195 protein-coding genes and 2 pseudogenes (2 of these 197 running past the window's edge) are annotated in these 230,686 nt (G+C 57.1%); 125 read left to right on the top strand and 72 right to left on the bottom strand.

Annotation, left to right across the window (positions count from 1 at the left end; translation table 11 throughout):
* The 3 genes from ACQE3E_RS06895 to ACQE3E_RS06905 form a co-directional block, all read left to right on the top strand.
* On the top strand, nt 1-569 hold the 3' end of the coding sequence (locus tag ACQE3E_RS06895) for a putative porin (RefSeq protein ID WP_168033661.1). The gene continues 1,141 nt to the left of window position 1, outside the view; only the last 569 of its 1,710 coding nucleotides appear in the window; its start codon lies off the left edge, out of view; its stop codon occupies nt 567-569.
* Between the two features lie 9 nt (nt 570-578).
* The gene (locus tag ACQE3E_RS06900) at nt 579-1,211 is read left to right on the top strand and encodes a hypothetical protein (RefSeq protein WP_313728615.1); all 633 of its coding nucleotides are present in this window, start codon (nt 579-581) and stop codon (nt 1,209-1,211) included.
* Between the two features lie 355 nt (nt 1,212-1,566).
* Nucleotides 1,567-3,954 carry a tetratricopeptide repeat protein gene (locus tag ACQE3E_RS06905; protein ID WP_313728614.1) on the top strand — a complete coding sequence of 796 codons (2,388 nt, stop codon included), beginning with the start codon at nt 1,567-1,569 and terminating at the stop codon, nt 3,952-3,954.
* Between the two features lie 174 nt (nt 3,955-4,128).
* Here ACQE3E_RS06905 and ACQE3E_RS06910 read toward each other — a convergent pair whose 3' ends face one another.
* Genes ACQE3E_RS06910 through ACQE3E_RS06925 form a run of 4 tightly spaced genes read right to left on the bottom strand, consistent with a single transcriptional unit; the run spans nt 4,129 to nt 8,605 of the window.
* Entirely contained in the window at nt 4,129-4,905 is a 777-nt protein-coding gene (locus ACQE3E_RS06910; protein WP_168033655.1) for a CpsD/CapB family tyrosine-protein kinase, read from the bottom strand.
* 18 nt (nt 4,906-4,923) lie between these two features.
* On the bottom strand, nt 4,924-6,669 hold the full coding sequence (locus ACQE3E_RS06915; protein WP_313728613.1) for a lipopolysaccharide biosynthesis protein: 1,746 nt from the start codon (nt 6,667-6,669) through the stop codon (nt 4,924-4,926).
* Between the two features lies 1 nt (nt 6,670).
* Nucleotides 6,671-7,939 carry a hypothetical protein gene (locus ACQE3E_RS06920; protein WP_168033653.1) on the bottom strand — a complete coding sequence of 423 codons (1,269 nt, stop codon included), beginning with the start codon at nt 7,937-7,939 and terminating at the stop codon, nt 6,671-6,673.
* 24 nt (nt 7,940-7,963) lie between these two features.
* Nucleotides 7,964-8,605 carry a polysaccharide biosynthesis/export family protein gene (locus ACQE3E_RS06925; RefSeq protein ID WP_313728612.1) on the bottom strand — a complete coding sequence of 214 codons (642 nt, stop codon included), beginning with the start codon at nt 8,603-8,605 and terminating at the stop codon, nt 7,964-7,966.
* A gap of 219 nt (nt 8,606-8,824) precedes the next feature.
* Here ACQE3E_RS06925 and ACQE3E_RS06930 point away from each other — a divergent pair, with 219 nt between their 5' ends.
* From ACQE3E_RS06930 to ACQE3E_RS06950, 5 genes are read left to right on the top strand one after another with little or no spacing between them, the layout of a single operon-like run.
* Nucleotides 8,825-9,187, top strand: coding sequence for a HopJ type III effector protein (locus ACQE3E_RS06930; RefSeq protein WP_313728611.1), 363 nt, complete (start codon nt 8,825-8,827; stop codon nt 9,185-9,187).
* The gene (locus ACQE3E_RS06935) at nt 9,188-10,243 is read left to right on the top strand and encodes an NAD(P)/FAD-dependent oxidoreductase (RefSeq protein WP_313728610.1); all 1,056 of its coding nucleotides are present in this window, start codon (nt 9,188-9,190) and stop codon (nt 10,241-10,243) included. It abuts the gene before it with no gap.
* The gene (locus ACQE3E_RS06940) at nt 10,221-10,805 is read left to right on the top strand and encodes a class I SAM-dependent methyltransferase (protein ID WP_313728609.1); all 585 of its coding nucleotides are present in this window, start codon (nt 10,221-10,223) and stop codon (nt 10,803-10,805) included. Before ACQE3E_RS06935 ends, ACQE3E_RS06940 begins: the two co-directional genes overlap by 23 nt.
* A 32-nt stretch (nt 10,806-10,837) precedes the next feature.
* Entirely contained in the window at nt 10,838-11,152 is a 315-nt protein-coding gene (locus ACQE3E_RS06945; RefSeq protein ID WP_168033646.1) for a pyrimidine/purine nucleoside phosphorylase, read from the top strand.
* A 5-nt stretch (nt 11,153-11,157) separates the two neighbouring features.
* Nucleotides 11,158-11,652 carry an NYN domain-containing protein gene (locus ACQE3E_RS06950; RefSeq protein WP_064026749.1) on the top strand — a complete coding sequence of 165 codons (495 nt, stop codon included), beginning with the start codon at nt 11,158-11,160 and terminating at the stop codon, nt 11,650-11,652.
* A gap of 10 nt (nt 11,653-11,662) precedes the next feature.
* Here the strand turns inward: ACQE3E_RS06950 and ACQE3E_RS06955 are convergent, their stop codons facing one another.
* A complete protein-coding gene (locus ACQE3E_RS06955; protein WP_313728608.1) occupies nt 11,663-12,208 on the bottom strand; it encodes an outer membrane protein assembly factor BamE in 546 nt (181 codons plus the stop codon).
* A 116-nt stretch (nt 12,209-12,324) separates the two neighbouring features.
* Here ACQE3E_RS06955 and fur point away from each other — a divergent pair, with 116 nt between their 5' ends.
* The 3 genes from fur to lolD are packed head-to-tail and all read left to right on the top strand — an operon-like array spanning nt 12,325 to nt 14,699.
* A complete protein-coding gene (gene fur / locus ACQE3E_RS06960) occupies nt 12,325-12,744 on the top strand; it encodes a ferric iron uptake transcriptional regulator (protein WP_064026744.1) in 420 nt (139 codons plus the stop codon).
* A 10-nt stretch (nt 12,745-12,754) separates the two neighbouring features.
* On the top strand, nt 12,755-14,002 hold the full coding sequence (locus ACQE3E_RS06965; RefSeq protein WP_313728607.1) for a lipoprotein-releasing ABC transporter permease subunit: 1,248 nt from the start codon (nt 12,755-12,757) through the stop codon (nt 14,000-14,002).
* Nucleotides 13,995-14,699, top strand: coding sequence for a lipoprotein-releasing ABC transporter ATP-binding protein LolD (gene lolD, locus ACQE3E_RS06970; protein WP_313728606.1), 705 nt, complete (start codon nt 13,995-13,997; stop codon nt 14,697-14,699). Before ACQE3E_RS06965 ends, lolD begins: the two co-directional genes overlap by 8 nt.
* A 162-nt stretch (nt 14,700-14,861) precedes the next feature.
* Here the strand turns inward: lolD and ACQE3E_RS06975 are convergent, their stop codons facing one another.
* A complete protein-coding gene (locus ACQE3E_RS06975) occupies nt 14,862-15,482 on the bottom strand; it encodes a cohesin domain-containing protein (RefSeq protein ID WP_064026812.1) in 621 nt (206 codons plus the stop codon).
* A 66-nt stretch (nt 15,483-15,548) separates the two neighbouring features.
* On the bottom strand, nt 15,549-17,105 hold the full coding sequence (locus tag ACQE3E_RS06980; RefSeq protein WP_064026814.1) for a putative Ig domain-containing protein: 1,557 nt from the start codon (nt 17,103-17,105) through the stop codon (nt 15,549-15,551).
* Nucleotides 17,106-17,491: 386 nt separating this feature from the next.
* Here ACQE3E_RS06980 and ACQE3E_RS06985 point away from each other — a divergent pair, with 386 nt between their 5' ends.
* Entirely contained in the window at nt 17,492-19,390 is a 1,899-nt protein-coding gene (locus ACQE3E_RS06985) for a GspE/PulE family protein (protein WP_427501408.1), read from the top strand.
* Between the two features lie 18 nt (nt 19,391-19,408).
* Nucleotides 19,409-20,245, top strand: a complete 837-nt coding sequence (locus ACQE3E_RS06990; protein ID WP_427501409.1) for an HDOD domain-containing protein — start codon at nt 19,409-19,411, stop codon at nt 20,243-20,245.
* 150 nt (nt 20,246-20,395) lie between these two features.
* Here the strand turns inward: ACQE3E_RS06990 and gpmI are convergent, their stop codons facing one another.
* A complete protein-coding gene (gene gpmI / locus ACQE3E_RS06995; RefSeq protein ID WP_427501410.1) occupies nt 20,396-22,036 on the bottom strand; it encodes a 2,3-bisphosphoglycerate-independent phosphoglycerate mutase in 1,641 nt (546 codons plus the stop codon).
* Nucleotides 22,037-22,324: 288 nt separating this feature from the next.
* Here gpmI and fba point away from each other — a divergent pair, with 288 nt between their 5' ends.
* Together fba and ACQE3E_RS07005 are read left to right on the top strand one after the other, a co-directional pair.
* Nucleotides 22,325-23,347, top strand: coding sequence for a class II fructose-bisphosphate aldolase (gene fba / locus ACQE3E_RS07000; RefSeq protein WP_427501411.1), 1,023 nt, complete (start codon nt 22,325-22,327; stop codon nt 23,345-23,347).
* A 98-nt stretch (nt 23,348-23,445) separates the two neighbouring features.
* Nucleotides 23,446-24,291 carry a phytanoyl-CoA dioxygenase family protein gene (locus ACQE3E_RS07005; RefSeq protein ID WP_427501412.1) on the top strand — a complete coding sequence of 282 codons (846 nt, stop codon included), beginning with the start codon at nt 23,446-23,448 and terminating at the stop codon, nt 24,289-24,291.
* A gap of 205 nt (nt 24,292-24,496) precedes the next feature.
* Here ACQE3E_RS07005 and ACQE3E_RS07010 read toward each other — a convergent pair whose 3' ends face one another.
* The gene (locus ACQE3E_RS07010) at nt 24,497-24,847 is read right to left on the bottom strand and encodes a hypothetical protein (RefSeq protein WP_064026826.1); all 351 of its coding nucleotides are present in this window, start codon (nt 24,845-24,847) and stop codon (nt 24,497-24,499) included.
* Nucleotides 24,848-25,297: 450 nt separating this feature from the next.
* Between ACQE3E_RS07010 and ACQE3E_RS07015 the strand changes: the two genes are divergently transcribed.
* A complete protein-coding gene (locus ACQE3E_RS07015) occupies nt 25,298-25,891 on the top strand; it encodes a glutathione S-transferase family protein (protein WP_083385560.1) in 594 nt (197 codons plus the stop codon).
* Between the two features lie 220 nt (nt 25,892-26,111).
* Here the strand turns inward: ACQE3E_RS07015 and ACQE3E_RS07020 are convergent, their stop codons facing one another.
* Both ACQE3E_RS07020 and ACQE3E_RS07025 read right to left on the bottom strand, forming a co-directional pair.
* Nucleotides 26,112-26,495, bottom strand: a complete 384-nt coding sequence (locus ACQE3E_RS07020; protein WP_064026830.1) for a hypothetical protein — start codon at nt 26,493-26,495, stop codon at nt 26,112-26,114.
* A 221-nt stretch (nt 26,496-26,716) separates the two neighbouring features.
* A complete protein-coding gene (locus ACQE3E_RS07025) occupies nt 26,717-29,083 on the bottom strand; it encodes a TonB-dependent siderophore receptor (RefSeq protein WP_313728601.1) in 2,367 nt (788 codons plus the stop codon).
* Between the two features lie 470 nt (nt 29,084-29,553).
* On the opposite strand from ACQE3E_RS07025, the gene ACQE3E_RS07030 reads away from it, so the two are divergent.
* The 12 genes and pseudogenes from ACQE3E_RS07030 to ACQE3E_RS07085 all read left to right on the top strand — a co-directional run bounded on the left by ACQE3E_RS07030 (nt 29,554) and on the right by ACQE3E_RS07085 (nt 40,241).
* Complete coding sequence (locus tag ACQE3E_RS07030) at nt 29,554-33,855, top strand: RHS repeat-associated core domain-containing protein (protein ID WP_313728600.1); 4,302 nt, start codon at nt 29,554-29,556, stop codon at nt 33,853-33,855.
* A gap of 264 nt (nt 33,856-34,119) precedes the next feature.
* On the top strand, nt 34,120-34,533 hold the full coding sequence (locus tag ACQE3E_RS07035) for a hypothetical protein (RefSeq protein WP_157197877.1): 414 nt from the start codon (nt 34,120-34,122) through the stop codon (nt 34,531-34,533).
* A 215-nt stretch (nt 34,534-34,748) separates the two neighbouring features.
* On the top strand, nt 34,749-35,360 hold the full coding sequence (locus ACQE3E_RS07040) for an RHS repeat-associated core domain-containing protein (RefSeq protein WP_313728599.1): 612 nt from the start codon (nt 34,749-34,751) through the stop codon (nt 35,358-35,360).
* A 303-nt stretch (nt 35,361-35,663) separates the two neighbouring features.
* Complete coding sequence (locus tag ACQE3E_RS07045; RefSeq protein ID WP_313728598.1) at nt 35,664-36,113, top strand: hypothetical protein; 450 nt, start codon at nt 35,664-35,666, stop codon at nt 36,111-36,113.
* A gap of 145 nt (nt 36,114-36,258) precedes the next feature.
* Nucleotides 36,259-36,336: pseudogene (locus ACQE3E_RS07050) on the top strand (hypothetical protein); the annotation flags it as partial.
* An 85-nt stretch (nt 36,337-36,421) separates the two neighbouring features.
* Nucleotides 36,422-36,925 carry a hypothetical protein gene (locus tag ACQE3E_RS07055; protein ID WP_313728597.1) on the top strand — a complete coding sequence of 168 codons (504 nt, stop codon included), beginning with the start codon at nt 36,422-36,424 and terminating at the stop codon, nt 36,923-36,925.
* Nucleotides 36,895-37,305 (top strand): hypothetical protein, encoded by a 411-nt coding sequence (locus ACQE3E_RS07060; protein ID WP_313728596.1) that lies wholly within the window; start codon nt 36,895-36,897, stop codon nt 37,303-37,305. The genes ACQE3E_RS07055 and ACQE3E_RS07060 overlap by 31 nt, the downstream gene beginning before the upstream one ends.
* A gap of 184 nt (nt 37,306-37,489) precedes the next feature.
* Complete coding sequence (locus ACQE3E_RS07065) at nt 37,490-38,275, top strand: RHS repeat-associated core domain-containing protein (protein ID WP_427501413.1); 786 nt, start codon at nt 37,490-37,492, stop codon at nt 38,273-38,275.
* Nucleotide 38,276: 1 nt separating this feature from the next.
* Nucleotides 38,277-38,513 (top strand): hypothetical protein, encoded by a 237-nt coding sequence (locus tag ACQE3E_RS07070; protein WP_313728594.1) that lies wholly within the window; start codon nt 38,277-38,279, stop codon nt 38,511-38,513.
* 56 nt (nt 38,514-38,569) lie between these two features.
* Complete coding sequence (locus ACQE3E_RS07075) at nt 38,570-39,517, top strand: RHS repeat-associated core domain-containing protein (protein WP_313728593.1); 948 nt, start codon at nt 38,570-38,572, stop codon at nt 39,515-39,517.
* Nucleotides 39,518-39,787 (top strand): hypothetical protein, encoded by a 270-nt coding sequence (locus ACQE3E_RS07080; protein WP_071155113.1) that lies wholly within the window; start codon nt 39,518-39,520, stop codon nt 39,785-39,787.
* Between the two features lie 247 nt (nt 39,788-40,034).
* Complete coding sequence (locus ACQE3E_RS07085) at nt 40,035-40,241, top strand: hypothetical protein (RefSeq protein ID WP_427501414.1); 207 nt, start codon at nt 40,035-40,037, stop codon at nt 40,239-40,241.
* An 88-nt stretch (nt 40,242-40,329) separates the two neighbouring features.
* Here the strand turns inward: ACQE3E_RS07085 and ACQE3E_RS07090 are convergent, their stop codons facing one another.
* On the bottom strand, nt 40,330-41,418 hold the full coding sequence (locus ACQE3E_RS07090; RefSeq protein ID WP_427501641.1) for an IS5 family transposase: 1,089 nt from the start codon (nt 41,416-41,418) through the stop codon (nt 40,330-40,332).
* A gap of 168 nt (nt 41,419-41,586) precedes the next feature.
* Between ACQE3E_RS07090 and ACQE3E_RS07095 the strand changes: the two genes are divergently transcribed.
* The 7 genes from ACQE3E_RS07095 (at nt 41,587) to ACQE3E_RS07125 (ending at nt 45,903) form a co-directional block, all read left to right on the top strand.
* Entirely contained in the window at nt 41,587-41,766 is a 180-nt protein-coding gene (locus tag ACQE3E_RS07095) for a hypothetical protein (protein WP_427501415.1), read from the top strand.
* Nucleotides 41,767-41,822: 56 nt separating this feature from the next.
* Nucleotides 41,823-42,260 (top strand): helix-turn-helix domain-containing protein, encoded by a 438-nt coding sequence (locus ACQE3E_RS07100; protein WP_427501416.1) that lies wholly within the window; start codon nt 41,823-41,825, stop codon nt 42,258-42,260.
* A 43-nt stretch (nt 42,261-42,303) separates the two neighbouring features.
* Complete coding sequence (locus ACQE3E_RS07105; RefSeq protein WP_427501642.1) at nt 42,304-42,819, top strand: IS630 family transposase; 516 nt, start codon at nt 42,304-42,306, stop codon at nt 42,817-42,819.
* A 242-nt stretch (nt 42,820-43,061) separates the two neighbouring features.
* Nucleotides 43,062-43,469: a transposase gene (locus ACQE3E_RS07110; protein WP_231883784.1), complete on the top strand. Its 408-nt coding sequence runs from the start codon at nt 43,062-43,064 to the stop codon at nt 43,467-43,469.
* A complete protein-coding gene (gene tnpB, locus ACQE3E_RS07115; RefSeq protein WP_313727828.1) occupies nt 43,445-43,795 on the top strand; it encodes an IS66 family insertion sequence element accessory protein TnpB in 351 nt (116 codons plus the stop codon). Before ACQE3E_RS07110 ends, tnpB begins: the two co-directional genes overlap by 25 nt.
* Nucleotides 43,796-43,826: 31 nt before the next feature.
* Entirely contained in the window at nt 43,827-45,386 is a 1,560-nt protein-coding gene (gene tnpC, locus ACQE3E_RS07120) for an IS66 family transposase (RefSeq protein ID WP_313728730.1), read from the top strand.
* Between the two features lie 148 nt (nt 45,387-45,534).
* Nucleotides 45,535-45,903, top strand: a complete 369-nt coding sequence (locus ACQE3E_RS07125; RefSeq protein WP_064031642.1) for a hypothetical protein — start codon at nt 45,535-45,537, stop codon at nt 45,901-45,903.
* A 310-nt stretch (nt 45,904-46,213) separates the two neighbouring features.
* Here the strand turns inward: ACQE3E_RS07125 and ACQE3E_RS07130 are convergent, their stop codons facing one another.
* From ACQE3E_RS07130 to ACQE3E_RS07145, 4 genes are all read right to left on the bottom strand, one after another.
* Nucleotides 46,214-47,167, bottom strand: coding sequence for a FecR family protein (locus tag ACQE3E_RS07130; RefSeq protein WP_313728591.1), 954 nt, complete (start codon nt 47,165-47,167; stop codon nt 46,214-46,216).
* A gap of 370 nt (nt 47,168-47,537) precedes the next feature.
* Nucleotides 47,538-48,065: an RNA polymerase sigma factor gene (locus tag ACQE3E_RS07135; protein WP_313728590.1), complete on the bottom strand. Its 528-nt coding sequence runs from the start codon at nt 48,063-48,065 to the stop codon at nt 47,538-47,540.
* Nucleotides 48,066-48,367: 302 nt separating this feature from the next.
* Nucleotides 48,368-49,348: a FecR family protein gene (locus ACQE3E_RS07140; protein ID WP_313728589.1), complete on the bottom strand. Its 981-nt coding sequence runs from the start codon at nt 49,346-49,348 to the stop codon at nt 48,368-48,370.
* A gap of 68 nt (nt 49,349-49,416) precedes the next feature.
* Complete coding sequence (locus tag ACQE3E_RS07145; RefSeq protein WP_313728588.1) at nt 49,417-49,938, bottom strand: RNA polymerase sigma factor; 522 nt, start codon at nt 49,936-49,938, stop codon at nt 49,417-49,419.
* 750 nt (nt 49,939-50,688) lie between these two features.
* On the opposite strand from ACQE3E_RS07145, the gene ACQE3E_RS07150 reads away from it, so the two are divergent.
* From ACQE3E_RS07150 to ACQE3E_RS07160, 3 genes are all read left to right on the top strand, one after another.
* Nucleotides 50,689-51,315 carry a hypothetical protein gene (locus ACQE3E_RS07150; RefSeq protein ID WP_064028153.1) on the top strand — a complete coding sequence of 209 codons (627 nt, stop codon included), beginning with the start codon at nt 50,689-50,691 and terminating at the stop codon, nt 51,313-51,315.
* Entirely contained in the window at nt 51,269-52,531 is a 1,263-nt protein-coding gene (locus ACQE3E_RS07155; protein ID WP_313728587.1) for a hypothetical protein, read from the top strand. Before ACQE3E_RS07150 ends, ACQE3E_RS07155 begins: the two co-directional genes overlap by 47 nt.
* A gap of 123 nt (nt 52,532-52,654) precedes the next feature.
* Entirely contained in the window at nt 52,655-53,686 is a 1,032-nt protein-coding gene (locus tag ACQE3E_RS07160) for a hypothetical protein (RefSeq protein WP_313728586.1), read from the top strand.
* A gap of 52 nt (nt 53,687-53,738) precedes the next feature.
* On the opposite strand, the gene ACQE3E_RS07165 is transcribed toward ACQE3E_RS07160, so the two are convergent.
* The gene (locus ACQE3E_RS07165) at nt 53,739-54,728 is read right to left on the bottom strand and encodes an exo-beta-1,3-glucanase (protein WP_313728585.1); all 990 of its coding nucleotides are present in this window, start codon (nt 54,726-54,728) and stop codon (nt 53,739-53,741) included.
* A gap of 693 nt (nt 54,729-55,421) precedes the next feature.
* A complete protein-coding gene (locus ACQE3E_RS07170) occupies nt 55,422-56,297 on the bottom strand; it encodes a LysR family transcriptional regulator (RefSeq protein WP_313728583.1) in 876 nt (291 codons plus the stop codon).
* A 120-nt stretch (nt 56,298-56,417) separates the two neighbouring features.
* Between ACQE3E_RS07170 and ACQE3E_RS07175 the strand changes: the two genes are divergently transcribed.
* Together ACQE3E_RS07175 and ACQE3E_RS07180 are read left to right on the top strand one after the other, a co-directional pair.
* Nucleotides 56,418-56,744, top strand: a complete 327-nt coding sequence (locus ACQE3E_RS07175) for an EthD family reductase (RefSeq protein WP_064028162.1) — start codon at nt 56,418-56,420, stop codon at nt 56,742-56,744.
* Between the two features lie 105 nt (nt 56,745-56,849).
* Complete coding sequence (locus tag ACQE3E_RS07180; protein ID WP_071155129.1) at nt 56,850-57,152, top strand: hypothetical protein; 303 nt, start codon at nt 56,850-56,852, stop codon at nt 57,150-57,152.
* Between the two features lie 226 nt (nt 57,153-57,378).
* Here ACQE3E_RS07180 and ACQE3E_RS07185 read toward each other — a convergent pair whose 3' ends face one another.
* Nucleotides 57,379-60,270, bottom strand: coding sequence for a sensor domain-containing protein (locus tag ACQE3E_RS07185; protein WP_313728582.1), 2,892 nt, complete (start codon nt 60,268-60,270; stop codon nt 57,379-57,381).
* Between ACQE3E_RS07185 and ACQE3E_RS07190 the strand changes: the two genes are divergently transcribed.
* From ACQE3E_RS07190 to ACQE3E_RS07210, 5 genes are all read left to right on the top strand, one after another.
* The gene (locus ACQE3E_RS07190) at nt 60,269-61,063 is read left to right on the top strand and encodes a hypothetical protein (RefSeq protein ID WP_313728581.1); all 795 of its coding nucleotides are present in this window, start codon (nt 60,269-60,271) and stop codon (nt 61,061-61,063) included. The two genes, ACQE3E_RS07185 and ACQE3E_RS07190, sit on opposite strands and share 2 nt — an antisense overlap.
* 411 nt (nt 61,064-61,474) lie before the next feature.
* Nucleotides 61,475-61,936 (top strand): hypothetical protein, encoded by a 462-nt coding sequence (locus ACQE3E_RS07195; RefSeq protein ID WP_168028030.1) that lies wholly within the window; start codon nt 61,475-61,477, stop codon nt 61,934-61,936.
* Between the two features lie 105 nt (nt 61,937-62,041).
* Nucleotides 62,042-62,491: a hypothetical protein gene (locus ACQE3E_RS07200; RefSeq protein WP_168028029.1), complete on the top strand. Its 450-nt coding sequence runs from the start codon at nt 62,042-62,044 to the stop codon at nt 62,489-62,491.
* A 90-nt stretch (nt 62,492-62,581) separates the two neighbouring features.
* Nucleotides 62,582-62,917 (top strand): hypothetical protein, encoded by a 336-nt coding sequence (locus ACQE3E_RS07205; protein WP_168027946.1) that lies wholly within the window; start codon nt 62,582-62,584, stop codon nt 62,915-62,917.
* A 426-nt stretch (nt 62,918-63,343) separates the two neighbouring features.
* On the top strand, nt 63,344-63,895 hold the full coding sequence (locus ACQE3E_RS07210) for a hypothetical protein (protein ID WP_313728579.1): 552 nt from the start codon (nt 63,344-63,346) through the stop codon (nt 63,893-63,895).
* A gap of 314 nt (nt 63,896-64,209) precedes the next feature.
* Here ACQE3E_RS07210 and ACQE3E_RS07215 read toward each other — a convergent pair whose 3' ends face one another.
* Entirely contained in the window at nt 64,210-64,557 is a 348-nt protein-coding gene (locus ACQE3E_RS07215) for a hypothetical protein (protein WP_168027944.1), read from the bottom strand.
* Between the two features lie 1,671 nt (nt 64,558-66,228).
* On the opposite strand from ACQE3E_RS07215, the gene ACQE3E_RS07220 reads away from it, so the two are divergent.
* The 3 genes from ACQE3E_RS07220 (at nt 66,229) to ACQE3E_RS07230 (ending at nt 68,643) form a co-directional block, all read left to right on the top strand.
* On the top strand, nt 66,229-66,969 hold the full coding sequence (locus ACQE3E_RS07220) for a PEP-CTERM sorting domain-containing protein (protein ID WP_071158657.1): 741 nt from the start codon (nt 66,229-66,231) through the stop codon (nt 66,967-66,969).
* 43 nt (nt 66,970-67,012) lie between these two features.
* A complete protein-coding gene (locus tag ACQE3E_RS07225; RefSeq protein WP_064028187.1) occupies nt 67,013-67,813 on the top strand; it encodes a hypothetical protein in 801 nt (266 codons plus the stop codon).
* Between the two features lie 71 nt (nt 67,814-67,884).
* Nucleotides 67,885-68,643 (top strand): DUF1566 domain-containing protein, encoded by a 759-nt coding sequence (locus ACQE3E_RS07230; RefSeq protein WP_427501417.1) that lies wholly within the window; start codon nt 67,885-67,887, stop codon nt 68,641-68,643.
* Nucleotides 68,644-69,150: 507 nt separating this feature from the next.
* Here the strand turns inward: ACQE3E_RS07230 and ACQE3E_RS07235 are convergent.
* Nucleotides 69,151-69,411 (bottom strand): glycoside hydrolase family 30 beta sandwich domain-containing protein, encoded by a 261-nt coding sequence (locus ACQE3E_RS07235; RefSeq protein ID WP_427501643.1) that lies wholly within the window; start codon nt 69,409-69,411, stop codon nt 69,151-69,153.
* 370 nt (nt 69,412-69,781) lie between these two features.
* On the opposite strand from ACQE3E_RS07235, the gene ACQE3E_RS07240 reads away from it, so the two are divergent.
* The 4 genes from ACQE3E_RS07240 to ACQE3E_RS07255 all read left to right on the top strand — a co-directional run bounded on the left by ACQE3E_RS07240 (nt 69,782) and on the right by ACQE3E_RS07255 (nt 77,667).
* Nucleotides 69,782-71,758, top strand: a complete 1,977-nt coding sequence (locus ACQE3E_RS07240; RefSeq protein ID WP_427501418.1) for a metallophosphoesterase family protein — start codon at nt 69,782-69,784, stop codon at nt 71,756-71,758.
* Nucleotides 71,758-72,759 carry an AAA family ATPase gene (locus tag ACQE3E_RS07245; RefSeq protein ID WP_427501419.1) on the top strand — a complete coding sequence of 334 codons (1,002 nt, stop codon included), beginning with the start codon at nt 71,758-71,760 and terminating at the stop codon, nt 72,757-72,759. The genes ACQE3E_RS07240 and ACQE3E_RS07245 overlap by 1 nt, the downstream gene beginning before the upstream one ends.
* On the top strand, nt 72,756-76,418 hold the full coding sequence (locus ACQE3E_RS07250; RefSeq protein ID WP_427501420.1) for an SUMF1/EgtB/PvdO family nonheme iron enzyme: 3,663 nt from the start codon (nt 72,756-72,758) through the stop codon (nt 76,416-76,418). Before ACQE3E_RS07245 ends, ACQE3E_RS07250 begins: the two co-directional genes overlap by 4 nt.
* A 331-nt stretch (nt 76,419-76,749) precedes the next feature.
* Entirely contained in the window at nt 76,750-77,667 is a 918-nt protein-coding gene (locus tag ACQE3E_RS07255) for a formylglycine-generating enzyme family protein (RefSeq protein WP_427501421.1), read from the top strand.
* 135 nt (nt 77,668-77,802) lie between these two features.
* On the opposite strand, the gene ACQE3E_RS07260 is transcribed toward ACQE3E_RS07255, so the two are convergent.
* The gene (locus ACQE3E_RS07260) at nt 77,803-79,173 is read right to left on the bottom strand and encodes a glycoside hydrolase family 30 protein (RefSeq protein ID WP_427501422.1); all 1,371 of its coding nucleotides are present in this window, start codon (nt 79,171-79,173) and stop codon (nt 77,803-77,805) included.
* 267 nt (nt 79,174-79,440) lie between these two features.
* Nucleotides 79,441-80,556, bottom strand: coding sequence for an alanine dehydrogenase (gene ald / locus ACQE3E_RS07265; RefSeq protein ID WP_427501423.1), 1,116 nt, complete (start codon nt 80,554-80,556; stop codon nt 79,441-79,443).
* A 748-nt stretch (nt 80,557-81,304) separates the two neighbouring features.
* Between ald and ACQE3E_RS07270 the strand changes: the two genes are divergently transcribed.
* Nucleotides 81,305-82,966: an ATP-binding protein gene (locus ACQE3E_RS07270; protein WP_426994377.1), complete on the top strand. Its 1,662-nt coding sequence runs from the start codon at nt 81,305-81,307 to the stop codon at nt 82,964-82,966.
* A 12-nt stretch (nt 82,967-82,978) separates the two neighbouring features.
* Here ACQE3E_RS07270 and ACQE3E_RS07275 read toward each other — a convergent pair whose 3' ends face one another.
* From ACQE3E_RS07275 to ACQE3E_RS07285, 3 genes are all read right to left on the bottom strand, one after another.
* Nucleotides 82,979-83,473, bottom strand: a complete 495-nt coding sequence (locus ACQE3E_RS07275; RefSeq protein WP_064028199.1) for a GNAT family N-acetyltransferase — start codon at nt 83,471-83,473, stop codon at nt 82,979-82,981.
* A 66-nt stretch (nt 83,474-83,539) separates the two neighbouring features.
* Nucleotides 83,540-83,887: a DUF6916 family protein gene (locus tag ACQE3E_RS07280; protein ID WP_064028201.1), complete on the bottom strand. Its 348-nt coding sequence runs from the start codon at nt 83,885-83,887 to the stop codon at nt 83,540-83,542.
* Nucleotides 83,884-84,555, bottom strand: coding sequence for a phage tail protein (locus tag ACQE3E_RS07285; RefSeq protein ID WP_064028203.1), 672 nt, complete (start codon nt 84,553-84,555; stop codon nt 83,884-83,886). The genes ACQE3E_RS07280 and ACQE3E_RS07285 overlap by 4 nt, the downstream gene beginning before the upstream one ends.
* 316 nt (nt 84,556-84,871) lie before the next feature.
* On the opposite strand from ACQE3E_RS07285, the gene ACQE3E_RS07290 reads away from it, so the two are divergent.
* The 7 genes from ACQE3E_RS07290 (at nt 84,872) to ACQE3E_RS07320 (ending at nt 104,377) form a co-directional block, all read left to right on the top strand.
* Complete coding sequence (locus ACQE3E_RS07290) at nt 84,872-85,726, top strand: sulfotransferase family protein (RefSeq protein ID WP_313728573.1); 855 nt, start codon at nt 84,872-84,874, stop codon at nt 85,724-85,726.
* Between the two features lie 28 nt (nt 85,727-85,754).
* Nucleotides 85,755-97,481, top strand: a complete 11,727-nt coding sequence (locus ACQE3E_RS07295) for an autotransporter-associated beta strand repeat-containing protein (protein WP_427501424.1) — start codon at nt 85,755-85,757, stop codon at nt 97,479-97,481.
* Between the two features lie 23 nt (nt 97,482-97,504).
* Nucleotides 97,505-99,088 carry a TolC family protein gene (locus ACQE3E_RS07300; protein WP_313728570.1) on the top strand — a complete coding sequence of 528 codons (1,584 nt, stop codon included), beginning with the start codon at nt 97,505-97,507 and terminating at the stop codon, nt 99,086-99,088.
* Nucleotides 99,088-99,822, top strand: coding sequence for an efflux RND transporter periplasmic adaptor subunit (locus ACQE3E_RS07305; protein ID WP_313728568.1), 735 nt, complete (start codon nt 99,088-99,090; stop codon nt 99,820-99,822). Before ACQE3E_RS07300 ends, ACQE3E_RS07305 begins: the two co-directional genes overlap by 1 nt.
* 3 nt (nt 99,823-99,825) lie before the next feature.
* Nucleotides 99,826-101,166 carry an efflux RND transporter periplasmic adaptor subunit gene (locus ACQE3E_RS07310; RefSeq protein WP_427501425.1) on the top strand — a complete coding sequence of 447 codons (1,341 nt, stop codon included), beginning with the start codon at nt 99,826-99,828 and terminating at the stop codon, nt 101,164-101,166.
* Nucleotides 101,151-103,280 carry an HlyD family efflux transporter periplasmic adaptor subunit gene (locus ACQE3E_RS07315; RefSeq protein WP_427501426.1) on the top strand — a complete coding sequence of 710 codons (2,130 nt, stop codon included), beginning with the start codon at nt 101,151-101,153 and terminating at the stop codon, nt 103,278-103,280. The genes ACQE3E_RS07310 and ACQE3E_RS07315 overlap by 16 nt, the downstream gene beginning before the upstream one ends.
* Nucleotides 103,281-103,870: 590 nt before the next feature.
* Nucleotides 103,871-104,377, top strand: coding sequence for a phage tail protein (locus ACQE3E_RS07320; protein WP_168027907.1), 507 nt, complete (start codon nt 103,871-103,873; stop codon nt 104,375-104,377).
* 208 nt (nt 104,378-104,585) lie between these two features.
* Here ACQE3E_RS07320 and ACQE3E_RS07325 read toward each other — a convergent pair whose 3' ends face one another.
* Both ACQE3E_RS07325 and aqpZ read right to left on the bottom strand, forming a co-directional pair.
* The gene (locus ACQE3E_RS07325; protein ID WP_427501427.1) at nt 104,586-106,184 is read right to left on the bottom strand and encodes an FAD-dependent oxidoreductase; all 1,599 of its coding nucleotides are present in this window, start codon (nt 106,182-106,184) and stop codon (nt 104,586-104,588) included.
* A 474-nt stretch (nt 106,185-106,658) separates the two neighbouring features.
* Entirely contained in the window at nt 106,659-107,348 is a 690-nt protein-coding gene (gene aqpZ, locus ACQE3E_RS07330; protein WP_071159378.1) for an aquaporin Z, read from the bottom strand.
* Between the two features lie 285 nt (nt 107,349-107,633).
* On the opposite strand from aqpZ, the gene ACQE3E_RS07335 reads away from it, so the two are divergent.
* Complete coding sequence (locus ACQE3E_RS07335; RefSeq protein ID WP_427501428.1) at nt 107,634-108,443, top strand: NAD(+)--dinitrogen-reductase ADP-D-ribosyltransferase; 810 nt, start codon at nt 107,634-107,636, stop codon at nt 108,441-108,443.
* The gene (draG, locus tag ACQE3E_RS07340) at nt 108,443-109,318 is read left to right on the top strand and encodes an ADP-ribosyl-[dinitrogen reductase] hydrolase (RefSeq protein WP_427501429.1); all 876 of its coding nucleotides are present in this window, start codon (nt 108,443-108,445) and stop codon (nt 109,316-109,318) included. Before ACQE3E_RS07335 ends, draG begins: the two co-directional genes overlap by 1 nt.
* Nucleotides 109,319-109,340: 22 nt before the next feature.
* Here draG and ACQE3E_RS07345 read toward each other — a convergent pair whose 3' ends face one another.
* The 8 genes from ACQE3E_RS07345 to ACQE3E_RS07380 form a co-directional block, all read right to left on the bottom strand.
* Nucleotides 109,341-109,502, bottom strand: coding sequence for a hypothetical protein (locus tag ACQE3E_RS07345; RefSeq protein WP_427501430.1), 162 nt, complete (start codon nt 109,500-109,502; stop codon nt 109,341-109,343).
* 78 nt (nt 109,503-109,580) lie between these two features.
* Nucleotides 109,581-111,443, bottom strand: coding sequence for a 1-deoxy-D-xylulose-5-phosphate synthase (gene dxs, locus ACQE3E_RS07350; RefSeq protein WP_313728563.1), 1,863 nt, complete (start codon nt 111,441-111,443; stop codon nt 109,581-109,583).
* Between the two features lies 1 nt (nt 111,444).
* Complete coding sequence (locus ACQE3E_RS07355; protein WP_313728562.1) at nt 111,445-113,076, bottom strand: copper resistance D family protein; 1,632 nt, start codon at nt 113,074-113,076, stop codon at nt 111,445-111,447.
* A gap of 6 nt (nt 113,077-113,082) precedes the next feature.
* Nucleotides 113,083-113,442 (bottom strand): copper resistance CopC family protein, encoded by a 360-nt coding sequence (locus ACQE3E_RS07360; RefSeq protein ID WP_313728561.1) that lies wholly within the window; start codon nt 113,440-113,442, stop codon nt 113,083-113,085.
* Between the two features lie 10 nt (nt 113,443-113,452).
* Nucleotides 113,453-114,838: an aspartate aminotransferase family protein gene (locus ACQE3E_RS07365; protein ID WP_313728560.1), complete on the bottom strand. Its 1,386-nt coding sequence runs from the start codon at nt 114,836-114,838 to the stop codon at nt 113,453-113,455.
* A 54-nt stretch (nt 114,839-114,892) separates the two neighbouring features.
* Nucleotides 114,893-115,594 carry a phosphorylase gene (locus ACQE3E_RS07370; RefSeq protein ID WP_064026246.1) on the bottom strand — a complete coding sequence of 234 codons (702 nt, stop codon included), beginning with the start codon at nt 115,592-115,594 and terminating at the stop codon, nt 114,893-114,895.
* Between the two features lies 1 nt (nt 115,595).
* On the bottom strand, nt 115,596-117,551 hold the full coding sequence (shc, locus tag ACQE3E_RS07375; protein WP_313728559.1) for a squalene--hopene cyclase: 1,956 nt from the start codon (nt 117,549-117,551) through the stop codon (nt 115,596-115,598).
* Nucleotides 117,552-117,560: 9 nt separating this feature from the next.
* Nucleotides 117,561-118,652 (bottom strand): phytoene/squalene synthase family protein, encoded by a 1,092-nt coding sequence (locus tag ACQE3E_RS07380; RefSeq protein ID WP_427501431.1) that lies wholly within the window; start codon nt 118,650-118,652, stop codon nt 117,561-117,563.
* A gap of 438 nt (nt 118,653-119,090) precedes the next feature.
* On the opposite strand from ACQE3E_RS07380, the gene hpnH reads away from it, so the two are divergent.
* From hpnH to ACQE3E_RS07395, 3 genes are all read left to right on the top strand, one after another.
* Nucleotides 119,091-120,191 carry an adenosyl-hopene transferase HpnH gene (hpnH, locus tag ACQE3E_RS07385; RefSeq protein WP_064026252.1) on the top strand — a complete coding sequence of 367 codons (1,101 nt, stop codon included), beginning with the start codon at nt 119,091-119,093 and terminating at the stop codon, nt 120,189-120,191.
* A gap of 67 nt (nt 120,192-120,258) precedes the next feature.
* The gene (locus ACQE3E_RS07390; protein ID WP_427501644.1) at nt 120,259-120,864 is read left to right on the top strand and encodes an ABC transporter substrate-binding protein; all 606 of its coding nucleotides are present in this window, start codon (nt 120,259-120,261) and stop codon (nt 120,862-120,864) included.
* Nucleotides 120,865-120,886: 22 nt separating this feature from the next.
* Complete coding sequence (locus tag ACQE3E_RS07395; RefSeq protein WP_281022712.1) at nt 120,887-121,882, top strand: MlaA family lipoprotein; 996 nt, start codon at nt 120,887-120,889, stop codon at nt 121,880-121,882.
* Nucleotides 121,883-121,957: 75 nt separating this feature from the next.
* Here the strand turns inward: ACQE3E_RS07395 and ACQE3E_RS07400 are convergent, their stop codons facing one another.
* From ACQE3E_RS07400 to ACQE3E_RS07415, 4 genes are read right to left on the bottom strand one after another with little or no spacing between them, the layout of a single operon-like run.
* Nucleotides 121,958-122,473, bottom strand: coding sequence for an adenine phosphoribosyltransferase (locus ACQE3E_RS07400; protein WP_064026256.1), 516 nt, complete (start codon nt 122,471-122,473; stop codon nt 121,958-121,960).
* 14 nt (nt 122,474-122,487) lie between these two features.
* The gene (gene dxs, locus ACQE3E_RS07405; protein WP_313728555.1) at nt 122,488-124,350 is read right to left on the bottom strand and encodes a 1-deoxy-D-xylulose-5-phosphate synthase; all 1,863 of its coding nucleotides are present in this window, start codon (nt 124,348-124,350) and stop codon (nt 122,488-122,490) included.
* A 51-nt stretch (nt 124,351-124,401) separates the two neighbouring features.
* Complete coding sequence (ispA, locus tag ACQE3E_RS07410; RefSeq protein ID WP_313728554.1) at nt 124,402-125,295, bottom strand: (2E,6E)-farnesyl diphosphate synthase; 894 nt, start codon at nt 125,293-125,295, stop codon at nt 124,402-124,404.
* Nucleotides 125,288-125,521 carry an exodeoxyribonuclease VII small subunit gene (locus ACQE3E_RS07415; protein WP_064031835.1) on the bottom strand — a complete coding sequence of 78 codons (234 nt, stop codon included), beginning with the start codon at nt 125,519-125,521 and terminating at the stop codon, nt 125,288-125,290. Before ACQE3E_RS07415 ends, ispA begins: the two co-directional genes overlap by 8 nt.
* 72 nt (nt 125,522-125,593) lie before the next feature.
* Here ACQE3E_RS07415 and parE point away from each other — a divergent pair, with 72 nt between their 5' ends.
* Together parE and ACQE3E_RS07425 are read left to right on the top strand one after the other, a co-directional pair.
* Complete coding sequence (parE, locus tag ACQE3E_RS07420; protein WP_071157085.1) at nt 125,594-127,483, top strand: DNA topoisomerase IV subunit B; 1,890 nt, start codon at nt 125,594-125,596, stop codon at nt 127,481-127,483.
* A gap of 23 nt (nt 127,484-127,506) precedes the next feature.
* Nucleotides 127,507-128,337, top strand: a complete 831-nt coding sequence (locus tag ACQE3E_RS07425) for a CvfB family protein (protein ID WP_064031833.1) — start codon at nt 127,507-127,509, stop codon at nt 128,335-128,337.
* A 96-nt stretch (nt 128,338-128,433) separates the two neighbouring features.
* Here the strand turns inward: ACQE3E_RS07425 and ACQE3E_RS07430 are convergent, their stop codons facing one another.
* The gene (locus tag ACQE3E_RS07430) at nt 128,434-130,023 is read right to left on the bottom strand and encodes a lytic transglycosylase (protein ID WP_064031832.1); all 1,590 of its coding nucleotides are present in this window, start codon (nt 130,021-130,023) and stop codon (nt 128,434-128,436) included.
* Nucleotides 130,024-130,111: 88 nt separating this feature from the next.
* Between ACQE3E_RS07430 and ACQE3E_RS07435 the strand changes: the two genes are divergently transcribed.
* From ACQE3E_RS07435 to ACQE3E_RS07445, 3 genes are read left to right on the top strand one after another with little or no spacing between them, the layout of a single operon-like run.
* Nucleotides 130,112-130,822: a class I SAM-dependent methyltransferase gene (locus tag ACQE3E_RS07435; protein ID WP_071157091.1), complete on the top strand. Its 711-nt coding sequence runs from the start codon at nt 130,112-130,114 to the stop codon at nt 130,820-130,822.
* A gap of 13 nt (nt 130,823-130,835) precedes the next feature.
* On the top strand, nt 130,836-131,279 hold the full coding sequence (gene rnhA / locus ACQE3E_RS07440; protein ID WP_064031830.1) for a ribonuclease HI: 444 nt from the start codon (nt 130,836-130,838) through the stop codon (nt 131,277-131,279).
* The gene (locus tag ACQE3E_RS07445; RefSeq protein WP_313728551.1) at nt 131,276-131,620 is read left to right on the top strand and encodes a GIY-YIG nuclease family protein; all 345 of its coding nucleotides are present in this window, start codon (nt 131,276-131,278) and stop codon (nt 131,618-131,620) included. The genes rnhA and ACQE3E_RS07445 overlap by 4 nt, the downstream gene beginning before the upstream one ends.
* 48 nt (nt 131,621-131,668) lie before the next feature.
* Here ACQE3E_RS07445 and ACQE3E_RS07450 read toward each other — a convergent pair whose 3' ends face one another.
* Both ACQE3E_RS07450 and ACQE3E_RS07455 read right to left on the bottom strand, forming a co-directional pair.
* Entirely contained in the window at nt 131,669-132,865 is a 1,197-nt protein-coding gene (locus ACQE3E_RS07450) for a cytochrome-c peroxidase (RefSeq protein WP_313728550.1), read from the bottom strand.
* Nucleotides 132,866-132,957: 92 nt separating this feature from the next.
* Entirely contained in the window at nt 132,958-134,460 is a 1,503-nt protein-coding gene (locus ACQE3E_RS07455; RefSeq protein ID WP_313728549.1) for a hypothetical protein, read from the bottom strand.
* 263 nt (nt 134,461-134,723) lie between these two features.
* Between ACQE3E_RS07455 and ACQE3E_RS07460 the strand changes: the two genes are divergently transcribed.
* From ACQE3E_RS07460 to ACQE3E_RS07495, 8 genes are all read left to right on the top strand, one after another.
* Nucleotides 134,724-135,275, top strand: a complete 552-nt coding sequence (locus tag ACQE3E_RS07460) for an FMN-binding protein (protein ID WP_313728548.1) — start codon at nt 134,724-134,726, stop codon at nt 135,273-135,275.
* Nucleotides 135,275-135,763, top strand: a complete 489-nt coding sequence (locus ACQE3E_RS07465) for a hypothetical protein (protein ID WP_064031827.1) — start codon at nt 135,275-135,277, stop codon at nt 135,761-135,763. The genes ACQE3E_RS07460 and ACQE3E_RS07465 overlap by 1 nt, the downstream gene beginning before the upstream one ends.
* A 63-nt stretch (nt 135,764-135,826) precedes the next feature.
* A complete protein-coding gene (locus tag ACQE3E_RS07470) occupies nt 135,827-136,321 on the top strand; it encodes a nucleoside triphosphate pyrophosphohydrolase family protein (RefSeq protein ID WP_313728547.1) in 495 nt (164 codons plus the stop codon).
* A 17-nt stretch (nt 136,322-136,338) separates the two neighbouring features.
* Nucleotides 136,339-137,208 (top strand): NAD(P)-dependent oxidoreductase, encoded by an 870-nt coding sequence (locus ACQE3E_RS07475; protein ID WP_427501432.1) that lies wholly within the window; start codon nt 136,339-136,341, stop codon nt 137,206-137,208.
* Between the two features lie 6 nt (nt 137,209-137,214).
* A complete protein-coding gene (locus ACQE3E_RS07480; RefSeq protein WP_168032972.1) occupies nt 137,215-137,994 on the top strand; it encodes a TIM barrel protein in 780 nt (259 codons plus the stop codon).
* Between the two features lie 30 nt (nt 137,995-138,024).
* Nucleotides 138,025-138,399 (top strand): VOC family protein, encoded by a 375-nt coding sequence (locus ACQE3E_RS07485; RefSeq protein WP_168032974.1) that lies wholly within the window; start codon nt 138,025-138,027, stop codon nt 138,397-138,399.
* Between the two features lie 2 nt (nt 138,400-138,401).
* Nucleotides 138,402-138,923 (top strand): hypothetical protein, encoded by a 522-nt coding sequence (locus ACQE3E_RS07490; RefSeq protein ID WP_071157107.1) that lies wholly within the window; start codon nt 138,402-138,404, stop codon nt 138,921-138,923.
* Nucleotides 138,923-139,483 (top strand): hypothetical protein, encoded by a 561-nt coding sequence (locus ACQE3E_RS07495; RefSeq protein ID WP_064031821.1) that lies wholly within the window; start codon nt 138,923-138,925, stop codon nt 139,481-139,483. Before ACQE3E_RS07490 ends, ACQE3E_RS07495 begins: the two co-directional genes overlap by 1 nt.
* Before the next feature lie 27 nt (nt 139,484-139,510).
* Here ACQE3E_RS07495 and trkA read toward each other — a convergent pair whose 3' ends face one another.
* A complete protein-coding gene (gene trkA, locus ACQE3E_RS07500; protein WP_064031820.1) occupies nt 139,511-140,872 on the bottom strand; it encodes a Trk system potassium transporter TrkA in 1,362 nt (453 codons plus the stop codon).
* Nucleotides 140,873-141,059: 187 nt separating this feature from the next.
* Here trkA and secA point away from each other — a divergent pair, with 187 nt between their 5' ends.
* From secA to trmL, 3 genes are all read left to right on the top strand, one after another.
* Nucleotides 141,060-143,792 carry a preprotein translocase subunit SecA gene (secA, locus tag ACQE3E_RS07505; protein WP_313728541.1) on the top strand — a complete coding sequence of 911 codons (2,733 nt, stop codon included), beginning with the start codon at nt 141,060-141,062 and terminating at the stop codon, nt 143,790-143,792.
* 149 nt (nt 143,793-143,941) lie between these two features.
* Nucleotides 143,942-146,443, top strand: coding sequence for a glycogen/starch/alpha-glucan phosphorylase (locus ACQE3E_RS07510; RefSeq protein WP_281022729.1), 2,502 nt, complete (start codon nt 143,942-143,944; stop codon nt 146,441-146,443).
* A gap of 11 nt (nt 146,444-146,454) precedes the next feature.
* Nucleotides 146,455-146,931 carry a tRNA (uridine(34)/cytosine(34)/5-carboxymethylaminomethyluridine(34)-2'-O)-methyltransferase TrmL gene (trmL, locus tag ACQE3E_RS07515; protein WP_281022730.1) on the top strand — a complete coding sequence of 159 codons (477 nt, stop codon included), beginning with the start codon at nt 146,455-146,457 and terminating at the stop codon, nt 146,929-146,931.
* Nucleotides 146,932-146,943: 12 nt separating this feature from the next.
* On the opposite strand, the gene ACQE3E_RS07520 is transcribed toward trmL, so the two are convergent.
* Both ACQE3E_RS07520 and ACQE3E_RS07525 read right to left on the bottom strand, forming a co-directional pair.
* A complete protein-coding gene (locus tag ACQE3E_RS07520; protein ID WP_313728540.1) occupies nt 146,944-147,789 on the bottom strand; it encodes a sulfurtransferase in 846 nt (281 codons plus the stop codon).
* Between the two features lie 2 nt (nt 147,790-147,791).
* Nucleotides 147,792-148,766 (bottom strand): NAD(P)H-quinone oxidoreductase, encoded by a 975-nt coding sequence (locus ACQE3E_RS07525; protein ID WP_313728539.1) that lies wholly within the window; start codon nt 148,764-148,766, stop codon nt 147,792-147,794.
* A 77-nt stretch (nt 148,767-148,843) separates the two neighbouring features.
* Here ACQE3E_RS07525 and argC point away from each other — a divergent pair, with 77 nt between their 5' ends.
* The gene (argC, locus tag ACQE3E_RS07530) at nt 148,844-149,872 is read left to right on the top strand and encodes an N-acetyl-gamma-glutamyl-phosphate reductase (protein WP_313728538.1); all 1,029 of its coding nucleotides are present in this window, start codon (nt 148,844-148,846) and stop codon (nt 149,870-149,872) included.
* An 88-nt stretch (nt 149,873-149,960) separates the two neighbouring features.
* Here argC and xdp1 read toward each other — a convergent pair whose 3' ends face one another.
* Nucleotides 149,961-150,818, bottom strand: coding sequence for an exosortase-dependent surface protein XDP1 (xdp1, locus tag ACQE3E_RS07535; protein WP_168032983.1), 858 nt, complete (start codon nt 150,816-150,818; stop codon nt 149,961-149,963).
* A gap of 227 nt (nt 150,819-151,045) precedes the next feature.
* Nucleotides 151,046-153,874 (bottom strand): XrtA/PEP-CTERM system TPR-repeat protein PrsT, encoded by a 2,829-nt coding sequence (gene prsT, locus ACQE3E_RS07540; protein ID WP_313728537.1) that lies wholly within the window; start codon nt 153,872-153,874, stop codon nt 151,046-151,048.
* 226 nt (nt 153,875-154,100) lie between these two features.
* Here prsT and ACQE3E_RS07545 point away from each other — a divergent pair, with 226 nt between their 5' ends.
* From ACQE3E_RS07545 to ACQE3E_RS07585, 9 genes are read left to right on the top strand one after another with little or no spacing between them, the layout of a single operon-like run.
* On the top strand, nt 154,101-155,303 hold the full coding sequence (locus ACQE3E_RS07545) for a sensor histidine kinase (RefSeq protein ID WP_427501433.1): 1,203 nt from the start codon (nt 154,101-154,103) through the stop codon (nt 155,301-155,303).
* Nucleotides 155,290-156,672, top strand: coding sequence for a sigma-54-dependent transcriptional regulator (locus ACQE3E_RS07550; protein ID WP_313728535.1), 1,383 nt, complete (start codon nt 155,290-155,292; stop codon nt 156,670-156,672). Before ACQE3E_RS07545 ends, ACQE3E_RS07550 begins: the two co-directional genes overlap by 14 nt.
* A gap of 53 nt (nt 156,673-156,725) precedes the next feature.
* A complete protein-coding gene (gene fliE / locus ACQE3E_RS07555; protein WP_064030358.1) occupies nt 156,726-157,037 on the top strand; it encodes a flagellar hook-basal body complex protein FliE in 312 nt (103 codons plus the stop codon).
* 18 nt (nt 157,038-157,055) lie between these two features.
* A complete protein-coding gene (fliF, locus tag ACQE3E_RS07560; RefSeq protein WP_139306178.1) occupies nt 157,056-158,804 on the top strand; it encodes a flagellar basal-body MS-ring/collar protein FliF in 1,749 nt (582 codons plus the stop codon).
* Nucleotides 158,797-159,807, top strand: a complete 1,011-nt coding sequence (gene fliG / locus ACQE3E_RS07565; protein ID WP_064030356.1) for a flagellar motor switch protein FliG — start codon at nt 158,797-158,799, stop codon at nt 159,805-159,807. The genes fliF and fliG overlap by 8 nt, the downstream gene beginning before the upstream one ends.
* The gene (locus ACQE3E_RS07570; protein ID WP_168032993.1) at nt 159,794-160,498 is read left to right on the top strand and encodes a flagellar assembly protein FliH; all 705 of its coding nucleotides are present in this window, start codon (nt 159,794-159,796) and stop codon (nt 160,496-160,498) included. The genes fliG and ACQE3E_RS07570 overlap by 14 nt, the downstream gene beginning before the upstream one ends.
* On the top strand, nt 160,495-161,844 hold the full coding sequence (fliI, locus tag ACQE3E_RS07575; RefSeq protein ID WP_427501434.1) for a flagellar protein export ATPase FliI: 1,350 nt from the start codon (nt 160,495-160,497) through the stop codon (nt 161,842-161,844). Before ACQE3E_RS07570 ends, fliI begins: the two co-directional genes overlap by 4 nt.
* The gene (gene fliJ, locus ACQE3E_RS07580) at nt 161,841-162,293 is read left to right on the top strand and encodes a flagellar export protein FliJ (RefSeq protein ID WP_071157127.1); all 453 of its coding nucleotides are present in this window, start codon (nt 161,841-161,843) and stop codon (nt 162,291-162,293) included. The genes fliI and fliJ overlap by 4 nt, the downstream gene beginning before the upstream one ends.
* A 29-nt stretch (nt 162,294-162,322) precedes the next feature.
* Nucleotides 162,323-163,777 (top strand): flagellar hook-length control protein FliK, encoded by a 1,455-nt coding sequence (locus ACQE3E_RS07585; RefSeq protein ID WP_313728534.1) that lies wholly within the window; start codon nt 162,323-162,325, stop codon nt 163,775-163,777.
* A gap of 141 nt (nt 163,778-163,918) precedes the next feature.
* Here ACQE3E_RS07585 and ACQE3E_RS07590 read toward each other — a convergent pair whose 3' ends face one another.
* Nucleotides 163,919-164,452: a DUF2380 domain-containing protein gene (locus tag ACQE3E_RS07590; protein ID WP_313728533.1), complete on the bottom strand. Its 534-nt coding sequence runs from the start codon at nt 164,450-164,452 to the stop codon at nt 163,919-163,921.
* Nucleotides 164,453-164,781: 329 nt separating this feature from the next.
* Here ACQE3E_RS07590 and ACQE3E_RS07595 point away from each other — a divergent pair, with 329 nt between their 5' ends.
* Together ACQE3E_RS07595 and ACQE3E_RS07600 are read left to right on the top strand one after the other, a co-directional pair.
* A complete protein-coding gene (locus ACQE3E_RS07595; RefSeq protein ID WP_313728532.1) occupies nt 164,782-166,134 on the top strand; it encodes a histidine kinase in 1,353 nt (450 codons plus the stop codon).
* Entirely contained in the window at nt 166,131-166,814 is a 684-nt protein-coding gene (locus ACQE3E_RS07600; protein ID WP_313728531.1) for a response regulator transcription factor, read from the top strand. The genes ACQE3E_RS07595 and ACQE3E_RS07600 overlap by 4 nt, the downstream gene beginning before the upstream one ends.
* Nucleotides 166,815-166,833: 19 nt before the next feature.
* On the opposite strand, the gene ACQE3E_RS07605 is transcribed toward ACQE3E_RS07600, so the two are convergent.
* Nucleotides 166,834-167,136 carry a DUF6156 family protein gene (locus ACQE3E_RS07605; protein WP_071157137.1) on the bottom strand — a complete coding sequence of 101 codons (303 nt, stop codon included), beginning with the start codon at nt 167,134-167,136 and terminating at the stop codon, nt 166,834-166,836.
* 340 nt (nt 167,137-167,476) lie between these two features.
* Between ACQE3E_RS07605 and ACQE3E_RS07610 the strand changes: the two genes are divergently transcribed.
* The gene (locus ACQE3E_RS07610; protein WP_313728530.1) at nt 167,477-168,853 is read left to right on the top strand and encodes a (Fe-S)-binding protein; all 1,377 of its coding nucleotides are present in this window, start codon (nt 167,477-167,479) and stop codon (nt 168,851-168,853) included.
* A 217-nt stretch (nt 168,854-169,070) separates the two neighbouring features.
* The gene (locus ACQE3E_RS07615; RefSeq protein WP_313728529.1) at nt 169,071-170,777 is read left to right on the top strand and encodes an ATP-binding protein; all 1,707 of its coding nucleotides are present in this window, start codon (nt 169,071-169,073) and stop codon (nt 170,775-170,777) included.
* A gap of 225 nt (nt 170,778-171,002) precedes the next feature.
* Here ACQE3E_RS07615 and ACQE3E_RS07620 read toward each other — a convergent pair whose 3' ends face one another.
* The 3 genes from ACQE3E_RS07620 to ACQE3E_RS07630 all read right to left on the bottom strand — a co-directional run bounded on the left by ACQE3E_RS07620 (nt 171,003) and on the right by ACQE3E_RS07630 (nt 174,497).
* Nucleotides 171,003-171,695, bottom strand: coding sequence for a hypothetical protein (locus ACQE3E_RS07620; RefSeq protein WP_313728528.1), 693 nt, complete (start codon nt 171,693-171,695; stop codon nt 171,003-171,005).
* Nucleotides 171,696-171,699: 4 nt separating this feature from the next.
* Entirely contained in the window at nt 171,700-172,176 is a 477-nt protein-coding gene (locus ACQE3E_RS07625; protein WP_157197932.1) for a hypothetical protein, read from the bottom strand.
* A gap of 194 nt (nt 172,177-172,370) precedes the next feature.
* Nucleotides 172,371-174,497, bottom strand: coding sequence for a tetratricopeptide repeat protein (locus ACQE3E_RS07630; protein ID WP_313728526.1), 2,127 nt, complete (start codon nt 174,495-174,497; stop codon nt 172,371-172,373).
* An 865-nt stretch (nt 174,498-175,362) separates the two neighbouring features.
* Here ACQE3E_RS07630 and bamA point away from each other — a divergent pair.
* The 10 genes from bamA to ACQE3E_RS07680 all read left to right on the top strand — a co-directional run bounded on the left by bamA (nt 175,363) and on the right by ACQE3E_RS07680 (nt 186,525).
* Nucleotides 175,363-177,696 carry an outer membrane protein assembly factor BamA gene (bamA, locus tag ACQE3E_RS07635; RefSeq protein WP_396642306.1) on the top strand — a complete coding sequence of 778 codons (2,334 nt, stop codon included), beginning with the start codon at nt 175,363-175,365 and terminating at the stop codon, nt 177,694-177,696.
* Between the two features lie 78 nt (nt 177,697-177,774).
* Nucleotides 177,775-178,275, top strand: coding sequence for an OmpH family outer membrane protein (locus ACQE3E_RS07640; protein ID WP_082885606.1), 501 nt, complete (start codon nt 177,775-177,777; stop codon nt 178,273-178,275).
* A 99-nt stretch (nt 178,276-178,374) separates the two neighbouring features.
* Nucleotides 178,375-178,821: a 3-hydroxyacyl-ACP dehydratase FabZ gene (fabZ, locus tag ACQE3E_RS07645; RefSeq protein WP_313728525.1), complete on the top strand. Its 447-nt coding sequence runs from the start codon at nt 178,375-178,377 to the stop codon at nt 178,819-178,821.
* A gap of 3 nt (nt 178,822-178,824) precedes the next feature.
* A complete protein-coding gene (lpxA, locus tag ACQE3E_RS07650; RefSeq protein WP_064030326.1) occupies nt 178,825-179,595 on the top strand; it encodes an acyl-ACP--UDP-N-acetylglucosamine O-acyltransferase in 771 nt (256 codons plus the stop codon).
* A complete protein-coding gene (rnhB, locus tag ACQE3E_RS07655; RefSeq protein WP_313728524.1) occupies nt 179,570-180,163 on the top strand; it encodes a ribonuclease HII in 594 nt (197 codons plus the stop codon). The genes lpxA and rnhB overlap by 26 nt, the downstream gene beginning before the upstream one ends.
* Nucleotides 180,164-180,168: 5 nt before the next feature.
* Nucleotides 180,169-183,657, top strand: coding sequence for a DNA polymerase III subunit alpha (gene dnaE, locus ACQE3E_RS07660; RefSeq protein ID WP_427501435.1), 3,489 nt, complete (start codon nt 180,169-180,171; stop codon nt 183,655-183,657).
* A 75-nt stretch (nt 183,658-183,732) separates the two neighbouring features.
* Complete coding sequence (locus tag ACQE3E_RS07665) at nt 183,733-184,401, top strand: DedA family protein (protein ID WP_427501436.1); 669 nt, start codon at nt 183,733-183,735, stop codon at nt 184,399-184,401.
* A 9-nt stretch (nt 184,402-184,410) separates the two neighbouring features.
* Entirely contained in the window at nt 184,411-185,490 is a 1,080-nt protein-coding gene (locus ACQE3E_RS07670) for an AI-2E family transporter (RefSeq protein WP_064030318.1), read from the top strand.
* 3 nt (nt 185,491-185,493) lie between these two features.
* Nucleotides 185,494-186,273 carry a DUF3530 family protein gene (locus ACQE3E_RS07675; protein ID WP_427501437.1) on the top strand — a complete coding sequence of 260 codons (780 nt, stop codon included), beginning with the start codon at nt 185,494-185,496 and terminating at the stop codon, nt 186,271-186,273.
* Nucleotides 186,274-186,288: 15 nt separating this feature from the next.
* Nucleotides 186,289-186,525 (top strand): TIGR02647 family protein, encoded by a 237-nt coding sequence (locus ACQE3E_RS07680; RefSeq protein ID WP_064030313.1) that lies wholly within the window; start codon nt 186,289-186,291, stop codon nt 186,523-186,525.
* 52 nt (nt 186,526-186,577) lie between these two features.
* On the opposite strand, the gene ACQE3E_RS07685 is transcribed toward ACQE3E_RS07680, so the two are convergent.
* From ACQE3E_RS07685 to ACQE3E_RS07705, 5 genes are read right to left on the bottom strand one after another with little or no spacing between them, the layout of a single operon-like run.
* A complete protein-coding gene (locus ACQE3E_RS07685; RefSeq protein ID WP_427501438.1) occupies nt 186,578-186,943 on the bottom strand; it encodes a DUF6164 family protein in 366 nt (121 codons plus the stop codon).
* 7 nt (nt 186,944-186,950) lie between these two features.
* Nucleotides 186,951-187,766, bottom strand: a complete 816-nt coding sequence (mutM, locus tag ACQE3E_RS07690) for a bifunctional DNA-formamidopyrimidine glycosylase/DNA-(apurinic or apyrimidinic site) lyase (RefSeq protein WP_427501439.1) — start codon at nt 187,764-187,766, stop codon at nt 186,951-186,953.
* Between the two features lie 8 nt (nt 187,767-187,774).
* Nucleotides 187,775-188,398, bottom strand: a complete 624-nt coding sequence (gene hflD, locus ACQE3E_RS07695; protein ID WP_168033025.1) for a high frequency lysogenization protein HflD — start codon at nt 188,396-188,398, stop codon at nt 187,775-187,777.
* Nucleotide 188,399: 1 nt separating this feature from the next.
* On the bottom strand, nt 188,400-188,837 hold the full coding sequence (locus tag ACQE3E_RS07700) for a rhodanese-like domain-containing protein (RefSeq protein WP_427501440.1): 438 nt from the start codon (nt 188,835-188,837) through the stop codon (nt 188,400-188,402).
* A 21-nt stretch (nt 188,838-188,858) separates the two neighbouring features.
* Nucleotides 188,859-190,064: an EAL and HDOD domain-containing protein gene (locus tag ACQE3E_RS07705; protein WP_427501441.1), complete on the bottom strand. Its 1,206-nt coding sequence runs from the start codon at nt 190,062-190,064 to the stop codon at nt 188,859-188,861.
* 119 nt (nt 190,065-190,183) lie between these two features.
* On the opposite strand from ACQE3E_RS07705, the gene ACQE3E_RS07710 reads away from it, so the two are divergent.
* Together ACQE3E_RS07710 and ACQE3E_RS07715 are read left to right on the top strand one after the other, a co-directional pair.
* Nucleotides 190,184-190,393 carry a heavy-metal-associated domain-containing protein gene (locus ACQE3E_RS07710; RefSeq protein WP_064026296.1) on the top strand — a complete coding sequence of 70 codons (210 nt, stop codon included), beginning with the start codon at nt 190,184-190,186 and terminating at the stop codon, nt 190,391-190,393.
* An 86-nt stretch (nt 190,394-190,479) separates the two neighbouring features.
* Entirely contained in the window at nt 190,480-192,717 is a 2,238-nt protein-coding gene (locus ACQE3E_RS07715; RefSeq protein WP_427501442.1) for a heavy metal translocating P-type ATPase, read from the top strand.
* A gap of 36 nt (nt 192,718-192,753) precedes the next feature.
* Here the strand turns inward: ACQE3E_RS07715 and ACQE3E_RS07720 are convergent, their stop codons facing one another.
* The 5 genes from ACQE3E_RS07720 to chrA all read right to left on the bottom strand — a co-directional run bounded on the left by ACQE3E_RS07720 (nt 192,754) and on the right by chrA (nt 198,748).
* Nucleotides 192,754-194,370 carry a methyl-accepting chemotaxis protein gene (locus ACQE3E_RS07720; protein ID WP_427501443.1) on the bottom strand — a complete coding sequence of 539 codons (1,617 nt, stop codon included), beginning with the start codon at nt 194,368-194,370 and terminating at the stop codon, nt 192,754-192,756.
* 95 nt (nt 194,371-194,465) lie between these two features.
* A complete protein-coding gene (locus ACQE3E_RS07725; RefSeq protein WP_281022754.1) occupies nt 194,466-195,041 on the bottom strand; it encodes a hypothetical protein in 576 nt (191 codons plus the stop codon).
* An 11-nt stretch (nt 195,042-195,052) separates the two neighbouring features.
* The gene (locus tag ACQE3E_RS07730; protein WP_313728516.1) at nt 195,053-195,556 is read right to left on the bottom strand and encodes a cytochrome c3 family protein; all 504 of its coding nucleotides are present in this window, start codon (nt 195,554-195,556) and stop codon (nt 195,053-195,055) included.
* 2 nt (nt 195,557-195,558) lie between these two features.
* The gene (locus ACQE3E_RS07735) at nt 195,559-196,992 is read right to left on the bottom strand and encodes a hypothetical protein (protein WP_313728515.1); all 1,434 of its coding nucleotides are present in this window, start codon (nt 196,990-196,992) and stop codon (nt 195,559-195,561) included.
* A gap of 418 nt (nt 196,993-197,410) precedes the next feature.
* Nucleotides 197,411-198,748, bottom strand: coding sequence for a chromate efflux transporter (gene chrA, locus ACQE3E_RS07740; RefSeq protein WP_313728514.1), 1,338 nt, complete (start codon nt 198,746-198,748; stop codon nt 197,411-197,413).
* Between the two features lie 650 nt (nt 198,749-199,398).
* Between chrA and ACQE3E_RS07745 the strand changes: the two genes are divergently transcribed.
* The 12 genes from ACQE3E_RS07745 (at nt 199,399) to ACQE3E_RS07800 (ending at nt 215,095) form a co-directional block, all read left to right on the top strand.
* Complete coding sequence (locus ACQE3E_RS07745; protein ID WP_427501444.1) at nt 199,399-202,161, top strand: TonB-dependent receptor; 2,763 nt, start codon at nt 199,399-199,401, stop codon at nt 202,159-202,161.
* Nucleotides 202,162-202,229: 68 nt separating this feature from the next.
* Nucleotides 202,230-203,192 carry an SMP-30/gluconolactonase/LRE family protein gene (locus ACQE3E_RS07750; protein WP_427501445.1) on the top strand — a complete coding sequence of 321 codons (963 nt, stop codon included), beginning with the start codon at nt 202,230-202,232 and terminating at the stop codon, nt 203,190-203,192.
* Between the two features lie 510 nt (nt 203,193-203,702).
* A complete protein-coding gene (locus ACQE3E_RS07755) occupies nt 203,703-204,176 on the top strand; it encodes a rhodanese-like domain-containing protein (protein WP_427501446.1) in 474 nt (157 codons plus the stop codon).
* An 84-nt stretch (nt 204,177-204,260) separates the two neighbouring features.
* The gene (locus ACQE3E_RS07760; protein WP_427501447.1) at nt 204,261-206,606 is read left to right on the top strand and encodes a DUF1549 and DUF1553 domain-containing protein; all 2,346 of its coding nucleotides are present in this window, start codon (nt 204,261-204,263) and stop codon (nt 206,604-206,606) included.
* 79 nt (nt 206,607-206,685) lie between these two features.
* Complete coding sequence (locus tag ACQE3E_RS07765; protein WP_313728509.1) at nt 206,686-208,149, top strand: DUF1501 domain-containing protein; 1,464 nt, start codon at nt 206,686-206,688, stop codon at nt 208,147-208,149.
* 113 nt (nt 208,150-208,262) lie between these two features.
* Nucleotides 208,263-208,652: a hypothetical protein gene (locus ACQE3E_RS07770; protein WP_427501448.1), complete on the top strand. Its 390-nt coding sequence runs from the start codon at nt 208,263-208,265 to the stop codon at nt 208,650-208,652.
* A gap of 13 nt (nt 208,653-208,665) precedes the next feature.
* Complete coding sequence (locus ACQE3E_RS07775) at nt 208,666-209,256, top strand: peroxiredoxin (RefSeq protein ID WP_427501449.1); 591 nt, start codon at nt 208,666-208,668, stop codon at nt 209,254-209,256.
* Nucleotides 209,253-209,933, top strand: a complete 681-nt coding sequence (locus ACQE3E_RS07780) for a c-type cytochrome (RefSeq protein ID WP_427501450.1) — start codon at nt 209,253-209,255, stop codon at nt 209,931-209,933. The genes ACQE3E_RS07775 and ACQE3E_RS07780 overlap by 4 nt, the downstream gene beginning before the upstream one ends.
* A gap of 193 nt (nt 209,934-210,126) precedes the next feature.
* Nucleotides 210,127-211,782 (top strand): PepSY domain-containing protein, encoded by a 1,656-nt coding sequence (locus tag ACQE3E_RS07785; protein ID WP_427501451.1) that lies wholly within the window; start codon nt 210,127-210,129, stop codon nt 211,780-211,782.
* 84 nt (nt 211,783-211,866) lie between these two features.
* Complete coding sequence (gene tatA / locus ACQE3E_RS07790) at nt 211,867-212,076, top strand: twin-arginine translocase TatA/TatE family subunit (protein ID WP_313728504.1); 210 nt, start codon at nt 211,867-211,869, stop codon at nt 212,074-212,076.
* 426 nt (nt 212,077-212,502) lie between these two features.
* Nucleotides 212,503-213,483: an RHS repeat-associated core domain-containing protein gene (locus ACQE3E_RS07795; RefSeq protein WP_427501452.1), complete on the top strand. Its 981-nt coding sequence runs from the start codon at nt 212,503-212,505 to the stop codon at nt 213,481-213,483.
* A 1,084-nt stretch (nt 213,484-214,567) separates the two neighbouring features.
* Nucleotides 214,568-215,095, top strand: a complete 528-nt coding sequence (locus tag ACQE3E_RS07800; RefSeq protein ID WP_427501453.1) for an REP-associated tyrosine transposase — start codon at nt 214,568-214,570, stop codon at nt 215,093-215,095.
* Nucleotides 215,096-215,371: 276 nt separating this feature from the next.
* Here ACQE3E_RS07800 and ACQE3E_RS07805 read toward each other — a convergent pair whose 3' ends face one another.
* Nucleotides 215,372-216,460 carry an IS5 family transposase gene (locus ACQE3E_RS07805; protein ID WP_427501641.1) on the bottom strand — a complete coding sequence of 363 codons (1,089 nt, stop codon included), beginning with the start codon at nt 216,458-216,460 and terminating at the stop codon, nt 215,372-215,374.
* A 191-nt stretch (nt 216,461-216,651) separates the two neighbouring features.
* Here ACQE3E_RS07805 and ACQE3E_RS07810 point away from each other — a divergent pair, with 191 nt between their 5' ends.
* Together ACQE3E_RS07810 and ACQE3E_RS07815 are read left to right on the top strand one after the other, a co-directional pair.
* Nucleotides 216,652-217,248 (top strand): hypothetical protein, encoded by a 597-nt coding sequence (locus ACQE3E_RS07810; RefSeq protein WP_313728500.1) that lies wholly within the window; start codon nt 216,652-216,654, stop codon nt 217,246-217,248.
* Between the two features lie 150 nt (nt 217,249-217,398).
* Complete coding sequence (locus ACQE3E_RS07815) at nt 217,399-217,563, top strand: hypothetical protein (protein ID WP_427501454.1); 165 nt, start codon at nt 217,399-217,401, stop codon at nt 217,561-217,563.
* Nucleotides 217,564-217,750: 187 nt separating this feature from the next.
* Here ACQE3E_RS07815 and ACQE3E_RS07820 read toward each other — a convergent pair whose 3' ends face one another.
* From ACQE3E_RS07820 to ACQE3E_RS07835, 4 genes and pseudogenes are all read right to left on the bottom strand, one after another.
* Nucleotides 217,751-220,357 (bottom strand): PASTA domain-containing protein, encoded by a 2,607-nt coding sequence (locus ACQE3E_RS07820; RefSeq protein ID WP_427501455.1) that lies wholly within the window; start codon nt 220,355-220,357, stop codon nt 217,751-217,753.
* A 409-nt stretch (nt 220,358-220,766) separates the two neighbouring features.
* Complete coding sequence (locus ACQE3E_RS07825; protein WP_427501456.1) at nt 220,767-221,243, bottom strand: hypothetical protein; 477 nt, start codon at nt 221,241-221,243, stop codon at nt 220,767-220,769.
* Nucleotides 221,244-221,330: 87 nt separating this feature from the next.
* Nucleotides 221,331-221,516, bottom strand: a pseudogene (locus tag ACQE3E_RS07830) (type II toxin-antitoxin system RelE/ParE family toxin); the annotation flags it as partial.
* 20 nt (nt 221,517-221,536) lie between these two features.
* A complete protein-coding gene (locus ACQE3E_RS07835; protein WP_064025488.1) occupies nt 221,537-221,722 on the bottom strand; it encodes a hypothetical protein in 186 nt (61 codons plus the stop codon).
* A gap of 375 nt (nt 221,723-222,097) precedes the next feature.
* Between ACQE3E_RS07835 and ACQE3E_RS07840 the strand changes: the two genes are divergently transcribed.
* Entirely contained in the window at nt 222,098-222,247 is a 150-nt protein-coding gene (locus ACQE3E_RS07840) for a hypothetical protein (protein WP_427501457.1), read from the top strand.
* A gap of 122 nt (nt 222,248-222,369) precedes the next feature.
* On the opposite strand, the gene ACQE3E_RS07845 is transcribed toward ACQE3E_RS07840, so the two are convergent.
* Nucleotides 222,370-222,639 carry a hypothetical protein gene (locus tag ACQE3E_RS07845; protein WP_426994317.1) on the bottom strand — a complete coding sequence of 90 codons (270 nt, stop codon included), beginning with the start codon at nt 222,637-222,639 and terminating at the stop codon, nt 222,370-222,372.
* 12 nt (nt 222,640-222,651) lie between these two features.
* On the opposite strand from ACQE3E_RS07845, the gene ACQE3E_RS07850 reads away from it, so the two are divergent.
* The 3 genes from ACQE3E_RS07850 (at nt 222,652) to ACQE3E_RS07860 (ending at nt 226,384) form a co-directional block, all read left to right on the top strand.
* Complete coding sequence (locus tag ACQE3E_RS07850) at nt 222,652-225,048, top strand: RHS repeat domain-containing protein (protein ID WP_427501458.1); 2,397 nt, start codon at nt 222,652-222,654, stop codon at nt 225,046-225,048.
* A 16-nt stretch (nt 225,049-225,064) separates the two neighbouring features.
* A complete protein-coding gene (locus tag ACQE3E_RS07855; RefSeq protein ID WP_427501459.1) occupies nt 225,065-225,319 on the top strand; it encodes a DUF7660 family protein in 255 nt (84 codons plus the stop codon).
* Nucleotides 225,320-226,081: 762 nt separating this feature from the next.
* Complete coding sequence (locus tag ACQE3E_RS07860; protein WP_427501460.1) at nt 226,082-226,384, top strand: REP-associated tyrosine transposase; 303 nt, start codon at nt 226,082-226,084, stop codon at nt 226,382-226,384.
* A 193-nt stretch (nt 226,385-226,577) separates the two neighbouring features.
* Here ACQE3E_RS07860 and ACQE3E_RS07865 read toward each other — a convergent pair whose 3' ends face one another.
* The 3 genes from ACQE3E_RS07865 to ACQE3E_RS07875 all read right to left on the bottom strand — a co-directional run.
* Nucleotides 226,578-227,342, bottom strand: a complete 765-nt coding sequence (locus tag ACQE3E_RS07865) for a hypothetical protein (RefSeq protein ID WP_427501461.1) — start codon at nt 227,340-227,342, stop codon at nt 226,578-226,580.
* Nucleotides 227,343-227,729: 387 nt separating this feature from the next.
* On the bottom strand, nt 227,730-229,319 hold the full coding sequence (locus ACQE3E_RS07870) for an esterase/lipase family protein (protein ID WP_427501462.1): 1,590 nt from the start codon (nt 229,317-229,319) through the stop codon (nt 227,730-227,732).
* Between the two features lie 177 nt (nt 229,320-229,496).
* On the bottom strand, nt 229,497-230,686 hold the 3' portion of the coding sequence (locus tag ACQE3E_RS07875; RefSeq protein WP_427501463.1) for a lipase family protein. The gene runs 172 nt beyond the window's last position; the window shows 1,190 of its 1,362 coding nt (coding positions 173-1,362); the start codon falls outside the window, past its right edge; it ends in the stop codon at nt 229,497-229,499.

Genomic DNA, 230,686 nt, shown 5'->3' on the forward strand with positions numbered 1-230,686 from the left:
CTGCGGCTAATAACGCTTCGAGGCCGAGTTTCTTGCAAGGAGGCAATACGTACGCGACGATCTGCGCGGAGGGCAACCGTAACGACCTGGCGTCGCGAACGGGTTTTCCGGCCATGGTCGGCTTAGCCTCTGACTTCAACATCGTCAATATCAACGCATCCTACGATATGGCGGTGTTTGCGCCCTACCACCTAAGGTTTAGCGGCGATTACGCGAAAAACATCGGCTTCAACAAAGCTTTAGTTAGCGCTAGATACGGTTTGCCGGTCGATGAAAAAACCAACGCCTGGCAATTTCGCGCCGACTTCGGCTGGCCGAAAGTGGAAGTGGCCGGCAATTGGAACGTGTTCGCGGCCTACAAATACGTTGGGCGCGACGCGGTGTTGGATGCCTTCACCGATTCGGACTTCCATTTGGGCGGTACCAACGTCAAGGGCTGGTTCGTTGGCGGCAATTACGGCCTGATGAAAAACGTCTGGCTGACCGGCCGCTGGCTCAGCGCCGATATGATCAGCGGTCCGCCCTGGGGTATTGACGTGTTGCAGATGGACATCAATACCCAATTTTAGGAGGCTGGCATGGGATCGGCAATGAAAACGGGTTTGATGGCGGCCATTCTAGCCACGACGGTCGTTGGCGCAGCGCAGGCGGCACCGCGCGAAGCCAAGGGGGATAGCGCGGCGGTGTTGAAGTTGCAGGCGCTGGTTAAAAGCTTGACAGGCGAACGCGACGCCGCGCAAGCCGATGCGGCCAAACTTTCCCAGGAAATCGACCGTTTGAAAAAGGAGAAATTGGCGGCGCAGGCGGCCAAGGACGAATTGAGCGGTGCGTTGGCGGCCCAACGCAATGCCGTCGGCGATGCCAAGCAACGTTTGGATAGGTCCCAAGCCGCGTTACAGGACTGGCAAGACAAACATCGTCAGCTCAGCCAGACTCAGGCAGACTTGACCAAACAGTTGAACGTTTCGCGCGGCAAGCAGCAGGATGTCGAGCAGCATTTGCAAGAATGCGCCAGGCGTAACGTTAAACTTTACCAAGCCGCCAGCGAGTTGCTGGAGCGCTATCAAAATCGCGGTACCTTGACCGCGCTGGTCGGCGACGAACCTCTCTTGCAATTCGACAAAGTCGAAATGGAAAGTCTGGTACAAGATTACCAAGACAAGTTCGACGCGGAAAAGCTGAATTCTGACGAGTCGCAGTCCGGGCGTTAGTCCCGAGGGCAATACTTTCGGGCCGGTTTTATCCTGTAGCGATAGCGGCTCGCGAGGAATTGCATTTATTCTCAGGTCAGCCGCTTATGCTGGCTAGGCGCCGGCACGGGTGGTGATGAGCGACGGTATGGCTTGGCGTTCGATACCGTCGGTTTGCCGACTTTGGCGCCAAAATCCTCATGCAAATCCCCTGCCGCTTTACGCCGTTGCTGGGTGCGTCATCATGTCGCACCCAGCAACGCACGGTTTTTGCCGATTCCGGCACTGCTTGACCTTGCAAATACGTTAAAATTTGAACAGGCACCTTCACTTGCCGGCAGTTATTCATCAAACGCAGGAACTAGCGAGATACGCAATGACGACAAAAACAACCTTTTTAAAGACTCTGGGCATTGCGGTGCTGACCACGGGCTTGGTAGCCTGTAACGGCGCCGAAGAGCGTAAAGCCAAATACATGGACGAAGGTAAGCAGTTGCTGCAGGCCGGCGATTTCGAGAAAGCCCAGCTTGCTTTCAAAAATGTGTTGCAAATCGATCCCAAGGATTGGGAAAGCCGTTATCAAATGGCCGAGGCTCTGAGCAAGCAAGGGAAAATTGAAAACGCTTTCAAGGAATATAGTACCGTTGTCGCCAACAGTGAAAATCATGTAATGGCGCGCGTTAGGGTTGGCCAGCTGTTATTACTGAATCGGGCGGTGGACGAAGCTGAAAAAATGGCCGGCGAAGCCCTGGCGAAGCAACCGGACAATGTCGAGGCCTTGGTGTTGTTGGCGGGCGTTCAGGCGGCGAAAAACAATGACGACACCGCGATTGCCACGATCGAGCGTGCGTTGAAACAGAGTCCGGACGACGTGTCGGCCACGCTGATGATGGCTTCGATTCAAACCAAATTGAATCAAGTCGATAAGGCTATTGGTTTGCTCAAGCAAGCCAGTGAAAAGAAGGCCGACAGCGTGCCGTTGCGCAGCATGCTGGCCGGCCTTTACGCCAAATCCGGCCAACTCGGCGAAGCCGAGACTTTGCTGGCTTCATTGATCAAACTTGAGCCGCAACAACTGCAGCATTACCGAACCTTGGCTTTGTTCCAAGTCAGTACTCAGCAACTGGATAAAGCCGAGGCGACATTGCGCGACGCGGTTCAACAGCTCCCGGACAACGATACCGCCAAATCCTATTTGGTGGATTTCTTGCTTGAAAAGCGCAGTCCGGAAGTGGCAACCGCCGAGTTGTTGCCGATGATCGAAAAGAAACCGGACGCTTACGATTTGCGCTTCAAACTGGCCAACATCCAGCTAGGGCAGAAGCAAGTCGATAAGGCCGAAGCCACGTTAAAAGAGGTGGTCGAGCTCGATAAACTGGGAGCCAGCGGTATCAGTGCCCGCAACAAGTTGGCCGCGTTGTATTCGATGACCAAGCGCGTCGATGAAGCGAAGGTCTTGAACAAGGAGGTGTTGGACAACAATCCGCGTGATGCCGAGGCGTTGACCTTGCGGGGCCAATTCGCGCTGAACGACAACAAAATGCCGGAAGCGATTTCCGATTTCCGTTCGGTACTGGTCGATCAGCCCAACAATATTGCGGTCTTGAAATTGCTGGCCGCGGCACATCTGCGTAACAATGAAGATGAACTGGCTAGGGAAAACATGGAAAAAGTCGTCGCGGCGGCTCCCGCCGACGAGGTCGCGCGCATGGATTTGGCAGGCTTGTTCATGAAGGCGGGTCGGCAGGATCAAGCCAAGCAGCAGTTGGAAGCGTTGATCAAGGCCAACCCTAAAAGTTTGAAAGGTTTGGAAGCATTGTTTAAGTTCGAACTCAGTCAAAAGCACTGGGATAAAGCCCAGGATGTCGCGACCCAGGTACAGCAACTATCCGATAAGGATGCCACCGGTTTTTATATGTCGGGATTGGGTTATCAGGCTGAAAACAAACTGGAGGCCAGTGTCGAGGCCTTTCAAAAAGCCTTGGACCGCAAACCCGATGCCATCGAGCCGCTAACCGAGATGGTCAAAAGTTTGTTGGTGTTGAAGCAACCCGAGAAGGCGGTCGCCAAACTACAGCAAGTCATCAAACAGCAGCCCGACCATTTCGTCGCTTACAATTTGCTCGGCGGCGTTTATTTGAACCAACAAAAATTCGCCGACGCCAAAGCCATTTATCAAAAGGCGTTGACGATCAAGCCGGAGTGGTACAGCCCGTATCGGAACTTGGCGCTGATCGAACTCGCGCAGAAGAATCAGCCTGAAGCCGAAGCGATCTACCGCAAAGGTATCGAAAAAACCAACGGCGCGTTGGAACTGGTCGACGACTTGGCGCGGCTGATACACCGCAGCGGTAATCACGAGAAGGTTTTGGCTCTCTACGAAGAGTCTTATAAAGCCCATCCGGATTCGGCGGTGGCGGTCAATAATTTGGCCAGCTACATTTCCGATTTCGCGGCGACGCCCGAGAATTTGCAGCGCGCCGAGAAAATGGCCGAACCTTTGGCTAAGGCGAACAACGCGAACTTGCTGGATACCGTCGGTTGGATTGCTTACAAACAGGGTAAGTTCGACAGAGCCAAGGAGTTGTTGCTACAGGTTGTCGAGAAAGCGCCGAATGCCGCGATCAGCCGCTACCATTTAGGTATGGTGTATTTCAAACTGAACGATACCGTTAATGCCAAGGAGCAATTGCAAAAGGCGGTGGACGGTAAGGTTGAATTCGACGGCTTAGCGGAAGCCAAGGAAACGTTGGCGAAGCTTTAAACCGGCAAGTCGCCAAACTAAAAAGGCTAGTTCCGTTGGGAACTAGCCTTTTTTATTGTTTGATGGTCTGGAAAGTTTCTTTAGCCGATCGGGTTTAAAGTGTCGGAGCGGTAAGTTGCGCCTAAAACCGTAATCGACTCGAAAGTCATTTCAACGAGCTTTAAAGCGCGGCATTCAGACTTGTTCGAAAGAGAGTGTCTCGTCGGTGGCTTTATTGAATACGCTGCCGAGCAAGTCTATGCCTTTCAGCAAATTTGCGGCGTGTTTTAGCTCCTCGGTTTTGGTATGTCCTTCGTCAACGACCAGCAACACGCAATCGACGTAGGGCGAGAAACCCAAGGTGTCGTCGTGCGACAGTATCGGCGGCATGTCGAATATGATAATCCGCGACGGATAGCGGCTTTTCAGTTCGTTAACCAGACGAACCATTTTCGGAGAACGCAACATCTCGGTCGAATTGAACAGCGGTTTGCCGGCCGGCAAAACCACTAGGCGTTCGATACCGGGGTTGACCAGCATCGTGCTCAATTCGCTGTCGTTGAGGAGATAGTCGCTGAGGCCGGCGCCTTGTGGAAAGCCGAACAACTGATGCTGGCTGGGATTTTGCAAATTGGCGTCCACCAATAATGCGGTGCGGTCCAACTCCATCGCCATGCTGATGGCTAGATTGGCGGCGGTGAGGCTATTGCCGGTTCCGGAGCCTGTGCTGGTGATGGCTACGGTTTTCCATTCCATCGCATCCATTTGCTGCAAGCAACGGGTGCGCAGCATGCGATAGGACTCCAGCCATTTGCCCTGAGGGAAGGCGGATATGATCCGATTTTGCTTGAGCAGGCGCTCGTCGGCTTTTTGTACCTTGGTTTGGGTGTAGGCGATGTTGACTTTATCGCTAGGCAGCCCGGCGGCCGGGTTTGCGGTATTTTTATCCGCTAAATTTTCGATGGAGTTCATGGCGGGTTCCCTGGTGTTTTAAGCGTTGCCCGCGACGCGCAGCAGTTTGTACCAAAATACGTCGAGCGGCATGACGATGAAATGAAATGCGATTAACGCGGCAAGACCGGCGCCGATCGCCGCGATAATCAGAATTAACCGATGCTTGCTTTGCTGTTGTTTCTCCTGCTGGCTTTCCAAATACGGTATCGTAGCCAGCGGCTCCGAGCCTAGAATCGCCGCGACGGCCTTTGGGCTATTGATTGTGGAATCCACCATTTCAGTTAACGCAACGGCGCCGAAACCGCAGGCGCCAGCGAAGACTATGCCCAGCACCAAGATTGCGATGCGGTTGGGGCTAAAGGGCTCCAGCGGCTCTTGCGGCGGGTCGATCAGGGTAAAGCGCTCGCCCTTGCGTTCTAATTCCAATTGTTGCGAGATTTGCGCTTCCATCTCGCGGGCGCTCACTTCGCGGTAGCGCAGATTGGTGTTGTCCAGTTCTTGGATCAAATCGCTGTATTCCTTTTCGACCAAAGGCGCTTGGCGCAGGCTACTACGCAGATCCTCCATTTTGGTTTGGATTTTTCCGCGAGTGTAATTGAGCGATTCGATTTCGGTATTGACCGAATCAAGCTGCGATTTCAATGTGATATAGGCCGGATTGTCCGGTTTTAGCGAAACATTGCTGTAGCCCGACGATTTAGCTTCCACCAGGCTTTGTTGCAACGCGGTGATCTGCTTCTGCAATTTTTGTACATCCGGGTGTTTCTCGGAGTATTGCTTCAATAGCAGGGCTTGCTCGGCTTTTTTGTCGGTCAGCTCGGCGTTCAATTTGTTAAGGTCGTCGTTAGAGCCGATTTCTTTCTGTAAGGAATCGATTTCGCGCTTGATTTTAATGACGTCCGGATGGCTTGCGGAATGGGTCGATAAAACCGAGGGATATTGCGATTGCAGTTCCTTCAAACGGTCTTTCATATCGAAAACCCGGTTGCCGGTGGCATTGACCGCCAGCGCATTGGGATCGAGTTGAGCCAGTTCGCCCTCCAGATAAAAACGCCGGTCATGTAGCGAGCGCTCCTGACTGTCCAGCGACAATAGTTGGTTACTTAGGGACGTCAGTTCTTGTTGGTTCAGGGCGCTAATTTGCGGCAATTGATTCAGGTTTTTTTCCTTGAAGTTAGCCAAGGCATTTTGAATTTCCTGGATCTTGACCTTCAGGCGCTTGGATTCCTCACTGAGGAACATCGCGGCATTTTCAGCGGATTCGGTACGCGCTTTGATGTTTTCTTTCAAGAACAACGACGTCAGTTCGTTGGCGACTTTTTGCGCCAAAACCGGCGAACGATCATCGAATGTCAGCGTAAAGGCGATCGTCGCTTGAGTGGGTTTTCCATTACGTTGGTCGGCCACGTCGGCGCTGATGGTTTCGACCTTAATTCGGCTGCGCATTTTCTCCAGGATTTTTTCTTCTGGTTCGCTCTTGCGGTTGTCGGCATAGAGATCGTACTTTCTAATGATTTCCGACAGGTTGGGCCGGGTCATGATGCGCTGGCTGATAATTTGAATCCGCTGGTCGGCGAAGGTTGTCACAGTCGAGCGTACTAAGTCGACCGGAATTTCCTGGGCTTCGATCAAAATCGTGGAAGTCGAGCGATAGGTGGCCGGCAAGGCTACGGCGAGAACGGCGGCGATACATGCAATGATCAGGAAGGGAATATATAAAAACCGCCTGCGCCGCTTGATGATTTTTAGGTAGTCCTTGATGTCGAGGGTTTGATTGTCCACGCTATTTCACCTGACGATTGATTTGCGGTTGATAAGAAAATTGTAGTTGTACGCTGTTGCCTATCGAAGTCTGATTTTCGGACGCGAAGGAGCGGTCTCGATAGGTATAAGACAAATCAAGGTCGATATCCTCGGTCCAGCGCCAGCGTAAATTCGGGGAGATGGTTAAATAGGTTCGGCTAGTATTGGTGTTTGCCGAGCTCAGAGTCGACTGAGACTCCGAGATCAAGTAGTTCGCGTTAAATCCGGTGCTGAGGCGCTCAGTTAAGTTGTATTTGCTTCGCAACCCGAATGTAGTCGATTGTTGTTGGGTGCCGCTGCTGGCCGGGTTCAATTGCTGGCCGGCCGATAGGTTAAAGTTGCCCCAATCTTCTGCATGAGTCAGGTTGGCGGAGAACACATGCCCGATTTTGCTGGAAGATTGCGAGAACGCGCTGCCGGGGATGGTTAATCCGCGGAGCTGATTTGCGCTCGACGTTTGAGTATTGGTGTCCCTCAGACCGGCCGACAGCGAGACTTGAGTGGCTTCGTCAAAGGTGTATTGCATGCCCATTTGATAGGTAAGCGTTTGAGACCCTTGTGAGTACGCTCGAGTGAAGGTGGGTAACAGTGGGTTTATCGGCGAATTGCTGCTCGACTTGAAGTCCGCGTAGCTCGTGGACACGTTGGCGGAGAGCCGCTCGCTAAAATTGTGCACGGCAGTTAACGAATATTGAGTATTATCGTAATCGGAATACCGAATCGCGTTGGTCAGATTTGGCTTGCGATCGAAGGCCACTTCTACGTAAGCGAAACTGAACTGTAGTGTGTCTTTCTCTGTCAGGCTGTAGCTAATGTTAGGGGCGATTGATTTGGTATTACGCGGCACTTGAGTTTGTACATCGCCGGAGCCGGTTAGGTCCAACTGGGTGTTGATCGACGATTCTTCGGCATAATTGGCCGAGATGTCGGTTTTAAAGCGCTCGCCCTTGAACAAGTGATTGATGTCCGCAATCTTTTCGGAAAAGTCCAACTCCGAGTTGCCGTGGTAAATTAACTCATTCCATCTGAAGCTGGATTTCAATTCGTTGTCGTCGGCCAAATACCCAAAGGTCAGGCTGGGCGAAACGGTGCTGATCCAATTGTCGCGGCTAGGCTTGGGCTGCATGCGCAAGTTGTCTTCATAGCGTTCCTTGAGCCTGAAATCGGGTTGCAGCAGTAATTCGAGAGCATAACTGCCGGCTGGACAAAGCGCCATCGCAGTTACCAGTAAATCCTTTTTGATAGTCATAGATAGTCGTTTCTATCTAGGTCCTTAAGGTACGGTAACAGTGTCTCCGGGTTCCAGCAGTATGTTCTGTTCCAGATCTTCGCCATCGATGACATCGCCGTAGTCAAAAGGAAACACTTGGATTTCATTGCCGTTTCTGCGCAAGATACTGATAGAGCCTTCCTTCGCAAAAATCGACAAACCGCCCGCCAAACTGAGTGCTTGCAGAACGTCCAGGCGCCGGCCGGAAAACACTTGACCGGGTTTGTTGACCTTGCCGATAACGAACACTGAATTACCTTGATTGTTGAGCAGCTTGACGCTGACCGACGGGTCGGAGATGTAATCGGCCAGACGAGCCGTCAGATTGTCCTTCAATTCGGAGATGGTTTTGCCGGACGCGGCGACGGTGCCGATCAGCGGGAATACGATGGTCCCGTCGGGAGCGATCAGGATCTGCAATTGTTGCAAGCCTTCTTCCTTCCACACCGTGACTTCCAGGGCGTCGCCGGGAGACAGTTGGTAAGCCGCGTAGTCGGTGGTCTCGACGATGACGTTGGGTGCTGGCGGCGGGGTTGGGCTAACGGCCGGTTCGCTCGGAATCGCGGTGGCTTGGAGTTCGGGCTCGGCGCGGGTTACCGCCGGAAAAAGCAGACAAAACGACAAAAGAGTAATTACCTGTTTCAAAATGTTTCCCTTATGATGTTATTGAGGTTGCGATCCGTACGGTCCCGACAATTCTACGCCGCCGTCGCGGATTGTATGGACAAAATGTAACAGCAATGCGTCTTGGATAAATTTAGCCGGTTGCAGCGCGAATGGCTAGATATTTCATTCAATTATAATCTTTTATGCCTGCGTTTTGGGCGATATGGTCTCTAATTGTCTCAACTATAAAGGAGTTTCATGAGTAAGCCAATGATGCTTAACGAATTTTTACTGAAGATTCGAGATGACCAACCGGTGACATTTCAAGATTCGATCACCGTGATTTCGGAAAATTATCACTACCAGCCGACCGAATTCAGTAACGGGTCAATAGAGCCCTTGCTCAATCGCGCCGGGCAAAACGAAGGGTCGTGTAAGCTGTTTGCGTTCGGCGCGTTGCAGGGTTTGACGGTAGAGCAGACCTTGAGTTTGTTCGGCGATTATTATCGCAAGGACGTACTCGAACACCCGGATGGCGACGATCATCAAAATATTCGCCGTTTCATGCGCGACGGTTGGGACGGCATCCGCTTTAGCGGAGAGGTCTTGACGGCCAAATAAGTGAAAATCGACGTTTTGATCGTCGGTCAGGGTTTGGCCGGCAGCCTGCTAGCCTGGACTTTACTGCGGCGCCGGCTGCGCGTCGTGTTGGTTGACGACGGTCGGGAGAGCGCGTCGAAAGTCGCGGCGGGTTTGATTAACCCGATCACCGGTCGGCGCTGGGTAAAGGCGGCATATCTGTCGCAGATGTTGCCGGCGGCGATGTCTTGCTACCAGGCGTTGGCGAATCACTTTGGGCAAGCGTTTTTCGTCGAAATGCCGATGTTGCGGCTGTTGCGGGATGAGCGCGATCGTCAGCGGGTGGTCGCTCGGCTGGAAGACCCAATATACGAAGGCTTTCTGACCTTCGACGCAACTTTGCCCGTAGGCTTGCGATCGCCGTTTGGCGCGGTCCTGCAAACTAGCACCGGTTTTTTAAGGACCGAGGCTTTGTTGGGGCAAATTCGCGAAGCCCTGCTGGCGATGGGCGTTTATCGTACGGCCGAGTTCGATTGTCGGGAAATCGCGTTGGCATCCGAACTTCGCTGGCGAGAGCTGGCTCCGCGCTGCATCGTATTCTGCGAGGGACATCGCGCCCGTTTTAACCCGTGGTTCGGCGGTTTGCCGTTTCAGCCGGCCAAAGGCGAAATTCTGACCGGCGTAACGACAGGGCCACTGCCGGAGACCATGTTGCATTACCGGCATTGGTTGGTGCCGGTGGGCGATGGACGTTTTAAAACCGGCGCGACCTACGATACCACGCAACTGGACGCGGTTCCGACCGAAGCCGGCAAGCAAGCGCTGCTGGCTGACTTAAGGAACGTGTACCCCGCGTCGGTCGACATTCGAATCGAACAGCATCGGGCCGGTATTCGCCCGACCACGTTGGACAAGCAGCCATTTCTGGGATGTCATCCCCGGCACCGGAATCTCTATATATTCAACGGTTTCGGCAGCAAGGGTAGTTTGACCATTCCCTGGCTGGCCGAACGCTTTGCCGACTTTTTGCAGCAGAAGGCGGATTTGCCGGCTTGGTGCGACGTGTCTCGATACCATGACTCGCATTTCCCTGGTTGAGCGCGCGCACGCCCTGGTGGGCGAATGCGTTAAGCCCGGCGACGTCGTCGTCGACGCAACGTTGGGTAACGGTCATGATGCCGCATTTCTGGCGCAATGCGTCGGAGCGGGCGGCACGCTGTTCGGATTTGATGTGCAAGCGCGCGCTTTGGAAAACACTCGGTCGCGCTTGCGCGAGGACGGTTTTCAAGGGCGGGCGGCGTTGACGCTGGCGAGTCACGCCGAAATGGCGGTTCACATTCCGCCACAATGGCACGGCAAGTTGGCGGCGGTGATGTTCAATCTCGGTTATCTGCCGGGCGGCGACAAAGCGGTCGTCACGACGGCGGCAGCGACGTTAACCGCTTTGGAAACGGCTTGTCGCTTGTTGGCCTCCACCGGGATCTTGACGGTATTGGCTTATCCCGGTCATCCGGGCGGGGATATCGAAACCGAACGGCTGACAACGTGGTGCCATGCGCTGGACCCGGCCGGTTTTGCCGTCGAACGGGTTGCCAGTGGATCGGACAAGCCGACTGCTCCCCGGCTTTTTGCGATTCGAAAGCGAGTCGATCTGATATGATTGCGCTCCTTTTTTACCCACGGACTCGTAATATGACCGAATTCAACAACGTATCCATCGTCAAGCAAGCCAACGTCTATTTCGACGGTAAGGTTAACAGCCGGACCATTCTGTTTGCCGACGGCAGCCGCAAAACCCTGGGCTTTATGCAGCCCGGCGAATATACCTTCAACACCGGTGCGCCGGAGTTGATGGAAATTCTGGCCGGCGAACTGGATGTGCGCTTGCCGGGCAGCGATGCTTGGCAAACCGTCAAGGGCGGCGAGTCGTTTAACGTGGCCGGCAATGCCGAGTTTACGATGAAGGTTCGGGTGGCCAGCGACTATTGCTGTTCGTTTCTGGGCTGAGCCGGATGGAGAAGATAGCGATATTTGTCGATGTTCAAAACATTTACTACACGACTCGGCAACGCTATCAACGTCACTTCGATTACACCGCGTTTTGGCGTTTGGCGACCTCCGATGCGCAAGTCGTTGTCGCCATCGCCTACGCGATCGAGCGCGGGGACGGCAAGCAGCAGGCGTTTCAAAACATACTGAGAAATATCGGTTTCACGGTAAAACTAAAACCCTACATCTTGCGTCGCGACGGGAGCAGCAAGGGCGACTGGGATGTCGGCATCACGTTGGATGTGTTGGATTACGCCGCCGAAGTGGATCGGGTGATTTTACTGTCCGGCGACGGGGATTTCGAACCTCTGTTGCAGAAAATTCGTCGGGATCACGGTACGGCCAGCGACGTTTACGGCATTTACGGATTGACCGCGCCGGCGCTGATCAAGGCCGCCGACAATTTCATCGCGATCGCCGGTGGTTTGTTGAAAGCCGACGACAATCGCAAATCCTGAGTCGCTCGGCTTATTGTTCGACGTCCTCTTCGAGGATTTCCTTGCCTTTTTCCGCCGCCGCTGGCTCGGGTTTGGCGTCGGTGGAGTTCGCGGCGCCGGTCCGGCGCGGCAAGGTATCCGGCTCGTCGCTAAAGATGCCGCTGATTTTTTCCCACATCGACCGGTCCAGTTCGCGCTTGGGTAAATCCACGCTGGTTTCGGTCGATTCCTTGACGACCGGCAGGGAACTGGGGCGGAAGTCGCCTTGGACCCCCATCAGATTCTCGCCGTTGAAAAATAGCGAAATGCGTTTTTGCACGCGATCTTCGCCGCTGGGTTGTTCGGAGTATAAGTAATCCCAACGCCGCTCGTGAAAGGCGTCGGCCAGCATCGGCGAACCCATGATGTAAAGCACTTGGCGTTTGGTCATGTTTGGGCGAAGTTGATCGACCATGCTTTGGTCGATGATGTTGCCTTGCTCTATATCCAAAGAGTAAACGCCGGGGAGGTTGTTCAAAATGGTGGAGCAACCCGGCAGCGCCAGGCCGGCGGCGAGCAAAACGGCCAGTTTTTTCATTGCATCATCCAGTGAATTCGGTCGGAAACGGACGACCATTATCCCATAATTCACCCAGCGCCTGACCGTAAAAAACGATACAATGCCGGGATTGACTGTTAGACGGGGATAGGCTTGTGGAAACTAAGGATTTGCGTAACGCCGGGTTAAAAGTGACGTTGCCCAGACTGAAAATTCTGGAAATACTCGAAAAACAGCAAGACGACCACCACCTATCCGCCGAAAAACTCTACAAGATTTTGCTCGCCGAAGGCGAGGAAATCGGTCTCGCCACCGTATACCGGGTTCTGACCCAATTCGAGGCGGCTGGTCTAGTCAATCGCCACCATTTCGAAGGCGGCAACTCGATATTCGAATTGAACAGCGGCAGCCATCACGACCACGTCGTCTGCATGAAATGCGGCAGGGTCGACGAGTTTACCGATGAAGTCATCGAAAAGCAGCAGGACGCAATCGCTCGCCGTCTGGGCTATACCTTGACCGACCACAGCTTGTACCTCTACGGCTATTGCGCCGAGTGCAGTAAAAATCCCTGATTCCCCACTTATGTTCAAACCCCTGATCCTGTACATCGGGTTGCGCTACACCCGTGCCAAGAAGCGTACCCAATTCATTTCATTCATCACTTTGACCTCGGTGCTCGGCATTGCTCTCGGGGTTACCGCGTTGATCACGGTGCTGTCGGTGATGAACGGGTTCGAGGCCGAACTGCGCGAGCGGATCCTGGGCATGACTGCCCATAGCACGATCACCGGTCGCTACGGGCAATTGGAGGACTGGCGGCTGTTGGAAAACCGTACCCACGGTTTGCCGCATGTATTGGGGGCTGCGCCGTTCATTCACGGCCAAGTGATGATCAACGCGGATCGCCAAGTCAGCGGAACGTTGTTGCAAGGCGTGTTGCCGGAATTCGAAAGCAAGGTTTCCGAAGTCGCCGCGAATATGAAATTCGGCGCGTTAACCGATCTGAAACCAGGCGAATTCGGCATCATACTCGGCGCGGAACTCGCCAGTTATTTGGGCGTGATGATGGGCGATAAAGTCACTGTGATTACTCCGCAGATCAATTCGACGCCAGCCGGGATTTTGCCCAGGATGAAGCGCTTCACCGTGGTTGGCGTGTTTCAGGTAGGGATGTACGAATACGACCGCAACATGGCCTTGATGCATCTGGACGACGCCGGCAAGTTGTTCCGAATCGAGCCGGCGGTGTCGGGCCTGCGCCTGAAGCTCGACGATTTGTTCAATGCCCCGCGCATTACTCAAAGCTTGGCCGATACCTTGGGCGACGACTATCGGGTCAGCGATTGGACGCGCGCCCACAGCAATTTCTTTAAAGCGGTGCAGACCGAAAAACGCGCGATGTTCGTGATCCTATTACTGATCGTCGCGGTGGCGGCTTTCAACATCGTTTCGACCTTGGTGATGGTGGTTACCGACAAACGCGGCGATATCGCCATTTTGAAAACCCAGGGTCTGAGCAACGGATCGGTCATGGGTATCTTTATCGTATTGGGCTGCGTGATCGGCAGTATAGGAACTTTGTTAGGAATTGTCGGCGGCGTGTCGCTGGCCTTGAACGTCGAAACGATAGTGCCAGCCATCGAAAAAACCTTCGGTGTCAATTTCATGCCTTCGGACGTCTATTACATCAGCGAGGTGCCGTCCAAACTGATTTGGGGCGATGTGTATTGGATCGCTTGCGCGGCATTTTTGTTGTCGTTGCTGGCGACCTTGTATCCGGCCTGGCAGGCCGCCAAAGTGAATCCGGCCGAGGTGCTGCGCTATGAGTAATCCCGTGATTTTGCAATGTGCCGGTCTGACCAAGCGTTACGTGCAGGGCGATTTGAATGTCGAAGTGTTGAAGGGTGTCGATCTGTCGATAGCCGCTGGCGAGCGCGTGGCGATCATGGGGGCGTCGGGATCGGGCAAGAGCACCTTGTTGCACTTGCTGGGCGGTTTGGAAAAGCCCAGTGCCGGTTCGGTGGTACTCGACGGGGCCGATTTAAATAAGATCGGCGCCGGCAAACTCAGCCAATTGCGTAATCGAGCCCTCGGCTTTATTTATCAGTTTCACCATCTGCTGGGCGAATTTACGATCCTCGAAAACGTGGCGATGCCGCTGCTGATCGGAAATCAGTCGATTAAACACGCTAGACAGCAAGCGGTAGAACTGTTGAAAAGAGTGGGGTTGGGGCATCGTATGGCGCATAAGCCCGGCGAGTTGTCCGGCGGCGAACGCCAGCGCGCCGCCGTGGCGAGAGCATTGATCAATAAACCGAAATGCGTGTTGGCCGACGAACCGACCGGTAATCTGGACAGCAAAACCGCCGAACAGATCTATCAACTGATGCTGGAGTTGAATCGGGAGCTGCAAGTCAGCTTTTTGGTGGTCACTCACGACCCCGATTTGGCCGCGCGCATGGATCACGTGCTGTACATGGAAGACGGTTTGATCGTGTCAGAGCGCAGCCATCATGAGCAGGGTTAGCGCTGGAACGATTTTCGACGGCGACCGGTAAGTAAAACGGTTACCGTCCTTGTAAGTCGCTGGCTGAGCGGAGTCGAAGCCAGCGGCATAACGGACATTGAGGTTTATCCCCCTCCGTAGGGAGAGGGATTTTTTTACTTCGAGTTGTATCGTTACAGCGGATTAACCCTTCACGCTAGTATTGCGGTTACGACGTCCGAATATCGCCAATAAACCGGGCGCAAACAAAAAAGCGGCAGCCGGCACAGGTACCGGTGCGGGATCTTGAGCGGGGATAATGGTCACATTCGCGCCGCGCAACGAACCGGCCAGCGAAGTACCGTCGAATGAATACACAATTGGGTTGGTAATATTCAGCGGGTTATTCAGCGCGGCGTTTAGCGCTTTGAATTTGACGGTGCCTAGTAGCGTCGGAGCGGTAATGTTTAAACCCGCTTCCAGCGTGGAAGTCGCCGAAATAGCTTCCGCGAAATGAATTTTGCCGCCGCCGACCGTCGAGATGGAATTGGCGAAGGTTTCGGTATCCGCGCCGAAAATACTGGCGCTGGTCAGTAATTCGGCGGACAGGTTGGCGCTGTTATACGTTAGATTGAAATCGAATCCGCCGAAGTCCGCCAGACCATCGACATAAATATTCGCATCGAAAAACGAGCCTACCTCGGCTGTGTAAAGATCGGTATTGCCAGGTAATTCGATGGTCAAGGTTGTGGCGTTCGCGTTGGAAACGAAGGCCGCGAATCCAAGTGCAAGCACTTTAGAGAAAAGGTGTTTGTGCATCATCATAAAAGAGTCCGTCGTTAAATTGGCCGGGAGGAATGTTCCCGGCCTTGGCTGAAAGAGTGTTAGCGATTAGGGTGTCGGCGTGACCAAGGCGCATTGCGGTTTGGTGCAAAGCGACGCGGCTTTCCGATAGTCGGCGATATTAACCTTGCGGTCGTTGTTTAAATCTGCCGGGTCATTTGCCGCGACCGCTGCGCCGTACTTGGCTTTAATCGTTGCCAAATCGGCGGAGTCGATGTCGTTGTCGGCGTCGGTATCGCCGGGGCCGGTCACTTTAACGGTGTAGTTTTTGTTAACGATGCTGCCGTCGGCATCGGTGGATTCAACAAAAAAGTTAAATACGCCGACTTTGGATGGGGTGCCGGACAATACGCCGGTACTGGAAGCGATCGTCAAACCGTTAGGCAGGGTACCGCCGGTCGTCGTTACATACGGCGTGTTGCCGCCGAAAACGACCGCGCGTTGCGGGAAGGCTTGGCCAACGTTGCCGCTTTGAATTTCGTTAATCGTCGAAAGCGGTGCGGCTGCGTTGAATTCGCCCATTTGCGCACCACGGTATGCGCCGACGATGGCCACGCTAGCGCAGTCGAATTCGGTGTCGTTACCGTTCGCGTCGGTAACGGTCACAACGTCAACACCGCTGACATTGTCGGCACCCACCGCATCGCACATGGCTTCGCCGCTTTCGCCGTCTATCGAAGCGGCCGGACCCACATATTCGTAGAACTCGTAGCGTCGGGTCACGACATCCCGTCCGTCCTTCATGTCCTCGGCCTTGCCGGCCAGTTCGGATTTGTTTTTATTGTTTTTATTGTTGGTTTGCAACAGATACCATTCCGACTCTACTTCGTCGGGTTCGCCATTGGTCCAATCGGAATGACCGTCGTTATCTTTGTCATCGCCTACCAATTCTTCCAAGGCCAATACCCGGACTTTATGCGTTTTGGTTTTAATGACCTTCACCCAGCTCGGCTCGCCGAATTGCTTTGCCGGCGGAATAGGTGCTACCGGTGCCGGAATCGCCGCGACGACTTGCGCCGGAAATTGCACGACGGCCGGAACTTCGACGATGGGCGGTTGATTCGGAACCGGATTCGGTTTGATCACCGGCGGTTGTACGAAAACCGGCGGCTGATAAGTGTATGTCGGGGTGCCGACGTTCACCGCGGGACCGAGGACGACTTTGCCGGTGGCGTCCTTGACCAGCCAGTTATATTTGATCGTGCTGTAAGAGCCGTAGATCCCAACGCCAAAATGCTCACAACCCTGGTTGACCGAGGGATTGGTGCACATATGGCCATTGGTCGGAGAAATGGCGCCCGGCGTGGCCGGGTTGGTAAAACCTGTCGTGGTGCCGCTCGCTGTCGGGGCTTCGTAGCGCACGAAGACTTTTGGGTGGTTGGGGTCGCTATTGTCTTCCCGAATCTTCGGTATGCCGTAATGATTCCATGAGTAAGTGCCGCCGATACTGGTGCTGTGGATGTCGTCAATTTCGATCTCGAAGCCATGGCAGGTTTCGCCGGTATCGTTGACCGCGTCGAAATTGCCGAGCGAACCGTATGCAGTCGACGCGCCGGCGTCGTGAGTGCTCAGCAAAAAGATTGCCGGCAAGATCAGTTTTCTCATGAGTGGATCCTTGGGAGTGGGTTGCAGTAGAAAATGCTCAATTGAGTGTTTAAAGCGGACCGTATTGAAGCACACGAAGATAAGTTTTCAATTAAAATGTGATTAAGATAACACTATGGGAAAATAATCCGCGCTTCGGCTTTTGACGCGAGCCTCGGGTTTGGTATCCCTGTCCGAGGCGAGTTCGGGAACATCCATGCCGGCGGCAGACCGAGTTTGGCTGGGCGCCTGTCAAGGTGATAATATCCCGAATTGTTCAATACTGAATCAATCAATGCCTCTCACACTCTTTCCGCACGCGTTCGTTCGACTGATTTGTTTTCGATGTGGCCTCGGTGTGGAAATCACTTTGAGATGCGGCGCACCTAGTCCACTATAAAATCCACATGCTACCCAACGATTCCAGCGCGATCGGTCCGGACGCGGATTTCGCGGAGACCTTTTTGAAGCTAATGGTCGATCAAGGTGTTATCGACGCGGCCAAACTCAAATACGCTTTGCGCGTGCAAAGTAAATTGGAATCCGCCAAGCCGATTTTGGTCGTGCTTTGCGATTTGGGTTATGTGACCCAGCCTCAATTGGCCGAGTTGTTCCGTCGCTATCCGGTTAAAGTCAAACTTGGGCGTTTCCTGGTCGAATTCGGCTATATCGGCAACACCGACTTGCAACTGGCGTTGGCCGCGCAACAGCAGGAGTTGGGCCGCAAGCGATTGGGCGAAATTCTGGTCGAGCGCAATCTGATCGCCGAATCCAAAATGTTGGAAGTGTTGGCGGACTTGATGGGGATTTCGGTCATCGATCTTAGCGTTGCCAATGTCGATCAAACCTTGATGTCCAGGCAGATGCTTAAGTCGGCCAACAAACACTGCTTCTTGCCGATCGAAAAACAGGAAGACGGCGTTTTGGTAGCGTTTGGAGATCCCCTGGACCACGCGGCCATTGAAATGGCCAGACATGTGCTCGGCAGCGAGATTATCCCGGCGGTCGGGCGCTATTCGCAGATCATGCGTTTTTTGTTGAATTTCGAGCGCAACGCCGGCGCCGAGAAAGTTTCGGTTTCCGAACAATCGGTGGTGGCGATCGTCAACAGTATCTTCAACGAAGCGATCCGCCTGGAGGCCAGCGATATCCACATCGAGCCGCTGGAGCACAAATTGCGGGTTCGTTTCCGGATCGATGGCATGATGGTGCATTATCGCGATTTCTCGTCGAAGCTGGTTCAGTCCTTAATCAGCCGGATCAAGGTGATGGCCGGTGCCGACATCGCCGAAAAGCGGCGCCACCAGGACGGCCGCGTCCAGTTCGAACAAGCCGGGACGAGTCATGTCATCGACATGCGGGCCTCGTTTTTCAGCACGCTCAACGGCGAGAAAATCGTTTTGCGGCTATTGAACCGCAAGACCGAATTGCTGGATATACACGAAGTGGGCATGGCACCGCTGATGTTGGAGCGCTTTGTCCAGGATTCGCTGGACGTGCCAACCGGCGTCGTGATCATCACCGGTCCGACCGGCTCCGGCAAAACCACGACCTTGTACAGTGCCGTGGATTATTTGAATGTGCCGGAAGTCAGTATCGTTACCGCCGAAGATCCGGTCGAGTACGTCATCGACGGCGTCGCTCAGTGCTCGATCAATCCGAAGATCAATTTGACCTACGAAGAAACCTTGCGCCATATTGTGCGTCAGGACCCGGATATCATTGTACTCGGAGAGATTCGCGACCGGTTTTCCGCCGATACCGCGATACAAGCGGCGCTGACCGGCCACAAGGTCTTGACCACGTTTCATACCGAGGATAGCATTGGCGGCCTGTTGCGTTTGCTCAATATGGAAATCGAAGCATTCTTGATCTCGTCGACCGTGGTATCGGTGGTGGCTCAGCGTCTGTTGCGACGGGTCTGCCGTCACTGCGCGGAACCCTTCCGTCCCGATCCGGCCTTGTTACGACGTTTGAACATCACGCTCGACGATTTGACAGGCGGAGCCTTCATGTTGGGTAGGGGCTGCGAAAAATGCCGTTATACCGGTTATGCCGGCCGGGTTTGCGTCTTCGAATTGTTGTCGATGAACGAAATGGTCAAGGATGCGATCCTGCAACGCAAAACCTCCTACGAAATTCGCCGGATTAGTCTGGAGACGGCCGGTTTGGTGACGCTGGTCGAGGACGGCTTGGTTAAGGCCGCGGCTGGCGCGACCTCGTTGCAGGAAGTCATTCATAATTTGCCGCGTTTCGGCAAACCCCGTCCACTTTACGAATTGCGGCGCCTGCTAGGCAGCCGTTGATGCCCAATACTACTAATAATGAGCGATAAGTCCCTCGCGGAGTTGATAGACGAAACCATCGCGTCCGGAACTGCCGGCTTGCCGGTATTTCCACGCGCGGTCACCGAACTGCGGCTGGCACTAAAAGACGAGAATCGCTCGCTGGACGCTATCGCCAAGCAAATTGCGATGGATGCCAGTCTGGCCAGTCAAATTTTGAGGGTCGCCAACTCGTCGTTTTATGCCAGTCTGAGCAAAATTAATACGGTTAAGGATGCCATTGTCCGATTGGGCTTACCAAAGATTGTGCAAATAGCCACTTTGGTGATGCAAAAGGGGCTATTCACGACCAAGGATCCGGCCACCACGCAATTCATGACCAAACTGTGGCAGCACAGTGTCGCGGTGGCGTTGGGTAGCGAATGGTTGGCGAAACGCCTGGCTTTTCAGGCTCAGGCCGAAGAGGCCTTCATGGCCGGTTTGTTTCACGATATCGGCGAGTTGTTACTGATACGCTGCTTGGAAGACCTGCGTCTAAAGGAGCCCGATCTAAACTTGCCGGACGACTTAATACAAGAAGTTATTTCGCGCCAACACGAAGCAAAAGGCGCTTGGTTATTGCGATCCTGGAATTTGCCGGAAATTTACTGCAAGGTCGCCGGTTCTCATCACCATGCCGAATGCGCCGATAGCGGCACGGTCGAGTTGATCGTCAGAGTGGTCGATATGGTCTGCTACAAGCTCGGTATCGCACCGCGCGCGCAGCCGGACTTAATGGTTTCGAGCAGCGAGGAAGCCGCGCGCTTGGGCTTGTCCGAGATTACGCTGGCCGAATTGGAGATTGCGTTGGAAGATTCGTTGGCCTTGTCGGCCTAGCGTTTGGATGGGGCTGCCTTTGCGTTCGAACTGATCGCATGCCGCGCGGCGAGGGCTTGAGCGTCGAACGATGCCTACGTTCACGAACTTGCCGGGTACTTGGAATGTCGGTTGCCGCGCCAACCGCAAGCGGCGCGGCAACCGGTTTGCTTAGACCGCCTCGATTAAACTCGGGTCGTAGTCGTCCGGCGCTTCGAAGCCCAACAAATTCAGAATAGTCGCGGCCGAATTCGACAAGCCCGGCGCCGCGATGTCGCCGCGCAATCTGTAGCCGGGATTCTCCCCTGACACCAACACGAACGGCACCGGATTCAAGGTGTGAGAGGTTTTGGCCTTGGTGCGGCCCTCGGCATTTCTGACCACATTACCTTTTTTGTCTAGCTCGTACATTTCGTCGGCGTTGCCGTGATCGGCGGTGATGATCGCGGTACCGTTCATTTCCAGAATCACCGGAATCAAACGCGCCAATTGCAAATCCAGACCTTGCATCGCGGTGACCGCCGCTTCGAAATTGCCGGTGTGGCCGACCATGTCGCCGTTGGCGTAATTGACCCGCAGGTATTTGTAGTTACCGCTGCGCACCGCGGCTATCAACGTATCGGTAATCTCGGCGCACTTCATCCACGGCCGTTGTTCGAACGGCACCACGTCGCTGGGGATTTCGACGTAGGTTTCCAAGGAATCGTCGAATTTGCCGGAGCGGTTGCCGTTCCAGAAATAAGTCACATGACCGAATTTTTGGGTTTCGCTGATGGCGTATTGGCTGATGCCGTTTTTGGCGAGATATTCGCCCAGTGTGCGATCAATGGTGGGCGGCTCGACCAAAAAGCGCGGCGGTAGTTTGGTGTCGCCGTCGTATTGCATCATACCGGCGTAAGTCACTTTCGGCAGCGGGCCGCGCTCGAACGGGCTGAATGACTCTTCGGTAAAGGCGCGGGAAATCTCGATGGCGCGGTCGCCGCGAAAGTTGAAGAACACTACCGCGTCGCCGTCCACGATGGTACCCAGCGGTTTGCCATCCTTGGCGATCACGAAGCCCGGTAAGTCCTGGTCGATGACATTGGCTTCGTTGCGGAAGGTTTCGATGGCTTCGTGGGCGCTGGCAAACTGCCGGCCCAAACCCAGCACGTGAATGTCCCAGCCGCGCTTGACCATGGACCAATCCGCTTCGTAGCGGTCCATCGTGATTTGCATCCGCCCGCCGCCGGACGCAATCGCCACGTCGAAATCCGCGCCGCGCAAGCCGTCCAGATAAGCTTCGAACGGATCGACGTACTCCAAAGCCGAGGTTTCGCCGACATCGCGGCCGTCCAGCAGGATATGCAGGCGAACTTTCGCAACACCTTCTTGCTTGGCACGCTCGATCATCGCTTTCAAATGGTCGATGTGCGAATGCACGTTGCCGTCGGAGAACAGACCCAGGAAATGCAAGGTGCCGCCTTGTTTGGCGGTGGCGACCACCTCATGCCAAGCATGGCCTTGCCATAAGTGGCCGCTGGCGATGGATTCGGCGACCAGCTTGGCGCCTTGGGCAAATACCCGGCCGGCACCGAAGGCATTGTGGCCGACTTCGCTGTTACCCATGTCCTCGTCGCTGGGCATGCCGACCGCGGTGCCGTGCGCGCGTAGCGCAATCATCGGATAACTGGCCATCAGCTTATCCAGGGTTGGGGTACGGGCGGTTTTGACCGCATCGCCGTCCTCGCGCGGCGAAATACCGACGCCGTCCAGTACGATGGTGACCACGGGGCCGGGACAGGCGGAAAAGCGGGAAGATTTTTCGAGTTTCATAAGGTTTCGATAGTGTGGAAAATCAGCGAATGGAGGAATGAGCGCCTTGGCGGCAATGGGGGCGTATTTTAGCAGTTGTGCCGCTCGCCGGGAAAACCGGCAAAGGCTAAGTAACGGCCGAGTAGGCAATTCATCCCATTGGGCCGAGGCCGTGTACGCCGCGAATCGCTGTGTCGTTGAATTCGGCGACGCGGCGCTGGCGAATTCTCGGCAATGCCATTACGATGGCGCGCCGCGTCCGCCGGATGGGCGCGGCGACATTTACGATAAAAGTTTAAGGAGCGCCTGATGGCATTAGCGTCGTTACGACAAATTCTGGATTACGCGGCCGAGCACGGTTTCGCGGTGCCGGCCTTCAACGTCAGCAATATGGAGCAAGTCCAGGCCATCATGGCGGCGGCGCATGCTTGCGACAGCCCGGTCATCATGCAAGGCTCGGCCGGCGCCAACCGTTATGCCGGCGAAGTGTTCCTGCGCCATTTGGTTTTGGCCGCCGTCGAACAATATCCGCATATCCCGGTCGTCATGCATCGCGACCACGCGCCGGCGCCGGCGATTTGCGCGCAAGCGATCCAATCCGGTTTTAGCTCGGTGATGATGGATGGCTCGCTATTGGAGGATATGAAAACGCCCGCTTCGTTCGAGTACAACGTCGAGGTCACCCGGCAGGTCGTCGCGATGGCGCACGCCTGCGGGGTGTCGGTGGAAGGCGAGATCGGTTGTTTGGGATCGCTGGAAAACCGTTCGGACGTCGAACACAGCCGTTTGCTGACCGATCCCGACGAGGCGGTCGAGTTCGTCGCGCGTACCGGGGTTGATGCGCTGGCGGTTGCCATCGGCACCAGTCACGGCGCTTATAAGTTCAGCAAGCCGCCCACCGGCGAAGTATTGGTGATCAGCCGTCTGAAGGTATTGCAACAACGGCTGCCGAACCTGCATTTTGTCATGCACGGTTCCAGTTCGGTGCCGGGGGAATGGTTGCAAGTCATCAACGAATACGGCGGCGCGATTCCCGAGACCTACGGCGTGCCGATCGCCGAGATCGTCGAAGGCATCCGATACGGCGTCCGCAAAGTCAATATCGATACCGATCTGCGGATGGCGTCCACCGGCGCGATGCGCCGGTTTCTAGCTCAGCCCGAACAGGCCGCCGAACTGGACGCCCGCAAGACCTACCAAGCCGCCAGGGACGCGATGCAGGCTTTGTGTCAATCCCGTTACGAAGCGTTCGGCTCGGCCGGGCACGCCGGAAAAATCAAGGTCGTGCCGCTAAGTGCCATGGCCGAGCGGTACCGGCTGATTAAGGCTTAGCCAGGATGATCGCTGGCCGGCGTCCTCGGACATTCGGCCGGCGGCTCGTTGATGCCGGCGACGACCACGGTCCATCACTTTCCGATTGGCGAACACTGATGAACGATTCATACCGCAACGCCAAAACCTTCGACACGCAAGGCTATTTGCTGGTCCGAAGCCTGTTTTCCCAAACGCAGATCGCGGAGCTGAAAGCGATAGTCGAACGGATTTATCGAGCGTGGTTGGCTGAAAACCGGGCGTTGATGATCGCCAATCGCTTGGTGAATATGTATGGTTTGACCGACACTCGCTATTTTCTCGGAGAACCGGGACAGCGCTTAGCCTTGTTTGACTGGATCGCTCAGCCTTGCCTTGCGCTCTGGCTGGAAAGCCTATTCGGCGACACGCTCTACTTTCACAATACCCAGTTGTTTTTCAATCCCCTCGATCCCGGCCAGGCGCCGTACTGGCACCGGGATCTGCAATACAGCGACGTGGACGATAGCACGCAACGCGCGGAGCAGGGCCGGTTACTGGCCTTGCATGTGCGGGTACCGTTGATCGCGGAACGCGGCGTGGCGTTGGTGCCCGGCAGTCATTGCCGTTGGGACAGCGAGCTGGAGCGGAATGTGCGCTTCGAAACTAACGGTTATCGTCAAGGCGACGATCTGCCCGGCAGCCTATTGATCGGGCTGGAGCCCGGCGATGCCTTGCTATTCGATGCGCAAGTGCTGCATCGGGGACATTACCGGGACAATGCCGAGCGCTTGGCCTTCGACATTTGTATTGGTCGTTATCATCCGGCCACTGCTTCGTTTTTGGATGCGGCGGTTTTACCCAGCGAAGCCGAGATGGCGCGGCTGGTCGATGATCGTTGGTATCGCCGAGCTTGGCGGGTGGCCGCCGGTATGGACCGAGTTCGAATTTTGGCGGGTTTGGGGGATGAGTGCGCGTGGCCCTAGGACCGGAGAGGCTAGGGCGAGACGATCGATTGGTACCCGGCCGATGGCTTCGAGCATCAAACCCACCGCCGAGGGCTCTCGAAAACCGGCAAAACGTTCAAGCCGTTATACCGGTGCTAAAGCAGTTGGGGAGGCGGCTGAGCTTGTATTAAATCCCCGTGACGGAGATACGTCTGATGACAGCTCGCCTCGCGCCTAGGGTGTATTAAAGCGATTTATACAGCGCTATCGCTTTGTTTAATTCTTCAGTGGCTTTTTGGATGTCGCCTTTCTTGGCTTGAATTTGTCCTTGCATCAAGGTTGCGTGGGCTTTCTTAGCGGTTTCGGAGCTGCCGGCAATCGCTTCTGAGGCAAAGCGCGCGGCTTTTAACTGAACTTGAGCGGCCGAGAAATCGCTTTTGCTGACTTCGACCAAGCCTTTTTCGATCCGCGAAATGATTTCGGCGGTGGCTGCCGCCGGGCTGCTGGCGGTTTCTTCGGCAAGCGCCGCAGTGCTGCTCGCCGCGAATGAGGTTGCGAAAACGAAAATGAGTGCTGCAATTTTGAGTAGATTCATGATGTATGCGTTTTATGAAAAGTAGGAAGGAGCCAATGACTAAAAATTGCGCCGTTTCAGCATATAGGCTGAAGCATGGACACCATGAGTGGCAATGGGGTTCACGTCCGTGCGAATGGGATAGGCGTTCTGCCCGAGCGTCGATGAAGACCCTGAGAACGTAAAGCGAATCCGTGCTGCTTGAAGGTTTGGTTTATCGCATTGGGTTAGGTAAGGTGTCTGCCCTACCGAGACCCATCATATAGGAAAACTCGATGCGCGGTACGGACAATTTGACAGTCCCTGGAGCGAATTTGATGTTGTGGAGGGGTAGGGTGGTTTCATTGGCAAATTCGGCCAAATCCCCTTTAGGTCGAGCAAAAACGTTTCTTGGTGTTTGCCGAGATTTTTGATGTTAGAGGTCAAGGCGTTTATGCTAAACCTTCGTTGCCTACCCTTGGGAGAACCACCTTGAAGCTCTACGATATGCTGCTGTCCGGCAATTGCTACAAAATCCGCTTATTTTGCGGTTTGCTGGGACTCGAATACGAAACGGTGCCTATTGATTTGGCTAGGCAAGAAAATCGAAGCCCGGAATTCTTGCAACTCAATCCGCGCGGTCAGATTCCGGTTTTGCAGGACGGCGAGATCAGGCTTTGGGATTCGACGGCCATTTTGGTCTATTTGGCCAGGCAATACGGCGCGCCGCATTGGTTGCCCCTGGAGCCTTCTGCCTTAGCCGAAGTCATGCAGTGGTTAGCGCTCGCTCAAAACGAGCTGCTATACGGCTTGGCGCGGGCCCGGGCGGCTAATTTGTTCGGTAGGCCGTGGGACATCGGCCAATGCCAAGAACTGGGCAAGCGTGGTTTGGCGGTGTTGGAGCAACGGTTGGAAAACCGCGAGTGGCTGGCGAACGGCCGCATCAGTATCGCCGATGTGGCTTGCTATCCTTATGTCGCGCTGGCTTCGCAGGCCGGCATAGCGTTAGACGAATACCGGCATATTGGCGCGTGGTTGCAGCGAATCGGCCGTCAACCGGGTTATGTCGGCATGCCGGGGCTTTAGCCGTCCGCCGGTTACAGTGGCGCGCGCCCTACAGGCTGATGTTTCCGATGGGTGGATGGGCTGAGGTCGGCGAGGGCCTGACCGAATTCGCCGTTCACATTTGGCAATCGCGGATTTCCCCGAAACCTATGCGCCGCGGACCGGCTTGGTCGCTTGAAATGCTTGCGGGACGCCGACTGAATTAGCCTTGAAGGACGATGCCTCGACCAAAACGAGCAGGCTAGGCCACGGTATCGATATTGCCGCCGACACCGGTTGCCGAAGTATCGCCGGCCGTCGTCGTCAAACCCGACGCCGAATAGGTCGCCGGCTGTACTTCGGCTTCGTTGACGATTTTGGTCACTTGCTCGCCGGCTTGGCGGAAAGCGTTGCTCAGCGTCAAACGGTTATTCAGGTCGTCCGATTTGACTTGCGCCTGATTGGCTCGGCTATCCAACGCCAGCGCTTTTTCCTCGTATTTATCCGCCATGGCTTGAGCGGAATCGGCTTGTTTCCTTAAGGATTGGGCCAGCTGTTCGGCTTGCTCGGCATTTCGTTTGGCCGAGACCGAACTCAGCTGTTGAAAGCCGGATTGCAGCGCGCTGGTAACGGACAAATCGCTCATGAGGAGACTCGAAATGACTAGGGAAACCCGAAACTCCAACGGTTGAAACCAAGATCAACCGACTGAATTACTCCCGCTTGTTACGCCGATTTGTTGGTTAAGTCAAGTCGATTGTTTGTCCGCTGCCACTCGAGGGCCAATCTTGGTTTTATCCGGGTTTCTCCATGGAGGACAGCGCCCGGCGGGAGATGTCGTCGGGCGCTCGGATCGCTGGTTTCGGCTTAAAACTCGTACTTCAACGAACCCATCACATTGACCGGATAACCGGGAATCGCGCCCAGACTGCTGCCGTCGGAGTTGGCGTAATAGCGTTTGTCCAACAGGTTGTTGACATTCAACTGAGCCGTCAAGCGTTGTTGGCCGAAACGTTGGGTATATGCGGCCATTGCATCCAAACGGACATAGCCGGGCATGTAGTAAGAATTATCCGAATCGCCTGGTCGCTTGCCGACCGTTACGACGCCCAGGCCCGCTTTAAACGCGTCGTTAAATTGCCACGTGCCCCACAAACTGCCTTGGTGCCTGGGTACGTTTTCCAGGCGTTTGCCTTGCAGTCCGTCGAAGTCCTCAATGTAATTGGCTTGCGTATACGCATATGTGCCAAGCAGATGCAGTTGGTCGGTAACTTGTCCGGCCAAGTCCAGTTCTATGCCTTTGCTACGGATCTTGCCGGCCAGAATCTGAAAATTGGGATCGGCTTGATGGGGATCGTCGGTCAGCAGATTGCTTTTGGTCAAATGGAAAAACGCCAAGGTCGACGAAAATTTCCGATCGGCCGATTCGGTCTTGATGCCGACTTCGTACTGTTGGCCTTGCTGCGGATCGAAGCGTTGGCCAGTGCCGGAGAGGCCGTTGTTGGCGCTGAACGACTCGGTGTAGCTGCCGTACAGCGATAGCCAGTCTTGGGCCCGGTAGACGACACCGGCGCGGGGGCTGAAGGCGTTGTCTTCTTGCTTGACCCGGCCGGCTTGGGCAGCCGCCAGCGAGACCGGCGAAAACCGGCCGCCGGTGCTGACGTTGTCGTATCGGCCGCCGAGCAGGATGTGCAGGCGGTCGAACAGCGTGATTTGGTCTTGAACGTAAGCGCCTATCCAGGATTCCTTACGGTAGAAGAACGCGTTGTCGGCGGGCAGGGCGTTGAAATCGACTTGGCCGTAAACCGGCGCGAAGATGTCGATTCCCGCGACCGCCGCTCGCGCCGAATTCGACTCGGTTGTCGCATGAAAACCGTCGACGCCGATCAGCAGGTTATGCCGGCTGCCCAGGATTTCGAATTTGCCGTTCAAGTCGATATTGCCGGAATGGGTCATGATGTCCTGCACGCCTTTGGAGGCGGTGCGGTCTAAAAACAAGTGTCCGTCTTCCTCGCGCAGACCGCCGAAATTGAACAGGGTCGGTCCGCTCAAAGACCAATCCTTGAATAAATAACGCTGGGTGATTTTCCAATCGTCGTTGAAATGATAGGTCCAGTCGAAGCCGACTAGCTTGCTTTCCATCAACTGGCGTTGCGCGCCGTCCTTCAGCGTGCGGGTGATCGGAATCGGCGCCGGGCGATGGTCGATGGCCGGAATCCCGAAGTCGGCGTTGAAGCGGTCGCGCTTGTATTCCAGCTCCAGATTGGTTTCGAATTTTTCATTGGGCCGCCAGCTGAGTTTCGGCGCCACGAAATAGCGTTCGTTACCGACAAACTCCCGGAACGATTGGCTGTCCAGGTAGGAGCCATTCAGGCGGTACAGCACGGTTTTGTCGGCATCCAGCGGGCCGGTCGCGTCGATCAGCGTGCGGTATTGATCGTAACTGCCGAATTGTTGCTGGACCGAATAATACGCGGTATCCAACGGCTTTTTGGTCACGTAATTGACCAGGCCGCCGGGTTCGATGCGTCCGTACAATACCGCCGCCGGCCCTTTGACGATTTCCACCTGCTCGATATTGGCGATGTCGTAAACGTCCTGGCGGTTGAACAAGCCGTTGCGGTAGGCATCGCCGAATCCCGAGCCGGCCAGGCCGCGGATGATGAAATTGTCGTACAGATAGCCGCCGCCGGTGCGGCCCAGCACGCCGCTGACGTGGCCGTTGACCGCATCGGGCAGGGTGATGGATTGTTTGTCGGCCAGTACGGCCTTAGGTACCACTTGGATCGACACCGGCGTGTCCATGATGGGCGTGTCGGTCTTGGTGGCGGTGGTGGCGTTGGGAAGGCGGTAATCGGTGTTGTAGGGATCGCTGGAATCGTAAGCGGCTTTACCGATTACATTGACCGGCGCCATCATCGTCGCATCGCCGCCGAGCGGCTTAATCGCCAGCGAGCCGTCCCCGGCAACCGAATAGCTCAGGCCGGTGCCGGCCAGTAATTTGGCGGCGGCCTCGGCTAAGGTTATGGAACCTTGCAAGGCGGGCGCGCGGCGGCCGGCGACACTGTCGTGAGCGTAAAAGACTTGCTTGCCGGATTGCGCGGCCAGTTTTTGCAGCGCGCCCGCCAGATCTTGCGCCGGGATGTCGAAGGCGTAGCTCGGGTCGGCGGCGCGCACTTCGCAAGCCAGCAACGCGGCGGTCAATAAGAGCGGATGTTTTAGCGATGCGGTCATAGGGTCTCCTTGAGTTTAGGGTTTCCTATGAAACGCACCAGCATCGAAAAGACGCCAAACCGTCCGATTTATTTTGACAAGCGCTTACGCGGCCTGTAGGTGCGGGCTTTAGAGGTTGTACTGTGTTTTCGGATTGCTATTGCGGCTTGGTCAGGGGGAGAGATACGTCTGGTCGATTCTCCCGCGAATCCTGAGACGCCTCTAATCCAATTTCGGGTTAGAGGGTGGTTGCCCCCCTGAATTCATAAGTTCCCGTTGGACTGCTTGTCGACGCGATATTAGGCGCGTGACGACGCAAAAAAAATTCGAATGGAGTTGGGGGATTTTCGTTTCTCAATCGTCTTACAAAATGTGCGCCGCTGATTAAACGCGTTAATACGGGTGCTGCCGTTTGGATAAATACTGATTAAGGAGACAACATGCTTGCTACCCTGTCTAGTCGATTGCTGATAATAGTCGTTGGAATGTGCTTGCTTTCGGCTAACGCGTATCCCGATCCCGGTTTGCCTTACGAGCAATTGGCGGGACAGATGCAAGTCGAACAATCGGACAAGAACCGCGTACCTCAAGTGGAATTTCAAACCGAGCCGCTGTATGGCGCGACACTGCTGAAGGAAACCGACTATCGGGGCGAAGGCCAGTTTCCATTGGAGTTTACCCGGTTCAGTACCTCGCCGCGAAGCATCATGGCGGAAGACTGCGACTATCAAGCCGCCATGAATGGGGAGTGGACTCATAGCTACTCCAGTTGTCTGATAGACCATCTCAACTATGGTGGATCCTCCGGCAATCGAACTATCAGTGTTTGCACGATGGGGATTTGCACCAAGTTCATGGAGAACCTGAAGCCTTATGCCAGAGACATACACGATACTCTGGTTAAAAACGGGTCTGTTAACGGCGTCACCTACAAATGGGTATATACCAATTTTAAAACCGGGATTCGCGAAGCGTACGACAGTAAAAGCCGCTTGGCGGCCCGGTTCGATCGTTCCGGGATAGAACACCGCGTCACCTATCAAACCAGCTCGCCGTACCGCGTCAGCGAAGTGACTCACATACCGAGCGGCCGCCGCTTAAGTTTTCAATATACCTCCGCCGTGCTGTCGTCGGTCACCGATCCGGACAATCAGGTTTACCGTTACAACTTCACCGCTAGCCCGCGAACCATTACATTGCCCGCCGCCGATGGGGCTTCGGCGGCGCTCGTCAGGACTTATGCCACGGTGACGACCGTCGATTGTAATTCCAGTCCTGGCGGGATACCTAACGCGTTTTCTTATCTGAGCAAAGTTCAAGAAGCCGGGCAAACAGTCTTGGATGTCAAATTTGATTGGCTCTGCGGGACTCTTTTTCCAACCTACTCTCAAATCACCCGTGCCGGCCATAACGCGAAGAACTTGCTACAAAAGCGCGGTTTAGTTCTTAACTCGAGTCCCACCAAATACAAACTGACCGAGCAATTTACCGATTCAGATTCGAGTGCCTATCGCTCGGTACCCTATTTCCGATCCTTCAAATGCATCAATTGTACCGACACCGACGCGGCTTTTCTTTATAGACCGGTCGCCGTCAGCACCCGTTGCGCCGGCTGCGACGCCGACTACCAAGGCTACACCTGGCAGAAAAACGGCGACATGCTGACCCGCACCGATTACCTCAACCGGGTCACCCGCTTTACCTACAACAGCAACGGCCTGCCTCTGACCGAAACCGAAGCCGACGGCACCGCCGAAGCCCGCACCACCACCCGTACCTGGGACAGCCGCTTCCCGCTGAAAACCTCGGAAGTGGTTGGCGAAGTCGCCAAGGATTGGCGCTACAACGATCAAGGCCACCTCACCCGCGAAATAGTGCGCCCCGCCTCGGAAGCCTTGGTCAACGACGCCTGTCCGGCCAATTCCAAAACCTGCCACCAAACCGATGTCAGCTACAACTACGATCCCAACACCCATGTCACGCTGCGCGTCGTCAAAACCGGGCCGCGCCCGGAAAACGGCGCCAGCGTCACCGACTACCGCAGCAACGGCGACCTGTGGAAAACCACCGACGCGCTGGATCACGTGAGTGAAGTCGTAAGCGTCAACGCCCACGGCCAAGTTACCGATCAGTCCGACATCAACGGCGTTCACACCGTCACGTCGTACAACGCGCTACGTCAACCCAAGACCGTCACGGTCGGCAACGACGTGACCCGTTACGACTACTACACCGACGGCCGTTTGAAAACCCTGACCCGGCCGGACAACAGCGTACTCCACTACACCTATACCCCGGCCGGTTCGGTCAAGACCGTCAGCCTGACCCACGACGGCATTACCGACAGCGTCGAATATCAACGCGATAGCCGGGGCAAGGTCCTGCACACCGTCGCCAGCCGTAGCGGCGACAACCCACAGACCTGGCACCAATCCTTCGACGACAAAGGCCTGCTGTTGACCGCCTCGGACGGTAGCGGCGGCTGGAACCGGGAACTGAAACACAACGCCAACAACCTGCTGGAACGCAGTTGCCTGAGCGGTGAAACTTGCGACCTGAGCTTCTACACCGGCCTCGATCAAATCAGCGACCGGGCCAGGGCGCCGCTGCTGAGCAATGGCACGCTGGGCGCGCAAACCCCGCTATTCAGCCTGGACTACGACGTGGCCGGCCGAGTCAAGCAAGTCGTCGATCCGGTGAACGCCACCACGCTATTAAGCAACAACGAACTCGGCAAGCACACCGACGAAGACTCGCCGGACTTCGGCAACCGCGGTTCGGAATACGACAAGGCCGGCAACGAAACCTACCGGGCGGACAGCGACGGCCATAGCGCGGTCAAACAATACGATGCGCTGGACCGCTTGACCCGGATTGACTATTCGGATGGCGGTTCGCTGGTGCAAGTTTGGGATGTGCAAATGGTCGATAGCAATCCCCTTGATCCAACGGCGTACATCGGGCGGTTGAGCGCACGGACAAAAACACACGCAGCGTCCCATGGCGGTTTAGTGGTTACCGATCGTTTTAAATACAACGGTCGGGGCGATCTACTCGAAATGGAACAAGCGATTCCCAACGGCGGAGGCACGGACAAATTGTCCGTTCAATACGGCGTTGGCGCGGACGGTCAAGGGCGACCGGAGCGCTTAACCTACCCCGGCGGGTTGGCGATTCAATACGGATACGGGAACGATGGCCGGATTGCCACGGTGCGCGCGCTATTCCCGTCGGGCGGTACCAATACGTTAGCAGCCGAAATCACATACCAACCTTTGATCGGGCGGCTTCGGAGCATGGTTCTCGGCAACGGCATACGCTACCGGCGGGATCGCGATGCCGGTGGTCGCCTATCGTCGATTAGTGCCAACAAAGCTGACGGAACCCCTGTTTATGCTTACGACGTCAGATACGACGACCGTAACCGTGTATCGGGCTATGGGAGTCTTAGTTTTGGTTATGACGATTTAGACCATCTGAACTTGCAAACCACCACGCAAAGTCAGCAACGTACCGTGCTCGACCACGACAACAACGGCAATTTACAGCGCCTGGAAAATTACAATGCCGCGGGTGCCCTCATGCGCGGCGACACTTTTCGTTACATCGACAACCGCTTGAGTACCGAAACCTTTAATCCGGCGCCGGACGGCAGCGTCAACGTCAGCTACGGCTACGACCTGTCCGGCTTCGTGACCGGCATAGCCGGCAACGAATACGGATACGGCGCGGATCGGACCATGACGTACTTCAAAAACGCGTCCGGGCGAGAGAACTACTACTATGATGGCGCTCGGCGTAGAGTGTATAAAACCGGCGGGTCGGGTACCGTGCGGTATTTTTACGACCAGTCCGATCGTCTAATCTACGAATACGGATCGGGTCGGCAACGCAATTATATTTGGCTAGGAGATATCCCCGTGGCGGTGATTGATCTGGACGCCAACGGCTCGCATATCGCGACACATTACATCGAAACCGACTTCACCAACACCCCGCGTTATTTGAGAAAAGAAGGGGGTGATCCTGGAAAAGCAGTTTGGGCCTGGCCGATCGCCCCCTACGGCGACACCCCGGCCCTGGAAGACCCGGACGGCGACGGCGTGAAGACCACCTTCAACCTGCGCTACCCCGGCCAATACTACGACGCCTTCTCCGGCCTGCACTACAACCACACCCGCTACTTCTCGCCCCGCGCCGGCCGCTACCTGCAACCCGACCTGATCGGCCTGGAAGGCGGCACCAATGTCTATACTTACGCCAACGGCAATCCGGTCAGCTATACCGATCCGACCGGGACTGAAAGTATTTTGGGAGAATTCACCTCATTTTTTTCTTCAATGTTCTCTTCAATATCATCGGGTTTTAGTTCAATTTCTTCGGGTTTTCAAGATGGTGTAGGCAGTTTTGTAGGTAAAATATGGAATGGCGCTAATACAGTTATTGGCGGTATTTGGGGTGGTATTGGGGCGTTGTTTGGGGCTAATGTTAGTGCCGGTAACAATGCAATTGAATTTACCAACCATCCATTCATGCGAAGCGGAAGTGCAATTACTATTGGAAATACAATTTCATATGCATCTGATTTTGGTCCTACTAAGAAATTTAAAAATGGCAATTTAGTAGGTAATCACGAGTTTCAACATACAATACAAGGTGAACAACTTGGCCCCTTATATCTGCCATCAAATCTTTTAGGTGGTACAGCAGGATTAATCTTCAATGGGTTATGGGGAGGGAGTGCGAACTGGAATGAAGTTGGGCCGTATTCGTCCCCTCAGTCTCCGTGGTGACAATTATGATGTGGATGCATTTTCTAGAAAATGAAACTTTGTAATAACCTTTGGTGCTAGTTCGTAAATTATTTCATATAAAGTTCAATGATATATAGATTATTGGGTATGTTGCATAGGACTGCATGACCCGCACAAGCTATTGATGCAACCGATAAAAATACAACTAGCACTAAATAATATAAAAAGTAATGAATGCAGATAGACCCTCTTTCAGAAGAATGTGTGTATTAATGCTGTTATCAATTTTTACGGTTACCGCTTATGCCTAGGTTCTGGTTTTTTATTTTAATAATTAGCTTGAACGGGTGTGATGTTTTTTATATTAAGCGGCTTGATTTTCAAAGGCCTAGCGAATTTTCATTTGTTTCTCGCTATGAAGCAAATAAAGCTGAAATCATTTCAGCAGTGGAAAATTATGCTTTGGCAAACAATATGTCTTGTAGCGTAAAACCCAGTGTGCTTTTGGATTGTAGCTTACAGCCTAAAGATGTTGTGGTTTTTGAAGATGCAAATGGAGTTTCTATTTGCTTATTTATGCTTGGAATTAGTTGGGAGGCTGGTGATTTTAATCAATTCACCGAATTAATTAAAAATTTAATACACGAAAAGTTACGTTATGCAACACTAAATAATTTTAGTGAAAAAGACGATTGTAATAACATACCAATGCCGTAAGAAGTGTTGCCGGCTGGGTAAATCTCGTAAGGTGGAACGAATCGCGGTTCCGCCGTATGTGGCATTTCGATTGCGGCTCGCCTACGACCGCGCGGCGGATTATTGTGATTTTGCCGGGTGATTCGCGGCGCAATCCACCTGTTGCTATAGGACCGTAGGTCCGATTAGCGAAGCGTAATCGGACGCATGTATTTAATTCATTCCTCCTACGCAAGTTGGGCGACATCCCGCTGGCGGTCATCGACCAACGGCCGGACGGAAGTCTGGTCAAACTGGCCTACATCGAAACCGACTTCACCAACACCCCGCGCTTTTTGCGCCGGGCGGCCGGCGAGCTGACCCAAGCGATCCGGGCCTGGCCGATCGCCCCCTACGGCGATACCCCGGCCCTGGAAGACCCGGACGGCGACGGCGTGAAGATCGCCTTCAACCTGCGCTACCCTGGCCAATACTACGACGCCTACTCCGGCCTGCACTACAACCACACCCGCTACTTCTCGCCCCGCGCCGGCCGCTACCTGCAACCCGACCTGATCGGTCTGGAAGGCGGCACCAATGTGTATACTTACGCCAACGGCAATCCGGTCAGCTATACCGATCCGACGGGGACTTGGGCGGAAGCGAGCTTGATGCGGCAAATCGGCGGCTATTTAGATGCGCGTTATCGTGGTTTGGTAGGACGCCGTTTCCCAGTTACTACGGGCAATCGAGTAGCTTGGCTCAAGACGTATTCCAACTGCCTGGTGTCCAAATGTCCTTGTTGCCGGCGATGTTTACGCCGCTGGGCCTTGAGGAAGCGGGAGTTTGGAGTGTTACTAGGACTGTAGCCACTAAGGTTGATGATGTTCTAAAAGTTGGTGAATTCAATTACACTAAAACTGTTGGAAATCATATCAATGACCTCGTTAAAAAGGGCGCGAATAAAGGGGAGTTAGCTAGGCCTTATATGAACTCACCAAACACAATTAAAGAGATAATTTCTTCAGGCAGGGGTATTGCTGATCCAGGTGGTGTGCCAGGAGCTCTTAGATACGATGTTCCAGGATCTTTTAGGGGATCTAACGGCACGTGGGAATTAGTTGTCCATCCGGAAACTAAAACGATATATCACTTTAATTTTGTGTATTAGGATGGCTGTGGAATTTAATGTTGGTGATAAATGGTCAAGTAAAGAAATAGAAATTAGGTACGATGTAGCTGAATATTCCTTCGATTTTACGCCTAGGTATGATAGCTATTCACCGTTACTTATTAATGATCTTAACTTGTCATTGAGTAGCGATGGCTTGTTGTTAGGTGTATGGGGGTTTTGTCCCCATACGACGTGGAAAAGCACCAGCAATGTTCCACCCGAGACAAAAAAATGCGATCTTTACGTGAAAAGTGGATGTTTGCCTGACACAGGTGTTTCAACCAGGATAAACGAAACTAATTGGGATGCTTATTTCAACGAAATGGAACGATGGTTGTGCATAGGTAAGTCTGATGCCTTTGGTAAAGCTATTGAATTTGCTCCAGGAGCGATTTTGGTTTTGTTGGAAAATGGCGATGTGGTATCGCTGTGGATTCGCGTAATCTAAATTTAAAGACCGTAGATCCGATTACGCTTCGCTAATCGGAGCAGGCTGGGCGATACCCCGGCCCTGGAAGAACCCGGACGGCGACGGCGCGAAGACCACCTTCAACCTGCGTTACCCCGGCCAATACTACGACGCCTTCTCCGGCCTGCACTACAACCACACCCGCTACTTCTCGCCCCGCGCCGGCCGCTACCTGCAGCCCGACCTGATCGGCCTGGAAGGCGGCACCAACGTCTATACTTACGCCAACGGCAATCCGGTCAGCTATACCGATCCGACCGGGACTTTCGCGTTGTTGGGGGCGTTTGTTGGCGCAACCTTTGATTTTGGTTTGCAGATGTTCAGCAACGGCGGTGATATTGGCGCCGTCAACTGGGGAGATGTTGGTATTTCCGCTGCTTTGGGGGGCGACGGGTGGCGGTCTCCTAGGAAAAGTTGGCAAGATTACCGATACAATTAGGGATACGAGTAAAGTTGCAAACAGTGGAAGTGCATTAGCTAATGCATCTAGCTCTGCGTTTAAAGCCGCTGATAACGTTGTGGCATGGACACCGAAAAATAAGCATTTATTAGACTCCACTGCTCAACGAGCAGCGAAATTTAATACAAATAGTTTTGATGATATTCAATCAGTCGTAGCTGAAGCGTTACGTTCACCTAATGCTAAATTTATGACAAATAACGTTGATGATTCTTTCCGTGTTGTTATTGATTTAGGAAGGGAGATTGGTTCAAAAGGCCAAACATCAGTTAGAGTAATAGTTGGTAATGACGGTAAAATATGGAACGCTTTCCCTGTAAATGCACAATAGATTTTGAAATTGCGCAAAAGCCTTGTTTGCCAATAACAAACAAGGCTTTCTCTGAGACTGAAGGTCGATTGGTAATTTCAGTTGATGAAAATATTATTTTCGATGAGGAAGATATTTTATTGGCTGAGTTGTATTCGGCGCTAAAATCTTGGGTTTCTCGGGGTTGTTCAGAGGATTTCAAATATGACTCGATGGATTATGAGGAGTCGCCGATCCTTGAAGTCAGAGTGAAAGATGCTTTTATATTTATCTCATCTGTTTGGATGGATAAGAGTTTCAGCTTGCCATTTGAGATTGGAAAACAAGAATTTATAGATGCAGTTAAACTATTTGTCTGCCGGTTTGAATCTGAGTTACCTGAAATAAAAGCAGTTTCTTAGCACAAGGACCGTAGGTCCGATTAGCGCGGCGTAATCGGACGAATGGTTGGTATGTCTCCGATTACGCTTCGCTAATCGGAGCAGGCTGGGCGACATCCCGCTGGCGGTCATCGACCAGCGGCCGGATGGCAGTCTGGTCAACCTGGCCTACATCGAAACCGACTTCACCAACACCCCGCGCTTTTTGCGCCGGGCGGCCGGCGATCTGACCCAGCAGATCTGGGCTTGGCCGGTCGCCCCCTACGGCGATACCCCGGCCCTGGAAGACCCGGACGGCGACGGCGTGAAGACCACCTTCAACCTGCGCTACCCCGGCCAATACTACGACGCCTACTCCGGCCTGCACTACAACCACACCCGCTACTTCTCGCCCCGCGCCGGCCGCTACCTGCAACCCGACCTGATCGGCCTGGAAGGCGGCACCAATGTGTATACTTATGCCAACGGCAATCCGGTCAGCTATACCGATCCGACGGGAACTTGGGCGGAAGCGAGCTTGACGCGGCAAATCGGAGGCTATTTAGACAGCGCGTTATCGTGGTTTGGTAGGACGCCGTTCCCCAGTTACTACGGGCAATCGAGTAGCTTGGCTCAAGACGTATTCCAACTGCCTGGTGTCCAAATGTCCTTGTTGCCGGCGGTGTTTACCCCGGTGAGTTTGGAGGAGGCTGGGTTATTTGCTATTAGCGGGGGATTTAAGAATACAATTCCAACTGGAAAACTGGCGAATCATATTTTCTCTGGAAAAGAAGGAAAATTAGAAGATTCCATCGCAAACCGTGAGCTTTTAACTAAGTTATCAAATGAGATCGCCAATTTTATAGGTGTTGATAAATATGGGAAAAGCTGGTTTTCGCAGACAATGCCGGATGGCTCACAAGTTTATTCCTATACTCAGAATGGAGTGATTAAGGGGGCGGGCAGAAATCCCGCATTTGTCGATTTGGTAGTGCGCTATGGACTCAAATAAAATGAAAATATTCAGTGATAACACAATTACTGAGAAAGAGGGATATGAAGCGATGCTTTATATGCTTAATTATTATTGGGAGTTGACGGGGTCGAATGATCTGACAGATATTCTTAGTGGTGGTGAGTATGTCGTTGAAGACACGCCTGCTGATAGTGCTTTTTGGGAATATTGGTTGGATGCCGTTAAAAAGGTAAGGAGAGAAGGCCCACCACCATTAAAAACTCTTATACGGTAAACATGGTGCATTGCCGAAGGTCCGATTGGTGAAGCGTAATCGGACGAATGATTGGTATGTCTCCGATTACGCTTCGCCAATCGGAGCAGGCTGGGCGAACACCGCCGCTGGCGGTCATCGACCAACGGCCGGATGGCAGTCTGGTCAACCTGGCCTACATCGAAACCGACTTCACCAACACCCCGCGCTTTTTGCGTCGGGCGGCCGGCGACCTGACCCAGCCGATCTGGGCCTGGCCGATCGCCCCCTACGGCGACACCCCGGCCCTGGATGACCCGGACGGCGACGGCGTGAAGACCGCCTTCAACCTGCGCTACCTAGGCGAATACTACGACGCCTACTCCGGCCTGCACTACAACCGCACCCGCTACTTCTCGCCCCGCGTCGGCCGCTACCTGCAACCCGACCTGATCGGTCTGGAAGGCGGCACCAATGTGTATACTTACGCCAACGGCAATCCGGTCAGCTATACCGATCCGACGGGGACTTTCGCGTTGTTGGGGGCGTTTGCTGGCGCTACCTTTGATTTTGGTTTGCAAATGTACAGTAACGGTGGTGATATTGGCGCCGTCAACTGGGGAGATGTAGGCATTTCCGCTGCTTTGGGGGCAGTGGGTGGCGGTTTCTTAGGAAAAATTGGCAAGATTACCGATACAATTCGGGATACGAGTAAAGTTGTAAAGAGTGGAGCCGAGAGTGCGAAGCAAGCGGCAGATCTTTCAAGACACCTTGGTTACACGGAAAAATACGGCCAAGCTGGCCTCAAGGAGTTGGAGAATGGCCGGATTCGCTACTATGGTGAATTGCAGCCCGCCGACAAGGCTGGAGAAATGGCGGGTCGTCGCTACGTTCATGAGTTCGACCCCGCAACTGGCGGTTCTCGCGGATGGCACGAAACGCTTGATCACAGTGGTAGCGTTCGGCAAGTCCGACCGGAGCTGAATAACGGCATCAAGCAGCACTACAAGTTTGACCGTAACGGAAATTATACGGAGAGCTGGTAAGTGGAAATTACTTTGGAAGTAGTGAGATCGGTCTTCGTTGATGTGTTGGAAGGCCGGATGACGCGAGAGGCAGCAGACCGCTGGGCTTATGCAATAACCCGTGAGTCTGAATCAGGAACGTTGACTTTCGCACCTCACGAAGAAATGGCGCGTATTTGGGCAGGCGTGATGTATCTCTACGGGATCGACACGATGGAGGAGCCGGGCGAGTATCTTCATACTGAAGAAGACATTCGTACAGCGATGCAAGAAAAGGTGGGTGGCCGTTAACGGAATGGTTGGTATGTCTCCGATTACGCTTCGCGAATCGGAGCTACGCTCGTTGCTAAGTTCCAAGAGCACTGTTTAGGCACCTGCACAAGCATTGGATACTGGTAACTTTGCTCGAACAATAACGACAAATAATACTGTTGGAACCTTGGCAGACAAGATGGGTGGAGGTTTAACAAATACCTTTACGGTAATAACCGATAAGTATGGCAATTTACAAACGGCATTCCCTGGAGGGCTTTAATTCGTGAGTACTGAAGCTAGAAGAATTGAGTTGACTAAGAAAGAAATTGTCGATGTCAATGCAAAGTTTCACCAAAAAATACTGCTTGAGAGTGAGTTTTATAGGCAGTTAATGCAAGCGGGGTGTGTCTTTAACAGGCTGTTGAAATTTGCCGATATACCTTCGGTTTCGACGCCATTTTCCGAAGCACCGGGTGGTCTGGAAGCCTGATTGGGCCTCAAAAACCGGTTTTAGCCGGTTATATTCACCCCGAAGGGGGTCAATTCCGCCTTTGGGCGGATTTCAGGCGTACTAGCGCCTAGGCGGTCGTGTAACGCCAGCCGAAAATGGCGCCCATCCGCGTTAGGTTATAGGCCGCAAACGTAAAAATCGTTTGCGCGGCGACTTTCTTCAAACCCCGGAACTTGGTTTGCCGTAGCGGACCGACGGTCTTGGCCCAGCCGAAGACCTCTTCGATCCGCTTGCGGATTTTGAGGCTTTTGCGGTAGCCGTCGTGTCGGGTGGTGCGGCCGTCGATGGCCGAGCCTTTGTCCTTGCTGGCGACATGCGGGGTCACCTTGCGCTGGCGTAGATTGGCGACAAAGTCTTGGGTGTCATAGTTTTTATCGGCACCCAAGGTCGCGCCCGGCTTGTGGATCGTACGCTTGACCATGGTTTGAGCCGCTTCGCGTTCCGCTGTTCCCTTGGCCTGAGTGACTTCGACATCGACCACCAGGCCGTTACGGTTTTCCATCAAAGCATGACCAAGAAATGCCAACTGCGATTTGTCGCCCTCGCTCTTTTTGTACAGCCGCGCATCGGGATCGGTACGTGATACGTGAGTCTCGTTACTGCGCTTCTCGCCCTTGAAGTTGACCGTGGGATTACGGCCGCCGTCTTCCGGCGGCGGGGTCGAGCCGTCTTTTTTGACGAAACTCTTGTGCGAGGCCCAGGCCTGAATCAGCGTACCGTCCACGGAAAAATGTTCGTCGGACAGCAACTTTTGCCAGTCCGCCAAGGCCAACACCCGTTCGAAAAACAAACGACTGATGCGCTCGTTCAGCAAGCGGTCGCGGTTGGCGCTGAAGGTGGAGTGGTCCCACACGGCGTCATCCATGGTCAAGCCGACGAACCAGCGGTAAAGCAGATTGAAGTCGATATGCTCCACTAACTGCCGCTCCGAGCGGATGGACAACAAGACTTGCAGCAGGCTGGCGCGTAACAGGCGCTCCGGCGGAATGGAATCCCGGCCGCGACGGGCGTAGAGCGCATCGAACTCGTCATCCAATGTGGCCAGCAACAGATCGACCACTTTGCGCAGCTTGCGGAGCGGATGTTTTTTTGGAATCCGTTCTTCCAGGGTTCGGTAACTGAACAGTTCTTCTTGGGTAATGTCGGCGCCGCGCATGGATTCGATGGAATATGTGGAAAACAAAAGCATTTTACCATGAATAACAATGTGTTACGAATATATCCAGCACCTAACTCAACGAATCAATGCGGCTTGCGGGGGAGATAAAATCAACAGCCTGTTAATCAGTGTATATTGATTTCGATTTTTCCTGATGGAAGCAACATGTACTGCGGAAAAGTTATCAGACAAGATGGGCGGGTTATCGATTTTGATATCGATTTTGATGCAGCTGATTATTCAATATGGACAGATACTACTGACGCGTTTCATGAAATATATGAAAAGAATAAGAGTAGTAAGCCTTGGATGAAAGAGGTGATTGCTTATGATCTAAGCGCTTAACAACAAATCACCATGCATTAAAATAGCGAGATTTCAGGTGTGGTGGTAGCGACAGAATGCGGGCAAGAGCAATAGAATTGAACGAAAGCGAACGAGAGCAGCTCCAGCAAATTATCAAAAAAGGGAGCGATTGGCGAGAACGGGAGCGGGCACAGACCATTTTGATGTTAGCCAATGGCCAGACAGTCATTGCGATTGCAGAACAGCAAGGCGTGAAACCGGAAGCTATACGGGAGCGGCGGCGGAAGTGGTGGAGAAATGGGCTGAACAGTTTACCGGATCAACCCCGCAGTGGTGCACCAAGTAAATTGACTGACGCGCATCGATGCCGGCTCAAAGAATGGATCGATGCGGAACCTTTAAACTGCCGGGCATTGGTCAGTCGTCTAACGACGGAATGCGACGTGACGATTAGCGCCAGCACCTTGCGGAACGAGTTAAAACGGATGGGCTATGTATGGAAGCGCACCCGTTACAGTTTAAAAAAAGCGTGATCCCGAGCGCTTCGAGCGGGCCCAACACGACATTGCCGCACTGATTCAGCAAGCGCAAGCCGGCGAAATCGAATTGGCCTATGTGGATGAGGCCGGATTTGCACCACAACCACCGAATCGTTCGGCTTGGACCAAAAGCGGAGAAGTTCATGCCATTACCGCTAAACGCGCGCAGCGGATGAACGTCATTGGCGCTTTGCTTTCATCGGGTCGATTAATGCTGACTAAGCTGTGGCAAAGCGTCAATGGTCTGTGGTTTTTTGGCTTTCTGATGGCATTGGTCCAACGCGTCAGCAAGCCATTGGTGGTGATTTTAGATAATGCGTCCATTCATACGGCCAAAAAACTGAAGCCGTATTGGGATTTGCTGGAAGAGAAAGGTATTCGATTTTATTTCCTGCCGCCCTATAGCCCTGAGTTGAATCGGATTGAATTGCTGTGGCATAAAATGAAATATGAATGGCTGCCATTCAAAACATTTATGCCGGATGAGCTTGAGCAGGCTATTGACGAAATTGGCCGAGGGTTTGGCTCACAATACACGCTAACTTTTTGCTAAGAGCTTATTTCATGAATTGGAGAGAGTGAGTACTTCTAAAAGGTAGACCACCAAGTGGCGGCGCGCTTGATTCAGGATAATCTGGGTAATTTGAAGAATGGAGCCATCTCAGTGCCAGTCCCGAATGGGTTTCCCGCCCGCGTGATTATGCCAGATGGGTCGTAAGCGGTCCTTTAACAGCATCTGTATAAACAGCTCGAAAGGAACGAAGATAGTGTCCACTTATAATCAGGTGGACACCTATGAAGGAGCATAACACGCGATTATCGCGGCCATTAATCGTGGGGCACGGGCGAGACGGCCGTTGCCTTTATGATCCGGAAGCCAAGCGGGAGCTAGTGAAAGTTTGCTTGCATTCGGGCACATCGGTTGCCAAGATCGCTCTGCAATACGGTATCAATGCCAATCTGCTGCGCAAGTGGATGGGGCATTACCGAGAAACAGGACATCCGAATCCGAACAGTCCATTAACGTTGCCGGCTTTTGTGCCCGTTCAGTCGCTGAGCGCAGAGAAACCGGCTGAGTCAGCGCTCAGTGCGGAGTTGCCCAACGGCGTTAAACTCGCGTTACAGCCTGTCGCACTGAGCGACCTGCCGGTGATTTTGAAGGCGTTGGCCGAGCTGCCATGTTTCGTTTCGACGCAGGATTGAAGGTCTACCTGCACCGCGAGCCGGTCGACGGCCGCAAGGCCATCAATGGTTTAGCGCTGCTGGTTGAGCAGGCATTAGGCTTGAATCCGTTCGAGCCGGCCATCTACGTGTTCAGCAACCGCCGGCGGGATCGGATCAAACTGCTGTTGTGGGACCGCACCGGTTTTTGGTTGATGCTCAAGCGGCTGGAAGCCGACCGTTTTCACTGGCCGAAAGAGGCAGCAGTTGTGATGTTGACGGTCGAGCAACTCCACTGGTTGTTAGCCGGTATTGACTTGGCCGCGATGCGGCCGCATCCGGCACGAACCTATACCCAAGTGGGCTGAAACGCGGATGTAAAGCCGGTAAAATAACGGCATGACGCCCACCATCACGCTGTCCACCGAAGACTACCAAGCCTTGCTGGCCGAGCAGCAACGGCTGGCGAGTCAACTGCGGTTGGTGACGGTCGAGCGGGATTTATTGAAAGAACGTGTGGATGCCTTTCTGCATAGGCTGTATGCCGCAAAATCCGAGGCGCGGGCCAATCCGGCCCAGCGCGACCTGTTCCTGAACGAAGCCGAAGTGTTGGCGCCGAACGGTGCTCCAATCGCCGAGGAAGCCACGCCCGAAGCGGTCGAGGTGGCCGGTCACCGCCGTAAGAAACGCGGTCGCAAACCGCTCGATCCGCATCTGCCGCGTGAGATCGTGCGCCATGAATTAGCGGAAGCCGAACGCATCTGTGCGCATGACGGTACTCGTCTGGTGGAAATCGGCGCTGAAATCAGCGAGCAGCTCGACATCGTGCCGCAACAGGTGCGAGTCATTCAACATCACCGCGTCAAATATGCCTGCCCGTGCTGCGATGAAAGCATTCGCGTGACGCCGGCACCGGTTCGCATCATCCCCAAAGGCTTACTCACCGAAACGGCATTAGCCTGGGTCGTCACCGCCAAATACCAGGATAGCCTGCCGCTGTATCGGCAAGCCGCGCTGTTGAGCCGTTTCGGCGGCGATCTGTCGCGCAACACGCTGGCGGCTAGCATGGTGCGGGTTGGCGACGCAGTGCAACCCATCATCAACTTGCTGCGCGACCATCTGCTCGATGCCGATCTGATCCTGGGCGACGAAACCGTGGTTCAAGTGCTCAAAGAATCCGGCCGAGCCGCGCAAAGCAAAAGCTATCTGTGGGCACAAATGACCGGCTCCGGACCGCCGATTCGGCTGTTCAGCTACACGCCGGGGCGCGGCGGAACGCATGCGCAGCCGTTGTATGAAGGCATCAAACCCGGCGCGGTACTGATGAGCGACGGCTATGAGGTGTATAACGCCATTGCAGCCAGCCGGGGTGCGATTCACCTCGGCTGTTGGGCGCATGCGCGGCGTTATTTTGTCGAGGCCGAAGCCGCCATTCCTAAAGCCGCGCGTGGCCCGGAGCAACTGGCGACGCAGTTTATCGCGGCGATGGGTGAACTGTACGCGATTGAAACTCAGACGAAAGACCTGAGCGTCGAACAGCGTGGGCAGCGGCGCCAGGAGCAAAGCCGACCGGTTTTGGTCAAAATCGAAGCCCTGCTGCTACAACATCTGCATGCGGTAATCCCCGGTAGTTTGCTGGGCAAGGCTTTGCATTACTTGTCATCGCAGTGGTCCAAACTGATCCGCTTCGTCGACAACGGCGCTTGGCCCATCGACAACAACCTCTGCGAAAACGCCATACGCCCCTTCGTGGTGGGCCGCCGCAATTGGTTGTTTTGCGATACGGTGGCCGGCGCCCGTGCCAGCGCTAATCTTTACTCGTTGATCGAAACCTGCAAGGCCAATAGCGTCGACCCTTACACCTATCTGGTCGATCTGTTCCGAAAGCTTCCCACCGCAAAAACTGTCGAAGAGTTCGAAGCGCTGTTGCCTTGGAATCTCGACGCCCTAACGGACTAATCGCACGCCAACGGTTAAGTCATTGTCCGTTTCAGTTCTAGTGCGTCCTTCAAAGATCGCTTACGATGGGTCGTTCGCTCCCGCATCGACTATTCGCTTGGTTCCAAGTGGTAACGGTGTAAAGACAGCCTATCTGGAGCTTTGACCTATGTCGCGCGAGTTTTATGGCCCAAAGGCGGATGCGGAAAGCGTCATCAATCAATTATTGAGCCTCCCCGCTACCGGAAGGGAGCAGGATTGGGAGATTGAGCTTGCCGATCCAGCGAGAATCGACGAGATGCTTGACATACTTGAATCGAAAGATATTGATTTCGAGTGTAAAAGTGCGCTTGCTCTATTGGCAATAAGCTCAATGGAAGAAGCTAATGAAGCAGGTATGCTTGAGGCCGCACAAGTACGACGGGCCTATCAACTCTTTTTCAAAAGGGATGAGCTGCGCGAAAGAATGTGTTTTTACTGGATCGAATTGGGAAGAGCGAACAATATTGAATTGGTAAAAAGCGTTATTGCTTGTTGATTCCTTGCTGGTCGAGCTGATAACCGGTGCACGGCCGTAACCAGACTAAACGAATATGTCGGTGACCGGCCTTGGACAGCCGCATTTTCTTGCGCACACTTTTGCCGGATTCAAAGGACCGATTAGCCTGGGTGGGTACGGTTTTTGTGCCCACGCGGATTTTAACGGTGGGCAAATTTGCCGATCCTATCTGCTCGTATATGCGCTGACGCAGGGTGCCGGTAAGGCTGGGCGGCATCCCGCTGGCGGTGATTGACCGAAGCCCGGTAGGGCGTTTTTACTTCGCGCTGAATAGTTACTAAAGCCCGAATCAATCGTTGCCGCGCTTGTCGAGCACGGCTTGCCGCGGATTGGGTCGGCGAATGTCGATGGGCAGCGTCATCGCGATGATGTTCAAGGTGTTGTCGAGATTGTCGGTATGAAACGTGCCGCTGACCTTGAGTTTGGCCAAGGCCGGGTCGGCCAGGGTCAGGCGGATGTCGTGGTAACGCTCCAGCTCGGCCAAAACCTCGTCAAGCCGGCGGTTTTCGAAGATCAACCGGCCTTCGCGCCAAGCGGTCTGCATCGCGATTTGGTTGGCGGGCAATTCGCGAAACCGGCCCTTACGGTCGAAACTCAACGCTTGGTTGGCGTGGATTTCCCGACTTTCGATGTGATCGACTCGAACCGCGCCTTCGACGACCGCGACCGTCACTTCGTCGTTATGCAGACGCACGTCGAAGCAGGTGCCTAAATCGACGACGCTAGCGCCACCGACTTCGATTTGGAACGGGCGGTCCCGGTCGTGCGCGACGTCGAAGTAAGCCTCGCCCTTGATCAGCACCAGCGAGCGATGCCAGCGGTCGAGGTGTACCGTCAATTCGCTGTCCGGACTCAATTCCAGCCGGGAGCCGTCCGCCAATTGAACCGTCCGGCTGGCGCCGCGCTCGGTCGCGTAAACCGCGTTGCGCCCGTACCAGCCTCGTTCGGAGAAGGTCGCCACGCCCAGACCCAACATCAGACAGGCCGCCAACGCCGATTCGGCGAGCCGGCGGCGCGGGCGCCGGTAGGTCAGCGCGGCGGCGCGGACCGGAAAGTCCTGGCCCTTAAAGCGGTCAAGTTGTCGCCAGCGCCGCGCTATTTGCCGGTAGATCCGCTCGTGACCTTCGTCTCGCGCCAGCCACGCTTCGAAAGCCGCGCGCTCGGCCGGCGTGCAGTCGGCCGATTCCAGACGCAGCAGCCAGTCGATCGCTTGTTGCTGCAAGGTGGGCGGAGATTCGGGCATGCGCTTCAAGACGGTTGGCGAGTCGGGTAGGAAGGGCATTGTAAACCCTTGGGTTGAGCCATCGCGACCATGCTCGCGCCTTGAAAAACGCCAAATCCGCTCGCGAGAGCGGCTTCGACGCCAATTTCTCTCGGTCCGGCGCGGTATCGACGCGAGGGCGGGCAAAACCCGTTGCCGCCTTGATTTGCAGGCTGTACGCAGCGGACGTTCAATATGTCGCGATTCGGTTTGCCAATGGTGTCGCGACAATCGACTCGCGGTTCGTCGCGCCGGACTAAGCTACTGGAGGTACCGCGCAAGCTAGTCGCCGCACATTGACCGCGACCGGAGTCTTGGCGCCCGGCGAAGGGCTCGGGGGAGGCGGGAAAGGTCATTGTTCGCTCCAGTCGGTAAAGCGCGTCAGTACGTGATGAGCGGCGATGCCCACCAGCCGGACCGAGTTACGTTCCGAGATGCCGAGGCGCCGGCCGATTTCCCGATGCGATAGTCCTTCCAGGCGATACAGCACGAAGGCGTGGCGGGTGTTTTCCGGGAGCTCCAGCAAAATGTCGTTCAGGGTTTGCAACGCTTCGCGGCTGGTCAGGCGGTCTTCGGGTAGCGGCTCCGCGTCGGCGATTTGCGCCAATAGCGCGTCATCGGCGCCGGCATCGTGGTGAAAACGCTCGCGGACCGACTGACGGCGGTGTTGATCGATACTTAGGTTGGCTATAGTCCGGTACAGAAAAGCCCTGGCGTTATCGATCGATTGCGGGTCGGGACATTGCAGCAGCCGCAAATAAGCCTCCTGCACCAAGTCCTCGGCGCTGTCCTGCCCGCCGCGCTGCCCGGCAAACACCCGCAACTCTTGACTGTGGCGTTGAAATAATCTGTCGAACAGCGATCGTTTGGATTTTGGCACGCGGCGGTCCGGAAGGGCTGGGTCGGCGGTCGACTTTGGGTTAAAGTCCCGTTTCAAGCAAGGTTCGTACCCCAATTGGATCGCTGTCGCGGATTGAGTTGCTGTTGTTTAACAAATCCAACGGTTTGGCGGAGTTTGACGAGGGCGATTTTTCGAACCGGCGACGTTCGCGGCGGAGAGCAAGTGCGGCATATCCCGCAACAGCGGTCGCGCGTTACGGCAAGTCGCGCGTTTGGGATGGCCGGGCGGCGAACGCCATTTGAATACCGATGCGGGCGCTTTGTCGCCAACCGATCCGGTCGTTACAGCTTGTCAGACGCCTCGACGACGATTTCCCGCTCGCCGAGACGCTTGATTTTCACCGGCAGCAGCGTGGCGACGGCATTTAACAAGTTGTCGAGTTGCTCGGTGCGGAAATTGCCGTTCACCCTTAGGCCGGCCAGTTTGGGATCGCGCAGCCGGATGACCACGTCGTGGTAGCGGCCGATTTCGGCCATCACTTCGCCGAGCGGCCGGCCGCGAAACAGCAATTGGCCCCGGCGCCAGGCGGTAGCGGCGGTGATGTCGGTTTGGCCGGCGGCCACGAAGCGGTCGTCGCTGTCGTAGGCCAGTTGTTCGCCGGCGCTCAACTCGCGCCGTTGTTGGCCGCCGGCCATTTCGACCTTGCCTTCTTGCACCGCCACGCTGACCCGACCGGACTGTTGGTAAACGTCGAACGCGGTGCCGATGTCGCGCACCGTTAGATTGCCGGCGGTCACGCTAAACGGCCGAGTCGTGTCGTGGCGTACTTCGAAGAATGCCTCGCCGCGTACCAGATCGACGTGGCGCCGGTTGCGGTTGTAGCGTACTCGAACTTCGGTATCGGTATTCAATTCCAAATGGGAGTCGTCGGACAAGGTCACCGTCAGCCGCTGGCCCTTGCCGGCGCTGTAGGTGCTGGACCAACCATACCAGCCTTGCGGCGAAAACACGGCCCAGCCCGCGCCCAGCAATACGCTCGCGGCCATGGCCCAAACGGCCGGCCGGCGGCGGCGAACGTCGTTCCGGGCCGCGCGGTAGCGCAACGCGGCGTCGCGAGCCGCAAAGGACTGCCGGGTAAAGGGTTCCATCCAAGCCCACTGCGCCTCGGCTTCGCGATAAGCGTCCGGATGGGCCGGATCGGCGGCCAGCCAAGCCGTAAAGGCCTGGCGCAGCGCCGGGTCGGTCGGCGTTTCGCGCAGTCGCAACAGCCAAGCGATCGCTTGGTCGCGTTGAGCTTGAGTACAGGCCGAGGACTGGGTCACGCGGATGTCGGAGTCGAAGTTCGAAGGAAGCAGTTTAACCAAAGTCGGGCGGAGACGGTCGGCTGGGATTAGAGTCGCGCCGCGTCGGCGGCCAGCCGGGCGCTGATGTGCTGCATCGCCAGCATCACGTAACGTTCCGAGCCTCGCACCGAAATTCCCAGCCGGTCGGCGATTTCTCGGTGCGAACAACCTTCGATCCGATACAACACAAAGGCGTGGCGTTGCAATTCCGGCAACTCGTCCAGCCAGGCCGAGAAGCGCTCGAGCTGCTGGTGGGCTTGCCAGTAATGTTCCGGCGACAAGCCGCGATCGGGAATCAGCTCCGGCTCGGCGTCGGCATCGGCCAAGCGTTCGCGTATCTCGCGGCGGCGATGCCGATCGACGGTCAGATTGGCGGCGGTTTGCAGCAGAAAGGCTTTCGGATTGCGGATGGTCTCCGGCGCCGGATATTGCGACAGTCGCAAAAAGGTTTCCTGCACGATGTCGCCGACGTCCGGTTCCTTAGGCCAGCGGCCGCGCACGAAGGCGCCGATTTCGTCGGCGTGCCTCAAGAACAGAGTTTTTAAAAAACCGGAAGATGCGTCGGACATGGACGGCTTGGCTGGATTTTAGGATGGTCGAGCGCCTTAGGCAGCAAGAAACACGCCACGGGTTGGCGTTGGCTGGGAAGACTGCATTGTCGTGTCGGCAGCCGGTCAGAGTCGAAACGCTTGGCGAGCGGAGCGAATCGCCCGGTGCCGGTTGGCGACGGGGCGTGATAGCTCGCTGGGGCCGGCTTTCACCGCGCTGGAGGGCGTTTAGCCGAGAATCGGCGCAACGATTCGAGTGTCACCCAAGACGTGCGGGGGTAACAGGCGTCGGTCGAATCATTTCTCGGCAAACCCTTGGAACTAAAGTGCGTGATATGCCGTATTATTTGGAAAAATGCGGCATATCACGCATAGGGAGCGCGCCGGCCAGACACGGCGGGCGACCGGGTTTGCCGTGAATTCACGGTTTGGCGGCGAGTAACGTGGCTGGCGACTTTCGCGCCACCGGAAAGTCAGGCATCCGCTCAGGCTGCGACCGGTAGCTTCCGTTTTTTCAGTTCCATGCGTAAATCAGCTGTCGATGCAGCGGGAACGCGCCGGATGTTCAAATGCGTTAATCCTCGGAGGGGCACGGACTCCGGCCGAACCCATCCGTACCAGTACAAATGTACTGTTGCATATCGCCTATGATTGGACGATCATCGCCAACGCAACGGTGTCGATGCCGGCGGTCGCCGGCATCGGAAACTCGCTACCCATCGCGCGAAACGACCGGCGTCCCTCGGTCCGCCATTCAAGTGAGGTTTGGCCATGCCTGTCTCGAGAACCAGCGTCAATTTGCCCGGCTTTGTCGGCGGCGTTTTCGCCACCGTCTTTCTGACCAAGGCGGCCAGCTATCTGACGCCTTACAAACTGTATTTTTCGTTCTCTTCGTTTATGTACAGCGAGAACGGCGCTTTTCGTTGGGAGTCGTTGACGATAAAGCTAGCCATTCCTTGTTTAGTGGGCTTTCTGCTGTTCTATTTGCCGTTCAAATGGATGCAAGTCACCAAGGGTAGCCGGATCAATTACCGAAACATCTACCGTTATTTGGCTCAACAAGCGGCATTGACCGCGCGTACCGCCGGATTTTTCGCGGCGCTGTTATTGGCTTGGCCGTTCATCGTGTTTTGGGACGTGTTGCAGCAGCCGGTTCTGCATCATCTGCAATTTCAATTCGCCTGCGTGTATTTTTTGTACTTCGTGTCCTTCTCATACTTTGCCGGTTTGGGGGTCGATCTGGCCAAGCTATTATTGCGCGAGCAATTGCCGCAACCGGCGACCCACGATGTGGCGGGAAATCTCGCTTGGCTGGAAACCGTTCGTACATCTTTCATGGGGATTGTCACCAGTGGGATCGCTACTTATTTCGCCGCTATCTTGGGCCGCGCTACTTAAAAAAACCGGGCGCGAATTGCTGCTGTTCGCCGGTTTGGGCGGCTTATTCGCCGCCGCGGCTTTTTTCGAGCCCTTCAACAACGAAAAACCCTATACCGGCCAAACACCGGATCAAGTGGTTCGCGATCATTTGACCATGCCGGAGCGCTTGGGTTACGCAATTCTGTTGCGATCCGGCTATGCTCAAGTTCAGTTGTACGACGAGGGCGAAGGAACGGCCATTTCGCTGTCGGAACAGAAAAACAGACAGAATATCGCGCTTCACCTGAGTATCGCCTCGTCGCATCCGGAGCTGGCCTGCTTGCGTCCGGATTACACGGTTGCGGTGGCCGACATCGGCGGCATCGATATTCATAATTTGACGATCGCGATCTTGGCGGCGGAAAAATACAACCGTTCCGCATTCGAGCGGCGCATCGAATTCGGTTTGGCCGACATCATCTTGCGATTGACGGGGCGACTGCCGAATTTCTCCTACGGATTGGCGCAACTACGTCCGGAAATCGCCAGGCAGGTCCTGCGGAACGAGTTGGGGGACGCGCTATCGGACCGGGATTTGCTGGCCTTATTGGACAATCCCTGCCAGAACGCCAGACTGGCATCGCAATACCTCGAAATATTGGTCAAACAGGCCGGTGCGGCGAAAACCCTGGAAGCGTTGATTGCCCAAGTGGCTCGGACCTACAACGGTGCGGTGACGCCGACGATACAAGGTCTCCGTTACGCGGACGCGGTTATCGGCGCATACGGCCTGATACCTTCCGATTACGTCGGTGACCCGGCGCCCAGCGTTGCCGCCGACGTCGACATCCATTGTTTGACGTACGAACCGGGCGCGGTCGCGTTCAGCGACGCCACGATGCTGAAGTCGGCGATGCTGGGCTCCGGCGATGCAGCAGAATCCGAGCAGGATAAGAGCGCTCCGGTGTCTAAAAAACCGGTAGTGCCGCCGGCGGAGCGAGACATTCAACTGAAATTTTCGACCACCGATCCGGGACCCGGCGCTTATACGGAATTATTAGCTCAGCGCCGCAAGCTATGGTTGGTCGAGCAATTGACGGCGTTGGGTTATAACAGACAACGAATCTCTATCGCCGACATCCGGCCGGAGGAATCGTTGTCGGCCGCGTGCGGCGATTCCGAATCGAAGTCCGATTTGGAGCCGAGCGTCGAAATCGATGTTTCCAAACCGGTTTCCGAGGCGGCAGCGGAATAGCCGTGGCGAATGCCATCGACATGGCGGATCGCGAGTAGCACGATAAGACCTCAAGTTCGCCAGCGCTATGGGTTTTCCGCAAACAGTGCTTAGCGGCTTGATTCGACACTGACGGGGATACTTATGCAGATGCTCGGGGCGATTCCTATCGGCATTTGGGCACCGTTGCTGGGCTTGGGCGTGGCGGTATGCGCCGGGGTGTGGCTTGGCGAACGGAAGGCATTTGCCCGGCGCGGCAAAGTCGCGGCCTGGCGCTGGGTCCGGCTGGCGACTCTGCCTATCTTGGCGGCGACCGCCGCAATCGCCTGGCTGCCGGCGCAAGCGGTCGGAGGCCCGGAAGCCTTGGCGGTGTTTTACCTGTGTTTGTTGTTCGTTTGCCCGGTCGTGTATTTTGGCTTGCATGTCTGGCTGGGACGATGGGTTTCGCCGGCACTGATCGGCGGCGAAGCCTTGGGCATCGCCGCCACCGGATTACTGCCGATCGCGGTGCCGGTCGCCGCCGCTCATCTGTTGCAACCCTGGTATTTCGAAGCACGCGCGGCGGTCGCCGAGGCCGGGCGATTGCGAGCGCCGGTGCGGCCCAGGCCGCATCGCATTGTCGACGAGCGTCGGTTTTTACTGCCGGAAATAGGCGAAGTGTGGGCCGAACATTGGGCGGCGCCGGGCGGGGTTCGGGTCGAACGTATCGAGTCGCGGCACGGCGGCGAGTTTTCGCGAGCCGACGATAGCAGCGGCGGCGGCTTGTGCCGGGCGGGCGATGACGTGTATCTGTTTTGGTCCGCCGCCGCGCCGACGCCGCATTGGCGAATGTTTTGGCGCGACGAGAGCGGCGAGTTGTTGCAATCGGAATGGACTTCGCAGCCGGCCGCCGGGCCAGCCGAGCATTTTGAGTTGCGTTGGTCGGACGCCGGCTTGCGTTTGCCGGCGCGGATTCCGTTGGGCATGGTTGCTTTGGCGCGTGTCCCGGACGGCGGGGCGGAGTCTTTCGACGGTTTGTTGGGACCGGGGGCGGTTTACGATCCTCTCGACAATTGTCTGCCGCTGGATTTGCGCTGGCCGGCCAAGCCGGGTTGGTCGGCGCCGCAAGCATTGCGGATCGCGCAGTGGCGCATCGACTTGCAAGCGATGCGTTTCGCGACCTTCCGCCGACCCTAGCCCAAATCCCGGACAACCCCAACACCACCCCAGCCGACCGTGGCTGCGGTGGTTAGCGTCGAGGTATGCCGTGGCAAGCGTAAGGCGCTTGTCCGGCGCAGATGCCCCAATAGCGGCCGAACAAACCTTCGTTGCCCGGCTTCCAGTTTTCGGCGAAGGCCTCGAAGACCACGCCGGACCAGCCTTTTTCGGCCAGTTTCGCCAAGGTCGACGTCACCACCAGGGCCTGATTGGCGGGACTGGCCACGCCGCAGTGCTGACCGGTATGGGCGTTGACTTCGGTGCCGTTTTCCGGGCCGCTGGGCCAGCCGAATTCGGTGACGACCACCGGTTTGTCGGGATAGGTCTTACGCAATTGGTTCAGGCGGGCGATATGAAAGTCGGCGGCTTGTTCGGCGCTGGTGCAAGGATACAGACCGGAAAACTTGTTCTCCCACCACGGAAAGATATTCGCGCCTATCCAATCCACCTTGGCCGCGAACTCGGTGGGCTGACACTCGGCCGCGCGGTCGCACCATTCCCACCAGGTATCGATCGTCGTCAGCGGCTGACGGACGCCGGCCTCGCGGAAGGCGTCCAGGCAACGCAGGATCTCGCCGTCCAGGGCCTTGGCGTGGCGGGTGCGCACTTCCGAGCCGCAAGCCAACTTGATGATGGTGTCCGAATAGGTTCGGGCGGCGGCGATGCCCTCCGAAATCGACTGAGAGTTCATCGCAATATCCCGGTCCAGCCAGATAATGGCAATCACCTTGAGTCCGCGAGCGCGGGCGGCGGCGAAGGTGTGCTCCAAGCCGTTGGTGACGCCGTAGGTCATGATGCAGCGAAACGGGGTTTGCGCGATCAGGCGGTCCAGCAAATTGTCTATCAATTCCGGGCTGGGATGGGCGCCCCAGTCCGGGTTCAATTGGCCGACGTAGGGACTGAAGGCCGCGCAGCGCATCATGTCCGCGCTAACGGCCGAAGTCGGGGCGGGACTATCGGCGGCGCGGCCGGAGCCGGCGGACAGGCTTAGAATCAGGATCAACCACATCCAACGTGACATGAGAACTCCTCGGCTGCAAGGTCAGCCGCTGTTTAAAGAGGGATTGCCGTTAGCTTGAGCGCCCGAACGGCTGCCTGGGATGCGGGAGGTTCGCGTGCATCCGGAGTGCAGGTTAAAGCCTATCAGCGCGCCGCTTAACGCCGAATTAACGCAGTTTTCGGCGGTCGCTCCGCCGGCGGCGTTGTAACTATTCAGAGGGCGTTTGGGGGAGGGGTTACCTGTGGCGTTAAGTTAAACCTAAAAAGGGCAGTTGGTATGTATTGCGGGCCGTTCGTGCTGAGTCCTTCGGCTGCGTTCAGGAGAGCCCTGTCGAAGCATGATGACGGCTCGCAATACACTCGCCAAATGGATGAATGAAAAATCCCGCGCGCCCTTCGACAAACTCAGGACGAACGGGATTTTTCATCGCCAAACTGCTCTTTTTAAGTTAAACGGTTACAGTCAATGTAAGCCGCTGGTTGAGCGGAACAGAAATAAGGCGTTGGCTGAGCGGAGTCGAAATAAGGCGGTGGCCGGGCGGAGCCGACGTAAGGCGGTGGCTGAGCGGAGCCGAAGCCGGCGATTTCGCTTCGACGCCGCTCAGCGAACGGCATAGCCGACATTGAGGTGTTCATCCCCCGCTCTGTTGGGAGAGGGCGTTTTTACTTCGCGCTGAATAGTGACGCGGCGTTTTCGGCGCGGTTTGGGTTCGGCCTAAAACGCCACTTGCAGTTTCGCCAACAGCGGCTTGAGTTCCGGATTGGCGGCGTTCGGCGCCGGATAAATCGCCGAGACGGTCCGACGAATGTCCGGGTCGGACAAATAGCGCCATTTCAAGCGCTCCGCTTGCTTGGGTACGTTGAATTCCGGCAGCAGCGCAACGCCGATGCCGGCGCTAGCCATCGCCAGAATCCAGTCTTCGCTGTTGCTGCGATAAGCGGCGTAGAGATCGATTTGCCGGCCCAGGCACACGCCGCGCAAGGTTTCGCGCAACTCGCAATTCAGCCGGTCCAGATAGGGTTCGGCTTGTATTGCCGCTAGATCGATGGCCGGCAATTGATTGAAACGGTGCTGGTCGTTAAACACGACGACGTAACGCTCCTGGTACAAGCTCAAGGTCTGCAAAGGCGCGGGCGGCGGCAGGGTGGGGGCGCTGATCACCAGGTCCAAGGTTTGTTCGTCCAGTTGCCGCAGTAACTGGGCCTCGCCGTCCACGACCAATTCCAGTTCCAAATGCGGGTGTTCTCGCTGGAAATCGGCAAAGAAAGGACTCAAATGCCGGGCGGCGATGGTCGTCATCACGCCGAGCCGCAGAGGCACGGTATTCAAGCGGCTGAAACGAATAGCCTCGGCTTTGACGGCTTGGGCCTCGCGGAAAATCTGACGCAAGGTCGGTTCCACCAAGCGGCCCAACGAGGTCGGTCGGCAACCGCTACGGTCCCGGCTGAACAGTTCGCCGCCCAACTCGTCTTCCAATTTTTTGATGGCTTGCGTCAACGACGGTTGGGCGACGTAGCTGGACTGGGCGGCGCGAGTAAACGAGCCCTTGTCGCAAACCGCCAGGAAATAGCGGATTTGTTGCATTTCCATGTTCGCTCTCCGGATAATGAATAGGTAATACCTATTGTTTCATAGGTAGTCGGTATTTTACTACTGGGATAAAAAGGCGTTTCATATGTGCTCCCATTCATCAAAACATTGGAGTTACCTATGAAAGCAGCAAAATTAATCGTGATGTACCCCGTTCCGACCGATCTGGAAACCTTCGAGCGGCTGTATGCCGACGAGCACGTGCCGATGGCCGTCGAAAAATTGGCTGGGAAAACCCGTTTCGTGGCCTCGCTGATCTTGTCCAACGCCGACCAAAGTCCGGCGGCCTTCCACCGGATCGCCGAAGTTTATTTCCCCAGTCTGGCGGATTTGCAAGCCTGCTTGAGCTCGCCCGGCGGTCAGGAAACCGCCGCGCACGCGGTAGCGATCTCCAGCGGAGGCGCGCCGGTATTCATGATTTCAGAAGTGGAAACGTTCGACTTTTAATCGAAACAACCGGCCGGAAAGCGCCGAACCGGCTTATCCGCGATTGAGCGGGATAGGGCGGCGGCGTTTTTCGGTGCCGGATTCGAAACCCAACGGAGGAATCGAATGAATACCCGATACCGCAAATATCCCTGGCGCCGCCGGCTGAAAAGCCGATGGCCGCCCCGCCTGCTATTGCTGGCGCTGGCCGGCTTGCTGAGCGGCTTGGTCTACGCCCGGCGCGGAGAGGTTCAAGTAGAGCCGGTTTGTGGTCCCGGTGGAGGCTTTCCGGCGGATGGCGGCAACGCTTACGTCACGCCGCCGCCGGTTAACGCGGCGGCGGTGATCGACGCGGTTTACCGGGCCGAACCCGGCCAAACCGCTTGTCGGACTCAGCGGTCGGACGGGGCGGCTGCCTGGACGTATTAAGATAGATTCGGCCCAAGATGGATGATGGTCATGCCGGCTCGCGTCGCTGCGACGCTGGCTGGGCGTTACGCGGGCTTCGGGGATAGTTCGTTTCGGGATCGTCGGACTGTAAGCCGGGTGGTAGATTCGGCCTGCAGCCATTCTAGGTTCCTTTCGGCCCCGTTCGGGGAACAAATCGGCCGGTTATCACCCAAACGCCGCCTCTCTAACGGCGGCGTTCGAAGGGTCAGGAATCGGTGCGGATGTCGGTGGCGCGGGTCGTTGATTGCGGCGCCTCGGCCGCGGGAGCGATCGATTGTTTGGCCGAGTTCAGCCAGGCGGTCCAAACCGCGTCCAATGAGCGGGTGGTCAGCCATTCGTAAAACCGGTCGGCTGGCATCGGCCGGGCGATGCCGTAACCTTGCGCCAGTTCGCAACCGTTTTCCAGCAGCACTTCGGCGTGAGCCAGGGTTTCCACGCCCTCGGCAATCACCAGACGCTTAAACGCGGTGGCCAGACCGATCACGCCCTTGACGATGGTGAGGTCGTCCGGGTCCTCGAGCATGTCGCGGACGAAGCTTTGGTCGATTTTCAGAATTTCGGCCGGAAATCGGCGTAAATAGGTCAACGACGAGAAGCCGGTACCGAAATCGTCCAACGCAAATTGTACGCCGAGCCGGCGGCAGGCGTGCATCGTGTCGATGACCGCCGCCATATCCTGCAAGGCGCTGGTTTCCAGAATTTCCAGTTCCAGCGCGGTCGGCGAAACATCCGGAAATGCCGACAACAGCGCCGCCAGCCGCGCCGGAAAGTCCGCTTGTTGCAAGTGGAAGGCGTCGATATTCACGCTGACCGTCAAATGCACGCCGACCGCCGCCCAGGCCCTGATTTGCGACAGCGCGGTGGTCACGACCCATTCGCCCAGCGCCACGCACAGCGGATGGTTGTCGATGTGCGGCAAAAACAGGGCGGGCGCCAACAAGCCTTGCTCGGGGTGCCGCCAGCGGATCAGCGCTTCGGCGCCGACCACCTCGCCGCCGCGCAAATTCACCTTCGGTTGGTAGTGCAGGCAAAATTCGCCTTGATCCAAGGCCAGACGAATCCGCTCGATATTTTCGAAGCGCACCTTGACCGCCGCATCCCGGCCGACGTCGAACACGTGATAGCGGTTCTTGCCGGCTTGCTTGGCGATGTACATGGCCTGATCGGCGTGGCGCAAGAGTTGGTCGGTATCGGCTTGATCGTCCGGATACAGTGTGATGCCGACGCTGGCGGATACTTGTAGCGGGATTTGGTCGATCGTCACCGGATTGGAGGTGGCCCGCAGCAGACGCTCGACCACCGCTTCGAAATCGCCGGCCTGGTTTAAGTCGACCAGCACCGCGATGAATTCATCGCCGCCGATACGCGATAACGAGTCGCCCTCCCGTAACGTATCCTTTAAGCGGTTGGCGACCGCGATCAGCAGTTGATCGCCCAGGTCGTGACCGTAGCGGTCGTTGACCGCCTTGAAACCGTCCAGGTCGATATACAGCACCGCCAGCGAGGTCGCATGCCGTTCGCATTGCAGCATCGCTTGCTGAAGCCGGTCGGTCAATAACACCCGATTGGGCAGCCCGGTCAGCACGTCGTAATGGGCGATATGCTCGAGTTGTTGTTGGTGCTCCTTGATCGCGGTGATGTCGGTAAACAGCGCCACGTAATTCTGAATCCGGCCGTCGCCGTCGTGAACCGCGCTGATCGTCAGCATTTCGGCAAACTCCCGGCCGTCCTTGCGCCGGTTCCAGATCTCGCCCGACCAATAGCCCTTGGAGATCAGCTCGGCCCACATCATCGCGTAGAAGGCTTGCCCCTGCCGGCCGCTATGTAAAAAACTGGGTTTTTTACCCAGGGCTTCGGCGTTGCTGTAGCCGGTGATATGGCTGAAGGTATCGTTGACTTCGACGATGACGCCGGCGGCGTTGGTAATCATGATGCCTTCGCGGGCATGGCTGAACACGCTGGCGGCCAATTGCAATTTGGCCTCGCCTTGCTTGCGCTTGGAAATGTCCTCGACGATGGACCAAATATATTCCCGGCCGTCCGGGCCGTGCACCAGCCGGCCGTTCAGATTGATCGGCACCAAACTACCGTCCTTGCGCCGGTAGTGTTTTTCGTAAGGTCCGTAGCGGCCGGAATGTTTTAGCGACTCCAGTTGCAAGGATTCCTCGTGCCGGTACTCCTTGGGCGTCAGCGTCCAGTAATCGATATCCGTCAATTCGTCGGCCGGATAGCCGCAGATGACGCGAAACGCCTCGTTGAACTCGATGTAGCGGCCGTCCATGTCGGTCAAGGCGATGCCTAGCGGCGCTAGTTCGTACAGGCCGCGCAATTTTTCCTCGCTGGCGCGTAGCGATTCCTCGGCGAGCTTACGCTCGGTGATGTCGGTGTCCATGCACACGTAGCCCAGCCGATTGTCCTCCAACGGTATCGTAAACAACGTGGAAAGCATCCAGCGCATTTGGCCGTCGCGGGTGTGCAACCGCACTTCGTAAGGACCTTGCGGGCAACGCTGTAGATGGGCCAGCAACAGCCGGCGACGAAAATCGGCGGTGGCTTCCGGCGTGAGGATCAATTGATCCAGGGTTTTGCCGAGCGCCTCCTCGGAACGCCAACCGTACAGCTTCTCGGACGCGGGATTCCAGTAAGTGACCCGGCCGGCGGCGTCGTACCACTGCACCGCGATATTCGGGGTATTGTCCAGCGTGGCGCGCAATTGCGCCTCGCTGCGAATCAGTTCGGCGGTGCGCGCCGACACCCGGTCTTCGAGCGCCGAGATCCGGGTCCGCGCCTGTTTGCGCAGCAAGCGATGCCAAATTAAGAACGCCGCGATCAGCGACAGCGCTGCAAACGCGACTTGGCCGGGGGTAAACAACCCGTCGGGTTGAACGGCGTTGCCCGAAGCGGGGTTGCTAAGCGCCGACGGGTTGCCTTGGTCGGTTAAGGTATTGCCGAGCCGGAGGGTGACACGGTCGGGTAGGCTGCCGGGGAGCGGTAGGGCGTCGACCCGGCCGAGGGCCAGTAAGGCCAGCGCAGCCATCCAGCGCCGCGCGGCCGGCTTGCCGGCGCGGCCGGTGGTCCGCAATCGGGAGATCAGCATGAACGAAGACGGTTTAGTAATGGGCGGCTGGATTTTTCCATGCTCAAGTCGGGTGCCGATGAACGCGTTTGCCCAAATTTTTACAGGAAACCCTTGCAAATTGATAGGGGGAATTTTCCGCGCGGCGACGATCAACGCGCAATTCGCCGCGCGGGAAATGGTGGCTGGTTTCGCGCCGCGAGAACCGGACGACAGGCGTCCGCGCGGTGTTTACCACGATCAGCCGCGAGCCGGCACCACGGCTACGGCCTCCAATATCCGCAGCCCAACGCTCAGCAAACGAACTCTGCCTAGCAGCGGAAAACTCTGCCGTGGAACCGCTGCAGCCGCGCTAGGCCGCGTCCCGCACGGTATTGAATTGTGCGCGGCCGACCCTACCAACATTTCGGTCCACCGCACGGGATTCTCGTCCGACCGCGCCAACATTTCGGTCCACCGTACGGGATTTTCATCCGACCGCGCCCACGCTTCGGTCCACCGCGCGGGATTTTCGTCCCACCGCGCCCACATTTCGGTTTACCGTACGGGACTCTCGCCCGACCGCGCCCACGGTTCGGTCCACCGCACCGGATTTTCGACCGACCGCGCCAACTGTTCGGTTCACCGCACTGGATTTTCGTCCGACCGCGCCAACTTTTCCACCCACGGCCCGGCCTTTGCCGCGCTCCAGGCCCTATTGGCCGACAACGTCCCCGATTTTGCCGTCCACGGCGGGGCGGATCGCGAAAACCGTCGAATATTGGGCGGGGTTTATGCTAACCGGCGCGAAGTTGTTGGGCTATTCGCAAATTAGGGTTGGAAACAACCCGCTGATCGATGTCATGGAGTCGAATCAACTGCTTGGAATTCGGTTATCGGGAAGTCATCGGCGTGGTTAGGTAGGGCACGATCGTCTTGTCTCGACCCTAAGCGGTCGGATTATGTGTGATTTTGATTGGCTGCTCAGTTTCGTATTGCAGACCCAGAGAAGATAGCCCAACAATGTTCCTGATTTTATTGCCTAGCGTCTGGTTATCATGGAAGATATTGCCGTTTTTGGGCTTCGGTCAGAATGTCGTTTTTATCAACACCAGTTGGGGCGTTGAAATCCGGGACTGGCTTCAAATCAATTGCTTAAAATTTATCATTTAAGTTATGCGACATACGAACCGAATTATAAGACATCAAATGTCGTATATATTACGTTATGCCTACTGGATACATCATGACGCGAGTCGATAAGCTGACAAGACTGGTCGCTGTATTCGATCAGTTCCACAACGCCATTGCGGCGCTCGACGATCCATTGGCCAAGCAGTTAACAGGGAACTGGGCGGGGCTTCGGAACCAATATGTCACACCGAACGGTGCTCCTCGCTCTGCTTTTGTCGCTGGAATGGAGCAGGGTCTGCGTGAAACGCCGATGCTCCTGCAATCCATGCGGTCCGAGACTAGGAAACTCGCGGCCGAAGCTCTCGCGGCAGCGATTACAACGCATTACCCCGAGTTCTTGACCAAGGATGCCGCGCGGCTCGAGAAGATAACAGCACGTGGCTCCATCCGGGGCGAGAACGAGTACTACTTGGTTCGTCACCATATCGACATCCTAGAGGGAGAGCCAAGTCGAGAAGAAGAGCTTCGACTGTTGTATGAACTCGTGGATCGATTTGAGGCGCGAGGCACATGAGGCATAACATGGCGATCAACCGGAGCGCGGTTATAATGCGGTTTTATTTTTCAGCTTTCCGGGCCGCGCCCGGTTAGCTCTACGTTAGGCGGCTCCACGCACACCATGAAACGAACCTTTGGAAACCTTTTCGAGCGGTTGCTCGGAGGCGGCACCACCCTCACCGAGGTCGAGTTTCAGTTGCTTCAGCACTTGGTTGGCGCGTTGCCGCTGCAACTCCGTTCCGTGGTTGACGCGCAGTTCAGTGCTTACAATCTCGTTCAACGGGAGAGCGATGGGCGCGCACTGAATTTCTACCGAAAGAAGGCAGGACGGGCGAATAACATGGATGGCTTGCCGCTTCTCCAGATGTCCGTGGATGAGGCGCCGCTCATCCGATTGACAGCTACGCTCGCCGGAGACGCCGAACCACTCCATGCCACGCTCAATGCCGTAGGCGGGCGTGTGTTTTGTATGGCGCTCAGTCGCGCCGTGCGTGCTGAGGGCGCTGTGACAGTTTCGGATTTTAAGCAAGCATGGCGCTCAAATTTTCGTTATGAAACCGCTGCCGCCTAACCATGCGCTGCAGCGAACCCGGCGGGAGCGTCGCGGTTGCAAGTGTTGCGTCTTGTGCGCCGGGTCGCTGAGCTTGGGTCGTTATGCACCATGACTGAAACTATCTCTGCCGCTGCCGCCGAAAACAATGAACGCCTTCTCGCTAGGGTCGAAGGCCTTGGCGGGGGATACTGCTGGGATGCCGAAATTTTCGCTGTAACGCTGATAGACGTTGCTGTCGCAGATACCGACGCAGCAATCCTTTGTGGGCTTGTTGGTGTTCAACAGGTGGCACTAAATGCCTCATTACTGTCTTTCCCTGTGCTCGAACGAATCGCTCAAATACCAGGACTGCAATCGTTGGTCCTGAATGTTCCAGCCGTATCGGAATCGGAGCTTGATGCGCTGAAACGCTTTGTTCCAGAAGTCCTCGTGGTTGACGAATAAGGCATAACATGGCGCTCAACCTCGCTCCCTTCGGTCGCTGGACGCCGCGCGATACAGCTGCGCAGCGCCGGTTAGCTCTAGGTGTGTGCCGGGCATGGCGCGTTACTATGTAGGTGAAAGTCCGGCAGCCAGGTTTTCGTAGAGCCGAAGGCTAGGGAAACGGCAAGGGCGTTGTCGCGAGGCAGGGTCTGGAAGAAGCCGAACCCAAAGCTGCGGGGCGATGAACAAGAACCGGATATGAGGCGTGATACATCCGGGGCGAGCGGGCACGTGACCGCGAAGCCCTCGGCTTTGGCATCCTGCGTCGCCCTACCTCCTGCATCCCTGCAGTCGTCCATCTACGATCGGGATGTGTTTTGTAAATCCGGCGTTCGCGCAGCGAAAGAAACGTGTCTTACCCCGGGAGGTCTCCAAACTGCTTTTGGAATGAAGCTGGACGACCGGCAACGGTTGTTGAACCGTTTGGAGAAGACAGACAATTGCTCTTGCATTGTCTGCATACATGCCATCCATGGCATTATCAGCAAATGGCATAGTAGGCGGCTGGCCGCTGCTGAAGGCCTGAACGATGAAAGAGGACAACGCTTTGCAATGAATCAAGTTATCGCATCAGACTCCCTGCGTGAGCGGGCTGTGGCTATACCGCAGGATGAAAGCCTGATTGGAGCGCAAAGCAAGTTGGACTCCATCCAACCCAAGGCGAACTTGCAGGCGGTGCTGGACCGCGCCAACCTGCAACGCGCGCTGAAGCAAGTCCGCCGGAACAAAGGCGCGCCGGGTATCGACAGTATGACCGTCGATGAATTACCGCAGTACCTGAAACAGCATTGGCCGGCCATTCGCGAACAACTGGAAACGGGGCGTTATCGGCCTCAACCGGTAAGACGCGTGGAAATACCCAAGCCCGACGGTTATAGGCGATGTTACTTTGAGAATAAGTGCCATAGGCCAATAACCAGAAATGGGGTGATGCAATAGGCTATAAATAATCCCACATACTTTAGCAACGATTCCCTATGCCTATTTCCATCTTCGGTGAAGAAACTCGGGAACAAAACACAGAACGGAAAATAGCGGCCCCAACCCATGTTTGGTTTGAAACCATTTAGTAATCCAAACATGTGTCGTGTAGCCATTACCCATAGGTAAAGGCCAACACCAAACAAGGGTAGACCAATAACCATCACCAAAATGTTGATCGTTTCTTCCGACATCACTATGCGCTAGCTTATAACGCCCGCGTTAACAGGTGGCAAGCCGCGAAGCGGGTTGACGTCTTGTTGAACAAATAGTCATGCACCTGTTCGAACCTCACGCAGAAGTCGAACAATCTGCCATTCAAACTCATTAAGCCCCAGCCAATAGCTCGATGTGACAGGAAAAAAATGTCTGTGCTCAGCGAAAAAGGATTTAAATTTAACTTTTTCTTCTTCAGTAAGCGATCCACTCTCCAACCCCTCCTGCGCCGACTGGATTATAAGCTCGGCCAAAGCTTCTGGCTCCCAAGGATGGCTGGAGACATGCTGCTCAAAAAATTCTATGAGTTCAATAACTCGGCTTGGGTCTGAGTTCTCTATTCCCCAGTCTTGCCCTTCACTTCGTAAGCCGAGCAAACTATTAAGTTCTCGCTGCCAATTCATAGTGCATAACGTGGAGATGATGAGCGGCCGGAGCCGAAGGCGGAGGGAACCGCAAGCGCCAGCTTGCGGACGTCCTTCTCGATTGCAGGGTTAGACGTAGCGGATGCACACAAACAGATTTTTTGCTGCCTCATGAGCCCGCTCACTTGCCTGATAACAAAGATACGCCAATCAGGCTCGCCAACAAACCGGGGAAGCACCCACACAGGAAAAACGCTGCTTTGTGAAAGACAGATTCCTTCCTGATTTTGTGAAGCCTGAATGAATACAGGAGAGTGGCCGGGAGCACCAATACGACCAAAGCGACAAAAGCAATTGAGTGCATTGCGGACCACACCTTGAACAAAGCGGATACGAAAAACAACAACACCGCTCCGTAGCCCGCGAAGCTAATGAAAAACGGAATCTCTAGCTGCGCTGACACTCCTTGCCTACACATGCTCTTTACCAATAAGACATACGCAGCAACTCCCAAAACAGGAAGACAAATCAGCAGGCTCGCGTAGGCAAAAAGCATCTTGAGAGAGACGTCTAACGCCAAGCTAAGCGGAGCGTCCCTTTGAGCGACGTGTTATGGGGAAAGCCTCGCCATTTTGATGATTGCCGCACCGCTGACACCTCGCTGCTAAAAATTGGAAAGAACGCCGTTAATGTAAAGCCCTCTGCGACTGGAAGCAAGGCTAATGAATTCAGCGCCGCTAGCGGTCGGAAGACGGCTGCAATTTAAAGCTGCCGCAACCGGAAGCGCTGAGGCAAAACAATCAGTAACGCATAGAATTGTAAGGCCGCCAAACCACCAACACCTGGTTGACGACAGCGGAAAGCCCTCCAAAAAACTTGGTGCGGAAAACCGGAATATGACCGCTGACCTATAACGTTCGAGCTAACCGGACTGTGGAGGCAAGCGCCGTAGCGGGTCCGGTTGAGCGAGGGGTTAGGCGTCACCGCGCACCGCCCACTCAATACGTTGACGATCCTCGCTCGGCTCCAAAAGATACCGCTCGCCACTGAGCGGACTGACCTTAGAAGACTGATCGAGCGGCGGGCTACTCTGAGACGATCACGTCGCACCACTCACGCGGCGGATCCTTCTGTCCGAGCCCGACCGTGGTTTCAACTCACTCCAGTTCGGACTCATAGACCTCCGCTTCGTACAGGGTAGGTTGGCTGAGGTCCGGAGGGAAGTATGCAATCACCATTGGCAGATTGTCTGGGCCAGTAAATGCTTGGTCGAGTAGGGCCGTGGGTTGAGGTAACGAACCCCAACATGTTGGCTAAACATAACATTGACGCCCTTCAAGCCATCAGTCACTTGGATATTTCGGCACCTCTACGGCGTGCTGATGGCTTTGCGGCTGTCTACGCTCTTGGCCTTGTTGGAATTGGGCGAAGCGGATGCTTGACGGTTTTATCGGCGGATGACGCTTCGCTTATCCGCCCGACCATGAAAAAACCCAATATTAGTATTTGGTGCAATACAGGTCATATCACCTAAATTTCGATAGATTTAAGTGATTTCACGCAGTCCTTCCAACTCAGCCCAGCCCAGTTCAAGGAATTATCCATGATACTGTAAGGTTTTAGGGCGTCATTTGATTTTGGCATATTTTCTGCCTCACCACTTAAGACAACTTAAGTCTAATTTTGCTAATTGTTTGGGGTATAGAAAATATGAAATTTAAAAACTCGGCACAGTCAATCGCCGCCGCACTCGTTTTTGGAGGGCTTTCATTCTCAGCGGAGGCTGCCTTAGTAGATATGGGGGGTGGTTTATTGTACGACAACGTCCTGGATGTGACATGGCTGCAGGACGCCAATTACGCACACACCACGGGATATTCGGCAACCGGTGTTGATACGACGACGGGTCGAATGACCTGGGATGCGGCAAACACCTGGGCAACTAACCTTGTGTATCACGATTCCGTGCGAAATGTCGATTATGGCGGTTGGCAGTTGGCTTCCGCCCTACCTGTGAATGGAGTCAGCTACAACATGACCAGAGCATTTGATGGCAGTACCGATAACGGTTTTAACATTACCAGTCAGAACTCGATGTTGATGTATATGCTTTATGTCAACTTGGGTCTGATTGGCGTGGTCGATACCTCTGGCAATTTTACGTATCACGATGGGCCATATGGAAACGGCACGTATCCCGCCAATTTCAATGTCCCGGTTATAGGTTTAGTGCACGACTTGATGACCAAACCTTATTGGTCCAGTGAATACGATGCAACCACTGCCTTCATTGGCAATATGAGTGGTGGCGGCCAGGCGACGAATCCAAAAACCAATCAATACTTCGCTTGGGCGGTACATCAAGGCAATATTGCCGCTGTTCCAGTGCCCGGTGCGGTATGGCTATTTGGCACTGGGCTTTTGGGTTTATTAGGTTTGCGCCGCAAATAAAGCCTGTTTTTAATTTGTATTGGAAAGAACACAAGGAATTTTTATGAAAACAAAATTGGATAGAGCGATTGTTAGTATTTTAGGTGTTGCTGCATTGTCGGCAGTGTCTGCTGAATCATTTGCATTCGGTTCAACCAATTTGGGTGTTTTTACCGGGACGACGATTACCCAGACCGACTCAACCCCTCTGAGATCTTGGTCGGATTACGGTACTAGCTTTAACCTCGGTTGGGTACACACGGCTGATTGGTTCACAATTCAGGTTGGTAGCGCGTCCGATATCGCCGCAGGCAATCGCTTAAACGTCGAGTTCAAACTCACCGCTGGTTTCACCGACCCTTTAAGCTATGGCGGCTTTTCGATTTGGACCAGCGGATCAAACCCCATCGTCAACGGCAGTGGTTTTCATAAATATAATCAGGTACGCGGCCCTAACGATGGTGGCGTACACACTAACGATAAGTTAGCGTCGCCAGGTAATATTATTTCCGGTCATAACGGTTGGGTTGGGTACGCGCAGAACGGTTTGACCTTTACCAATTCGGACGGTGATTTAGTCGCTAATGGCGGCGCATGGAACACGACATCACCTTACTTAAATGGCGGTGCCGCCAGTTCGGTGGATGGTTCTACTCTGGATTTGTACGGATTAAAAGCCGGGTATTACTTGATCGGCTTGGGTGGCGTCTGTCCGGATAATGCCGCGTGCATGAGCCAATCGCCGACCACCCGAAATTATGTGTTCACCGCATCAACAGCACCAGTCCCCATACCCGGTGCTGTTTGGTTATTCGGTACTGCAATTTCGGGTTTGATCGGTTTCGGTCGACGTAAATCAGCCTAATTTAGCGCACTCATCAAGGAAAAAGGCCACGGAAGGTTTTTTCTATTGTAAATTTTGGGAGTCTTGACAATATGACATTTAAACAATCAACGAAATCAGTAGCCATGGCACTGGTTTTTGGCGCGTTTTTTTCCTCCGCCAATGCTGCGCTGACAGACCGTGGAAATGGGCTGTTATATGACACGGTTTTAGATGTAACCTGGCTGCAAAATGCCAATCTTGCCGCAACCAATACTTTCGGCGTATCCGGCATTAATGCCAATGGCACCATGTCTTGGACAACTGCCCAAGATTGGATTTCTGCAATGAACTCTGCAAACTACCTTGGTTACAGTCAATGGCGACTACCAGCGATCAAGCCGATCGACGGTAGCGCGACCAACTACAATCTAACCTATGCGACTAACGGTAGTTCGGATAACGGTTTCAGCATAGATAGCCCGTATTCGGAACTCAGTTATATGTATTACGTCAATTTGGGTTTGAAACCTGCTTTTGATGCCAACGGCAACTTTACTTCCAACTTTGGGATATTTGGTAATGGAACTTACAGTAGCTCAGCGCCGTATCTGCAAAATAACGTAGGACTGGTTCAAAATCTCCAAGCTTATGCTTATTGGTCAGGTTCACCGGATTTGTCAAACCCTGTATATGCATGGTGGGTGAATTTCGGGAACGGTCGGCAAGGCAGATATTTCCAGACTGATAAATACGAGGCATGGGCCGTTATTTCTGGTGATGTTGCTGCAGTACCGGTTCCGGGTGCGTTATGGCTATTTGGCTCTGCAATTGCCAGCCTAGTTGGATTGAGCCGTCGTCAATCTGCGTAAATTTGATTATGGACTTACTGCTATGGAAGGCTTTCATCATGCTAATAAGTTCCAAAGAGTGCTTGGGATCCTCGTAACGCAACGATAATGTTAATTTGCTCGCCGAATACCGGCCAGTCGCCTGGGCAAAAAAATGTCCTAAATGTCGACATTGGATAGTTACCCCGACTGGCCGGGTTAGGCTGCTTTCCATTCCAATGCGGTCACTGAAACCAAGGCTCGATGATGGTCGGCTAATGGCCGGTAACGAGCATAATTCCCTAGCAAATTTGCACATAGCCGCTCATTGGAAACACTAATAATCCAACCAAGTTTGCTCAATGCGGAGTGATTTAAAACTTGGGTTAGCGCTAATTTCCAAGCCTAGAATACAAATAGTCGGTTTTTGAAGGAAATCAGTGTTTGCAATGTAGTCGTTCGCGGCTAAAGCCCTCGGCCGTCAATTTTGAGTAGCGCGTAGCGATCGGCGTCGCTCGGTGACGGCTTCGAACAGGCCGCTTTGCGACTTTACGCCCGCCAAACATAGGTCGCCACGGTCCCGGCCGCCAGGCTGGCGGCGGCGTTGAGGTCGCGGTAGCGAATCCGGAAGTCGCGGGTCTCGGCAGTGTCGTTCAGAACGATCAACACGATGCGGTCGTCCGGGGTCAGGAAGGCGACGTTAGGCAGCGTGTCGGCGTCGGTTTCCAGGCGCAGCGAGCCGGGGCGGACCCATTTGGCGGCGTGGGCTCGGCGGTTGGCGCGGGAAATCCAGCCGTTGCCGCATTCCAGTTATTGTTTGTCGCCACCTTCCCAGGATTTGCCGTCCGGTGTTTGGCGGATGCCGCGAACCGTTAGCGTTTGGGCGGGGTTTAAGCTCAACGTCCTGGAGTTTCTCTCCGACAATTTGCTGTCGCGACGTGGTCCATCGCGGCCATAGTCCCTCCAGCCCTGTATTTTTTAATGCTGCCTAGCTCTGCGCGCAGCGGAAGGGACAACCCCGATAGCACACAACCTAGATTGTTCTAAGCTGGCGCCAGTGAGTTTGACGCTGGGTGAAGCCGTGATCTTCAGTTGGTAAAAGCCTTAGTCGCTAGAACCTACTTAGCTTTTGCATATAATAAATACCCAAGCCTAATTTGCTGGGAGCACGGAGATGGCCTTGCGCTGGATACACCTGTCCGATTTTCATTTCGATGGCAAAGACCCTTACGAACGCAATACCGTCTTAACTGCGTTGCTGACCGAAATTTGCCGCCGCCGCGAACACGAAGGCTTTCAGGCTGATGTCGTTTTCGTGACCGGCGATATTGCCTATTCCGGCCAAGCCAAGGAATATAAAGCGGCTAGCGCATTTTTCGATGCACTGCTGGTGGCTTGCGGTTTGGATAAAAGCCGCTTGTTCATTGCGCCGGGCAATCACGATGTGGATAAAAGTGTTGCGGAGGGTTTGGCACGCACCTTAAAAAGTGAGAACGAATCCGTCGAGTATTTTGCCAACGGCAAGCCGAAGTACCACTTCAACAAGTTTACGGCGTTCAAAAAATGGTTTGACGGCTATTTCAAAAAAATCAGGTCATGTCCTAAGGACAACACCTGCCATCCGCTACAGCGCTTAGAAGTCGATGGAAACTCGATTGCCGTGCTGGCAATCAATAGCGCCTTGTTCAGTTTACCCGACGGCAAAGATCACAACGCCTTATGGATAGGCCGCCGCAATCTGGGTGCTGCGGTTGCGGAACTGGAGAAGGCCAAATCCGATTTAAGTTTCGTGTTGATGCACCATCCCTTGGAATGGCTTAATGATGCTGAGCGCACCCAAGTCAAATCAGCGTTGCAAGAGTATGCCGATTTTGTTTTGCGCGGCCATTTGCATCAAAACGAAGTGGATTCTGTGATCAATCCGCAAGGAAACTGTTTTCACATTGCGGCGGGCGCGTGTTACCAGACTCGGGACTATCCCAATACCGCGTTGTTTTGTAAGGTGGAATTTGAAAAAGGGCAATTGGAAGTCCTGCCCCTACAGTATGTGGATAGTCCGAAATCGAAATGGGTGCCTGACAACAGTCTGTTTGACCCACCCGATTATATTGGCTGCTTTCCGTTATCCAATCCCAAATTTAACCAACGGCCTGCTGCCGATGAATTCATTTCACCAACTCCCTCGACCGTTCAGTCAGAAAATCAAGCGGACTCGGAAATCAATATCGAAGACATTGATCCCGAACTACTGAAAATGGTGGCGTTAATCTTGGACAAAAGCGAGGCCGCCAGCAGATGTTTAGCCGACGCGTTACAAGTCGTTGGTTACGAACACATTGACGAGGGTAGGGAAAAGCTGGCAAAGGTAGCTGTTACCACGCCGCTGGAAGATTTGTTTGAGCATGCCTTTGATTGCCAGAAAAAACTACGCAAACAGAAGCCGCCGCAAACGACCGCTATAGCCTTAATCGCCCGTTTTGTAGAAGCGATTTTGCCGGCGCAAGACTCGGCAAAAGATCGGCAATATCAGCAATACGCCGGACAAAATGATCCGTTCCAACTATTAGTTAGCCGGGCTACGTTGGCGGAAATTCGGATGGCGAGTCGCGACAAACGGCCGGTCCAGTTTCTTTTCGATGAAAAAGGCAATCCTAAAGGCACAGGCCAATTGGATAGCGGTGACGGTTGGGAAACCGGCCGGGATCAGGATTTTGACCAATTCGAAAAAGATGTAACTCATTTTCTGATCGAACAGTTTGAAAGTCTGATTGGAGATTACTGGAAACAACTGCATAACGGCAAAAGTTTTCGCGACAGTTTCGAACAAGCGAATGGATCGATCACGGGCGATTTTGATCGGGACGTGATAAAACTGATTGAAAAGGTCGTGGAGGCCAAAGCGAAGAAAGCTGCTCGTGAAATCAATGACAATGGTTTTGAATGTAACCGTTTTACCTTTTATTTTCTGATCAAGGCATCGCCTTGGCTTACCGAAGCGGAAAATGCCAAGCAAAATGTGGTCTTGAATAAACTAAGAGGCTTATTTCCGGGTATTGCCTTTTTACGTTTGGCCCCTGACACCGACAAAACGCCTCATGAATTAGTGCCGTTTTTAAGTCTGCACGAATTGCTCAATCCCAAACTGGACGACCGCTAATGGACTTCATCCCCGTCAAACCCCAAATCGTCGAATTGGCTTCCACCAATTCCAATTTACCGCTGCGCCATCAATTTGAATTGCGCCAGATCAAAGCCATCAACGCCGCGTTGTCGGCGCAGCGGCCGTTGTTGGTGCGCGGCGAGCCGGGGGTGGGTAAGAGCCAGTTGGCGCGTGCCGCCGCCAAGGTCTTGGGTCGGATGTTCGTGCAACATGTGGTCGATGCCCGCACCGAATCCCGCGATTTACTCTGGCATTTTGATGCGGTAGGCAGGCTGGCCAAGGCGCAGATCATGGGGGCGTTAACGTTCAATAACGAAGAAACTGCGTTAAAAACGTTGGAAGACGAACTGGCCGTCGCGCATTTTCTTCATCCCGGCGCGTTGTGGTGGGCCTTCGATTGGCACGGTGCCCTGCAACAAGCTGAAAGCGTTCAGGAAGGTGCGCCGCCCAATCCCGACGCCGGCGATCCGGCCAACGGCAGCGTGGTGTTGATCGACGAAATCGACAAAGCCGAGTCGGACGTGCCCAACGGGCTGTTGGAAGCCTTGGGCAACGGCGAGTTTACGCCGCAAGGTTTGGGCCGGCCGGTCAAAGCCGACGGGCCGCCGCCGCTGGTAGTCATCACCACCAACGAAGAACGTACCTTGCCGGATGCCTTCATCCGCCGTTGCCTGGTGCTGCATCTGGATTTGCCCAAGGACAGGGACAAACTCATCGCCAAGCTGGTAGCGCGAGGCAAAGCCCATTTTGGCGAGCAAACCACCGCCGCCGTTCTCAATAAAGCCGCCGAACTACTAGCACAAGACCGTGCCGAGGCCGAACAGCGCCATTGGCGGCCCTTGCCGGGTCAGGCGGAATATCTGGATTTGCTGCGGGCGGTGGTGACCCTGGCGCGGGGCAAACCCAAGCAACAACAACGTCTGATTGACGAAGTGGCGCGATTTGTCCTGAAAAAACACCCGGAAGCCGCTCAGAGCGACTACGGCGACGATGCATGAGCAAACTGCCGCCCCGTAGCGGCGCATTAAGCCGCGCCGATTTGCTGGTGGCGCTGGCCGAATTGGAAGGCGCCGCACCCGACGCCACGGCGCTGACCATCGCCGATGCCTTGGGTTTGGAATGGCAACCGCCGAAAATCAAGTCGCGCAAAGCAACAACCAAAAAGACCAAGCAGGAGACAAGTTCAGAAACCCAAACACCGGCAATCCATCAAGCGCCTTTGTTGGACAGCCGTTACTGGCGAGTCGAGCAAGCGGAGTTTTTCGGCGAAGCAGAGCCCTACCAACCGCCGCCGCCCACACTGTTTAAAGGCTGGCGCAACCCTCCGCCGGCCCCGGCGGATTTTCAACCCTTGTCCACCTGGGCCGAATTGGCACCGCGCTTGCGTAAAGTGCTCAGTCAGTACCGCGAAGGCCGGGGTATTGATTTGAACCTGACCGTCCACCGGATCAGCCGTGGTCAGTTGCTCGAACGCTTCCCGCGCGAACATCGCCGCCGCTGGGGGCCGGCCTTGCTGTTAATCGAAGACGATAGCCAACGGCTAACACCGTTTCGCGAGGACAAGCGCCGAGTCCGTTGGGCGATCCAGTCGCTACTGCCCCGGTATGCCTTGTATCGGGCACTGATGGACGATCACCGTGACTGTCCCGAATTGCTGGGGCAAGCCGCCACCGACTGGCCGCCACCTCCCGGCACCTTGGTGTTGGCCTTAAGCGATTTGGGCTGCTTGGCGGCCGGCAGCGAAAGCGTCAACGCCTTCAACTCAGCCCGTTCGCTGAGCGGAGCCGAAGCGAACCCAACGGCTGCGCATCCGCTGTGCCAGCGTTGGCTGGAAATCGGTCGCGTATTACAGGAAGCCGGTTGTCACCCCCTCGCGCTGTTTCCCGCCCCGTTAAGCCGTTGCCCGCCGGAATTGGCCGCGGTTTGGCAGTTGGTAGCCTGGGAACGCCCGCGCGCCAACGATGGCTTGCCGTTGGCGCAACGGGCCGAACGGCTATTGCGGCTAATGTCGCCCGCCTCACGAGTTACGCCGGCTTTGCTGCGGGCGGTACGCCTGCTGCTGCCGGACGAGCAGGCCGATGCCGGCACCGAGGCCGACGTTTGGCAACACCCAGACTTCAACAGCCAACTATTGGTGCCGGCCTTGTTGCCGGAGCGGGCGCAAAGCCTGCGCCGGGAGCTGGCCGAACAACCCGGCGAAGCGGCCCGGCAATTGCGCGCCCGGCTGATACGTTGCCTGAAACCCTTTCGCCACGGCCTGCCGCAAGAAATCTGGTTCGATGAATTGCTCAATTTCGACGAGCAGGCCTTGGATGATGAACTGCGTCAGGACCGGGCAGACGCCCAAGATTATTTCGCCAACTTTTGCGATGAAATCTCCGATCTCGACCAGCCCGCGATGCCGGCCGGCGACCGGGCCTGGTTGTTGCGGATTAAAAACCGCTCGGCGGAAACGTTGTGGCGCGATCCCAAAGTGGGCAAGCGCCTGGCGCAACTGGCCCTGGCGGTGGACCCGGACGGCGCGCCGCCGCGAGGCATCGGTGCTCGTGATCTACCCAGCAATCAGCCGGAACGCAATTTGTATCTGAGCCAGCGCGGCGGGCGCTTACTGGTGGACGAAGACGCAGCGCCGGCGCAAACTCAGGGCAGTGTGCTGGCGATGGTGCCGAGCCGTAATGGTTTGCTCGAAATCGCTTTGGAGCCGGGCGATGCGGATGCAAATGCCTTTTGGGAATCCGGTCAGCCTCCGGCCTGGGCCAATGCCTGGGGTTGGGATGATTATGGCGCTTGGGTGGAGTTTTCGGTTGCCAACGAATTTTTACCCGACCAACCTCGAGTCAGTCAAAAACTGCGTTGGATACCGCCGGGCCGTTTTCTGATGGGGTCGCCGCCCGATGAGGCAGAGCGTTCTGATGATGAAGGTCCCCAACACTTGGTTACCTTCAAAGAAGGTTTTTGGTTGTTCGACACTGCCTGCACCGATTGGCTTTGGATGGCGGTGATGAATAACAATCCCAACGTTTTCGGGCATGCAGGCAAATATAGTCCGGTTGAAAACGTTTCATGGCTTGATGCTCAAGCTTTCATCCAGGCCCTGAACCAATTGCTGCCCGGTTTACATCTGTGTTTGCCCAGCGAAGCACAATGGGAATACGCCTGCCGGGCGGGCACTACCACCCCGTTTGCCTTTGGCGATAACATCACGCCTGATCAGGTGAACTACGATGGCAACTCTCCTTATGCCGACGGCGCGAAGGGCGAGTACAGGGGTAAGACCGTGCCGGTGGCCAGCCTGCCCGCCAATCGCTGGGGTTTATATGAAATGCACGGCAATGTCTTGGAATGGACCCAGGATGCTTGGCACGCGGGTTACGACGGCGCGCCCGGTGATGGCCGTGCTCGGGAAGTTGGCGAAGCGGACCGGCCTCGCGTGGTTCGCGGCGGGTCTTGGGACGACGGCGCCGGGAGCTGCCGGTGTGCCTGTCGCGGCCGCATCGATCCCGACGTGAGCGGCGACGGCCTGGGTTTCCGTTGCGCCCGAGTTCAGACCGGTGAGCGCGGAGCGCACGAAGCGGAGCGGGTCCGGCCCGCGGAGCGGAACAGGCTGGGCCCGATTCGCTTCGAGGCGCGTAGCCGGGGCGAACCGGCAGTCGCCGACGCCGCGCTAGCCGCAACGGCGGACTCTAGCCGCGTGGTCAGGCCGAGCAGCGATGCCACGGCATCCTTGATGTTACCGAAAGCTCGGGGTTTTACCCTGATTACCGACTGTGGCAGCCTGACCGTCCAACCCATAATCAAACCGGATTGGGCCACAGCCATGGGCAGGGACCGTTTTGGTCTGTGGGCCGAGTTTGCCATCCAACCCGCACAAGGCCAACCGGTCGTGCAGCGCCTGCGCTGGATACCACCGGGGCGTTTTATGATGGGTTCTCCGGACCACGAGCCGGGGCGCTGGGATGACGAAGGTCCCCAACACTGGGTGACGATATCACAAGGCTACTGGCTGTTCGACACGCCGTGTACCCAACTGCTGTGGCAGGCGGTGATGGGCGATAATCCCAGTTATTTTAAGAGCTCGGAGCGGCCGGTAGAGCAGGTCAGTTGTGATGATGTCCAGACTTTCCTAGGCCGGATCAATGAGCTATTGCCGGGACTGGCTTTGAGCCTACCCAGCGAAGCGCAATGGGAATACGCCTGCCGGGCCGGCACTGACACCGCGCTTTACAGCGGGCCGATCGACTTCATTGGCAAAAACAACGCCCCCGCTTTGGACACGATTGCCTGGTATGGCGGCAACAGCGGCGAACAGTTTGATTTGGAAGATGGCTTTGATACTTCGGACTGGGAGGAAATGCAATATCCCCATGCCAAGGCCGGCTCGCACCCAGTGAGGGGCAAACTGGCCAATCCCTGGGGTTTGTACGATATGCTGGGCAATGTCTTGGAATGGACCCAGGATGCTTGGCACGCGGGTTACGAGGGCGCGCCCGGCGATGGCCGGGCTTGGGAAGATGACGAAGCAGGCGGGCCGCGCGTGGTTCGCGGCGGGTCTTGGCTTAACGTCGCTAGGTACTGCCGCTGTGCCTATCGCAACCTTTACGATCCTGTCGAACGTCGCAGCTACATGGGTTTCCGTTGCGCCCGAGTTCAAGAATGAGTCGGGTGCGGAGCGGACGATATAATGGCGCGGCCCGGCCCGCGGAGCGGAACAGGCCGGGCTGCGACAGTGCCGCAACGTTGCTTTGGATAGCGGCGGCTGGGGGCTGTCGTAAACGTCAAAACAGAACTCTCTCCTTGCGGGAGAGGGCAGGGTGAGGGGGTAAAAATCAATGCGTTACCTTGCGACTTCCCCGCAAGGAGAAGGGGCTTTTACGACAACCTCGGCTGAGCGGAATCAAAGTTGGCCGTTGCTTCGGCTCGGTGCCTCTTTTTCATCGTTGCCTAGCCCCGCGCGGGAGCCAGGCTAAAACTAAAAGTAGAGATTCATCATGCAAACGCCGCTAGCCATCGACACCGCCTGGCACCCTTTGGTCTCCGGTAATCCGCCCGAATGGGCCTGCGCCTGGGGGCAGGACGAATACGGCGTGTTTGCCGCCTTCACGTTAGGCGACGTAACTCAGCGTTTGCGCTGGATACCGCCGGGTCGGTTTTTGATGGGTTCGGCCGAACATGAAACCGAAAGCTTGGCGAGACAAGACTCTGAACGCAAATGGTTCGAAGCCGAGCACCCCCAGCACGAGGTTTACCTCAGCCAAGGCTTTTGGCTGTTCGATATGCCCTGTACGCAAGCGTTGTGGGAAGCGGTGATGAATAGCAACCCCAGCCGATTTAAAAGCCGCAACCGGCCGGTGGAAAACGTTAGTTGGGACGACGTGCAAGCCTTCCTGCAACGCATTAACGAGCGCGTGCCAGGCTTAAATCTGATCCTGCCCAGCGAGGCCCAGTGGGAGCACGCTTGTCGGGCCGGCACCAACACTGCTTTATATTCAGGGGCTATCGACATTCTGGGCGAATGTAACGCACCAGCCCTCGATCGGATTGCCTGGTATACCGGCAATAGTGGCGTCGAATACGATTTGGCGGAAGGTGAAGATTCGTCCGCTTGGCCGGATATGCAATATCCCAATCCGCGGTCAGGCACGCGCGAAGTAGGCCGTAAGCAGCCCAATCCCTGGGGCCTCTACGACATGTTGGGTAATGTCTGGGAATGGTGCGCGGACGGTTACAGAGACTACGGTCCGGAAACGCAATTCAATCCGCTTGGTCCGCTGGAATACGGTGGGGATCGCGTGGTTCGCGGCGGGGCTTGGCTCAATGGCCCTAGGAGCTGCCGCTGTGCCGTTCGCATCCATAACGTTCCCAACTTCCGCTGGTACTCCCTGGGTTTCCGTTGCGCCCTAGTTTAGGCGTGAGCCTGGAGAGGAGCTGGCGCGATTCGGCCCGAGTCGGTACCGCCGAAGTGGGAAGGTTGGGCTGTCGGTGTTAGGTCGAGCTTCGGCATTCCAGTCAAAACGCACACCTGTTGCTCACGCTTGACGGCATTAAACCGGCCAAACATACGTCGCCACGTTCCCTGCCGGCAGGCTGGCGGCGGCGTTGAGGTCGCGGTAGCGAATCCGGAAGTCGCGGGTCTCGGCAGTGTCGTTTAGGGCGATCAATACGATGCGGTCGTCCGGGGTCAGGAAGGCGACGTTAGGCAGTGCGTCGGCGTCGGTTTCCAGGCGCAGCGAGCCGGGGCGGACCCATTTGGCGGCGTGGGCGATGATGTAGTAGGCGACGTTGCGGGTGATTTGGTCGCCGTCTATCGTCAGCGTGCCGACGCAGCGGGCTTCGCCGCCGGCGGTGTGCGGCCGGCAGTGCGGGTCGGAGGCCAGGTTCCATTCCAGCACGACGCCGGCCCAGTGGCGGCTAGCGCCGATCAGCACGTTTTTGACGTGCCACAGCAAGTCGCCGCCGAATTGGCCGTCCGAGCCTACCCATTGTTCGGTGAAATATAGTTTTTTGTCCGGGTGGGCGGCGTGGATTTGCGACAGCACCGCGATGTCGCCGCCGTACAAATGCCAGGCCGAGCCGCTGAAATAGGCACGGGCCTGGTCGTTGGCCAACACGGTCAGCGGGTATTCGGGGACGTCGCAATTATGGTCCCAGCAAAATACCTCGACCTCGGCCAGACCGGCCTCGGCCAGGGCCGGCCCCAGATGCAGCCTGACGAAGTCGGCCTGTTCCTCGGCGCTCATGACCATGCTGGGGTCGTTTTTGTAATTTTGCGGTTCGTTTTGCGGGGTGACGGCGTGGATGGCGATGCCGTGCTCCCGCATCGCCAACAGGTATTTAACGAAATAGGCGGCGTAGACTGGTTGGCATTCCGGTTTGAGGCTGCCGCCGACCCAGGCGGCGTTGGTTTTCATCCAGCGCGGCGCGGACCAGGGCGTGGCGATGATTTTGATGGCCGGATTCAAGGCCAGAATGTCTTGCAGCAAGGGCACGACTTCGCGGTCGCCGGCCTGTAGATCGAATCGGGCCAGTTCGAAATCGGTTTCGCCGTCGGCCAGATCGTCGTAGGAATAGCTGCGCTCGCTCAAGTCCGACGCGCCGATACTGACGCGCAGAAAGCTGACCCCGATGCCGTCGCCGTCCGGCAAAAACAGTTCTTCGAGCAAGGCTTGCCGGATGGCGGCCGGTAGCCGGCTGATCAGCATGGCGCTGCCGCCGGTCAGCGTGTAGCCGAATCCTTCGATGGTTTGGCGGCGTTGGTCGGGATTGACGGTGATGGTCGGCTGCTCGATGTCGTCGCCTTCGCTCTCGAAGGCCAGCGTTTCGAATTGCCGTTCGAATAGCCAGGTTTGGTCGGCGCTGGTTTGCCAGACCGTCGCCGCGAGTGGGTTGTCCGTTACTGTGTCGCTTGCCTGCATCTGCTGTCCTCCTGCTCGGTCAGAGCCGGCAGTCTACCGAAGCGGCGTGGGATGTCCAGCGGCAAGGTGAAGTCGGTCGCTTCGGCTTGACGCCGGCGCCGGCAGCGACCGCAGGTCGAGCGGCGACGAAGCCGGGCAGGTTCCTTTCCGCGCCCAACGACTTACCTAGCGACGATCATGAAACCGCCGTATCGTCCCAAGCAATGGCGGGTAGTCGGCGGGAGCGGCGTCCTGGTCGCGGCGAAGGTGCCGCTCCCAACATGACTTTCACTGTAAAAACTGTTCTTGCGGCAAACACGCCATGCCGAAAGCGTCGGCGATGCCGGGGTGGGTGACGTGGCCGGCGACCACGTTCAGGCCTTTCAGCAAGGCCGGATTGTCGCGCAGCGCGGCTTGCCAACCCTTGTTGGTCAGTTGCAGCACGTAGGGAAGGGTGGCGTTGGTTAGGGCCAGCGTCGAGGTGCGCGGCACGCCGCCCGGCATGTTGGCGACCGCGTAATGAACGATGCCGTCCACCAGATAGACCGGGTCGGCGTGGGTGGTGGGGTGGGTGGTTTCCACGCAGCCGCCTTGATCGACCGCGACGTCGACGATGACCGCGCCGGGCTGCATCGTCGCCAGGTCTTCGCGGCGGATCAGTTTCGGCGCGGCGGCACCGGTGACCAGTACGCCGCCGATGACCAGGTCGGCTTGGGCGATGTGTTCCAGAATCGCGTGGCGGCTGGAATACAGCAGTTGCACGTTGGGCGGCAGAATGTCGGCGAGGTGGCGCAGGCGGTCCAGCGACAGGTCCAATATCGTGACTTGCGCGCCCAAGCCGGCGGCCATTTTGGCGGCATGGGTGCCGACCACGCCGCCGCCGAGGATGACGACCTTGGCCGGCGCCACGCCGGGCACGCCGCCCAGCAGCACGCCGCGCCCGCCGTAGAGCTTTTCCAGATAATGCGCGCCTTCCTGCACCGCCAAGCGGCCGGCCACTTCAGACATTGGGGTCAATAGCGGCAACTCGCCATGCGGCAATTGCACGGTTTCGTAGGCGATGCAGGTGGCGCCGGAGGCCAGATGCGCTTCGGTCAAGCGGCGGTTGGCGGCGAAGTGAAAGTAGGTGAAGACGGTCAGGTCAGGACGTAACAGCGACCATTCCGGCTCAATCGGCTCCTTGACCTTGACGACCAGGTCGGCGCTGTCCCACACCGGCGCGGCGGCCGGGGCCAGTTCGGCGCCGGCCGCGACATAGAGTTCGTCGGCAAAGCCGGCGCCGGCGCCGGCGCCGGTCTCGATCACGACCTGGTGGCCGGCGCTTATCAGTGCGGCCGCGCCGGACGGCACCAGCGCGACCCGGTTTTCGTTGGGTTTGATTTCCTTGGGTATGCCGATTTTCATGTTGACCTCATCGAAGTGGTTGATGCAGGGTTTAAGCCCATTTCAGCGTGCTGCCGGCGGAGATTCACCCGGCCTGTCACTATTTGGCTGGGCTTCTCCAGCGGCCTTAATTCCGGTTTCCCCGTTTGGGGGTGCCGGAAAAGCCCCCTCTCCTCACGGGAGAGGGGGCGGGGTGAGGGGGAATTACAAGGTAACGCATTGGTTTTTATCTCCGCTCATTCTGCCCCTCACTTAATTCAACTTGGTTAGATTTCAGGCTTCCCCTTACCGAAGGCTGTCATTCCGACATGGATTGCCGGACCCGTTAGAGCGCGGAGCGAATCTAGCCGCCATGGAGGGTTCGAAGCTCGCCATCCATGGCACTGGATACCCGCTTCCCGGCGGGTATGACGGTCTTTCTTCCAATCTGACAAGAACTACCCCCTCTTTCTCAAACTGGGGAACAGATCGCTGAGCGCTTGCCGTCTACCGACCCCGGCCTTTAAAACTCCGAATGGTGGACCGGATTTGCCGGTCGGCAATGGGGCCGAGTTAAGCATACCTACTATAGGCCAAGCAATATCCGCGCCCGGCGCCGTTCGGCGCCGAAGCGCCGGGAATCCGCGAGCCCCGGCGTTTCCGGCCGTCGGTCGGTTCCGGCATTGTCGGCAATGTCGATCCGGTTTGGCGTATCGCCGACAGAGCCGGCGGCGTCGGCGGAAAATTTTCGGCTAAGCTTAGCCCAGCTTGTTCCGCAGCCGAGATCGCCATGAGTGACACCACCGACAACATCCTGATCGCCTATTTGACCGAGGTGCGCGCCGACGGCATGGACGCCCGCATCGTCGAGGAGCACGCTACCGCGGCGCCGATCATCCGGTTGGGCGATGAAGAGATTCTGGCCGGCCATTTGGGTTCCTACGTGGTGATTCGCCAATCGCATATCGGGGTGCTGGCGTTGGTCTTCAAGATGTGGGAGCGCGACCGCTTCGATCAGGCCGGCAACCGCGCCACCGACCGCTTTATCGCGTTGATTCCGGTCGGCGAGCTGAACGAAAGCAATGTGTTCATCCGCGGCGTGCGCCATTATCCGACGCCCGGCGCGGCGGTGTATGCGGTGGGCTTGGCCGAGATCAACGCGATTTTTTCCAAGTTCCGCGACTACCAATTTTTCATCGGCCAGCTCGCCAGTCACAAGGATTACCATCTCAGCCTCGATCCGCGCGCCTTGTTCGGCCGGCATTTCGCGATCGTCGGCCAGTCCGGTTCCGGCAAATCGTGGACCGTGACCAGTCTGATCCAACACACGATCGCGGCGATGCCGAAGACCCATTTGATCATGCTGGACCTGCACGGCGAATATTGCTGGAAGACGCCGGACGGCCGTATCGAGTCGGCCTTCCCCAGCGAGCGCGTCAATTACGTCGACGCGATGGAATTGGAAATGCCGTATTGGATGATGACTTACGCCGAGCTGGTGGATTTGTTCATCGACCGCGACGATCCCGGTTCGTCGATTCAAATGGCCTTCATGCGCGAGATTTTGCAGCAGCTCAAGCGTAAGGAAGCCAAGAATGTCGGCTTGGGCGTGGTGTCCATCGATACGCCGATTTTCTTCTCGCTGGCCGAGCTGTACATGCAGTTCAAGGCCGCCAACGAGGAACGCAAGGACTTCGGCAAGACCAAGGGCGCCTTGTTCGGCCAGTTCGACGAATTTTTGGTGCGGATGCAAAGCCGCTTCAACGACGTGCGCTACGACTTTTTATTGAAACCGAAAAAGCGCAACACCTCGGACAGCATGGCCGAATTGCTGCGCGAGTTCGTCGGTCTGGGCCGTAAGAAGGCCAATATCACTGTCGTCGATCTCAGCTCGGTGCCGACCGACGTGCGGCCGGCGGTGTCGGCGCAAGTCGGCCGGCTGGCGTATGAGTTCAATTACTGGAATCCGCGCCGTCGCGAATTCCCGATCACGCTGATTTGCGAGGAAGCCCACGCCTATATTCCGCGCGAAAAAAGCAGCCAGTTCGAAGGCACCCGCAAAATGATGGAGCGGATCGCCAAGGAAGGCCGCAAATACGGGGTGTCGATCGGCGTGGTCAGCCAGCGGCCGACCGAGTTGTCGGAAACCATGCTGGCGCAATGCAGTTCGTATATCTGTTTACGCACCACCAATCCGGACGACCAGCAATACATACGCGGTCTGGTGCCGGAAGCCGAGGGCGATCTGGCCGACATTCTCAGTTCGTTGGGGCGCGGCGAGGCCCTGGTGCTAGGCGAGGCGGCACCGCTGCCGACCCGGGTGCAAATCTACCGGCCCAATCCCGAACCCAAAAGTAACGACGTCGATTACTTCACCGCTTGGCGGGAAGGCCCGGACGATTTGGACGTGGAAGGCATCGTCGATAACTGGCGCAATCAAAACCGTCACTAGGCCGGACGGGAGTCAAGCGCCGCCCGGATACCAAACCAGTAAGGCGTGGCTGTCGCTGGTTCTAGCCAGCCCGAAGCCCAGCTTGGCGTAAAACGCCAAGGCGCCGGGGTTGTCCAGCGCGGCGACCAACGTCAACGGCGCATGGGCCTGTCCGGCCGCCTGCTGTAAGGCGCGAATCACCGCCCGACCGTGGCCGCGATTTCGGGCGGCCGGCAGCAAGGCTAAATCGATCAAACGCACTTCGTTGTGGCCGAAATCGACGGCGACCCGGCCGACAGCTTGGCTATGTATTTCGATGATGAAGTACATCGCGTTCGGAAATTGTTGACCGTAGCCTTCGCGCTGGGCGCGAAACTGCATTTCGATCAGTTCCTCGACGAAATCGCGCTCGGCGTCGAGCAGGCGCAAGTCGTCGCGCAAGCTGTGGTACAGGCCGGCTAGAAAGGTCGCGTCATTGTCGCGTTGCGGCCTCAGATTCAAGCCGGCCGGCGATGGCGCTAGCGCCATCGCCGTCGCCGCTGGGGTTGAACCGAGCTTTTTCGCCGTTCGCGTCGGTAGGTATGCGCGCTCATGTCAGTTAAACACTGCTTGAAACAACGCCGCCGGTTGCGGGCCGGCGTTCAAGACCCGGCTCAGGTAAATGCCGGGAACCTCGAACGCTTGGGCGATGCGCATCGTAAACACACCGTCCAGATACGGACAATCGGCGTCGCCTTTCAGTAGCAGCGCGAACGGCATGCGGCTGTCCCGGTCGCCGCTCGGCGAGCGGGCGCCGGGTTTTTCGTCGACACGCGCCAGGACCGTGGCGATCGTCACCGCGCCGCTTTCCAACAGACAAGTTTGGCCGAGATAGGGCAGGAAATGTCCGCTACTCAAGTCGGCGATCGGTGCATTTTTTGGATCAGGATTCGCGGTACTCATTGCTGCATCGGGAAAATGCCGTTCAGCGCGATGCAGAAGTTCAGCGCCAGATAGGGAGACATCGCGGCCGGGACGCTGAAGTTCAGGGGTGCGCTGACCGGGGCGCCGGCGCCGGTATTACCGACCGTGACCGTGCCGTTGCCGCTCAAAGTGGTCGTCACTCCGCCCAGCGTGATCGGGTTGGTTTGCGGCGTGGCGGCCGGCAGAAACACCGCGGCCGAGGTCTGGCCGTTTGGGGCGTTAGTCAGCGTGGCGTTGGCATCGGGATTAACGCCGCCGCCGGCGCCGGTGGAGACCTTGACGGCCGTGGCGGCGTTGACGCCGGCTAGCGATAGATCGGCGGCGTGGGTATGAGACGGCAAATTGGCGGTGGTCAAACTAAACGCGGTTTGGGTTTGGACCGTGGCGCCAGATGTGCCGCCGGTTTGCGCCATCTGGTAAGGTTGCGAAGCGGACAGCGGATTGGCGCCGAAATGAATCGGCGCCCGGCCTTGCAGATTGGGTAAATTGAAGAAGCTACGGCCGTCGCCGCCGAATCTTGTCCCAAGCAGCGCGTACAGTGCATTTTGTTGTTGTATCGCCATTTGCTGGCCGTTGCAGAACGCCCAATCTTGCGGGGCATATGCAAAACCGAAGATGTGGATTTCGCCTAAAAATGGATCAGCCATGATGGACCTCCTGGGGTCTTTGCGAAAAATAGCCGGGAAAAAGCCGCCAAGCTTGTTCTCCGGGCGAACGCCGAAATTTTGTAAAGCGTAAGCGACATTAAGCATAATCGTTCCTAACGGAAAAGCTAGGCTACTGTGAGATCCGATACCGATGTTCGGCTTGAATGCGCCGCGCGGTTGACAAGGTCGCGGTCTGCGACTATTTTTCGAACCCATTACCCGTTCGCGAACTTGTTACCGACACTGTGCTGATGAAAAATATCGATATGCCGCGGGTTGTCGACGCGACGGCCCGCGCCTTGGTGCTGGGTTCGCAATGAGTCATCGTTACCACTTTATTTCCGGCCTGCCGCGCTCCGGTTCGACGCTGCTGGCCGCTATTCTGAAACAGAATCCGCGCTTTCAAGCCGGTATGACCAGTCCGGTCGGCGCATTTTTTTCGGGTTTGCTCGATCAGGTCAGCGCCGGTAGCGAGTGGGGGCCGGTCGTGACCACCGCGCAACGCCGCCGCCTGCTGCGCGGTTTGTTCGACAGTTATTACGCCGAGGAAACCGGCAAGGATGTGGTGTTCGATACCAACCGGGCTTGGTGCGGCCGCTTGCCGGCACTGCTGGATTTGTTCCCGGACGCCAAGATCATTGCCTGCGTCCGCAACGTGGCCTGGGTCATGGACAGTCTGGAGCGGCTGTACCGGGCCAGCCCCTATGAAAACAGCCGCTTGTTCGCCGACGACGTCGAGCGCAATACCGTGTATAGCCGGGTGGAAACCTTGGCGCAGCGCAATCGCCTGGTCGGTTTTGCCTGGTCGGCGCTGAAGGAAGCGTTTTACGGCGAGCAGGCCGCTTCGCTGCTGGTCGTCGACTACGATTTGCTGGCTCGGGCGCCCGAGAAGGTGATGCCGTTGATTTACGATTTTCTCGGCGAGCCCGCGTATCCGCACGATTTCGCGAATCTGCAGTACGACGCGCCGGCCTTCGACAACAATTTGGGCTTGTCCGGCCTGCACAGCATTCGACCTCGAGTGACCTTGGAGAACCGGGCGACCATTCTGCCGCCGGATCTGTTCGAGCAATACGCCGATATGGCGTTCTGGCGCGACGGCCGCGGCAGTCGCGCCCACGTTGTTTCCGCGCAACCGGCCGCCGCTCGGCCGCTGGCGAAATCCGTTTGATTGACCGTCGATTTTGGGGAGCAAGACCATGAAACTATTCGAGCGTATTCGCCCCGCCGGGACTCGCCATCGTTCCAAGGCGGCACCGCTACGTGCCTGGGCCTTGGAACCGCGCATCCTGTTCGACGGCGCGGCGGCGGTCAGCGCCGACGCCGCTCAAGCGGACGCGCCGCCGACCGCCGATCAGCCGCCTTCGGCGCTGGACGCTCAACATTTGCTGGATGCGGCGGCCGCCTGCCAATTCCCGGAAGCGACGGCCGCCCGGCCTACCGCCGTCATCTTCGTCGACAGCCGGGTCAGGGACGCCGAAACCTTGTTGGCCGGCGCCGATCCGCGCGCCGAAGTCGTAATGTTGGAGGCCGGCCGCGACGGCGTGCAACAGATGGCCGACTATTTGGCGGATCGCCGCGACATTTCGGCGATTTCCATTGTCGCCGAGGGCGGCGAGGCCAACGTTTGGTTGGGCAATGCCTGGCTGAACAATGATTCAATCGGCGGCTACGCCGCTCAACTCGATACGATAGGCCAAGCGCTGGCGGCCGACGGCGATCTGCAAGTCTATTCCTGCAACCTGGGCAGGGGCGCCGACGGCGCTACGTTTGCCCGGACCCTGGCCGATCTGACCGGGGCCGACGTGGCGGTGTCCGACAACCGCACCGGCGCTGGCGGCGATTGGGATTTGGAAGTGCGCACCGGCGACGTCTCGGCACCCGCGGCGTTTTCCGCTTCGGCCATGGCCGACTACGATTACGCGCTGGCGACGGTCACCGTGACCAACAATAACGATAGCGGTGCCGGGTCGTTGCGCGCGGCGATTGCGTCGGCGTCGTCCGGCGACACGATTACGTTCAACGCCGGAATGACGATTACCTTGTCCAGCGGCCAGTTAAGTATCAGCCAAAATTTGACGATAGACGGCGATCTGGACGACAACGGTAGTGCCGATGTTACCGTCGATGCCAATTACCACAGCCGGGTGCTGTCGATTACCAGCGGCAACGTGACCGTCGACGGTTTGACGATCACCCACGGTTTGGTTTCGGGCGACGGCGGTGCGTATAACAGCGTCAACGGCGGCGATGCGTTGGGCGCCGGAATCTCGGTGACCGGCGCGGGCACCACGGCCACATTTTTGCATTCGACAATCACCGGCAACGTCGCGGCCGGCGGCGGCGGCAACGGCGGTAGTGACAACGGGTCTTACGGTTACGGCGGCGGCGGCGGCGGCGGTTGGGGGACGACTGTCGGCGGAACCGGAGGGGCTTTTAATAATACTACACCTGGCGCCTCGGGTTCCGCGGGTACTGGCGGAAATGGCGGTGTTAACGGGGTTGCCAGCGCCTCTGGCCGGGGCGGTAGCAGTGGCGCCAGTGGCGCCGGCGGCGCGGGGGGAACCAGCGGTAGTGCCAATGCGGGCGGAACCGGGGGAACCGCCGGCTCGGGCGGACTGAATTTTATCGGCGGCGGCGGCGGCGGATACGGTTCAGGCGGCAGCGGCAGCGCGGTGGTTGGCCGGGGCGGGATCGGCGCCGGCGCTTTAGCAATCGGTTCCGGCGCAACGGTGTACATGGCGTCGACCTCGATCACCAACAATCTCGGCGCCGGCGGCGGCGGTGCGGGTGGTTACGGTGTCGATGGCGGCGACGGCGGAGCCGGCGTCGGCGGAATCTACAACAATGGTGCCTTCAAATACGAAAACGCTACCATTACCCACACCTCGAATTACGGAGGCGGCGGTGCCGGCGGAACGTCCTCGGGCGGTAACCCCGGCGCCTCCGGGTCGGGCGGTAACGCCGGCACCGAATGGCTAGACGGGCCGGGTAGCACGGCCGCCTGGACGCCGCCCTCGCCGACGGCGTCGATTACGTCGGCTACCTACGACGCCGGCACCAACGTGCTGTCCGTCACCGGCGCTAATATGACCACCGGCGACAGCATCGATACCACCAAGCTGACACTGACCGGCGAGGGCGGCAATACCTATACCTTGGCCGGCAGTTACACGGTGACCGCCAGTAGTTCCACCAGTTTTAGCATTACTTTGGATGCCACCGATCAGCTCAACGTCGAAGGCCTGCTGAATAAGGACGGGACCGCGTCCGCCGGCGCGACCACCTACAATCTGGCCGGCGCGGCGAATTGGGACAGCACCGCCTCGGCATCCGCAGATACCACCGGCAACGGCGTTACCGTCAGCAGTACCCAAACGCCGACCTTGACCTCGGCGACCTACGACACCGCGACCGGCTTGTTGGTCGTGACCGGCACCCATCTGGTCAAGCAAAGCGGCGCGACCAACGATATCGACGCTTCGTTGTTTACGTTGACTGGTCAAGGCGGCAGCTACACCTTGACCGACACCAGCGACGTGGAGATCACTTCGGCGACTGCGTTCACGTTGACGTTGTCGGCCACCGACAAGGCCCAGGTCAACACCCTGCTTGATAAAAACGGCACCAGTTCCAGCGGCAGCACGACTTACAATTTGGCGGGGGCCGATAATTGGAACGGGCCAATCACCGGCGGTAGTATTGCCGATACCAGTGGCAACGGCATCACTGTTTCCGGCATCAATTCGGCGGCGGTGATTAGCGGTTTGAACGGCGATAGCGTGGCCTTGTCCGGCACCGTGACCCTCGATGCCAGCGGCAATTTGACCGTTTCCGATGCCGAAAACGACGTGAGCGGCTGGAACGGCGCTTCGTTGACCGTGCAGCGCGGCAAGATCGGCGATACCAGTATCGCCGATGCCACTAGCAACGACGTCTACAGCTTTAATGCCAGCGGTTTCAGCGATACCGGTTCGGCGTTGCAAACCGGCGGCGCGACCACCTTCGCTACTTACACCAATACCGGCGGGGTGTTGACGATCAACTTCAACGCCAATGCCACCACCGCGTTGGTGCAAGCGGTGATGCGCGGCATTCAATACGCCAACAGCACCCCGTTCGGCGATGCCACGATCCGTTTCGCGTTGAGCGACGGTACCGCGACGACGAATGCCGATGTCAGTGTGACCAGTTCCAGTATTTACGTGACCCAGACCAGCGACGACAGCGGTAACGACGCCGCCGACGGCTTCGGTTTGCGCGAAGCGTTGGCGCGCTCGACGGCCCAGGCCGGCGCGGATAGCGTGATTCTAAGCAATTTGACCAGCGGCACCACGCTGACCTTAACCGGCTCCACCGCAACCTTGGGTGCCGGCGATACGGTGACCTTGCAAGCGGCAAAGACCGTGACGATAGCCGGTAGCGGCGGTGGCGGTCTGGTACTGGCCGGGTCCGGCACCTTGAATTTGCTCGGCGCTAGCGCCGCCTTGACCGTGTCCGCCGATATATCCGGCGCCAGCGGCAGTCTCAGTAAAATCAGCGGCGGTGCCTTGACGCTGTCAGGCAGCAATACATACGGCGGAGCGACTTCGTTCAGTAACGGCGCCGTGACTCTGAACGGCGGCGCGGCGATCCCCAACGCCAGCGCGCTGACCTTGGGCAACGGCGCAAGTCTGGCCGTCACGCTGGGCGCGGATGAAACCATCGGGTCGTTGAGCGGCAGCGGCGTGACCGGCAGCTTCGATCTCGGTTCGTTCACGTTGACGACCGGCGGCGACGCCACCTCGACCGGTTTCGACGGCGTGCTGAGCGGAACCGGCGGCTTAACCAAAACCGGTAGCGGCACCTTCACACTGAGCGGCGCCAACACCTATACCGGCGCGACCACCGTGTCGGCCGGCACGCTGGCTTTGAGCGGCGGTAGCGCCTTGGCCGACACCAGCGCGGTCAGCGTGGCCAGCACCTTGAGTCTCAACGCATCCGAGACGATCGGTTCGTTGGCCGGGGCCGGTAGCGTCGTTCTTGGCTCCAATACCCTGACCGCCGGCGGCGACAATTCGTCAACCACGTTTTCCGGCGGAATCTCCGGTAGCGGCGGATTGACCAAAGCCGGCAGCGGCACCCTGATTTTGTCGGGTAGCAACACCTTCAGCGGCGCGCTGACCTTGTCCGGCGGCACGTTGCAAACCGCCAGTCTAGGTAGCGCCGGTTCGCTGGTCATGGACGGCGGTACCTTGGCGGCTAGCGCCGGGGGTATTACCTCCTCGGTTGGGGTATCGGTCACCGCCAACGGCGGCGCGTTCAATACCACGGCCGGCAACATCACGCTGAACGGTAATCTGACCGGTACCGGTGGCATCTCGGTCGGCGGGGGCGCGGGCAACGTGCTGAAGCTAGCGGGTACCAACACCGGTTACAGCGGCACCATTACGTTGAACAACACGATCATCGACATCGCGTCGGACAGCGCGCTGGGGACCGGCGCGCTGGCCTGGAACGGCGGCAAGCTGCGTTCGACCACCACGGCGCGCAGCATAGCCAACGCGATCACGCTCGGCGGCGATGTGACGATGTCGGGCTCGTTTGCGTTGACCTTTACCGGCAACGTCGATTTCGGCAATGCGGCACGCACCATCAACAGCGGCGTCGATACGACGTTCTCGGGTGTCTTGAGTAATAGCAGCGGTCTGTTCACCAAGACCGGCGGCGGCACGATGACGCTGTCGGGCGCGAATACCTTGACCGGCGCCGTCACGCTGTCGCTAGGCGGGTTAACGTTAAATAACGGGAGTGCCATCGCCAACAATACCGCGGTCACGCTTGCTAGCGGGACCACGCTGACGCTGGGTGCCGCCAAAACCATCGGTTCATTGGCGGGCGCCGGCAATATTGCGCTCGGGGCTTTTACGTTGACGGCCGGGGACGGCTCCAACACCAGTTTTACCGGCGTCATCAGCGGTAGCGGCGGTTTGACCAAGACCGGTTCCGGTACCTTGACCTTGGGCGGCACCAACACCTATACCGGTGCGACCACAATTTCGGCCGGTACCTTGACCACCAGCGGCAACAACCGAATCGCCGACAGCTCGGCGGTGACGGTGGCCAGCGGCGCTAGCTTGACGCTATCGTCTGCGAGCGACCGGATCGGTTCGTTGGCCGGCGCCGGCGCGGTGTCCTTGACCTCCAGCACTTTGGAAATCGGCGGCGACAACACCAGCACCAGTTTTACCGGCACGATCACCGGTAGCGGCGCGACCGTCGACAAAGTCGGCAGCGGAACGCTGACCTTGGCCCTGTCCGGGACGAATGCCTTGACCGCCACGTCGCGTCTCCAAGCGTCCGGCGGTACGGTGGTGTTGTCCGGTACGCTGAGCGGCACGCCCGAACTGGCGCTGAACGGCGGCTCCTACCAGTTAGCGTCGGATGTCAGCGTCGGCCAAATCAATAGCTACAGCAGCGGTAATATCGATCTGCAATCCTTCACGCTGACTAGCGATTCGGCATCGTCAGGGGCGTTTTCCGGGGTAATCAGCGGCAGCGGCGGCCTGACCAAGCTGGGTAGCGGCGAATTGGACTTGTCCGGCACCAATACTTACACGGGGGCCACGACGATTTCGGCGGGCACGCTGACCTTGTCCGGCAGCGGCTCGGTGCTGGCAGATACCACCGCCGTCACCGTGGCTTCCGGCGCCATTCTGAATCTGCACGCCATCGACGACACGATAGGCTCGCTGGCCGGAGCCGGCACCGTGACACTGAACAGCGGCACGCTGACGGTGGCCGGTAATGCTTCGACCACGTTCTCCGGTATTCTGCAGGACGGCGGAAATAGCGGCGGCTTTGCTAAAGCCGGCAGCGGTAGCTTGACCTTGTCCGGCGCCAATACCTATACAGGTTCGACCGCGATCGACGCCGGTACCTTGGTGGTTACCGGCAGCTTGAACGGCGCCGGAGCCGGCGCGGTTAACGTGGCCAGCGGCGCCACGCTGGCCGGCACCGGTAGCGTCAACGGCGGCCTGACGATCGCTTCGGGCGGGACCTTGGCGCCGGGCGTGGCCGGCAGCAACGACGGCGTCGGCACGCTGACCGTGACCGGCGGTTTAACTATCGCCTCCGGCGGCAGCTTGGCGGCCGACATTGCCGGTTCGGCCAGCTACGATAGCGTGGCGGTTACCGGCGCGGTCAATGTCAGCGGCGCCACGCTGAGCTTGTCCGGCGCCCATGTCGCCACCAAATCGGCGAGCGGCGAAGCCTTCACATTGATTTCCAACGACGGTTCGGACGCGATCACCGGCAGCTTTAGCGGTTTGGCGGCGGCCGGCACCGTGACGTTTAACGCGGTGGCGTTGACCGCCAGTTACACGGTCGGCAGCAACAGTAACGACTTTCGCTTGACCGGACCGGTCAACCAGGGGCCGGCCCTGGGCGGTACCTTTACTACCGCCGGCAGCGTCAACGACAATGCCACGACCACGCCGTTCGCCAACGTGACCTACACCGACGCCGACGACAGTTCGGGCACGTTCACGCTGACCATCAGCTACACCGGCGCCAACGGCACCTTGAGCAGCGCCGGCGGCGGTTTGACCGGTTCGGCCGGCAGCTACACCTTGACCGCGAACAGTCCCGGCGCGCTGCAAACCCTGCTGCAAGCGCTGGTGTTTACCCCGACCGACAACCAAGCCGTGCCTGCCGGCACCGTCCAGACCACGTTTACGTTGACCGGCAACGACGGCACCAGCAGCGGCTCCGCCGACAGCTCGACCGTGATCACCGCGACCTCGATTAACGACGCGCCGACCGATTTGCAACTTTCCAACAACGCGATCAGCGTGTTCGACGGGCTCAACGCCACGGTCGGCACGCTGTCGGCGTCCGACGTCGATACCGGCCAGACCTTGACTTATAGCTTGGTCAGCGGCAGCGGCGATACCGACAACGCCAGTTTTACAATCAGCGGCACCACGTTGAGCGTCGACAACGCGGCTTTGACCGCCGGTCAGACGTATTCGGTTCGTATCGGCGCCAGCGACGGCACCGATTCGGTCGAACAGGTCTTCTCGATCACGGTATCTAATGATCTGACAGTGACCGTCACCGCGATAGACGGCAATGCGGTCAGTAGCTTTAATGCCGACGTCGCCGACGGCGGCGGTTTGGACCTGCGGGAAGCACTGTATTACGCCGGCACGATTGCCGGGCCGACCACGATCAACTTCGCCGAAACCTTGAGCGGCACCATCACGTTGGGCGGGGCCTATACCGTGGCCGACGGCGTGACCTTGGCGATGGATAGCGACACCGACAGCCGCTCGCTGACGATCGCCAGCCAGTCCTTGAATTTGGCCGGCGCGATTGGGGTCAGTGTCGGCACCGGCGATACGCTGACCATCAATTCCGCGCTAGCCGACGACGGTAGCGTGGTTTCTAATTTGACCAAAAGCGGCGCCGGCAAACTGGTGCTCGGCGGCACCAACAATACCTCGACCGGCGGCACCAGCGGCACCGGCTTGAATACCGCCGGCATCGCCGGTGGCACGTTGGCGGTGGCCGGCGACGCCAATCTGGGAACCGGCAACCTGACCTTGAGCGGCGGTACCTTGCAGACGACCGGCGGCTATCCCAATGCGATCGACAACAATATCGTGCTGGCGGCGGACAGCGGGATTCTGGTCGATACCGGCGCCTACCTGCAACACACCGGGGTGCTGAGCGGCAGCGGGGCTCTGACCAAACTGGGCGGCTCCACGCTGGAGCTGGCCGGCGCTTCGGCCAACACCTACAGCGGCGGCACCGCGATCGGCGCCGGTTATCTGCTGACCAGCAAGAGCGGCGCGCTGGGTAGCGGCGGGGTGGTTATCGCCAACGGCGCCTCGTTGCACCTACAGAGCGCGGCGACCTTCAGCAACACGATCTCCGCCGCCGGCGTCGGCGCGGACACTAACGGCGCGATCCGCGCCATCGGCGGCGACAATACTTTGAGCGGCCTAATCACTTTGACCGGCAACACCAAGATCGATACCGGCGGCAACACCTTGACGCTATCCGGCGGCATCACCGACGGCGCCAACAGCTATGCGCTGACTCAGTTCTGGACCGGCACGCTGCTACTGTCCGGTACCGGCGATTGGGACGGCGGTCTGGCCGTGACCGGCGGCACCGTGCAGACTGAAGGCGGCGCGGCGATCAAGGACAGTTGCGCGGTGACCTTATCCGGTGCCGGAGCGCTAAGCATCAGCGCTAGCGAGACGATAGGCACGCTGTCCGGCGGCAGTTCGGCGGTCGCCGGCATTAGCTTGGATAGCGGCGCGGTATTGACCGTCAATCAAGCGACCGGCAGCAGTTTTTCCGGCGCGATCGCCGGTGCCGGCGGTTTGACCAAGGCCGGCGCGAACGAGTTGGAACTGTCCGGAACCAATACCTACAGCGGCGCGACCACGGTAACGGCCGGCATGTTGTCGGTCTCGGGCGGCGAGGCCATCGGCGACGATAGCGCGCTCGACATCGCAGGCGGCGCCACGTTGTTTTTATACGACAACGAAACCGCCGGCTCCCTGTCCGGCGCCGGCAGCGTGACCTTGAACAGCGGCAGCCTGACCGTCGGCGGCAATAATGCCTCGACCGGCTTTTCCGGGGTGGTCGAAGACGGCGCCATTGGTGGGAATTTGATTAAAACCGGCACCGGCACTTTGACCCTGTCAGGCAATAACAGCTATAGCGGAGAAACCACGGTGCGTGGCGGCGGTACCTTGGCGATAGCCTCCGACGCCAATCTCGGCGGCGGCGATCTGACCTTGAACGCCGGCACGCTGTCGATTAGCGCCGCCACGAACATCGATAACAATGTAACCCTGATCGGCGCGGCGACCGTTTCGAACAGCGCCGCCGCGACCTTGTCCGGCGTGTTGTCCGGCAGCGGCTCGTTGACCAAGCAAGGTAGCGCGGCGTTGACGCTATCCGGCGCCAATACCTACAGCGGCACGACGACGGTATCGGCCGGCGCGCTGGCGGTGACCGGCGCGCTGGGAGGGACCAGTGGCGTTTCGGTGCAATCCGGGGCGACCTTGGCCGGCAGCGGCAGTATTTTCGCGGTCAGTTCGACCAATCAATTGACGATACTCGACGGAGCGACATTGGCTCCCGGAGTGGCCGGCACCAATAACGGCATCGGCGTGCTGACCGTCAACGGCAATCTGCGGCTCAGCGGCGACATGGCCGCCGAAGTCGGCGGCGACGGCGGCGTGGCCGGCACCGACTTCGACCAAGTCGTCGTCAACGGCGTCGTCAGTTTGAACGGCGGATCGTTGAGCGTGAGCCGGGTCGGCGCTTACAGTGCCAGCAACGGTGCCACGTATCGGATCATCGACAACGACGGCGCCGACGCGGTGTCGGGCAGCGCCGGCACTTTCAACGGCATACCCGAGGGCAGCGACGCGACGTTGAACGGCGACATTTATACCGTGCGTTACGCCAGCGGCACCGGCAACGACGTGGTGCTGACCGCGTTGGTCAACCCGCTAGTGACCGACGTGTCGGCTTCGACCGCCAGCGGCAGTTACAAAGCCGGTGACATCGTCACCATTACCGTGACCTTCAACCGGGCCGTGACGGTGACCGGCACGCCGACCTTGGCGCTGAATACCGGCCGTAACGCCAGTTTCAGCGGCGGCTCGGGCACGACCACGCTGAGTTTCAGCTATGTCGTGCAAGCCGGCGACACCAGTGCCGACCTGGACTACGCGGCCACCACCGCGTTGGCCTTGAGCGGCGGCGCGATACTGGATAGCTCGACCAGTCTACCGGCGATATTGACCTTGGCCGCGCCCGGCGATCCCGACTCCTTGGGTGTCAACCGCGACATCGTGGTCGATACCTCTGCGCCGGCCGCGCCGAGCTTGAGCTTGGCCACCGACAGCGGCACCAGTAACAGCGACGCCATCACCAACAGCGGCGCGGTGACGGTGTCCGGTCTGGAAGGCGGCGCGAGCTGGCAATACAGCAGCGACGGCGGCACGAGCTGGACGACGGGCAACGGCACCAGCTTTAACGTCAGCGGCGATGGGGCCAAGTCGCTGTTGGTTCGGCAGATTGATATTGCCGGCAATGTCTCGGCCAATTCCGCCGCGCTAGCCTTTACCCTGGATACAGTCTCCGCCGCGCCGAGCTTGGCCTTGGCCGAGGATAGCGGCGCCAGTGCCGTCGATGGCTTGACCAACAATGGCGTCGTCAATGCGGGCGCTCTGGAAAGCGGCGCCAGTTGGGAATACAGCATCGACGGCGGTACGACTTGGGTCGCCGGCAGCGGCGACAGTTTTAGCGTGGCCGGCGACGGCGCCAAGTCGGTGTTGGCGCGGCAGACCGACTTGGCCGGCAATGCATCGGCTGAGTCGGTCGCATTGACCTTCACGTTGGACACCGCCGCGCCGGCCGAGGCGAGCGGAAGCTTGAGCGTGGCCGAAAATGCCGCGAACGGCACGGCGGTCGGTAGTGTGACGGCCAGCGATCTGCATGCGGTGGTTTACAGTCTGGTTGACGACGCTAACGGCCGCTTCGCGATCGACGCCGCGACCGGCGCGGTCACCGTCGCCGATGGCGGCCAACTAAATTACGAAGTCGCCGCCAGCCACTCGATCACAGTGCGCGCCACCGACGCGGCCGGCAATAGCCGCGACACCGAACTGAGCGTGACGCTGACCAATGCCAACGACGCGCCGACCGGCACGTTGACGATACGCGGCACGCCGACCGCCGGCGAAACCCTGACGGTCGTCGATGCGCTGAGCGACGCCGACGGCAAGGGTAGCGTGGTATATACCTGGAAGGACGGCGACGGCAATGTCCTGGGGACCGGCTCTCGCTTGTTGCTGACCCAAGCTTTCGTCGATAAAACCATCAGCGTGACAGCCAGTTACACCGACGGCTTGGACAACGCCGAGGAAGTCACTTCCAGCCCTACCGCGGCGGTGGCGATAGGCATCGTCACCAACGCCACGCAAACCGTGGACTTTAACGCGGGAACTGGCGGTGGACTGGGCGGTTTCGGTGGTTTGGGCGGCTCGTCCGCTGGTGGTGCCGGCGGCAATACTCAAACCTCGGTCAACGCGATTGCGCCGCTTGCGGTCGGTCCTGGCGTTGGCGGCGTTGGCGGCGTTGGCGGCGCTGGTGGTGTCGGAGCGACCGGCGCCGGCGGCACGGTTGGTTCGGGCGGCTCTACTGGCGGCGGTTTGGGTGGCGGCATCGGCGCTGGCGCCGCCGGCGGTTTAGGCGGGGGTTCCGGATTTGGCGGAGCCGGCTTAAGCGGCGGGCTCGGCGCCGGTGGCGGCGCGGGTTTCGGCACCTCACTGTTTTCCAGCACCGTTGGCGACGGCGGTTTGTCTTCGACCAGCGGGCAAACCACCTCCTTGCAAATGCAGGCCAGCGTGTCGGCGGATGGCGGCAATGCGTTTACGATGCCGGCTCAAGCACTGTCCAGCCTGGATACCAGCTCGGGCGTCAGTTTTCAGGCGACCCAGGCCAATGGCGCCAGCCTGCCGAGTTGGGTACGTTTCGATCCCGCGACCGGCGGCTTGAGCGTGCGAGAAGGACAGGGCGGCGATAACACCGTCGTCAAAATCACCGCGACCGACGGACGGGGCAACCAGACCGTCGTGACCGTGGTGCTGAAACCGCAGAACCGGCCGGGCCAGGGTACGGGCGGCGAAGGTCGGAGCGGAGGCGAAGGCCAGAACGGGGCCGGCGAAGGCCGGCCGGGCCAAGGCGGCGGACGCCCCGCTTCCGGCCGTGGCGGAGAGCCGCGCGCCGAGCTTGGCAAGACGCCGCTAAGCACCCAATTGCAAGCGTTCGGCAGCCAACGCACCCTACGGGATGCCGACACCCTATTGAACCATCTGGCGCGAGCGTTCCGCGATCCACGGGACGCCGCATGACTTTATCGACACAGGAATTCGCTATGGCTGAAAACCATTCCCGACCGACCCCTCGGTTTAATCCCGGCCTGTTGGCGGCGGCGATCGGTGCCGTATGGCTGACCGGTTGTTCGCTGACGCCTTCGCCGCTAACCCAGCAAGAGCGGCAGAGCCAGATCGGTCTCGATCAGAGTCAGTTGTTCAAGCAACAAGAACCGCTGACCGCGCCGTTGACCTTGTATCAGGCGATGTCGCGGGCACTCAAATATAACCTGGACCATCGGGTCAAGATGATGGAACGGGCGGTCGCGGAAGGCCAGGCCACGCTGGCGCGTTTCGATTTGTTGCCGGAAGTGGTGGCTTCGGCCGGCTATCGCAGCCGCGACAATTTCAACGCCTCGGCCAGCCGCTCGATTTCGACCGGCCGGCAATCGCTGGAAACCTCGACCTCGCAGGACCGCAGCCGCTACCTGGGCGATTTGAGTCTGCGCTGGAATATTCTGGACTTCGGCGTCAGTTATTTCCGGGCTCAGCAGGAAGGCAACAAGGCCTTGGTGACCGCAGAAAGCCGGCGCAAGGTCAGCCACAATTTGATGAAGGACGTACGTAGCGCCTATTGGCGAGCCTTGAGCGCGCAGCGAATGACCGCCAAGATTCAACCGGTGCTGACCGAAGCCCGCCGCGCCTTGGAACTCGCCAGCCAGGCCGAGGCGGAAAAACTACGGGCGCCTCTGGAAGCCTTGCGCTATCGAAAAAGCCTGCTGGAAATCGTCCGCCGCTTGGAAGGCTTGTTGGAGCAACAGCAATTGGCTAAAGCCGAATTGACCGGCTTGATCAATCTGCCGCCGAATCAGGACTATCAATTGGCCGATGTCGCGGCCGGTGCTTGGCCCGGCATCGCCACGCCGCAGTTGAGTCAGGAACAACTGGACGAATTGGCCTTGCAACTGCGTCCGGAATTGCGTCAGGAAATGTATCAAACTCGGATCGGCTCGGCCGAAGTCAAAAAAGCCATGCTGCGCTTGCTGCCCGGCGTCGAGGTGCAATTGGGCGGCAATTACGATTCCAACTCCTATTTGCTGAATCAAAGCTGGGGCGAAATCGGCACGCAGATTTCCAAGAATCTGTTCGAGCTATTGTCGGCGCCGCAAGCCATCGCCACCGCCGAGACGCAGGAGTCGCTGGCCAACTCGCGGCGCTTGGCCGCGCACATGGCGATTTTGACCCAGGTGCGGCTGGCCCGGCAGCAATTGGCGCTGAGCGAAAACCAATTGAAATTGACGTCCGAGCTCGACGACATCAATCAGCAGATCCACCATCACGTGTTGAACAGCGAGTTGACCGAAGCGATGAGTTCGCTGGAGCGGATACGCACGTCGGTCGATTCGGTCTTGTCCGAGTTGCAACGCCACCAAAGTTACGCGGATTCGCAGGATGCGCTGGGTAAATTGTATGTATCCCTGGGCTTCGACCCGTTGCCGGCGACGATGGCCGACGATAGCGTCGATACGTTGGCGCGGGCGATCGAAGCGATCGATCAGGATTGGGCGCAAGGCCGCTTTCCATCGCAAGCCACCGACGATCCGACACCGGAAACCGCCGCCGCCGGCCAGGGAGAACATTCCTGATGGGCAAAGCTTGGTTTTTGTTGGTCGGTCTGGCGTTGGCGCCGATTTTGCGCGCCGAGCCGGCCGCCGACACCGAAATCCGCGCGCAACTGACCGCGCGCAACGCCACCACGCTGTCGGCGGAACTGGCGGCGGTGATTAAGGAATTGACGGTGCGCGACGGCGAGCGCTTCAAAAAAGGCCAATTGCTGGTGGCTTTCGACTGCTCTATTCAGCAAGCGCAATTGGAAAAGGCCCGCGCCACCGCGCAGGGCGCGGCCAAGACCTACGAAGTCGATCAACGCTTGGCCAAGCTGGAATCGATCAGCGTGCTGGAAGTCGAAGTCGCCGCCGCCAAATTGGGCGAGGCCAAGGCCGACGTGGCGCTGACCCAGGCCGGTCTGGAAAAGTGCAAGATCGCCGCACCGTTCGACGGCCGGGTCGCCGAACTGAAAGCCCAGCGCCATCAACATTTGAAAGTCGGCGATCCGATCATGGATGTGTTGGACGACGGCCAACTGGAAGTCAAACTGATCGTGCCGTCGCCGTGGCTGCGCTGGCTGAAGGCCGGTCAAGCGTTTACCGTGCACATCGACGAATTGGACCGGGATTTCCCGGCCGAAGTCGTCACCTTGGGCGCCCGTATCGATCCGGTCAGCCAAACCGTTGCCATTTTGGGGCGTATCACCGGCAAACATGCCGAATTGCTGGCCGGCATGAGCGGCCGGGCAGCCTTTCCCAGTCAATCACACTAATTCATGAGCGAGACCGAGGACGCCCGCCTCCGTCAGGCGCGGGGCCTGGCGCTGCTGCTGCAACTGCAACGCCGGGCGCGGGCCGCCGAGGACTTGGCCGCGCTCGGCTTCGTGGCGGTCAACGAAACTCGCGGCTTGGTCGAATATCGGCAAGCCGCGTTATGGCTGGATCGGCCGTTGCGGCCGATCGCGGCCTTGTCCGGTGTCGCCGATGCCGATCCGCAAGCGCCGTACGCGGTCTGGTTGGCGGCGGTGTGCCGCTGGCTGCACGGTGCCGACCGCGCGTCGGCTTATCGCTGCATGCAGCTGGACGAACTGCCGGAGGCGCTGCGCGGCGATTTGCGGCAATGGTTGCCGGCTCAGGCCTTATGGTTGCCGTTGACGGCGCGCGGCCAGTGCCTCGGCGGCTTATTGCTGGCCAGGGAATCGGCTTGGCTGGACGCCGAAGCGCAACTGCTGGCCGAATTGGCCGACGCTTACGCTCACGCCTGGCAAGCACTGGCGCCGAGACCGGCTTGGTATCGGCGCGGGTTCGGCCGGCGCTCGGTCAAGCTGTGGGCGTTCGGCGTCCTGCTGGCGTTGATGTGGCCGCTGCGCTTGTCGGTGCTGGCGCCGGCCGAGATCGTCCCGGCCCGGCCCACGCTGATTCGCGCGCCGCTGGCCGGCGTGGTCGCCGCGTTTCACGTCCAGCCCAATCAAAGCGTCGCGGCCGGTGAACCGCTGCTGAGCCTGGAAAATACCGATATCGCCAACCGCTTGGACGTATCGCGCAAGGCGCTGGCGGTGGCCGAGGCGGAATATCGCAAGACCGCGCAACAAGCCATGTTCGATGCCGACAGCAAGGCCGAAGTCGCGGTCTTAAAGGCGCGGATGGACCAGCACGCCGCCGAGGTGACGTTCATGCAAGGCCAGCTGGCGCGGGCCGAGGTCGCAGCGCCGCACGCTGGCGTGGCGATCTTCGCCGACGTGCACGACTGGCTGGGTAGGCCGGTGGAATTGGGCGAGCGGATTTTAATGGTGGCCGATGCCAACCAAGTGGAGCTGGATATTCGTCTGCCGATCGGCGATTTCATCGAATTGGCGGACGGTGGCCCCGCGACGGTGTTTTTGAACGTCGACCCTCAGCATCCGATCGCGGCCGAGGTGTATAGCGTCAGTTACCAGACCTCGGCCGAGGTCGGCGACGCGCTGGTGTACCGCGTCAAGGCGCGTCTGACTGACAGCGAGCGGCCGCCGCGCATCGGTTTGAAGGGGACGGCCAAGCTTTACGGCGAACGGGTGACACTGTTTTATTACTTGTTTCGGCGGCCGTTGGCGGCCGCGCGTTTATGGTTGGGATGGTAGCCGATCCGACGGCCTTGCCGCCGTTGCGGGAAGAAATTCATTGTCTGGCCGGGCCCGCCGGATTTGACGGCGCGCCGACCTGGACCCTGCACGATCCGGCCAACAACCGTTTTTACCGGATCGGCTGGCCGGAATTTGAAATCCTCAGTCGCTGGCGGTTGGCGGTTCCGCAGGCGATCGCAGACGCGATCGGGCGGGAAACCACGCTGGCGGTGAGCGCCGAGCAAGTCGCCGATCTGGGCAAGTTTCTAATGGCGCACAATCTGCTGCGCGCGGAAGGTCCGGCCGGTCTGGAAGGGCTGCGCCGACAAGCGGCGGCCAGCCGAATCGGCGTCGGCGAATGGCTGTTGCACAATTATCTGTTTTTCAAGATTCCATTGGTGCGTCCCGACGCCTGGTTGGCGCGCTGCTATCCGCGATTGGCTTGGGTTTACAGCGGGCGTTGCGCCGCGCTGTTCGGACTGTGCGCGTTACTGGCGCTGTTTTTGTTGTCGCGGCAGTGGGACGCCTTCCTGAACACCTTTCCGTATTTCTTTAACTGGCTAGGTCTGGCCCAGTGGTTTCTGGCCCTGGCTCTGGCGAAAACCTTGCACGAGTTCGGTCATGCCTTGACCGCCCATCGCTACGGTTGCCGGGTACCGACGATGGGGGTTGCCTTCATGGTGATGTACCCGATGTTGTACACCGATGCCAGCGAGGCCTGGAAATTGGTGTCGCGCCGGCAACGCCTGGCGATCGCCGGGGCCGGTGTCGCCGCCGAACTGGGCTTGGCCGTGGTCGCGGCGCTGGCCTGGAGTTTTTTGCCGGACGGGCCGGCCCGTGGCGGCGCGTTTTTGTTGGCGACTTCGACCTGGATCGTCACGCTGGCGATCAATCTTAGTCCGTTCATGCGCTTCGACGGCTATTACCTGCTGGCCGACTGGCTGGGCGTCGATAATCTGCAGCCGCGCGCGTTTGCCTACGCCCGCTGGCGCACGCGGACTTGGCTGTTCGGTTTGGACTGGCCGGCCCCTGAAATCCTACCGCCGCGGATGGCGCGGTTTTTCGCGGTCTATGCTTGGGGAACCTGGCTGTACCGCTTTTTCTTGTTTTTGGGGATCGCGGTACTGGTTTACCACTTCAGCTTTAAATTGCTGGGTTTGTTGTTGATGGCGGTTGAAATTGGTTGGTTTATTGTCCGGCCCATCGTTTCCGAATTGCGGGTCTGGTGGAGCTTGTCCGGCCACGACATCGGCCAGGGCCGGCGTTTGACTGGACTCGCCGCGCTGCTCGGCGTAGCCGCCCTGCTGCTGTTGCCGTGGCAGGGTTATACGACCGCGCCGGCCATGATCCGCGCCGAGCAGTATGCCGAGATTGTCCTGCCCAGAGCGGGGCGCTTGGAGAGTTTTCCGGTCGCCGCCGGCCAGACCGTCAAACGCGGCGAATTATTGGCCCGTCTGAGTTCGCCGGAGTTGGATTATCAAGCCTCGGACGCCGGCAGTCAGGGCCGCGCGCTGGCCTGGCAATTGGCTTATCAGGGCCTGCGCCAGGAGTTGTTGCAACGCCGGCGGGTGTTGTTGAAGGAATTGGAATCCGCCGCCGCCAAGCAGGCCGGCACCCAGGAGCAACAAGCCGAGCTGACGTTGTCGGCACCGTTCGACGGCGTGGCGCTGGACGTTAACGATGCGCTTCAGGTCGGTCAATGGTTACCGGCCGGCGAGGCGATGCTGATTGTCGCCGATCCCGGCGCTTGGTTGGTCGAGGCCTATCTGGCCGAAGAGGATTTGCTGCCCGCCGAGCAAGCGGTGTCCGGCTGGTTTTACCCGGACGATCCGGACGCGGCTCCGGTCGCGTGTCGGGTGGAACGCATCGATCGCGGCGGCGCGGCCCGGATTCCCGACGCGCTGGCCTCCAGTTACGGCGGGGAGCTGGCCGCGCGTCCGGACCGGCAGGGCCTGCAGATACCGGAAAGGGCGGTGTATCGGATCGTATTGCGGCCGATTCAAACCCCAAGCCGCAACGCCTTTCCCGGCGTACGCCGAGGTAGCGTGCGCTTGGATACGCCGGCCGTCAGTCTGCTCAGTAAAGCCTGGCGAAGGGTTGCCACCGTGGCGGTCCGCGAATCGGGGTTTTAGACGTTTACTCATTCCGAAGATAACGTTCACGAAACCGTCGGGTCGTCCCAGCCAATCAAAGCGCCGGCGTGGGAGCGGCTTTAGCCGGGATCGGTGTCGTTCCCACGTTGGCACGCCGTGATTTGCCTCCTGACTTTCAGAAAGATGATCAGCTAAACGGCACAGCGAGGACAAAGCCGAGCGCAACTACGGCCTTGGCCAGGCTAGCTGTTCCTATTTCCCTACTGCCCGGATTGGGCGGGCTGTTCCAGTCCTTCTTCTCCCGAGTTCGTGGCGTCCATCGGTGCGCCATTACGGTATGCCGTATCGCGCACGAAATATCGTGGCGTTTAGACGGTGCCAATGAATTTGCTTGTCGCAGGTCTCTAGTCTATAGCGCTTCAGTTTCAATCGCTTAAGGCGGATTGAGCGTGGTTTGCATGACTTGGCATCCGATTTGCCCTTATAGATTCAAGTTCATCAAGTTTCTAGGTAATTTTTTTATCATCAAATTTGGTGACTTTCAGCGATATCACACTATCGGATTAGTCGACCTTGTAAAAGGCAAATCAGAATAGTTTTAACTTAATTCACTTTGTTGGGGATATATCATGAAAAAAATAACCGGTATTTTAAGCGTTATATTAGGTGTCATCGCATCGTCGGCAAACGCCGCGGGCTCGGCCGTCGCGGAGGACCCGAATGCCAATAGCGGCCCGGCTACCTACTTTGAATTCAGCGCCGGCGCGATTACGACCTATTTCACCGACTGCAAGGGCATGGGTTCGCAAAACGAGGTTGTCGAATCCAAGGTCGTTAGCGGGCGGGGGGAAATGGGTGCGGTTAAAGTACCAGGGCGAATGTCGGTTAGAAATCTAACTTGCAGCAAAGCCTTGGGTAAATCGCTGGAGTTATGGAATTGGCGGCAACAGGTCGCGGACGGAAATATCGGCAGGGCACGTTACGATGCGACTTTGATTGCCTACGATGCGTCGATGACACCTATTGCGGAATGGTCTTTTAGTCGCGCATGGCCGGTATCGGTCGATTACAACGAAACCACGCCCGGAAAAGAAACCCTGATATTCGCCGCCGAACGTGTCCAGCGGGTGAAGTGATCGAGTCCCGGCCCGGCCTATCGCCGGATTGTGGAGCGTTGACGGTCGCGGTTTCAAATTCGTTTAAGCCGAGCGGATCGATAGACAATAAGTTTGGCCCCCCAATGCTTCGTGTAGCCAGACCACGCAGGGGGGCGGGTTTCGTCGCAAACCTTTTTAAACAGGGGTAATGCCCCTCCGTTGCCAGCGCTTGTTGCGGCGCGGGTGTTTATTCACGATGGTTTTGTAAGATGTCCAGCGCCAATGCCGCCGCCAAGCGGCCGGTTTGGGCGCCGCCTTCCATGAAACCGTAATTGGCGTCGCTCAAATGCTCGCCGGCAAAAATCAATTTGTCGAAAGCCACTTGTTGGGTCGCGGAGCCGTCGCCCTCGACCCAAAAGAATTCGGCGAATGTGCTTAGCTGTCCAGGCGCAAAGTTAGCGTAGCCGCCGCCGACATACGGATTATTGCCCCAGGCGCTTTTTGCCAAGCCCCCGCTCGCCGAGGCTTTCGCGCCAGGGATAAATTTGTCCAGATCGGTGATGAATTGTTTCGCCAGCGGTTTGATATTGCCGGTGTTATTCAGTTGTCTGGCCTGATCGCCGCCCAAGAAAAAATTCAACGCGCCGCCGCGACGATGCGGTTGGCGCTGAGTTTCGTCCCAGACCTCCGAGTAGCCGAAGTCCGTCCAGGCCGCCAAACTAAAACCGGCGGGGCTATGCCAGAAGCGTTGCTTAAAACCGGCGATCAATTTTTCATTGGCGCCCGGATTGGTTTCGGCGACGAAACGGCGAAACAAAGCGGGTAACGGGGCATCGAGCTCCACGTTGCGCAAGGCCGGAAAGGGTGTCGCAATGATGACGATGTCGGCTTCAACCCGGCTTCCGTCGCTGAAGGTCAGATGGTATTCGTCGTTGCGCAGCTTGAGCGCTCGCAAAGCTTTACGCAGATGAATTTGCCCCGCCAAGGCGCGCGCCAGCGCATCGGTGATCCGCGCCGAACCGCCGACCACGGCGTAAACCTCATCGCTGTAGCTGAGCAAATCGACGGCTTGACCGTCGACCACCGGCAAAATATCGATTAGTTGTAATGCCGACGCTTGTGAGGTTTCCGCGCCGAATTCGGTCCGCAGCATATTTCCCAGCAGGCTGCGCACATAAGGCGCGCCGATTTTATCGGCGTGTCGGTGCAAGTAATCGCTGACCGACCATTGATCGAACAGCGGCGCATGCGTTTCCCAGTCCTGGTCCAGCAAGCCGGCATCTTCGTGAATCTGCGCGGCAATGGCGCGCAAATCGTCGGCCAGCTGCGCTTCGCTAAAGCGTTCGCCGTTGAAGAAATAGACTTCTTTCGGATAAGGTAAGCGCGCCGCATCCTGGCGTTTATCGAACAGCTTAATCCCGAAGTCCTTGGCCAACCCCAGCATGTCCGGATGATTGGTATTGATCAGCTCCGCGCCCAAATCGATCGTCAAGCCGTCGTCGAGGCTGGCGGACAACATACGGCCGCCTACCCTGGAGTGCGCTTCGAAGACTGTCGCCGCAACGCCGGCTTTTTTTAGCCGGTAAGCGGCGTTTAGGCCAGCAATACCGGCCCCGATGATCGCCACTCGCGCATCGCCGCGATCTTTCGCCCAAGCCGGCGGCGCCAAGCTTGAGCCCAGCGCGCCGGCGAATCCGGCCGCCGTCGAGGTCTTGATAAAGCGGCGCCGGCTCCAGCCCGCCTGGCTAGCGGGAATCGGGTCGGGCAAGTGATTGGCTTTAAGATGGTCCCGTCTGGCAGCCTGTAAAATCAGAACCAGCCGCCGAAATAAAGTGCTATGCGTCATCAGCAAATCTCCCGTATTCGAAAATCGCATTATAGAATTAAAATCCGCCGCGGCTGAGGTCGCGCGCTGGAATAAACGTGTTGCCCGCTACCGCGATACCAAGCCGAGGACGGCGCTTTGGCGGGGAAATCGTCAAATCCGGCGTACGGTCGAATGGAGTCAGGCGGCCATCGGCTGTGTTTCTTCAGCTTTCTCCGTTTGCAAGATGACAGCGATACCGCTCTGAAAACGAATACCTCCATTGGAACGCCCTCGATCGCGGCTAAAGACGCTCCGGCCCGGTTTTTGTGCTGCGGGCGAAAACCCTTCCACGATCCTTAGATTGAGGCAAGCCGCGATGTTTCGAGCGAAAACCGCTATCTAGGCAAACGGACGGTCGCAGGCGTTGTGCGGCTGGGTTCGCCTGGTTCCGAGGTTCGCCGCCGGAACCAGGCGTTGGGCTTACTGATTCCGGACGGCGAATCGCGCCTATCCTTACTCGGCCGGCCCGCCGATAAAACGATATGCCAAAGCGCCCAATATCGCGCCGATAAACGGCGCGACCCAAAACAGCCACAGTTGCGCCAAGGCCCAATCACCAACGTACAGTGCGACGCCGAGGCTGCGAGCCGGATTGACCGAGGTATTGGTGACCGGAATGCTGATCAAATGAATCAAGGTCAGGCAGAGGCCGATCGCTATCGGCGCCAGGCCTTGCGGAGCGCGGGCGTCGGTGGCCCCGAGTATCACCAGCAGAAACATCATCGTCATCACGACTTCGGTGATCAGCGCCGCCAGTAGCGAATAGCCGCCCGGCGAATGTTCGCCGTAGCCGTTGGAGGCAAAGCCGGCTGATACATCGAAACCGGCCTTGCCGCTGGCGATCAGATACAGGACGCCGCCGGCAATCACCGCGCCGACGACTTGCGATGCAATGTACGGCAACAATTGTTTGGCCGGAAACCGGCCGCCCATCCACAAGCCGACCGATACCGCCGGATTGAGATGGCAGCCCGAGATATGGCCGATCGCGTAAGCCATCGTCAGCACCGTCAATCCGAAGGCCAGCGAGACGCCGAGCAGGCCGATACCGACTTGCGGAAACGCGGCGGCCAATACTGCACTGCCGCAGCCGCCCAATACCAACCAGAAAGTCCCAAAGGACTCGGCTACATAATTTTTCATCTGATTCTCCCGTGTATAGTTATTGTGGTGCCGATTTTGGGACTTTATTTTTGTTTGTGAATCAATCGGCTAGCAGACTCTAGCCCCGCCCCGCACGCGCTGTCAATCATAAAAATTCGTGCTGACCACTAACCGGGGCGATGGTCGGATTTGGCGACGGGATTCTCCGGCTGGGAGGGCGTTTAGGCGAGGAAACCGAAGGCCGGTAACGGCGGTTTGGCAAAACCGGGTTATCGATGTGAAAATATTCGGTTAACGATCATTCCCAAGGTAGCCGACCCGACTATGCCCGACATTTCCCGTCACGGACACAGTACCAACTTGATCGGCGTGGCGACGGAGTGCATCGCGAGCCACTTGTTCAACGAATACCCCAAATCCCTGAGCATTGCCGGTACCCGCGAGGCAGCGCACGGCCTGTTCGACAAATTGGCCGAGCAAACCACGCTGGAACAATGCGGTCAGGTGTTTCAGGATTATATGTGCGTGGTGTTCGGCTTCGAGACCGAGCAACGTTTGAGCGACGACGCTCTAGGCCGGCGGCGTTACCGCAACAGTTATTTGCGGCTGATTCAGGATTGGGGACTGGATTCCAACAACGCTCAGGGGGCGGTGTTGAAGGGGTGGGTGGAAAGTCGATTCGGCTTGTTTCCCAATTATCATAAGACCCGTATCACCAGTTTCATGAGCTACGACTGGCTGGCCTATGTCGAAGAAAAGATGAACAGTCGTTATCACAACAACTGCATCTTCATGCAGCTGGATTTGCTGTACGAGTTTTGCCAATGGGTGGTCGCCCGCTTTCAGCGGCCGGCGGCCACGCACAAGACGCTGTATCGAGGGGTCAACGATTTGGGGGATTGGGTTGTCGAAGGAACTGGCGATCACCATGAAAAAATCGTTCGCTTCAACAGCATCGTGTCGTTCACGGATAAGTGCGGTATCGCCGGCGAGTTCGGTAGCTACATTTTGGAAGTCGAGGTGCCGATGGTAAAACTGGTGTTTTTCAGCGATCTGCTGCCGCACCACGCCTTGCATGGCGAGGCTGAATATTTGGTGATCGGCGGCGATTACCGAGTTACCGTGAGGCGTTGATGAACGAAGCTTTGCTGAACCGGGCACTGGGCGCGTATCTGGGTTTTGCCTGCGGCGACGCGCTGGGGGCGACGGTGGAGTTTATGTCGCCCAAACGTATACAAAAACGCTACGGCGTGCACAGCGAGATGATAGGCGGCGGCTGGCTGGCCTTGGCGCCGGGACAAGTCACCGACGATACCCAGATGTCGCTGGCCTTGGGCGCGGCGATACTGGCTAGACCGGACTGGGATTTGGCGACGGTGGCCGACCATTTCGTGGCTTGGCTGGAAACCGAGCCGCCCGATGTCGGCATGACTTGCCGGCGCGGCATCGTCCGCTACCGCGACGACGGCGAATTGATCGGCTTGCCGCGCGAGGACGAGGCGGGCAACGGCGCCTGCATGCGCAATTTACCGGTGGTGTTGGCGACCTTGAATCGGCCGCTCGAATTCGATCGTTGGAGTCTGGAGCAGGGCAGGATTACCCACCACAACCCATTATCCGACGCCGCGACTCTGACGCTGGGGCGGATGACGCAGAGCTTGTTGTTGGGCGAGGAGGTCGCGGTTTGCCGAGCCCTGGCCGCCGGTTTGGTCGAACAATTCGAGCTATTCGGGTTCGAGCCGTATCCGGGGAAGTCGTCCGGCTATATCGTCGATACGCTGCAGACCGTGTTGCACTATTTTTTCACGACCGATGATTTCGAGTCCTGTCTGGTGGCGACGGTCAATCAAGGCGGCGATGCCGACACGACAGGGGCGCTGGCCGGTATGTTGGCGGGCGCGCGCTACGGCTTGGCCGGCATTCCGCCGCGTTGGCTGGAAAACCTGGACGGCAAGGTTGCCGCCGAAATTCGCCGCCAGACCGAGGAATTGTTGCGACTAGCGGCTTAGCGCCGCTGAACGGCCATCGCGGTCAGACGCGCGCGGCCAGCTTCAGCAACAAACCGGCGACCAATGCGGTTTGCAACAAGCCAACGTCAACGACCGCGCGGATCGGTTCGGCCTGATGCTCGGTAAAGCCGCCGGCTTTGAACTTGTTGGCGAATTCGAGCGCGTCGAGAATGATGCTGCTCATGGTGGGTAGACTCTGGATGCGGGACATTGATCGTAGAGTCTGCCCAAATTCAGAGCCACCGACAAAATGCCTGTTGTCTCAAGCGCAAAACGCCTCAATGCTGGCCAACAGGCCCTTGGCGTCGAGTCCGCACAAGCCGAGCAGTTGTTCTCTGGAGCCCTGCTCGACGAAGCGGTCGGGCAAGCCGAGGGTCAGGACCGGCATCAGTATTCGTTGCGCTTGCAGGAATTCCAGTACCGCACTACCGGCCCCGCCGGCAATGACGTTTTCCTCGACCGTGACGAACACGTCGTGGGTTTTGGCGAGTTCCAGAATCAAGCTTTCATCAAGGGGCTTGACGAAGCGCATGTTGGCGACCGTGGCACCCAGTTGCTTGCCGGCTTCGACGGCCGGGGCGACCATCGCCCCCCAGGCCAGGATGGCAATCCGGCCGCCCTGGTGGCGAATCTCGCCCTGGCCGATCTCAAGGTCGGTCAGGCGCGGATCGATCGCCGCGCCGGGCCCCTTGCCGCGCGGATAGCGCACCGAGGCCGGGCCATTGTAATGGAAGCCGGTGGTCAGCATTTGCCGGCACTCGTTCTCGTCGGCCGGGGCCATCACTAGCATGTTCGGAATGCAGCGCAGATAGCTGTAGTCGAAGGCGCCGGCATGGGTCGGGCCGTCCGGGCCGACCAGACCGGCTCGATCCAACGCAAACAACACGTCCAGATTCTGCAAGGCCACGTCGTGGATCAACTGGTCGTAGCCGCGCTGCAAAAACGTAGAATAAATTGCCACCACCGGCTTGGCGCCTTGGCAGGCCTGGCCGGCGGCCAGGGTCACCGCGTGCTGCTCGGCGATGGCCACGTCGAAATAGCGTTGCGGGTATTGCTGGGAAAACTCGACCAACCCCGAGCCTTCGCGCATGGCCGGGGTAATCCCCAGCAGCCGCTCGTCCTCGGCCGCCATGTCGCACAACCAACGGCTGAACACCTCGGTATAGGTCGGGTGCGGCGACGGCGCCGCCTTGGGCAGAAAATCCTGGGTCGGATCGAAGGCCGGCACGCCGTGGTAAGCCAAGGGGTCCTTCTCGGCCGGCGCATAGCCCTTGCCCTTCTTGGTGACCACGTGCAAAAACACCGGTCCGCGCAAATCCTTGAGCTTGTCCAGGGTCGACACCAAGATCTCCAGATCGTGGCCGTCGATCGGTCCGAAGTAATTAAAGCCCAACTCCTCGAACAAGGTGCCCGGCACGATCATGCCTTTGACATGTTCCTCGGCCTTGCGGGCCAACTCCCAAACGCTGGGCATGCTGGACAAGGCCTTCTTGCTTTCCTGACGGACCGACGAATACAGCTTGCTGGACAAAATCTTGGTCAGATAATTGTTCATCGCCCCGACCGGCGGCGAAATCGACATCTCGTTGTCGTTCAGAATCACCAACAGATTGGCATTGACGTCGCCGGCATGATTCATCGCCTCGAAGGCCATGCCGCCGGTGATCGAACCGTCGCCGATGATGGCCACCATCTTCTTATCCTCGCCGCGTAGCTGCGAAGCGATGGCCATGCCCAAGGCCGCGCTGATCGAAGTCGAGGAATGGCCGACGCCGAAGGCATCGTATTCGCTCTCGGCCCGGCACGGAAAGGCCGACACCCCGCCCAGGGTACGGATCGTGGTCATTCTGTCCTTGCGGCCGGTCAGAATCTTGTGCGGATAGGCCTGATGGCCGACATCCCAAACCAATTGATCGACCGGGGTATTGAATACGTAATGCAGCGCCACGGTCAATTCCACCGTGCCCAGGCCGGCCGCGAAATGGCCGCCGGAAATGCTGACGGTATGGGTCAGAAACCGGCGCACCTCGTCGGCCAACGCCTGGAGCTGCTCGGGCGCCAGCGCGCGGATGTCGGTCGGGCTGGCGATGGTGGCTAGCAGCGGAAATTCGTTAGTCTGTTTCATATTAGTACAGGGGTTCGCGGTAGAACATCAGAATCACGCCGATTTGGAATAGCGCAAAAACCGAGATAAAGCCGGCCACGTTTTTGCCCGGCGCGTCCAATTTCAGCTCCAGCCAACGGCCGCAAGCCAGGATTAGCGCGAACACGCCCATCAGGGTGTGGCCGACCTGGATTAGAAACGCGGTTTTAGCCTCGAAGCCGACATGCGAGTGCGCTAGCAGCATCATGCCGCCGAAGGCCGACATCAGCGGAAACAAATAGGGCAGAATACCGGGGTCGGCCTTGACGCGGGCGCGGGTCTCGTACAAGCCCAGCATAAACACCAGAAAGGTGGCGATCCGGTGTTGCAAAATCTCGCCGTTGTTGAAAGTGCTATCCCAAAAGCCGATCGGACCCAACGGCCAGCTCTCGGCGTCGGAACGGAAGAACAGGAATATCCCGAGTCCCATGAAGCCGACCGGCCAGTAGCGCGCCCAGTTGTGAAAGCGCTCCGAGTAGGACAGCATCGCGAAAAAACTCATCGCGGTCAGGAAGATACCGGAGATGTTGTGGTTGTAATCCGACCAGGCGGTGGCGGCTTCCGACGGGATTTGGCCGACGATGGCGATCCGGCCGGCCTCGCCGGCGAGCAGGGCTTCGTGGGTTGGCGATTCCCAACGCGGTATGCGCGGGTGAAACATGTTCAACACTTCTTCCCAGGTTGCGGTTAAGTGCGGAATATCCACCGACGGCGGTTGCGAGGCCAGACTGGCGGCGGTGAACAGAATGGTCAACAGAATCAGGGTTTCCGCTTCGATGTAGTAGGGCACCCGGGCGGTCAGCACGTACTGGCTGCGGCTGGTGAAGTACTCTCGGACGGCGGATTTGTTCATCCAGGCAAAGCCCAATGCCAGTCCCATCATCATGATTTTCACGGTTAGCAGGTTGCCGTAACCGGCGCCGATAAAGCCCTGGAAGGTGCGAATGTAATACCAGGCTAACGGGGTGCCGGTCACCAGCAGCAAGCCGACCGCGCCTATCCCCAGGCCTGAGAAACGCTTCAACAGCAGCGGCCAGATTTCCTCGGCGATGGCGTTTTGCTTGCGCAAGCCCCACAGAGCCAGTATTTGGAAAATGCCGCCGACCCAGGCCGCCGCTGCGATCTGATGGCTGACGGTCAAGGTCATTAGCAAACCGCGGTCTTCCAGGCGACTGGCTCCGTGGACCAGCCAGGCGGCGGCTATCACTAGCGGCACGATAATGGCGATCGCGATTTGCCAGTGCCGTTTGGAACGTAAGTGGTGTTTCAGGCCGAACTTGATGAATAAATACAGCGCAAAGGCAAATAGTGCGCGGGCCACGCCGGCGTTGAATTGCACGGTGTGAAAAAACGCCGGGAACGGCGATTTGCCCAATGTAACGGCCATTAGCCAAATTTTCAGACCGATTTTCGACAATTGGGTGATGACCACGGCTTTGCTGCCGAAGTGGATCAGATTGACGGTTCTGTCCAGTAACGCGCTATTGTAATTGGCGCTTTCGTCCCAGGGGCGCAGCACGAACAAGCCCCACAGCAAGCCGCCGATGGCGATGGAGTAGAAGGTCAGATCGACGCCGCCGATCAACGAGTCTAAATAATTGGCAATGCCTTCCATAAGGATTTATTTGGGTTCTTTAACGAAAAAGCGCAGCAGGTCTTCACTGAGATGACCGTCCGCGGCGAAAATCTTCAGTTTGATCGCATACTCGCCGGGCGCCAAGGCCGGCAGGTCGAGCACCACTTGGCCGGGTTTGGCGCCGAGCGAGGCGCTGACCGGCGTCATCACGTCGCCGGCGCTGACCAGAAACACTTCCGACAAATCGAGCTCCACTTTCGAATTGAACGACAATTCGACCTGGCTGGCTTGATTGACCGGCACCGGTTTCAATTTCAACGAGTTATGGGTAACGACGGCGTGACCGAACGCAATGTTGCTGGTAGCCAGCGTTAAAATCAAAAGTATCCGTTGTAACGAGTGCATAACAATCTCCTTATTTCTTGTTTTTCAGAGCATGACTGGCTAGGTTTTTGCCCAGCGTCCAGATCGAGCCGGTGACGTTGTGGGTATCGGCGATGGTTTTTTCCATCGCGTCGACGATCCAGTCGCGGTCTTTTTGCGTCAGGTTAAGCGGCGGCAACAGCTTGACGACATTCATGCCGTGGCCGGCGACCTGACTGAGCACCCGATGTTCCTTGAACAGCGGGATCGTAATCATCTGACAGAACAGACCTTTGTTGGCCGCTTCCAGCATCGCCCAGGCGGCTTTTAGCCCCAGGCTCTTCGGCGACTGGAATTCGATCGCGATCATCGAGCCCTTGCCGCGCGCTTCCTTCAGGAATTCGTACTTCGGACTCATCTCGTTCAGCGTGGCGATGATGTCTTCGCCGATCTTGGCGCTGTTTTCCACCAGCTTTTCGTCGTGGATCACATGCAGGCTGGCCAGGCCGGCGGCCATTGCCATATTGTTTTTCGAGAAGGTCGAACCGTGGACGACGGCGCGGTCCATCCGGTTGAACACCGTGTCCATGATTTTGGCGGTCATCGCCACGCCGCCGACCGGCACGAAGCCGCCGGACAGTGCTTTAGCCATCAAAATCATATCGGGCTTGACGCCCCAATGTTCAATCGCCCAGAACTTGCCGGTGCGGCCGATGCCGGTCTGGATTTCGTCTGCGACGAACAGCGTGCCGTATTTTTTACACAGGCGTTCGACTTCCGGCAGGTAGTCGTCGGACGGCAGGTTGACGCCCTTGCCTTGGATCGGCTCGACGATGAAGGCGGCGACGTCCTTGCCGCTAAGTACTTGTTCCAGCGCGGCCAGATCGTTGAACGGCACTGCCGAACAGTTCGGCAATAAGGGGCCGAAGCCCTCGCGGAATATTTCCTCGCCGTTCAGCGACAAGGCACCCATGGTCAGACCGTGATAGCCGTGTTCGCAATAAACGATGCGCGGCCGCTTGGTGGTGTAACGGGCGAATTTGATGGCGGCTTCGACCGCCTCGGTGCCTGAGTTGCAGAAAAACATTTTTTCCAAATTGTCCGGACAGGTGGCGATGATTTCCTTCGCCAGTAAGCCGCTCAATAAGGAAACGTCCATTTGCACCAGATTCGGTAATTCCAGCGTCAAGGTTTCTTGCAAGGCCTTGACGATGGTTGGGTGATTGCGGCCCATCGCGAACACGCCGAAACCGCTCAGCAAATCCAAGTACTCGTTGCCTTCGTCGTCGTACAGGTATTGGCCGATCGCTCGCTGGTATTTGCGGTCGTAACCGATGGTACGCAGGACTCGCACCATTTGGTTGTTAAGGTATTGCTCGTGCAGATCGAATTTTTCATCGAAATGCTGGGAAAACAGATCGGCAATGCTGAAGGACATTTATTACCTCGTAAGCTGCGCCGTTGCCGGTAATCGCGGCAAGGGCTGGTTTTTCTAGTAAATGACGATTTCGTTTAAGTGTTTGGCGATGGTTTTCAGCGTCTTTTGGGCGGCGCCGAAATGTCGGCCGAGTTTGATCAATCCTGGAAGCTCCCAAGGATGATTCAGCAAGTGGCGTAGTAATTTAGCCATCTCGACGCGGCCCTGATCGTTCAAGGCGCCGACCACCGCGCGCGGCAGGTCCATCGCGGCCGGATCGGCGATCGCGCGCAATACCAGGAATGGTAAATTGGCTTGACTGGCGACTTTGGCAATCGCGCCGCTTTCCATGTCCAACGCTACCGCGCCGGTTTCGCGGTGAATCAGTTGTTTGTCGCTACTCAGCGCGACGATACGCGCTTCGGTGGAGAGATTGCCGCTCCCCACCGTCAGGCGTTCGCTGAGTCGGTTGCGCATTTTGTGCGACCAACGTTTGTCGGTTTCGTAACTTTGACGGTCGAAAAAAATCTGGTCCGCGACTACCAGAACGCCGGGCCGCAACTGCGGCGCCAATGCCGCCGCGCAACCCCAGCTGATCAGCCGATCGGCGCCCTTGGCGATGAGCAGGCGAGCGGCGCTGGCGGCATTGTTGGGACCGGCGCCGGCATAAGCGACCAGGATGTCGGCGCTTATTCGGCAACATTCGCCGCGCGCCAATTTCCGGGAAGTCAGCGTGGCAAGTTCTTCTGGCAGGGCAACGACGATTCCGCAACTCACGTTACTGTTTATTCAGTTCGTTGCGGTATCGGGCCAAAGCCCACAACGGGAAGAACTTGTCGTAGCCGTGATATTTCAAATAAAACACCTTGGGAAAGCCGGGTGCGGTAAAGCAGGGGTCGTTCCAGACGCCGTCGGCTTGTTGGGTCCGCATCAGGAAGTCGATGCCGGCCTTGACTTCCGCGCTACGCGCTTCGCCGGCCGCGATCAGGCCCAATATCGCCCAAGCGGTTTGGAACGCGGTGCTGAAGTGGTAGCTGCCGCGATACTGAATGTCGTCGTGATAACTCAAGTTATCCTCGCCCCAGCCGCCGTCCTCGCGTTGCACGCTCTTTAGCCAAGCGGCCGCCTTGACGAACATCGGGTCGGTTTTCGGCACATCGGTTTGTTCCAGACCCAATAGGGTCGACCAAGTACCGTAGATGAAGTTGGTACCCCAGCGGCCGAACCAGGAGCCGTCGGCTTCCTGTTCGCCACGGATGTATTCGATCGTGCGTTGCAAGGCCGGACGGTATTCGTCGTGGTCCTTGGCGACGCGCGCCATCAACATGGCGCAACGGGCGCTGACGTCGACGGTCGGCGGATCGAGCAAGGCGCCGTGATCGGCAAACGGAATTTCGTTCAGGTAGTAATAGGTATTGTCGACGTCGAAAGCACCGTAGCCGCCGTTCTCCGATTGCATGCCGACGATCCAGCGCGTGGCGCGGTGGATGGATTCGTCCAGGTTGTCCAGGCCGGATTCGGCCATTGTGAAACCGACGATCGCGGTATCGTCCACATCGGGGTAATGCGGGTTGGCGAACTGGAAGGCCCAACCGCCGCCGGCTAAGTCGGGTTTCCGGACCCGCCAATCGCCGGGTTCGTCCGACAATTGCACGCTTTTCAACCAGTCGTAGGCATGGGTCAGGGCCGCGGCGTTACCGCGTTTGTCGGCTTCGATCAATGCCATGCTGGCCAATGCGGTGTCCCAAACCGGCGACAAACAGGGTTGGCAATAGGCGTCTTTTTCGTTGACGACTAATAGTTTATCGATGGCTTGCCGGCAGATAGTCACATTCGGGTGGTCGTTAGGCATGCCGAGCAACAGCATCGCCTCGTAGGCGTTGACCATGGCCGGGAAGATGCCGCCCAGGCCGTCCTCGCCGTTCAAGCGATCGGTGAACCAAGTCACGGCTTGGTCTATCGCGCGTTGGCGCATGCGGTTTGGGATCAAGGGTTCGGTGACTCGGCCCAGTTTATCCAGGGCCAGAAAGCATTTGTTCAACAACGTGCGTTCCGGGAAGTAGTGCTTCTCTTCGTCGGGGTGGACGACGAACAGTTCCAGGATGTCGATATTACGCGGATTCTTGGCCTTGGCTTTCAGCGTGCACAGGATGAACAACGGCACCATCACGGTTCGCGACCAATAAGAAACCTTGTCCAAATGGAAAGGAAACCACTTGGGCAGCAGCATGATTTCGACCGGGATGTAGGGTACGCCGCGCCAGGGCAATTGTTCGAATATGGCCAGCGCGATCCGGGTAAACACGTTGGCGCGCGCCGCGCCGCCTTGGGCCAGAATCCAGGTCCGTAGTTTGACCATGTGCGGCGCGTCGATGGCATCGCCGGCCATCTTCAGTGCGTAGTAGACCTTGACGCTGCAGCTGATGTCGCCGGGACCGCCCGTGAACAACGGATAACTGCCGTCGGGATTTTGCCGCCCGCGCAGGTAAACGGCGATCTTGGCTTGCAATTCTTCGTTAATGTCGTCCAGGTAATGCATCATCATGATGTATTCGGACGGGATGGTGCAGTCGGCTTCGAGTTCGAACACCCAATAACCCTTGGGATTTTGCAGGCTGAGCAATCGGGTTTGGGCGCGCTCGATGGCGATATTCAGCGCGCTTGACGCGTTGGATGTCGCCGAGCTGCTGGGTGAAAAGTCGTGGTTGCTCTCTACGGGGGCTTCAGTAAACATGGCGATTCCTTATTGTCCGGAGTGAGATACGGGTAAATACTGCCAGTCAGGCGTCTTCAGGCCCCGGCTGGACAGATTGAATAAAAGCGACAAAAGCCAGTTGCTGCGAGCCGCTAATTTACTGGCGACTATCGTGGCCTTGACGCTGTTGCGGCTGATCTTGACCTGACTCGAATCATTGAAATCAAGGTGTTGCTTGATTTTTTTCAAGGTCAGTACCGCCATGCCCAGTGCCCACAGGCAAAAATTGCGAATGCCGGTTTCGTGGCTGGGCAGAAGTTGGGTGTAAGTCAGGGCGTTTTGCAGATGGCCGTGGGCAATGTCGATCAAATGTTCCAGGCCTTTCCGAAAGCGTTGGTCGTTGGTGGTCGGCGTCAGTTCGGTCAGTTTGAAACCGGTCTCGTCGAAAATATCTTGCGGCAGCCAACAGACGCCGCGTTTGGCGTCGTCCCAAATGTCCTTGAGAATGTTGGTCATTTGCAGGCCTTGACCGAAGGAAACCGACAGCTTCAATAGTTCCTCCCGATGCGCGGCGATTTCCGGAGAATAGTGACAGAACAGTTTTGCCAACATCTCGCCGACGCAGCCGGCGACGTAGTAGCAATAGTCGTCCATGTCCTTCATTGTTTTCAGGCCGGCGTGTAGATCCAGCGCCTGGTAAATCGGCATGCCGTTGGCCATCGTTTGCACGCATTCGGCTAGCGCTTGAATTTGCGCCGCGTCAAGGCTGTGGGTGATCGCGATGACCCTTGGAATCACCCGGATCAAGCTGTGTTCGGCCGGAATGGTTTGTTCGGAAAGCAATGGCGCCAATTCGGCGGCAAACGAGTCAGCGTGGGCGCCGGTCTTGACGACTTCGATAAAGCCGCGGCAGAAGTGCTTTTTTTGCTCGGCATCCAGAGACACTTCGTCTTCGATGGTATCGACAATGCGGCACAGTAAGTAGGCATTGGCCACGGCCGTGTAGAGCGCGCCGGGCAATTGCGGGATGGTCAGGGCGAAAGTGCGCGACACGCCTTCAAGCAATACGGCTTGAAACCCGCTGTCCGGGAGCCGGTTGAGTTCGGCTATGTCGGTGATTGGCGATCGAGGTCCTTTCATGGTTTTACGGTCTATTGAAGATGTGTCAATGATAGTCGGTTTGTTGGCGATTTGCAAAGCGGTGTTGTTTTAGGGCAAATTTTTCGGCGCTTTGCTTAAGGTAGACCATGAGTTAGTTGAGATTAATTAAGTAAGTATATGATTTATAATGGTGCTGATTTGTTGTGTTGGATCGGCTTTCCTATGACGCGGCTGTTCAATTGAATAGATTTACCGCAGGCAATTTGCCGTCGTTGTTGCTTTTTCTTCATTCTTACTGGAGCGAATCCAGAAAAAGTAGTATTCTAGCGACATCTGCTTGTATCGCCGCACTGTATTTCACTAGTATTTCTCAGGTTTTATGGGGCCTCGGCGGCATACGGAAGGTTGGCTTGGGTTGTTGTTTTTTTTTAACAACAAATCGATGTCAGTGTCTTGATAGATTTTGGAGAAAACGCTGTGAGTGTTCCTTTACGTCAGCAATGGGCTGTAGGTAGTTATCTGGTTAAGCAAAAACTCAAGGGTGTGAAAAAATACCCGTTGGTGTTGATGCTGGAGCCGTTGTTTAGATGCAACTTGGCTTGCGCCGGCTGCGGTAAAATCGATTACCCGGACGATATTCTCGATAAGCGCTTGTCGGTGCAAGAGTGTCTGGATGCCGTGGACGAGTGTGGCGCGCCGATGGTCTCGATTCCGGGCGGCGAGCCTTTAATACATAAGGAAATGCCGCAAATCGTCGAAGGTATCGTCGCTAGAAAGAAATTCGTCTATCTTTGCACCAATGCGTTGTTGTTGCGCAAGCGCATCAACGATTACAAGCCTTCGCCGTATCTGACTTTTTCGGTACACCTGGATGGTTTGAAACATCGCCACGATGCCTCCGTTTGTCAGGACGGCGTGTTCGACATTGCGATCGAGGCCATCAAGCTGGCCTTGGGCAAGGGCTTCCGAGTCACGATCAACTGTACGTTGTTCCAAGGCGAAACCCCTGAAGAAGTAGCCGAGTTCCTGGATTACGCGATGGACCTGGGCGTCGAAGGCGTGACGATCGCGCCGGGTTTCAGTTACGAAAGGGCGCCGCGGCAGGATGTGTTCATCCGCGGCGTGGATACCAAGAACCTGTTCCGGGGTATCTTCAAACTGGGCAAAAAACGCAAATGGAAGCTTAACCACTCGGCGCTCTATTTGGATTATCTGGCCGGCAATCAAAGTTACGATTGTACGCCGTGGGGTAACCCGACCCGCAATGTGTTTGGTTGGCAGAAGCCTTGCTATTTGTTGGCTGACGAAGGCAACGCCGCGTCCTTTAAAGAACTGTTGGACGATACGCCCTGGGATAAGTACGGCACGGTAAAAAATCCCAAATGCGCGAATTGCATGGCCCATTGCGGTTACGAGGCGACAGCGGTCGAAGATATGTTGGCGAATCCGTTGAAAGGACTTTGGGTGTCGTTACGCGGGCCGAAAACCTCCGGAGATATGGTTGCCGAGACGCAGCCTAACTATACCGGCGGTCGCAAAACCTCGATTTCGGAAATTCCGGTGAAAATCGAGTCTTAATATAAATCACCGAGTGCGTAACTTGAATTGGCGCTGTAAACCGAACAGTTTGGATGGCAAGGCAATGATGTTGAGAAAGATCTTATTGAGTATTGGTTTTCTGTCGCTATTGTGCGGTTCTTCGGCGGGCATTGCCGGCGAAATGACGGCACGGCAGGTCGTCGAGGGCTTTCAGAACGAGCTGTTGGACGTGATGAAGCAAGGTAAAGCGCTTGGTTTTCAGGGGCGATACGAAAAATTGGATGTTGCCGTCAAGAAAAGCCACGACTTGCCGAAAATTGCTCGTATTGTCGTCGGCAAGCAGTGGGAGGAGTTGGCGCCCGAGCAGCAATCCAAGCTGGAAGAAGTATTCAGTAAATTAAGCGTGTCGGCTTACGCGCATAATTTCAAGGATTATTCCGGGGAATCGTTTAACTTCGTGTCAGAAGAGGAAACCGGTCGGGGTGGCGTGGTTATTCACACTAATCTGTTGATTCCAGGTGAAAAAGACGTCAAGTTCGATTACATGATGAAGAAAAAAGACGATGGTTGGCAGATTATCAATATAATAGCCGACGGCGTTAGCGATTTGGCTCTGAAGCGGTCCGACTACACAAGTGTGCTGAGTCGGGAAGGTTTCGATGCCTTGATCGCTAAAATTAACGAAAAGATCGATAGTTACGCGAAACAATAAGTCTGTTTTAGGAATTTCTGTAATGTTTAACCCCAGTTTTCAAGCGAAAAGTCAGGCTCCCCTGCTTTGGGCGCTGTTGGTTTCAGGCGCCTTGGCCGGTGGCGGATGCGCGACGACGGAGTCGCGTAGCGACCAAGCCGCCGGCAAGAGTAAGGATGTGTCTGGTTCTTCGAACTCCGTCGATCCGTACGAAGGATTCAACCGTTCGATGTATGGCTTCAACATGGGATTGGACAGGTATTTGCTCAAACCGGTCGCGGACGGTTACAAATACGTCACGCCGGATTTCATGGAAACCGGCGTCAGTAACTTTTTCAATAACCTTAAAGGCATCAACGTCGTGTTGAATGATGTTTTGCAAGGTAAGTTCGAACAAAGCGCGTCGGATACCGGCCGTTTTCTGGCGAATACCACATTCGGCGTCGCGGGTTTGTTCGATGTCGCCAGCGATTTGGGTTTGCAAAATAATGTCGAGGACTTTGGTCAAACCTTGGCGGTTTGGGGTGTCGATCAAGGCGCTTATTTGGTACTTCCGGTGCTGGGTCCTACCACGGTTCGCGACGGTGGGGCAGTCATTATCGATAAAGCCGCCAATCCGGGTACTTATGTGCCGGGCAGCGGCATCGTCGAAGGCATTAACGACCGCGCGAATGCCGAAGGCGCTCTGAATTTCATCGACGAAGCGGCGCTCGATCCTTATGTATTCACCCGCGAGTCATTCCTGCAGTATCGGAAAAACCTGATCAACGACGGTAAAGCCGATACCAGTAGTTACGATTTGGATGTCGACGCGGCGCTTGAAGAGACTTCGGGTTCAGAAGTCGAAAAAAAAAACAGTTCAGGAAAGCCGGCGCCGGCCGATAGCAGCAAAGTCGACCAACCGGTAGCCGCACCGGTCAAGTCCAGTGCCGTAGCAACGGCAGCGAGCCCGGCCTTCGAAAAAATGCTCAAATCCTTTGAGGAGGCCTCGGCTAAAATGGATAGGATTAGTAAAAAAAAAACCAGACACAAGCGTTAGTCTGAGCTGATTAGGTGTTTGCTAATAACAAAAAAGGCCGGTTTTACCGGCCTTTTTTGTTGGAAAGCCCTCGAATTAATAGTGCAGCAAGGAATGAATTTCGTACCCTTGCAAATTCCCTCTCCCGTTCAGAAAATCCAATTCGACGACGAAAGCGCATGCCACCACGCTGGCGCCGAGTTTTTCGATCAATTCGCAACTGGCCTTCGCCGTACCGCCGGTTGCCAACAAGTCGTCTATCAGCAGCACTTTATCTTTGCTATCGACGGCATCGATATGTACCTCAAGTTCCGCGGAGCCATATTCCAGATCGTAAGACACGCTTTGTACGTCGTAGGGCAACTTGCCGGGCTTTCGTAGCGGGACGAACGGAATACCCAGTTCCCAGGCAACTAGAGAGCCGAAAATGAAGCCGCGGGCTTCCATGCCGGCTACCGCAGTAATGTCGCGGCCGAGAAACGGATGTAACAGTTGATGTACAGCCAGCCGTAGCGTGGCCGGGTCCTTGACCAGTGGCGTGATGTCCTTGAAGACGATACCGGGTTTTGGGAAATCGGGAATGTCGCGAATTTTGTTTCTGAGTCTGTCCATTGTTGCCTGTTGTCTCAAGCGCAAAACGCCTCGATGCTGGCCAACAGGCCTTTGGCGTCGAGTCCGCACAAGCCGAGCAGTTGTTCTCTGGAGCCCTGCTCGACGAAGCGGTCGGGCAAGCCGAGGGTCAGGACCGGCATCAGTATCCGCTGCGCTTGCAGGAATTCCAGTACCGCACTACCGGCCCCGCCGGCAATGACGTTTTCCTCGACCGTGACGAACACGTCGTGGGTTTTCGCCAGTTCCAGAATCAAGCTTTCATCAAGGGGCTTGACGAAGCGCATGTTGGCGACCGTGGCACCCAGTTGCTTGCCGGCTTCGACGGCCGGGGCGACCATCGCCCCCCAGGCCAGGATGGCAATCCGGCCGCCCTGGTGGCGAATCTCGCCCTGGCCGATCTCAAGGTCGGTCAGGCGCGGATCGATCGCCGCGCCGGGCCCCTTGCCGCGCGGATAGCGCACCGAGGCCGGGCCATTGTAATGGAAGCCGGTGGTCAGCATTTGCCGGCACTCGTTCTCGTCGGCCGGGGCCATCACTAGCATGTTCGGAATGCAGCGCAGATAGCTGTAGTCGAAGGCGCCGGCATGGGTCGGGCCGTCCGGGCCGACCAGACCGGCTCGATCCAACGCAAACAACACGTCCAGATTCTGCAAGGCCACGTCGTGGATCAACTGGTCGTAGCCGCGCTGCAAAAACGTAGAATAAATTGCCACCACCGGCTTGGCGCCTTGGCAGGCCTGGCCGGCGGCCAGGGTCACCGCGTGCTGCTCGGCGATGGCCACGTCGAAATAGCGTTGCGGGTATTGCTGGGAAAACTCGACCAACCCCGAGCCTTCGCGCATGGCCGGGGTAATCCCCAGCAGCCGCTCGTCCTCGGCCGCCATGTCGCACAACCAACGGCTGAACACCTCGGTATAGGTCGGGTGCGGCGACGGCGCCGCCTTGGGCAGAAAATCCTGGGTCGGATCGAAGGCCGGCACGCCGTGGTAAGCCAAGGGGTCCTTCTCGGCCGGCGCATAGCCCTTGCCCTTCTTGGTGACCACGTGCAAAAACACCGGTCCGCGCAAATCCTTGAGCTTGTCCAGGGTCGACACCAAGATCTCCAGATCGTGGCCGTCGATCGGTCCGAAGTAATTAAAGCCCAACTCCTCGAACAAGGTGCCCGGCACGATCATGCCTTTGACATGTTCCTCGGCCTTGCGGGCCAACTCCCAAACGCTGGGCATGCTGGACAAGGCCTTCTTGCTTTCCTGACGGACCGACGAATACAGCTTGCTGGACAAAATCTTGGTCAGATAATTGTTCATCGCCCCGACCGGCGGCGAAATCGACATCTCGTTGTCGTTCAGAATCACCAACAGATTGGCATTGACGTCGCCGGCATGATTCATCGCCTCGAAGGCCATGCCGCCGGTGATCGAACCGTCGCCGATGATGGCCACCATCTTCTTATCCTCGCCGCGTAGCTGCGAAGCGATGGCCATGCCCAAGGCCGCGCTGATCGAAGTCGAGGAATGGCCGACGCCGAAGGCATCGTATTCGCTCTCGGCCCGGCACGGAAAGGCCGACACCCCGCCCAGGGTACGGATCGTGGTCATTCTGTCCTTGCGGCCGGTCAGAATCTTGTGCGGATAGGCCTGATGGCCGACATCCCAAACCAATTGATCGACCGGGGTATTGAATACGTAATGCAGCGCCACGGTCAATTCCACCGTGCCCAGGCCGGCCGCGAAATGGCCGCCGGAAATGCTGACGGTATGGGTCAGAAACCGGCGCACCTCGTCGGCCAACGCCTGGAGCTGCTCGGGCGCCAGCGCGCGGACGTCGGTCGGGCTGGCGATGGTGTTCAGTAACGGGAATGTTCCGGAAAGCGTCATGTCGTGATTGGGTTTCTTCGGATTACCGATGGCGGTCGTGTTGCGGTTCGATTAATGGGTGCGCTCGATAATGTATAAAGACAGCTCGCGCAGCAGATCGGCTTCGTCACCGAAACCGGCCAAACTTTCGACGGCTTGCTCGTGCAGCTCTTGGGCTTTTTGTTTGGCGCCGGCCATGCCCAGCAACGCGGGGTAGGTCGGTTTATCATTGTTCACATCCTTACCTTGGGTTTTGCCCAAGGTGGCGGTGTCGGCCTCGATGTCGAGTATGTCGTCCTTGACCTGAAACGACAGGCCTATGCATTTAGCGTAATGATCCAGTTTTTTGGCGGTATCGGTCGCTAAATCCGGTTTGGAGAGCGCGGCCAGATTGACGCTGGCCCGAATCAGCGCCCCGGTTTTATGGATGTGCATGTTCTCCAGCTCGGGTAACGTCAGTTTACGGCCTACCGATCCCAAATCAATGGCTTGGCCGCCCACCATGCCTTGCGAACCGCTGGCGCGAGTCAACGCCGCGATCATCTTGACTCGGGCTTCCGCGCCGACCTTGATGGCGGCGTCGTTGGCCAACACGTCGAAGGCCAGCGCCTGCAAGGCGTCGCCGGCCAAAATCGCGGTGGCTTCGTCGAAGGCTTTATGGCAGGTCGGTTTGCCGCGGCGCAGGTCGTCGTCGTCCATGGCCGGCAGGTCGTCGTGAATTAGCGAATAAACGTGGATGAACTCGACCGCGCAAGCTTGGGCGTCCAAAGCGTCCTCGGCAATGCCCAATGCTTGACCGGTTGCGTAAGTTAATAGCGGGCGGGTCCGTTTGCCGCCATCCAACACGGAATAACGCATGGCTTGATGCAAAGTTTGCGGCAGAATATTTTCGCCCGGTAGTCGAACGTCCAGAGCGCGTTCCACGCGATTTTGACAGGCGGTCAGGTAGTCTTTCAGTTTACTCATCGGTGAATGGCTCCAGGGTTTGTTGGCCGTTTTTTTCTAATAGGATGTGCACTTTTTGCTCGGCGTCCTGCAAGGCTTGCTGGCAGGTGCGGGTGAGCTTGATGCCGCGCTCGAACGACTTTAACGATTCTTCCAAAGAGATGTCGCCGCGCTCCATTTGCTCGACCAATTTCTCCAGTTCTTCCATCGCTTCCTCAAATTGGGATGCGCTTTTGCGTCTCGACATATAATGCGCTGATGTGCTCGAAAAAATGACCGAGCATTATAGTATGAATTAACCGCCATTTGATGAGTAACGATGACCCAAGAATATAACGCCGCCGCGATTGAGGTGCTGAGCGGCTTGGACCCGGTGCGCAAGCGCCCCGGCATGTACACCGATACCACCCGGCCCAACCATCTGGTGCAGGAGGTGGTCGATAACAGCGTCGACGAGGCTCTAGCCGGACACGCCGACAGTATCGAAGTATCCCTATACAAAGACGGTTCGGTTAAGGTGATCGACAACGGTCGCGGCATGCCGGTCGATATTCACCCAGAGCAAGGCATGCCGGGCGTGGAGGTGATCCTGACTCAGTTACATGCCGGCGGTAAGTTTTCCAATAAGAATTACCAGTTCTCCGGCGGCTTGCACGGGGTCGGTGTTTCGGTGGTCAACGCGCTGTCCGAGAAATTGTTGGTCGAGATCAAGCGCGGCGGCGGTATCTATCAAATGGAATTCGCCGGCGGCGACAAGGTCGGCGAACTGCAGCAGACCGGTACGGTCGGCAAGAACAATACCGGCACCAGCGTACACTTTTGGCCGGACGGCAAATATTTCGATTCCAACCGAGTCTCGGTCAGCAAGTTAAAGCACGTATTGCGGGCGAAGGCGGTGTTATGTCCGGGGCTGAAAATCGTGTTGGTGTCCGAGCTCAGCGATGAACGCATCGAATGGTGTTACCAGAACGGTTTGCAAGAGTATTTGTTGGACAGGGTCGGCGACGCCGAGATCTTTCCGCAACCGCCGTTCATGGCTAAGATGGCCGCCAGCACCGAAGCGGTGGAATGGGGTATCGTCTGGACGCCCGACAGCCTGCCGGAAGCCGTTGCCGAGAGCTATGTCAATCTGGTGCCGACCGCGCAAGGCGGTACCCACGTCAACGGATTACGCGCCGGTCTGACCGAGGCGATCCGTGAGTTTCTGGATTTTCGTAATTTGCTGCCGCGCGGCGTCAAAGTCGCCCCTGAAGACGTCTGGGAAAATTGTCATTTTGTGTTGTCGGTAAAACTCGAAGACCCGCAGTTTTCCGGCCAGACCAAGGAACGCTTGAGCTCGCGCGAGTGCGTGACCTTCGTTTCCGGCGTCGCCAAGGATACTTTCAGCTTGTGGCTAAACCAGCATCCGCAGGAAGGCGAGAAAATCGCCGAGATCATTCTCGCCAGCGCCCAGAAGCGCTTGCGAGCCGGCAAGAAGATCGTCCGCAAGAAAATCACCAGCGGTCCGGCCTTGCCCGGTAAATTGGCCGATTGTTCGGGGCAGGATCTCAGTCGAACCGAACTGTTTCTGGTCGAGGGCGATTCGGCCGGCGGCTCGGCCAAACAAGCTCGCGACCGCGAGTTTCAGGCCATCATGCCGTTGCGCGGCAAGATTCTAAATACTTGGGAGGTCGATTCCGGCGAAGTGATGGCTTCTCAAGAAGTCCACGATATCGCCGTCGCCTTGGGTATAGAGCCGGACAGTAACGATTTGCAAAACCTGCGCTACGGCAAGGTCTGTATATTGGCGGACGCCGATTCCGACGGCAACCACATCGCGACCTTGATCTGCGCGCTGTTTTATCAGCATTTTAGGGCCTTGGTCGATGCCGGTCACGTATTCGTGGCGATGCCGCCGCTTTACCGGATCGACGTTGGTAAAAAGGTGTTTTATGCATTGGACGAATCCGAACGCCTGGGGGTATTGGCGCGCATCGAAGCCGAAAAATTGACCGGCAAGGTCAATATTCAGCGCTTCAAGGGCTTGGGCGAAATGAACCCGTCCCAATTGCGGGAAACCACGATGAATCCGGACACTCGCCGACTAGTACAATTGACCGTCGCGGAAAACGACAATACCCGCGAGCAGATGGATTTGCTGTTAGCCAAAAAACGTGCCAGCGACCGTAAGAGTTGGCTGGAAGACAAAGGCAATTTGGCTGACGTATAACCGCGCCCAACAGGACTGAAATCATGATAGAACTCGGCAAACTCAATACTTTAAGCATCGTCAGCCATCGCGATGATCAATGCTATCTCGATGGCGGCGAATGGGGCGAAATCGCGTTGGCCGACTCCGGCGGGGCGGCTGGTAAGCCGGTCGGCGATCGCCTAACGGTTTTCGTCTATATAGACGGCAAGAATCAAGTCGTTGCCACCTCGCAAACGCCTAAGGCGCAAGCCGGCGAAGTCGCTTGGCTGAAAGTGGTATCGCTGAGTCACGCCGGCGCGTTTTTGGATTGGGGTTTGCCCAAGGATTTGCTGTTACCGTTCAGCGAGCAAAAAGGTAAGGTGATCGAAGGGCGTTTCTGCCTGGTGCGGCTGTTTCTGGATGAAGATAATCGGATTGCGGCGTCGATGCGTCTGGACGATTTTATCCAAGATGAGGCGTTTTATTATCAGGACGGCCAGGCGGTGGAGTTGATCATCGCCGAGCATACCGAACTGGGTTTTAAGGCCGTTGTCGATCACAAATACTGGGGTGTTTTATATAAAAGCGAGGTGTTCCAGCCGTTGAAAAAAGGCCAGAAGCTGGCCGGCTTCATCAAAAAGATACGGCCGGATCGACGGTTGGATCTGATTTTAACGCAAGCTAAATACGGCGAGAAAGTCGATAGCACCTCGCAAAAAATCTTGGATATCTTGGCGGAGCGCGGCGGTTATATCGCGTTGACCGACAAAAGCGACCCGCAATTGATTTACGACACCTTTGGCGTCAGTAAGAAGGTGTTCAAGCAGGCTATCGGCGGCTTGTACAAGCAACGCCGAATAGTGCTGGAGTCGGATGGGATCAGACTGGCCTGAGGCCTAGCCAACGGGGTGACGCCGGACGGAGTTGCCCGCCCGGCAGCAAACAGAGCTGTGGGACCGGCTCTAAACAGCGCTCGCGGTGCCTTAGGCTTAGGTCGAAGGATGGGCGGTTTCTACGATGACCTTGAGCTTGGTGCCGGGTTTTATATCGGCCTTGTTTTTAGGGACATTGTTCCACTTGCGCAGCTCGGTGACGGCGACGTTAAATTTCTTGGAAATTTGCGCCAGGGTGTCGCCCGATTTAACCGTGTAGCTGATTTGCTTGAATGCCGGTGCCGCCGAAGCGACAGTAATATCGCCGCCTTTTTTGACGGTGATTTTTTGACCAGGCTTCAGAACCGCTTTTTTCGGCAGTTTGTTCCAATTGACGATGTCGTCTCTGTCCACGCCTAAATGTTGCGCGACGCTCCACAGCGTATCGCCTTTCTTGACCGTGTAGATTTGCTTGCTCGGCGCGGCTTGGGTTGGCGCCGAAGGTTGCGTGGCGGCTAGGTTGCCGGTCGGTTCGTCGCGCAAGGCTTTGTAAGAGGTCGGTATCAGCAATACCTTGCCGTCGGCGACCGTTTCGCCGTCCAGGTGATTGACTTGCATGATCTCGTCCACCGACGTGTTGTGTTTCTTGGCGATGACTTTCAAGCTTTCGCGGTGGCCCACGGTATGGTGCATCCATTTGATGCGCTCTTCGTGGGGCAATTCCGCCAGCTTTTCCTTGAAGGCCGGGGCTTTGTCGACCGGAATCAGTAAACGGTGCGGACCTTCCGGATCGGTGCTCCAGCGGTTGAACCCTGGATTCAGCTTGAAGAAATGGTCCATCGGCAATTGCGCCAGTTCGGCGGCCTTGCCCAAATCCAGTTGCGATTTGATATCGACCAGTTCGAAGTACGGTTCGTTGGGGAATTGCTGCAAACTGACGTTGTATTTCTCGGGGTTGGCGAAGATCTTGGCGATGGCCAGAAGCCGGGGCACGTAGGCGGAGGTTTCGTTGTTCAGGTCCAGCGACCAGAAGTCGGTGGGTTGGCCTCGATCGAGATTGCGATCTATCGCGTTTTTGATATTGCCTTTGCCGGCGTTATACGAGGCCAGCGCCAGCAGCCAATCGTTGTTGAACCATTCGCTGAGCTCCTTCAGGAAGGTCGCGGCAGCTTGGGTGGATTCTATGACGTCGCGGCGGCCGTCGAACCAGCTGTTTTGTTTCAGGCCGTAGAGTTTGCCGGTGGGCGGAATGAATTGCCACAGGCCCGAGGCTTGGGCCGGCGACATGGCGTCGGGTCGGAATGCGCTTTCGACGGCCGGTAACAGCGCCAGCTCGCCGGGAATGTTTTTGGCTTCGAGTTCGTTCAGGATGAAGTACAGATAAGGCTCGGCGCGCTGTTGTACCCTGGTCAGGTATTCCGGATTTCTCAGGTACCAGTTAACCTCGCGATCGATTCGGGCGTTATCGATTTCCGGTAACGCGTACAATGACAGCATCCGGTCCCAGATAGTCGAAAACTCCTTGGTTTCGCTCGGTGATTTTTCGTTACGGTTGGCTTGGCCGTTGCGGGTAAATATCGAGAACTTGCTGCCGACGGCCTGGCCCAAATGGTCTTTTTTGGTGGACTGGCTACAGCCGGACAACAGCAGTATCGGCAGAATCAAAGACAGATGACAGGCTGTTTTTTTCGAAAATGAGCAGGGCATTGTCTGTACTCGCTAAAATAAAAAAATTAGATGCTAGCATGGCTTTCCCGATTAGCCAAAAAAACATGCTCTAAAACGGTTGGGGTAAATGAAGAGAGACTTTTTGTTCGCACTGTATCAGACGCCTAGGGGCAAGCTGTTGCAAAGCATGGAGGCGAGTTATTTGAAACGCTCGATCACGGTCAGTTGTAAGCAGACGCAATTGCAGATCGGCGGATTGGGTTGGGAACGGGACTTCGTGGATTGCTCGCTCTACCAAAATTATTTAATTCTGGATGCCAAGCGTCTTGGTAGCGCCGAGGCGTTAAAGGTAACCGCCAAGGCCTACAGCTTGCCGATACAGACAGAGTCGATGGACTTGGTGATATTGCCTCATTTGCTGGAATTCGATGCCCAGCGTTTTCGAACCCTGCGGGAAGTGAATAGAGTGCTAAAACCGGGCGGTGAGTTGGTAATGCTGAATTTCAATCCGTTCAGCCCGTCGGTGCGCTTTCAATTCGTTTGGGACCGCAAACTGGCCGATTCCTGGCGCGCGCATTTCATCAGCCGCGCCCGGCTGTTGGACTGGCTGAAACTGCTGAATTTCGAAGTCTTGAACACCGTGGAATTTGGCTTGGACCGTTTTACGATCACCCACGGCCAATTTCGGACCGGTTATCCTTCGTTGCTGACGATGGCTTACGGTGTCAAGGTTGTGAAGCGTCAGTATTCTCTGATTCCGTTGGCGGCGGAATTTAAGCGCAAAGCCGGTTTGGCGACCGCCGGAGCCGGCGTCGAAAATCGATTACCGAATTACTAAAACAAATTAAATCATGAGCGAGTTAGTTGAAATCTATACCGACGGCGCTTGTCGCGGCAATCCCGGTCCGGGCGGTTGGGGGGTTTGTCTGCACTATAAAGGCAAGCAGAAACTGCTGCACGGCGGCGACCCGGAAACCACCAATAACCGGATGGAGTTGATGGCGGCGATTCAGGCCCTGGAAGCGTTGACGCACGCTTGCAACGTGCGTTTGCATACCGATTCCAAATACGTGTTGCAGGGTATTACCGAATGGATGGTCAATTGGAAGAAGCGGTCCTGGAAAACCTCGGCCAATCAAGCGGTCAAGAACGAGGATTTGTGGCGGCGGCTCGACGCGGCGATCCAACGCCATCGCATCGATTGGGTATGGGTGAAGGGCCACTCCGGCAACGACGGCAACGAGCGGGCGGACCGCTTGGCCAACCAAGGCATCGACGAACTCAAGCGCCGATGAATGCCGTCGGGCTATCGGTGGGCTTGGTGGCCGGCGACGATGGCGGGCAAACGGCCCCCAATGCGGAAGTCGCGTCCGCCGAATGGTCGGTTTACATTGTGTTGTGCCAGGACGGCAGTTTGTATACCGGAATCAGCACCGACGTGGCGCGCCGCTTCGACGAACATCGGAACGGGCGCGGCGCTAAGTTTTTTCGGAGTCGAATTCCGCTCGCGGTTGCCTATCGCGAAGCCGGACACGACCGCGCCTCGGCGTCTCGGCGCGAGGCCGCGATCAAGAAGCTGTCCAAGCCGCAAAAACTGGCGTTGATCGAAGCGGCGGGCGGGCGTGAAACGCTGTAAACCACTGGGATTGGTAGCCTAGCCGATACCTGGTCCGGTTGCCGGTCGTTATTTGGGCGCTTTGTACGGCCACGGCGATTCGGATTTGTAGCCGTCGGTCAAAGTCTTCAAAAACGCCACCAAATCGTCGATTTCCTTTTTCTTCAGGTTCAATGCGCCGAGCTCGGCATGGTTGACGTTGGTATTTTCCTCGGGAGCCGGCCAACACTTTTTCGACAAGGCGGTCGCTTCCAGCGTTAACGTATTCCCGCAACGTTTTTTGATGTCGCGGTTGCTGTACAACTCAACCGCGCCTCGCAGGGTTTTGAAATAGCCGTTGTGCATATAAGGTCCGGTGACCGCGACATTGCGCAGGGTCGGCACTTTGATTTTGCCGAGTTCGGCGTTGAGGTGCAGGCGGCCGCCCAGACCCTCGTCGATGAAGGTCGCGCCTTCCGGGTTCAATTCCGCGCTCAAGGTATAAAACAAGTTCGCCGGGTTCTTCGGCACGCCGAGGTTATCGTAACTGTGGTCGGTGAATAGCGGCGGAGTGCCGTCGGCCAGTGGGCGATTGGGGTGGCAGGCCGCGCAATTGCCTTTGTTGCCGGCTTCAAAGAGTTGCAAGCCGCGTTTTTCCTGAGCAGTGAATTTGGCTTTGCCGAATAAGTAAAAGTCGTATTTGGACGTAAAGCGGTTGAATACCGGACTGCGCTCGAACTCGGCAATCGCGTCGGCGATCCTGTCGTAGGCGAGGTCGACGTCGTCCAGCGCGCCGTTGCCGTAAACGGTGTCGAACATCGCGGCATACGCGGCGGAGCGGACCTTGGACACGACCGTCGCGCTATCGGGGTTGGCCATTTCCACGGGGTTTAAAAACGGCCCCTTGGCTTGGTCTTCCAGCGTCGCGGCTCGGCCGTCCAGGAATTGGCCGCCGATGTAAAGACCCGAGGCGCGGTCGTAATAAAACGCTGGGGCGTAACCGGAATACATCGCGGTCGGCGTGTTCCGGTTGCCCTGCAAATTGCTCAGTACGCCTTGCGATGTCGGCGAGTTTTTGTCCGGGTCGGTAAAGGCGAACGCCGGATCGTGGCAGGTAGCGCAGGCCTGGCCGGCCGGTTCGGATAGATTGGTGTCGAAAAATAACTGTTGGCCCAGTTGCGCCTTGGTACTGAGATTGCCGGCACCGGGCAGAACCGGAATGTCGGCCCCGGCAGTCGCGGCGAAGCAAGCGGCGGCGAGGGTAGTAAGCAGCGAAAATAATTTCATGATCGTATCTCGTGGGGACCGTTTCGCGCGAGGCGAGCGCACCCGAGGCGGCGGATGTTGGTCAGGTCGCCGCCCCGTCGCTGTGGTTATTATTAATAGATAAAGCCGAAGCCTAGATTGAACTCGTCGCCGAACGGTACGCCGGCCGGGACCAGTTTTCGATCGCGGATGTTGCGGTAGTCGGCCTTGATGACGACGTTTTCTATGGGTTTGTAGCTGAGGCCAGCTTGATAAATCCAACGATCGAGGCCGCTGCCTTTCTCGAAACCGCTGGCGACGGCGGCGACGGTGTCGTAACGCTCGACCCGGACGAATGGCGCGAGATATTGGCTGCTTTCCTTCCAGACGAAGGGCATGATGTCGTGGGCGGCTTCGAGGTACCAGCCGAAACTTTCCTTGCCGATTGGGCCGTCGCCAGCGATGATCGGATTCAGGAATTCGGTGTTCTCGATGCGGCTCCAGGCCCCCAAGGCGCGCAGTTCCAGGCCGCGGTATTTGTATTGCAGATGGCCTTCGTAGAGTTGGGTATAAAAATCCACGCCCTTGCCGTCGAAGTCGACCAAATTCTTTTGACTGCTGTTGCCTTGAAACGTCGAAGCACCCACCATCAAGCCCGGCACAAAATTCGGCGAATAGTCCAGGCGGGCGGTGAAGGCAAAATCCTCGGCCTGGGCGTTGCTGCCGCCGCCTCTACCTTCCTTGATACCGATATTGGAGAAATTCGCGGCGTTCAGGCCGTTGACGGCGTAGGCCCGATATTCCAGGCCCGGCAAGATCTCGCCGAACAGGCCGGCGCCCATTTCTCGCCAAGTGGAAGGGATGATGTAGCGCTCGACGTCCGGGCGGTGATTGCCATGGTAGGTGGTCGGTTCGTGCATTTCGTTGATAAAGCCCATCGGCATCAACATCAAGCCGGCGCGAACGTTGTATTTGGGATTCAACAGGAAGTCCAGTTGCGAGAACTCGACGGAAATTTCGCCTTTTTCCTCGGCGCCCTCGCCGGTCGAGGCGTGTTCGAATTCGAATTCGTTGTTCAGCACGATCCAATCGTTGAATTTGTAGCCCAGGTAAATGACGGCGCGCTCCAGGTCGGCGGTGTCTTTGTTGGTGGCGCTGTCGCCGCGCGGATCGGCGTAATTGGTGTACATCGCTTCGCCGTACCCGCCAATCGAAATGCCGCGATTGACCCGGTAGACGTTGGATGCGGCCGGACCCAGGCCGTACTGGCTCTTGTATTCGCGAGACTCCGGGATGAACAATTGGGTTTTCAGGCGCTCGACTTCGGTTGCCAGCACATCGGTTTTGCGTTCGAGTTCGCCGCTGGGTCCGGTCTTTCCGTTAACCGCCGGTGCGGATTGCGCTGCCACTAGGGTGGTTTTTTGTTGTTCCTTCAACGTGTTGACTTCCTGCTGCAAGGCCTCGTTTTGGGCGGTTTTCGCCTTCAACGCCTCGATTTCCTTTTGCTGTTGTTGAACGATTTTCCACATCTCCTCCATCGTGTTCGGTATTGGCGGAGCGGCATCGGCGGAACCGAGCGCCAAGCTGATTGCCCCAGCGAGGCATGCGGACGGTTTGAATTGTTTGCAAATAATCATCGGATAACCCCTTGATAGGATGTTGAGCAATAAGGTGAGTTTTTCAAATAATAAATGCCAAGCATTCTCATTTGCAAGGAATATTGCTAGGCCCCCTGTGGTAATTTACGAGCTACACTGGTTTGTCCGAGCGGGAAATGAGGCAAAAAAGATGGAGTAGGCTGACCGCTGGTGGACGATAAGGTTGGAAATGGTATGGGGAAAGGTTTGGCAAATCGGTCGGCTGTCTCTATCATAGCCACCCTTTATTTGCGGGAACCGTAGTGAATATTTTTAGCCTGATCAGATCATCAATAGCGTTGATTGTCTTGCTGACCGCCGCTAGTTCGGCGCTGGCGACGGTGTATTACAGCAAGGCGGAAGCGCTGAAACTGGCCTTTGCGGAGGACGTCGGTGTCGAAGTGCTCTCGCTGTTTCCGACGCCGGAGCAGGTTACGGAAATCGAACGACTGGCTAAAGTTAAGCTCGATTCCAATCTGATTAGTCTGCATGTCGGTAAAAAACAGGGCCAGATTGTCGGGTACGCATTGATTGAGTCCCACACCGTAAGAACGCAGCCGGAAACTCTGTTACTGGTCTTGAACCCCGATGGCCGCTTACGCAACGTGTATACTCTGGCCTTCCATGAGCCGACCGAATACCAGCCGCCTGAACGTTGGTTCGCGCTATTGACTAACCGCAGCCTGGAAGATTTGAGCTTCGACAAAGAAGTTCAGGCCGTGGCCGGCGCCACCTTGAGCTCGCGGGCGGCGTTAAATAGCGCCAGAAAACTGGTCGCCATCTTCGAAGTCCTGTTGAAACCAGCAAAACCCTAATGCGATTTTTTGTGACCGGCGAACAAAACCGCCAATTGTTGATCAATTCCTTGATCCTGATGTTTTTGGCCTACGTGGCGCTGTTGTGGGTCAGTAACGGCTTGATGTATTTTCATAAGATGAGTTTGACCACCGACTCCGTCGTTACTTTCTATCTGGGTTCGGAAGAAGCCTTCACCCAGCCCAGAAGCTATCAAAGTCTGCTCGAAGTCACCCACTTTCATCTTTTTGCGATGGGCATGCTGGTGCTGACCTTAACGCATCTGATGCTGATGACCTCGTTACCGACTTTGTTGAAAGTGTGGTTAAGCGGCATCATTTACGCGGCGGCTTTGGCCGACGAAGCGGCCGGTTGGCTGGTCAGGTTTGTTGACCCACGTTTCGCCTATTTTAAGATTGCCGCGTTTCTTACCCTGGAAGCGTCGCTGCTGGCGCTGATCGTCATAGTCTCGATTTCGTTGATCCAGTCCCGACAGCGTATTCAGTAACGCGGAACGAATCCGGCCGGCTCAATCCACGCGCATTCTAAATTTCATTAACAGCGGGTAACTATGAACAAGCATTTACAATTGGTTAAGGAATTTCATCGTCAATTCGGCATTTCCCAACCCGATGACGGCGATTTAGCGCATCTGTCAGACATGGATATCGTCATGCGCCAGGCGCTGTTGTTGGATTGTGCCAGCCACACCTTCAAAGCGGTCGCTGGCGGTGACTTGCTGAAAATACTGGCGGGTTTGGTCGATTTGGCGTTCAACGCCTTGGCGGCGATTGCCTGTCGCGGCGACGAGGTGGTCACGGTGTCGGTCAATTGGCGCCAGGACGGCTCGGTATTGTCGTTGATACGAGCCTTATCCGATAAAGTTCAACAGTGCGTCTCCGGTGAAACCGTGCACTACTCGGCCTTGTATGCGTTATGCGGGCATTTGGCGCAACGCTTCGTGAACGCCGATTTCGATCAGGCGTTTCAGTTGGTCCACGGCCATCTGATGGCAGGCATGGACGATAGCCAACCGGTCGATCTGAGTCCGGCATTGTTCGAATAAGGCAGAAGAGGGCCGCGATGCGCTACTCCTTGGGATTTGTCGGCATCGGCTTGATGGGTAGGCCGATGGCCTTGCGCTTGCTGGATGCGGGGTTTACCGTGCATGTCTGGAATCGCAGCCCGGAAAAGCTGAGCGATGTTGCCGCCGCCGGTGCGGTTGTGTGTGCCAGCGTTGCTGAGTTGGTCGCCAATTCCGATGTGATCTTGCTGTGTCTGGCCGATAGTGCCGCCGTGGAAAGCGTCGTGGCCCAAGGCGTCATCGCCGCCGGCAACGCCCAGAAATTGTTGATCGACCTGTCCAGCATTCATCCGGACGTGACCCGGCGTTTGGCCGCCGCGGTCAAGGCCGGTTGCGGCATGCGTTGGGTGGATGCGCCGGTGTCCGGCGGCACGGTCGGTGCCGAAGAGGGCAGTCTGGCGATCATGGCGGGCGGCGAAGCGGACGATATCGATGTTGCCCGGCAGGTGTTACGACCACTTTACAGTCGCTTAACCCACATGGGGCCGGTCGGCAGCGGCCAGATTACCAAAATCTGCAATCAGATGATCGTCAGTTGCAATGTGCTGGTCATCGCCGAAATGATGGCGCTGGCTCGGGCGGCCGGGGTCGACGCCGAGCGGATTCCGCAAGCGCTGGCCGGCGGCTTCGCCGATTCCAAACCGCTGCAAATTGTCGGTCCGGAAATGGCGGAGAATCGTTTCGAGCCGGTGAAATGGCGGGTAGGCACGCTATTGAAAGACCTGACGATGGCGGCGGATATTGCCGGCCAAGCGGGTTCTGCGGTACCAATGTCCGGTCTGGCCGCGCAACTGCTGCGGCTCCACGCCGGTCGCGGCTTTCTGAATCAAGATCCGGCGACCTTGATCAAACTTTACCGCGAGACTTGATAGGCGATGTTGCGTTTTTCGGCCAATCTCAGTTTGTTGTTCGACGAATACCCACTGCTCGAACGGTTCCAGGCCGCGCGCCGCGCCGGTTTCGACGCTGTCGAAATCCAGTTTCCCTACGATTTGCCGGCCGAAGCGATCACCGACCAATTGCAGTATCATGATTTGCGCCTGGTGCTGTTCAATGTCGACGCGGCCACTTTGTTGCAGGGCGGCGAAGGCCTCGCGGCTGTACCGGAGCGCGTCGCCGAGTTTCGGCGAGCGGTGGCGCAAGCCTACCGTTACGCCCAAGTGTTGCGACCGGCGTTCGTCAACGTGCTGCCGGGCCGGTGCTTGACTGCCGAGTGCCGACCGGCGTATTGGCAAACCTTGCTGGATAATTTGCGATTCGCGTCTGACCAGTTTGCCGAATTGGGCGTCGAGACAGTGTTCGAGGCGATCAACACCTTCGACATGCCGGGTTTTTTGGTCGACAGCGGCCGACAAATGCTGGATATCCTCGATCAAATCGGCCATCCGCATTTAAAAATGCAGTACGACATTTATCACATGACCCGGATGGGCGAGGATTGCGCGGCGTTTATCGCGGCACATGCCGAGCGAATCGGCCACATTCAGTTTGCCGACGTGCCGGGGCGGGGCGAGCCGGGGAGCGGGGCGGTCGATTTTTCCGCCATGTTCGGCGCGATCGCCGATTCAGCCTATCGCGGTTGGCTCGGCGCCGAATACCGTCCCTCCGGTGCCACGGCCGACAGTTTAGCTTGGCTGCCGGCATCGACGGTATAATCGACGGGATTTTCAATCCGGGGTAGGGCCATGACCGCACACAATTTTACGTTACATCATGCCAGTCTGTTGGTGTCCGATACCGAACAGTCCTTGCGGTTTTACCGCGACGTTTTGGGTATGCCGCAGACCGAGCGACCGGACTTGCCGTTTCCGGGTGCATGGCTGCAGATCGGTGCCCAACAAATTCATCTACTGGAGCTGCCCAATCCCGATCCCACCAGTGGACGCGCGGCGCATGGCGGCCGAGATCGGCATGTGGCGATGCATGTCGATTCCATAGATGCCCTCAGGGAAAGCTTGGAGCGGAGCGGTATAGAATTCACACTGAGTATCTCCGGGCGTAAAGCCTTGTTTTGCCGGGACCGGGACGGCAACGCCCTGGAGTTTATCGAGCGTCCGTAACGATGTCCGGACGTTTGGTTTGGGCGGCGTTGCTGCTCGGTAGTTTAGCCATGCTGTTATTGTTGGCCGGGTTTTTGGCGATGCAAGCGGGCTTGGCGTTGCTAACCGGTTTGCTTTATCTGCTGGGCGCCAAAATTTTACTGGTGGCCTTGGCCTTATGGGGCGGCCTAGGGTTATTCGGTTTGATTAGAGAGGTCAGTCGCGATCTGCGGGCATTTTGCAGCGAAACCGCGGCGGCTTTGCGGCGCGTCGCCGCGCTGGAACTGGCCAGGCGCGCAGCCGCGACTCGCCGGGCTTTGGAGTTCAAGCAGTTGCAATATCGGGCGGCCATGCGGCGCCGGCGCATCCTGGCGGCCGACGATCGCAAGCAGTTGCGGGAGTTGTCGGCGGCTGTCGAGTCGGAATTGTTGGCGGGCAAGGCTCTGTTGCCGGCCAAGCGTTTCAAAACGCTTAGGCGCGAATTGAAACATTGTCTGCGCAGCGGCGACGTCGCGGGCATCCTTGCGGTCCGCGAGCAAGTCTGATGGCGGCGATCGGGCGCTGGCTGAGCGCGGCGCTTTCATTTTGGCGGCGGGCTAGCGACGATCAGCTTGATTGGCGTTTGGCGCGCCAAGACTTGGCCGCCGAATTGCGCCGAAATCAAGCCGTCGCGGAGCAGGCGCTAGCCGCCCAGCTGCGCAAACAGGCTCAGCAATTGGCCCACGAGTTGGCAGTGAACAAAGCGCGCAACGCCAACGAACTGGCGATGGTCAAGGTTCAATGCCAGCAGGATTTAAAGGACTACCGGCAATATCTGGAATCGTTGGACAAATTGAAAAACTCGCTACGCGCCAGTTACGCGCATTTGCCGGAGGCCGTGGCATTTACGATACATCACCACGCCAAGCAGTTGTTGAACAGGATGTGGGACAGTGATGAACCGGAGGAAAAATTACGGATGGAGATGGCTTTGTTGCAATTCATGGCGGCGGTGCACGAGGACAGCCGCGCCGCGTTGCAGCAGGAGACGAGCACCGCCGGTATGCCGCAACGCGCGTTGGCGTTTATCGATGCGGATCGCGAAGGTAAACCTCTGCCGGATTAATGCCTTCGACGGGTGGCGCGGGGGCGCTCAGATCGGTTGGAAATATTCCTCGATATCCTTGACGTGCTTCTTGTTCAACGCAAACATCACCACATGATCTCCTTCCGCGAACACGGTGTCGTGATGTACCGGAATCACTTCCTTCTCGCGAATTAGCGCGCCCAGAATCACGCCGTCGGGCAGATTGACCTGATCGACCCGTAGACCGACCACCGAAGAGGCGTTTTTGCTGCGATGGGCGATCGCTTCGATGGCCTCGGCACTGCCGCCGCAAACCGAGCTGACGCCGACCACGTCGCCTTTGCGAACGTGTTTCAAGATGCCGCCTAGGGTTTCCAGCTTGGGTTGTATCGCCAAATCGATGTCGCTGCCGTCCAGCAATTTCAGGTAGGAGTTATTGTTGACCAAGCAGATGGCTTTCTTGGCGCCGAGCTTTTTCGCCAGCCCCGCCGAAATCAGGTTGATGCCGTCGTTATTGGTGATGGCGCAGAACAGATCGGTATCCTCGATCATTTCTTCCAGCAGCAGCGATTCGTCGGTGCAGTCGCCGTGCAAAATCATTGTGTTGCGCAAATCGTTGGCGATGTCCTTGGCGCGCTCGATGTTGTGTTCGATCACCTTGACGTGATAGTTGTTTTCCAGCGCTAACGCCAGACGTTTGCCGATGTGGCCGCCGCCGGCCAGCATGATGGATTTGATCGGCGATTCCAGTTTGTGTAAATCGATCAGGGTCTTACGGACCTTGTCGCGCGGGCAGACGAAAAACACCTCGTCGCCGGTGGCGATGACCGCTTCGCCGTTGACCGGAATCGCCTTGCCGTCTCGAAAGATCGCGGCAACGCGGATCATGCCGTCGGCCAGTTTTTCCTTGACCGCCTGGATGCGTTTGCCGGTCAAAAAGCCGGTGGCGACTACCTTGATCGAAAACAACCGCACCAAACCGTCGGCGAATTCGGAGACATGCAGCGCGCCCGGAAATTTGATTAGGTTGCGAATGGCTTCGGTGACTACTTGTTCCGGACTGATGACGATATCGATAGGAATACCGTTAGGTTGGAACAGTTCGGGGTGGGTCAGAAAATCGATGGCCCTTACCCTGGCGATGGTTTTCGGCTTGCTGTACAGCGTATTGATAACCTGACAGGCCAGCATATTGGTTTCGTCGCGGTCGGTCACCGCGATGACCATGTCGGCGTCGCGAATCCCGGATTGCTCCAATACGCTGGGATGCGTGGCGTTGCCTTCGACGGTGGCGATGTCCAGGCGCGCTTTAAGGGCCGTCAGCAAGTGCGATTTTTGATCAATGACCACGATGTCGTTTTCTTCGCTGGCGAGAGCGCCGGCTACCGATGAGCCGGTGACGCCGGCGCCGAGTATCACAATTTTCATACGGAGGAGGCGTGCCGGAAAATGGGTGGCGAGGTGGGAAAGTGAAGGAGAGAAATTATACCTGCATTGCCTGGCTTGTCCATGTTCCAGCGGTTTTGGCGTCGGTGGCATGGGCTTGTTTTCTAGTCAGCGCCCCCCCATAACGTTATAATCGCAAACTTTGGTTCACTCTAATACTGGAATTATCATGCTGGGGAAGCTGGTTAAAATGGTAGTTGGCAGCCGGAACGACAGGCTGATCAAGAAAAAGCGCAAAATAGTCAAGAAGATTAATGCGTTGGCCGCCGAATACGAAACACTGTCCGATGCCGCGTTAACCGCTAAGACTCAGGAATTCCGCGATCGCCTGGCACGGGGCGAAAAACTGGACCAACTATTGCCGGAAGCTTTTGCCACGGTGCGCGAAGCGTCCTCCCGAGTGTTCGGCATGCGCCATTTCGACGTGCAGTTGATCGGCGGTATGGTGTTGAATTCCGGCAAGATCGCCGAGATGAAAACCGGCGAAGGTAAAACCCTGATGGCCACGCTCGCGGCCTATCTTAACGCCTTGCCCGGCCGCGGCGTTCACGTCGTGACCGTCAACGACTATCTGGCGCGCCGCGACGCCGAATGGATGGGTAAGCTTTACGGTTTTCTGGGTTTGAGCACCGGCGTGATCGTTAGCGACTTAAACCACGAACAACGCCAAGCCGCATACGCCGCCGATATTACCTATGGTACCAATAACGAATTCGGCTTCGACTACTTGCGCGACAACATGTCGTTCAGTCTGGAGCAAAAGGTTCAGCGCGACCTGAATTTCGCGATCGTCGACGAGGTCGATTCGATCCTGATCGACGAAGCCAGAACGCCGCTGATCATCTCCGGGCAGGCCGAGGGCAATACCGACGTCTATTTGAAGACCAACGCGATCATCCCGCTGCTGACCAAGCAGGAAAAATCCGTAGATCCGGAATTGCAAGACAAAATGCCGGGCGATTATGCGGTGGACGAGAAATCGCGGCAGATACACCTGACTGAAGCCGGCTACGAAAAAGTCGAGCGTTTGTTGGTTGAACACGGCTTGATCGAGGCCGGTTCCTCGTTGTACGACGCGGCCAACATTCGTTTGATGCACTACCTGAATGCCTCGTTGCGGGCGCATATTTTGTTTCAGCGCGATGTCGATTACGTCGTTAAAAACGATCAAGTCATCATTGTCGACGAATTCACCGGGCGCATGATGACCGGTCGACGCTGGTCGGATGGTCTGCATCAGGCGGTCGAGGCCAAGGAGCGCGTTACCATTCAAAACGAGAACCAGACACTGGCCTCGATTACCTTCCAAAACTATTTCCGCCTGTACAACAAGCTGTCCGGGATGACCGGTACCGCGGATACCGAAGCGTTCGAGCTGAACAAAATTTACGGCTTGGAAGTTGTCGTTATCCCGACCCATAGACCGATGATCCGTAAAGACATGGGCGATTTGGTGTACTTGTCGGCGCGGGAAAAATACAACGCGGTCATCGAAGACATTAAGGATTGCGTCAAACGCGGCCAGCCGGTGCTGGTCGGCACCACGTCGATCGAAAACTCCGAGCGGATTTCGGCGATGCTGAAGCAACAAGGCATCCAGCACGAAGTCTTGAATGCCAAACAACATGAGCGCGAGGCCCATATCATCGAGTTGGCGGGTATGCCGGGCGCGGTGACGATTGCCACCAACATGGCCGGTCGCGGTACCGACATCGTGTTGGGCGGTAATTTGAACGCCGAGTTGGCGGCCTTGGGAGAAGATGCCGGCGACGGCGACAAGGAGCGGGTGCGCGGCGGCTGGTTGGAACGCCACGAAAAAGTCTTGGCGTCCGGCGGTTTACACGTGATCGGTTCCGAACGCCACGAGTCGCGGCGGATCGATAACCAGTTGCGCGGTCGTTCTGGCCGGCAGGGCGATCCGGGTTCAACCCGGTTTTATTTGTCGTTGGAAGACGATTTGATGCGGATTTTCGCATCTGAGCGGGTAGCTGGCCTGATGCAGAAGTTGGGCATGCAGGAAGGCGAAGCGATCGAGCATCCCTGGGTGACTCGGTCGATCGAGAGCGCCCAGCGCAAGGTGGAAAACCGCAACTTCGATATTCGTAAGGAAATTTTGGCCTACGACGATGTCGCCAACGATCAACGCAAAGTGATCTATTCGCAGCGCAACGAGTTGATGGCCGCCGAGGATATCAGCGACATCGTGGCGGCGATACGCGCGGATGTGCTCAACGACGCGGTGACCCAGTTCGTCCCGCCGAAAACGATGGAAGAACAATGGGATATTCGCGGTCTGGAACAGCATTTGTCGCAGGATTTTAACCTGAGCATGCCGTTGGTCGAGATGATGGCGCGGGACAAAACCTTGAACGAAGCCAAGCTGCGGCATTTGGTCGTCGAGAAAGCCGAGCAGGAAGCCAAGGCCAAGGAAGACAGTATCGGCGCTTCCGTGATGCGTCACTTCGAAAAATCGGTGATGCTGCAAGTCCTCGACAACAGTTGGAAGGAGCATTTGGCGGCGATGGACCAACTGCGCCAAGGCATACATTTCCGCGGTTACGCGCAAAAGGACCCCAAGCAGGAGTACAAGCGCGAGTCATTCCAAATGTTTACCAGCTTGTTGAATCACATCAAACAGGAAGTCGTGACTATACTCTGCAAGGTGCAGGTCAGTCGCGAGGAAGATGTCGAAGCGATCGATCAACAACGCCAAGCGCCGCAGGAAATGCATTACGAACATGCCGAGGCTTCGTCGCTTTTCGAATCCGGCGACGAAACGGCCGAGCCGGCCGACGAGAATGGGGTACCTTTTGTACGCGGCGATCGTAAGGTCGGTCGTAACGATCCGTGCCCTTGCGGTTCGGGTAAAAAGTACAAGCAGTGTCACGGTAAGCTGAGCTGATCGGGTTGACGGGCGGCTCCGCCAGTCGCCCGGCTCAAGTCGTCCGGTTTTGAGCGGATCGGATTGTTTGCCCGGCTTGCCGGGAGTGTATCGTCATCCATGTTTGCGCTATGGCTTCCAGAGATTCATTGTTTTACAGGGTAATCACGATGCCGCATAGAGTTTTTCATAAGAGCAATCCCGCTTCCGACATCACCAAGCTGCCCAAGTTGGGGATGGAAAAGAAGCATTTCATCTCCGATTTCAAACACTATTACAGCCATCGGTTGGGGCGAGACGAAAATTGCCGTTCGCCGCACTATGCCTACGAGGCTTTGTCGTTGACCATCAGCGACAGGTTGGTCGAGCGCTGGAAAAAAACTTACAACGTCTACCGCGATTCGGATTGCAAGAAGGCCTTTTATCTGTCGATGGAGTTTCTGATCGGCCGGTCCCTGAGCAACGCGATGCTGAATTTGGGCGTGGACGACGTGGTTACTCAAGCGCTATACGATCTCGGTTTGGAAGCCGAGGAACTGGTGGAGAGCGAGCCGGACGCCGGATTGGGTAACGGTGGCTTGGGTCGGCTGGCGGCCTGTTTCATCGACAGTTGCGCGACTTTACAGTTGCCGGTCACCGGTTACGGGCTGCGTTACGAATACGGCATGTTTACCCAGCAGATCGTCAATGGCGAGCAGGTCGAGCGGCCGGACCACTGGCTGCGGATGGGCAACGTTTGGGAGATCGAACGTCCGGAATACATGCATCGGATCAAATTCGGCGGCCGGACTCAAAGTCACATTGACGAACACGGCAATCGGCGTACCAGTTGGATAGAAACGCACGATATTCTGGCCATGCCTTACGACACGCCGGTACCTGGCTACAAGAACGGTACCGTCAATACTTTGCGGCTTTGGAAGGCAATCGCCACCGAAGAGTTTAATCTGCAGGAATTCAACGCCGGCGACTATGCCGAGGCGGTCGCTCAGAAGGTCACCGCCGAGAACATCACGATGGTGTTGTACCCCAACGATGCCAACGAAAACGGCAAGGCGCTACGCCTGCAACAACAATATTTGCTGGCATCCGCCAGTTTGCAGGACGTGATCGCAAACTGGGTCGGGCGGCACGGCAACAATTTCTCGAAGTTTTCCGAAAAGAATTGTTTTCAGTTGAACGACACCCATCCCAGTATCGCGGTTGCCGAATTGATGCGTCTGCTGATGGATATCCATGGGTTGTCCTGGCGCGATGCCTGGAATATCACCCGCAACACGATGGCCTACACCAATCACACGCTGTTGCCGGAAGCCTTGGAAAAATGGTCGGTCAATCTGATGCAAAGTTTGTTGCCGAGGTTGTTGGAGATCATCTACGAGATCAACGCGCATTTCCTGGCCGAAGTGTCGGCGCGTTGGCCGGGCGACGGCGAGCGCATGGCGAGAATGTCCATCATCGAAGAAGGCCCGACGAAAATGGTGCGCATGGCCTATTTGGCGATCGTCGGGAGTTTTTCAGTCAACGGTGTGGCCGAATTGCATTCCAAATTGCTGAAGGAAGGCTTGTTCCGGGATTTCTACGAACTGTGGCCAGGCAAATTCAACAACAAAACCAACGGCGTCACACCGAGGCGTTGGCTGGCCGGTTGCAATCCCGAACTGGCGGAATTCATCACCGAAACCATCGGCGATGCCTGGATCACCGACTTGTCGCAATTGGCCGAGCTCAAACCCTATGCCGACAACGCGGCATTTCGTAAAAAATGGTACGAATTGAATCGGGCGAGCAAGCAACGTTTGGTGGATTTCAAGAAATTCGAGTACGACATCGATATCAACGTCGATGCCTTGTTCGACGTGCAGGTCAAGCGGATCCACGAGTACAAGCGGCAAGTCCTGAACGTGCTGCATGTGATTCATCTCTACGACCGGATCAAGCGCGGCGATACCGACAACTGGGTGCCGCGTTGCGTGTTGATCGGCGGCAAGGCGGCGCCGGGCTATGCGATGGCGAAGAAAATCATCAAGTTCATCAACAATGTCTCGCATGTGATCAACAACGATCCGGATGTCGGCGACAAGTTGAAACTGGTGTTTTTGCCGAATTACTGCGTCTCGGCGATGGAAAAGATTTGTCCCGGCGCGGACTTGTCCGAGCAAATTTCGACGGCCGGCAAAGAAGCATCCGGTACCGGCAATATGAAGTTCATGATGAACGGTGCGCTGACGATAGGCACGTTGGATGGCGCGAACATTGAAATCCGCGAGGAAGTCGGCGAGGAGAACTTTTTTCTGTTCGGCTTGACCGAAGCCGAGGTGGAAGCGTTGCGGGGTCATTACGACCCGGAGGCGTACATCCGCGACGATAACGATCTGCAGCGGGTCATGTATTTATTGGAATGCGGCCATTTCAATCGCTTCGAACCGGGTATGTTCGACGACATTATCGCGTCGATTAAAAGCCCCAACGACCCCTGGATGACCCTTGCCGATTTCCGCAGCTACCTGGAAGCGCAGAAACGCGTCGACGCCGCGTACCGGGATCAAGAGCATTGGACGCGGATGAGCATTATCAACACCGCCGCCAGCGGCAAGTTTTCGACCGACCGGACCATCAGCGAATACAATCACGACATTTGGCACTTGACGCCGATCCAAGTCGAGGGATAGCCGGGCGGGCGATGCTGGATATCGTGCTGTTCGAACCGGAGATTCCCGCGAACACCGGTAATATTATCCGGCTATGCGCCAATACCGGTGCGCATCTGCACCTGATTCGTCCGCTGGGTTTTGAGCTGGACGACAAGCGCTTGCGCAGAGCCGGTTTGGATTATCATGAGTGGGTCAATATTCGTCAGCACGGCTCGTTGGCCGATTACTTGGAGCGCGGAAAGCCCAAACGTTTGTTCGCGTTTACGACCAAGGGCACCAATGTGTTTAGCCAAGTGGGCTATCAAGCCGGCGATGCCCTGTTGTTCGGGCCGGAAACGCGCGGATTGCCTCAGGAATTCCTGGAGAGTTTGCCGCCCGAGCAAAAGCTCTACTTGCCGATGCGGGCAGAGAGCCGTAGCCTGAATTTATCGAATACTGTCGCCGTGGCTTTGTATGAGGCCTGGCGACAATTGGGCTATCCGGAGGCCTTGCCGAAGGCACGTTGAAACGCCTCCATGTCAACCCTTCGCTAGTGGGCGATTACGGTCCCGGATCCATTCGCTCCACGAGCCGGCATACAGCCGAGAACCGCCTAGTCCGGCGATTTCCATTGCCAACAGGTTGTGGCAAGCGGTCACGCCGGAGCCGCACATATGGACGACTTGTCGGGGCTCGATCGGACCGAGAATATCCTGGAATTGCGCTTTCAGATAATTGGCCGGTAAAAAAAAGCCTTTGCTATCCAGATTGGCCTGAAACGGCCTATTCCGCGCGCCCGGTACATGGCCAGCGACCGGGTCGATCGGTTCCTGCCGGCCCGCGAAGCGCTCAGGGGGTCTAGCGTCGATTAAAACGATTTCATGTTTGGCCAGACCGTCCCGAACCTTGTTCGCATTCAGCCAACGGCTATCGTCAAGATAGCAACGAAACGTGCCGGAAATCGGTTTCGGCAATATCGTCGTTACCGGTTTGCCCAGGCGCCGCCAGTTTCGGTAATCGCCATCCAGCACCGCAACCCGGTCGTGTCCCATTGCGCGCAACAGCCACCACAACCGTCCGGCAAAGGCGCCGGAAGCGTCGTCATAAACCACGACTTGATGGCGGGCACTGACTCCCCAGGCAGTCAGCTTTGCGGTGAGTGCCCGAAAGTCCGGTAATGGATGGCGGCCGGTATAATCTCGGATGGGCGCGGAGAGGTCTTGATTGAGATCCGCATAGCGGGCGCCTGGGATATGATGCTGGCGATAGGCCCGATGTCCAGCTTCCGGCTCGGCCAGCGAGAAGCGGCAGTCGACGATCAGCCAATTCGGGTCGTCTAGGTGGGTGCTTAGGGTGTCGGCCGAGACTAGCGTAGTGCAAGACATCGTTATACCTCCAGGATAATTTTTCCGATATGTTGAGAGCTTTCCATTCTGGCGTGGGCTTCCGCGGCGTTTGCCAGAGGATAGAGTGAATCGATGACGGGTTTGATTCGGCCCGATTCAAGCAAGGGCCAGACTTGGCTCAGCAATTGTTGGGCAATCGCGGCCTTGAATGTATCGTCCCTTGCGCGTAAGGTGGAGCCGGTGATAGTCAGCCGCTTCATTAAGACCGCCGCCAAGTTGATCTCGGCCTTGGCGCCGGTTTGAATCGCGATCTGCAACAGGCGGCCGTCAGGCGCCAGCGCTTTCAGATTACGCGGAAAATAGTCGCCGCCAACGATGTCCAGTACCATGTCCACGCCCCGCCCCACGGTCAATTGCTTGCAGGTCTCGACAAAGTCGTGGTCACGATAATTGATTGCCGCTTCGGCGCCGAGTGTCATGCAAAAATCGCATTTCTCTCGGCTGCCGGCGGTGACGATCACTCTGGCACCAAGCGCACTGGCGAGTTGGATAGCTGTCGTGCCGATGCCGCTGCTACCGCCGTGGACCAATAAACATTCGCCGGAGCATAACTTGGCTCGGTCGAATAGATTGCTCCAGACCGTGAAAAAGGTTTCGGGAATCGCGGCGGCCTGCACATAGTCAAAGCCGGCTGGTATCGGTAGACAACAGATCGCACTGGCTATTGCGTATTCAGCGTAGCCGCCGCCGGTCAACAAGGCGCAAACGCTGTCCCCCGGTTTGGGAGAGACGACGTCCGAGCCGGTTTCAATCACCGTGCCGGCGACTTCCAGGCCTAAAATGGGGGATGCGCTTTCCGGTGGGGGGTATAAGCCGGCGCGCTGCGCGAGATCCGGGCGATTGACGCCGGCGGCGGAGACCTTGATCAGGACTTGGCCGTTGTCTGGCTTGGGCGTCGGCAATTCGGTTAAAGCGAGTTGACGAGCTTCGCCGGGAAGAATGGTGATCGCGCGCATCGGCGTCTGCGGTTGGGGAAGAGTGTCGTATTATATGCGGCCATTTCGAGTATTAGCGGATTTTCAGCGAGATCAACATGATAAAAGCGGGCATCGTAGGCGGCACCGGATATACAGGGGTCGAATTGTTAAGAATCCTGACATTGCATCCCGAGGTCGAGGTCGCGGCGGTGACATCGCGGGCCGATGCGGGCACGCGGGTCGACAAAGTCTATCCTAGTCTGCGCGGCTATTGCGATGTGGTCTTCACGCGACCGGAAATAGAAAACCTTCGCGACTGCGATGTAGTGTTTTTCGCGACGCCAAACGGAATCGCGATGACCATGGCAGAGGCTTTGCTCGCACTGGGCATCAAAGTGATCGATTTATCCGCCGACTTTCGACTGCAGGATAGTGCGGAATGGGAGCATTGGTACGGCGTCGAGCACGCCTGTCCGGAGCTGATCGGCGAAGCAGTTTACGCGCTGCCGGAAGTGAATCGCGCGGCGATACGCGCCGCCAGATTAATTGCCTGTCCGGGTTGTTATCCGACGGCCGTGCAGCTGGGATTTTTGCCGTTGCTGGAGCATGGGCTGGTTGATGTCGGTAATCTGATCGCCGACTGTAAATCCGGCGTTAGCGGTGCCGGTCGCAAGGCCGAGCTGTCCTCGCTGATGAGCGAGGCCGGCGAGAGCTTCAAAGCTTACGGCGTGGCGGGTCATCGGCATTTGCCGGAGATTCGTCAAGGCTTGCGGCGCGCCACGACCGAACGGGTCGGCCTGACCTTCGTACCGCATCTGACGCCGATGATTCGCGGCATACACGCGACCTTGTACGCCAGATTGACCAAGTCGGTCGATTTGCAGAGCCTGTACGAAACTCGGTATCAAGATGAAAAATTTGTCGATGTGCTGCCGGCCGGCAGTCATGCCGATACGCGTAACGTCAGAGGCAGTAATCGCTGCCAGATCGCGGTTCATCAGCCACAGGGTGGCGATGTCGTCGTGATTCTGTCGGTCATCGATAACCTGGTTAAGGGCGCCTCCGGTCAGGCGGTGCAAGCGATGAATTTGACGATGGGTTTGGATGAGTTTATCGGATTGGAGTTGGTGCCGCTTTATCCGTAGTCTGTATGCCATGACAAACAAAAAGGCCCGTCCCAGCGGTTACTGGGGCGGGCCTTTTTGTTTCGGTGCCGAATAGCGATGGACGGGCTTAGGCTATTAGCAAATTTCCGCGAGTGTCTCTCATCCTGGCTCTAAAACCCAGCAAGCCCAGCGCAATCAATAGGGCGCTGGCGGGTTCCGGCACGCTGCCCGTAGTGGTGCTGACGATGCCTGAAACGGCGGACAATTTAAAGTAGTCGTTGCCGAAGCTTAATAATGAAGTCGAATCGCCTTTACCGGTTCCCGCGCTGGTCGTATAAGCGCTGATCAGCCAGTAACTGGAGGACACATTATCGGAATTGATCGCTTTAGCGGTGTTGGTCGAACCCATATTGTAATTACCGATGAAAGACCAACCGGCGCTGAGTAACTGAGCAAAGGTATGGTTGGCGATTGCGGCCGCCGCAGGCAAGGCGCCACCTACTAGAGAACCAGTGTAGGCCAGCACTGAAATGTCGGCATCTCCATTGATGTAGCCAACACTCAGGCTGTCGATATCGACACCGTTGGGGCCAAAATACAGCAACGCCGCGTCGACGTTTCCGTCAGGCGCGTAGTCGGTATATGACGACGCGCTGCCATCATTGTCGAACGCATGGTCCGGCTGGCTGCCGAGTGTTCCGTCGTTACTAGCGGCGGTCGCCCCTAAGCCGTAACCGGAATACAAAGCCAGGGTTGCCGCGGCAAAAGTTGATGCGGGTGTGGCTGAGGTGGACGACGTTGAAAATGCCGATACCGTTAGGTTAGGCGCGCCCGCCGTGGACGATGAGAATGCCTGACTGTTGCCAGAGGTCGGAGAGTAAGTTGGGTAGTTTGCCGTACAGCCATTTAAACAATTCGCAGTATTTAACAAATTCCAGGCGGTAGCGTGCGCGGAAAGTGGCGAAAGAATGAAGGCTGCCAGCACTAAGTATGTTCTAGTCATTTGGGGATCTCCGTATTTAGCAGGTGTGCTCGCCCGGTATTCTCTATAATTTCCGATATAGAAACACTGTACTGAAGGATTAAAGCGGGAAGCGTCAATATTTTTACAGCAAGAAATGTGCGTATATTTGATTTATATGCAATTTCAATTGCTTGGTGTTGCTTTTGAGGGGCGGGGAACTGCGCGTGTAAAATAAGCCGACATGAGGGTTAGCGGTTGAGTTTTTCCAATAAAATCTTTGCTTTGTCGATCCCGTTAAATGATTGGCCACTATTCAAGGCTTCTTGCAACTCGGCCTTGGCTTCGTCATTCCGCTGCAGCATTTCTAACGCCGCAGCAATATGGTAACGAATTTCCGGGTCGCCGGATAAGCGAGAGTGTGCGTCGCGTAGGTAGCGAAGGCCTTTTTCCGGGTTCCCGGTATTGGCCAGAATCCATCCTAATGTGTCGTTTGCCGAAGGATGCTCGGGCGCCAATTTGACGGCGTTTTCCGCTAAAACCAGAGCTTTGGGATTGCCCAGATTGAAGTACACGTATGCGAGATTGTTTAAAAACTGTGGTTCGTCCGGGAATTTTTTCAAGAGCTTATCGTACTGTTTTTCGGCGGCGGCAAATCTGCCGGCACGCATGTTTTCTTCAGCCAACGCAGCCAGCGGTACGCTATCTTCGGGGTGTTTTTCTAACCAGTTGCTCAGTAGACCGTAAGCTTCCGAGTTCCGGTCGGTTTGCTTCAACGCATCGAACAACTTCATCAATACTTGCGAGTTAGGCTCCAGATTGAAGCCTTCCTGAAAGTGCGTTACGGCTAATGCGTAATTTTTGTCATGCATCGCGATATCGCCCAACAAGGTGCGGGCGAAACTTCGGTTTGGGTACTGCTGACGTAAATTTTCGGCGCGGCTAAGCGCAAAAACCGGTTTACCGTAGTTCAGCTCCGTTTCCACCAGCGCGATCTGCGATGGCAGATGTTTAGGGTCGGCCAGGACCGCTTTCTTTAACGTTTTGATGGCTTCATATTGGTCTTCGGCGTCCAATTGACGACGGGCGACTTTGTAGAGCAGTTTCGCGCTCAGTCTGGCTTGATCCGCCATGCGGATGTAAATTGCCAGCGCTCGGTCTCGACTGTTGTTCGCCAGGTAGCAGCGCGCAAGCGCGTCCAGCACTTTATGGTCGTTTTTATCGATGAGTTCGGCGGCTTCGGCGATACTGACGGCTTCCGTGGTTTTGCCAGTGTGTAATTTGACTTCGATCAGCGCCAGTAGAACCGGTATGGACTTTTGATCGACTTTGCGTGCCTTGGCCAGCCAGGACTCCGCGCGTTCGGGATTCCCGGCGGCCAGTTCGATCAGCGCCAACTCCGTCATCAGCGTCACATTATCGGTTTGTTTATTTAGCAGGTTTTCCAGTCTGGATTTTGCAGCATCGAGTTTATTCTCGGCTGCATCCAATCGGCCCAAATTCACATAAGCGGCTACAAAATTAGGTTCCAGTTCGATCGCGCGTTCAAAACTTTGTCTGGCCTGTTTGTATTGTTTCGCGCTGACTTGGGCGGTGCCCATTAAGTTGATCAGTGTAATATTTTTCGGCGCTTGTTCAACCATGGCCTTTGCAACGCGTAGCGCGTTTGCGGATTCGCCCCGGCTGATATAAATCGACACTAAATGGGTTCCGGCCTGAGTATTGCCGGGGTTGTTTTTGAATGACGCTTCCAACTCTTCGGCGGCCATCTGCTCTTGCCCCATCGACAGCAGGTTTAAGCCGATTTCGGTGTGGATTTGCTCACCATCCGCGCTTAAAGCCGAAGCCTTCTCCAACATAGTGCTGGCCAAATCGTGTCTGCCGGTGCGCATATAGGCGCTTCCCAGTAAAAACATCAGGCGATAGTCCCGAGGATTTCTGACTAATACCGGTTTGAGTAGGGTAATCACTTGTTCCGGTTCGTTTTTCGCAAGCAGTGCCGATGCCAGCAATTTATAGCCACCGATTTGTTCCGGAAATTGGCGGACGTACAGCTGCAAATGACTTACTGCGATATCGTAGCGCTGCAGGCCGAAATTTACCAAGCCTGACAACATCAAGGTCTGCGCGTGGGCGGTTACTAGTTCCGGCTTTAGATTGACTAACGTATCCGCCGCGGTATTGAGTTCCTTGACCGATTCGTCGATTCGATTGTTGCGCGCCAGAATGACCGATCTTAGATAGTTGCCTCTTGGGTCGAACGAATAATGTTCCTTGACGTAGTCCAAATCTTGCAGGGCCTGATCGTCACGATGCTGATCCATCAGTATCCCTATGCGGGCCAGGCGGGCGTCAAGATGTTCCGGTTGGGCCGCCAAGGTGGCGTCGTATTCCGTCAACGCCCCATTTAGGTCTCCTTGAGAATGCTTGATCGAGCCTATAACGAAGCGTACGCCGGGATCGTCGGGCTTCATCTGCAGTGCCTTGTCCGTGGCGGTCCGCGCGCCGTCGATATCGCCGCGACGTAATAAGGTATTGGCGCGCCCAATCAGCGAGTCGATTTGTCCCGGATTGATTTGGCTGGCCATATCGTATTCGTTAAGGGCGGCGCTGAGTTCTCCCAATTGCACATAAGCGTGGCCTCGAAACAAGTGAAGGGTGGGTTGCAGATCCCGGCTGAATCGGCTGGGATCGATTTCCTTAATCAATTGATCGTATTTGAGCTGATACAAGTACAACTGCGCCAGTGGCTTAATGAGCAGGGCTTGATCGGCGCCCAATTGCTTGGCCTGAGTCAGTTGTACCTCGGCTTCCGACAGCGACTGTTGTTTGAGGTAGATTTCGCCCAATAAAATATGCGCGGCGACATAGTTGGGGTTTTCTTGCAGCGCATTTTTTAGATCAATGATCGCTTCCGGTAAATTTTGATTCTGCTGTGCCTGAATCGCTTGCTCGTAAAATTGACCGGCTCGAATTTCGTCGGAAATAGCGGCTTGAAACGGCGACAAGGTCGAAGCAAGCAACAACGCGGCGGGAATCCGGCGTAACGGTGGGCGAATTTCGGGCGGATGCTTGTGCATGGCGTTATGACGGTGATTGGTTAGCTCCGATAGCATAGCCTGAAAGAGGTCCCGCCACCAGCCGTATCGCGCGATTGAATCGATACCCGTTCTGTCCAGCTCGCTAGACTGCGGAAGATCGGCGCCAAAATCTTGGCGTTATGATCTAAATATTTGAAAGTATAATGAAATTATTCATGGTCCGGTTTTTGCTGATTGCCTGGCGTAACCACTAGGCGTCAAGATTATGGAGACTTTCAGCTATCACCAACAACGGCAAGCCGAACGTTTGACCGATGCGTTTCGGGCCTTCAATGCCTTGTCCGAAAATCTAGCCCAGTCCTATCACGGGTTGGAAGAGCAAGTGACCGCTCTGAATCGCGAACTGGCGGCGGCGCGCGACGAACGCGTGAACACCTTGATCGAAAAGGAAAGACTGGCCAGCCGTTTGCAACAAATTCTGGCGGCGCTGCCTGCCGCGGTGATCGTGCTGAACCGAGAAGGGGTGGTGATCGATTGCAACGGCTACGCGGTCGATTTCCTCGGCGAGCCCTTATTGGGCGAGAGTTGGTGGCAAGTCGTTGGTCGCAGTCTGCAGCCGGTGTTCGATTCCCCGCACGAGAGGCAACTGCGTGACGGCCGTACCGTCAACATCACCTACAGCGCCTTGGGTAACGGCGCGGAGCAGCTGATTTTATTGTCCGACGTTACCGAATTGCGTTCCCTGCAGAATTTATTGGCCCGTCAAAAGCAATTGAGCGCGATGGGTGAGATGGTGGCCGGATTGGCCCATCAGGTGCGCACACCGCTATCGACCGCCATTCTGTACGCCTCGCAAATCAATACGCCGGGCTTGAGCGGCGACAAGCGCCTGCAATTCTCCGCCAAGATACTGGAACGCCTGCACTATTTGGAAAGGCAGGTTAACGATATGCTGATTTTCGCCAAGCAAGGCCGAATGGCCATGCAGGACTTCGAGTTGCAAACCTTGTGGCTATTGTTGGCGGATAGTGCGGATGCGCTGACTTGCGATTTTACGCTCGAGGACCGATCCGGTATCGCACGTTTGACCGGGAACCAGGATGCATTGCTCGGCGCGTTGCTGAATTTGCTGACCAACGCCGTAGAGGCCGGAGCCCGGTGTGTCATTTTGACCGCGACGGCCGGCGAGGTGGGCGATTTGCTCATCGAAGTGGTCGACGATGGGCAGGGCGTGCCCGAACCGCGCCGGGAGCGCCTGTTCGAACCGTTTTTCACAACTAAGGCTAACGGCACCGGTCTCGGACTGGCGGTTGTCGATAGCGTGGCCAAGGCGCATGGCGGCCGGGCGACTTATCGGCCCTTGCCCGAACGCGGCAGCCGTTTTACGTTAATTTTGCCATCAACCCGTTACGAACCCAGTTTATCGGCCGGTGTCGCCGGCCGCGGAGAATGCTATGAAACCGTGTGACGTATTGATCGTCGAAGACGACCCGGCTTTGGCCGAAGCCTTGTGCGACACGTTGGAACTGGCCGGCTATCAGGTCAAGTCAGCGAAAAACGGCGCCGACGCGTTGGGCTTGTTGTCCCGGCAAACGGCGCGGCTAATCGTCAGCGACGTGCAGATGCCGGTAATGGACGGCTATCAGTTATTGCAAAACCTCCAGCAAAAGCCCGAGGCGCCGCCGGTATTGCTGATGACGGCTTACGGCACGATTCCGAAAGCGGTCGAAGCGATGCAGGCCGGAGCCGCCGATTATCTGATCAAACCCTTCGAAGCCGGGGTTCTGCTCGACAAGGTGGCGGGATTTATTCAAGGTCCGCAACCGCAACAGTGCGAAAGAGTCGTCGCCGACGCATCGATGAAAAAATTGTACGCTCTCGCGGCCAAGGTCGCGAAGACCGATGTGACCATGTTGCTGGAAGGCGAAAGCGGCACCGGCAAGGAAGTGTTGGCGCGGTACATACACCGAAACTCGCACTTTCATCAAGGTCCGTTCGAAGCGATCAACTGCGCGGCAATCCCGGAAAACATGCTGGAGGCGATGTTGTTCGGTTACGAAAAAGGCGCGTTTACCGGCGCGGTGCAGTCGATGCCCGGCAAATTCGAGCTCGCTCACGGCGGCACGTTATTGCTCGATGAAATATCCGAGATGGATTTGGCCTTGCAGGCTAAATTGCTCAGAGTCTTACAGGAAAAAGAAGTTGAACGGCTGGGCAGTCACCGCAAGATTGCACTGAACGTCAGAATTTTGGCGACTACCAACCGGAAATTGAAGTCCTATGTTAACGAGGGCCGGTTTCGCGAGGATCTGTATTTCCGATTGAGCGTATTTCCGTTACGCATCCCTCCCTTGCGCGAGCGTCCCGGCGATGTGCTGCCGCTGGCCTACGAATTGTTGGCGAAACACAGCCCGCATGGTCGGCCGGCCTGCACGATAGAGCCGGAAGCCGCCGTTCGCTTGCAACAATACCGCTGGCCGGGCAACGTGCGCGAACTGGAGAACGTGATACAGCGCGCGCTGATTCTGCAAAACAACGGTCGAATCGGTTGCGCCGAGTTGATATTCGAAGAGGGCTGCGAAATCTTGCCGGAATTGCCGGCCGAACTGCAAAGCCTTGCCTCGCCGAGCGATGGGGCTGCCGAGGCGGCGGGGGCTCTTTGCAGTGCCAGTCTCGATGAAGGCGTGCGTTCGGCCGAGGAAAAGATCATCCTGCAGATGCTGCATGAGGCCAGCGGCAGCCGCAAGGCTACGGCCGAGCGGTTGGGAATCAGCCCGCGCACCTTGCGTTATAAAATTGCCCGGATGAAGGAGGCCGGGGTGTTGGTTCCTTGTTAAAAATTGGCTTGAAATCTGCTTGTCCGATATAAAATCACCAGCGAGTCATTTTTATGTCAGATATGAATATCAACCAAGTCCTGGCTCAAATGCGGACCATGTCCATCGAAGCCGGCGGCAAACCGCCGGTTGGCGACAATTCCGGCGATTTCGCCGCGATGCTGAAGCAATCGATCGATTCGGTGAACCGCACTCAGCAAACCGCCAACGACATGGCGCAATCCTTCGAAATGGGCAAGCCGGACGTTAGTCTGGCCGAGGTGATGATCGCCTCGCAAAAAGCCAGCGTATCGTTCCAGGCCATGCTGCAAGTCCGCAACAAACTGGTCGATGCCTACAAGGACGTTATGGGCATGTCCATGTAAGCTGCTATGCTGTGAGCCATGAGCGAAATAGACCGAAACCTACCGATGGAAAGCGCGTTGCCGATGGTGACGACGGACAAGGGCAGAATGCAGACGGCGTTGAGAAGCCTGAGCAAACTGCCGCTGTCCAACCAATTGGGCTTGATGTTGGGCCTGGCCTTAAGCGTCGCTATTGGGGTTGCCGTCGTGCTCTGGTCGCAGGAGCAACATTACGACTTATTGTTTCCGGCAGTCGCCGAAAAAGATGCCACCGAAATCCTCGATGCGTTGACCAAGCTAGGCGTCGAGTATAAGGTCGAGACCGGTACCGGAACGATCATGGTGCCGGCCGAAAAAGTCCGCGAAGTCAAGCTCAAGCTGGCCGCGCAAGGTCTGCCGCGCAGCACCAGCCTCGGTTACGAGTTGCTCGACAAGGACAACGGTTTCGGCGCCAGCAAAAACGTCGAACAGATGCGCTTTCAGCGGGCCTTGGAAGGCGAGATTGCGTTGACCGTGCAAACCATCCAAAACGTCAAATCCGCCAAGGTGTTGTTGGCGATTCCGGTACAGTCGGTCTTCGTCCGCGAACGTAAAAAACCCAGCGCTTCGGTCGTGGTCGAGCTGTATCAGGGCCGCAGCTTGGAAAAGGAACAAATCGAAGCCATCGTCCACTTGGTATCGTCCAGCGTGCCTTTGATGGAGCCGGGCCAAGTCACCGTCGTCGATCAAAAAGGCCGTTTACTGAACAGCAAGGAAACCTCGGAGGACATGTCTCTATCCAGTAAGCAGTTCGATTACAAGCGCAATCTCGAGGAGCATCTGCGCGGGCGGATCGAGAACATCCTGACGCCGCTGGTTGGCGGCGACGGCATGCGGGCGCAGATTTCCGCCGACGTCGATTTCACGGTGACGGAAAAAACCCAGGAAATGTTCAACCCCGATCTGCCGGCGCTGCGTAGCGAGCAAACCCAGGAAGACAAAAACTCGCAATCCAAGGTACAAGGCGTTCCGGGCGCGTTATCCAACCAGCCGCCGCCGACAGGCGTGGCGCCGGAAGTCGCCAGCGGCCAGGAGAAAACCGAAACCAGCGGAGAAACCGGTTCCACCAGCAAAAGCGCGACCCGCAACTACGAACTCGATAAAACCATTACCCACACGCGGCTCGCGACCGGCGCGTTGCGGCGACTGTCGGTGGCGGTCGTCGTCGATAACAAAAAGGTCGCTCAGGCGGACGGACAATTCGGCCAACTGCCGTATTCCCAGGAAGAACTCAACCAATTACGCGATTTGGTCAAGCAGGCGGTGGGCTTCGACAACAGTCGCGGCGATCAGGTCACTGTCACTAACGTGGCTTTCAAAATGCCGGAAGCGCTGGAAGAAGTGCCCAGCGAACCGTTCTGGCAACAAGCTTGGTTTGGCGGTAGCATGCGGCAATTGGCGGCCGTGCTGGTGGTGCTGATGTTGATTTTGGGTGTGCTGAGGCCGGCGGTGCGGACCTTGATCGCCAAGGAAGCGCAGATCGAAGCGTTGGAAGAGGCCAAGGCCATTGCCGAGGCGTCCGGGGGTATCGTGCGCTTCGACGAAGAAGGCCGGCCGGTGCCGGTCGCCGTCAAGGTCGATGAAGAAACCGGCGAGGTGCGGACGATCACGACCGGCGCCGAGGATTTGTTGCTGCTGGAAGCCCCGCAAAGCTACGAAAAAAGGCTGGAATACGTGCAAAAACTGATAGACGAAGATCCCAAACTGGTCGCCCAAGTCATCAAAACCTGGTTGAAGGACAATGGCTGAGGATCCCAATGACCTATCCCATGCCCAGCGCGCCTCGCTGCTGCTGCTGGCCGTCGGTCAGGACCGGGCGGCGACGGTACTGCGCCACATGGGACCCAAGGAAGTGCAATTGATCGGCTCGACGATGGCGCAACTGGGACCCATCAGCTCGGGGATGGTGGATCAGGTCTTGGAAGAGTTCATTATTCAGATCAAGAACGAAACCGGTCTGGGTTTGGATTCCGACGAATACATCCGGGCGATGCTGACCAACGCATTGGGTGCCGACAAGGCCGGCAGTATCATCGACCGGATTTTGCTGGGCGCCAACAGCAAGGGTATCGAGCAGCTCAAATGGATGGATACCCGCTCGATCGCCGACTTGATCCGTCTCGAACATCCGCAAATCATCTCGATCATTTTGTCCTTGTTGGACGCCGATCAGGCGGCCGATGTGCTGACGATGCTGCCGGAAAACATGCGTTCCGACATTCTGATGCGCATCGCCACGCTGGAAGGCGTGCAGCCCGCAGCATTGCGCGAGCTGGACGACATCATGGAAAAACAATTGACAGGCAGCGAAGGCGTCAAGTCGTCGCAAATCGGCGGTATCGACGCTGCCGCCAATATTCTCAATTTCATCGAAAGCACGGTCAGCGATCCGATGATGCAAGACATCAACGAAGCCAATTCCGATCTGGCTCAACGCATTCAGGACAAAATGTTCGTATTCGGCGATTTGGTCAACGTCGACGACCGCGGCATTCAAACCCTGCTACGCGAAGTTTCCACCGACCAATTGCTGTTGGCTTTGCGCGGCGTGGACGGCGCCTTACGCGACAAGATTTTCGCCAACATGTCCCGCCGCGCGGCGGAAATGCTGCGCGACGACCTCGAAGCCGCGCCGCCGGCTCGCCTCAGCGAAGTCGAAGCCGCGCAAAAAGACATCCTGGCGATCGCCAAACGCTTGTCCGACGCTGGGGAAATTTCGTTAGGCGGCGGCGGCGGCGATGAATTCGTCTAAGGGCAATAAATTCTCCGACGCCGAGCTGCAAGCGCTGAATCGCTGGACCGATTTGCAGGATTTCAGCGCGCCGCGCTCCGAACCCGTCGATGTCAAGGAAGCCACGGAAACCTTGACGGTCGATCAAATCGAAGCGATCCAAAAACAGGCTTACGCGGAAGCCTACGCGCAAGGTCGGCAACAGGGCATGGAAGAAGGGCGCGAGATTGGCTTGGAAGAGGGACGGCGGCAGGGTTACGAAGAAAGCCTGCACTTGCTGCAAAAGCAGGCCGCCGAACTGAATGTGCTGCTCGAAGCCTTGAGCGAGCCGTTTCGAACGCTCGACGCCGCCGTCGAAGAAGAATTGGTCAAACTGGCCTGCGCGATAGCCGGCCAATTAGTCCGCCGCGAACTGAAAACCGAACCCGGCGAAGTCGTCGCGGTGGTGCGCGAAGCCGTCAAGGCCCTGCCGCTAGCCTCGCAAAAAATTACCGTCAATCTGCATCCCGAAGACGCGGCGTTGGTCAGAACCGCGCTGAGTCTGGACGAAAGCATGCCGCCTTGGTGTTTGCGGGAAGACCCCTTGCTTAGCCGCGGCGGTTGTACCGTCGAAACCGAAGTGTCCAGCGTCGATGCCAGCGTCGAAACCCGCTTGGCCGCCGTGATCGCCACGGTCTTGGGCGGCGAACGCCGCCAAGACACTCAGCGATGATTCCCACGCCGGACCGTGGACGGTTGTGGTTGGCACGTTTGCAACCATATCGGCAACGTTTGCTCGAGCCGCCGCCGTTAATCGTCGAAGGCCGCTTGACCCGAATGGTGGGGCTGACTTTGGAAGCCGAGGGTTGCCGAGCCTCGATCGGCTCGCTGTGCCGCGTCGTCACCAAGTCCGGCAAAGTCATTTCCGCCGAAGTCGTCGGCTTTTCCGGAGCCCGCTTGTTTTTGATGCCAACCGGCGATACCCATGGCCTGGAGCCGGGTTGCCGGGTGATTCCGCTCGGGCAGGACAGCCTGGTCGGCGTCGGTTTCGGCTTACTTGGCCGGGTGCTGGACGGCGCCGGTCAGGCGCTGGACAACAAGGGACCTTTGATCACCGATGCCAAGGTCTCGCTATCCGGCGTGCCGATCAATCCGCTGACCCGCAAACCGATCCGCGAAGCCTTGGATGTCGGCGTCAGAGCCATCAACTCAATTCTCAGCGTCGGCCGCGGTCAGCGGATGGGCTTGTTCGCCGGCACCGGTGTCGGTAAGAGCATCCTGCTGGGCATGATGACCAAATTCACCAATGCCGACATCGTCGTCGTTGGCCTGATCGGCGAGCGCGGCCGGGAGGTGAACGAATTTGTGTTGAAGATCCTGGGCGAGGAAGGCTTGAGCCGCGCTGTGGTGGTGGCATCGCCGGCCGACGATTCGCCGCTGATGCGCGTGCACGGCGCGCTATTGGCGACGGCGATCGCCGAATATTTTCGCGACCAGGGCTTGAACGTGCTGCTGTTGATGGATTCCTTGACCCGCTATGCCCAGGCTTACCGCGAAATCGCGCTGGCCATCGACGAGCCGCCGGCCACCAAGGGTTATCCGCCGTCGGTATTCGCCAAATTGCCGCAGTTGGTGGAGCGGGCCGGCAACGGCGACGAAGGTGGCGGCTCGATCACCGCGTTTTACACCGTGCTGGCCGAGGGCGACGACACCAACGACCCGATCGCCGACGCGGCTCGCGGCGTGTTGGACGGGCATATCGTTTTGTCGCGGGCGCTGGCGGACTCGGGCCATTATCCCGCCATCGACGTCGAAGCGTCGGTTAGCCGGGTGATGCCGGATATTGTGGATAACGAGCACATGCGCATGGCTCGCGATTTGCGGCGTTTGTATTCCACTTACCAGCAAAACCGCGACTTGATCAGCGTCGGCGCTTACCGGCCCGGCGCCGATCCGCGCATCGATCAGGCGATCGAGTGCAATCCGGCCATCATGGCGTTTCTGCGGCAGGACATGGACGAATCGGTCGATTTGAGTCGTAGCATCGACGAGCTGGCGCAATTGCTGGGCGGCCGATGAAAAAATCTCAGCGCCTGAATGTCATCGTCGATTTATACGTTCGCCAGGAACGCGAAGCGTTGGAGGCGATGGGCGTCAGCCAGCAACGGCTCGCCGATCAGCAAAACCAGCTCGATCAACTGGTTCAATATCGGCTGGAATATTTGCAGCGTTTCGAGGCACGTCAGCGGGCCGGGATTAACGTTGGTCAGTTGCTGGAGTTTCGAGCGTTCGCCGACAAGCTGGACGGGGCGATCGAAGGTCAGCGCCGCCAGGTGCTGCAATGCGAAAGGGATTTGCAAAAAGCCCGTGGACTTTGGGAACAATGCCATCAGCGCACTAAAAGTTTGAAGCGCGTCAAGGAATTGGCGGCCGTCGACGAAGCGAAAACCGAACAAAAACGCGAGCAAGCCGAGCAAGACGACCGGGCAGCTCGCTCGCGCCGCGACGATGGCACGGGACGTGCTTAGATCGATGATATAGTCCGAGGAGTGGCGCCATGAATATTCAAGGTTTCAATTTGGTTTCGTTGTTGGCCGGCACCGAAAATGCCGCCGGTTTGAACGGTTTGAACGGTTTGAACGGTTTATTTTCCGGCGAAGGCGGTGCGGCCGGGTTTTCCGATACGCTGATGCGGCAGTTGACGGCCTTGCAGCAGGCCATGGCATCCGGCGGCGCAAGCACCGCTGGCGATTTGTCGTTGCCGAGCCAAGTTTCGGGCAGCGAAGGCCAGGTGATCGACGGGCAAACCCTGCAAAACTTTGCCGCGTTATTCGGCAAACGCTTGCCGGCTACCACGGTCGGTCAAGCCGGCGGAGCGGATTCGGCCAAATCCGAAATCGATCTGGACGACACCTTGCAGGCTTTGGCCGAGGTGCTGCAATCGTTGCAAAGCCTTGAGGCCGCTGCGCCGGAAGCCGCTCAAGCAACGCCGGTCGCCGAGATTGACACGTCTACCGAGCAAAGCCACGATTCCGAGATCCGTAACTTGACCGAGCAGTTACAAGCCGCACTGGACGCCGCTGGCGTTACCAAGGTGCCGGCGTCCAAGATGGCGGAGCTTGGTTCTCAAACCTCGGCGGAGGTTTCTACCCAGACCGCCGCGACGGTTTCCGCCCAGACGGATGAGCAAGTGGCCAACGCCTTGCAAACCGCTTCGGCGATAGGTCAGGAACGCCAGCCCGCCAAATTGCAAACCGCGGCCGGCCGGGATGCGTTGCTGGCAACGTTGACCGGTGACGACGCCAAGAATTTGACGGCCTCGGCGGCGACCAGCATCGGTTCCACCGCGGGCTCCGAGGCCGCCACCGGTAACGCCGGCGGGCAGACCGGCAACAACGAGCAAGCGCCCCAGCAACCGTCGTCGGACAGCGGTCTGTCCGCCGTTAAAGTGTCCGCCGAAAGTGGCGATAGCGCCGACAGTCGCTGGTCGCGGGTCGCGGCGGATGTGGGCCAATTGAATAGAGTCGCGGCCAATGCAGGCCCGCAGCCTGAAGCCACTGTGATTGGACGGCCGGTCAACCACCCGGAATGGAATGCCGAGCTCGGTCAGAAATTGTTGTGGATGCACAATCAGGCGGTACCGTCGGCGGAAATTCGCTTGAATCCCGAACATTTAGGACCGATTTCGATCAAGATCGATGTCAATCAAGATCAGGCCAACGTCACGTTCACCACTCAGCACGCGGTGGTCAAGGAGGCGATCGAGGCGGCGATTCCCAAGCTCAGGGAGATGCTGGGCGGTCAAAACTTGAATCTGGCCGATGTCAACGTGTCGCAGCAACAGTCCGAGCAACGCTCGGGCCGCGAGGGTTTTCAAATGGCCGGCGACCAACAGCGCGGGCGGCAGGGTCAAGCTTCCGGGCAGGAGGTGTCGGTTGCCGACCCGATCATCGACGAAATCGAAACCGGGCGAGCGATCGCCAGCAATGGCTTGCTGAGTTTGTTTGCCTAAGCCGATTCGGTAAACCGCTGGTAGAGGATGCGCCAGCAGAGCCGCGAGCAGGGAAGCCTCCCCCTTACTAATTAACCAACGCTGGACCGCGAACTGGTCGTTCCTCGCGGATCTATTCCGATCGCCGCGCCGCCTGATTGCCTATCGAGTGGCCGAGAAAGAAACCGGCGCGCTGCTGGGGCCGGCCAAGCTTTGCTTGATTTTGCGCGCCAGCGCGGCAATCGCGTGCTCGGTGACGCTGGAGTGGTTGCCTTTCAGTTCGATGTCGTAGCGGGCCAGAATTTGCCGGTTGCGAGTATCGACCAGATATGCCCAAAGATAGGACACCAAAAAGCTGGGTTTGCTGTGTTGGGCGACGACGATCCAGTCCGCGCCTTGGGCTTTGCCCAGATCGGCGGCCAGATCCGGATGGTGGAATAAATAGCCGAAGCCGGCGTTCGCCGAGGTCAAGGCCGCGTCCGCGACGCGCTCGCCGAGGTAAGCGCCGTCGCGGGACAGCGCGGCGATCAACAGCGGCGCCATCGACGCGGTACGCTGTTTTTCTTGCGGCGTATTCGGCAGCGACGTAATGTCGTTTAGCTCGAAAGCGGGGATCGCGATGCGCGGCGCGGCCGGGGTTGGGCCGGCGATCAACCCGACTAGAACCAATACTGGTTTCAGCAATGTTTTAGTCATGATTATCTCCTAGTGATCAATTACTTCGGTTGACCCTCGGGCATGAAAATCGGCGATTCGGCAGCAGCTCTAGCCGCGATTGGCGGCATGCCGACATCGGCGGCAGCGCTACCGGCCTCTATTTCCACCCACCGGACGATTTGGCTACCGCCGCCAGCGAGGAGGCGATCGTCTTTCGCGAAGGTGGTGCCAGATTACGCCGCCCGGCCCAGCGGATCAGCCGAGATTTGCCCGGCCGATTCGGGCAATTTGCCCGCCGGGCGGTACTTGCTAGGCAGCTCGGGACGGGCTGCTTACAATGAGGCCATCCGTTTTTCCAGGCATGCTCGATGAATTTGAAGTGGCATTTGTTATCCCGCATCGCCGTCGCGGCGGTACTCTGCTTGTCCGCGATGTCGTATTACGCGTTGCAACGCAGTGCCAAGCAAGTCAATGCGTTAGTCGTCGCGAGCGCCGATTCGCTGGCTCGCCAACTGGATTACCAATTATTGATGGAGCGTTCAGGCTATCCATCGGCAGCCGGGTTTCCGGATTTCGAGTTGTGGAAGCAAACCAGCCGAGTGCCGGGCTTGTGCGTCGGCTTCGAAACACTGGACGGCCGCGTGGTGCGCCATGTCTGCACCGGTGCCGTGTTGGCGGCGGCGCCTTGGCCGGTCTGGTTCGACGTGCTGTACCGGCACGGTTTCGGCGCGGAGCCGGTCGGCCGTCGCGATGTTGGTTTAAACAGCGCCTCGAAAGGCACGGTGGTTGTAGAAGCAGGCGCGGAGTTGACCGTGGCGCGTGCTTGGGCAACCTTGACCGATCTGGCCGAGCTGTCGGCGCTGACAGTGCTGACGATTTCCGGACTGGTCTATCTGGCGGTGGGCCGGGCGCTACGGCCGGCCGGCGACGTGGCGGCCGGTTTGGCGAGACTGGCGCGCGGCGAGCTGGACTATCGCTTGCCGGAATACGCCTTGCTGGAATGGCGTTTGATTGGCGCGGCGATCAACCGCTTGGCGGACAGTCAGCAACGTTTGCTGAGCGAGCGCCAGCGCTTGGCGGCGCGCTTGCTGCAAGTGCAGGAGGATGAGCGCCGTCATCTGGCCCGCGAACTGCACGACGATTTCGGTCAAGCCCTGGCCGCGATAAACGCGGTCAATGCGGCGATCGCCCAAACCGCTCGTCGCGACTGTCCGGAACTGTTGGCCGAAACCGAACGGATTGCTCGCTACACACGGGGGTTACATGACGGATTGCGCGGCTTGACGACCCGGCTGCGGCCGACGGAATTGGACGAGCTGGGGTTGGCGGCCGCGCTGGCTGCCTTGGTACGGTCCTGGCAGCGGCCGGTGGCCAACCACACCCGTTACGCGCTAAAAATAGACGGCGACTGCCAGCGTTTGACGGCGGATGCCGCCACTGCAGTGTATCGCTTGGTGCAAGAGGGTATCAACAATATCGCCAAGCATTCGGGTGCCGGTCAGGCCGAGATTTGCTTGACGATCGCCGAGCGCGCCGAATTGACGATTAGCGACGACGGATGTGCCGAAGGCCTACCGTTTGCGGACGGCCCAGGCATTGGCTTGGTAGGCATGCGCGAGCGGGTGACCGCGCTGGGCGGTCGGTTCGAGTTGGTCGTGCGCCAACCGCGCGGACTGCGGGTGCGGGTCAGTCTGCCCTTGCCGGAACAGGCGGTCGAATGAACGGCGCGGCGATTCGCATCCTGCTGGTCGATGATCACGCCATCGTTCGCGAGGGGTATCGCGCCTTACTGGCCAAGCAGCCCGATATGTTGTTGGTGGCCGAAGCCGGCGATGCGGCGACGGCTTATGGCTTATTCCGGGATGTCGATCCCGACGTGGTCGTCACCGATTGGAGCTTGCCCGGCCAAAGCGGCTTGGAATTGATCGGCCGGATTCGCCAGCGCGATGCCCGCGCCAAAATCCTGGTATTCAGCATGCATCAGAATCCGGCGTTCGCTTGGCAGGCCTGTCGGGCCGGCGCGTTGGGCTATATCGGTAAAAACGAGGACCCGGAAACGCTGTTGCAAGCCATCCGCGATGTGCGGCGGGGCCGTCACGTATTGAGCGGCACCGTGGCCCAAGCGTTGGCGATGGAAAAACTTGGCGGCGAGGGCTGGGCCTTGGAAGTCTTGACACCGCGCGAATTCGAAATTTTGCGTTTATTGGTCGCGGCGCGAACGCCGGCACAGATCGCGAAACTGCTCAATATCAGCGTCAAGACCGTTTGCAATAGCCATTACCTGATCAAGCGTAAATTGGGCGTCGGCAGCGACATCGAGCTGACCCGGCTGGCGATCAAGCTCAATGTTGTCGATTTGCTGGAGTTGACCGACCCCAACGAACCGGAACGCGACACCTAGCGGATTTGGCCCGGTGCGATCAGTCTAGCGCTTGACCGGCTTCGTCGAAGCTCAGTACCGTGATCTCACCGTCCACGTCGGTGATTTCCGCTTGGCTCAACGTGCCGTTACCGTGATAGCTATATTGATGGCGCAGTTCTACGTCGCCGTAAACCAGTTTTTCCAGCAGCAATAGCCGTTCGTCGCCGTCGAAAAAGCCGCGAAAGTAGGTGTTGCGGTTTTCCAGATGGCTTGCGTCGGGCAGTTCGTTAACCAGTTTCAGCGGCAGCTTGACGCCGCTGTAGCTGATGAAATAGCGACAGGCGCAGTTTTCCAATTCCACGGTGGGTTTCCTCGTTATTTTTTGAAAGCCTAATTTCCGCAAGTTTTGTGCCGAAATTAATCCGGCGCATAGACGAGTCCACGCGCTGAGCCGGGTTGGCGGGTGAAACCGCGCTTACGCCAAGGGCTTGATCGTTGAGTTGTCGCTATTCCAACGGTTCTCGCCGGATTAAGCCCGTAAAGTCTGTGGTAAATCGTTCGCGCCGGCCATTGATTGTCGGTTTTGCGACAATCGGCGCTGGCCCAGCCGCGTTGCGTTCGCCGCTAACCAGCGATTTCGGCCGGCGGAGCAGGGTGGCTTCGTTTTTGCTTGATGCTGGTTTTTCACTCGTTCAGCATTTATGAAGTTGTTATTGGACTGGTCGTCCTACCGCAATGCCGGCATGGGCGATGCCTACGCCGACATCCCCAAGCACGGTGCCGATTTTGCCAAGGCGATCGCGGTTTGCATCGGCAGCAAGCAATGCCAGCAGCAGGCCGACAAGGGCGTGATGTGCCCGAGCTTTCGGGTTAGCGGCAATCCGGATTTGTCGCCGGGCGGACGGGTCAAGTTGCTGAAAGCCGCGCTGAACGCCGACGACGCGGAAGCGCTGTTCGATCCTGCCTTGGTCGCCGCGATGGATCTGTGCGTGGCCTGCAAGGGTTGCAGGCGCGAATGCGAAAACGAAGTGGACATGGCGGCGATCAAGGCCGAATTCCTGGCTCAGCAAGCGGCCCGGCGCGGCCTGCCGTTGCGTCGCCAATTGTGGGGGCATCTGCCCAAATTACTGAAGTGGCCGGTGCTGCGTCGGTTGATCGCGTGGCGCAACCGTTCGCCGCTGTTGGCCAAACTGGCGCAATCGGTGTTGGGCATTAGCGCAAAGGCGGAATTGCCGCTGCCGGCTGAGCGCCCATTTCAAGTGCCGCGACAATCCAGTTTGGTTCTGCACCCGGAGTTGAGCGACCGGCAAGTTGTGCTGCTGGTCGATACTTTCAATTACTACTTCAACCCGGCCTCGGCCGAGGCGGCAAAAAATTTGCTAACGGCGGCCGGCTACCACGTCCATGTCGCGGCGGCGTCCCCCACCGACAAAGACCAGCGGCCGCTATGTTGCGGGCGCACCTATTTTTCCAACGGCATGCTCGACCAAGCTCGCGCCGAGGCTCGCCGGATGCTGGCCGCGTTGACCGAGCATATCGACGCCGGCCGCGCCATCGTCGGTCTGGAGCCGTCCTGTATTCTGAGTTTACGCGACGAGTACCTGAAACTGGGTTTGGGCGAATCGGCCCGTAACTTGGCCGAAAAAGTCGTACTGCTGGAAGAGTTTATCGTCCGCGAGCAAAGCGCCAAGCGCTGGAATCTGGTTTTTCAAGCGATCCCGAGTCAACCGCGGGTGCTGCTGCACGGCCATTGCCACCAGAAAGCGGTCGGCTCGATCAAGTCGGTCCGCAAAATTTTAAAGCAAATTCCCGGCTTGTCGTTCGAACTGATCGAGTCGTCCTGTTGCGGCATGGCCGGTAACTTCGGCGTCGAAGCCGAACATTACGACGATGCCCAGGCGATGGCCGAACTGGCCTTGTTCCCGGCGCTACGCGCAGAGTCCGATGCGCTATTGGTCGGCAGCGGATTTTCCTGCCGCGAACAAATTGTTGGCGGCGGCTTCGCCAAGCCGCTGCATTTGGCCGAATTGCTGTGTTTGGCGTTACCCCAACCGGACGGAGAGGCTAGCACCGGTTGAGTGGAGCAGAAGCCGGCTAATGTTTGTGAAAGAGCTTGCTTTCGGGAGATTGAAAAAGGTGGGTGTAAGCGCGGCTTTAACCGCGATCGAAGGCCTTCCGACACAGAGATGTCTCGCTCACCGGTGTTCAGAGTAACCAGCGTTGATTTTGCCTCGACCGCGAGTCCACGCTCGCTAACCCATTTTGTTTTTCGCCGCTTTGATAAGGAATCGTTCGATGAAACTGTCCATAGATAAACCGCATCTTCAGCAACTGTTGACCGCTCACCCGCGCCTGACCGGCTTGAACGAGCAACTGCGTTTCGGCAATAAAGCCCAGGTGTTTTACGATCAACTCAGCGGCGTCGAGATGGAAACGTTGGCTGGCATTTACGCCCAACAAGGCGAGAGTTATCAGCAACAGGCCGCGCTGCTGACGGCGTTGCGGCAAGCCTTAACCGACGATCACCGCCGCTACGGACCGGACGATCTGGAAAAACTGCTGCCGGACATCGCGAGCTACTTGTTGGACGGCGCGATTCACGGCTGGTTGTTTCACGTCGAGCATGGCGGCCGAACCCTGGCTTATTTAGTTACCCGCGTCGATTACACGCCGCCGGGCGAGGAAGAAGCGGGGCGCATCCTGATCGAATTAAAAGCCAACAGCAAGGGCAAGATCGCGATCGAAACTCTGGTAATCCGCGGTAAGGATCTGGACCACAAAACCATTCCGGAAATCTTTGCAGGCAAGGGTTATTTGAAGGAGACCGCCGAGTTGACGGCCAGTTACGATGACGCGGCCGCCCGCTATTTCGATTGGCGCGGCCGCTACGGCGAGCAATTCTCCGGTTGGGGTACCGGCATCTACGCCGAAGACCCGACCGCCAGCCACCGCAGCAACGACTGGACCCGCAAAAATACCGTGGTGCTGTCGTCCGGCGGCGGCGCGTGCCGGCTGGTCAACGACGAAAATATCCTCAGCGACCGGGTGCTGACGCTGGAAGCCTCCGGCGACATCTTCGGCACCTATTTGCGCAAGGCTGGCAAAAGCATGCGCTACGACAGCAAGACCGAGAGCCAGATGGAGCAAGCTAAGGCCGAGGTCGGCAAGGGCTTGTTCACCGAACTGCCGGTACACGGCTACATCCTGCTGTTTCATCTGGAGTTGCACCACCACGTCTGGGTCCATGTCGACGATATGCAGCCCTACGTCTACCAGCCGGAACTGAAACAAAAGCTGATCCTGCCGCCCGAGCAAACCGATTTGATCGACATCTTGACCGCCGAAATGGACATGCTGATGGACGACATCGTCGAAGGCAAATCCGGCGGCACCACGGTGCTGTGCGCCGGGCCGGCCGGGGTCGGCAAGACCCTGACCGCCGAGGTGTATTCGGAAATCATCAAGCGGCCGTTGTACCGGGTGCATTCCGGCCAGCTCGGCTTGAACGTCGCCGAAATGGAGAAAACCCTGAAGGAAACCTTGATCCGCGCTCAGCGCTGGGGCGCGGTGATGCTGATCGACGAGGCCGACGTGTACATTAAAAAGCGCGCCGACAACCTGGCCTCCAATGCCGTGGTCGGCGTGTTCCTGCGGGTGCTGGAATACTTCAACGGCCTGCTGTTTCTGACCACCAACCGGGTCGACGACATCGACGAAGCCATTATTTCCCGCTGCATCGCGATGATCCGTTATCACTCGCCCAATAGCGCCGACCGCCGCAAAATCTGGAAGGTGATGACCGAACAGTTCTCGCTGCCGATCTCGGACGAACTGATCGAGCAACTGGTGGACTTGTTCCCCGGCGCCTCCGGCCGCGATATCAAGGGCCTGACCAAGCTGGTTGCCAAGTTCTGCACGCAAAAACAACTGGCGCCGACCTTGGATGTATTTATTCGCTGCTCGGTGTTTAGAGGCTTGGAGTTAGTCGGGGAGGCGGCTTGAAACGCTGAACAGGATACTGGCCCGAAACGCCATCGGCGAAACAGATCGGAGACTTAGCGGTCGGCGGTGGCGTGATCCAAGCGCGCGTCGGCTTAGAAACTTAGGTTTGTATCTCGGCTGACTCTTGAATGTATCGAGTTTTCTCGCGGCGGTAATCCTTTGATTCGAGCCGAATGCTTGGGTATGAGACCTTCGGCCGCCGTGGTTGCGTGTATCGAGCAGAATTCACTGATTTAACGACATTGTATGAAGAAGAGCCCACACATCTTGTTCTACGGATTCAAGAAGGGCCTCATTCCCGGCGTCCACGGCACATTCAGCCGCTATAAAAAATTTCGGCGAATTGTTCTTGGCTTGGTTCGAACCGATTATCGCGGTAATAGTTAATGCCGCCGATCTATCAGCCGTATCCTTGCCGAACCAATGTTTGTGCGTGGTTTGCCAGCCGTTGTATTGGCCATTCAGTTTAATAGCCTCGAAAGCAATTCGTATCGCCCGGTCGGAACGTTTGGAATCGCAGCAAGGAACCGATAGGCCGTATTCCAGATAGTGATTGATACCGTAACCCATCAGGACTCGATTTCTGACGTAAGCAATCTCAGACGCCAGTTTGGCAAAATCCCAAGCGTATCCGACTTCATTGGAGGTGTAGCGTAGCTCTCGAAACTTACAATCAGCAAGATGGTCGCGCCGTTTCAGCATTAGCAACGACTGGATTCCGCTGTCCGGCGGATGGTTTGTAGAGATTCTATTTAACTCGGCAAGGTATTGCGAAGTATCGTCATACCAGTGGCCGGGGACGGTCAATTTGACGATGCCTAGACGATCACTAACACGGGCTGGTTGCAACTGGGTACACGCTGACAGGATCAAGACCGCAATCGCAAAGATTAAGTAAGAATATCCCAAAGCGATCAACAGGTTAGCGTGTTGAGCGGGCGGGAATATGAAATTGTCCCGAGTTTCTCGCGGGAGCACTTACAGCGTTACTATCCTCGATAAGCGGGATATCGGAAAACTCGGACTTGGAATCAATTGCCGCTTTCAAGTCTGGCTTTAGATTAGCGTAATCGGATTGTCTGTAGGATCGATTCCCGCATTCGGTGTTGTATTTTCCATTCAGTAGGTTCAGGGCGTTTGCCTTGTCGTTATAGGCGTTGACGGCTGCGTTATATGTCTTGATATCATCGTGATTTATTTGGATGCGTCGGTTGAAATCGTTCACGGCCTTGATGCTGTCGGCTTGTATACGTCCGCGTAGCTCATCCAACGCTTGAGTTTGTTCGTACAATTCCGTTTTTTCAGCCGCGAGTTTGACATTTTCCTTTTGCAAGGCCACTGAATCTTCCTTGGCTTTAATAATACGCTGGGCGCAAGCAACTAACTCGGATGCAGTCATCGGTTTCACTCCCGCTACCGATTGGCGAGATACGGCGTTACCGATACTGGGCATGGCGACGACATCCGAATCAAGAGCGGTTGGAGCGGGCGCCTTGGTTGGAGGAGCACTGCAAGCGGAGAGTAGGCCGCTGAATATTAAGGTAAGCCAATATCGTATCTGCGTTTGCCGCTGTGTTTCAGGGCGATAAATTGTCATATCGGGAGGTCGCGTTGTTGGATATTGGGATCAATGTCCGGGAAATAATTACGGTCTTTTTTGATTTTGAAGTCATTGGAATCGCCATCTTCGGCAAACTCGATTCGGTACCTTGTAGGTACATCGGTGAATCTACCGTTTTGCAACAGCAACAATTGTTGGACCGCAGGTTCATAACCTTGTTTCGCCGCCAACGTTGTCCATCGAATCGCTTGCTCTACATCCATGGTTTCCACACCTATACCTTGCGCATACATTAGCCCAAGGTTGTATTGCGCGAATGCATTGCCTTGTTCCGCCGCAGCAGTGAGATAGGTCACGGCTTTGCTCTCGTCTTTATCGGTGCCACGTCCCTCTAAATACATCATGCCCAATAAAAACCGGGCTTTTAGATTGCCGTGATCGGCGGCGGTTTTTGCCCATTTGAATGCGGCCTGTTGATCCTTGGACCAGAAATAGCGAGATAACCGATATTCAGCCTCCGAGTCGCCAGCGTTGGCTTGCTCAATCATCCAATCCAGTTGAAAAATCTCGTAAATTAAGCCGGTTTTGCCGTTGTTAGCTTCGATTAAAACCTGGGAACTACTGGCGGGAAACGGCCCTTTCCAGTTCGTCTGGACTTCATCACCATTCTTGGAATGTACGATGACTTTTTCGATCGGAGCGAGCTGGAAAACGCCGCCGTTGGCGCGTTGTTTTTCCGCCATGGCATACCATTTTTCGGACTCCTTCGTATCGATTGGGACGCCTAAACCGGCTCGATACATCGAGCCTAAGTCTTCTTGGGCGGAAGCGTGCCCTTGTTCAGCGGCGGCCCTTATCCACTTTACCGCTTGCGAAAGGTCTTGTTTGATTTCCACGCCATCGCGTAATAACAAACCCAGGCGATACTGGGCATCGGCAAAATCTTGCTTTGCGGCAAGTTCGAGCCAACGCGCGGCTTCGATTTCGCTACGGGGAACGCCGTTGCCTTCCAGGTGCAGCAAGCCCAAACTTGCTTGCGCCATCTTGTGGTTTTGCTCGGCGGCCAGACGGTACCATTTGACGGCTTCTTCAACATCCATCGGCACGCCTGCGCCAATTCTGTAACAGTTTCCCAAATTGTTTTGCGCTTTGGCTAAACCCTGGTCGGCCGCTTTGCGATACCAGTCCGCGGCCTGTTTGGGGTCGATTGCGACGCCTTTCCCCTGTTCGTAAATCACGCCCAGCGCGGCCTGTGAGTCAGGTAGTACGGCAGCTTTGAGGTACCATTTACGAGCTTCGACATAATCTTGATTTACCCCTTTGCCTTCAAAATACATGGTGCCTAAATTCTGTTGCGCCGCCGTGTAACCTTGCTCCGCAGCCGAACGAAATAAGGCTTCGGCTTCGGAAAAACTTTGTTTTACGCCTTTCCCAAAATAATAGAGCGCTCCCAAGTCGGTTTGGGCTTGCGCCAAACCTTGGTTGGCGGACATCCGCAACCAACGCACACCCTCGTCAATTTGATTGCCGTCCCGTAATAAAATACCGAGGTTATATTGAGATTCTTTATGGCCACGCGAGGCGGCAATTCTAAATAGACGAGCGGCTTCTTGCCGATCGGGATTCAAACCTCGCCCCAACTGAAATAGTATCCCCAGATTGGCGGTGGCGCCCAGATGGCCTCGATCGGCCGCGCTGGCATACCAGCGGCGAGCTTCTTTATAATCTTGTTCCACCCCTCGACCTTGATCGAACATGGTCGCCAAAGACATCATGGCTTCAGTAAAGCCATGTTCCGCCGCCAAGCGATACCAATGCGCCGCTTGCTTTAGATCACTTGCGACGCCAAGTCCCTTGTCGTAAAACACGCCGATGTTATTTTGCGAATCCGGATAGTTTTGCTCTGCGGCCTGACGGTACCAGTGCAAGGCTTTTTGGTAATTCTGGGTAACGCCCAAACCCATTTGATTCATGACGCCCAAATTGTGTTGTGCTCGTTTGTCGCCGGATTCCGCCAGAGGAGTCCACAACGTTAACGCAGCGACGTAATCGTTCCGAGCCGCGGCAGCGACCCCGTCTTCAAAATTACCTGCAAAAGCCGGAGTGGCCAGCGCCAAGAAATAAAGTAACTGGATGGTGTTCTTAGTTAATGTTTTCACGAACGTTTCACGATACGGTTACTATTGGAGTTGTGCCGCAAATCCGCGGGCAGGGGGGGGGGTGTTGGTCTAGTGGATGTTCTAGGGTGATTTTAGTAACAATCTGTTACAAATCGATGACGGCCATGGCTGAAGAGTGCATCGACGGTATGCAGATGAGTTCAACGAGCAAGCTCTGGCAAAAGTCTACAGCTGAGGCAAAGGAACGATTCAAGCGATTGTCGACGAGTCAAACCTAAGCAATTTTCCGAACGCTAAAAGACTTGCTCGCGGTAGTCCAAGCAAAACAGGGATTAAGCTCAGGGAGAACGATTGGATCAACAAATTGACAAGTTGCCAATGTCATACTCGGGCGTTGTGCCGCGCTTGATTGGGATGCGGTCGTGCAACACTCCCGCTTGGCGTCTCGTTACAATGGCAGTCGTAGGGCAAAGCGCGGATATGCCGCGTTGGAACGCTATCGGTCGCGGTTAATGCCGCTCACTCGCCGTTCTTTTGATTGTCAGGGGTGTAAATCCTTGCATAACCGCTGGATGCATGGTTCGGGTTGATATCAAAGATCGTTTTGATCCTTACAACTCGGATTTATCGGTGTCGGACAAGCTGTTAAGACGATTTGGAACGCATTTGACTGTCGAATTGACAGTTTGCGTTTGGGCTGGAGTTAAAGCAACGACGTCGTAAATAAAATCAATCTGTTATCTGCTGTTTTTTGCGTTGGATTTCGCAATGTTGATGTTTACGTTTGAAATTCAAAGGTAAAGCAAAATCCCGGCCAGCATTAACGATGATTTACTTTTCAACGCACTAGAATGGTGGGCACGCGTGTTACAATCGCCGCCATTTATACATCTTGGTTGAGTGCGTGAAGAAAAATCCGCTATTTCAAATACTGTTGCTGAGTGCCTTGGCCGGCAAATTGGCCCACGCCGGCAGCTTCGTAGTTGATGACATCCAGGTCAAGGGATTGCAACGGATTTCGGCGGGTACGGTATACAACTATCTGCCGGTATCGGTTGGCGAAACCTTCACCGACGAAAAACAAGCCTCGGCGATCCGCTCCTTGTTCAATACCGGTTTTTTCAAGGACATCACGCTGGAGCGGGACGGCAATACCTTGATCGTGACCGTGGTCGAACGGCCGTCGGTCGCCAAGATCGTCATCGAGGGCAACAAGGACATCAAGAAGGAAGACTTGACCGAAGCCTTGAAGAAAATCGGTCTGGCGGAAGGCAAGGTTTACAACAAGCAAGTGTTGGACAAGGTCGAGCAGGAGATGCGCCGCCAATATTTCAGCCACGGTAAATACGGCTTGAAGATCAAGACCGAGGTCACCGATCTGACCCGCAACCGGGTCGGCATCCGCATCGAGATTTCCGAGGGGCGGGTGGCCAAGATCAAGCAGATCAACATCGTCGGCAATAAAACCTTCGCCAGCGATGCCTTACGCAAGGAATTCGAACTCAGCACCACCAATTTTCTGTCTTTTTATTCCAAGGACGATCAGTATTCCAAGCAAAAGTTATCGGCCGATTTGGAAAAGCTGCGTTCGTATTATCTGGATCGCGGCTACATCAATTTTTCGATCGAATCGACCCAGGTCGATATCACCGCCGATAAGAAGGAAATCTACATTACGATCAACGTCAAGGAAGGCGAGGTGTATACGCTGGAAAAGGTCAAATTGTCCGGCGAGTTGATCGTGCCGCCCGAGGACTTGATCAAACTGGTCAGGGTCGGGCCTGGGGAAATTTTCTCTCGTAAAAACGCCACCGAGACCTCGAAGGCGATTTCCGACCGGCTGGGCGACGAAGGTTATACCTTCGCCAACGTCAATATGGTGCCGGAAATCAACGAGCAATCCAAAACGGTGGCGATGACTTTTTTCGTCGATCCGGGTAAACGGGTTTACGTCAGGCGGATTAACGTGAAGGGCAACACCAAGACCCGCGACGAAGTGATCCGTCGCGAGGCCCGGCAAATGGAGTCCAGTTGGGCGGCTAGCAGTAAGATCGAGCGCACCAAGACTCGTCTGGACCGCTTGGGCTATTTCGAGGAAGTGGGGGTCGAAACGCCGCCGGTGACCGGTGTGGCCGACCAGATCGACGTCAATTACACCGTCAAGGAAAAAGCCTCCGGTAACTTGCAAGCCGGTATCGGTTACTCGCAGGTGCAGGGCATCATTTTCAACGCCAACGTGTCGCAGGACAACATCTTCGGTACCGGTAAGCGGCTGGATTTCGCGTTCAACAACAGTAGCATCTTGACCCGCTACAACTTGGGCTTTACCGATCCTTACTACACGCTGGACGGTGTGTCTCTCGGTTACAATTTGGGCTATACTTCGCGTAACGCCTATGCCGCCAACTTGGCTGCGTATAACACGACGATCACCAATGCCGGCGTCAACTTCGGCATTCCGCTAAACGAATTCGACAGGGTGGGTTTCGACCTGGAATTGAAACGGACCGAAATCGAAAATACCGCGTATTCGTCCGATACCATTCTGAAGTTTCTCGGCTTTACCAAATATACCAGCGGTCAAATTCGCTCGAAAAGCTTTACCAGTTTGTCGACCTCGGCCGGCTGGACCCACGATACGCTGGATCGGGCTACTTTCGCGCATAGCGGCGGCCAGCAGCGGATTTCGGCGTTGGCGACGATACCGGGCAGCGATCTCGAGTATTACAAGGTCGGCTATAAGCACCAACACTACTTTCCGCTATCCAACGATTTCACGTTCCGCTTATTGGGCGAGGTGGCTCACGGTGGCGGCTACGGCAGCACCGACGGTTTGCCGTTCTTCGAAAACTATTTCGCCGGCGGTACCGGCGACGTGCGCGGCTTCATGCAGAATACGCTGGGTGTGATCGACGCGACTACGCTCAACTCGAATGCCTACACCAATCGTCCGATCGGCGGCGCGACCAAGCTGATCGGTAAGGCCGAATTGTTTTTCCCGATTCCGTTTTTGAGCGACGTCAAGTCGGTGCGGATCGGCTCGTTTGTCGATGCCGGTACCTTGTCGCCGGGCTTGAGCACCGGCGATTTGCGCAAATATTTTCGCTATTCGGTGGGCTTGTCCGGGGAATGGCTGTCGCCGTTCGGCGCGTTGGCGGTCAGCGTGGCTCAACCGCTCAATTCCGAGTCTGGAGATAGAACTCAGGCCTTCCAGTTCACGTTCGGCTCGGGATTTTAGTTCAGTTCAAGGCAGTTTTACCCTATAATCGGGCTTGCGTTCTGTCTTAACACAATTTAACCGGAGATGGTTATTACCATGAAAAAAAGTATTGCTTTATTCTTAACGCTGATGGCGTTTGCTGGCGTTAGTCACGCGGAACTGAAGATCGGTTTCGTCAACGTGGCAAAAGTATTGGAGAAGGCCCCGCAGGCAGCGAAAGCAAAAACGCGTTTGGAAACCGAATTTTCGCCTCGGGATAAAGCTTTGGTTTCTCAGCAAAAAGAAATCAAAACCTTGGAAGACAAACTCGGCAGGGATTCCGCTGTGATGGGGGAAGAAGAACGCCACCGTTTGGAAAAAGACATTTTGGATAAAAAACGCGATGCGGCCAGAGCTCAGCAAGAGTTCAGCGAAGACTTCAATATGCGCCGCAACGAAGAACTGGGTAACCTGCAAAAACGTATCGTTGAAGCAGTAAGAGCGTTAGCCAAGGAAGAGTCGTTCGACCTGCTGCTGACCGACGGCGTCATTTACGCCAACGACCAAATCGACGTCACCGCGCGGGTACAACAAAAGCTCGAAACGCTGTCGCAATAATTCAAGAGCGTTTCCGTTGGAAACGCCGACGTCAAAGCGAGGGAGACGGCCCGCCGGCTGGCTCCCTTTTTCGTTTACCTCCACCGACTCCGGACCATCATGACAGGTACGCTAGACATATTGCAAATTCAGGCACTTCTCCCGCACCGTTATCCCTTTTTGTTGGTCGATAGAGTCGTCGAGTGCGAACCCGGCGCGAAATTGGTCGGTATTAAAAACGTCAGTTTCAACGAGCCGTTTTTCCAAGGTCATTTTCCGGCGCAACCCATCATGCCCGGCGTGCTGATCCTGGAAGCGCTGGCGCAAGCTACCGCGCTACTGACCGCGAAAAGCGACGACAAATTGGGGCAGGGCAATACCACTTTCTTCTTGGCCGGCATCGACAACGCCCGCTTCAAAAAGCAGGTCGTGCCCGGCGACCAGTTGCGCCTGGAAGTGACCTATCTGAAACACAAACGCCATCTATGGTCTTTCGACTGCCGCGCTGAAGTCGATGGCGAACTGGCGGTCGGCGCACAAATCATGTGCGCGGTCGCGACGAGCTAAGTCATGATAGATTCCAGAGCGGTAGTCCATCCCAAGGCCGAATTGGCCGAAGACGTTTCGGTCGGTCCGTTCAGCGTCATCGGTCCCGAAGTGCAAATCGACGCCGGCACCGAAATCGGGCCGCACGTGGTTATTCGAGGTCCAACCGCGATCGGCCGCGACAACAAGATTTACCAATTCTCGTCGATAGGCGAAGACCCGCAAGACAAAAAGTACGCCGACGAAGTGACTCGGTTGGAAATCGGCGACCGCAACGTGATCCGCGAATTCTGCACGATGCATCGCGGCACGCTGCAGGATAAAGGCTTGACGTTGATCGGCAGCGATAATCTGTTCATGGCCTATACCCATGTGGCTCACGATTGCGAGATCGGCGACCACGTGATCATGGCGAACGGTGCGTCGATTGCCGGCCACGTACACATCGGCGATCACGCCATTCTCGGCGGCTTTACGCTGGTCCATCAATTCACCCAGATCGGCGAGTACAGCTTCTCGGCGATGGGTAGCGCGATTACTCAGGACATTCCGCCGTTCGTGATGGTTGGCGGCCGGCCAACCCGGCCGCACGGCATCAATTCGGTCGGCATGGAACGCAACGGTAAATCGCCGGAAGTGATACGCCAGATTCGTCAGGCCTACAAAATCTTGTACAAGAACAACTTGCGCCTGGAAGACGCCATCGAAGAGATGGAAGGCATGGCCGGCGAAAGCAACGAACTTTCCAATATGGTCAGTTTCTTGCGCAATGTCACCCGCGGCATCCTCCGTTAATCCTTCACGCCTGATCGCCGGCATCGACGAAGTGGGGCGAGGCTGTCTCGTCGGTCCGGTCGTCGCGGCGGCGGTGATCCTCGATCCGGCCAAGCCGATTGCCGGTTTGACCGACTCCAAAAAACTCAGCGAAAAACGCCGCGCCGCGCTGGCCGACGAAATCAAGGTCAAGGCCTTGGCGTGGGCGGTCGGCCGCGCCGAAGCCAGCGAAATCGACCGCATCAACATCTTGCAAGCCACCTTCGTCGCGATGCGCAGAGCTTTCAGCCAATTGGCGATCAAACCCGATTACATCATGGTCGACGGCAACCGGTTGCCCGGCATAGCTTGCCCCGGCGAAGCGGTGGTCGGCGGCGACGCCTTGGTCGCCGAAATTTCCGCCGCGTCCATCCTGGCTAAGGTCGCGCGCGACACGGAAATGGACGTGCTGGATAGACTCTATCCCGGTTACCAATTTGCCGTTCACAAAGGTTATCCGACCAAAGCTCACTTGGCCGCACTGGCCGAACTAGGCGTATCGCCGCAACATCGCCGCTCCTACGCGCCGGTCAAAAAATTCCTGGGTTGACCGCGATGAATCCCCGCTTCGTCCACCTCCGCATCCACACCGAATTCTCACTGGTTGACGGTATCGTCCGGATCAAGCCGCTGGTCAAAAAGCTCGGCGAATTCAATATGCCAGCGGCGGCGATTACCGAACAGAGCAATCTGTTCTCGTTGGTCAAGTTTTACAAAACCGCGCAAGGTGCCGGCATCAAACCGATCGCCGGCGCCGACGTGTGGATATACAACGACGACGAACCGACCGCGCCGCACCGCCTGACTTTGTTGGCCCGCAATAAGACCGGCTATGTGACCTTGACCGAACTGGTGTCGAGGGGTTACCAGGAAGGCCAGCATCAAGGCATTCCGATGCTGCAAAAAGCCTGGATCGCCGAAAACCACGAAGGTCTGATCGCCTTGTCCGGCGCAATGCAGGGCGATGTTGGCGCGGCCCTGTTGTCGGAAAATTTTGCCCTGGCTAAGGCTTGCGCCGAATTCTGGGCCGGTTTGTTCCCGGACGGTTTTTACCTGGAAGTCCAGCGCGTCGGCAAACCGGACGAGGAGCGTTACATCAAGCTGGCGGCGGATTTGGCCGCCGAACTGGATCTTCCGGTCGTCGCGACCAACGACGTGCGCTTTTTGAATCGGAGCGATTTCGACGCTCACGAAGTGCGGGTCTGCATCCATCAAGGCCGGGTTTTGGACGACAGCCGCCGGCCGAAGGATTACACCGAGCAGCAATATTTGCGCAGCGCCGAGGAAATGTTGGCACTGTTCGCCGACTTGCCGGAAGCCCTGCAAAACAGCGTCGAAATCGCCAAGCGTTGCAATGTCGAGTTGCGGCTGGGCGAAAATTTCCTGCCCGACTTCGCGGTCCCCGAGGGGATGACGCTGGCCGACTATTTTAAGCAGGCCTCGCGCGAGGGTCTGGAAGAGCGTTTGCTGCAGCATGCGCCGGTCGGCAAGGGTTCGTTCGAGGACAATCGCAAAGTCTACGACGAGCGGCTGGAAATCGAACTGAGCGTGATCGTGCAGATGGGTTTTCCCGGCTACTTTATGATCGTCGCCGACTTCATCCAGTGGGCCAAGAATAACGACATTCCGGTTGGGCCGGGTCGGGGTTCGGGCGCCGGCTCGCTGGTGGCTTATGCGCTAAAAATTACCGACCTCGATCCGATCGAATTCGACCTGCTGTTCGAGCGCTTCCTGAATCCGGAGCGGGTGTCGATGCCCGACTTCGATATCGACTTTTGCATGGAACGCCGCGACGAAGTGATCGATTACGTGGCGCGTCATTACGGCCGCGATCACGTGTCGCAGATCATCACCTACGGTTCGATGGCGGCCAAGGCGGTGATTCGCGACGTCGGCCGGGTGATGGGCCATGCCTACGGTTTCGTCGATAGGCTAGCCAAGCTGATTCCGTTCGAAATCGGCATGACCTTGGACAAGGCCTTGAAGGAAAGCCCGGAACTCAAGGACTTGTACGAGGCCGAGGAAGAGGTCAAGCAGTTGATTGACATGGCCCGCGCGCTGGAAGGCATCTCGCGTAACGCCGGCAAGCATGCGGGCGGCGTGGTGATCTCGCCGACCAAACTGACCGACTTTTCGCCACTGTATTGCGAGCAGGGCGGCGGCAACTTGGTGACCCAGTTCGACAAGGACGACGTCGAGGCGGTCGGCCTGGTCAAGTTCGACTTTTTGGGGCTGCGGACCCTGACCATCATAGCCTGGGCGCTGGAAACGATTAACCGCCAGCGCGCCGCGAAGGGCGAGCCGCCGGTGGACATTGCCCAAATTCCGCGCGACGACCTGCCCAGCTACGAACTGCTGAAGAAGGCCCAGACTACGGCGGTGTTCCAGCTCGAATCCAGCGGCATGAAGGCGCTGATCAAAAAGCTTAAACCCGACTGCTTCGACGACATCATTGCGTTGGTGGCGCTGTTCCGGCCCGGTCCGCTGGAGTCGGGCATGGTCGACGACTACATCAACGTCAAGCACGGCGCCAAGGCCGAATACGCCCATCCGCTGCTGGAACCTATCCTGAAGCCGACCAACGGCGTCATTCTCTATCAGGAACAGGTGATGCAGATCGCCCGCGAACTGGCAAGCTACACGCTGGGCGGCGCCGACATGTTGCGGCGGGCGATGGGTAAGAAGAAGCCCGAGGAAATGGCCAAGGAACGGGAGAAGTTCATGTCTGGTGCGGTCGCCAACCAGATCGACGCAGGCATCGCCACCTACGTGTTCGACTTGATGGAGAAATTCGCCGGCTACGGTTTCAACAAGTCGCACTCGGCGGCTTATGCATTGGTTGCTTACCAGACAGCTTGGCTGAAGGCGCATTATCCGGCGGCCTTCATGGCGGCGGTGATGTCCTCCGATATGGACAACACCGACAAGGTGGTGGTGTTGATCGAGGAATGCCGGGAGATGAAATTGCAAATCCGGCCACCCGACGTCAATCTGTCCGATTTTCGCTTCACGGTCAACGACCAGGGCCAGATCGTCTACGGCATCGGCGCGATCAAGGGTGTCGGTGAAAACGCGATCGAGGATTTACTGAAGGAGCGCAACGCCAACGGGCCGTATTCGGGTTTGTACGATTTATGCAAGCGCGTCGATCTGCGCAAGGTCAACCGACGAGTGCTGGAAGCGCTGATCAAGGCCGGCGCCTTGGATACCATCGACCCGAACCGTGCCGCTCACATGGCCGAACTGACCACCGCGCTCAGAGTGGCCGAGCAACATGGCAAAATGGCGCTGGCCGGCCAAAACGACTTGTTCGGCTTGGGCGTCGAAGTCGAGGAAAGCGATAACGAGGCCGACGCCTACTCCACCGCCGTCGAACCGTGGACCGAAAAAGAAAAACTGGAAGCCGAGAAGCAAACCCTGGGTTTGTTCCTGTCCGGCCATCCGATCGCCGAATATCTGCCGGAGCTCAAACACATCACCCACGGTACGCTGGGCAGTCTGGAAGTCGACGCCGGCCGGGCGCGCGGCAAGATGGAGGCGCGGGTCGCCGGGCTGATCGTCGAAATGCGTACCCGTCAGACCAAGCAGGGCAAGATGATGGGCTTCGCGACGCTGGACGACCGCACCGGCCGTTTGGAAGTCGCCGCGTTCAGCGGCATCTTCGACAAATACCGCAATCTGCTCAGCAAGGACACGATTTTGGTCGCCGAAGGCTCGTTGGCGATGGACGACTTTACCAACGGTTTGCGGATGACCGCTGAGAAACTTTACGGCATCGAGGAAGCCCGCGAGCTGTTTTCACGCGGTATTCAATTGACGATAGATACCGCCAACCGCAGTTTGAGCGGCGATTGGCCGGCGCGTTTGCAGGACATCCTGGCGCCGTTTCGCGGCGGCAATTGCCCGGTCCAGATCGACTACCGCACCGCCCGCGACAAGGCCGCGTTGCAACTTGGCGAAGAGTGGCGGGTCCGGCCGGCCGATGAGCTGTTGATTCGCTTGCGCCGTTTGTTGTCCAACGAGAACGTGTCGGTTAGGTATTGAGCCGTTAGGCGGTCTTGCTTGGCACGCCGGGCGCTTCGGCGCGAATTCGGCGGCGGCCGGTCGCTCCGGGCTATAATGAGCCGACTTCATCAACTTAACGGATTGAACATGGATTGGCTGCATTTCTTGCTCGACGTATTGCTGCACATCGATAAACACTTGGCCGATTTGATCGGCGAGTACGGTACTTTGACTTACGCGATTTTGTTTGCGGTGATCTTTATCGAAACCGGTTTTGTCGTGATGCCGTTCCTGCCCGGCGATTCCTTGTTGTTCGCGGCCGGCGCGTTCGCGGCGCTGGAGTCTTTCGAGATGCCGACCTTGTTGAGCCTGTTGGCGCTGGCGGCGGTGCTGGGCGATACCGTCAATTATTGGATAGGACGGAGCATCGGTCAAAAAGCCTTTACGCTGAGTTGGGTCAACCACCAGCATTTGTTGACGGCCCAAGCTTTTTACGATACCTACGGCGGTAAAACGATTGTGTTGGCGCGCTTTGTACCCATCGTTCGCACCTTCGCGCCGTTCGTGGCCGGTATCGGCCGAATGCGCTATCGGGACTTCTTGCTGTTTAATCTGATCGGCGGCTTGGCGTGGGTACTGATTTGCGTGTTCGCCGGCTATTTTTTCGGCAATATTCCGGTCGTCAAGAAAAACTTCGAACTGGCGATCCTGGCCATCATCGTGATTTCAATTCTACCTATCGTCATTGAAGTCTGGAAAGCCCGGCGGCAACCCGCCGAATAGGAGAGGACGATGGGAGATCTCAGCGATTCGCAAAAATGGTTAGTGCTGGCTTTTCTGATTGGTGCTTCCGCATTGATTTACTTGCTGTCGCCGGTGCTGATGCCGTTCGCGGTGGCGGCAGTGCTGGCTTATCTTGGCGACCCGCTGGTTGACAGATTGGAAGCGCTGGACTTTAAAGGACGAAGCTTGAGTCGCACGGTCGCGGTGGTTCTGGTGTTTTCCGGCATTTCGCTGGCGATCGCCGCACTGCTGATCGTGGTTATCCCGGCCTTGGAATACCAAATCGGCGAGTTCATCGACAAACTGCCGGCCTATTTGAATTGGCTGAATCGTACCGTGATTCCGGTGCTGCAAAAATATTTGGGCCGCGGCGTCCGGCCCTTGCACATCGAGCAGCTGAGCACCTTGATCAAAAACCAGTGGCAGGACGGCGGCGGGGTATTCGAAAACTTCATGCAGTCGGTATCGCACTCCGGTGCGGTGATCATCGGCTGGTTGATGAATCTGGTGCTGATACCGGTCATCACCTTTTATTTGTTGCGCGACTGGGATGTGTTGGTCGAGCGCGTTCACGATCTGTTTCCGCGACGTTACGCCGCTACGGTCGGCGCGCTGGCCGCCGAGGCCGACGACGTCCTCGGCGCCTTCTTGCGCGGCCAGTTTTACGTGATGTTGGCCCTGGGCGGCATTTACAGCATCGGTTTATGGCTGGTCGATTTGGAATTGGCGCTGGTGATCGGTATGACGGCCGGTTTGATCAGTTTCATTCCTTACATGGGGGCTTTGGTCGGCATTGTGTTTTCCTGCATTGCCGCGCTGCTGCAATTTCAAGACGCGGTACATTTATTACCCGTGCTGATGGTATTCGCGGTGGGGCAGAGCTTGGAGGGCATGGTGTTGACGCCCTGGCTGGTCGGCAACAAAATCGGCTTGCACCCGGTCGCGGTGATGTTCGCGGTGATGGCCGGCGGCCGTTTGTTTGGCTTTCTGGGCGTGTTGCTGGCCTTGCCGGTGGCTTCTGTGATCATGGTCTTGCTGCGGCATTTGCACGAGCGTTACACCTTCAGCGGTTTTTACAGCAAGGGTTGAGCGATGCGTCTGGCGATCGCGTTTTGCGGTGTTTGCTTGGCGTGTTCGGCATCGGCGGGCGATCAGGCCCGCGAGCAGGCCTATGCCGATGCGATTCAGCAGCAACCGGCCATCGGCGAAGCGGTGTGGCTGCAAACCGGGGACGGCGGGCGATTTTTAGCGTTGTTCGTCGATGCCGAAAAAACCGCCAACGAGCAGGTGGTCATCATTCTGCACGACGCGGATGGCCATCCCGATCAGCAACCGCTGATCCGCGAACTACGCACGGTGTTGCCGCGGCACCGCTGGGCGAGTTTGGCGATACAGTTACCGTTGCGCGAAGCCGGCGCGGCGCTGGAAGACTATTACCCGTTGGTTGGCGAGGCCGACGCCCGGATTCAAGCGGCCATCGATCATGCGATCAAAATCGGCGCGAAGCAAATCGCGATGGTCGGTTACGGCATCGGCGCGGCGATGGCGGCCGCCCGCCTCAGCCAGAATCCAGCCAATGTCGTCGCGTTTGCCGCGATCAGCTTGCCGGTGCCGGACAGTAGTCAGGCCGGCGTGCAAACCCTAAGCTTCGTGAAGAATATCAACCTGCCGTTGCTCGACGTTTACGCCGAAGCCGACTGGCCGGACGTGACGGAAACCGCCGCCAAGCGCCGCGTCGCCGGTAAGGAGAATCCGGTTTACCGGCAGATCCGCATCGACGGCGACGATCACGCCTATCGGCAAAATTACCCGTTGCTGGTCAAACGCGTCTATAGTTGGCTGGCAACGACCATCATGGAAAATCAACAATAACAGAGGGGAGACTTTATGCCATTGAACGAAGACTTATACGCCGAGATTCGGCTGTTGGCGCTGTATAACCTGGAGTCGATTCAGGAGGGGGTCAAGGTGCACGGTAACGCCGAGCCGGCCTTGATCGCGGCCGCGCGACGTTTGCACGACAAAGGTTTGGTGAGCCAGGCCGACGGCGGTTACTTGACCGACTTGGGCGTCGAAGCCGCTGAGCACGCCCAAAAACTGCTAACCATCCTGAAAACGCGTTAAGCCGTTTTCAGTGTCGCCGGTCCGACGCGGAAAGCGCCGGTCCGGCGGCGCTTCACAGTCCCAAATCGAACAACCATTTTACCGAGGCGTAGCCGACTGCGGCGATCAATGCGCTGTAACTGAGAAAATGTAAGGGTTGGCCGAGGTTATGCCGCCAAAAACCGGTGTGTTGGCCTTGCAGTTTGCGTAGCCGATACAGTTCGCGCTGGGTTTCGGCGCGTTCGGCCTGATAGGCATCGCACAGCGCGCGGGCCTGTTCCAGATCGTCGGCATCGTAAAGCCAGATGGCCGCGGTTGAAATGCCCCAATTGCCGGCCGAGGTTTCGTAAAAGCCGATCTCGTGTTCGGTCAGCAGTTGGCGGATGTTGTCGGCTTCGTCGAACGGAACGTCTCTTAAATTGAAAAATAACACGGCCATGGAAGATCTATTGCTGGCAAGTGGGACAGAAATAGCTGGCGCGCTGGCCGATTTTCAGGTGTTGGACCGGTTCCCGGCAGCTTAAACAGGGTTCGCCGCGCCGGCCGTAAACCCGCAACGATTGTTTGAAGTAGCCGGGTTTGCCTTGCGCGTCGGTAAAGTCGCGCAACGTGGTGCCGCCTTGGGCGATGGCTTGCTCCAGCACGGTTTTGATCGAGGCGCTCAGCCGGGCGCAATCGTCGGCGTCGAGGCCTCCGGCCGGCCGGGTTGGTAGTATGCCGGCCAGAAACAAGGATTCGTTGGCGTAGATATTGCCGACCCCGACGACGATGTGGCTGTCCATGATCAGCTGTTTGATCGGCACTTGCCGGCCGGCGAGACGTCCGGCAAGATAGGCGGGATCGAAGTCGGCGGATAATGGTTCCGGACCGAGTTCGGCCAACAGCGGATGCGCATGGGGGACTTCCGTCGTCCACAACACCGCGCCGAACTTGCGTTGATCGTTATAGCGCAGCAAAGTGTTGTCGTCGAACACGAAATCGAGATGGTCGTGCTTGCTGTGGGCCAGCCCGGCCTGACCGATGCGCAAATTGCCGGACATGCCGAGATGAATTAGCAGCGTACCGTTTTCGAGGTCGAACAAAAGATACTTGCCTCGCCGGTCGATGCGGCGCAGCCGGCGGCCGGTCAGCAGATCGGCCAGATCGGCGGGAACCGGCCAGCGCAAGCGGGATTCGCGAACAACCACCGAGGCAAAGGTTTTGCCTTCGATGTGCGGCGCGATGCCGCGTCGGCTGGTTTCGACTTCGGGAAGCTCTGGCATCGCGGACCTTAAGTTTGCGTCAGCAGAAATCGGGCTTCGTCCTGAATTTTTCGGCGCGACCATAACAAGGTCCAGCGCGTGCCTCCGCACTGCCGCCACAACAAGGTCGAGCGGATGCCTGCCAGCAACAAGGCCCGGATTTTATTGACGATGGCTTGGTTGCCCAGATATTGGGGGTCGCCCGCCACCATGATGCGCGGTTGCAGGGTACTGATGGAGCTGTGATAGATGTCGGCTAAATTGGCCAGGACGTTTTCGTGCAGGATGCCGAAATGCTCGGACTGGGCTTGCGCTCTGGCGATGCCTGCCCGGATGTTATCCTGCATCTCGGTTTTGCCGGACAGTTTTTTTTGAAGATAGACCAGTTGGGCGGCGTAGCGGGTCTGTTCCGCGCTGGCCTGTTCTCGATTTGCCAATTGTCGCTGCAACTGCTCGAGTCCGTGAGTGACGCCAGCAATGCCGCCGTACACCTCGGCAACGCTGTCCGAGTCGATTTTCAGTAGGCTGCCGATGCTGCTCTGCATCGCCGGGGACGGGCAAGCGCCGGCGGTGGCCAATTGGTGTACGAGCGAGCAGGCCTGGGCGATACCGGCCAGCGCGATCGTCTGGTTGCTCAGCGTCTGTATTGTCATCTCAGTTGCAAGCGACCGTCGCGCAACTGGGTTTGACCGGTTTGCCGGATTTGATCCAGCCTTGAATGCCGCTGGACAAATGATAGATGTGGTTCATGCCTTTTTGTTCGGCCAACAGTTTGCCGAGTTTGGCGCTGCGGTTGCCGGACCGGCACACCAGAATCACCGGCTGATCCGGTGACGTTTTCAATTTCTCGACTTGGCTGCTCCAGGCCTCCTGGTCGATTTGGCCGTTTGCGTCGAACGATTGCAACAAGCGGCTTTGCGGGATCACGCCGGACGCCTGCCATTCCTGTTCGGTACGCACATCAATCACCAGTGCGTTTTGGTTTTTTTGCATGTCCAGCAATTGCTCGGCGCCGACTTCCGCCAATTCTCCGGCCGTTAACCGAAAGCTGACCACCAGGGTCGACAGAGCCAAGAATATCGATTTTTTCATAAACCACCGGTAACGGGACATTTAAGTACTTAACAGCGGAAACACGCATTTGGCCCACCAATCGATGCTTTCCAAATACAGTTGGCCAATTCGAGTATGCGAAACGCCCCGATACGACCCCAAGGACGGTTCCCAACGCTCGTGAGCGACGCAAAACTTGAGCGCTTCGCCGGGGCCGCCCGCGTATTCCAGCACGGCTTGCATTATATCGTCGGACAGCGGCAGCTGTTCGATAACTTTCGGTAACGGCATGTCCAGCAAGGCATCCAGGCCGGACAGCATGCCGACGAAGAAAAACAGCTCCCTGTCCTGGCCGGTTTCCTGCGCCAACAGTTCGCACAGCTTGGCGCGGACTAATACGTTTTGTAGAACCGACGAGGGCTTGTCGCTTAGCGACGACAGCGTCAGGATGTTGACCCAGCGTTTGACCTCGATCAGCCCCAGGCAGACGATGGCGTGCTGAATCGATTCGATCTTGCGCGGCAACGCGAAAAACGCCGAATTGATGTAATGCAGCAGCTTAAAACTCAGACCGACATCTTGAGAGACGATGCGGCCGATCTCCGAAAACTCGACATCGGGCTGGTTGACGGCCGACATTAGCCGGATAGCGGAGGCCTGGCTGACGCCGAGGCGCTTGCCTTCCACCAAATTGGGTTTGCTGAAGAAAAACCCCTGGAACAGTTCGCAGCCCCATTCCTTCAACGCTTGAAATTCCTCGTGGGTTTCGACTTTCTCGGCCAGTAGGCTCAGCCCGTAACCTTTGAGCTCGATGATCAAGGCGTGGGATTTTTCGAGGCCGTCGGCCATGACGTCCAGTTTGACGATGTCGGCGATTTCCAGCAACGGCCGCCATTCCGGCGTCAACACGAAGTCGTCCAGCGCGATGGTGTAGCCCAATTCGGACAGGGCCTTCAAATTGGCGACGATGGCGTCGTCGACCGCGACCGATTCCAGGACTTCGATGACGATGCGGTCCTTGGGCAAGTGTAGCGGTATGTTGTCCAGCAAGTTCCTGCCGGTAAAGTTGATGAAGGCCTTATGTGGGCCAACCAATTCGTTCAGGCCGATTTCCAGGATGGTGTCGGTAATGACTTGGCGGGTCGCGTTGGCTGCCCCATCCTGTTGACTCAGATCGAAGTCCTTGCCCCGAAACAGAATTTCGTAAGCGAAGGTGCTTAAATCCCGGTCCAATATCGGCTGTCGGCCGATTAGAAAATCTGTCATGCGTTGCGGCTCCCCCCGTGCATCCTCTATCATGAAGCTTGGTGGGGTTTTATACACGAGCGTGCCGCGCTCGTCGAGTGACCCGCCGATTCGGATTTCAACAACTTTGGGAGAACTCTATGTCGGAAACAGCGTCTTTAGCGGTAACGGGTATGAAATGCGGCGGTTGCGAGAATAACATCGTCGGAAAACTGTCGGCGGTGCCGGGCGTGATAGCCGTAAAAGCCTCGCATACCGAAAAACGGGTGGACGTCGAGTACGATCCGACCCAGACCGACCTCGATGAAATCGAGGACACCATCGTCGAAGCCGGTTTCAAAGTCGAATAAATCGCAATGCGCGCGTACCTGACCAAGGTGCCGACCGCCGGTGCCAACGATCAAGTCGCAACAACGGCAAATGCCGGGGATATTCAATGACCACTGACCAAGTTCAAACCGCCGAAACCCGCCTGTCGATTCTGGGCATGCGTTGCGCGGGCTGTATTGCCGCCGTCGAAACCGCATTGCAACAAGTGCCGGGCGTCAAAACGGTCGCCGTTAATTTCGCCGACCATTCCGCGACCGTCACCGGTACCGCCGACCATGAAGCGATGAAGCGTTCGCTACGGGAAGCCGGCTACGACGCGGCGGTGATGGAAGGTCTGGAAGACCCGCGCGAGGAGGAAGAGCAGGAAGAACGGCGCTATCGCGATTTGATGAACAAGGCCAAGGTCGCCGGCGCGCTGGGCGTGCCGCTGATGTTGGGCGCCCATATGGACTGGTTTCCGGCGATGGGTACGGCCGCCGGCGCCGACTTTTGGTCCATCGTCGCCTTGCTGACGCTGGCGGTGATGTTTTATTCCGGCGGACATTTTTTCGTCAGCGCGGTAAAGCTGCTGCAAGTCCGGCAAAGCAATATGGACACGCTGATCGCGCTGGGTACCGGCTCGGCCTGGTTGTATTCTTGCGTCGTCATCGATTTTTCCGGGCAATTGCCGTCTCTGTCGGCGCATGCCTACTTCGAAGCCTCGGCGGTGATTTTGGCCTTCATCAATTTGGGCAGTGCCTTGGAAACCCGCGCGCGCGGTAAAACCTCCGCGGCGATACGCGCCCTGATCGGTCTGCAACCGCGGACCGCCCGCGTGGTCCGCGACGGCGCCGAAATCGACGTGCCGATCGAGCAGGTCGGTTTGGGCGAAACCTTGCGGGTCAGGCCCGGCGAAAAAATTCCGGTGGACGGCGTGGTGCTGGAAGGCCATTCCAGCGTCGACGAAGCGATGTTGACCGGCGAGTCGATTCCGGTCGAAAAGCAGGTCGGTTCCAATGTGGCTTCCGGCACGATGAACTTGCACGGCAGCTTTTTGTTCAGCGCCACCCGAATCGGCCGGGATACCGCGCTGGCACAGATCATCCAAAGCGTGCGTCAGGCGCAGAACAGCAAGCCGGCCATCGCCAAGCTGGCCGACCGCATTTCGGCGGTATTCGTGCCGACCGTGGTCGGCATTTCCGCGTTCACCTTTTTGGTTTGGCTGATATTCGGACCGGCGCCGTCGTTGGGTTACGCCTTCGTCACCGCGATGACGGTGCTGGTCATCGCCTGCCCGTGCGCACTGGGCTTGGCCACCCCGATTTCGGTGATGGTCGCGGTCGGCCGGGCGGCGCAAACCGGCATATTGATCCGGCGCGGCGAAGCCTTACAGAGCGCCGGCAACATCAGTTGTCTGGTGTTGGACAAGACCGGTACCGTGACCACCGGCAAACCGAGTCTGGCCGACGTGGTGGCGTTCGGCGAATACTCGGTCGAGCAAGTGTTGCAGCGCGCGGCCAGTCTGGAATCCGGCTCCGAGCATCCGTTGGCGGCGGCCATTTTGGCCGGCGCGGCCGATCGCGGCTTGACCCTGGATAAAGTCAGACGCTTTCAGGCGGTGGCCGGCCACGGCATCAGCGGCCGGATCGCGGATCGTCTCTGGCTGTTCGGCAACGCCGCGTTGATGGCGGAAAACGGCATCGACGACACGCCCTTTCGGGAAAAAATGGCCGAACTGTCGGCCAAGGGGCAAACCGCGATGCTGTTGGCGGACGAGCAGACCGTCGCCGGCATCGTTGCCGTCGCCGATCCGATCAAGGCCGATTCGGCCGAGGCGGTGCGTCGGCTGCAAGCCGCAGGCGTCAGGGTGTTGATGGTGACCGGCGACAACGAAATCACCGCCAAGGCCATCGCCGCGCAAGCCGGTATCGGCGAAGTTCGCGCTCAGGTTTTGCCGCAAGACAAGGCGGCCGTGGTGCAAGCCCTGCAACAGCAAGGGGAAGTGGTCGGCATGGTCGGCGACGGTATCAACGATGCGCCGGCGCTGGCTCAGGCGGATGTCGGTCTGGCGATAGGCACCGGTACCGATGTCGCGATCGAAAGTGCCGACATCGTGTTGTTGCAAGGCTCGCTGCTCAAAGTGCCGGAAGCAATGGCGCTGTCGCGGCTGACCGTCACCAATATCCAGCAAAATCTGTTCGGCGCCTTTATCTACAACACGATAGGTATTCCGGTCGCGGCCGGGTTGTTGTACCCGCTGTTCGGCGTGTTGCTGAACCCGATGATCGCCGGCGCGGCGATGGCGATGTCGTCGGTCACCGTGGTCAGCAACGCCAACCGGCTGCGCTGGATGAAGTTGGAGTAAACAAGGTCGCCGGCCGGAGCCGGCTCCGGCTAGCCGTTACAGCTTGAACTGCGAAATCGTGGTGCGCAGGTTGCCGGAAATCTGCTGCAGGGTACTGGCCTCGCCGGCGGTTTGCTTGGCGTCGTCGGCGGTATTGGCGGTGACTTCGTTGATCGCGATGACGTTTTGATTAATGTGGTCGACGACCAGGGTTTGTTCGCGGACCGCGTTGGAGATGTGGGCGTTCATTTCCGAGATTTGCTCGGCCATCCCGGAAATATTGTCCAGCAATACGCCGGTGTTTTCGATGACGGTGACGGTTTGCTTGGCTTGGTTTTGACTGTCGAACATGGCTTTGACCGCTTCCCTGGAGCCGCCTTGCAAGCGTTCTATCATCGCCTGAATTTCGTGCGTCGAAGCCTGAGTGCGGCTGGCCAGGGTGCGGACTTCATCGGCGACCACCGCGAAGCCGCGTCCTTGCTCGCCGGCCCTGGCGGCTTCGATCGCCGCGTTCAGCGCCAGTAGATTGGTCTGGTCGGCGATGCCCTGAATCACATCCAACACCGAACTGACGTTGACGCAGTCTTGCTCGACGTTGCCGATCACATGGCTGGCGCTATCGATGTAGGCCGACAACGCATGGATGGCTTGCACCGTCTCGGTAACGACGCGCTTGCCGTTGTTGGCGTCGGCGCTGCTTCTTTGCGCGGCTTGGGCGGCGCTGCCGGTGTTGCGGGACACTTCGGCGGCGGTCGATGACAGTTCGGTCACCGTGGTAGCCACCTGATCGGTACCCTGTTGCTGTTTGACCATGTCGAGTTGTACCCGTTCGGCCAATTGGCTCAGTCGGCTCGACGAGCCGGTGAGTTGTTCGGATTCTATCGCGACTTGCCGCATCATTGCGTGCAGCGTCGTTAAAAACTCGTTGAACAGATTTACAATCGTTCCGATCTCGTCCTCTCCGTCGTAGGGAATCCGCCGGGTCAGGTCGCCGCCGCCTTGTTTCAGCGCTTGCAGCGACTGCCGCAATGCGGTCAGCGGCGGCTCGATTTTAAAATAGAGCATCAACAAGCAGATCACGACGAACATCAGCAAGGCGATCGAAAACGCGATGCGCGTGGTTCCGTAGTCGGTCAGCGTTTGGCCGAGCAACTGTTTGGAGCGGGCCACTTCGTCGTCTATCTGGGTACTCAGGGTTTGCAGTTTTTCGGTCAGGCGGGCGGCCGAGTCGTCCAGCCCCGTGCCTGCGGCCTTCATCGTGGCCGTGCCGGCTTCGTTGCCGAACTTGATGTAGTCCCAACCCATTTTGACGCCGGTATCGTGCATGTTCTGGACATGCTCTTTCAATACGTCGATTTGCGGCGCCAGATTGGGTTCGATTTGACGGGCTTTTTCCAAATTCTCCAGGGCCGAGCTTAGATTGTGCTTGGCCTCGGCGAAGCCGTCGTCGGAATGGGTCGCGCCGACGTCGGTCAGAAATTGCTGGATTTGCACGACATGAAAGCGAACGTGCGACAACGCGTCGGACACGTCTTGCTTGCGGGTGGCTTCCGCCAGCGTGCGATCGATCGACTGAAATGCCTGCCACAGCGAAATCACGAAGAGTAGATTGGCTAAAGCCAGTATCGAGGCGATGGCGATCAGATAGGTTTTAATGGATGTCGATTTAAACATTAAGTGGGTAAGTGATTTTGAGTGGGTTAAACGGGTTGTTTCGGCGCACGGCGAGTTCTAAGGTAGCCGATTGCTGAAGGCCGGCCGCATACGACTTATAATTTTTCCAGTTCGTCGGCCAACTTTGCCAGCGAGGCGAGGGCGTCTTGCTGGCTTTTCGACAACGTTTCGGGGTTTTCCGCGACGCAGCGCTCGATTTGCCGGCGTTGCTCGGCAATCAGATGCAGGCGCCGTTCACGGCTGCCGCGCAGTTTGCCGACCATGTCGCTGAACGCGCCGGCCAGTTCCTGCAATTGGTCGTTTTCCCTCAGCTGAGTGACGGTGTCCAGATTGCCGTCTCCGACTTCCCGGCACAAGGTCTCGAAACGGTACAACGGCCCCGCGATCTTGTGCGACGCGTACAGCACGCCACCGACCGCAATCCCGCCGGCCAGCAAAATAGCCACCACGTTGCCGATCAAAATCGATACGCCCAGGCGCTCGGCGGCGTTGACGATACTGACGTGCGCCGATTGCGCTTGTGCTTGCAAATCGCCGCCGGTCATCCAGTAAATCAGGAGCGCCGAGCACAAGCCGGCCAACAATATCAGCGCGAACACGCCGAGGATGAATCGACCCTGGAACGCTTTTTTAATGAAAACGCGGCTGCGTTTGGATTCGGTGTTGTTCATTTTCGGAAACCTTAGTTGACGTTGTGACAGGTTAGGCAAAGCTCGCCGTCGCTATTGTTGCGGCGTAATAAAAAGCTTTTTTTCAGGCGCTCGGCGTTCATCAGCTTGTCCATGAAACTGTGACTGGCTTGCGGCCGATCACTGTCCAACCTGCCGTGGGTGTAATGGCAGGTCAGGCAAGTCATATCGTGTTCTTCGTTCAGAGGCAGGTCGGCCGGTACCGGGAAATCGATGTTCAAACCGACTTTATGGCCTTGATTAGGGTTGTGGCAAGATGAACACATCGCCACCCCGTCCTTGGCGAAAGCCGCCAGATCCACCGTGTGATTCTTGGTGGTGAGTATCCCGTCATCCTTGACGTCGGCGGCGGTGTTATGACATTCGCCGCAACCGGATTGCGGCGTTTGCCGGGAGATTTCGTGCGGATTTTCGGCGGCGGTACGGGCGCCGCCGACGAACAGCAGCATCGCTAGGCTGCCGCCAACTACCAAACTTTGTATAAGACGCTTTTTCATGGCTAGAAAGACATCACGATTTGGGCGATACCCAGGCGGCGGTCGAAGTAACGCTCGTAGGTGCGAGTGCCCAACGAATCGTCGTACTCGAACTTGATCCGCAAGTGATCGCTGAATTTGTAATTGAAGCCCAGCGTCAGCATCGACAAATCGTTGACGGCGACGGTACTGCCGTCGAAATCCAAAGCCAGGTCTTGCGACGGCTGCCAGCGGCTATAGCGGGCAAACAGCGTGACCGGCTGCTTGACTAGGCTTTCCAGGTCGGCGGTTAATGTGGAGTGGTAACCCAGTTGGTGGCCCTTGCCGAAAGGGTTTCGATCCGGATTGGGCACGATGTTGCCGCCGCTATCCAAAAATACCTGTTGATGAGCATTCAGCAGCATGAATTCGTTTTGCAAGCGCCACGGACCGTAGCCTACGCTCAAATCCGCACCGTAAACGGTGTTGCGGATGCGATTTTCGCCGTCGAGTTCGCTAAGGTGGGATACGCCGAGTTCGATGCCTTCCGGGTTGGCGCTGTGGATTTTGTAGGTATTTTGCCCCAAGGCCAGACCCAAGCGCCCACCGATCGCGTGACCGTCGTTGGCGTACAGCGCATCGGTCCAGAACACCGAATAATTGAACCCGTCCCAGGCGCCGTAGGACCGAACGCCGTCTGAGTTGTAACCGCCCAACTGCATGCGCGAGGTAGTCAGCGGCGCGGTCACGGTGATCCGGTCCTTGTTGGCGAAGTTTTGGTAATCGTTACCGAACGGCAAGTCGAAACGGCCGGCTTGAATATGCAGACCCTTGTTGTTGAAGATACGGCCGCGCGGAGGGATGCGGTCGTTAAATAAATGGTAGTCGACCAATGCGACGGCGATGCCGGCCATCGTACTGCCGCCGCTCAATGCACCTGGGCCGCTGTTACCGCAAAAAATCGCGCCCGGCGCGCCGTAATCGGCATTCGACGAATTGCCGCACAGCACCAAGGCCGAGCTGGCACCGAAATGGTCGTCGTGCACATAATCCAAATCCAGTTCCACCGAGCCGACGCTAAAGGTCTGGTCGGTGGAATTGCCGGTCTTGGCGTTGATGTCGAAAAATCCGCTGATTTCCAGGCCGCTGGCCGATGCGGCTTGGCGGAGTTCGCTGACTTTTTTATCCAGAGCCTGCAACTTGCGGGCAACCGAGCCATCGTCGCCGGCGGGCGCCGGCTTAGCGGCCGCAACCGGGGGGGGCGGCACTGGTTGCCCTGGTGCGGTGGCGACCGGCGGCGCGCGTTCTTGCTCGAGTTGCTTAATGCGAGCCTCGAGTTGTTCGATCTTTTGATCTTTTTCCTTGAGCATGGTCTGCACAATTCGGCGGATGTGCTCGTCATCGGCTGGAGCCGCGATGGCCGATGTGGGCGCGGCGCTGAGTACTACCACCGATAATAACGATAAACTTCGACGCATATACAGGTTTGAATATCTGAGTTTGGAAATTAACCGGACTGTCATGTCGAAAATCAGCCTAGTCGGTTTTTTTGTGAATACAACCAAGTGATTTGCAGGGAAAATGTGCGCAAAAATTCGCGTGACTTGAGCCGCACGCATGCTTAGTCTCGGTGAATTTAGGAAATCCTCCTAGTTGCGGATATTTTTAGGTGTTAGTCGTTTTCCGCCGGTTTTGACAAGCCAAGCGCGTTGGCAAGACACTCGCGCATATCCGGCGATTGGGAACACTAGTGTCGACGAGGCTCGCCGGCCAATCGGCGCCACCTTTCTGGCTGTAATGCGCTGGCGTGATGCTGGCTTGGAGATTGGGCCGTGCGGGCCGGGTTTGTTTGAAGCCGCTAAGCGTTTAGCTGAAAGCGAAGAGGACAGGCCGGATTCAGCCCCCCAGGCATCGCCATCCGGCACCCAGCAGCGCCGCCGCGACAATAACCGGGATGACGCCCAGGCGGTATCGACCGAGCGCCAGTAGTGAAGCCGCACTCAGTGATACCGCAAAGCCGTCGATAGGGCCGTCCCAGCCGTTCGGCCAGCCGACGTGGTAGGCGAAAAATACCGCCAAGTCTACGATGACGCCGACCACGGCGGCAGTGACCGCCGTTAGCGGCGCCGTGAATCCGACATTGCCGTGGCTGGTTTCGATTAGTGGCCCGCCGGCCAGGATGAACAAAAAACTGGGTAGAAAGGTAAAGTAGGTAACGACGGTCGCCGCCAGCGCGCCAGCCGCGAACAAGCGTTCCGGTCCGAATAGCGCCTGGCCCCAACCAGCCACGAAGCCGACAAAGGTATTGACCATGATCAGCGGTCCCGGCGTGGTTTCGCCGAGTGCCAGCGCGTCCATCATTTGTTGAGCGCTCAGCCAGCGAAATTCCTCGACCGCGCCCTGATACACATAGGGTAGAACCGCATAGGCGCCCCCGAACGTCAGCAACGCGGCTTTGGTAAAGAACCAGCCCATTTGCGTCAGCGCGCCGTTCCAGCCGAATAGCAACCACAGCAGCCCCAACGCGCCGGCCCACAGTAAACCGCCGACCGCCGACAGTTTAACCAGGCGCGGCCAACTGAAAAGCGCGTGCGTCGGTATCGGTGTCGCGTCGTCGATCAGCGCCGGACCGAAATCGGCGCGGGGTTTGCCGCGACCGCCGCCGACCGCGAAAACCTGCGGAGCGAGTTTGCTGCCTACCGCGCCAATCAGCGCGGCGCCGATTAGGATCAATGGAAACGGTGCCCGCAGCAAAAAGATCGCGCCGAAGGCGGCGGCGGCCAGTGCCGCTAGCCAGCGGTTTTGCAAAATCCGCGAACCGATCCGGTAAGCAGCAAACCAGACGATCGCGGTGACCGCAGGCTTGACGCCGTAAAGCAAAGCAGTCACCGCCGACAGATCGCCGAAACTCAAATACAGCCAGCCGAGAACGATCAGCATCAACATGGCCGGTAGAAAGAACAGGCTACCGGCGACCAAGGCGCCAGGCGTTTTATGCAGCAGCCAACCCAGATAGGTTGCCAGTTGCTGGGCCTCCGGCCCCGGCAATACCATGCAAAAGTTCAGCGCGTGCAGAAAGCGGCGCTCGCTGATCCAGCGGCGGCGCTCGACCAGTTCTCGGTGCATGATCGCGATCTGTCCGGCCGGGCCGCCGAAGCTGATCAAGCCCAGCTTTAGCCAGAATCGGCAGGCTTCGCTAAAACTGGGGTGCGGCGGGGGCAGGGTTGGTGGCATATGCAATTTCCCGAAATAGTTGTTGGCCGAACATCGTTGACGCTCTATCAGCACTAAAGATCGCGGCTGGGGCGAGTTCGTGGCATCCGGTTCGGTGCGGAGCGGAAGCGAACGAGGCCAAGCGTGGTACTCGCTAAAACCATGAAAGAATAGCCGCCTGTCCAACAATTCCCCCCCCGGCGGCCGACGAAACACTGAAGCGGCTTCAGCAGCGATGGACGACGGTCACGGATTCGTCGATCGGTAAACCGCACTCCAGCCACTCTCTCGCTACGCGCGTCCGCCATCCTACCTCGAATCGGCGCCCGTTCGACAAGCCGATCCCAGTCCGCTTTGCGGATACGGCAACACCGTGACGACCGGCTGTTGCTGATTAGGCAGCGAGTCAGCAGTTGCTGGCTCGCAGTCAGCAGGCGATCGCCGTGCCCCGCTTTCCGGCAGTGTCTTTACTCGCGGAGTTTGACGGGATTTTCTGTCTTTAACCAATAGAAATCAATTGTTTATCGAGGCTGGTGCGGTTGGCGTCGGTCGCTAACCGCATTCATGGCATATCGGTTGCACTACAGGGCTTAGGCCGGTTTGCGCGCCGACGCTGTCGGCCGGGCAAACCGGTTCGAATTTTCGAAATTGACATTCGACTGGGTGAGACAGTGAAACAGTACTTAGATAGCGCCGATGCGCCAGGTGTCGGCCTTCGGGCCGGCGTTCCCAAAACTTTAGGTCGCAACACCTTGTCGGCTTGCGTGAGCTTGGCATTAGCGGGGGCGCCGCTGATGGTCGTCTCGGACGCCGACGCCGCGCCGACTAAAAAGTCGGTCAAAAAAATCGCCGCGCCCGACAAATCGGTGTCCGATTTGGAAGAGAAAGTAGCCAGACTGACTGCGGAATTGGAAGCGTCCAAACGCCGCGAACAGGATTTGCTCCGGAAAAATGCCGCGAGCGCCGCGGCCGGTTCGGCTGCCACCAGCGGCGTTGCGTCGGAAGTTGGCGCGGCTACCGAAGCGGCCGCACTGGCGGCGGCCGAGCCCGAACCCGAACCGGTCGTCGAAGAGGAAAAGCCGAAGAATTTGTCCGAAATCTCGGTCACCGCGCGGCGCAAGGAAGAGAAATTGCAGGAAGTGCCGATTCCGATCGCGGTCATCAACCGGGAAACCCTGGAGCGCGACAACGTAGTGTCGGTGCAGGATTTCTCCCGTCGCGCGCCCAACCTGGGCGTCACGTCCGCCAATGCCAGGCAAACCAGTATTGCCCTGCGCGGTTTGGGGAAAAACAGCGGCAACGAATCGATGGAGTCCAGCGTCGGCGTGATGGTGGACAACGTCTGGCGGGCTTGGGTCGGTTCGGCATGGGCCAACTTCGCCGACCTGGATCAGGTCGAGGTGTTGCGCGGCCCCCAAGGCACCCTGCAAGGCAAGAACAGCAACCTGGGGTTGCTGAACATCACCACCAAGGCGCCGTCGTTCAAGGACAGTTACTACGTTGACGGCTTTGCCGGCGACCGCGATACCTTGCAAGGCAAGTTCGGCGCCACCGGTACGATACTGCCTGGGCTGTTGGCGTACCGGGCAAGCGGTTTTATCGACAAGCGCGACGGTTACATCAAAAATTACGACATTCACCGTAGCGAGGGCGATCTCGGTGAAACCAATGCGTTGGGCGGGCGCTTGCAATTTTTGTTGACGCCCAGCGACGTGTTGAGTGCGAAGGTCATCGTCGATAAAACCGCGTCTACCCAAACCATGAGCGTACAGCCGCTAATCGCCGATCCGTCAACTTTCGCAAACGGCGCTTCTAGGGGGACGACGTTTAGCACCCGCTTGGCTCGAAACTGGTTTGACCCGGTGCGCAGCAATGGTCAACCTTTAGCGATCATCGGAGATCCGCGAGCGATGGCGAACAATGAGCGACGTCAATCGCGCGGTGACGGTTCGGGCGTGTCCGCGGAAATCAACTACGACGCCCTGGGGCATCGCTTTACATCGATTACCGCTTGGCGCGACGCCTTGTTCGAACCCAACCACGACGGCGACGGTTCGACCGCCGACATCGAGCGGATCAGCGGTTGGACCGTCAAGAACCAGCAATGGTCGCAGGAGCTGCGGGTCAGTTCGCGCGATCCGGGCCCGATCGATTATCAAGCCGGCGTGTTTGCGATGCGCACCATTGCGGACACGTTTAACCAGCGTTTGTTTGGGAGTGACGCCGGGGCTTTTTATGCTAGCAACTCGCAATACTCAACCTTGAACAGCAATGCGATCGGGCGGCAAATGATGCTGGCGTCCCTTAACAACGTCATGTACCGGCAAAGCGTTGTGCCCGCGACCGACAGTTACGCGGCATATGGGCAGGTCAACTGGCATGTGACGGATGACGCGACATTGACCGTGGGTTTGCGGGATACCTTTGAACGGCGGGAAAACACCGGTTGGAGCCATCCGATTGGCGGAGTCGACTTAGACGTGCTCGGCGCCCAAATCGGCGCTTCGGCAAATCAGATTGCTGCCGCCAAGGCGGTTCGGAGTGGCCGTTTGGGAACCGAGTGGGATGCGCCGCGCCAAGGATTCGACCAAAACTCGCAAAACTGGCTGGTCAATCCCAGCTACAAAATCAACAAGGATCTGATGGTTTATGGCTCGGTATCGGGCGGCAACAAATCCGGCGCGGCACAATTTAACTTGAACACGGGTAAGGTAGAAAACGTCAATCCGGAGAACGTGATGGATTACGAATTCGGCATCAAGAGCACTTGGCTGGATCGCAAGCTGGTGGCCAACGTCAACTTCTACCAAACCGACATCGAAGGTTTCCAATCGCAATTGGTTATTCCCTGCACGATTGGCGTGGACGGATGCACCACCGGTAACCGAACGACCTTGGGTAACATCAAGGGCATCCAATTGCGCGGTATCGAATTGGAGACCAACTACGATATTACACCGGGCTTGAGCGTGTTCCTGAACGGATCATTCAATAGGGCGATTTATACCGACTTTGCCAACGCCCCGTGTCCGCCGGAAGCAAATTCGGTGATTTGCGACCAAACCGGACGGACCTTGCCGAATGCGCCGACCTTCACCGCCAACTACGGTGTGGACTACCGCGCGCCGTTGACTTTCGGCTTGGGTAACGACTACGGCTTGCAATGGCATGCCTATTTGATCGACAGCTATAAATCGGCGGCTAATTATAACGCCAGTCTGTCGGTGTACGGCAAACAGGCGGCCTACCACGTCACCGACGGCGGTATCGGTATCGGCACCAAGAACGGCAAATACAATCTGGACTTGGTCGGTCGCAACCTCTTCGACACGATCTACTTTACCAATGCCGGAAATTTCTCCAATACCGCGGCGGCCAGCGCGTCGTTCGGCGACGCCCGGTATTACGGTGTGCATTTCCGGGCCAAATTTTAATGCGAGCCGACCGGGCGGCTTAACGGTCGCCCGGTCGGATGTTTCACTCACATCGATAGAGGAATGTTATGTCAGTCAAGTATTCGACCCTGTTGTTGAGTATCAGCGCTTTGTTGGCGGCCGGCGGCGCGCACGCCGACGATCCGGTCACGCCGGCGATTCCGGGTGTCGCGGCCGGCGGCGTGGTGCTGGAATTGATCAAGGACGGCTTCAACGGCACCGAAGGACCGATAGGCTATAACGACGGCAGTTTGCTGTTCACCGAGACCAATGCCAACAAAATCGTGCGTATCGGGCCGGACGATCAAGTGTCGACCTTTTTGGAGAATTCCAACGGCGCCAACGGCTTGGCCCTGACCCCGGACGGCAAGATCATCGCCGTGCAGACCAAGGATACCCAAGTCGGCGCGATTTATCCGGTCAAGGAAAAAACCGTGCTGGCCAAGGATTACCAGGGCGTTAAATTTCAACGGCCCAACGACTTGGTGCGCGCCGGCAACGGCGGTATTTATTTCACCGATAGCGGCACCCGGCCGACCAAGGAAAATCCCAACCCGGAACCGTCGCATCCCGGCATGTTTTACATCGGTCCGGACGGAGCGCTCAAGCAACTGGCCAACGACATAGAGCGGCCCAACGGCATTCAGCTCAGCAAGGACGAAAAAACCTTGTACGTCGCCAATACTCAGGGCGAACACATTCTGGCTTACGACATCGCCGCCGACGGCTCGATTGCCAACCGCCGCAATTTCGCCAAGCTGGAAGGCTGGCAAAAAGGCGAGGACGGCACGTGGTCCAGCGGCGCGGACGGTTTGGCGCTGGATGATGAAGGCCGGCTGTTCGTGGCTTCGAATGCCGGTATCGAGGTGTTAAGTGCCAAGGGCGAAGCGCTGGGTACGATCCCGGTGCCGAAAAAGCCGCAGAATTTGGCCTTCGCCGGCATCAACAAAAGTACCTTGTACGTCGTCGGTCGCGGCGCCGCTTACAAGGTGCAGTTATTGACCAAGGGCATTTCCAGCCGGCCCAAATAATAGCGAGCGGAATACGAAATGCCAGGCGGCTGGGGCGGGAGCCGCACGTTACAACGGTTTGGACTTGATCGCCCGGAATAGCCATCCGGTTTTTACGCGCGGCTTTAGCCGCGATTGACAGCGCCTTCAATTTCTGCAAACGCGCGCTCGGAACACATGGGGTTTGGTTTATCGATTTAGGCATCGTGGTGGCCTCTTAACGGGACGAGGAATTTCCTCGGCCCGTTTTTTTTGCCCGTCTCTTGGCTTCGACGGAGCGGATTTTTGGATGCTAGCCGAGCAGCACAGCCTGTTGCAGGGGTGCTGCAAATTCATCAGTCCTTAGCGATTTCCGGTGAGAATTGCGGTCGTGCTGGCGATTTCGTTTGTAAAAATCTTTTATAAACAGTGGGTTGTGTGGTTTTTGGTTAGGCGTTTTCGGTTGGCATGCTACTTGCCATATGGCTAATGAGTTAACCCTTGCCGCGTCGAACGACGCTTGTTCAAAAAATGAAACGAGAAAACCCGAATATGAAACAACCTCTGTCATTAGTTTTGTTGGCGATGCTGCTGACCGCGCCGGTCTTCGCATCGGCGGCCGAGAAAGACGCGCACGTCCACGCCGATGCCAAACCTGCGGCGCAGGCGCCCAGGCCTTACGAGTACAAAACCCCCAAGCTGAATCGCGCCCAAGTCGATGCCTTACTGGCTAAACCGAGCGAATTGCTGTTCATCGATACCCGCCGCCCGGACGAAATCAGCAAGATCGGTTCGTTTCCGGTGTATCTGAACGTACAGGTCGATGGTATTGAGGCGGCGCTGCCCTTCATTCCCAAGGACAGGTCTATTGTCACGGTATCCAACCACGCCGGCCGCGCCGGCAAGATCGCCGATTTGCTGGCTACGAAAGGCTTCAAGGTGGTCGGCGCGGTCGGTTCGCAAAATTACGAAGAAGAAGGCGGCAAGATCGTCAGGATCGTGCCTCCGGAACCTAAAACCAATTGATCGTAACCGCGGATCGCCGGATGGGCGGCGGTTCGCGTTCATCCGCACGGGGCGTTCCGGTGCTTGAGTTTTTGGAGTGGTGAAATGAATAAGAAAAAATTAACGATCGCAATCGCCTGGGCCTTGTCCGTGGCGATGGTGGGCGAGGCCGGTGGGGCCGACGAAAAATCCGCCGGCGATGCCGCTCCGGCGGCGCAAGGCAAGGCCAAACTTTGGTCGTATCAAGCGGTCAAGGCGCCGGCAGCTCCGGCGGTCCAGCATCAGGATTGGGTCAGGACGCCGATCGATGCCTTCATCCTCGCCAAACAGGAAGAAAAAGGCCTGACGCCGTCGCCGGATGCCGATAGAGCCGCCTTTATTCGCCGAGCCACGCTGGACGTGTGGGGCATCATTCCCAGCCCGGAAGACGTGGACGCCTTCGTCAACGATGAATCCGAAAACGCTTACGAAAAGCTGGCCGACCGCTTGCTGGCATCGCCTAAGTACGGCGAACGCCAAGGCCGCAAATGGCTGGATTTGGCGCGCTACGCCGACAGTACCGGCTTCCAGAACGACAACGATCGCTTGAACAACTGGCGTTACCGCGATTACGTAATCAATTCATTCAATCAGGACAAGCCTTACAGCCGCTTCATCCAGGAACAACTGGCCGGCGACGAATTGTGGCCCGGCGACGAGCAGGCCCTGATCGCGACCGGTTTCATGGCGCAGTTCCCGGATAACTCCAACTCGCGCGATCTGGTGCAACGTAAATACCAAATCACCACCGATATTACCGATACGGTCGGGAAAGTGGTGTTGGGCCAAACCTTGGAATGCGCCCGTTGCCACAACCACAAGTTTGACAAGATCAGTCAGAAAGACTATTTCTCGTTCCAGTCCTTCTTTGCCAACGTGGCCCCGGTGGACAACATTCCGGCCAAGAAAGGCCCGATCGAAGTGGCTTACGACCAGCAATACGCCAAGTGGCAGGAAGCCACCAAGGACATCCGCGCCAAGCAAAAGGCCATTATCGATACCCATCGGGAAGAAGCGCTCAAGTATCACAAGGAACGTTATCTGACCGACTCGCGCGACGCGATTTTCAAACCCAAGGAAAAATGGACAGCCCAGGACCGCTGGGTCAATCATCGCTTGGCTAACGTCACCAACGAAGCCAGCATGCAATCCTACTTCCAGGAAAAAGGCGAAAGTACCGACGCCAAAACCCGCGACCCCAAGATTGCCGAGCAGTGGGCCGAATTGGAAAAGTTGAACAAGGAATTGCGTAAATTCGACGATTTGAAACCGGCGACGTTCTCGAATGAAATTTCGGCGATGACCGAACTGGGCCATCCGGATGCGCCGCCCAGCTTCGTGTTTGCGGTCGGCGACCATGAGAAACCGTTGGAACAGGTGCAACCGGCCTTCCCCGCGGCGATTACCGACGAAAAACCGGACATCAAACCGTTGCCGTTCTCGTCCGGCCGTCGCTCGGCCTTGGTGAAATGGATCACCAGTCCGACCAATCCGCTGACCGCCCGCGTTTACGTGAATCGGGTTTGGGACCAGTATTTCGGCAAGGGCATCGTCGCCACCGTCAGCGATTTCGGCAAGGCCGGCGAAAAACCGCTCAACCCGGAACTGCTGGATTATCTGGCCGACAAATTCGTCAAGGACGGCTGGAGCGTCAAGAAACTGCATCGCGAGATTCTGTTGTCCAGCGTCTATCGGCAGTCGTCCGATTACCGCGAAGACGTGCAGCAGGCCGATGCCGAAAACCAGTTGCTGGCGGTATTCCCCAGGCAGCGTTTGGAAGCCGAACAAGTCCGGGATTCGCTATTGGTCGCTTCCGGCAAGCTGGAGGACAAGGTCGGCGGGCCGAGCGTATATCCGCCGCTACCGTCGGCGATCAACACCAACTACGGGGTCAACAACGCCAATTTCAACGACAAAATGTGGCGGACTTCCAAGGACGAGAAGGACCATAACCGCCGTAGCTTGTACGTGTTCACCCGCCGCAGCATTCCGTATCCGATTTTGGATTCGTTCAACATGGCGTCGCCGCAGGAAGCCCACAGCAAACGCGAGGTGACCACCACGCCGCTGCAAGCCTTGACGCTGTACAACAGCGAATTGATCTTCGACTGGTCCAAATCGCTGGCCGGCCGGGTCATCAACGAGGCCGGCGAGAGCGAGGAAGAACGGATTGCCCGACTCTACCAAATCCTGTTCGCCCGCCAGCCGAACGATCAGGAGAAAGAGGAGTTGCAGGCCTTCTTGAACGAACAGGAGGGCGTGATTCGCGCCAAGGCCGCCAACGGTAAATTCGAAGTCAACGTGCCGGCCGGCGTCAAGGATAAACCGATCGGCGACCCGGTGCGGGCTGCCGCCTTCGTGGATCTGGTGCACGTGGTCGCCAATTCCAACGAATTCATCTACCGGTTCTAACGATCCAGTGCAAGCCTGGGGGCGCCGCCGGCGCCCCGTAGGGCCAGTTGCCGACAACTCATTTTTAAGAGGTTTACCCATGAACAACAAATCGCGACGTGATTTTTTAGTAAAAACCGGTTACGGCCTTGGCGGCTTGGCCGTTACCGCCTTTTTGCCGGGCGGCGGCGTTATTGCCAGCGCGTTGGCTGAAGACGCCGCTTTGAACGCGCTGACCGGCGGCAACCCGCTGGCGCCGAAAGCGCCGCATTTCCCGGCGAAAGCCAAAACCGTGATCTGGCTGCACATGGCCGGCGCGCCCAGCACGCTGGATTTGTACGATTACAAACCGGAACTGGTCAAACTGGCCGGCACCGGCATACCGGCTTCGTACTTGAAAGGCATCAAGACTAGTACCCAGGGCGGTATCACCAAACTGATCGCGACCAAGCGGACCTGGAAACAACACGGCCAAAGCGGCGCCTGGTTCTCCGACTGGTTGCCCCATCTGGCCGAGCAAGCCGACGATCTGGCTTTCATTAAGTCCAGCGTGACCATCGGCGCGACCCACGACATTTCGATCATGAAAATGAATACCGGTGGCTTGAACCCCGGCCGGCCGACTTTGGGCGCCTGGATTCAATATGCGCTGGGTTCCAACAACCCCAACCTGCCGGCTTACGTCGTGTTGTACAACGACAAGCGCGAGCCGCGCGGCGGCGTGACCAACTGGGAGTCCGGCTTCCTGCCGGCGGTTTACCAAGGCACGCCGTTCCGGCCGGGCAACTCGCCGATTCTGCATTTGAACAATCCGCAATACGTCGTGGATACCGAAAAACGCAAGGCCCTGGATTTGTTGAAACGTTTGAACGAAGCCCATGCCGGCCGTTATCCGACCGATACCGAACTGCAAGCCCGCACCGAATCCTACGATTTGGCGTACCGGATGCAGGAAACCGCGCCGGAAGCCGTCGATTTCAGCAAGGAATCCGAAGCCACCAAAAAGCTGTACGGCCTGGACGAGGACATCACCAAACCTTACGGCGAATTGCTGCTGCGTGCCAGACGCTTGGCCGAGCGCGGGGTGCGCTTCATTCAAGTGGTGTCCGGTCCGACCGACATCAAAGGCGACAGCCGCGACTGGGACGCGCATCAAAACATCGAAGACAACCATGGCAAGCACAGCAAAATCATCGACAAACCGATCGCCGGTCTGTTGAAGGATTTGAAAGCCAAGGGCATGTTGGACGAAACCCTGGTGGTGTGGACCTCCGAATTCGGCCGCACGCCGTGGAGCGAATCCGGCGACGGCCGCGACCACAATCCCTGGGGTTATACCCAATGGATGGCGGGCGGCGGCGTTAAAGCCGGTTACACCCACGGCGGCACCGACGATCTGGGCGTGCAAGCGATCAAGGGCACCGAAGTCGATACCTACGACCTGCACGCCACGGTACTTAACCAGCTCGGTTTGGACCACTTGAAGCTGATTTACAAATATCAAGGTCGATCCGAAAGGCCGACCGTGGTTTACGGCAAGGTGATTAAGGAGCTGATCGCCTAGGGACGCCGCCGTAGTTCGCTGCCACGCCAGCCGATCGATGCCGCGGGTCCGGTGTGGGACATGCGGCGGCTGGTTCGGGCGGCAGGGATTTTTCGATTGGGGGATTTTTTAGCATGATACGCAAGACCTTGCGGATACTGGCCTTGACCTGGATTCTGGCGCCGGGAGCCGCGTTCGCCGAAGCCGAATTCGACTTCGAAGAATTGATGAAGGACGTCGAAACCAAGATCCAGAACGTGCAGAACACGATTTCCGCGCAGGATACCGCCACCGCCAGCGCCGAAACCAAACAATTGCAAGAGGCTTTTAAGCTGGTGGAAGGCTATTTCGCCAAGCGCGGCGACGCCGCCGATGCGGTGGCCGATGCCCAGGATTACCAAAACAAGGCGGCATCGATCCAAAACGCGTTGGGAGCCGGCGATTTGAACAGCGCCGCCGGCGCCGCCAACGACTTTTCCAAACAATGTCGTGGCGCCTGCCACGACAAGTACAAACCACTTTGACCGGAAATCCATTATGAAACCCGTTTTTTTGACCGGCCTGGCCTTGGCTTGGCTGTCCGCGCCGGCACTCGCCGCGCTGCCGGAAGGCCATCCGGCCCCGGCGATCGAGACCCAGGCATCGCAAGCCGGCAAGGCGTTCGCGTACTCGCTGGGCGACGCTTTAAAGAAAGGTCCGGTCGTCGTTTATTTTTATCCATCCGCCTATACCGGCGGCTGCAATATCCAGGCGCACAGCTTCGCGGTCAACCATGACAAATTCGCCGCCGCCGGCGCAACCATTGTTGGCGTGTCGCTGGACAGCATCGAGCGTCTCAACGAATTTTCCGCCGACCCCAATTTCTGCGCCGGCAAGTTTCCGGTGGCATCGGATGCCGGCGGCGCGATTTCCAAGGCCTACGATCTGGCGGTACGCGATCCGCAGCTCGGCAAGACCGACAGTCGCGGCCAGGCTATCGATCACGGTTTCGCCGAGCGCACCACCTTCGTCGTGACGCCGGATGGCAAGATTGCCGCGACCCTGGGTGGTTTGAAACCCGAAGAAAACGTCGCGCAAGCGCTGGCCACCGTCGAGCGCTTGGCCGGTCAGCGCCACGCCGCCCAGTGAGCGCGGCGCGAAGGCCACGGGAATTTACCGCGAAAACCGCGATTCGTCGGCGCCGCTTGGGCCGGCGTTGGCTGGCGCTCGGCGCGATGGCGTTGTTGACCGCCGCGCAGCAGGCGTCGGCCGAGCGGGCCGGCGACGCTGCTGTCGGCCGGCTGACGTCGGAGAACGAGCGCTGTCAGGAATGCCACGGCAGCGAGGGTATCAGCGTCGCCGACAAGATTCCCAACCATGCCGGCCAACCGGCCGAATACCTGGCTAAACAATTGCGCGACTTTCAGTCTGGCGCGAGGCAGCACGAAACGATGACGGTGATGGCGGCGGATTTGACCCCGGCCGACATCGTCGATATCGCCGCGTATTTTTCCGGCCTCCCGGCACCGGCGGGCGATGCGAACGGCCAGCGGCCGGCGGCCAAAAAGTTGGCGGAACAAGGCGACGAGACTCGCAAGGTTCCGGCCTGTTTCAGTTGCCACGGACCGGACGGGAAGGGCCGTGTCGCCGACGGTATCGCCTATCCGCTGCTAGGCGGCCAACGCTTGGTGTATTTGCGCTCGCAATTGCGAAATTGGAAGTCCGGCGATCGCCGCAATAGCCCGGAGGGGGTGATGAACCGGATTGCCGGCGCATTGAGCGACGACGAAATCGACGGGTTGGCAGCCTATTTGGCGACTTTGTAAAGATTGAGTACTGCCGCGATTATTCGCGACCAGAGGCTGTCGTAAACGGCCATCGCCTCGCGGAAGAGGGGTGGAGGGGTGAGGGGGATTGCAAGGTAATGCATTGATTTTTTATCACCTCACCCTGCCCTCTCCCGCGAGCAGAGGGTTCTGTTTTGACTTTTACGACAGTCTCTATAACAAGGAGATGAAAATGAAGAAATCGTTGAACTGGTTGCTATACGAAACCCATCGTTGGTTGGGCGTGGTGCTGGCATTGTTCATGTTCGTTTGGTTTGCGACCGGATTGGTGATCATGTATTCGACGCCGACCGCGCAAAGCCGCGCCCAACAACTGGCGCACGCCGAGGTTTTGCAACCCGAGTCCGGTTGGCTGAGCGTCGGCGAAGTTTGGCAACGTAGCGGCGCGCAACGCCAGGCCGCCGCCGAGCAGCGCAAAGCCAAGGCTAGCGGCGGCGAAGCGGCTCCCGGCAAGCTTGGCGGCGAACCGGCCCTGGCCGACGCCCGCTTGTTGCGCAGCGCCGGCGAGCCGGTCTGGCTGATCGAGGATACCCACGGCCTGCGTTATGTGTTATCGGCGGTGGACGGCGGTTTACGGGAAACCGACAGAACCCAGGCACTGCGAATCGCGCAAAACTGGTTCGTCGCCGAGGGTCGTAATCCGGCCGAGCTGATTTATCTGGAAAGCGTCGAGGCGCCGGCGATCTTGCGTAACCGCGAGACTTTACGGCCGTTTCACCGCATCGCCAGCAACGAGGGCGAGGAGTTGCTGATTTCGGCGCGGACCGGCGAAGTGCTGCACGCCTCCAGCCGTTGGCAGCGCGGCCTGTTTTGGGCCGGGAATTGGATACATTTATTCAAACCGCTGGATTTGCTGGGACTGGGCGACATTCGCCACGACGTACAACTGTGGTCCGGCGCGGGCGCCACGATAGCCTGCATCACCGGCCTGATTATCGGCTGGTTGCGCTGGCGGCCAGGTTTCGGCGGCAAGCCGACCTACTCGCAAGGCCGAACCCAGCCTTATCGCGAATTCTGGTTCAAATGGCATTTCTGGACCGGTTTGATCGGTGGCACCGTGGCCTTGAGCTGGGCGCTGAGCGGCTTCGTCGATACCAATCCCGGTAAAATCTTTTCCAACGGCGAAATCAGCAAGGCCGAGTTGAAACGCTATTTGGGCGCCGAAGTGCCGGCGACGATGCTGGATTGGCGGCCGGCGCCGTTGCGGTTGGCCGGCACCGGTATTGAAGTCGTCGAGCTGAACTGGCGGCGCCTGGGCGGCGAAACGGTACTATTGGCGCAAGGCCGCGACGGTTTGCGCTTGCCGCTGACGCCCACCGGGGCCGGTCCGCGTTTCAGCGAAAACGCGATCGGCGACGCGGTCCAGCGCTTGGCCGGCGAAACCAAGGTCGCGGCGGTCACGGTATTGGACGACTACGACAGTTATTACTATCCGCGCCACCATCAAGGCTCGGTCGAAAAGCCGTTGCCGGTGGTGTTGGCCGAACTGGACGACGCGGCGGGCAGCCGGGTTTATCTCGACCCGCAGGATGGCCAATTGCTGGCCAAGCTGGATCGCAGTCGCCGTGTGTTCCGCTGGCTGTATTCCGGTCTGCACCATTGGGATTTCGGTTGGCTCTACTACCGCCCGCTGTGGGATGTGTGGATGCTGACCTGGGTCGGATTCGGCTTAGTGCTGGGGGCCAGCTCGCTGGTGATCGGCTGGAAACGTTTGGTGAAAACTTTTGCGCCGAAGAAACGCCGAGTTAACACGGCGGCGCCGAGTTCGGAGTCCGCGGCGGCGTCGCCAACTCGTAGCGGCACCTTGGTGACCGAGGCGGCCGATTGACGGTCGAGTTCTAAACAGCGCCTCGCCGGGGCTTAGGCATCAGTCGAGGCCCCGGATTTTTTAAATGACTATTTGGAGTGAGATATGGGTTTGAGCGTACCGCATTTATTGGTGGTGTTGGCCATCGTGGTCTTGGTGTTCGGCACCAAGCGTTTGAAAAACGTCGGCGCCGATTTAGGCGATGCGATCAAAGGTTTTCGGAAGGCGGTGAATGACGCGGAAACCGACCAAGCCGAGCCGGCCGGTGGCTTGTTGAGCTCGGCGGGGACCGAAGAGCGCGAGTCGGTCCGGTAAGTGATCGGTAACGGCGGCGGATTTGGCGTAATGGGGGATTGTCGGTTGCATGAACCTATTGCGTCGTTATTGATTCGCGATAGGTTTACGCAATCATACACATCGATTCCGCGCTGATTTCTGTGTAAGCCGGATAAGTAGCGCAGCGTCCGCCGTTACCTAGACAACACCAGCAACCAAACCCAACGCAGCGGCGGCGTCAATCTCACCCTGGCCTACGACGCGCTGGACCGCCTGGCCTCCGCCAGCGGCGCCGGCCTCGCCGAGAGCTACCGCTACGACCACCAGGGCCGGCGCATCGAAACCGTCAGCAACGGCACCCCGACCCGCTTCGTCTACAGCGGCCGAGACATCCTCAGCGAATACGGCGCCAACTGGAACGCCGCCCAGGCCCACTACGCCTACGCCGGCCTCGACCAGCCGCTATTGAGAAACACGCCCAGCGGCAACGCCTACTACCATGCCGACGGCTTGGGTTCGGTCGTCGCCACCAGCAACGCCGCCGGCGCCGTGACCGCCAGTGCCCGTTACGACGCCTTCGGCCAGACGATCAACAAAACCGGCACCATCCCGCGCTACGGCTACACCGGCCGCGAGCCGGACGCCACCGGACTGATCCACTACCGCGCCAGAAGCTACGACCCCGGCCTCGGCCGCTTCGCCCAGCGCGACCCGGCGGGCTTTGCCGATGGGATTAATCCTTATGCCTATGTGGGGAATAATCCGATTAGTTTTAGTGATCCGTTGGGGTTGATGAAGGCGGTGCCGATTCCGGGTGGGAATGTGTCGGCGTTTGCGGGGAATAATCAGGTTAACTGGTCTGGAGTAAAAGACTCGGCAATTGGTGTTCTGGGTAATGTAATGGGAGTCCTCGGTGGTGCCTCGATAGTAGCGGGTGGCTCTGCAGTGGCCGCAGCCGGTCCGGGTGGCTTCAATCAAGTTGCAGGATACGGCACGATAATGACTGGGTCAGCGATAATAGGAAAATCCCTTGGTGGGGTAGCGTTAAATGCCAGCAACTTAGTGGATGCATGGAATGGTCGCGCCCCGTCGCTTCCGACAACTGTTCCAAGGCTGATTGCCGAAGCCAACTATCCTGGAAATATGAAAGCCGTTGTTGCGGCAGATCTTATAGATGTCGGGCTGAGTGTCGCTGCGCTAAAGGTGCCAATCGGAGGTTATTCTGATAGTGCGGGCAATTTTGTTAGAACAAACGCATTGGAAATTAAAGATTGGACAGCGGCTGCGAATACTGCGTCTAGATTACCTGGGGTGAGTGTTGGAGTTGCTGGAACATCTAATGCCAGTGCTATTTCGATTACCTCCGCAGTTTTTAGTGCCGTTAGCAATGCCAATAATTGGCTTAACGGCAGCGCATGTGTAACTTGTCAAAAATCGGGAAAATGAAATATATAGATCAAGCAGCGTGGCTACTAATGCCACTGTTAACGTTATTGTGGCTATTTGGAACTGGAATTTGGATTCTAACTGGGGCTAATATAAAAACATGCAATGGTGCGGTACTTGATGAAGTTGGAATTATATTAGTTAGTTTGATTGTCGGCTATAGAATAATATTTAGGCGAGGAGATCGTATGTATTTTTATATTGCCTATGCCGTCCCATCTGTTATAGGGCTTGTTTTGATGTGCTCATGCTATTTGACGGCATTGATCTAATAGGGGTCAATTAACCATGGCCGTATGGCGGACAACCCAAGAGCAAAGGGGTCATATATGATCCGCCCCGTATTGCAAGAAAAAATTCGCTAGCCAAGTACCTTTTGGCGTTTGATCCTTCGGAAACCTCGAAAATGGTATGCGGTGCATACCCTACGTTGCTTCGACGCGAATGACGGCTAACCTGCGTATGGCCGTATGGCGGATACGGTCGTACAGCGGATAAATCGCGCGGTGACGTGTCGTAAGGTGGATTCGCGAAGCAATCCACCATTGATGGCTTTTAATTTGCTCGCGCCCTTGCTATGCGGTTGGCTTGGGTTTTGGCGGATTGTCGCTGCGCTCCGAATCCGCCCTACGCCATTCCCATGGCGTTGCATGGCGGTGCACTTCATGGATTGATTTTGGGAGGGGTTGTGCCGAACTATCGACGGAACTTTGTGGCAGGCGGCGGCTATTTCTCCACGGTGAACTTGCTGGAACGCCAACGGACGTCCTGAGCGGGACGGGGTTTGCACCCCGTCCTGAACGTTTCGACAATGTGGACAGGCAGGATGAAACGTTAGGAGCGGGTTTCCCCTCGTTCCCACGCGCCGTGTTGGAGCGCCGGGCTTGACCGCGCGGCGGTCATTATCACTACGAGCCAACGGCCGTATGGCGGGTCATTTTTTCTGGGCGTAAGGTGGATTCGCCGATAGGCAATCCACCATCGATTGCTTCCCTACGACGATAGCCTGTCCTATTGCGATGATTTTTGGGTCGTGGGCGGGGTGTTTGGCGGGGCACTTCATGGATTGATTTTGGGAGGGGTTGTGCCGAATTATCGACGGAATTTTGTGGCGGGCGGCTGCTATTTCTTCACGGTGAACTTGCTGGAACGCCAACGGACATTGTTGACCGATCACATCGATTTGCTACGCGACGCGGTGCGTAGGGTCAAAAGGCGGTATCCGTTTCATATTGACGCCTGGGTGGTGCTTCCGGACCATATGCATATGGTATTGACCTTGCCGCCCGATACCGACGATTTTCCCGTGCGTTTGCGCTTGATGAAATTGTTGTTTGCCAAAGGATTGCCGCGCACCGAACGTCTATCGGCCACGCGCCGCAAACGCCGCGAGCGCGGTGTTTGGCAAAGACGCTATTGGGAACATACTGTCATCGACGAATTGGACTATGTCCGGCATATTGATTACGTGCACGTCAATCCGTTGAAACATGGCTATGTCGAGCGAGTGAGAGATTGGCCATATTCCACCTTCCATCGCTATGTTTTGAATGAAATTTTACCGTTGGATGGGTGTGGCGACATAGGCGAACTGCCGACGGTCAACGATTAGCGTTGGCGATGAGGGGTAAACGGTAAAGCCGTAAGGCGGAACGCATCACGGTTCCGCCATTTTGGAACCGGTTTACCGGGTTAGGTGGTGGAACAGCGGCCGATCCCGTTAACAGGCTGTTGAAATTTGCCGATATACCTTCGGTTTCGACGCCATTTTCCGAAGCACCGGGTGGTCTGGAAGCCTGATTGGGCCTCAAAAACCGGTTTTAGCCGGTTATATTCACCCCGAAGGGGGTCAATTCCGCCTTTGGGCGGATTTCAGGCGTACTAGCGCCTAGGCGGTCGTGTAACGCCAGCCGAAAATGGCGCCCATCCGCGTTAGGTTATAGGCCGCAAACGTAAAAATCGTTTGCGCGGCGACTTTCTTCAAACCCCGGAACTTGGTTTGCCGTAGCGGACCGACGGTCTTGGCCCAGCCGAAGACCTCTTCGATCCGCTTGCGGATTTTGAGGCTTTTGCGGTAGCCGTCGTGTCGGGTGGTGCGGCCGTCGATGGCCGAGCCTTTGTCCTTGCTGGCGACATGCGGGGTCACCTTGCGCTGGCGTAGATTGGCGACAAAGTCTTGGGTGTCATAGTTTTTATCGGCACCCAAGGTCGCGCCCGGCTTGTGGATCGTACGCTTGACCATGGTTTGAGCCGCTTCGCGTTCCGCTGTTCCCTTGGCCTGAGTGACTTCGACATCGACCACCAGGCCGTTACGGTTTTCCATCAAAGCATGACCAAGAAATGCCAACTGCGATTTGTCGCCCTCGCTCTTTTTGTACAGCCGCGCATCGGGATCGGTACGTGATACGTGAGTCTCGTTACTGCGCTTCTCGCCCTTGAAGTTGACCGTGGGATTACGGCCGCCGTCTTCCGGCGGCGGGGTCGAGCCGTCTTTTTTGACGAAACTCTTGTGCGAGGCCCAGGCCTGAATCAGCGTACCGTCCACGGAAAAATGTTCGTCGGACAGCAACTTTTGCCAGTCCGCCAAGGCCAACACCCGTTCGAAAAACAAACGACTGATGCGCTCGTTCAGCAAGCGGTCGCGGTTGGCGCTGAAGGTGGAGTGGTCCCACACGGCGTCATCCATGGTCAAGCCGACGAACCAGCGGTAAAGCAGATTGAAGTCGATATGCTCCACTAACTGCCGCTCCGAGCGGATGGACAACAAGACTTGCAGCAGGCTGGCGCGTAACAGGCGCTCCGGCGGAATGGAATCCCGGCCGCGACGGGCGTAGAGCGCATCGAACTCGTCATCCAATGTGGCCAGCAACAGATCGACCACTTTGCGCAGCTTGCGGAGCGGATGTTTTTTTGGAATCCGTTCTTCCAGGGTTCGGTAACTGAACAGTTCTTCTTGGGTAATGTCGGCGCCGCGCATGGATTCGATGGAATATGTGGAAAACAAAAGCATTTTACCATGAATAACAATGTGTTACGAATATATCCAGCACCTAACTCAACGAATCAATGCGGCTTGCGGGGGAGATAAAATCAACAGCCTGTTAAGGCACAGATAAAAGTTAAATAATTGTTCTATATAAAATCGAATTTGATCATTTTTTTAAAAGCATGAGTATATTAAAAAAACGTTTAAATATTTTTTTGTGTATTTTCTTTGTTTTTGGTATTTTCACAAGTATATTTAATAACGACTTTGTTGCTTTATCAGTTCATTTATGGTTAAATCTTTATAGTGAAGTTAGTATTGGTAAGGTAATAATTAAAAAGCCTGCTAATTGGATAATGGCTTTCAAAGAATGTGATAATAACGGAGTTTTTTCAACTGGATATTTTTATGGGATTGTTCCTGCTATTTTTTTTCAAAAGAATTTTGTTGGCATGAAATATTTTTATATTTTTCATGATATGAATGATAAAAAAAAGGAAGTTATTTTTACTCAAATTGATGATAAATATGTGACCAAGGGAAAAGAAGCAATAGCAAAATTTCAGGATGTGGGTGGATTGGCTGGTAAATTTAACATTCAAGACATTAACGGCTTTAAAGGAATTGTGATTAAGTCTAATGATCGAGCAATACTTTATTCGGTCACTATCCCTGATTTATCTTTATATATAATGTTGAATTCCATGGATGATTTGAAAGATTTTAAACTTTCATTCGCTGAAAATCCTGAGCGCGACGGGGTTTGCACCCCGTCCTGAACTTTGACCGCGGCGGTCATTGTCACTACGAGCCAAACGCCGCTGGGTTAATCAGAGCGAAACTCAGCATCGGTGGTTTCGATAGCCGAGGGTACGCACCGCGTACCTTTTTGGCGTTTGATTCATCGGTGACTCCGAAAATGGTATGCGGTGCATACCCTGCGCTGCTTGGTGTTCGGCACAAACGTCGGCGCCGATTTGGGCGATGCGATCAAAGGCTTTCGTAACGCGGTCAAGGACGCCGAAACCGACCAAGCCGAGCCGTCCGGCTTGTTGAGCTCGGCGGGGGCCGAAGAGCGCGAGTCGGTTCGGTAAGTGAGCGGTAACGGCGGCGGATTTGGCGTATCAGGCGTCGTGCGATTCCATCGGAGCATCGAAATAGGCGAAATATCGCCGTTCGCTTGATTCAAATCGATACGAATCGTTCCGTACGCCTACCGGGCCTTGTTGCACTGGGCTTACGGAATTCGGCGTACGGAACTGCTGGCGTGGTGGGTTCTAACTACAATGGCTGACGCGGGTTGCCACCACCCCCGCGACCGCCGCCGGTGCCGGTACAGGTCGATACCGATAATTTTACCGCCGTACCCGGCGCTACGACTGCACCGCTGGATGGGGTTGTACTCTGAACCGTACCGGGATCGAGACAGGTGTTTACGTAGGTGATTTCGCCGGAAGCGAGACCGGCGCCGTTGATGGCATTCATGGCCGAGGAAGCATCCCACGAACGTACATTGGGTACGGTGACGGCACCTAGGGACACGGTAATGTCCATCGGCGTCCTTGTTGCCACCGTGCTTCCGCTTGCCAGACTTTGGGCTATCACCGAACCCACTGATGCGAAGTTGACCTCGCGCGACACATTGCCCACGCGTAAACCGGAATCCGCTATTGTCCTACGCGCGGCATCTTCGGATAAGCCTGTGACGTTGGGAACATTGGAGCCGACGGTCCAGGTGAAGGTGATGGTGTCGGATTGATGGTTGGCTGAGGTGACCATCGCGGTGATCTTCGAAGACGTTATCGAGTAGTCGGACGGCGTACCCAATATCCGCCCATCGGATGTTGCGTAGAGGCCGCTGGGGAGGCCTGACACGACCCAGGAATAGGGCGCCGTTCCGCCGTCCGCCGTCAACGTTTGGTTTACCGGTGTCCCCGCGATAGTCGTGACATCGCCTGGTGATTGTATGAGGGGGCGGCTGCCATCGCCACCAGCACTGTGCACCGTTCCGCTCGTCAGTACATCGCAGCGACCGTCGCCGTCGGCGTCCTCTAGCGTGACATCGGCTAAGCGGCTTGGCGACTGTTCCAAAAACACCCAGCGACCGCCAAGCCGCGTAGAGCGATACCACCAAGTCGCGCCAGTGGCAATGAAGTCGTCGTCCTGGCCGTCGGCGTCGAAATCGCACCGTTTACGCGCGTCGAACGTGTTGAGCCCGTATAGGTTGTCCGCCGCCTGCAGTCCGGTTTCCTCCTGGGTCATCGCACCCGGCGATACGCCTCCATTGATCCACTCCCATTGGTCTTGATGCGCGAACACGTTATGTTTCACGTCCATTCCAACCGAGAAGGAACTTGGCGACTCGGATGCAAGAGCTGGCGTACCGCGCAGCTTGATGCCGGTGCCGGCCGTGTAAAGAATGGTGTTGAACTGGATGTCCATCCATTCGCCTGCGAGGCCGCCGAAGCCGTTGTCACCTCTACCGTGCATATCGATCTGGTGTGTGTGGTAAATATGGTCGCCGTCCACCACGCCCAACGCGCTGAGCGGAAATAATACGCCGAAAACGATGTCCCAGGTATTCACACAATGGAAGTGGACACCGCCGTGCTGAAGGACTAGATTGCGGTAAGCCTTATAGCCCGAACCCTCACGGCCATCGCCGGCGATGGCGTGGCGGTTCCAATCGAATACGTTAGACTCGATCAGTGCGTAGGCGCCGTAGGATACTTCCACGCCATAGCCGGCCGCATGGCTGCCGCCGTCGATCAAACACAGGTTGCCGTTGGGGTGCTGATTATGATGAATGTAATTGTCATTTACCCGCATCGTGTCGGCATTGTCCTGGGCGATGCGGTTGTCGGGGTCGCGGATGCTGATACCTTTGCCCCGCCAGTGGTCGATTTCGTTGTGATCGATCTCGACGTTTTGGCTGGAACGGACAACTATCGCGGTAGCCTCGGGCCTGCCTACGGCTGTGAACGGGTCGTCGCTCATTCCGCCATCGAGACGGATGCCGGTGATGCGCACACCGTCACTTGGACCGTGGGCCTCGTCGCCGACGTGCAGCAGTTCGGAAGGAAACGTCCTGGTGTACAGACGGGGGCCCGCATCCCGGACGCTACGGTCGCCGATTATCTGTACGCCTGGGGCGACATAAACGCCGTCCAGACCGCTCAGGTCCATGTCGCCCTTGATAATCACGGTCTCGTTCGGTGTCCGTAGGGCCCGCACAAACAGGCGCCGTGAAACCGGATCGTTGCCGAGCAAGGTAATGGTTGGGCGCAATTCGCTGTCGTCGGGTAATGGCTCGGGGTTCCAAGGCTCGACCGCTAGCGGAAGCGAAGCCAAGGTACGCGAGCCGGCGCCGTTTACGGCGACCAACGCGACCGTGGTAGTCGCAGCCGGAGTCACACTGACGTGGCCTTGAGTACTCGTGTGCGACGTAGTGTTAGCCTGCAGTTGGCTGTCGGCTTGAATCTGGAGGGTTACGCCCATTCCGACACAATAGCTCGAAAGATTGGCCATCCAAGAGACTTCTACAGACTCTCCCCAGACTACGCTAGGCCGAGACAAAGTTACCGAGCCGCCGGATAGCCTCAGGCACTCGTTCATGTCGAGGGCTTGGTCGGCGCGGGTTTGCTGCCAGTTTGCGAGTGTACCAATCGCCAAGAGCGTTACTGCGGCGGCACGACAGGGATTTGGCCTCTTCGTTCTCGAGGTAAACATTTTCATGACGCTCGTCCCGCCGAATTTAAGCTTGCTCAACCGGAAATTATTTCCTTTCACCAGGATTTCTTCAGGTTGATCGGTTGGACAGACTGAATTAACAGGTAGCGGCCACACTCTAATGCAGAGCGGGATAAACCTTGGATGGAAGTAAATCATGACTCCTCCTTCAAAAAAATAGGGGGTAATGCCCTATGCCGCCCAGACCGTTCTAATTAGTCCAGGATTAAAAACTGTCATTCGATCTGAAAGGTCGTTTGTTCGCGAGCAAGTCCGGCTGCTAACAGAGCTGTACACAGCTTGTCTAATGTTCGAACACGCTTATTAAAAACGTAGTAGCGGCGGCTTTAAGGCAAGCGCCGTAACTCAGTGCGCTCTAGCTTACACAAGGTGTTATTTGTTAAATATCCTCTGTGTGGGGGGTATTTAATCGTGGGGCCCTTAAGTATTTGGATGGCCTTTGTCGGTCGATGGCGGGCGGGGAGGGGGGCAGGAACGCAACATTTCCGACTTGTTTTGCCGCGGAACTAAAAATTCGCTAAAAACCGGGGAAATATGTCGATTCAACTCAACGTTGTGGTGAATTTCGGCGGGTAGAAAGGAGCATTACGCCGCAGGTAATGTAGTTGTTGAATTTGATAGCCAAATTACGATTGAAGGTTGCCGGGTGACGCCGCTGAATCGCGATGACGCTCGAATAAGCAAGGGTACGCACGGCCGTACAGCGGATAAATCGCGCGGTGACGTGTCGTAAGGTGGATTCGCGAAGCAATCCACCATTGATGGCTTTTAATTTGCTCGCGCCCTTGCTATGCGGTTGGCTTGGGTTTTGGCGGATTGTCGCTGCGCTCCGAATCCGCCCTACGCCATTCCCATGGAGTTGCATGGCGGTGCACTTCATGGATTGATTTTGGGAGGGGTTGTGGCGAACTATCGACGGAATTTTGTGGCAGGCGGCTGCTATTTCTTCACGATGAACTTGCTGGAACGCCACGGCCGTACTGTGGATCGATTTTATGGTGAGGTCAGGCGTGGCGGAACGCATCGCGGTTCAGCCGTTACCGCTGTAAATCCTCCGGCTTGAAATGTCGCCGTCTATGAATGACGCCGTGGATGTAGATCGTGTCGCCGATCAATTCATATAGGAATACAAACCGATTTCCCGCACATTCTCTTCGCCGATTTCCGGCACCATCCGGCCTAATTTGGGCAACTCCCGCAGCACTTCGATTTTCTCGGTGATGTCCTGTGCCACGCGGGCGGCGCAGTGTTTGGAATCGTGGGCAATATACTGGTGGACCAGACGCAAGTCTTCGCGGGCTGGTTTTGACTATACGATCACCACTGCTCGATCTCGCGTTTCAGTTCCTCGTGGCTGATGACCTCGCCTTTTTCGATGGTCTCGCGGCTCTTGCGCAGTTTGTCGATCACGTAGAGGCGATACATGATTTCGTCGATGTCGGCGTCGTCGGGCAGATGTCGCAGGGACTCTAAGGCTTCCTGTTTAAGCGATTGCGTTTGCATGATCGGTCTCCTCTGTGAGTGGTAGTGGCTGGTTCGTCGGAACAGGCGAGCTGCTGAAAGCGGCTCTTGAAAGTGAAAAAATCCAATCAACTCCGAACAACGAAATCCATTTGGAGGAAAGAAGGCGATAAATTCGTCCGATTACATTTTGCTAATCGGGCATAGCTCTAATAACAACGTCATAGAGTTTACGAATAATCCATTGCCGAATGCAAATACGCCATAACCCCAGGGGCGTCCAAGGAAGTGGTTTAGAAGCAAAAATCACTCAACGAATAACACTATCGCCAATGCGCCTGCGGACTGATGTTCCATTTCCAAGTCCCCCGGCCAGACGGCAGGCATGGTGCGCGTGATCGGCCGAACGGCAACGTCATGCAGTTCGAGTATTACGCCAACGGCAAGACCTTCCGCCGCACCGACAGCCAGGGCCATAGCTACACCTTCCGCTACAACAAATTCCGCCGGGAAACCACCACCGTGGATGAGCGCGGGAATAGCCAGACCCATTTATTCAACGAATAGGGCCAGCCGCCGCAGCAATTGCAAGGCGACGGTTCGCGGCTGGTCTACGAGTACCAGGATACCGCCAACCCGCTCAGCGAAACCCGGCGCCGCGACGCCCTCGGCCACGCGGTGCAATATACTTAATCGGCACCAGCCTGGCCGGCTTCGATGCCCAGGGCAATTACCGCCTGCTGCAACAACAAGTCGCCGAATACGACAACCTCGACCGGCCCATCACCCAGCGCGACACGGCCGGCAACGCCACCCGCACCGTCTACGACGCCACCGGCAACGTGGTCAAAATCACCAACCCCGACGGCTACAGTGTCGGTTTCGAATACGACGCCGCGAATCGGCCGACCCGCGCCTTCGACGCCCAAGGCAACGCCGTCGCCACCGAATACGACCAAGCCGGCCGCCCGGTGAAAACCACCGACCCCAACGGCCTTGTCACCCAATACGCTTATTACGATAAAACCGGTAACGGCCGTCTGCGACGCCTCACCACCCCCGATCGCCGTTACACCGACTTTTACTACGACCATAACGGCAATGTCACCCGTAGCGTCGATAACGGCGGCCGCGAAACCCTGACCGACTACGACGCCCTGGGCCGCCCGGTTAAAACCGTCGGCCCCGTCCACGATGCCTTAGGGTTGGCCGGTATTCGCCAGGTCACCGAAACCCAATACACCGCCCTGGGCGATGTCCAAAAAATCCGCGCCGGCTATCGCAGTGCCACCGGCGTCGAAACCCTGACCGATCAGGCCATCTACGCCTACGACGACTTCGGCCGGGTTATCGAACAAACCGACGCTCTCGGCCACACCACCCGCTGGGTCTACGACGCCCACGGCCAGCCCGTCCGCCGCGAGTCCGCCAACGGCCATATCGTCGAATGGGAGTATGACCATAGCCGCAACGGCCTGTTGACCCGGCAAACCGCCAAGCTCAACGCCACCGACCCCGCGCCCCACGTCACCGACTACCGCTACGACGAACTCGGCCAAGTCACCGGCGTCGACGCCCCCGAAGTCAGCTACGACTACAGCTACGACAACGCGCAGCGTCTGGCATCGGTCACCGACAGCCGCAGCGGCAAGACCATTACCTATCGCCACAGCCCCGGCGGCTTGCTCGACAGCCTGGAAGACAATGAAGGCGGGCGGCAAGACTACCTCTACGACGCCGTCGGCCGCCTCAGCGCCATCCAAAGCGCCGGCGAGCGCATCGATTTCCTGTTCGACGCCGGCGGCCGGCTCCAGGAAACCGCCATGGCCAACGGCTACCGTAGTCTTTACCGTTATAGCGCTGACGGCAACCTGCAGGAACTCATCAACCGCACCGCCGGCGACAACCCCGTCAGCCGCCACCAGTACGGCTACGACAGCCTGGGCCGGCGCAATAGCCACCTGGAAACTATCGCCGGCACGGTCACCGACTACCGCTACCAGTACGATACCCTGGACCGGCTACGCACCGTCTCCACTCAAAACGGTACCACCCTGACGCAGGTCGAAGCCTACGCCTACGACGCCTACGGCAACCGCCGCCAGCGCACCGCTCAGGACAGCAGCGTCCGTCGTTACCTTTACGACGCCGCCCAGCAGCTGACCCAAGTCCGCAGCGGCAGCGACACCGGCACGTTGCTGACCAGCTATAGCTACGACAACGCCGGCAACCAGACCCAACGCAGCGGCGGCGTCAATCTCACCCTGGCCTACGACGCGCTAGACCGCCTGGCCTCCGCCAGCGGCGTCGGCCTCGCCGAGAGCTACCGCTACGACCACCAGGGCCGGCGCATCGAAACCGTCAGCAACGGCACCCCGACCCGCTTCGTCTACAGCGGCCGAGACATCCTCAGCGAATACGGCGCCAACTGGAACGCCGCCCAGGCCCACTATGCCTACGCCGGCCTCGACCGTCCGCTGCTGCGCACCACGCCCAGCGGCACAGCCTACTACCATGCCGACGGCCTGGGCTCCATCGTCGCCACCAGCAATGCCGCAGGTGCCATCACCGCCAGCGCCCGCTACGACGCCTTCGGCCAGGCCTTGGCCAAAACCGGCACCATCCCGCGCTACGGCTATGCCGGCCGCGAGCCGGATGTAACCGGATTGATCCACTACCGCGCCAGAAGCTACGACCCCAGCCTCGGCCGCTTCGCCCAGCGCGACCCCGCGGGGTTTGCGGATGGGATCAATCCTTATGCGTATGTGGGGAATAATCCGATTAGTTTTAGTGATCCGTTGGGGTTGATGAAGGCTGCGCCGATTATTGGGGGGACTTCGGCGTTTGCGGGGGTGGTGAATACTGGCGTGTCCCTACTATTTGGAGTAGATGCCACAGCGCGTGACCGTTTCGATGAAATCCCAGGCGGGGGCGGATATAAGCCTATTGGTTTACAAAGCTCGGCTTCGCCTATTGATGCGGTTGCTAGTGTGACGGCGGCTGGTTCGATTAGGTTGGCTAATTCGATTAGGACTGGTGTGTCAACGGGATTAGCTGACTCAAGTACGATAAGATTTACTCAAAGTAGTGTCAGCGCCACATTTAAAGATGGGCGAACAGTTCAAGAAACTGTTGACGCTCTTCGTTCTGGAAAATTATCCCCAAATGACCTTCCTCCTATCAGAGTATTTGAAAAGGATGGATTGACTTATACGCTTGATAACAGAAGACTATTTGCCGCAGATCAGGCTGGGGTTGGAGTTAAAACAGTTCCTGCTACAGTGGAAGAAATAGCAAAGGAATCTTGGAAATTTACTACACCAAACAATGGCACAATTGTTTGTGTAAAAGGTGGTTGTGTTCAATAGTGGGGAGAATAAAGATATGGAATTGCATGAACGGATTAGCAGGATTAATTCGAAAGATGACTTGGCAGACTTTATCGCTGCTTTAAGGTCTGATTTAACTGCTAATCCTGAGACTTGGGAAAATCCAACCCTTGAAAGGTTTTTGAATGCTATGGAGAGTTGGATGAGAACAATGGATATGTATTACAAAAATACAGGGCAGTCATTTCCAGAAACACCAAGTTGGAAGATTTTTGCCGATGCCTTATATGCGGCAAAAATATATGAATAACCACGATACGATGCGCTAAATCCTGGTAACCGATAGGATGCTGCCGTCAGGCGCATCGATCACGACCGTTGCGCCTCGCCGCTGGCTCGGCACAACCTATCCGGGGGCGCACTTTACGGCCGTACAGCGGATAAATCGCGCGGTGACGTGTCGTAAGGTGGATTCGCGAAGCAATCCACCATTGATGGCTTTTAATTTGCTCGCGCCCTTGCTATGCGGTTGGCTTGGGTTTTGGCGGATTGTCGCTGCGCTCCGAATCCGCCCTACGCCATTCCCATGGCGTTGCATGGCGGTGCACTTCATGGATTGATTTTGGGAGGGGTTGTGCCGAACTATCGACGGAATTTTGTGGCAGGCGGCTGCTATTTCTTCACGGTGAACTTGCTGGAACCTGAGCGGGACGGGGTTTGCACCCCGTCCTGAACGTTTCGACAATGTGGACAGGCAGGATGAAACGTTAGGAGCGGGTTTCCCCTCGTTCCCACGCGCCGTGTTGGAACGCCGGGCTTGACCGCGCGGCGGTCATTATCACTACGAGCCAACGGCCGTATGGCGGGTCATTTTTTCTGGGCGTAAGGTGGATTCGCCGATAGGCAATCCACCATCGATTGCTTCCCTACGACGATAGCTTGTCCTATTGCGATGATTTTTGGGTCGTGGGCGGGGTGTTTGGCGGATTGTCGCTGCGCTCCGAATCCGCCCTACGCCATTCCCATGGCGTTGCATGGCGGTGCACTTCATGGATTGATTTTAGGAGGGGTTGTGCCGAACTATCGACGGAACTTTGTGGCGGGCGGCTGCTATTTCTTCACGGTGAACTTGCTGGAACGCCAACGGACGTTGTTGACCGATCACATCGATTTGCTACGCGACGCGGTGCGTAGGGTCAAAAGGCTGTATTCGTTTCATATCGACGCCTGGGTGGTGCTGCCGGACCATATGCATATGGTATTGACCTTGCCGCCCGATACCGACGATTTTCCCGTGCGTTTGCGCTTGATGAAATTGTTGTTTGCCAAACAAAGGATTGCCGCGCACCGAACGTCTATCGGCCACGCGCCGTAAACGCCGCGAGCGCGGTGTTTGGCAAAAACGCTATTGGGAACATACCGTCATCGACGAATTGGACTATGTCCGGCATATTGATTACGTGCACGTCAACGCGTAAGGCGGAACACAACATGGTTTCGCCGGATGCTGGCTTTGATTGCGAATGACGGTTGAATTGACCGGCTTTCGCGTCGGTTTAGCGGAACGCCTACCGGCTGTGCTGGCTAAAGCGGCGTACAACACCACCCCAGGCTAAGCCGCTTAACAAAAGCAACCACGCTGCTGGCACTGGGACCGGCGTCACGCCATAAGTGATGCGAGTGACATCCCAACCCGACCAAGCCTTCACGGTGCCTCCCATGTATCTATTGCCACCGGTCAAGGTTACGCTGGAAAAGGGGGTGTCCGAAACCAGGCCCAAAAATGCGCGAGGGTTCGAGCCGCTTAAATCACCATAGAAATTTATACCGCTACTAGAAGCGGAAACACCGGCCACATCGGTGCTGATATTGAACGTTGAAAGCGAAGCAATGACCAAACCGACCCCGAAAGAGTTGATTGGGGTTGAAAACGTGAGTGTGACGGAATCGTTGAGTTGCGTTAAGCCGCCCGGTTGGAATGCCGTGCCGTCGCCAGGAGGGGTCAATACAGGGTTGAAACCCGACCAGGCATTGTTGACAACCTGCCCCGTCGTATCGTTTGGCAAGTTAGGATTGGCACGATTAAAGATACTAAAGGCATAGGTAATGCCATTGATGATGTCACCTGAATGAATAGTGCCAACCGGCATATTGGCTAATTCATTGACGACCATGGTTTGATTGGCGGTGGCATCGGTGAATCTGGCGCTGACGGGTAGGTAAGGATTATTAGAGACTATGTTGTAGTTTGAGAACGTTGTCACTGCTGCCGTTGCGGTATCACTAATGGCAACAACCGCGACTGCCATTGAAAATAAAATTCCTGTTTTCATAAATTCTCCTAGCGTTGATTTTCAGGCGTTAAATCCGTATTTAGCCTATCAATTGCCCTGATCTCTTAGCTTCACATTAGATTAGGAAGGCATTGATGAAGCAATTTGTGATCCACTTTGCCCTGTCGGCGGTGCTAGATTTCGAAGTTTGAATATTCATGTTTCATTGACCTCGCAAGCACATTTCCAAGCATAAAGTTGCTGGAAAGTGCTCGAACGGTATCAAAGAAACGTAAATTTAAGCTTAAAGTACCTTGCTCTTTACAAGGTAATTTTTCGATGGCAAGTAACCCTTGGGTCAATCGCAAACCCGATGTCGGTTTAATATCAATTTTTGGACATAAGCAAAACTGGAGGAGGTGTTACCGATGGGCCGGAATCCTCCCTTCACCGCCACCCCGAAACCACAAACCGTAATTTCCCGGTAATACCCGGCGCTTTTTTGGCGACGGTGGGAATCGGGATTTCGACGGTCAGCGAGCCGCCGGCCTCGACAGCTTCGTGTTCGTCTTGGGTGATAAGCCGAACGTCGGTCGGTTTGGATTTGGCTTGGCTCCAGTGCCATGTGACTTGTTGGCCTGGGGTGATGGCGATGATCGCGGTGTCGCTGAACAGGCGGGCGCCTTCGACGTGGGAGTCGAACAGCCAGCCGTCCACCAGGTATTCCTGCACGCCGATGCCCAGTGTGACGGCATAGGTCAGCGTGTTGTCGGTTTGATCGACCTTGGCCCAGTTGGCCAGGAACACGCTGGATAGATACACGCTGCGTTTCTGGTGTTTGACGATCTCGCGGTGGCCGCGAATCGCCGCCGAATCTTCCTCGGCGGTGCGGCGGGTCAGCAGGCCGCGCATTTTGCGCGGTGCGGCTTGCAGTTCGAAGTAGTAGTCGGCCTCGACTTGATCCGCCTGACCTTGCAAGGATTCGGGCAGCGTGACGCCGGCGACGTCGAACCAGATATCGACCTTCAGATTGCCGAACAGAAAGCGGGTGAGGTTTTGAAACGCGTCTTCGGAATTGACGATGCCGAAATAGCCGGAATGCGAGCGGTAGGTGTAGGCCTTGGGGCAGGGCAAGGTTTGGCCGGCGCGGTCTTGACCGGTCAACACCGCGTTGGCGACCTTGACCAGGCCGTCGCTGCCGTGGCCGGAAAACATCCGCGACAAGCCGGCGGCGACGTTGTAATCGGCGCGGTTGCTGCCGACCATGCAGAAAAAGCGGTCCGGCGGAAAGTGCCGGAGCAGGTCGACGCGTTCTTCGGCCAGGTACTCGCTATCCTTGTCGAGATTCAGATATTCGGCCATGCGCGGACGGCTGAAATTGTTCATGTCCGCCGTTTTCAACCAGTCGGGTACGTTGACGCCGGCTAGTTCGATGCCGTTGTGCGGGGTGGCGTAGGTGAAGACTTTATCCACCCAGGCGCGGGTTTGGGCATCGCCCAGCGCCGGATTCTGCAAGAAGGCCCGGCACACCAGACCGCCCATCGAGTGGGCAACCAAATAGCATTTGAAGTCGGTGTCCGCGATCGGTTGGCCGGCTTCGTCGCGCGCCAGGTCTCGGACGCGCTGAATCAGTTTCCCCAGGCCCTCGGCATAGGTTTCGATCGGCGAGGATTTACCGCTACCCAGCAGGCTGGAGCCGTCGTCGTAGTAGCGGTATACCACCACCGAGCGGTAGGGGATGGTTTTGTCTTTCGGCCAGTCCCGGTCCATGATGTCCAAGCCCTCGTCGTAGACGTCGGCGTAACCAAAATCCGAAATCAAGCGGACCACCGGCGATTCGAAAATGAATTTCCGGGCCTTGGTATCTTTATCGCCAGTACCGGCGCGGACCACGGTGGAGCCGGCGTTGAAACCGCAAAACGGATCGGCGGCGGTTTCGTCGCGTTCGGATTCGGACATCGCATAGCCGCGCACATAGATGATCGGATGGGCGGCGGGGGCGACGGCTTGTTGCAGGGCTTTGGCGGTGTCGGACATGGTTGAGGCTCCGTGATTTAATGTCGGGTGGTGGTCGTTGGCTTCGAGTTTCGGTTTATTGTTCCCTCGCCCCTCCGAGGCTGTCGTATTAGTCAAAATACAACCCTCTCCTCGCGGGAGAGGGCAGGGTGAGGGAATTAAAACAATGCGTTACCGGGCAGACTGACTTTCCTGGCCTCAGTGCCCGCCGGCACAGTCGTCGCGCTTGCCCAACAACTGCATCGCGATCAATTTGCGGTAGCTGGTGGCGTGGTGTTGCAACAGGATGTCCGGGCGGTCGCCGATGGTGTAACAATCGCCGCCCTTGGTCAGGCCGAACACCGGGATCAGTTGGCCAGCCAGCGTGTAGTTCAGCGACTTGGGTTTTAGATCCGGCAGCTCGATCGCGGTATCGCCAAAGTAGCGCTCAACGGAGGCGGCGATGCCGGTTTCCTCGAAATCGTCGGCCAGGTGGCCGGTAAACATTTCGGCTATCGATCCGCGGATGGCGTTTTTGGCGCTGGTGACGGCATCGATGACATGGTCCAGCGGCCCGCCGACGCTGACGTTGTCTTCTTCGACGAATTCGGCGACTTCCGAGACGGTTTCCAGACTGAGAGGCACTTGCGGGACCGGGTCTCTGTCGTTGTTGATGACATAAGCGGTTTCGGCGGCGATACGGGCGAAATCCTGGGAAAATTGCAGATTGCCGGGCTTGGGCTGGGCAAACAGATAGGATTTCAGCGCCGGCTTGGCGGTGAACGCCAGTTGGTAGGGATTGTGCTCGTCGCTGGTGGCGTAATACAAAAAGGCGTGAATCAGCGTGGCGACCGCCGCGCCCTGACTGTGGCCGGTCACCGTGATTTTGGTAATCGCTTGTTGCGCCAGTCGCTGTTGTAGTTGCGTCAGGATACCTCGCTCGGGATCGAACAACAGCGAAAACGCGGCGTAACCGAAACCCAGGTGAACTTCGGCGTCCGGGGTGGCGGCGAACACGATGGGCAGCGGTTTATTCTCGGGGTACTCGACGCCGGCGTAGGCGGGGATCGTCGTCGCGTAAGCGTCCGCCAGGATGCTGCGCCGTTCGCCGACCGTGCCGCGTATCGCAATCGCGACATGGCCGGGATCGCTGGTCGATTGCGCCAACAGCCAAGCGTTGTTCAACGGTTTCAGACCGTTGGTCTTGATGTCGTTGGGGTTGTCGCCGTGCCCGTCCCACGGCCAGATCCGGTTCCATTCGGTGTTGCCGGGCTGGCGGCTGTCGTAGGCCAGTTGCCAGCCGGCCGGCTTGGCTTGGTATTGATGGTTGGGGTCGGGCAAATTGGGATTGTTGCGGTCGTCCTGGTTGTTCAGTTCTATGCAAAGCTCCAGCAACGAAGTGGCTTCGG

The organism is Methylomonas sp. MED-D (assembly GCF_050276835.1).
In the GTDB taxonomy this organism is placed as follows: Bacteria; Pseudomonadota; Gammaproteobacteria; order Methylococcales; family Methylomonadaceae; genus Methylomonas; species Methylomonas koyamae_A.

What these genes read in the sequence shown, in the direction of transcription:
- ACQE3E_RS06900 (WP_313728615.1), top strand. Translation starts at nt 579, where the DNA reads ATGGGATCGGCAATGAAAACGGGTTTGATGGCGGCCATTCTAGCCACG.
- ACQE3E_RS06905 (WP_313728614.1), top strand. Translation starts at nt 1,567, where the DNA reads ATGACGACAAAAACAACCTTTTTAAAGACTCTGGGCATTGCGGTGCTG.
- ACQE3E_RS06910 (WP_168033655.1), bottom strand. Translation starts at nt 4,905, where the DNA reads ATGAACTCCATCGAAAATTTAGCGGATAAAAATACCGCAAACCCGGCC.
- ACQE3E_RS06920 (WP_168033653.1), bottom strand. Translation starts at nt 7,939, where the DNA reads ATGACTATCAAAAAGGATTTACTGGTAACTGCGATGGCGCTTTGTCCA.
- ACQE3E_RS06930 (WP_313728611.1), top strand. Translation starts at nt 8,825, where the DNA reads ATGAGTAAGCCAATGATGCTTAACGAATTTTTACTGAAGATTCGAGAT.
- ACQE3E_RS06940 (WP_313728609.1), top strand. Translation starts at nt 10,221, where the DNA reads ATGACTCGCATTTCCCTGGTTGAGCGCGCGCACGCCCTGGTGGGCGAA.
- ACQE3E_RS06945 (WP_168033646.1), top strand. Translation starts at nt 10,838, where the DNA reads ATGACCGAATTCAACAACGTATCCATCGTCAAGCAAGCCAACGTCTAT.
- ACQE3E_RS06950 (WP_064026749.1), top strand. Translation starts at nt 11,158, where the DNA reads ATGGAGAAGATAGCGATATTTGTCGATGTTCAAAACATTTACTACACG.
- ACQE3E_RS06955 (WP_313728608.1), bottom strand. Translation starts at nt 12,208, where the DNA reads ATGAAAAAACTGGCCGTTTTGCTCGCCGCCGGCCTGGCGCTGCCGGGT.
- ACQE3E_RS06965 (WP_313728607.1), top strand. Translation starts at nt 12,755, where the DNA reads ATGTTCAAACCCCTGATCCTGTACATCGGGTTGCGCTACACCCGTGCC.
- lolD (WP_313728606.1), top strand. Translation starts at nt 13,995, where the DNA reads ATGAGTAATCCCGTGATTTTGCAATGTGCCGGTCTGACCAAGCGTTAC.
- ACQE3E_RS06975 (WP_064026812.1), bottom strand. Translation starts at nt 15,482, where the DNA reads ATGATGATGCACAAACACCTTTTCTCTAAAGTGCTTGCACTTGGATTC.
- ACQE3E_RS06980 (WP_064026814.1), bottom strand. Translation starts at nt 17,105, where the DNA reads ATGAGAAAACTGATCTTGCCGGCAATCTTTTTGCTGAGCACTCACGAC.
- ACQE3E_RS06985 (WP_427501408.1), top strand. Translation starts at nt 17,492, where the DNA reads ATGCTACCCAACGATTCCAGCGCGATCGGTCCGGACGCGGATTTCGCG.
- ACQE3E_RS06990 (WP_427501409.1), top strand. Translation starts at nt 19,409, where the DNA reads ATGAGCGATAAGTCCCTCGCGGAGTTGATAGACGAAACCATCGCGTCC.
- gpmI (WP_427501410.1), bottom strand. Translation starts at nt 22,036, where the DNA reads ATGAAACTCGAAAAATCTTCCCGCTTTTCCGCCTGTCCCGGCCCCGTG.
- fba (WP_427501411.1), top strand. Translation starts at nt 22,325, where the DNA reads ATGGCATTAGCGTCGTTACGACAAATTCTGGATTACGCGGCCGAGCAC.
- ACQE3E_RS07005 (WP_427501412.1), top strand. Translation starts at nt 23,446, where the DNA reads ATGAACGATTCATACCGCAACGCCAAAACCTTCGACACGCAAGGCTAT.
- ACQE3E_RS07010 (WP_064026826.1), bottom strand. Translation starts at nt 24,847, where the DNA reads ATGAATCTACTCAAAATTGCAGCACTCATTTTCGTTTTCGCAACCTCA.
- ACQE3E_RS07020 (WP_064026830.1), bottom strand. Translation starts at nt 26,495, where the DNA reads ATGAGCGATTTGTCCGTTACCAGCGCGCTGCAATCCGGCTTTCAACAG.
- ACQE3E_RS07025 (WP_313728601.1), bottom strand. Translation starts at nt 29,083, where the DNA reads ATGACCGCATCGCTAAAACATCCGCTCTTATTGACCGCCGCGTTGCTG.
- ACQE3E_RS07035 (WP_157197877.1), top strand. Translation starts at nt 34,120, where the DNA reads ATGCCTAGGTTCTGGTTTTTTATTTTAATAATTAGCTTGAACGGGTGT.
- ACQE3E_RS07045 (WP_313728598.1), top strand. Translation starts at nt 35,664, where the DNA reads ATGGCTGTGGAATTTAATGTTGGTGATAAATGGTCAAGTAAAGAAATA.
- ACQE3E_RS07060 (WP_313728596.1), top strand. Translation starts at nt 36,895, where the DNA reads ATGGAACGCTTTCCCTGTAAATGCACAATAGATTTTGAAATTGCGCAA.
- ACQE3E_RS07070 (WP_313728594.1), top strand. Translation starts at nt 38,277, where the DNA reads ATGAAAATATTCAGTGATAACACAATTACTGAGAAAGAGGGATATGAA.
- ACQE3E_RS07075 (WP_313728593.1), top strand. Translation starts at nt 38,570, where the DNA reads ATGTCTCCGATTACGCTTCGCCAATCGGAGCAGGCTGGGCGAACACCG.
- ACQE3E_RS07090 (WP_427501641.1), bottom strand. Translation starts at nt 41,418, where the DNA reads ATGCGCGGCGCCGACATTACCCAAGAAGAACTGTTCAGTTACCGAACC.
- ACQE3E_RS07095 (WP_427501415.1), top strand. Translation starts at nt 41,587, where the DNA reads ATGTACTGCGGAAAAGTTATCAGACAAGATGGGCGGGTTATCGATTTT.
- ACQE3E_RS07100 (WP_427501416.1), top strand. Translation starts at nt 41,823, where the DNA reads ATGCGGGCAAGAGCAATAGAATTGAACGAAAGCGAACGAGAGCAGCTC.
- ACQE3E_RS07110 (WP_231883784.1), top strand. Translation starts at nt 43,062, where the DNA reads ATGAAGGAGCATAACACGCGATTATCGCGGCCATTAATCGTGGGGCAC.
- tnpB (WP_313727828.1), top strand. Translation starts at nt 43,445, where the DNA reads ATGTTTCGTTTCGACGCAGGATTGAAGGTCTACCTGCACCGCGAGCCG.
- tnpC (WP_313728730.1), top strand. Translation starts at nt 43,827, where the DNA reads ATGACGCCCACCATCACGCTGTCCACCGAAGACTACCAAGCCTTGCTG.
- ACQE3E_RS07125 (WP_064031642.1), top strand. Translation starts at nt 45,535, where the DNA reads ATGTCGCGCGAGTTTTATGGCCCAAAGGCGGATGCGGAAAGCGTCATC.
- ACQE3E_RS07130 (WP_313728591.1), bottom strand. Translation starts at nt 47,167, where the DNA reads ATGCCCGAATCTCCGCCCACCTTGCAGCAACAAGCGATCGACTGGCTG.
- ACQE3E_RS07145 (WP_313728588.1), bottom strand. Translation starts at nt 49,938, where the DNA reads ATGTCCGACGCATCTTCCGGTTTTTTAAAAACTCTGTTCTTGAGGCAC.
- ACQE3E_RS07150 (WP_064028153.1), top strand. Translation starts at nt 50,689, where the DNA reads ATGCCTGTCTCGAGAACCAGCGTCAATTTGCCCGGCTTTGTCGGCGGC.
- ACQE3E_RS07160 (WP_313728586.1), top strand. Translation starts at nt 52,655, where the DNA reads ATGCAGATGCTCGGGGCGATTCCTATCGGCATTTGGGCACCGTTGCTG.
- ACQE3E_RS07165 (WP_313728585.1), bottom strand. Translation starts at nt 54,728, where the DNA reads ATGTCACGTTGGATGTGGTTGATCCTGATTCTAAGCCTGTCCGCCGGC.
- ACQE3E_RS07170 (WP_313728583.1), bottom strand. Translation starts at nt 56,297, where the DNA reads ATGGAAATGCAACAAATCCGCTATTTCCTGGCGGTTTGCGACAAGGGC.
- ACQE3E_RS07175 (WP_064028162.1), top strand. Translation starts at nt 56,418, where the DNA reads ATGAAAGCAGCAAAATTAATCGTGATGTACCCCGTTCCGACCGATCTG.
- ACQE3E_RS07180 (WP_071155129.1), top strand. Translation starts at nt 56,850, where the DNA reads ATGAATACCCGATACCGCAAATATCCCTGGCGCCGCCGGCTGAAAAGC.
- ACQE3E_RS07190 (WP_313728581.1), top strand. Translation starts at nt 60,269, where the DNA reads ATGAACGAAGACGGTTTAGTAATGGGCGGCTGGATTTTTCCATGCTCA.
- ACQE3E_RS07185 (WP_313728582.1), bottom strand. Translation starts at nt 60,270, where the DNA reads ATGCTGATCTCCCGATTGCGGACCACCGGCCGCGCCGGCAAGCCGGCC.
- ACQE3E_RS07195 (WP_168028030.1), top strand. Translation starts at nt 61,475, where the DNA reads ATGACGCGAGTCGATAAGCTGACAAGACTGGTCGCTGTATTCGATCAG.
- ACQE3E_RS07200 (WP_168028029.1), top strand. Translation starts at nt 62,042, where the DNA reads ATGAAACGAACCTTTGGAAACCTTTTCGAGCGGTTGCTCGGAGGCGGC.
- ACQE3E_RS07205 (WP_168027946.1), top strand. Translation starts at nt 62,582, where the DNA reads ATGACTGAAACTATCTCTGCCGCTGCCGCCGAAAACAATGAACGCCTT.
- ACQE3E_RS07210 (WP_313728579.1), top strand. Translation starts at nt 63,344, where the DNA reads ATGAAGCTGGACGACCGGCAACGGTTGTTGAACCGTTTGGAGAAGACA.
- ACQE3E_RS07215 (WP_168027944.1), bottom strand. Translation starts at nt 64,557, where the DNA reads ATGAATTGGCAGCGAGAACTTAATAGTTTGCTCGGCTTACGAAGTGAA.
- ACQE3E_RS07220 (WP_071158657.1), top strand. Translation starts at nt 66,229, where the DNA reads ATGAAATTTAAAAACTCGGCACAGTCAATCGCCGCCGCACTCGTTTTT.
- ACQE3E_RS07225 (WP_064028187.1), top strand. Translation starts at nt 67,013, where the DNA reads ATGAAAACAAAATTGGATAGAGCGATTGTTAGTATTTTAGGTGTTGCT.
- ACQE3E_RS07230 (WP_427501417.1), top strand. Translation starts at nt 67,885, where the DNA reads ATGACATTTAAACAATCAACGAAATCAGTAGCCATGGCACTGGTTTTT.
- ACQE3E_RS07245 (WP_427501419.1), top strand. Translation starts at nt 71,758, where the DNA reads ATGGACTTCATCCCCGTCAAACCCCAAATCGTCGAATTGGCTTCCACC.
- ACQE3E_RS07250 (WP_427501420.1), top strand. Translation starts at nt 72,756, where the DNA reads ATGAGCAAACTGCCGCCCCGTAGCGGCGCATTAAGCCGCGCCGATTTG.
- ACQE3E_RS07255 (WP_427501421.1), top strand. Translation starts at nt 76,750, where the DNA reads ATGCAAACGCCGCTAGCCATCGACACCGCCTGGCACCCTTTGGTCTCC.
- ACQE3E_RS07260 (WP_427501422.1), bottom strand. Translation starts at nt 79,173, where the DNA reads ATGCAGGCAAGCGACACAGTAACGGACAACCCACTCGCGGCGACGGTC.
- ald (WP_427501423.1), bottom strand. Translation starts at nt 80,556, where the DNA reads ATGAAAATCGGCATACCCAAGGAAATCAAACCCAACGAAAACCGGGTC.
- ACQE3E_RS07270 (WP_426994377.1), top strand. Translation starts at nt 81,305, where the DNA reads ATGAGTGACACCACCGACAACATCCTGATCGCCTATTTGACCGAGGTG.
- ACQE3E_RS07275 (WP_064028199.1), bottom strand. Translation starts at nt 83,473, where the DNA reads ATGGCGCTAGCGCCATCGCCGGCCGGCTTGAATCTGAGGCCGCAACGC.
- ACQE3E_RS07280 (WP_064028201.1), bottom strand. Translation starts at nt 83,887, where the DNA reads ATGAGTACCGCGAATCCTGATCCAAAAAATGCACCGATCGCCGACTTG.
- ACQE3E_RS07285 (WP_064028203.1), bottom strand. Translation starts at nt 84,555, where the DNA reads ATGGCTGATCCATTTTTAGGCGAAATCCACATCTTCGGTTTTGCATAT.
- ACQE3E_RS07290 (WP_313728573.1), top strand. Translation starts at nt 84,872, where the DNA reads ATGAGTCATCGTTACCACTTTATTTCCGGCCTGCCGCGCTCCGGTTCG.
- ACQE3E_RS07295 (WP_427501424.1), top strand. Translation starts at nt 85,755, where the DNA reads ATGAAACTATTCGAGCGTATTCGCCCCGCCGGGACTCGCCATCGTTCC.
- ACQE3E_RS07300 (WP_313728570.1), top strand. Translation starts at nt 97,505, where the DNA reads ATGGCTGAAAACCATTCCCGACCGACCCCTCGGTTTAATCCCGGCCTG.
- ACQE3E_RS07305 (WP_313728568.1), top strand. Translation starts at nt 99,088, where the DNA reads ATGGGCAAAGCTTGGTTTTTGTTGGTCGGTCTGGCGTTGGCGCCGATT.
- ACQE3E_RS07310 (WP_427501425.1), top strand. Translation starts at nt 99,826, where the DNA reads ATGAGCGAGACCGAGGACGCCCGCCTCCGTCAGGCGCGGGGCCTGGCG.
- ACQE3E_RS07315 (WP_427501426.1), top strand. Translation starts at nt 101,151, where the DNA reads ATGGTTGGGATGGTAGCCGATCCGACGGCCTTGCCGCCGTTGCGGGAA.
- ACQE3E_RS07320 (WP_168027907.1), top strand. Translation starts at nt 103,871, where the DNA reads ATGAAAAAAATAACCGGTATTTTAAGCGTTATATTAGGTGTCATCGCA.
- ACQE3E_RS07325 (WP_427501427.1), bottom strand. Translation starts at nt 106,184, where the DNA reads ATGACGCATAGCACTTTATTTCGGCGGCTGGTTCTGATTTTACAGGCT.
- aqpZ (WP_071159378.1), bottom strand. Translation starts at nt 107,348, where the DNA reads ATGAAAAATTATGTAGCCGAGTCCTTTGGGACTTTCTGGTTGGTATTG.
- ACQE3E_RS07335 (WP_427501428.1), top strand. Translation starts at nt 107,634, where the DNA reads ATGCCCGACATTTCCCGTCACGGACACAGTACCAACTTGATCGGCGTG.
- draG (WP_427501429.1), top strand. Translation starts at nt 108,443, where the DNA reads ATGAACGAAGCTTTGCTGAACCGGGCACTGGGCGCGTATCTGGGTTTT.
- ACQE3E_RS07345 (WP_427501430.1), bottom strand. Translation starts at nt 109,502, where the DNA reads ATGAGCAGCATCATTCTCGACGCGCTCGAATTCGCCAACAAGTTCAAA.
- dxs (WP_313728563.1), bottom strand. Translation starts at nt 111,443, where the DNA reads ATGAAACAGACTAACGAATTTCCGCTGCTAGCCACCATCGCCAGCCCG.
- ACQE3E_RS07355 (WP_313728562.1), bottom strand. Translation starts at nt 113,076, where the DNA reads ATGGAAGGCATTGCCAATTATTTAGACTCGTTGATCGGCGGCGTCGAT.
- ACQE3E_RS07360 (WP_313728561.1), bottom strand. Translation starts at nt 113,442, where the DNA reads ATGCACTCGTTACAACGGATACTTTTGATTTTAACGCTGGCTACCAGC.
- ACQE3E_RS07365 (WP_313728560.1), bottom strand. Translation starts at nt 114,838, where the DNA reads ATGTCCTTCAGCATTGCCGATCTGTTTTCCCAGCATTTCGATGAAAAA.
- shc (WP_313728559.1), bottom strand. Translation starts at nt 117,551, where the DNA reads ATGTTTACTGAAGCCCCCGTAGAGAGCAACCACGACTTTTCACCCAGC.
- ACQE3E_RS07380 (WP_427501431.1), bottom strand. Translation starts at nt 118,652, where the DNA reads ATGAAAGGACCTCGATCGCCAATCACCGACATAGCCGAACTCAACCGG.
- ACQE3E_RS07390 (WP_427501644.1), top strand. Translation starts at nt 120,259, where the DNA reads ATGTTGAGAAAGATCTTATTGAGTATTGGTTTTCTGTCGCTATTGTGC.
- ACQE3E_RS07395 (WP_281022712.1), top strand. Translation starts at nt 120,887, where the DNA reads ATGTTTAACCCCAGTTTTCAAGCGAAAAGTCAGGCTCCCCTGCTTTGG.
- ACQE3E_RS07400 (WP_064026256.1), bottom strand. Translation starts at nt 122,473, where the DNA reads ATGGACAGACTCAGAAACAAAATTCGCGACATTCCCGATTTCCCAAAA.
- dxs (WP_313728555.1), bottom strand. Translation starts at nt 124,350, where the DNA reads ATGACGCTTTCCGGAACATTCCCGTTACTGAACACCATCGCCAGCCCG.
- ispA (WP_313728554.1), bottom strand. Translation starts at nt 125,295, where the DNA reads ATGAGTAAACTGAAAGACTACCTGACCGCCTGTCAAAATCGCGTGGAA.
- ACQE3E_RS07415 (WP_064031835.1), bottom strand. Translation starts at nt 125,521, where the DNA reads ATGTCGAGACGCAAAAGCGCATCCCAATTTGAGGAAGCGATGGAAGAA.
- parE (WP_071157085.1), top strand. Translation starts at nt 125,594, where the DNA reads ATGACCCAAGAATATAACGCCGCCGCGATTGAGGTGCTGAGCGGCTTG.
- ACQE3E_RS07425 (WP_064031833.1), top strand. Translation starts at nt 127,507, where the DNA reads ATGATAGAACTCGGCAAACTCAATACTTTAAGCATCGTCAGCCATCGC.
- ACQE3E_RS07430 (WP_064031832.1), bottom strand. Translation starts at nt 130,023, where the DNA reads ATGCCCTGCTCATTTTCGAAAAAAACAGCCTGTCATCTGTCTTTGATT.
- ACQE3E_RS07435 (WP_071157091.1), top strand. Translation starts at nt 130,112, where the DNA reads ATGAAGAGAGACTTTTTGTTCGCACTGTATCAGACGCCTAGGGGCAAG.
- rnhA (WP_064031830.1), top strand. Translation starts at nt 130,836, where the DNA reads ATGAGCGAGTTAGTTGAAATCTATACCGACGGCGCTTGTCGCGGCAAT.
- ACQE3E_RS07445 (WP_313728551.1), top strand. Translation starts at nt 131,276, where the DNA reads ATGAATGCCGTCGGGCTATCGGTGGGCTTGGTGGCCGGCGACGATGGC.
- ACQE3E_RS07450 (WP_313728550.1), bottom strand. Translation starts at nt 132,865, where the DNA reads ATGAAATTATTTTCGCTGCTTACTACCCTCGCCGCCGCTTGCTTCGCC.
- ACQE3E_RS07455 (WP_313728549.1), bottom strand. Translation starts at nt 134,460, where the DNA reads ATGATTATTTGCAAACAATTCAAACCGTCCGCATGCCTCGCTGGGGCA.
- ACQE3E_RS07465 (WP_064031827.1), top strand. Translation starts at nt 135,275, where the DNA reads ATGCGATTTTTTGTGACCGGCGAACAAAACCGCCAATTGTTGATCAAT.
- ACQE3E_RS07470 (WP_313728547.1), top strand. Translation starts at nt 135,827, where the DNA reads ATGAACAAGCATTTACAATTGGTTAAGGAATTTCATCGTCAATTCGGC.
- ACQE3E_RS07475 (WP_427501432.1), top strand. Translation starts at nt 136,339, where the DNA reads ATGCGCTACTCCTTGGGATTTGTCGGCATCGGCTTGATGGGTAGGCCG.
- ACQE3E_RS07480 (WP_168032972.1), top strand. Translation starts at nt 137,215, where the DNA reads ATGTTGCGTTTTTCGGCCAATCTCAGTTTGTTGTTCGACGAATACCCA.
- ACQE3E_RS07485 (WP_168032974.1), top strand. Translation starts at nt 138,025, where the DNA reads ATGACCGCACACAATTTTACGTTACATCATGCCAGTCTGTTGGTGTCC.
- ACQE3E_RS07490 (WP_071157107.1), top strand. Translation starts at nt 138,402, where the DNA reads ATGTCCGGACGTTTGGTTTGGGCGGCGTTGCTGCTCGGTAGTTTAGCC.
- ACQE3E_RS07495 (WP_064031821.1), top strand. Translation starts at nt 138,923, where the DNA reads ATGGCGGCGATCGGGCGCTGGCTGAGCGCGGCGCTTTCATTTTGGCGG.
- trkA (WP_064031820.1), bottom strand. Translation starts at nt 140,872, where the DNA reads ATGAAAATTGTGATACTCGGCGCCGGCGTCACCGGCTCATCGGTAGCC.
- secA (WP_313728541.1), top strand. Translation starts at nt 141,060, where the DNA reads ATGCTGGGGAAGCTGGTTAAAATGGTAGTTGGCAGCCGGAACGACAGG.
- ACQE3E_RS07510 (WP_281022729.1), top strand. Translation starts at nt 143,942, where the DNA reads ATGCCGCATAGAGTTTTTCATAAGAGCAATCCCGCTTCCGACATCACC.
- trmL (WP_281022730.1), top strand. Translation starts at nt 146,455, where the DNA reads ATGCTGGATATCGTGCTGTTCGAACCGGAGATTCCCGCGAACACCGGT.
- ACQE3E_RS07520 (WP_313728540.1), bottom strand. Translation starts at nt 147,789, where the DNA reads ATGTCTTGCACTACGCTAGTCTCGGCCGACACCCTAAGCACCCACCTA.
- ACQE3E_RS07525 (WP_313728539.1), bottom strand. Translation starts at nt 148,766, where the DNA reads ATGCGCGCGATCACCATTCTTCCCGGCGAAGCTCGTCAACTCGCTTTA.
- argC (WP_313728538.1), top strand. Translation starts at nt 148,844, where the DNA reads ATGATAAAAGCGGGCATCGTAGGCGGCACCGGATATACAGGGGTCGAA.
- prsT (WP_313728537.1), bottom strand. Translation starts at nt 153,874, where the DNA reads ATGCACAAGCATCCGCCCGAAATTCGCCCACCGTTACGCCGGATTCCC.
- ACQE3E_RS07545 (WP_427501433.1), top strand. Translation starts at nt 154,101, where the DNA reads ATGGAGACTTTCAGCTATCACCAACAACGGCAAGCCGAACGTTTGACC.
- ACQE3E_RS07550 (WP_313728535.1), top strand. Translation starts at nt 155,290, where the DNA reads ATGAAACCGTGTGACGTATTGATCGTCGAAGACGACCCGGCTTTGGCC.
- fliE (WP_064030358.1), top strand. Translation starts at nt 156,726, where the DNA reads ATGTCAGATATGAATATCAACCAAGTCCTGGCTCAAATGCGGACCATG.
- fliF (WP_139306178.1), top strand. Translation starts at nt 157,056, where the DNA reads ATGAGCGAAATAGACCGAAACCTACCGATGGAAAGCGCGTTGCCGATG.
- fliG (WP_064030356.1), top strand. Translation starts at nt 158,797, where the DNA reads ATGGCTGAGGATCCCAATGACCTATCCCATGCCCAGCGCGCCTCGCTG.
- ACQE3E_RS07570 (WP_168032993.1), top strand. Translation starts at nt 159,794, where the DNA reads ATGAATTCGTCTAAGGGCAATAAATTCTCCGACGCCGAGCTGCAAGCG.
- fliI (WP_427501434.1), top strand. Translation starts at nt 160,495, where the DNA reads ATGATTCCCACGCCGGACCGTGGACGGTTGTGGTTGGCACGTTTGCAA.
- fliJ (WP_071157127.1), top strand. Translation starts at nt 161,841, where the DNA reads ATGAAAAAATCTCAGCGCCTGAATGTCATCGTCGATTTATACGTTCGC.
- ACQE3E_RS07585 (WP_313728534.1), top strand. Translation starts at nt 162,323, where the DNA reads ATGAATATTCAAGGTTTCAATTTGGTTTCGTTGTTGGCCGGCACCGAA.
- ACQE3E_RS07590 (WP_313728533.1), bottom strand. Translation starts at nt 164,452, where the DNA reads ATGACTAAAACATTGCTGAAACCAGTATTGGTTCTAGTCGGGTTGATC.
- ACQE3E_RS07595 (WP_313728532.1), top strand. Translation starts at nt 164,782, where the DNA reads ATGAATTTGAAGTGGCATTTGTTATCCCGCATCGCCGTCGCGGCGGTA.
- ACQE3E_RS07600 (WP_313728531.1), top strand. Translation starts at nt 166,131, where the DNA reads ATGAACGGCGCGGCGATTCGCATCCTGCTGGTCGATGATCACGCCATC.
- ACQE3E_RS07610 (WP_313728530.1), top strand. Translation starts at nt 167,477, where the DNA reads ATGAAGTTGTTATTGGACTGGTCGTCCTACCGCAATGCCGGCATGGGC.
- ACQE3E_RS07615 (WP_313728529.1), top strand. Translation starts at nt 169,071, where the DNA reads ATGAAACTGTCCATAGATAAACCGCATCTTCAGCAACTGTTGACCGCT.
- ACQE3E_RS07625 (WP_157197932.1), bottom strand. Translation starts at nt 172,176, where the DNA reads ATGACTGCATCCGAGTTAGTTGCTTGCGCCCAGCGTATTATTAAAGCC.
- ACQE3E_RS07640 (WP_082885606.1), top strand. Translation starts at nt 177,775, where the DNA reads ATGAAAAAAAGTATTGCTTTATTCTTAACGCTGATGGCGTTTGCTGGC.
- fabZ (WP_313728525.1), top strand. Translation starts at nt 178,375, where the DNA reads ATGACAGGTACGCTAGACATATTGCAAATTCAGGCACTTCTCCCGCAC.
- lpxA (WP_064030326.1), top strand. Translation starts at nt 178,825, where the DNA reads ATGATAGATTCCAGAGCGGTAGTCCATCCCAAGGCCGAATTGGCCGAA.
- rnhB (WP_313728524.1), top strand. Translation starts at nt 179,570, where the DNA reads ATGTCACCCGCGGCATCCTCCGTTAATCCTTCACGCCTGATCGCCGGC.
- dnaE (WP_427501435.1), top strand. Translation starts at nt 180,169, where the DNA reads ATGAATCCCCGCTTCGTCCACCTCCGCATCCACACCGAATTCTCACTG.
- ACQE3E_RS07665 (WP_427501436.1), top strand. Translation starts at nt 183,733, where the DNA reads ATGAGCCGACTTCATCAACTTAACGGATTGAACATGGATTGGCTGCAT.
- ACQE3E_RS07670 (WP_064030318.1), top strand. Translation starts at nt 184,411, where the DNA reads ATGGGAGATCTCAGCGATTCGCAAAAATGGTTAGTGCTGGCTTTTCTG.
- ACQE3E_RS07675 (WP_427501437.1), top strand. Translation starts at nt 185,494, where the DNA reads ATGCGTCTGGCGATCGCGTTTTGCGGTGTTTGCTTGGCGTGTTCGGCA.
- ACQE3E_RS07680 (WP_064030313.1), top strand. Translation starts at nt 186,289, where the DNA reads ATGCCATTGAACGAAGACTTATACGCCGAGATTCGGCTGTTGGCGCTG.
- ACQE3E_RS07685 (WP_427501438.1), bottom strand. Translation starts at nt 186,943, where the DNA reads ATGGCCGTGTTATTTTTCAATTTAAGAGACGTTCCGTTCGACGAAGCC.
- mutM (WP_427501439.1), bottom strand. Translation starts at nt 187,766, where the DNA reads ATGCCAGAGCTTCCCGAAGTCGAAACCAGCCGACGCGGCATCGCGCCG.
- hflD (WP_168033025.1), bottom strand. Translation starts at nt 188,398, where the DNA reads ATGACAATACAGACGCTGAGCAACCAGACGATCGCGCTGGCCGGTATC.
- ACQE3E_RS07700 (WP_427501440.1), bottom strand. Translation starts at nt 188,837, where the DNA reads ATGAAAAAATCGATATTCTTGGCTCTGTCGACCCTGGTGGTCAGCTTT.
- ACQE3E_RS07705 (WP_427501441.1), bottom strand. Translation starts at nt 190,064, where the DNA reads ATGACAGATTTTCTAATCGGCCGACAGCCGATATTGGACCGGGATTTA.
- ACQE3E_RS07710 (WP_064026296.1), top strand. Translation starts at nt 190,184, where the DNA reads ATGTCGGAAACAGCGTCTTTAGCGGTAACGGGTATGAAATGCGGCGGT.
- ACQE3E_RS07715 (WP_427501442.1), top strand. Translation starts at nt 190,480, where the DNA reads ATGACCACTGACCAAGTTCAAACCGCCGAAACCCGCCTGTCGATTCTG.
- ACQE3E_RS07720 (WP_427501443.1), bottom strand. Translation starts at nt 194,370, where the DNA reads ATGTTTAAATCGACATCCATTAAAACCTATCTGATCGCCATCGCCTCG.
- ACQE3E_RS07725 (WP_281022754.1), bottom strand. Translation starts at nt 195,041, where the DNA reads ATGAACAACACCGAATCCAAACGCAGCCGCGTTTTCATTAAAAAAGCG.
- ACQE3E_RS07730 (WP_313728516.1), bottom strand. Translation starts at nt 195,556, where the DNA reads ATGAAAAAGCGTCTTATACAAAGTTTGGTAGTTGGCGGCAGCCTAGCG.
- ACQE3E_RS07735 (WP_313728515.1), bottom strand. Translation starts at nt 196,992, where the DNA reads ATGCGTCGAAGTTTATCGTTATTATCGGTGGTAGTACTCAGCGCCGCG.
- chrA (WP_313728514.1), bottom strand. Translation starts at nt 198,748, where the DNA reads ATGCCACCAACCCTGCCCCCGCCGCACCCCAGTTTTAGCGAAGCCTGC.
- ACQE3E_RS07750 (WP_427501445.1), top strand. Translation starts at nt 202,230, where the DNA reads ATGTCAGTCAAGTATTCGACCCTGTTGTTGAGTATCAGCGCTTTGTTG.
- ACQE3E_RS07755 (WP_427501446.1), top strand. Translation starts at nt 203,703, where the DNA reads ATGAAACAACCTCTGTCATTAGTTTTGTTGGCGATGCTGCTGACCGCG.
- ACQE3E_RS07760 (WP_427501447.1), top strand. Translation starts at nt 204,261, where the DNA reads ATGAATAAGAAAAAATTAACGATCGCAATCGCCTGGGCCTTGTCCGTG.
- ACQE3E_RS07765 (WP_313728509.1), top strand. Translation starts at nt 206,686, where the DNA reads ATGAACAACAAATCGCGACGTGATTTTTTAGTAAAAACCGGTTACGGC.
- ACQE3E_RS07770 (WP_427501448.1), top strand. Translation starts at nt 208,263, where the DNA reads ATGATACGCAAGACCTTGCGGATACTGGCCTTGACCTGGATTCTGGCG.
- ACQE3E_RS07775 (WP_427501449.1), top strand. Translation starts at nt 208,666, where the DNA reads ATGAAACCCGTTTTTTTGACCGGCCTGGCCTTGGCTTGGCTGTCCGCG.
- ACQE3E_RS07785 (WP_427501451.1), top strand. Translation starts at nt 210,127, where the DNA reads ATGAAGAAATCGTTGAACTGGTTGCTATACGAAACCCATCGTTGGTTG.
- tatA (WP_313728504.1), top strand. Translation starts at nt 211,867, where the DNA reads ATGGGTTTGAGCGTACCGCATTTATTGGTGGTGTTGGCCATCGTGGTC.
- ACQE3E_RS07805 (WP_427501641.1), bottom strand. Translation starts at nt 216,460, where the DNA reads ATGCGCGGCGCCGACATTACCCAAGAAGAACTGTTCAGTTACCGAACC.
- ACQE3E_RS07810 (WP_313728500.1), top strand. Translation starts at nt 216,652, where the DNA reads ATGAGTATATTAAAAAAACGTTTAAATATTTTTTTGTGTATTTTCTTT.
- ACQE3E_RS07820 (WP_427501455.1), bottom strand. Translation starts at nt 220,357, where the DNA reads ATGATTTACTTCCATCCAAGGTTTATCCCGCTCTGCATTAGAGTGTGG.
- ACQE3E_RS07825 (WP_427501456.1), bottom strand. Translation starts at nt 221,243, where the DNA reads ATGCGTTCCGCCACGCCTGACCTCACCATAAAATCGATCCACAGTACG.
- ACQE3E_RS07835 (WP_064025488.1), bottom strand. Translation starts at nt 221,722, where the DNA reads ATGCAAACGCAATCGCTTAAACAGGAAGCCTTAGAGTCCCTGCGACAT.
- ACQE3E_RS07840 (WP_427501457.1), top strand. Translation starts at nt 222,098, where the DNA reads ATGCAGTTCGAGTATTACGCCAACGGCAAGACCTTCCGCCGCACCGAC.
- ACQE3E_RS07855 (WP_427501459.1), top strand. Translation starts at nt 225,065, where the DNA reads ATGGAATTGCATGAACGGATTAGCAGGATTAATTCGAAAGATGACTTG.
- ACQE3E_RS07865 (WP_427501461.1), bottom strand. Translation starts at nt 227,342, where the DNA reads ATGAAAACAGGAATTTTATTTTCAATGGCAGTCGCGGTTGTTGCCATT.
- ACQE3E_RS07870 (WP_427501462.1), bottom strand. Translation starts at nt 229,319, where the DNA reads ATGTCCGACACCGCCAAAGCCCTGCAACAAGCCGTCGCCCCCGCCGCC.